The following is a 227,542-nucleotide window of genomic DNA, read 5'->3' on the forward strand; positions in this document are numbered from 1 at the left end:
TCGAACTCGGTGGTCGGCTTCTCGGCGAGCATCCCCGCCGTCTGCGCCTCGTAGGCGGTCGGGCCCAGCCCCGGAGCGATGTCCGGAGCGATGTCGTCGTGTGCCTGGTCCTCGGTCATCCTGTCATCACCTGTCCGCTCGGGAACGCGATGTGCGGACGTACCTCACTGATGCGGTCAACGTATGCCCTCCCCCGGGCGGCGAAGTCTGGCGGCGGGTTGCCGCGCAGGAATCGCCAGTGCAAGTATCCGAGCTCGATGGCAGCCTGCTGGTATTCACGCATCGCCGCAACCCCCTGAGCCCCTCCGTGGGTCGACGCGAACCTCCGCGCCTGCTCCCGCCGCCGCAGATCGACCACCCAGCCGATGTCGGTGTAGGGGATCAGACCCCGCTGGGCCGCGTCGGTCAGCGACCGGGTCAGCACGATGCGCTCGGACTTCCGGCGCCAGACCGCGAAGACCACCATCGACACGAACGCGGGCACCATCAGCACGACGTACGCCAGCAGGAAGCCGGCCCCGTCGAAGAGCAGTGTCGAGCCGTTCCAGGTGCCGTGGGTGAGCACCGCGACGGCGTAGCCCAGGAGCGGCGCGACCACCTTCAGCCAGCGCTTGCGGGTCACCACCGCGACGCCGATGCCGATGCCGGTGAAGGCGGTGAAGAGCGGGTGGGCGAACGGGCTGAACAGGCAGCGCATCACGAAGACGACGGTGAACTCACCGATGTGTCCGGCCGAGCTGTCGCCCATGCCGGGCGTGCCGTTGTAGGTGCCGCCGAGATAGAGGATGTTCTCGGTGAAGGCGAAGCCGATGCCGACCATGCCGGCGTAGACGATCCCGTCCAGCACGCCGTCGAGGAGATGGCGTCGCCAGAACAGCAGCACGAAGAGGAACAGTCCCTTGGCCGCCTCCTCGGTGACCGGCGCGACGATCGCCAGCTGGGTCGCCTCGCTCCACCCGGCGAGCAGCGCCCCGACGCTCTGCACGATCAGCGCCGCTGCCACCGCGATGAAGGCGCCCCACCCCAGGCCGAGCGCCAGCAAGGACTTCGGCTCGGGTTCGTAGCGGTCCAGCCACAGGAAGGCGTAGACCAGCGGCACCACCGGGACGGCCGCGAAGAGCACCCCGAGGATGGCGCCGGTCGGAGCGAGCTGGTCGTCGACCACGCTTGTGCTCAGCAGAACGACCCCGAGCACGGGCAACGAGGTCAGCACGACAAGCACGCCCACCACGATGGTGAACGTGCGGCTGCTTCTTGTCGGATCCTTCGGGATCGCCCCCATGCGCGCCAGACTATCGGGCGTCCGGCCCGCACGTGCGACCAGACACCGTTCGGACACCCTCACGGGCCCCGTGGCCAGGGAACTCACGAGCGTCGTCGGCACGGCGCGGCGTACGATTCCCATATGACGGACAACGGCGCCCCCACCCCTGCAGAAGACCACACCGAGAGCCACGACCAGCCGGTTCCGGAAGCTTGGTCCAACTTCATGAGGGAGGGCTGGGACGACCGCGAGGTCGAGGTTCCCGAGCATCCGATCACGCCGTGGGCGGCCGCGCGCCGGGAGCGGCTCGCGGGCATCTTCCCGGGCGAGCGCCTGGTCGTTCCGGCCGGCACCTACAAGGTCCGCGCCAACGACACCGACTACCGATTCCGCGCCGACACCGCCCACGTGCACCTGACCGGCAACCAGACCTCCGACGCCGTCGTGGTGATCGAGCCCGACGGCAGCTCGGTGCTGTACGCCCGCCCGCGCAGTGGTCGCGACACCGACGAGTTCTTCCGCGACCGTCAGTACGGCGCGCTCTGGGCCGGTGCGCGTCCCTCGGCCCGTGAGCTCTCCGACTCGCTGGGCATCGAGGTACGCCACGTCGACCAGCTCGAGTCCGCACTCTCCGGCAGCACCCCGACCCGAGTGCTCCGGGGCGTCTCGGCCGACGTCGACAAGCTGGTCGGCCCGGCCGGGGGCGGCCGCGACGAGGAGTTCGCCAAGGCGCTCTCCGAGCTGCGCCTGATCAAGGACGAGTGGGAGCTCGGCGAGCTGCAGGAGGCCTGCGACATCACCGTGCGCGGCTTCACCGACGCGGTCCGCGAGTGGGACCAGGTGCTGAAGCACGGCGAGCGCTGGATCGAGGGCACCTTCTTCCGCCGCGCGCGTGCCGAGGGCAACGATCTCGGCTACGACTCGATCGTCGGCGGCGGGTCGCACGCCACCACGCTCCACTGGATCGACAACGACGGCCCGATCGTCCCCGGCGAGCTGGTGCTGCTCGACATGGGCGTGGAGGGCCACAACCTCTACACCGCCGACATCACCCGCACGCTCCCCATCTCCGGGACGTTCACGCCGCTGCAGCGCAACCTCTACGAGCTCGTCTACAACGCCCAGCAGGCCGGCATCGAGGCGATCCGCCCCGGCGTCACCTTCCGCGCCGGTCACTTCGCCGCGATGGAGATCCTCGCCCACGGGCTGGACGACCTGGGGCTGCTCCCGGTGTCCGTCGACGAGGCGCTCTCCGAGGACAACAAGACCTACTCCCGCTGGACCCTGCACGGTGTCTCCCACATGCTCGGCCTCGACGTCCACGACTGCGCCTCCGCGTCGAAGGAGGCCTACATCGAGGGGCCGCTGCAGGAGGGCATGGTCCTCACCGTCGAGCCGGGCCTCTACTTCCAGAAGGAGGACAAGCTCGTCCCCGAGGAGCTGCGCGGCATCGGCATCCGCATCGAGGACGACATCGTCGTCACCGCCGACGGTTCGGTGAACCTGTCCAAGGGCCTGCCCCGGACCGCCGACGACGTCGAGGCGTGGATGGGCCAGTATCTGTGACGTGAATGCTGACCGAGGCAACTCAGTCGAGCAGCACTGCCCTCGTGGAGTTCCGCGAGGGCAGCGACTGCTCACCGAGGTGACTCGGTCAGCGGCCGCCGTGGCCGGCTGCATCGTCCTGGCATCGGCCCTGACGGCCTGCGGCCCCGGACGTACGCCACGACAGCAACCCGCCGCATCAGGGACGCCCAGCGCCTCGGCGTCCGCGTCCTCGGCTCCGAACGACGTCTTCGCGGGCGCCGTGGTCGGGATCGACCCGGGCCACAACGGCGGCAACGCGGGCGCCCCCGAGGTGATCAACGAGCCGGTGTGGAACGGGCGCTCGAAGAGCCCGTGCAACACGACCGGCACCGCGACCGCGGACGGTTATCCGGAGACCGACTTCACCTGGGCCGTGGCGACCAAGCTCGCCGCCGACCTGCGCGAGTCCGGCGCGAAGGTGGTCATGACCCGGGACAGCAACGACGGGGTCGGGCCGTGCATCGACGAGCGGGCGAAGATCATCAACGACGCGAAGGCCGACGTCGCGATCGACATCCACGCCGACGGCGCTGCCGAGACCGAGCGCGGCTACTCGCTGCTGATCCCGGTGCCCTCGGGCACCAACGACGAGATCGTCCAGCCGTCGCGGCGCTACGCCGAGCTGCTGCGTACCGAGATGCGGAGGACCGGGATGCCGCTGGCCTCCTACCTCGGCGAGGGCGGCTTCGTGGAGCGCGACGACCTGGCCGGGCTCAACCTCACCACGGTGCCGCAGGTGCTGCTCGAGACGGGCAACATGCGCAACGCCGAGGATGCGCGCCTGCTGAAGTCCGACCGGTTCCAGGAGCGAACGGCCGCCGCCATCAAACGGGCGATGGCGGCGTACCTCCGCTCACGCTGAGCCCCGCGCGGTCACTCCTTCGCTCGGCTCAGAGCTTCTTCCACTCGACGGGCTCGAGCCCGTATTCCTCCGCGATCGGGCCCCAGGCCTTGGCCGCCGCCTTCTTCGGGTCGTGGCTGGCCAGGCTGAGCGTGGTCGCCTTCTCCAGCTTGCCCTTGCCGCCGATGCACTCCCCCTCGGCGTTGATCCGGCGCTTCTCGCCCCAGGCGGCGAAGGCGAGGTCGGCGTTCTGGGCGGTCATCCAGGCGGACTCGAGGTTCTTCACGAGCTTCCGCGAGCCCGGGAGGACGGCGGTGTCGATCTCGGCGACCTTCGTCGCCAGCTCCTTGCGGGACGCCGCGGCGTCCTCGAAGGTCTGGATCGCCTCCTCGATGTTCTCGCAGGCCTGGAGATCGGCCTGCGCGGCACCGATGGCCGCCTTGTCCTTGGCCGAGGTCTTGATGAGCTCGTCGATCTTCTTGGCCTCGGCGGCGGCACCGCCCTCGGTGGTGGTTGCGCCCTTCGTGGTGCCGGTCTCGGCGTTGGCGTCGCCGTTGCTGTTGATCAGGCCGATGACGAAGGCGATGATCGCGACCACGACGGCCAGCGCCACGACGATGATGCCCCAGCGCTTCAGGTTCAGGCCGGAGCCCTTGCCCTGGCCGCGCTGCGGCTCGTAGCGGGCGTCGAAGGCGTTCCCGTAGGGGGCGTAGCCCTGGGGCGCCATCGGAGGCGGCGCGGGCGTGTTCGGCCCACCACCGACCGGCGGCTGCCCCACGAGGGTGGCGTCGGAGTAGACGTTCTCGTAGGGGTCACCGTACGGCTGGCCGAACTGGTCCTGGGACGGGTCCTGCGGCTGCCCGTAGGGCTGCTCGAACGCCTGGTCGTAGGACTGGTCGTAAGGCTGGTCGTAGGACTGCTCGTGAGGCTGGTCGTAGGACCCCTCGTAGGACGGCGACCACTGAGCCTGGTCCGGCTCCAGCTGCGGCGCGAGCGGGGCGTAGGAGGGATCGCCGTACGCCGGCGGCTGCTGCTGACCCTGGTCGGCCTGACCGTCGTCGTAGCGCGCCTCGGGTGCGGGGGCGTCGAACTTACCCTGCGGCGGCGCGAACTGCTCGAACTCCTCGCGCGGCCTGGTGCCGCCCGCGGCCTCCTCCACGCCGTCGAACCGGGGGCTCATCGCGACCTGAGTGTTGTCCTGAGCCTGCCGGAAGGTCTCCTCCTGCTGGGGCGGCGCCGGCTGGCGCCGCTCGACCGGAGGCATCGCCTCGTGGGTCATCTCGGAGGCCGTGCCGCCCATCTGCGGCGCGGAGTCCACGAACGCCGGGTGCTCCGTGCTCGGGCTGTGTGCCGCAGCCGGGCGCTCGGGAAGCGGCGCCAACGGCTCGGTCGGACGCTCCGGCGCCTGGCGCTCCGGGAGCGGCGCCAGCGGCTCGGACGCGGCGCGCTCCGGCGCCTGACGCTCCGGCAGCGGCGCCAGCGGCTCGGAGACCGCGCGCTCGGGCGCCTGACGCTCCGGCAGCGGCGCCAACGGCTCGGAGCTCTGCGGCGGCTCGGGCCGCTGCGGCTCCGGCGCGGGCGCCTCGGGCGCCGGCCGCTCGGGCGCGGGCGCCTCGGCAGCAGGCTCCGGGGCCGGCTCCGCCTCCGCGACCTTCCTGCGCTTGGGCAGGAAGAGCGACTGCGACTGGGAGGCGAGCTCGGGCTCGAACTTCGGCGTACGCGCCGCCAGCCCGAACAGGCCACCACCGTCCGACCCGGCCGGCGGCGGAGCCATGCCGCCACCGAAGGCGGGCTGCTCACCGCTGGGCGCGGTCATGTTGAGCTGGGGCGCCATCGAGGCCCCCGGCGTACGTCGGACCTGCTCGAGCGGCAACGGGGCCGGCTCCGTGTCGGCCTCGGGCGCGGGCACAGAGGTTCCTTGCCCACGCCTCGGCAACGACAGACCACCCTGCTCAGGATCGGCACCCCTCTGCGGCAGTCGCGGGGGTGCGACCGGCTCCGGTGCACCCTGCGACGGCGGCTGATGAGCGCTTCTGACGGGGGTCCCACAACCTGTGCAGAAGCGCATACCGGTGACGGCTGCACCGCACGAGGTGCACATGGACTCCATAGTCATGACCGGGGACCTTACCGATGATCCGGTCGAGTCTCGAACCCTCGTAGTCCGCCCATCGGACACGCACGTCGACAGTGTGGGGACAGTGCACCCAAATACCCCCCACACCTTGGTAACACTCCGGTCAGCGTTTCGGATTCCGATGCACACATGGGATACGGGCACCGGTAAGATCGGCCGCGGCCTGCGCAAACCCCCTTCAGGCGGGGTGCTCCAGCGGGCCACGCCTCCGTAGCTCAGCTGGATAGAGCATCGGCCTTCTAATCCGACGGTCACAGGTTCGAATCCTGTCGGGGGCGCCCCAGTAATTTTGTGTGGGTTAAATCATGCGCCCGCGCGTGTTTCGGTAGGGACGGCGGTCGCGGCCGCCCTCCCGGCGTACACGGTCCGGAAGAACGGCAGGGTGCGGTGCACCATCGGACCGATGAGGAGCGCCTCGGCGACGGTGCCGATCCCGACGATCCCACCGAGGAGCCAGCCCGCCGCGAGCACGGTGATCTCGACGCCCGCACGGCAGATCCAGACCGGTGCGCCGGTTCGCTGGTGAAGACCGGTCATCAGGCCGTCGCGCGGACCGGGACCGAGGCCCGGCGCGATGTAGATCCCCGTCGCCGCGGCCAGCAGCAACAGGCCGCCCGCGAAGACCGCGACCTGCACGAACACGCCGGAGACCGGCGGGATGAGCCACAGGCCGATGTCGGCCGAGGTGCCGACCAGGAGCACGTTGAGCACCGTCCCGATCCCGGGCCGCTGGCGCAGCGGGATCCAGATCAGCAGCACGCCCAGCCCGAGCAGGTTGGTCATCAGGCCGAACGAGATGCCGGTGACCTCGACCAGACCCGAGGCCAGCACGTTCCACGGCCCGACGCCGAGCGAGGCACGCAGAAGCAGGGCGAGTGCGATGCCATAGAGGAAGAGTCCAGTTATCAACCAGGAGAGCGACTTCACAGAGAGATCCTTCACGATTGCAAAGCCAATCACGGGTCCAATCGAAGGTAAAGAAGCCAATCAGCGTAAGGTGGCCTCATGCCTCGCGGAAGAATCGGTGCCACTGCGCTCGCTGGCCTGCTCGGTCAGTGGCAGGGAGAAGGCCCCGCCTACGAGAACCTCGCCGAGCGGATCCAGCTGCTGCTGATCGACGGCCGGCTCTCCGCCGACGTACGCCTCCCCTCCGAGCGCGAGCTCTCCGAACGGCTGATGCTGAGCCGCACCACGATCACCGCCGCCTACCGCCGCCTGCGGGAGCACGGCTACGCACTGAGCGTCCAGGGCTCGGGCACGACGACGAAGCTCCCGCCCACGGCGCCCGACTCCTTCACCGAGGGCGGCGAGATCGACCTGGTCAGGGCCACCCTGCCGGCCACCCGGCGACTCCCCGAGGCCGCCGTGGAGGCGACCCGGCGGCTGGCCGACCACATGACCGGTCCCGGCTACACGCTGTGGGGCATCGAGGAGCTCCGCGCGGAGATCGCGGCGCGCTACACCGACCGTGGCCTGCCGACGGACCCCGACCAGATCATGGTGACCACCGGCGGCCAGAGCGCGATCGCCCTGCTCGCGCGCACCGTGATCAGCCGCGGCGACCGGGCCTACGCCGAGAGCCCGTCCTACCCCAACGCGTACGACGCCCTGAGCCTCGCCGGAGCCCGGATCATCACCAGCCCCGTCACCACCGACGCCGGCTGGGACATGCCGGCGATGCAGGCGGCCATCGCCCGCACCACCCCGGTGATGGCGTACGTCATGCCCGACTTCCACAACCCGACGTCCCGCTCGATGTCGACCGAGGACCGGCTCCGCCTGCTGCACTCCGCCGCGAAGGTCGACACCCTCGTGGTGGCCGACGACACCACCGCCGAGCTGGACATCGACCGCCGCCAGAGCCACCCGCCGCTGGCCGCGTTGGCCGGTGAGCACCAGGCCCGGGTGGTCCACATCGGCTCGGCGAGCAAGATGCTGTGGGGCGGGCTGCGGGTCGGCTGGATCCGGGCCGACCCGGTGCTGCTGACCCAGATCGCCAGCGGGCGCTCGGCGACCGACCTCGGCACCCCGATCTGGGAGCAGCTGGTCACCACGATCCTGTTCCAGCATCTTCCCGAGATCCTCGAGGAGCGCGCCGCACAGCTGGCCGCCGGCCGCGCCGCCCTCTACCAGGCGATGCGCGAGCACCTGCCCGACTGGGAGCTGCCGCCGCGCATCGACGGTGGTCTCTCCGCCTGGGTCGGCCTGCCCGCACCGGTCAGCTCCCAGCTCACCCTCGCCGCCCGGCCCCACGGCCTGCTCGTCACCGCTGGTCCGCGGTTCGGCGTCGACGGCGCCTACGAGCGTCACCTGCGGCTGGCGATCACGCCGCGACCCGACCTCGTCCGGCGCGGCGTCGAGATCCTCGCCGAGGTCTGGCCCCGCGCCGCCTCCACCCCTGCCCTGGCCCTCACCACCTCGGAAGCGGTCGTCTGAGCCGCAAGAAGTTCGGGTGAACTCGTTGTGACGCGCGCCACGTTGGGTCACGATGTGCAGCATGCAAGGACTGATCCAGGACGCACCGCTGACCATCGACACGATCATCCGGCGCGCCGAGCGCGTCTTCCCGACGCGGGAGATCGTCACCAAGACCGCGACCGGTCTGGAACGCAGCACGTTCAAGGACCTGGCCGTGGAGGTACGCAAGCAGGCCGGTGTCCTCGACCGGCTCGGCATCTCCGAGGACGGCCGGGTGGCGAGCTTCGCGTGGAACACCCTGCGCCACCTGGCGCTCTACTACTCCGTCCCCTGCACCGGCCGGGTGCTGCACACCGGCAACATCCGCTACTTCCCCGAGCAGCTCGTCTACACGTTCAACCACGCCGAGGACGAGGCCGTCTTCATCGACCGCTCGCTGCTCGGCCTGCTGGCGCCGCTGCTCCCGCAGCTGACCACCCTCAAGCACGTCGTCGTGATGGACGACGGGGCGCCGACGCCGCTCCCGGACGACCCGCGGGTCGTCTCCTACGAGGAGCTGATGGCCGACGCCGAGGAGGCGGTGATCGACGGACGGGTCACCGACGAGCGCGCCGCCGCCGGGATCTGCTACACCTCCGGCACGACGGGCAACCCGAAGGGCGTCGTCTACACCCACCGCTCGCAGTACCTGCACGCGCTGGCCTCCCTGTCCGGCACCCTCTTCGGCACCAACGACCGTGACCGCGTGCTGCCGGTGGTGCCGTTCTTCCACGCCAACGGCTGGGGCTTCGCCCACTCCTCGCTGCTGGCCGGCGCCAACCTGATCCTGCCCGGCCCCGACCTCTCGCCCGCCGGCATCATCAAGCTCCTCGAGGCCGAGAAGGTCACGATCGCGGCCGGCGTACCGACGATCTGGATGGGCATGGTCCCGCTCCTCAAGGACGCCGACCTCTCCTCGCTGCGGGTCGTCATCTGCGGCGGCTCCGCGGTGCCGAAGTCCCTCTCAGAAGCCTGGCGCGAGGCGATCGGGCTGCCGATCACCCAGGCCTGGGGCATGACCGAGATGTCGCCGCTCGGCAGCGTCTTCAACGAGCGCGCCGAGATCGCCGACCTCTCCGAGGAGGAGAAGGCCGACTTCCGTACGTCGCCGGGCATCCCGGCCGTCGGCGTCGAGCTCCGCATCGTGGAGCCCGGCACCACCGACGAGCTCCCGTGGGACGGCGAGACCACTGGCGAGCTCGAGTGCCGCGGGCCGTGGATCGCGTCGGGCTACTACAAGGTCGACGCGGCCGGCTCGTTCTCGCCCGACGGCTGGCTGCGCACCGGTGACATCGCCGCGATCGAGCCGCTGGGCTACGTACGCATCGTCGACCGCACCAAGGACCTGGTGAAGTCCGGTGGCGAGTGGATCTCGACCGTCGCGATCGAGAATCTCATCATGGGCCACCCGAGCATCGCCGAGGCCGCGGTCGTCGCCGTGCCGCACCCGAAGTGGGGCGAGCGGCCGCTGGCGTTCGCGGTGGTGAAGGAGGGTGAGTCGGTGACCAAGGAGGAGCTGCTCGGCTACCTCGCCGACAACCTGGGCAAGTGGCAGGTGCCCGACGACGTGGTCTTCATCGACGAGGTGCCCAAGACCTCGGTCGGGAAGTTCTCCAAGAAGACCCTGCGCGAGGAGTACGCCGACTACAAGCTGCCCACGGCCTAGGCCGCGGATCAGCCCAGCTGCGCGAGGATCGAGTCGCACTCGACCCTCGCGCAGCGGGCGTCCTCGTGCTTGCCCAGGGCCGTGCGGGTCTCGGCCAGGTGGCCGAGGGCGTCGGCCAGTCCGGGTAGGTCGCCGGCGGCACGCAGCTTGGTCACGGCCTCCTCGAAGTGGCCGGCCGCCTCGTCGAACGAGCCGAGCTGCTGGTGGATCCAGCCGATCGTGGCGACGACGTTGCCCTCGCTGCGGTTGCCGGGCGCCACCCGGCGCAGCCCGGCGAGCGCCGCCTTGCAGTGTCGGAGCCCCGACGCGTAATCGCCGTCGAGGGCCTCGTAGAGACCCAGCCGCCCGGTCGTCCAGGCCGCACGGATGGGGTCGCCCGCCCGGGCGAAGACCTCCGCCGCCCGAGCCGCGTACGCAGCAGCCCCGGCATGATCGCCGGAGGCCGTGGCCACGGTGGCCAGCCGGTGCAGGGTCTTACCCTCCGCCGCCAGGTCGGCCGACTCCATCGCCAGGTCGAGGGCGCGGCCGAGGTGGTCGAGGGCGTCCTCGACCCGCCCGAGCCGCCCACAGGCGGCCCCGGCGGCACGGTGCAGGACGCCGAGCCCGGCCGGGTCGCCACCCTGCGAGACGCTGCGGCGGATCCCTGGCAGCGCGGCCTCGGCCAGCGCGGCGAGCTCGATCCAGCGTCCCTGGAGGTCGAGCAGGCGCTCGAGGGCCGCGACGAGCAGGACGATCCGGTCGAGCGCGATGCTCCTGGCGACGGCCGCGTCGATCACGCGTGACATCACCGGCAGCTGGGTGGCGATCCAGACCAGCGCCTCGGCACTGTCTCCGACGACCTCGACGGCCACCCCGTCGCGGATCGGCTCGGTGGGATCGATGTGGCTCTGGTGGGGGTCGTAGGCGCTGTGCACGGACCGCGCGCTGAACACGTAGTGGTCGATCATCCGCAGCTCGGCCTCACGACGGACGTCGTCGGGCTCGTGGCTCGCGAGGTCGGCGGCGTACTCCCGGAGCAGGTCGTGCAGCACGAACCGGCCCGGTGCCACCTCGGTCAGCAGATTGGCCTCGGTGAGCTCGTCGAGCAGGCGGCGGGCCCGCACGCGCGGGACCCCGGCCAGGCTGGCCGCGGCCAGGACCGTGAGCGTCGGCCCCGGGTGCAGACCGATCAGCCGGAAGAGCCGCGCGGCCGGGTCGGACAGGTGCCGTACGGACCACGAGAAGGTCGCCCGGAGATCGCCGCGTCCTCCGCCGAACCCGTCCAGACGGGACTCACCGAGCTCGTCGGCGAGGTCGGCCAGGGCATACGCCGGCCGGGTGGCCGCGCGGGCAGCCACGACCGACAGCGTCAGCGGCAGCGAGGCGCACAGCTCGATGATCCGCTCCACCGCCTCCGGCTCGGCCAGGAGACGGTCCTCGCCGAGGCGCCCGGCCAGCAGCTCGTAGGCCTCGACGTCGTCGAGCAGCCCCAGCTCCATCGGCTTCGCGCCGGCCTCCGCGACCAGGCCGGAGAGCCTGTTGCGGCTGGTCACCAGGGTCACGCAGCCGGGGCTCCCGGGAAGCAGGCTGCGGACCTGCTCGCTGTCGCGGGCGTTGTCGAGGACGAGCAGCACCCTCTTGTCGGCCAGCCTGCTGCGCAGCAGCCCGGCCCGGCCGTCGATGTCCTGGGGCTGGCGGGATCGTTCGACCCCGAACGCCTCGAGCACCACCCCGAGCGCATCCAACGGGTCGAGCGCGTCGCGCGGGTCGAAGCCGCGCAGGTTCACGAACACCTGCCCGTCCGGGAAGTGGTGGGCGCTGCGATGGGCCCAGTAGAGCGCCAGGGTCGTCTTGCCGATCCCCGCCGTGCCGGCGATCGCCGAGATCACGACGGCCCTGCCCTCGTCCTCGGCGGCCAGCTCGTCGAGCATCGTCAGATGGTCCTCGCGGCCGGCGAAGGCGGCGACGACCGGCGGCAGCTGGCGCGGCACGATCTGCTCGTGAGCCGGTTCGGGGGTGGGCTCGGGATCGTCGCCGTCGAGGATCCGCATGTGCAGGTCGCGTACGTCCTTGGACGGCTCGACCCCGAGCTCGTCGCGCAGGAGCCGGAAGAGGCGCTGGTAGGCGTCGAGGGCCTCGGCGGTGCGACCCGAGTGCCACAGCGCGGTCATCAGCAGCAGCCACAGGCGCTCGCGCAGCGGGTTGTCCTGGACGAACGGCCCCAGGTCGCCCACCACCGCGGCCTGCCGGCCGAGCGCCAGATCGGCGGCGGCGCGCGACTCGACGGCGACCAGGCGCAGCTCGTCGAGCCGGGCGGCCTCGGTCGCGATCATCTGGGACTCGCCGACCCCGCCGTACGCACCCCCGGTCCACAACCCCAGCGCAGCATCGAAGAGCATGCTGGCCCGCTCGTGGTCCCCGGCATCGGCGGAGGCACAGCCCTGCTCGACCAGCTCCTCGAAGCGGACCTGGTCGACGTCCGCGCCGACCAGCGCATAGCCGTTCGCACGGCGCTCCAGGTGGTGGCGGTGCTCGCCGAGCGCTCGGCGCAGGTCACGGATGCGCTGGTGCAGGAGGTTCACCCCCGTCGCCGGGGGTGAACCTCTCCACAGCTCCTCGACCAGCAGGTCGGAGGAGACCGGCGCTCCACGCGCGGCCACCAGCAGGGCGAGCAGCGTCCGCCGCGTACGCGACAGCTTCTGCACCGTGCCGTCGTCACAGATCAGCTCGACGGCGCCAAGGACCCGGACCCGCACCACACCTCCTGTTGACCACGCAGCATTACGTCCGAGACGACCCATCGTCTCATCACCACGCAGATGGTGACGCGGAATGCCGCCAGACGGTTGCCTGGAGGTTGGCTAAAATTTCGAGTTTACGGAACCCGCCACAGGCCGCTCTCGCCGCCCTTGTCGATCTGGAAAGCGACCTGCTTGATGTTCACCCCGACCGGGACGACGAACGGCACCAGGGCCGTCCGCTGGTCTCGCGGCTGCAACCCGAACGGGTTGGGGAACACCTCTCCGCCGTCGACCGTCACCGTGCTGGGCGCGCTCTTGTACTTCTTGCCCGAGGCGTCGATGACCGTCGTACCGGTCGCCGGGGTGTCGTTGAACACCCGCGACCCGGCGTTGACGACCTGGATCTCGACGGCCATCACACGCGACCCCGGCGGGGTCTCGCTGCCGTCGGTGAACGACGTCTCGAAGACGTCCTGCACAGTCACCCTCAACAGGATTCCGGGTGCCTCGCCCTTGATGGTGCCCTCTGCCGTCAACCCCAGCTGCTGGTTCTGCTGGATCCTCTCGGTGCTGTCGACGGTGATCACCTTCTTCTCCATCGCGGGGTTCTCGCCATGGTTGTTGCTGTAGAACCCGTAGTCGATGGAACTGTCCGAACCGCAGCCGACCCCGGCCGCCGCGACGGCTCCCCCGAGGATCAGCATGGCCACACGACGCACACGCACTCCTTATGAAATTTGTTGCCATGGAAGGGTAATTGTTCCCCTTGATTTACCATGGCAACATGCCGGAGTCCAAGCAGTCGGCCTAGGGTCTAAGGTCCCAATCCCAGCACAAGTCTTCGGGGATCATTTCCACAGAACGAAGCGGTGGACGGGGCCTGCCATCACCGGCTCGACGAGAAACCAGGGCGTGACCAGCGAAAGCTCGTCGATCGGGCTCACGCCGGCCATCGCGATGTGCACGAGCGGACCCTACTCCGTCCCCACGGCCGGACGCTCGACGAGAGCAGCCAGCTTCGCCGGAGCCTGGATGCAGTAGGAGTCGGTGAGGAGCTCGGCGATCTCGTCCCAGTCGGTGTCGTCGTCGACGATCATCCCGACCACGTTGCCGCCCCAGCCGGCCTTGAAGTAGGGGTGGCCGAGATGTTCGAAGGCGATCACCTCGTCGAGCTCGGCCCGGAACACGATCCGGAAGAGCTGGTCCTCGCCGCCGAAGACGTGCGCGACCGTCGCCTGGCCGACCCGCCAGCGCACGCCGACCCAGGCGTCGTCCTCAAGACACTTCGGGAACGCGGCGAGGATCTCCCTCAGCCGCGCCACCATCGCCTCGGGAACCGCAGGACGCTCAGCCATGCTGCCGATCCTGCCAGGGACCACCGACATCATTAATTGCTATACATGTTTATGATCAACATGTACCGTTTCTTCTATGAAGAAGCAGACGATCGGATACGTCGTGTGGCGCCTCGCCATGCATCTGCGGGTGTCGATGGACCGAGCTCTCGCGCCGCTGGGCCTCACCCACGCGCAGTACTCGCTGATCGCCTCCCTCCACGGCCTCCGCTCCTCGGAGGCTCCCACCCAGAAGCAGCTGGCCGACATCACCGGCCTGGAGCCGATGTACGTCTCCAAGCTCGCCCGCCAGCTCGAGACCAAGGGCTGGGTCGAGCGCGTCCGGGACACGAAGGACACCCGGGCCGTACGCCTCGCCATCACGCCCGCGGGCACCGAGGTCACCCGCGAGGCGATCGCGGTGACCGGCCGGCTGCTCGACCAGCTCACCGCACCCATCGGCGGCCGCGACAGCCGTCAGGCAGCCGAGGCGCAGGCCGCGCTCGAGGCGATGCTCGCCGCACCCATCGACACCGATCCCACACCTGGAGATTGATCATGACCACCGCCACTCCCCCTGTTCCGAGCCCTGTCACCGGCGCCAACCTCGGCGTCGCCTACTTCGCGATCCGCAAGAACCTGCTCGAGGTGCTCGACGACTACGACCTCACCTTCGAGCAGTCGCTCCTGCTCAACTACCTGAGCCGAGGAGACACCCCGCGGGACGATCTGGTCGCGACGACCGCCGGCAACATCAAGGTCTCCACGGCCGAGGTCGAGTCCCACCTCGACGCGGCGATCGCCCGCGGCCTGATCGCCGACGGTCTCACCCTGACCGCGGAGGGCGAGCGCCTCCAGCAGCAGATCACGGAGCGCAGTCAGCCGCTGACCAGGACGTTCTTCGCCGACATCCCGGCCGAGGACCTCGCCGCGACTGCGCGCGTCCTGGCCACCCTCACCGAACGGGCCAACGCCGCACTAGCTGCCTCCTAGTATCGGGGCCATGGCACAGGAGAAGTACGACGTAGTGGTGGCCGGCGGCGGTCACAACGGCCTCACCGCCGCCGCCTATCTGAGCCGGGCGGGCCTCTCCGTCCTCGTGCTGGAGCGGCTCGACCACGTCGGCGGCGCGGCGATCTCGGCGCAGGCGTTCGAGGGCTTCCCGACCCGGCTCTCGCGCTACTCCTACCTGGTCTCCCTGCTGCCCGAGCAGATCCGCACCGACCTCGGGCTCGACATCGAGCTCGCGTCGCGGCAGACCGCGTCGTACTCCCCCTTCCTCGACGGCTCCCGCGCCACCGGCCTCCTCGTGGAGACGCCGGAGGGCGAGGCCACCGCGGCAAGCTTCCGGGCGGTGACCGGGTCGGACGAGGAGTACGCCGCGTGGCAGTCGTTCTACGCCGAGGTCGCCGATCTCGCCCGGGTCGTCGCACCCACCCTCACCTCCCCGCTGCCGACCGCTGCCGCGATCCGCTCGCAAGTGGCAGCGCCGATCTGGCGCGACCTCGTCGAGCGGCCCCTGGGCGAGGCGATCGAGCGCCGGTTCACTGACGACCTGGTCCGCGGCGTGGTCGCCACCGACGCCCTGATCGGCACGTTCGCCGGCCTCGGCGAGGAGAGCCTGATCCAGAACCGCTGCTTCCTCTACCACCTGATCGGCAACGGCACCGGCGAGTGGCGCGTCCCCGTCGGCGGCATGGGCGCGGTCACCGGGGCGATCACGAAGGCGGCGTACGCAGGTGGCGCGGAGGTCCTCACCGACGCGACCGTGACCTCGATCCGCGGCGGTGCGGCCGGGGAGGGCGCCGAGGTCACCTGGACCGACTCCTCCGGCTCCCACACGGTGGCAGCCGACTTCGTGCTCGCCGGCCTGGCTCCGTACGTCCTCGACGGCCTCCTCGGCCGCACGCCTTCCCCCGCGGTCAAGCCGGTGGGTGCTCAGCTCAAGATCAACATGCTGCTCCAGCGCCTCCCCCGGCTGCGCTCGGGCGAGGACCCGAACGTCGCCTTCGCTGGCACGCTCCACCTCGGTGAGTCCTACTCGGAGCTCGAGAAGGCGTACGCCGAGGCCACCGCCGGCTCGGTGCCCACCGAGATGCCCGGCGAGGTCTACTGCCACTCGCTGACCGACCCCTCCATCCTCGGAGACGTGCCGCCCGGCACCCAGACGCTCACCTACTTCGGCCTGCACGCCCCGGCGACCCTCTTCGACGACCCGGCCACGCGCGAGGAGCGCAAGGCCCAGGCGGTCGAGCGCGCCATCGCCTCCCTCGACAAGCACCTGCTCGACCCGATCTCCTCCGTCGTCGCGCGGAACGCCGACGGCGAGCCCTGCATCGAGGCCAAGATCCCCCAGGAGATCGAGGCCGACCTGGCCATGCCCGGCGGCCACATCTTCCACGGCGACCTCGCCTGGCCCTGGGCCCCCGACGACGCCGACCTCACCACCCCCGCCACCCGCTGGGGCGTCGCCACCGACGTCGGCAGCGTCTTGCTCTGCGGCTCCGGCGCCCGCCGCGGCGGCGCCGTCTCCGGCCTCGGCGGCCACAACGCCGCCCAGGCCGTCCTGGAGCTCCGCTGATCCGCTCCTCGATTTGGGCCGCATCCGAGCCCGCTGCTAATGTTCTTCTCGTCGCCGAGCGCGCCTGACGCGCGAAGGACATGCGCCATTAGCTCAATTGGCAGAGCAGCTGACTCTTAATCAGCGGGTTGTAGGTTCAAGTCCTACATGGCGTACAGGAAATCGGCCCCTGACCTGGGATGACGGGTTAGGGGTTGCTTTCATTTCTGGGCCAAATCCTGCGGCGCGGACAAAGTTGCGGACACAGTGAGTGCGGTTCACGATCCCGCCTCCTCGGTGGTTTCGCCTTCGCCTGCGTCGCCTTCGTCACGGTCTGTCGCGTCGGGGTCGATCGCCTCGAGCGCACGCAGGTTGTTCTCGTTGACCGGCCGGCGGTCGAGGTAGGTGTCCTGTGTCATCGAGACTCGCGAATGCCCGAGCTGATCGGCGACCTGGCGCCCACTGATGCCGGCCTCGTCGAGTGTCGAAGCGACCGTCTTGCGGTAGGTGTGGGTCGTCAGCCACTCGAAGTCTGTGCCCTTCCGGATGTTGCGGATATCGCGCTGGACGTTGTTGCGATCGCGGAAACCGCCCTTGGCGTCCGGAAACACAGGACCGTCGAAGGCACGCATCTTCTTGCGACGCTCCTTGAGCATGGACACACACCACGACGGGATCAGCAGCGCACGATCCGACGTCACCGACTTCACCTTGCGCAGCACCACGCCCTTACCCGTCACCCGGTACGCCGTGTGTTCGATCTTGACCGTCCCGGCCGCCAGGTCGAGATCGGCCCAAGTGACCGCGAGCGCTTCGCCGATACGTACGCCGGTCGCCAGCATGAAGCGGGCAAGATCGGGATAGTCCTTGCGCCGGCCGAGGTCGCTGGCGTCGATCGCATCCAGCCACGCCTTGATCTCCTTACCGCGCAGCGCCTTGGCCTTCCGCTTCTTCGTGGCCTCAATCGGCGTCAGATCGTGCACCGGGTTGGACGTCATCCCTCCCTGCCGTACCGCATGAGAGCAGGTGTTGGAGACCACCGACTTGCAGACCTTCGCCGTGGACGCCCCCTTATCAGCAACCACACCTTGGATGAACCGCTCCACTACCGGAGTGGTGATCTCCCCCAGGCGCAGGTCACCGATAGCCGGCAGCACGACCCGTTCACTCTCTGTGGTGTAGAGCGCCAGCGAGGACTCGGCCCGCTTGCCCTTCTCCACCAGCTGTGTGAACGAGGCAAGCCAAGAAGCGTGGGCCTGCCGGAACGTTGACGCCTTTGTTAACCCGGTCGGGCCGCCGCCCTGCTCGAGGAGATCGCGGACGGCATCGAGCACGCGGCGGGTCGCATCAGCGTACGTCTTGCCCGAGCGCTTCACCGGCCGGATCGTCCCGGACCACAGTCGGACCTTGACCCGGGCATAGGGCTTGCCACGCTCACGGAATGTCGCAACCTTGCCGTGCTCCCCCAGCTTGAGTGGCTCGCTCATGCGACCACCTCAGTCGGGAGAGACTCCACCCAGGCCCGGACATCTTCTGGCCGGTAGCGCAGCCGCTTCCCCATCCGTCGCCCCGGAGGCCCATAGCCGGCCGATCGCCACGCGTAGATGGTGTGAACGGGCATCCCGAGGTACTCGCTCACGTCCTGCACCGACCACAGCCGATCGGTGGGCATCTTGATCTCACTCATCCCACTTCTTCCTCTCATCGATTGGCGTTCTTCGTCTGGGCTTTCCACTGGTCGTACTCGCGGGCGCGCGCAGCAGCTGCGAGAGCGAGCGCTTCGTCGCCGGCGTTGGTCCATCCGGAGCCTTGGTAGGCCCACTCACCGATCACGAGGGTGGTTTCCTCGTCGTCTTCGGCCAGGAGCCTGGCTTCCAGTTCGGCGGTGGAGATCGCCTCGAGGGATTCCCCGTTACGGCGCGCGTCTGTCACCAGCTGCTGATAGCGGGCGCGGGCACGACGGAGCCGGCCCAAGGTGATCGAGTACCGCCGCGACTTGGTCGAGAAGTGGCCACGGAACCCGAGCATGTGGGCCCACTTCTTGATCAGCTCGTACGGGTTGTCCTGGCCGCCATAGAGCGCATCGGAGGTCTCGAAGATGTCGTGACACGTCGAGGTCAGCCGCGCCAGATGGGGCCGGGTGGTGTCCTCGAGGCGAATCGAGGAGACGTCTTTGCTGGCGTACTTGGCCAGATAGCCGGCCACTTGCCCCGGGGTCAGAGCAGCATCGGGGTCGTCGGTGCGGTCACCATCACGCACGACCCGGATATCAACCTGGCTGCCCCACGAGAGAACCCGGGTGACGCCGGTGTGGTCGACCGGAGGCGCTTCGAAGGTGACCTTGGCGATGGTCTCGGCCAGGAGTTGGGCGAGGTCGATCCCGTCCAGGGGTGCCGGCGATCCGGGGCCGTCGTTGCCGTCGAGGCGGAGCAGGGCATGGAAGTGGACCAGGCCTCGGGTCTGGTACTCAGCGACCTTAACGAACTGGACCGAGGCCACCTTGCCCAGACGGGACTCGGGGACGTCGAGCTTCTTGGCCAGAGCCCGTTTGAGCTCGATCGTCGTACGGCGCCACAGCTCGGGTGCCCACCACTGCCACACGATCGCGGTGGTCCAGTCGTGACAGTCGGGACAGAACGGCGCACCAACAACGGCATCGGTGGCGGAGTGGACCTTGTGACACGAGATCGGCCGGCCGTGGGGACAGCGGGCCCCTTTGTCACGGGCGCGGGGTCGGCAGCGTTTGCCGGCGTTGTCGTGGCGGTGGACGTGGGTCCCGAAGGAGGGCGCGGTCAGGGTGGCGAAGAGCAGCGGGTTGTCTGCCACGGTGGCGGAGACGGTCTTGCCACCGGAGAGGCCGGCGTCGATCATCGCGAACGTGTCCCGGGCATAGGTCCTCGAGCACGAGGGGCAAACGTCGGCTCGTCGGTTGCCGCAGGGCCGGTAGAGCACACCCAGCGGTGCCTCATCGGAGGAGAACGACCCCACCGGCTCCCCTAGGGCGACCTGGCCGGGTCCGTAGGTCTTGTAGAGCGCAGCGCGCAGCTCGGAGACCTCGGAGCGTTCGAAGGTTCGCGATCGGCCGGTCAGCCGGATGGGGTGGGCGCAGTTCTTCACCGCGGCCGCGGTCTCCGCGAAGGCGTCGAAGGTCTTGTCGAGCAGCCGGGAGGTGACGGCTTGGAAGCCGGCGGGGGTGAGGCCGGACAGATCCAGCGGCGCATCCTCCCCGAACCCCGGAAACCCAGAGCCGGAGGAGGATGCGTCACTGTGGATGCCCGGAGCATCAGCGGTCGTCGAGGTCACCACAGAGCCCCTTGGTCACCGATGCACTCGCTAGCGTGCAGGCGGGCAGCCGTCGTGACGTCGGTGCGGCTGTAGTAGCCGGCCACACCGCTGAGTGAGCCATAGATCCAGCCACAGCCGCCGCAGGCTGCGGTCCATGAGCCCAGGAGTTGGCCTTCCTCGATGAGGATGCGGTCGCCGGCGATGGTCTTCATGCCGCACCGCCCAGGCCGTTGGTCCAGGGGAACAGCACGAGCTGGTGGTCGACGAGCTCGCCGTCTCGGTCGTAGATGGGCATGGCACGAGGCAGCGGCCCAGGGGCCGGCTCCGGCTTCGGTTGGGGGCTGACCGGGGTCGGGCGGCGGTGGGTGTCGCGGTCGGTACCGGCCCACATGCCACCAGAAACACCTTCAGCGATGACGTAGGCGTTGCAGGCGGAACGGACGAGGCAGTCGTCGCATGTGGACCGCATCAGGTCGACCACGACCTCCGGCAGCTCGAGGGTGTCGGTGGTCCAGGGCAGACCCCGAGCCTCGCGGGTGGCGCAGGCTGCGTCGTTCATCCATGCCGGCGTACTCATGCCGCACCACCCAGCGCGGGAGGCTCAGGAGCGATCGCACCCGGGGCAGCGGCCGGATCGGCCGGGTAGAGCGACGCAACCCGGCGGATCAGGTCATCGGACCAGTAGTCGGCCCGGACGCGGTCGGTGGAGCCGTCCTCGTCGATGATCCACGCGGTGCCCTGAGCGGCCTTCAAGATCCGGTGTGCCGGCGCGAAGGGTGCCATGCCGTCGCCGAGGACCATGTTGGTTTCCATGGCCGAGCGCAGCCGCAGCGCGATGGTCTGGGTGAAGAGGCCGCGCATGTCGATGACCTCCTTGCGCGGGTCCTGGACGAACGCGACCACCACGACACCGACGGCACGGCCGATGGAGAGCAGTCGCTTCAACAGCCGCTCGGCCTCCTTGCGGATCTCCGGGTCCGCGTACGCGGTCAGCGAGGCCAGCTCGTCGATCACGAGGAGGTAGAGCGGGTCACCCGGGCCGGGCTTGTGGTTGCGGGAGTAGCCGCGCAGTTGCTCGGTGCGCTGGTCAGCGATCGCGACGAACTCGCGCAGCATCTCCACGGCCTGCTCACCCTGGACCGCGATCTTCGTGAACAGCGGGGCACCCATGGTCAGCTCCATCCCGCCCTTGAGATCGATCCCGTAAGCCTGGACCGCATCGACGGCGATCGCCGGGGCGAGGGAGCCGACCATGCCCCACAGGAACGAGCCCTTGCCGGCACCGGAGGCACCCACGACCAGGGTGTGGCGCTGCTCGACCTGGAGCCGGAACGGCTTGCCCGATTGGCGCCGGCCGAGAAGGACGGATTCGGTCTGCATCCGCGGCTCCGGCATGCCGGCGACGGCGGGGATCTTGATCAGGTCGCGCATCACCAGCTCGAACATCACCGTGGAGCCGGCGCGGCGCTTGGCTGGGTAGACCCGGTACGCATCGGCCGAGTAGGTGGCGGCCAGCTCCGGGGCAAAGCCCTCGAGGGCGGCCAGGGCCTGACCTCGACGAGTCTTGACCTTCAGGGTCACCGAGTGTGCCGAGGTCTTCACCCTCTTGAGGCGAGGGTCCCTCCACTTCTCGATCGACTCCTCACCCACCCCGAGCCGCTTGACCCGCTTCGTACGGCGCTTGGACAGGCCAGCCTCGCGGGCGACGCCCTTCCAGGTGAACCGGAACCGCAGCCACCACCAAGCCTGGCGCAGCAGGGAGCCGGCGAACCGGGCCACGAGGAGGGCGGCCCGGCGGGCGGCCGGGAAGACAACCACCATCGCGATAGCGATAGCAGTCACCATCCCGGCCAGACCCAGCATCAGGGACTCGCTCATGAGGCCACCCCCGCCGACTCATAGGCGGCGACCTCGACACCCAGCGGCATGGTTTCGCCCTCGACGGGGACCAGGCCCTGCCACAGGCTGAAGATCTCGTCGTCGATGATCTCGCCCCGGTAGAACGCGACCAGGCCGAGGGACTCAGCCAAGGTCTTGGCCTCAGCTGCGGTCCGCATCGTGACGCGGATGTCCGCGAGGAGCTTGACCCCGTCGAGGCGGACCCCGCCTTCGTGGACCTCGAGGGAGACCACCGCCGGCGACGAGACGTTGAGCTGAGGTATCCGCAGCATCACTGCCCCCAACCACTCGATCTCGCGGCCGAACATCACGCCGCCGCCTTCGAAGCCGGGGCACCACCGGCAGCCGGCTTACGAGCACCGTTGTCACCGGGCTTGACCATCTCGGTGGCCCGGTAGGACCAGGTGATCCGGGTCCGGTCCTGACCCTCACGGTTCTTCCCACCCGTGTACTCGACGTACGGCAGAGCGGTCAGGCCCACGAACTCGACCGGGGTCCACGGGAACGGGGTGTCGTTGGCCGGCGGGACCGGCTGGTGCTTGGCCAGGAACTTGATCGTGATCGCGGTGTCCTTCTTGCCGGCCGCGTCATCGGCGTCGAGAACGATGACCTGCCACAGCGGCAGACCCGTCTCCTTGTCGAGCTGCTGCGGCATCGACCCATCAGCCCGCTTACCGGCCTGGAAGTCGAGCACCGGCTCGACCTCACCCTTGAGGAACGCGCCGTTCGGGAACACGTCACCGTGCTGGACTGCGAAACGCTGCTTCATCGCCATGACTTGATCTCCTTGGATCTGAGGTGGTTGATAAGTGGTATATGCCACTTCCCACAGAGTGGCATATACCACTTACGAAGCGCAACACCTTCCCCAAGATTTCTCGGCGGTGAGCGTGGGCTAGCTCAGGTCGTACCGCTGTTCGTAGCTCCAGCGGTCGGACGGGTAGACCGCCTCTGCGAACTCGATTGGGCGGTCGTGCTGGTCGTACACGATGTGCTCGACCACGAGAACCGGTGCGCCTTCGTCGGCCATGCCGAGGTCTTTGGCATCTACGCCGGCTTTACGTGCGCATGTCCGGTCGCGCGCATAGGCACCAAGCCGGCCGGTCTGCGTCTCGACGTATGCCAAGGTTCCGGACCGTATCCGCTCCTTGGTAAGCAGCCGAGGAGCGGTGCCAGCCAGATCCGCGTTGAACCACGATGTTGAGGTCTCGGCTCGGCGCTCGCCTTCCCAGGTGATGCGGCGGCGGCGAATCGCAGCACTTCCTGGCTCGAGCTGCAGGGCCCGGGTGACATGTTCCGGGACCTCGGGCACGACCTCGGCGGCCACAATCTCGGCTCGAGTTCCGTCGGCGTAAATCCTCCCGGACGTACGAGCCTTCGTGTAGCGCTCGCTTGCTCGTCGGTTCACAGCGAGGTCAGACACAAAGGTTCCCGAACCTTGTATCGAGTGCACCAGGCCGAGTTCGCGAAGCAGCATCAGGGCCTTGGTCGCAGTAGGGCGCGACACGTTGTAATCCGCCGCCACTGCCCGCTCGCTGGGGATCTCATCGCCCGGGCGCAGCTCGCCGCTCAGGATCCGAGCACGGATCTGGTCCGCAATCTGACGGAACTTCGGTGCTCCGCTCGCCGTGTTGCTCATCGCTACTTCTTCCGACTGGCTAATACCACTTTCTCAACGGTAGCGCCTCGAGCACTGACAGGTGACAATCGAGGCCATGCGAACCCTCCTCGTGGCGGCCGGCGGTGGCGGAGATGCTGTTGGTGCAATGTTGATCCGGCGCTTGCTTGGCTACGACGCCCGAGAGCGAGCGCTCATCAGTACGTGTGCCTGGGAACGACTTCGGATCGACCCGGTACCTGGTCCTCGGTCAAGAGGCGACTTCGTCGGTCTCCGCGCTGTCGCAGGCGTTCGCGCTGAGATCGGACCATCCAGCGACACGCTTCCCGCTGGCCGCTCGGTGCTCCCGAGACTCGCAGGAGACATCAACGCTCGGTTGTTCGTGCACGACTTCGCGGGCGGAGCGGTCGGCCTGGCCCATCAGCTGCGATCGCTGGCGCAGGCCCTCGACGCTCAGTCGCTCACTGTGGTGGACGTCGGCGGGGACGTTATCGCGCGCGGTAACGAGCCCAGGCTTCTCAGCCCACTAGCGGACTCACTGACCCTCGCGGCGAGCCTCCAGACCGATATGCCTGTCCGGCTCGCGATCCTCGGGCCAGGGGTGGACGGCGAACTCACCGCTGGCGAAGTGACACAGAGCCTCGAGCGCCTTAACGCAGAGCGGATCGGTGCCGTCACTCCGTCTGACGTAGGCACTCTGTCTGAGGTGCTCGCCTGGCATCCGACGGAAGCTACAACACTTGCAGCCGCGGCCGCGCTGGGTCATCGAGGCACAGTCGACATGCGGCGAGGCCTGGACCCCGTGCCCGTAACCGACGACAGCGCCAGCGTTTGGTGTGTCGAAGCGCCGGCGATCGAAGACTTTCCGCTTGCAGCTGCCCTCATCCACACGCACAGTCTCCAAGCGGCTGAGGAGATCATGCGCAACGTCGCCGTTGATGAACTCGACTACGAGCGGCGTCGTTCCACGCAACGGTCCCTCCAGCGGTCTGAGCCGCTTTCTTCTCACCTGGAAGCAAGCCGTCGACGAGGTGCATCAATGATCACCACCCGCAGGCTTCTAGAGGCTTCGAATGCCGAACTGCCAAACTTCGAACAGGCAAGGCTTTCTGGACTCGGGTTGTGGGACCTCGGCGAACTTGCAGCGGCATTTGCACGAGTCGCAGAGTAAGTCTTACTCATCACGTCCATACCACCAGACCTTCCGATCCCGTGCCGGGCGAACCCTCATGTTCTTCGGGGCGCGTTAGATTCACTGAAAGCCAAGGACACCACGTGCGAATGGCCCTAGAATCTTAGCGTGATTATCCATCCTGACAACCCGAATTCGAACGTTCTCGGCGCTGGCGTCGAAACCGATGATCTAATCGCAGCGATCTCGCGCTCTGGGTACCCCCTGCAATCCGACGTCGTCGACATCATTACGCGCGAAATTCCCATTAGTGCCTACGGTCCGAGAGTCCTCCAGGAAGAATGGTCATATATCGACCGCGACGAAAACACCACCCGCCAACTGGATGCACTTCTAAGCTTCGAGATCGAACGCTTGGAGGAGTCGCACAAGCCAGGATTGCCAACGAGCCCTGAATCTTACCTCCGGGGGCACCTGGACTTTTTGATCGAGTGTAAGCAATCGGAGCTCCCATTCGTCTTCTTCGTGCGGGACGCCGACTTTGGAAACTTTCCGATCCTCGGCGGGCTCCCGTTTGAGGACATCAGAATCTACACGGGGCAAAGCGATCCGAGCCCAATGAGAATGACGACCTACAGCGCACTCGCCCTGCATGACCTGCCGTTTGCGATTACTCCGCCGGCTGCCGTGTCGATGAGTCGCGTTTACAGAAAGGGAAAGAGCCTTGAGCTTTCAGGCGAAGAAGCCTTTCGCGGACTCGCGCTTCCGGTACTGAAGGCACTCTCGTACTACCTTCAGGAGGTTACACCGAGATCGCCGCAGCTATACCAGGACATTCGCACCGTGGTTCCCCTAGTCGTGCTCAGGGCGCCGATTGTCGCGGTAAAGATGGTCAACGGTGATCCAGTACTCGAATCAGTTCCATGGGTTCGCGTTATTCATAATGAGCCAGGTCGAGGATCCGCACTGGACGCAATTGGACGATATGCGTTTTCAGGAAACAAAGCGTTCGATGTGGTCCATGTCGACTACCTCTCGCAATATGTGGGGCATTCCTTCATGGCGGCGTGCGAAGTCATAAAGAGAGCACGGATCTTCGGGGCGTCGATGATGACTGGCGCTGCAACGTTCGATTTCGATACCGCAACCGAGAGAAGCAAGACTGGCTCGACCAATGGAATGTACGCGAGTTCACTCCCGCATTTCGACGGAGAACCCAACTTCGAGAAGTGGCTAGAACGGGCTTGGAGAGGTCGAAGCAACGCGCCATTCGTCGCTCAGGAGCCGTCGAGATGACAGGCCCTCCGCAGCATCCGCACCGTGCGAGCTCTTGAGAGGACGTTGTCACCGGGCGGACGTAAGACTAGGCCGTGGCGGGTTCCTGCTTAGGGGCAGATCTGGAGAACTACATCCGCCATGCCGTCAACGACGTTTCGAATCCACTTCGGCTGATTGAGTGGATCGGTGATATCCGCGGCCCTGAGTAGCCGGCCAGGCTTTCCGCCGTGGGTGTTGCCAGTTAGACGTGTAGCCGCATTCAGGAACTCGGTAGCCGCATCGGGTGAGCCATGCGCAATACGATGCCTTATACGCGCGTAGTCTTCGAGCATCGCTTGGTTTGCGATCAATGCGGTTTCGATTGGACTGCTATCTAGATGTTTTCGCGAGCGCTTTATTACGCTCGAGACTCCATGCCACAAAATGTACGGGCGGCCGTCGTACAACTCGATGAGGGCAGCTTTGAGTGAACTATGCAACGTCTTACCGGTTGCCGCCACTGGGGTATAGGTGGCGGTTTCGTACTTCGCCATGAAATGCGAGAGTGAATCCTCAAGAAAATTCTCATATGCGGAGAAGATGCGCAGAAAGGCGGCTTCATACAGCGCCTCGAGCTGAGGAACTTTGAGATGCTTCCGTACCTCGGACGTAGGAGGTGCCGTCAACCAGAGTGTTTCGGTGGCTGCGGCAATGCTGAGAGTATTATTGAAGTCTTCGACGCACTTTGCGCCGAGCGCAGGCATCCGCTTCATTTGTCAGATAGGTCGGCTTGATCCCAGAGGATCTCAAGCCGGGCCTGTCGAGGAGCGATGTTGTCTGTCTGCCGCGCGGCGGCGAGAACGAACTGGCGTCGCCAATCGCTTAGGTCGTCGAGGTTCGGTTTCTCGGATACCAGCTCGGACAGTGCGTCTAGGGTCGACCGGACACGAACCGCCGCGTCGCCGTCTAACGGCACGTGCGGTGACGGTCGATCGAAGCCGGGAAGCCCAAAGAGCCGATGGTAGAAAGCCGAATAGAGAGTGTAGAAGAGCGGGACACGACGAAACTCCGATTCAGGCAGCATGTCTCCAACGACCTGATTGATCTCGTCAAGAACGACATCGACACGCCGAGCGGACTCCTCCCCCGGAATCCAATTTATTGGAACTTGGCGCTTCTTTGTTTCCCAGGTACGTTCTTCTAGTCCCCACTCTACATCAAGGTGACGATAGAACGAGTCAATCGAATTCTTCTTGTCTTGAATTCCGTCCATCTGCATGATGAGTAGCTCGCTGACCAGTTGAGCCTCGTTCATTCGCGCAATTGCGGCATCGCTGAAAACGCGACTGTCTCGCCAGAACTCGAGATGACGCAGTGCAAGCGCATACACCGCCTTCTTGAAATCGCCGAAGTACTTTCCGTTTCGAAGTTCTTGCTTGTTGAGTGCGACGGAGTAAGTGTTGATACGGGCGAAGATTTCGAGAACGGTCGCGTCGTCGACGTTCTGATACTGGTAGACGGAAAATCTAAACTCCTGCAGACGGTCTCTATCGGCATCTGCCAGGCGGTCGTACGTCTTATTGGCCCATTGCTCGCCCACCTGGGGCGAGAGTCGGTACTTTCCCTCGATGAAGTCGAAGAGGGTGCGCAATCGCTGTTGCCCGTCTACCACCTCGCGCACAAGTCCGCGCTTGGTGTCGCGCCGCAGGCGGATGTGAAGAGGCGGGACCGGGAAGCCGCGCAGGAGGGTATCGATGAAGTAACTTCGGGCACTCGTCGACCAGACGCCGCGACGCTGAAACTTAGGGCTCAGCACGAGGGCTCCCTGCTGCCGCCATGCGAGCAGGTCGAGACCTACGTAAGAGGTGATGTGCGGCTCAACGTCCATGCGCAGACTTTAGCCATGCCTGGCCCTCGTCGAGGCCGAAATGTCGAGGAACTGTCGCACCCTGGCGGCGTGAGGACTTTCTCTACTGACTCAAGGCGGCCTCCGGCCGCGTGCGCGGCCTCCGGGAGCGTGCGGCCTGGCGGCCGGTCCCCCTACGTGCCGCGCAAATGAAGAAGAGCGCCCAGTCCGCAGACCAAGCGCTCACACTCCAGGCGTCGACCAACCCGGCTCATCCACCTCGACCGGCAACACCGGCATCCCGAACGGCAGCTCGACCACGTTCCCGTACGCCTCCTGCCACGCTGCCCACTCCAGATCGCTGCGAGCCGTCATCCGATCCACCCGCTCCGGCAACGGCAGCGACGGATCGTCCAGCAGCTCCGGCGGAAACTCGATCACAGGCTTCCTCATACCTGCCTTCTACCCCGACCCGACCGGTTCTAAACCGAAAGCCCGAAAAGTTCTCACGACTCACCGTCGGCGCGCGGCTCGGCCTGACATTCTGCTCAGGGGTCCAAGGCGACGCGGGCGCAACTGACTGAGGAGGCCAGATCACATGATCAACGAGTGGTGGATCGAAGATGCCGGCGAGCGGTACTGGATGGAGATCACCAACCGCAGCGACATCGGCGAGAACCTCATTGCCCCCAAGGCCGCCGACAACGGCGCGGAGTACTGGTCTTACACCCTCGTCAACCACGTCATCCCGGGCGACATCGTCTTCCACTGGGACAAGAACGCCGGCCCCGGCATCGTCGGATACTCGGTCGTCAAGGACGAACCGTTCAGCTCGACCATCAGGTGGCAGAGCCGCGGAACCTATGGTCGGGCCAACGCCCCCACGGGAAAGCCCAAGTCCGAGCCTGGCTGGGAGGCTCTGCTGACTGGGTACGTCCCTCTTCCTGCGCCGGTCACCCAGGAGCGACTCCGGCAGCTCGAGGCGAAGGTCCGTGCTGTCCGCGATCAGCTCTCGGCCGAGATCGACGGCCCGATCTACTTCCCCTACGCACTCTCGGACAAGCGACCCCTTCGTGCCGCCCAGGGATACCTCGTCAAGTTCCCCCAAGCCCTGGTCGAGGCGATCCCCGAGCTCGACAAGGTCCGTGAGCTCGCAGAGGGGCCACACATCCCCGCGGCAAGCGGGTCCACAGCTACGTCCCGAACGGCCAGCACCGGTCGGCTCCGAGATCCAATCCGCAAAAAGGCCATCGAGACCCACGCCGTCAAGACAGTCATGAACCTCTGGGATGACGACGGCTACGAGGTCGAAGACGTCGGACTCTTCAACCCATGGGACATCACCGCCACCAAGGACGGAATCGAGATCCACATCGAGGTCAAAGGCAGCAGCGTCACACGTGAGACCGTCGACCTGACCGACGGCGAAGTCCGCCACGCAGAAGGCCACAGCCCCACGATCCTCGTCGTCGTCGACCAGATCAACGTCACCAGCACCAACGAATGCTCCGGCGGACGAGTGAGGATATGGGAAGACTGGCTGCCTGATCGCAACCAACTCATCCCCACGGCATACCGGTACCCACTCCCGGAGTGAGGCCGGGCTAGCTGGGACCGACATTGCACCTCCGGCCCCCGCCCCGATCCCCAGGGTTTGCACGCCGCCACCTGGCATCAAGGGCGCAGGAGCGTTGCTACGCAATGGGCTACGCCCACCCTTGACACCAGGCGACACCGAGCAATCTTGGCTGGCTATCGGTTCGGTGGCACTCATCTGGACTCCCTCATGGGTGCGGACACAATCGCGGACACAATGCGGGTCGATTTGCCCGGAACAACCACAACTGACAGGTGCGCTCAACGCGCAGGGGGCAGGCTCAGCCCAAGGCAGCAGCGGAGCAGTGGCGATATCAGCGGGTTGTAGGTTCAAGTCCTACATGGCGTACCAAACAAGACTCCTGACCAGCACAAACGGTCGGGAGTTTCTTGCATTTCAAGGCCCTGATACCCGGTGCGTAAGGAATGCGGTTCACGAGCCCGTCTCCCCGCCCTCGTCATTCTGGCCGGTTTCAGAGTCCTCAGCGTTCGCTACGCAACTCCTGAGGAACTCGACTCCTACGTCTTCCTGCCACTCGTCCCAACTCCCCTGCAGTCGCAGCATGTGCGACCTCACGCTGAAGGCCCGCTCCGACCATTTTCCCAAGCCCCCGCGTTGGGCGCTCGCGCGTACGACCTACCTCGCCAACTTCTTCAAACGCGTCAGGGTCCACTTGTCCGCGTGGACTACCCCTACGGTCTTGTGGCGCGGAAAGACCGGGCCGCGCTCGACAAGACTCAGGGCAGTACGTGCTGCATGTTGCACGGTCACATCGTCGCCCAATGCCTCGGCTATGCGGATGAGCGCCAGGTGCCAGCGGAAGAGCACATTCGGAAACTGAGACGTGCCTCGTTCGAAGAAAGAGTTCAGGAGTGCTTGAGCCTCGTTCACACTGGCTGCGTCGCCCTTTTCGATCAACACTTCAGCGAGGGCAATCTCGACCGTGCACGACGTCCCGTTGAGCGTCGGATGTTCGGCTAGCAGCCTGCGAAAGTACGCCTCGGCAGTTGCCGGATCGTCGCCCGTGTACGAGTCGCCGAGGTGCTCCAAGGCTGCCGCCTTCTGGGTGACGGCCAACTCATCAGTGCTCTGGAGAACCCGTTCCCACAACTCTCGAGCCCCGCGGATCTCGCCTGCGTCGCTCAGCGCAAGTCCTTTGATGCGCATGTACTGAGCGCGGTTGTTGGGCCGCGCACGCAAGACGCGCGCCTCGAAGTCGGCCTGAGCCGCGAGTGACCAGTCGGGAGAGCGGAACCAGTCTTTGGGCACCGAAACAGTGTGGCAGCCTGGTCGTCCCTCATGGCCAATCGCCTAGGATCAGGAACATGCAAGGGCTCCGGACACCGGCACCCGGGCGCGGGACGCGCCTGGCGCTGGCCGCTGTCGCGGTGGCGCTGTTCGGGCTGATGTCGATGCACGGTTGGGGATCGCACGTCGGTGCTCATCCGGTGGGTGCCGCGCCCGAGAGCGCCGGGGTCATGGTCGTGATGGACCAGGGCGGCCCGCATGCATCCGGCCCGCTGACCGCGGCCGACAGCTCGGCAGGTCACCAGAGCCAGATCCCCGGCGACGAGGAGGGCGGGGGTCTCCTCGGCCTCTGCCTCGCGATCCTCACCGGACTGGTCGTGGGCATCGTGCTGACCCTGGCGCGACGTGGCATCCGGATCCTCCGCAGCCTGCTGCCCACCTGGCCGAGTGGCTCCTTCTCCGGGCGGGACCGTGACCCACCCGATCTGCTCCGACTCTGCGTGATCCGCTGCTGACAGGTCGTCGCCACGAGGCACCCACCCGGGTGACTCGGGCTTTCGCCTGCCCAGACCAACATCACGTAGATGGAGTAACTCTCATGCGCAAGACCCTGACGGCCGCCGTGCTCGCGGCCGCGCTGCTCACGCTCGCTGCCTGCGGCGGCGAGGACGACAGCGACACGACCGCTGGACACAACGACGCCGACGTCACGTTCGCCCAGCAGATGATCCCGCACCACCAGCAGGCCATCGACATGGCCGAGGCCGCCGAGACGCGGGCCGAGAGCCAGGAGGTCAAGGACCTCGCCGCCGACATCGAGGCCGCACAGGATCCCGAGATCGAGACCATGACCGGCTGGCTGGAGTCGTGGGGCGAGGACGTACCCGACGGCGGCATGTCCGACATGGACCACGGCGACATGTCGGACGACATGAGCGGGATGATGTCGGAGGAGGACATGACCGCGCTGGAGGGCGCGAGCGGCGCCGAGTTCGACCAGATGTTCCTCACGATGATGATCGAGCACCACGAAGGTGCGATCGAGATGGCCAAGACCGAGCAGGCCGACGGTGAGTACGCCGACGCCAAGGCCCTGGCCGAGGACATCGAGACCGCTCAGACCGAGGAGATCCAGACGATGCAGGAACTGCTGAAGTCCTGACCGTCGTCCACGTGTGTCGGGCAGGCCCGGTGCCTGCCCGACACCTCCCTCGATTTCCGGAGCAACCTCATGAACCGAACCTCCCCCGTTGCCCTGACCATCGTCGTGGCAACGGCCCTTCTCTCGACCGCCTGCGGCGCGGATCCGCAGTCTGATCGACCGGCCGCCGACGGCCACACCGAGGACGCGACCGAGGTGGGTCACATCCACGGCCTCGGGGTCGATCCCGCCGACGACACCCTCTACGTCGCGACCCACTTCGGCCTCTTCCGCGTCGACGACGCGGGCGAAGCGGAGCGTGTCGCCGACCGGTGGCAGGACACCATGGGCTTCACCGTCGTCGGTCCCGGTCACTTCCTCGGCAGCGGGCACCCCGATCTGACCGAGGACCTCCCGCCGCACCTGGGACTGATCGAGTCCACCGACGCCGGCGAGAGCTGGACGCCGCTCGCGCTCCAGGGTGAGGCCGACTTCCACATCCTCGAGCCGGCCGGCGAGCTCCTCTATGCGTACGACGCCACCACCGGCCGCCTGCTCCGCACCGAGGACCGGAAGCAGTTCGAGGAGATCCTCACCGGCGACCTCGTCAGCGTCGCCGCCACCGAGGAGGCCGAGCAGCTCTACGCAACCACCGGCGACGGACAGCTCGTCAGCATCGATGCGTCCACGGGCCAGGCCCAGGAGCTCGGCGGTCTGGTCACCGCGTACGTCGACATCACGGCCGACGGCGACCTCGTCGGCATCGGTCCGGACGGCGTCGTCCGGGTCAGCGACGACTGGGGCGAGAGCTGGCAGGAGGCCGGTTCCATCGGCGGCCGTCCCGCGGCCTTCACGGTCACCGAGCAGGGCTGGTACGCCGCCACGGCCGAGGAGGCGTACCGCTCGAGCGACGACGGCGAAAGCTGGGAGCGGGTGCTGTCGAGCTCCTAGGAGCGGACAGGCGAATCTGCACCCGCCCGAGACGGCTCGCCTGCGGTTGCCGGGGCCGGCAACCGCAGGCGCCGCAGCAGGAGCGCATTGACCGCGACCAGGAAGCTCGAACCCGACATCGAGAGGGCCGCGATCTCCGGGCGGAGCATCAGCCCGAACGCCGGTACGAAGACGCCGGCCGCGATGGGAAGCGCGACGGCGTTGTAACCCACGGCCCAGCCCAGGTTCTGACGCATCTTGCGCAGGGTGCCGCGGCCGATGAGCAGGGCGACGGGGACGTCGAGCGGGTCGGATCGCATGAGGACGACGTCGGCCGCCTCGATGGCCACATCGGTCCCAGCCCCGACCGCGATACCGACATCGGCCTGGACGAGCGAGGGTGAGTCGTTCACCCCGTCGCCCACCATCGCGACGACCCTGCCCTCGGCCTGCAGCTTCTCGACCTGCTCGGCCTTGTCCTGCGGCAGCACCTCGGCGATCACCGTGTCGATGCCGAGTTCCGCGGCGATCCGCTCCGCCGTGGCCCGGTTGTCGCCGGTGAGCATGACCACGTGGATGCCGGCCTCGTGCAGAGCCGCCACGGCAGCCGTGGAGGTCTCCCGGATGGCGTCGGCGATGCCGACCACAGCGACCGCGCGGCCGTCGACGGCCACGAAGATCGCGGTGCGCCCACCGGCGGCGATCTCGTCGCGCCGGCGACCCAGATCTGCCTCGTCGATGCCCTCGGACTCGAGCAGCCGACGGTTGCCGACCGCGACCCGGTGCCCGTCGACCTCGGCGACGGCGCCGATACCCGTGACGTTGCGGAAGCCGGTCGCCCGCAACCTCGGGACAGCGGCCTCGTCGACGTACCGGACGACGGCGCGGGCCAGCGGGTGCTCGGACTCGCGCTCGACGGCACCGGCCAGCGCCAGCAGCCGCGTACGGTCGATGTCGCCGAGGACGACATCGGTCACCTCCGGCTCCCCCTTGGTGAGGGTGCCGGTCTTGTCCATGACGACGGTGTCGATACGTGCCGAGGTCTCGATCGCGGTGGCGTTCTTGAACAGGATCCCGCGCTTCGCGCCCAGACCGGAGCCGACCATGATGGCGGTCGGCGTCGCGAGCCCGAGCGCGTCGGGGCAGGTGATCACCACGACCGTGATCGCGAACAGGAGCGCTGTCGTGACCGCGGCGCCGGTGGCCCACCAGACCAGGAAGGTGGCGGCTCCACCGATCAGCGCGACGAGCACGAGCCAGAAGGCGGCCTTGTCGGCCAGTCGCTGGCCTGGGGCCTTGGAGTTCTGCGCCTGCTGCACGAGCGCCACGATCTGCGCGAGCGCGGTGTCCGCGCCGACCTTCGCGGCACGCACCCGCAGCGTCCCGCTCGCGTTGACGGTGGCGCCGGTGACCGCGTCGCCGGGTGCCTTGTGGATCGGCAGGCTCTCCCCTGTCACCATGGACTCGTCGACCTCGGACTCGCCCTCCTCCACGATGCCGTCGGTGGCGATCTTCGCGCCGGGACGTACGAGCAGCAGATCTCCGACCCTGACCTCCGAGGTCGGCATGTCGACAAATTGACCGTCCCGGATCACCGTCGCCCGGGGTGGGGCGAGGTCGAGCAGCGTACGGATGGCGTCGTTCGCTCCGCCGCGGGCGCGCATCTCGAACCAGTGGCCGAGCAGCACGAACGCCGCCAGCACCGTGGCGGCCTCGTAGAAGACCTCGCCACCGCCGGTCAGGGTGACCCCGAGGGAGTAGAGCCAGCCGGCACCGATGGCGACCGCGACCAGCACCATCATGTCGAGCGTGCGCGCCTTGAGCGCGCGCCAGGCTCCGTCGAAGAAGATCCACGACGAGTAGAAGACGACCGGGATCGACAGGATCAGGCTGAACACGTCGTCGCGCAGCCCGAACGGCGCCGGGCCGTCGAAGCCCAGGACCTCGCGCCCGATCGGCGACCAGAGCAGGATCGGGATCGAGAGCACCAGGGCCACCAGGAACCGGTTGCGCATGTCGGTGACCATGTCGGCCATCGACATGCCCTCGTGACCCCCGTGCCCCATCGCCTCGTGCGGCGACATCGTGGGAGCGTGCTCGTGGTCCGCATGTGCCGCGTGGTCCGCACGTGCCGCGTGGTCCCCATGGGCCGCATGGTCGCCGGGAGACGCGAGCGGGTCACAGATGTGGTCGGGCACCGACTGCCCGGAGCAGTGATAGCCGCACTCGCGGACCCAGTCGCGCAGCTGCGTCACGTCAGTACGCTCCGGATCGAACGTGACGGTCGCCGTCTGAGCAACCGGGTTGGCCTCCACGCCGAGGACACCCGGCCGACGCCCGAGAACGGACTCGGCCACCGCCTTGCTCGATGCCCAATGGACTCCCGAGACCTCGAGGACGGCTGTCACCGCACCGTCGTGGCTGCCGGCCGGGTCACGGTGGTGCTGATGCTCGTGGTTCATGCTGTGCCGTCCTTCACCAGTGACCATTTCCACAGCATACCCCTACGGGGTACCACGGCAAGGCCCGTACGTCGTTGGGGAGAGGGGCCTTTGGACCTCTCACAAGGTCCCTGTTGCCCTGCTGATTCCCCAGCCCGCTCGTGAAGATGGAGAGGAGTTCCGCCGAGAGGAGCACAGCCATGCCGTGGATCACGACCGGCGCCAGCCGCGTCGGCCCTTCGAATGCCGGGCGGCGTGCCGTCGATGACGCCCGACCGGAGCCTGCGAGCCGATGGGGTGCGGTTCGCGACACCGTCGGCGCGGTGACCGGCACAGTCCTGGGGATCGCTCCCCACGTCCTGCACCACATCGGACTCCTTGCGGGGGCGGCGCTGATCACCGGCTCCACGGGCAACGCTCTGTTCTACGCGATCGGCCTGCTGCTCTCGGTGCCGATGCTGCGGCGCCTCCACCGGCGGTTCCAGTCGCTGTGGGGGCCGACGATCGCGGTCGCCGTGTTCACCGGTCTGTTCTCCCTGTCGGCCTTCGTGATCGGACCGGCGATCTCCGGCAACAGCGACACCCCGCCGCCCTCGAGCCCGACGGACCACGGCCCGGGTTCTACGGACGAGCACGGCCACTGAACGCGAGCGCTGCCCAGGAGGTCGGGCCCGCACTGGTCCGCCACCACAACAGACTGCTGAGTGCGGCGAGCGCGAGCAGCCAGGCGACCGCGTACAGCAGCGGCACCACCTCATCGAACGAGGCGGTGAGCGCGCCGTCGAGGACGAGCCGTGTGCCTCCGTACGCCGGCAGCCATCTCGCCCACGCGTCCGGCTGGGCACTCAGCATCGGGCTCTGGGAGATTCCTACGTCCAGGAACGGCACCAGGAAGGCGAGGAACACTCCGCTCACCCGACCGAAGAGCGGTCCGACGAGTACCCCGACAAGGGCGTAGGTGGCGGCGACCAGCACGTTCCCCAGGGCGTAGACGGGCCAGTGTGCCGGGGAGAAGACCGCCGCTGTGACGGCGAGCGACACCGCTGCCGCGACCAGCACCGCGGCACCGATCGTGGTCAGCCGGACCGCCAGGAGGACTCCCGGACGCAGCCCTGCCAGGCACAGCCTTCGATCGGTGTCGCCCGTGGCGAGGACCGTGAACAGGCCGACCAGCATGGCCAGTGACGCGACGGCGATGGGAGCCATCGTTCCCGCATGGATCTCGGCCGGGTCGAACATCCTCACCGCCAGCCGACCGCTCTCACGCACCGCGATCCCGGTGTGTCCGTGCGGCGTGATGACGTCGGAGAGCACGATGAACACGGCGGGCACGACCGCCAGCAGCACCCACATGGCCGGGTTGCGTACCAGCTCCCGCATGCCCGTGCCGAGGCCCCGGCGGTACTGGTCGCTGCGGGATCCGGCTGCGTGCCTGCTCCGGCGGCTGCCGCGGCCGACAGCCGAGGTGCGGGCGATGAGCAACGCCGAGCCGCCCAGCGATGCGGCCACCCACGCGACGCTGATGCCCACGTCGCCGAGCCAGGCCGCGTGCCCCGAGGGTGTGTCGGCAAGCCACAGCGAGATGAAGTGGGTGGGCAGCACACGGGTGACCGGACTCTCGCTCGAGGACAGGGTCGGCCCGAAGAACACGTCGAGGATCCACACGAAGAGCACGACGACCGTGCCGTTCACCGGGTCGCGGGCGATGCTGCCGACGGCGGCGCCGATGCCGAGGTAGACCAGCGCGAACATGGTGGTGCCGATGATCAGCCGGACCGGGTGGTCCAAGGGCTGCCGCAGCGCCAGCACGGTCAACGAGACGGCAGTCGCGGCCACTGCCAGGAACGTGCCCGTCACGAGCCGGGCCGTGACGAGCGCGAGCGACCGAGCTCCGCACAACAGCAGCCGACGGTCGGTGTCGCGGGCGGCCGAGACCTGGAAGTACATGGCCACCGCCGCGAGAAATCCGGCCGCCCACCCCGCCGTGGCCTGCTCCAACGCCGTGCCGTCACCGCCGAGGAGCCGCGCCGCGTCCGCGAGCGAGTCCGCGGCGACGAGGACGAAGACGACCGGGACCAGCACCAGCACGATCAGGTTGGTGGAGTTCCTCGCGTAGTCACGCAGGAAGCCGCGCGCGAGAGTCCACCAGGTCACCGCGGGACCGCCTTTCCGTCGCGGATCTCCACGATCCGGTCGAAGCGGTCCTCGTCGACGACGAAGTGGCTCACGATCAGGGCGCTGCGGCCCGCGGCCCGACGCTCGGCGACCAGGTCCCAGAACTTGAGGTACGTGTCGAAGTCGAATCCCGCATAAGGCTCATCCAGCAACAGCACCTCGGGATCGGCCAGAAGAGCCAGGGAGAGGTTGAGCTTGGCCAGCGTGCCACCGGACAGCTCATCGGCTCGTACGTCGGCGTAGCGTGCAAAGCCCAAGGTCTCGTACAGGCCCTCGGCCGAGGTACGGGCCCGCGCGGAGGTGAGCCCGTAGGCGGCGCCGAACAGCTCGACGTGGTCGTCGCAGGTCAGCCGCCCGTACACCTGAGGGACCTGGGGGCAGTATCCGATGCGCCCCTCGTGGGTCACCGTTCCCTCGTCCTGGGCCAGGGCCCCGACCAGGATCTTCATCATGGTGGACTTTCCTGATCCGTTCTCGCCGACGAGGCCCACCACCTCGCCCGCACCGAGCTCCAGATCGATCCCCCGCAGCACCGGGTGCCGGCGCCGCCGAGGCCACCAGCCTCGACGGAACGACTTCACGATCCCCGCGGCGACGAGCACGTTCCTCACCGCTACGGGCTCGAGCATCACGTCAAGGTCCGCGGTGCTCATCGTTCGCCTAGCGGTGTGAGCGCGGGTCGCGCCGATGGTCGGCGTCGTGATGCTCGCTTCCTCCGCCGCCCTGCATGCCCTTCATCATGAAGATCATCATCAGCGGGCAGAGCAGAAGGACGGCGATCACAGCAAGGGACCCGAAGGGTACGCCGGCCCACAGAGCCCCCACGAAAGCGATTGCTGCCGCGACGGCGAACAGGCCCAGGTTCGAGGTCTTCATCGGTCTTCTCCTCAGCGTCCGGCGGTCGAGCCGCCTGACCTCAGCCTGGCCCTGCACACCGTCCGCGGCGAGGGCAGTTGGGCGACGGCCCGGGGGCAGTTGGTCCCGGGCGAAGGTCCTCGGTGCGAGCGGTCCTTCGACCCCGGGCGAGGTTCCTGCTGCCCTGCTGCTCCCCTCTCGTCGCTTGTGACGATGACGCGGAGGGCTGGGCCGAGAGGACGTGCCGAGAGGAGCAGAGTCATGTGGCAGGACCCTGAGATCGGGCGCCGGGCTGTCGTGCGCGGCGCTCTCGGAGTCCTGGCGGCCGGGGCCCTGGGCTCGTGCGGCGGCTCCGGCAGTCCAGGCACGTCCCGACCCGTCGGACCGCACTCCGACGCGGTCCGTGCAGCCGAGCGGTTGCGCCGTACGTCGGGGCAGCGTGTCGTGACCCGGAGCATCACCGCTCGACCCGGATCCGTCGACCTGGGCGGCAGGACGGTGTCGACCTGGACGTACGACGACGCCCTACCCGGGCCCGAGCTGCGGACGAGGGCCGGTGACCTGCTGCGGGTCGAGCTCACCAACGACCTCCCCGACGAGACGAGCATCCATTGGCACGGGCTGGCGTTGAGCAACGACATGGACGGCGTGCCGGGCCTGACCCAGGACCCGATCAGCGCCGGATCGAGGTTCGTCTACGAGTTCACCACCGCCGACCCCGGGACGTACTTCTTCCACCCGCACACCGGGGTCCAGCTCGATCGTGGCCTGTACGGCGTGCTGATCGTCGACGACCCCGCCGAGCCGGGTGACTACGACCAGGAGTGGGTCGTCGTCCTCGACGACTGGATCGACGGCACCGGACAGACACCCGACGATGTGCTGGAGCGCCTGGCATCGAGCACGGGGCACGGCGGGATGATGGACCGGACGATGCAGTCGGAACTGCTGGGAAGCGCCGGAGACGTCGACTACCCGCTCTACCTGATCAACGGACGCACCCCTCGCGCGCCGGTGACCTTGACCGGTCGCCCCGGGCAGCGGGCCCGGGTCCGGATCGTCAACGCCGGCTCCGACACCGCCTTCCGGGTCGCTCTCGGCGGCCATCGGCTGACGGTCACCCACTCGGACGGGTTTCCGGTGAGACCGGTCGTCACCGATGCCCTGCTGATCGGCATGGGCGAGCGGTACGACGTGATCGTCGATCTCGCTGACGGGGTGTTCCCGCTGGTCGCGCAGGCTGAGGGCAAGTCCGGTGTGGGGCTGGCGCTCGTGCGCACCGGCGCAGGCGCCGCGCCAACGGTGGGGACGACTGTTCGCGAGCTCGACCGGCAGGTCCTGCTGGGCACCGATCTGGCCGCGGCGGACGGTGTGCGGCTCGGTTCGCGGAGCATCGACAGAAAACTGGACGCCGTGCTCGGCGGCGGGATGATGTCCTACCGGTGGACGATCAACGGTGCCGCGTTCCCCGACGCCGATCCGCTGGAGGTGGCGCAGGGCGAACGGGTCAGCCTCCGCGTACGGAACACCTCGATGATGTTCCACCCGATGCATCTGCACGGCCACACCTTCGCGCTAACGGGGAGCGGCGTCCGCAAGGACACGGTGGTCGTGCGCCCCCATCAGAGCCTCGAGGTCGATCTCCAGGCCGACAACCCCGGCCAGTGGGCACTGCACTGCCACAACGTCTACCACGCCGAGACCGGCATGATGACCGTGCTCTCCTACCGGCGGTGACCCGGCTCGCGCGGGGCACGGGCCGAGGTCACAGGGCGCCGACGGCGCGGAGGACGAACTCCTCGATCCGCTCGGCCGGCAGGTGGCGGGTGCCGAGGACGGCGTGGACGAGGGCGAGGGTGGCGTCGACGTCGGTGACGACGAAGTTGCCCCGGTCGGCGCCCTGCTCGAGGATCTCGGCGAGGACCTGCTCGACGGCCACGATGTGCTCGCGGATCTCCTGGCGGGCCTCCTCCGGGAGCCCGCCGTAGACCTGGGGTCCGAAGCCCATGTGGAACTTCTCGCCCAGCGCGAGGTGGTTGCGTACGTAGATCCGCAGCCGCTCCGCCGGATGCTCACTCGCCGCGAGCTGTGCCTGGAGGGAAGCGACGTACTCCGAGGTCTCGTGGGTCGCGAACGCGACCATCACCGCATCGCGGTCCTTGAAGTGGTGGTAGATCGCGGTGCGCCCGATGTCGGCGCGCTGGGCCAGCTTCGACATGGTGACGGCGTCATAGCTGCCCTCGGCCATCAGCTCCGCGAACGCCTCGAAGATCCGCTCGCGCACCAGCCTGCGGTGCTCGGCGACGTTCTCGGCGGCGATACGGGGCACGAGAACGAACCCTAGTTCACGTGCGATAGGTGTCGAGGCGAGCGCCGAGCTCCTCGAAGAGCGCCTGGTTGAGACCGAAGGCGACCTGGACCTCCTCGACGATGCGCATCTTCTCCGCAGGGTCGAGGTCCAGGGCGTCGAGGCGGGCGCGGTAGCCGTCCTTGTAGGGCTTCGGCTTCGGGATCTCGGCGAACTCGTAGAACGCCACCCCTTCGCCGTCGAGCTCGAAGAACCGGTCGAGCAGCCGGCCGATCGCCTGGCCACCGGAGAGATCGCCGAGGTAGCGGGTGTAGTGGTGGGCCGCGTAAAGACCGCCCCAGGCCCGGGTGGCCTCGATCCGGTCGGCGTACGCATCGGCAGCCGCCGACTCCACGCCGTCGCGCTCGACACCCGGCGCCCACACGGCCAGGTCGGCGTCGATCGCGGCCAGGCGCTCCAGCGCGAGGTCGTGGACGGCCGCGGCGATGGGGTCGGTGGCGGCCAGGTCACGGCCCACCGACTCGAGCGCGACGTAGACCTTGCGCAGGCGCAGCAGGTAGTCGGCGTACCCCTGCTTGTTGACCCGTCCGGCCAACAGCTCCTCCATGAAGGAGGAGGTCTCGGCGGCGGTGTGCTGGACCCGGGAGCCCTCGCGCATCAGTGCGGAGAGCGGAGCTCCGGAGGTCTCGTCGACAAGGAGGGCGGACATGTGTGCTCCAGAGAGGTCGGGGCGTCGGGCGGGCGGCGTTCCGAACAAAGATATTGACACACTGTCAGAAAGTCATCAAGGCCTTGGTTAGGTTACCCTAAGTAGCACTCGATCGTGATTGAGAACGAGTTTTTACAATCCGGACGGAAAAGAACAGCCCGGGCACAGGATCCATACGGCCGATCCATATCGAAGGCGACTTCCGGGACATTGGTCATTTCTGCCTCGAAATCGGCCCCGAGCACGACGTGTTACCGGCGAAGTTACGGGGAAATTCTGTGACCTCGGGTCTGGATTGAGCGCTGGGCGACGGCGAATCGACGTGGCTAGACTCCCCGCTTCGTCACGGCGAGTCACAGCAACCGGGGGGCTGCAGAGGCTGACTTCTACTCGTCGTGCCCTGTCATCGACAGTTATCAACACCATTGGAGAAGTCACTTGCGCTCCCCACTCTCGGTCCGCGGAGCCGCCCTTGTTGCGGCGACCGCGATGATCGGTCTTTCCGTGACCGCGGCCCCGGCGACTGCGTCGGCGGAGAAGCCCCAGGCCAAGGCGTCGTCGGTCGCTCTGACCGTCAACGTGTCTGACAAGGTCAAGGCGGACACCGGCCGCTACACCGCCACCTACAACGGCAAGAAGACCGTCAACTCCGGCACCAACAAGCCGGCCCTTCCCCTCCTCGAGGGCGAGCAGCAGCTGCTCTCCGTCGGCGTGTTCGCCCAGGACGCCGCCGCCGCACTCCGCAACGGCACCGTCTACTCCGGCGCCTGCTCGGCGCTGGCCGGCAAGGGCGCGACCCTGGTCTCCATCGGCGACGGCTCCAGCTGCGTCAAGCCGGGCGAGGCCGTCACGGTGAACCTGGCCGAGCTCGACCTGCAGAAGCTGGGCGCGACCACCGACTACGTGCTCAACGACGAGAGCAAGGACTTCCACGTCAAGCTCGGCCCGGTCAACGACCTGGTGCAGAACGTCGTCTCCGGCGTGCTCACCAAGGTCGGTGGCCTCTCGGTCGGCGTCGACCTCGACGCCGCGGAGAGCACCTGCGTGGCGAAGGGCAGCACGTTCAAGGGCGACACCCAGCTCAAGAACGCCGCCGTCACCGTCAACGTCCCCGGCAAGGGTGACATCAAGGTCGCCGACCTCCCGGCGAACCCGAAGAAGAACACGACGGTCGTCCCGGACCTCTCCCCGGTGACCGACGCCGTTCTCGGTCGCGTCGACACGCTGCTGCAGTCGGGCCTGAAGAGCCAGGCCGCGGGCGGCCTGGACATCTCCATCCGCGTCGACCTGATCGAGCACATCAAGGAGCAGCTCGCCGTGCTGCTCAAGGGTCTCGAGACCGACCTGGTGAAGCTCACCCTGAACAAGCAGACTCTGAACAAGCAGGCCGGGACCGCCAAGTCGCTCGAGGTGTCCGCTCTGGACATCAAGGTGCTCGACGCCGTGAAGAAGGTCGGCGTCCCGACCGCCGCCAAGGTCGCCATCGGCACCAGCACCTGCGGCACCAACGGCCTCACCGCCGCCGAGGAGAAGGCTGCGGCCACCGGCGACAAGAAGAACGTCGACGTCGTCGTCTCCGGCGACAAGTCCGACCCGGACACCAGCGTTCAGGCCAAGCCCGACAACGCCCCGGCCAACGCCGAGCTCAACCTGCTCTCGTCGCCGGCCGCCAAGGGCGGGTTCGCCGCCGGCGCGCTCGTGCTGCTCGTCGCCGCCGCTGCCGCCACCCGGTGGTTCCTGCTGCGCCGCGCACACGCCTGATCCACTGATCAGCACCCCGTCCCGGGCCAAGGCTTCCAGCCTTGGCCCGGGATTCTTCTTGGGGTGAGCGACCGGGCGGCGCGCCTGCGTGCCGACCGCTGCAGGATCCGACAAAGTTGCGCCGCCCCCGATGCTCCCCAGAGCTCTTCCCCAACTCTCTGGAGTCCCCCCATGCTGCGCCCCTTGGCGACCGTGCTCGCCGTCGTACTCCTCTGCGCCGGTTGTGCCGAGATCTCCCCGCCCGACACCGCGGTCCAAGCCGGATACGGCGCCGAGAGCGGTGAGGAGGTCAGCCTCCCGCTGACCGAGGCCATCGCGAAGCTCCCGGTCGCCAAGGAGGTCACCTCCGGCTACGAGCGGGAGAAGTTCAACCACTGGGTCGACGCCGACGGCGACTGTCAGGACGCCCGCAACGAGGTGCTCCTCGAGGAGTCGAGGAAGAAAGTACGCGGCAGGTGCGAGGTGAGCCGGGGCACCTGGCTCTCCACGTACGACGGCGTCACCCTCAAACGCCCCGGCGGCCTCGACATCGACCACATGGTCCCGCTCAAGGAGAGCTGGGAGTCCGGCGCCGACGCGTGGAACGACGAGCAGCGGGAGGCGTACGCCAACGACCTCGGCGACCCGCGCGCCCTCATCGCCGTCACCGCCGCGACCAACCGCAGCAAGGGCGACCAGGACCCGGCCGACTGGATGCCCGACGCCACGAGCTACCACTGCACGTACGTCGCCGACTGGGTCGCCGTGAAGATCCGCTGGAGCCTCTTCGTGGACCGTGCGGAGAAGGCCGCGCTGAAGCGGATCGCGGCAGGCTGCGACAACCCCGTGATCACCGTACGTCTGGCCCGGGCCGAGCAGCCCGAGGGCGACCGCGGCGAGGGTGAGGTGCCCGCGGGCGGCACCGGCGAGGACCCCCGCTTCGACACCTGCGCCAAGGCCGCCGCGAAGGGCTACGGGCCCTACCGGAAGGGACGCGACACCGAGTACGAGTGGTATCGCGACGGCGACCGCGACGGCACCGTCTGCGACAGCTGATTCCGCCCTGCAGAAGCGGGCTACTCGCCCGTAACCCCCGTTGTCCCACCCCGTTGAGTGTGACGAAGGTCAAAGGGAGGGGAGAAGTACGTGCGCACAACACTCATCGCGCGAGGAGCCGCAGTCGCGGCCGCAGCTGCCATGGTTGCCTTGTCAGCCGCACCCGCGAGCGCCGCGACGGTGTCGCAGGCGTCCGCAACCGCGCTGAGCCTGGAGCTCGCCGGCACCGGGGCGAGGGACACCGGCACCTATGCCGTCACCAACAACGGCTCCACCGAGTCCGCCGAAGGCACCAACGAGCCGCTCATCACCGCGCTCGGCGGACAGAAGGCGATCCACGCCGGCACGCTGGCCCAGGACGCCGTGGCCACCAAGGACGCCACCTCGGCAGCCTGCTCGGGCCTGGCCGGAGACGGCGCGACCGTGGTCGCCGTGGGATCCGGCGACTGCCTCAGCGGCGGCGACAACATCTCGCTCGATGCGGCCAGCCTCGACTTCGCCGACGTCGAGCTCGTCTCGTCCGGTCTGTTCCAGGGTGTCGACCGGCAGCTGATCGCCGAGCTCGAGAAGGTCGGGCTGAGCCAGACCAAGGTCACCGATCCGCTCTCGAAAGCGCTGAAGGATCTCCTCGCAGCGATGGGTGACCCCGGGCTGCACCTCGACCTCGGCGCCGTCCAGAGCAGCTGCACCGCCGACAAGGACAAGGCCTCCGGCGACAGCAGCCTGGCGAACAGCCGGGCCTACATCACCGTCCCGACGGTCGGCGACGTCACCCTGGTCGACCTTCCGGTCGACCCCGACGTCAACCAGAAGGTCGTCACCGACCTGACCGGAGTGACCGACGCGATTCTGGATGCCTTGCGCACCCAGTTCACCAAGGCCCTGAACGGCGCCCTGGCACCGGCCAACGGTGGGCTCGACCAGCTTCAGACGCAGGTGCTCGACACGGCCCTCGGCCAGATCGAGACGCAGCTCGCGCCGCTGGAGGAGAACGTCCTCGACATCACCCTCAACGCCCAGACCACCTCGCCGGGCGCGATCACGGTGACCGCGCTCGACGCGAAGGTCCTCCCGGCCGCCCAGGAGTTCGTCGGTGGCAGCCTGGCCCACCTGACCATCGGCACCAGCAGCTGCGGCCCGAACAGCCCGATCGCCAAGACGGTCAAGAACCCGCCGAAGGCGGACAACCCGCCGGCTTCGGTCCCGACCGTCGTGACCGCCGGGATGGAGAGCTACGACGACGGCAGCGCCGGTCGTATCGCCCTCGTCACCCTGCTGCTCCTCGCGGCCGCGGGCGCCGGCGTGGCGACGTACGTCCGCATGTTGCGGCGTGGCTGAGACTCACACCGACTCGTCGCCGCGGCTTGCCGCGGCGGCGAGCAGCCTGTGGACCTCGCTGGTCGTGCTCGCCGTGGCGATGGTGCTGGCGGGACTGGTGTGGCCCAGCGGCAGCGCCGCGGTGGAGGTGCCACCCGGCGCTCCGCAGCGCCTCGAGCTGCCCGGGCTGAACACGAAGGCCAAGGTCGTCCCGATCCGTCTCGACGGCGAGGTGCTCGACCCGCCGCGCAACCCTCGCGAGATCGGCTGGTGGGTCGGCAGCGCCAAGCCTGGCTCGGCACAAGGTCAGACGGTGGTCACCGGCCACACCGTGCACACCGGTGGCGGCAGCCTCAACAAGCTCGACCACATCGAGGAGGGGCAGGAGGTCGACATCGTCACCAAGGACGGCACCTTCCAGCACCAGGTCGACTCCGTCGAGGTGCTCAGCCGCAAGGAGCTCGCCGAGCAGGCCCAGCGGATCTTCGGCCAGGACCACGGCGACGGCCGGCTGGTGATCATCACCTGTACCGACTGGAACGGCTCGTCCTACGACAGCAACATCGTCGTGATGGCGCACCGGTTCAACGCATTGCCCAAGGCGCAGAGGAAGAGCTAGAGGTAGAGGCCCGTCGACTCGTCGGCGATCCGCTCCGCGGCAACGGCGTGCACGTCGCGCTCGCGCATCAGGACGTACACCTCGCCGGCGACCTCGACCTCGGGCTTGTCGTCGGCGTCGAAGAGGACCCGGTCACCGATCTCGACGGCCCGCGCGTGCGGGCCGACCGCGACCACGCGTGACCAGGTGAGCCGCCGAGCCGCGCCCATGGCGGCCGTGGCCGGGATGACGATGCCGCCCGAGGAGCGACGCTCCCCGGCGTCGGACCCGACCTCGACCAGCACCCGGTCGTGGAGCATCTTGATAGGGGTCTTGTCGGTCACGTTCCGTCTTGCCTTGCCGGTGGGGGGATGGGTCAGTTGACCTTGGTGATCTTACGCAGCGTCGCCATGAGCAGGACGGTGCCCACCACTCCGCCCACGGTCTTGGCGATGTTGCCCATCCTCGGCTCGCCGGAGACCGGGTCGACGTAGACCGCCTTCACGGCCGCCACCTGGCGCTGAACGATCGTCTTCGGGCTGCCCCGGTAGATCAGCTCGTCGATGGTGCCCGCGAGCCGCTCGCGGATCTCTTCGATCTCGGACTCGAGCGAGGAAGTCTGGTCCTTGGACATGCCCAGACCTTAGCAACCGGCGTACGTCCACTGCGTGCTCCACCGCTGCGGTTCGCTCGATCTCTTGGGTAGGTTGTCGACATGACGCGTCTCGAGCCGGGCGATGTTGCCCCCGACTTCACTCTTCCCGACGACACCGGAGCGGAGGTCTCGCTCAGCAGCCTCCGCGGCCGCAAGGTGATCGTCTACTTCTACCCCGCCGCGATGACCCCCGGCTGCACCAAGCAGGCCTGCGACTTCACCGACTCGATCGACTCGTTGAAGGCCGCCGGTTACGAGGTCGTCGGCATCTCGAAGGACAAGCCCGCCAAGCTCGCGAAGTTCCGCGAGCGTGACGGGCTCACCATCACCCTGGCCTCCGACGAGGACCTCTCGGTGCACAAGGCGTACGACGCCTACGGCGAGAAGAAGCTCTACGGCAAGGTCGTCGAGGGCGTGATCCGCTCGACGTTCGTGGTCGACGAGGAGGGCAAGATCGAGGTCGCGCAGTACAACGTCAAGGCGACCGGTCACGTCGCCAAGCTCCGCCGCGACCTCAACCTGGTGGGGTAGGCCTACTGCTGGTCGTCGGGCTTCTGGAAGTCCGGCGGAGGAGGTACGTCCCCCGGGATCTCCTTGGGAGGCTCGACGACCACGGGGCCGGTGCCGGCGCTCCACTTGGCACCGGTCTCCTTCAACCACTCGCCCGCGTGGGCGGCGACCTCGGTGGCGGCCGCGCCGACCTGGAGCAGGCCGGAGATCGCCTGGTTGCGCGGCGAGTCGGCGTCGGGAGCCGACGCCATCTCGGCCCGCTTGGCCTCGATCTGCGCCTTGAACTCGCCGGCCTTCTCGATGGTCTTCTCGCCGCCGGTGACAAGGTGAGGCGCCGACTTCACCTTGGCGTCCTCGACTGCGGGCTTGGCGCCTTCGACGCCCTTCTGGACGCCATCGCGCCAGTTGGACGCGCTGTCCTTGAACGACATGACTTCATCCCTCTCTGGATGGGGTGTTGTTCTTCCATCCTTGAGGGTCAGGTACCCGTTGTCCATGGGGATCGCCCCTGGTCTGCCCCGGGCCGTACCCGGACTCTGTGTGCCGAAGGCGGGACTTGAACCCGCACGCCCTGGGGCACAGCATCCTAAGTGCTGCGTGTCTGCCAATTCCACCACTTCGGCCGAGCGGCGATCAGTCTAGAGACTGATCGCCGCTCGTGGTTAGCCGCCGGTCAGGCGACGTTGTACTTGTCGCCCTCGGCATTCTCCGGGAGCGCCCAGAAGACGATCAGCACGATGACGCCGACGCAGGTCAGGTAGAGCAGCTGCCACCAGCCGGAGCGGCCGGTGTCGTGCAGGCGGCGGGCGCCGACGGAGAGCTGCGGGACCAGGATGGCGAGCGCGAAGAGCGACCCGACGATGGTGCCGGCGGTCGAGTCGGCGCCGAGGATCAGGTTGATCGCCATGTTCACGACAAAGGTGAACAGGATCGCCCACCAGAACTCGGACCGGCTGGCGCGGCCCTCGAAGGAGGCATACTTCTTGAAGAAGCGCACGATGGCGTCGCGGGGCGACGCGCCGCGGAGCGGCTGGCTCAGTGAAACTTCCCCCACGGGGCCAGCGCCGTACGGCTGCTGCGGGGGCGGGGGCGGCGGGTAATCCGTCACGTCGGATTTCTCCTCGTTGAGATGGGTTGGATGTGCGAAACCTAGTCGGGACGGACACCGAGGTAAAGGACCCTTACCCCTAGGGTGGAGCCATGACCACGCTGGTCCTCGCCTCCAAGTCCCCCGCCCGGCTGCAGACGCTGCGCAGCGCAGGTGTCGAGCCTGTGGTGATCGTCTCCGGCGTCGACGAGAGCGTCCTCGACGGCCTCGCGCCGACCGAGCTCGCCCTGGGGCTCGCCGAGCTCAAGCGCGACGCGGTCGCCGGTCGCCCGGACGTCCCCGAGGGCGCCCTCGTGCTCGGCTGCGACAGCGTCCTCGAGCTCGACGGCAAGGCACTCGGCAAGCCGCACGATCCGGAGGAGGCGACCCAGCGCTGGCGGGAGATGCGGGGGCGCAGCGGCGTACTCGTCTCCGGGCACGCGCTGGTCGACACCGCGACCGGCCGGCAGGTCTCGCAGACCGCGGCCACGACGGTGCACTTCGCCGACGTCAGCGACGAGGAGATCGCGGCGTACGTCGCGACCGGTGAGCCGCTCCACGTCGCCGGGGCGTTCACGATCGACGGTCTGGGTGGTGCGTTCGTGACCGGGATCGAGGGCGACCACCACAACGTGGTCGGCCTGAGCCTGCCGCTGCTACGCGACCTGCTCAGCCGGCTCGGTCATGCGTGGCCTGATCTGTGGAACCGGTGACCCGCTCGCGACGGTCCGGGGCCACCGCGAAGGTCCGACCGTCGGCGGCGCTGAGCGCGGCCGCCTCCTCCTCGACGCTGCCGTAGACCTGCGTGTAACGGATCGGGCGGCCGAAGACGAACCTCCGGAACAGGAAGAACCGGGCGATCTGGCCCAGCAGCACCCCGACCACGTTGGCCGAGAGGTTGTCGGCGATCGCGCTGTCCCAGCCGAAGACGCTGCGGGTGAGGTAGAGACACGCCACCGGCAGCAGCATGGTGACCGCGTTGATCACGACGTAGGCCGTGAAGCCGCCATCGGGATGGTCCGAGACCCGGTGACGGAAGGTCCAGCGACGGCTCAGGTCGTAGCTGATCAGCATGCCGACCGTGTTGGCGATGATGTAGGCCGGGATCGGCTGCCCGTTCATCGGACCGGCGCCCATGAAGAAGCCGTGGACCAGTCCGTTGAACAGCACGAAGGCGACTGCGGTCGCGATTCCGCCGACCATCATGAAGCGGACCACCTCACCGAAGAGGCGGGTGCGACGCAGCCGTCCCAGCAGCTGTCCCCCGAACACCATGGAGCCACAGTAAACGGTCATTGGTGAGATGGCTCTTGATTACTTGCCGCGGTTTGTTCAGCGCGCAGTAAGATCCGCACTCACTCGACGGGCAGACCGAGGCCCCTTGCGATCAGCATCCGCTGCACCTCGGAGGTGCCTTCGCCGATCTCCAGGATCTTCGCGTCGCGGTAGAAGCGGGCGACCGGGTACTCCTCCATGAACCCGTAGCCGCCGAAGATCTGGGTGGCGATGCGGGTCGCGGTGACGGCCGACTCGGTGGCGTACAGCTTGGCCGCGGCGGCCGCCTGCTTGAACTCCTTCATGGTCACGGCGCCGGAGTCGAGGCCCGACTTCATCGCGGCGGCCTCGTACGTCAGCAGGCGCGAGGCCCGCAGCGTGACCTCGAGATCGGCGATCTGGAAGGCGACGCCCTGCTTGCGGCCGATCGGGCCGCCGAAGGTCTGCCGCTCCCCTGCGTACTCCAGCGCCATGTCGAGGCAGGCCTGGATGCAGCCCACCGCGAGCGCGGCGATCGCGACGCGGCCGTCGTCGAGGGTGGCGAGGAACTGGGCGTAGCCGCGGCCACGCTCGCCGAGGAGGTGGTCGGCCGGCACCCGGGCGCCGTCGAAGGAGAGCGGGTGCGTGTCGGAGGCGTGCCAGCCGAGCTTGTCGTACGCCTTCTCGGCGGTGAAGCCGGGTGTGCCCGAGGGGATCATGATGGTGCTGATCTCGGGCTTGCCGTTCTCGCGGGTGCCGGTGCGCGCGGTGACGGTGACGACCGAGGTGATCGAGGAGCCGGAGTTGGTGATGAACTGCTTGGCGCCGTCGACGACCCACTCGTCGCCGTCCAGCACGGCCTTGGTCGCGGTCGCGCCGGCGTCGGAGCCGGCCCCCGGCTCGGTCAGCCCGAACCCGGCCAGCTTCTTGCCCGCCACGAGGTCGGGCAGCCAGCGCTCCTTCTGCTCGTCGGTGCCGTAGGTGAGGATCGGGTTGATCCCGAGGCCGACCGCGGCCTCGAGCGTGATCCCGATCGACTGGTCGACGCGGCCGAGCTCCTCGATCGCGACGCAGAGCGCGACGAGGTCGCCGTCGCCCCCGCCGTACGCCTCGGGGGCGGTCAGGCCGAACAGGCCGAGCTCACCCATCTTGTGGACCACATCGACGGGGAAGTGGTGGTCGCGGTCCCACTGCGAGGCATGGGGCGCGATCTCCTTCTGGGCGAAGTCACGGACGACAGCACGCAACTCTTCGTGCTCGGGCTGGAGAAAAGCGGTCACGCCCTCCAGGTTAGCGCTTATTAACCTGGAGCGCGAGACCCGCGTCACATCTGAGCCAGATCCGGGCCAGATCCGGGTCAGATCAGGGTCAGCGGAACGTGCCCGTGGAGACCGTTCCGGCGATCCGCCGCTGGAAGATCAGGTAGACGACCAGCACCGGGAGCACGGTCATCACCACGCCGGCGAAGAGCGCCCCGAAGTCGACGTTGTAGCCCGCCTGGGACGAGAACGACGCCATCCCCTGGGTGAGCACCCAGTTCTCCCGCTGGGTGTTCAGCGCCACCGGGAGCAGGAACTGGTTCCACAGCCCGAGGAAGTTGAAGATCGCCACGCCGGCCATCCCGGGCGCCGCCATAGGCAGCATGATCTGGAAGAACGTGCGCCACTCCCCCGCACCGTCCATCATCGCGGCCTCGTAGACGTCGTCGGGCAACGTCTTGAAGAAGGCGTAGAGGAAGAAGACGGTGAACGGCAGCGCATAGGCCACGTACGTCAGGATCAGTCCCGGCAGCGTGTTGAGCAGCCCGAAGCCCTGGAGCACGAAGAACAGCGGCACGATGACCAGGAAGACCGGGAAGGTCAGTCCGCCGAGCATCGAGTAGTAGATGAAGTTGCGCCCGAAGAACTCGAACCGCGCCAGCACGTAGGCGCACATCGCCCCGAGCAGCATCACCAGCACCAGCGCGGTGCCGACGACGATGACCGTGTTGAAGAAGTACGTCCCGATGCCGGCCTTCGTCCAGGCGCTGGTGTAGTTCTCGAAGCTCCACTCGGCGGGCAGCGAGAACGGCGAGGACAGGATCTCCTTGGACGTCTTGAACGAGGAGAGCACCACCCAGCAGAACGGCACGATGACGATCACCGACCACAGGATCAGCATCGTGTGCGAGGTACCGGCGACCAGCGCGTCGCCGGGCGTACGCCGCTGGCGATCGGCGCGGGCAGCGACCGGCTTGTCCAGAGTGACGGTGCTCATCGGCGTACGTCTCCCTTCTTGTCCCGCCCGCCAGCGAAGTGGAAGACGGCGAAGACCAGGGCGGCGAAGAGCAGCGTGACCAGGGCGAGGACGACGCCCATGGAGGTGGCGTAGCCGAACTGGCTCTTCTTGAAGGCGGTGTTCATCAGGTGCTGGCTCATCGTCAGCGTGCTGTTGGCAGGACCGCCGCCGGGGGCGAGCGCGGCCATGAAGACGTAGGCATCGAGGGTCAGGATGCCCAGGTAGATGTAGGCCGTCTGCACGTTGTCGCGGATCGAGGGCAGCGTGATCGAGATGGCGGTGCGGAAGCGGCCGGCGCCGTCGATGCGGGCGGCCTCGTAGATCTCCGCGGGGACGCCCTTGATGGCGGCCACGAAGAGCACCGTGTAGAACCCGATGTTGGCCCAGATCATCACGAACATCGAGGCGGGCATCGCCGCCCGCACCTCACCGAGCCAGGCGTAGTCCTTGAACCCGTCGAGGCCGATGCCGGTGAGCATGCCGTTGAGCAGGCCGGCGGCCGGGTCGTAGACCTGCGCCCAGAGCAGACCGATGACGACGGCCGGGACGGCGTAGGGGAAGAACGAGACGACCCGGTAGAAGCCGGATCCGTTCAGGCCACGGACCTGACCGGTGCTGGGACCGGCGGTGGTCACCACCACCGCGATCGCCAGCGCGGCCACGAGCGTCACCAGGGGCACCACGATCGTGAGAAGTACGTTGTTGCGCAGTGCCTTGAGGAACGTCTCGTCGTCGAGCAGCTTGGCGTAGTTGTCCAGGCCGACGAAGTTCATGACCGGGGAGAAGCCGGTCCAGTCGGTCAGCGAGTAGAAGAGGGCCTGCCCGATCGGGACCACGACGAAGATGACGAAGACCGCGACCGGGAGGCCGAGGAAGACCGTCATGAACAGTGCCCGGTCGAGGGTGAGCTTGCGTCGGCGCCGGCCGGGGGCGGCCCCCCAAGGATTCTCCTCGGAGAGGCCGCCCGCCGTCACCGCCATCGTGGTGGATGGGTCCGGCATGGTGTCAGGAAACCTTGAGCTTCTCGATCGAGGAGTCGTCCGCGACCTTGTCGAAGATGCCCTGGACGGCCTTGGTCAGGCCCTTGACGTCCAGGTCACCGGAGAGGAAGGAGTTCCACACGACCAGCTCGTCGGCGTTGGTGCCGTAGTAGTCGTAGAACTGGAAGTTGAAGGTGTTCTCGCCGGCGGCGTCGAGCATCGCGCTCTGCGACTTCAGCGCCGCGGAGCCGAAGCCGTCGGCCGGGATGGTGTCCTTGACGATGGTCGGCGCGAGCTTCGTCTTGGCGAAGTTGGTCGCGGCCTCCTTCGACAGCATGGCGCGGAGGATCTCCTTGCCGCCGGCAGGGTTCTTCGCCTTGCTCGGGACGATGAAGGCCTCACCGGCCGCGGCCCGGACGGCCTCGTACGGCAGCGCCGGGCTGTCGCTGAGCACGAACTCCGGGATGCCGGTCATCTCGAAGCCGGACTTGGTGGCGTCCTTCATCTCGTTCTCGATCCAGCCACCGCTGGGGTAGAGGAGCGCCTGCTGGTCGTTGGACCACTTGGCCTGCGCGGCGGTGAACTGGGTGCCGGCGCCGCCCGGGATGAACATGTCCTGGCTGACCATCTCGCCGAGCTTGCCGAGGATGTCCTGGATGACCTTGTGGGACCAGATGCCCTTCTCGAGGTTCTCGAGACCGAGGCGCACCTCGTCGCCGCCCTCCTTGGCCGCCGAGTCGATGACCAGGGTGCGGTAGTAGGTCGCCGCCTCCTTGCCCCAGGTCCACAGGTACTTCTTCTTGGCCTTGGCCTTGGCACCGAGGTCGAGCGCCTCGTCCCACGTCTTCGGCGGGGTCCAGCCGTTCTCCTCGAAGAGCGAGGCGGAGTACCACACGCCGTAGAGGGTCATGACGTAGTTGATCGCGACGAAGCGGTCGCTGTAGGTGCCGGGCACCTTCACGTTCGGGTAGAGGGTGTCCTCGATCTTGACGCCCTCGTAGCTGTCGGCCTCGAAGACGTCGTCGAGCTCCTCGAGCTGGGCGGCGATCGAGCTGAAGCCGATCAGGTCCGCACCCGAGTTGTCGATCAGGTCCGGGGGCGTGCCACCGACGAAGCGCGGCTGCAGCTCCGTGGCGATCTTGGTCGTGGCGCTGACCTTGATGTCGGCGTCCGCGAACTCCTTGCCGACGATGCCGGCGGCGAACTCGACATAGTCGTAGCCGTAGCCACCGTCGAAGATGACCGCGTCGACGGTGCCGTCCTTGGCCATGCCGAACGGGTTGGAGGCGGACTTGGTGCCACCGCCGGAGTTGTCGGTGTCGCTACCAGGTGCGCCACACGCGGCGAGCGCTCCGGAGAACGACACGAGCGCCGCGCCGGCGAGGGTGCCGCGCAGAAGGGTCCGGCGGTCGAGCCGGTGAAGCTGCTGGGACATCGTGCTGCCTTCTTTCGGGTGGGTTCCTCTTTGCTTCTTCTTACGGGGGTTCAAGCCATGCTTCCGATGCGCTCGCCGTAGCGAGCCTTCAACGCATCGTTGTGCTCATCGCCACCCGGGATATTGGCGGAGAGATAGAGGGGCGGGGTCTCGCCCGCCTCCTGGATCCTGGCGGCGGTGCCGAGGGTCAGGAGCTGGGCGATGTAGGCCGCGGTGATGGAGGAGACGGCGCCGGCGAGGACGCCGCCGTCGCCGACGGGGACAGTCGCGTCGCCGAAGGGGGCCAGGTTGTCGATCACCACGTCGGCGATCTCGGCCAGGCGCTTGCCGCTGGGGTGCTTGGGGGTGACCGCGTTGGTGTGCTCGAGGCTCGTCACCGCGATCACCGTGTGGCCCTTCTCCTTCGCGCGCAGCGCGATGCCGACGATCGAGCCGTTGACGCCGGAGTTGGACGCGATCAGGAAGACGTCCTCGGGGTGGAACTCGTGGAGCTCCCAGAGCTCGTCGGCAATGTTGGTGTCACGCTCGAGCAGACCGCCCTTGAGGTCGCTCGCCGGCCGGTCGCCCTTGAGGACGGTGTCGCGCAGAGCGATGGCGTGGCTGGGGATCAGACCACCGGCCCGTCCGGCGATCTCCATCGCGAACGCCTGCGAGTGGCCGGTGCCGAAGGCCTGCAGCACACCGCCGTTGCGGATGCTGGTGACCATCGCCTCGACAGCCTCGTCGAACCCACCGGACTGGGCGATCGACTGCAGCTCGGACAGGCGTGTGCGAACCTGCTCGTCGAAGGCTCCGAACACGTCTCTGGTCAATTAGTCCACCCACCTAGCAAACTCGCGCCGCGACTGTATGCCGAGGCCTGCGCTCGAAAACTATTTGGAGAGAGTACGCCTGGCAATGGTTTTCTGTTACGAAACGGTGTCAATGAATAACAACTACTTGGGACTCGACGCTGGAGGCACCAGCACTCGCGCCGTCGTGGTCTCCTCAGACGGACGCTGCACAGGCATCGGGAAGGCCGGCAGCGGCAACCCGACCTCCGCCGGCGTCGACGCCGCCACGGCGGCGATCAGGGACGCGGTCACCCAGGCCGTGACCTCCGCGAAGGCCGGCCCGGTCGCCGGCGCCGCCCTGGCGGTCGCGGGTGCCGGCGACCCCGGCCACCGGACGGCGATCGTGTCCGCCCTCTCCGGGCTGGTGGCGACCGAGCCGGTCTTCGAGTTCGATGTGCTGGCTGCGTACTTCTCGGGGACGGCGGCTCCCGACGGCTATGTGCTGCTCTCCGGCACAGGGGCGTCGGCGGTGCGGGTCGAGGACGGCCGGCTCGCGGGCATCTCGGACGGCCTGGGCTGGCTGCTCGGCGACGTCGGCTCGGGCTTCTGGCTGGGCCGGGAGGTCGTACGTGCCGGACTGGCGCCGCTCGACGGGCGGGGCGCGTCCACGGCGTTGACGGGCATGCTCCTGGACCGGCTCGGGATCGCCGTCGACGAACGTCGACAGGGCGGCCGGACCGCGACGCTCGTCGCGGCGACAGCTGCGCTCTATGCGATGCCGCCGCTGCGACTGGCCGACTTCGCAGCGCTCGTCTTCACCGCGGCGGGTGCCGGGGACCAGGTCGCCGCGGGCATCCTCGACGAGGCCGCGGCCGGGCTGGCGGAGACGCTGGCGGCGGTGCGTACGCCTGAGATCGAGGGGCCGTTGGTCGCCGCCGGGAGCGTCCTGGCCCGGCAACCCGACTTCGCCGCGAGGGTCGCTCCCGGGGCCGTCGTCGCCACCGACGGGCTGGCCGGGGCAGCGGTGCTGGCACTGCGTCACGGGGGTGTGCTCGTCGACGATGCGACCTACGCACGGGTAACCTCGTCGCTCGACCAGCTCACCAGAGTGTGACAATCGTTACTACGGCTGCCTGAAGCCAGGCCGGAAGGCCTCCCCTAGCATGTCCTTGCATTCACGATGGAGGAGTTCTCGTTGAGCAAGCCACTGACAAAGGTCCTGATCGCCAACCGCGGTGAGATCGCCGTCCGAGTGATCCGCGCGTGCAAGGACGCCGGCATCGGCTCCGTAGCGATCTACGCGGACCCCGACCGTGACGCGCTCTTCGTGCGCCTGGCCGATGAGTCCTACTCACTCGGCGGAGCCACGCCGGCGGAGTCCTACCTGTCCATCGAGAAGATCATCGATGTGGCGCGCCAGTCCGGTGCTGACTCGGTCCACCCGGGCTACGGCTTCCTCGCGGAGAACGCCGACTTCGCCCAGGCCGTGATCGACGCCGGCCTGACCTGGATCGGTCCCTCGCCCGAGGCGATCGACGCGCTCGGCGACAAGGCGAAGGCCAAGCAGATCGCGCTGAAGGCGGGCGCCCCGCTGGCCCCGGGCCTCAAGGACCCGGTCAAGGACGCCTCCGAGATCGTCTCCTTCGCCGAGGAGTACGGCCTCCCGGTCGCCATCAAGGCGGTCTTCGGTGGTGGTGGTCGCGGCCTCAAGGTCGCCCGCACCCTCGAGGAGATCCCCGAGCTCTACGAGTCGGCCGTGCGCGAGGCCGTCGGTGCCTTCGGTCGTGGCGAGTGCCTGGTCGAGAAGTTCCTCGACAAGCCGCGCCACGTCGAGACCCAGTGTCTGGCCGACAAGCACGGCAACGTGGTCGTCGTCTCCACCCGCGACTGCTCGCTGCAGCGTCGCCACCAGAAGCTGGTCGAGGAGGCCCCCGCGCCGTTCCTGACCGACGAGCAGAACAAGCGCCTCTACGAGTCCTCCAAGGCGATCCTGCGCGAGGCCGGCTACGTCGGCGCGGGCACCTGTGAGTTCCTCGTCGCCGCCGACGGCACCATCTCCTTCCTCGAGGTCAACACCCGCCTCCAGGTCGAGCACTGCGTCTCCGAGGAGGTCACCGGCATCGACCTCGTCCGCGAGATGTTCCGCATCGCCGCTGGTGAGGAGCTGGGTTACGACGACCCCGAGGTCCGCGGCCACTCCATCGAGTTCCGCATCAACGCCGAGGACGGCGGCAACAACTTCATGCCCGCCCCCGGCACCCTGACCGAGTGGGCGCCGCCTGCCGGGCCTGGTGTCCGGTTGGACGGTGGCTACGAGAAGGGCGAGACCATCCCGGGCTCGTTCGACTCGCTGATCGCCAAGCTGATCGTCTCCGGCCGCGACCGCACCCAGGCGCTGGAGCGCTCGCGTCGTGCGCTCGACGAGTTCAAGGTCGACGGCATGCCGACCGTCATCCCGTTCCACCAGGCCGTCGTCAACGACCCGGCCTACACCGCCGAGAACGGCTCCTTCGACGTCTACACGACCTGGATCGAGACCGACTTCGACAACCAGATCCAGCCGTACGCCGGTGCTGCCGGTGAGGCTGAGGAAGCCGGCGAGCGCCAGACCGTCGTGGTCGAGGTCGGCGGCAAGCGCCTCTCGGTCTCGCTGCCCGCCGGGCTCGGTGGCCTCGCTGCCGGCGGTGGCACCAGCGCCGCGAAGAAGCCGAAGCGCTCCGCCAAGAAGGCCGGCGCCGCCGCCTCCGGCGACTCCGTCACCTCGCCGATGCAGGGCACCATCGTCAAGATCGCCGTCGAGGAGGGCCAGGAGGTCGCCGAGGGTGACGTCGTCGTGGTCATCGAGGCGATGAAGATGGAGCAGCCCCTCAAGGCCCACAAGGCCGGCGTCATCACCGGCCTGAGCGCCACCGTGGGCGAGACCGTCACCAACGGGGCGGTCATCGCCGAGATCAAGTAGTCGGCTCGACCGACAGCGGCCGTTCACCGAGTTACCTCGGTGAACGGCCGCTGTTGTCGTGAGGGTACAACCCGAGCTCGTCCGCCATCACGGCCAGATGGATCTCGAAGAGACCGGCCGGGTCGCCGAAGCGGTCGGGGCCGAACTGGCCGAACACCTCGAAGCTGACGCGGCCGAAGAGGCTGGTCCAGACGAGTACGCCGCGGGTGAGCGCGGCATCGGGCAGATCGAGACCGAGCTGGTCGCGGATGCCCTGGAGCCCCACGGTGAGCTCGGGCGAGATCCCGCCGTCTCCCTCCGGCACGATCAGCCGGCCGGCGGCGAGCGCACCGGCACACACCCGCAGCATCGCGGTCGGCACGCGGGTGCCGGGCACGCTGGTGCGCTCGTCGGGCGCGGCGTAGCCGGGCACGGGCGACCCGAACAGCAGCGCGTACGTCGCCGGCTCGGCGAGCGCCCAGGTCCTGACCGCGCGGCCGAGCGCCAGGAACTGGGCGCGGTGGTCGTCCTCGGGGGCGGCCGCGACGGCCGCGTCGACGGCGTCGCCGAGCTCGTCGTAGCCGGAGACGAGGAGCAGGGTCAGCAGCTCGTCGCGGTTCTTCACGTAGCGGTAGACCGCCGAGGAGACCACCCCGAGGTCGCGGGCGACCGCGCGCAGCGAGAGCGCGGCGGCGCCGTGGACCGCCAGGTGCTCGCGGCCGATCCGGACGATCTCGTCCATGGTCTGCGCCCGCGCCCGCTCGCGTGGGGTGCCGTCTCGTGAGGTGGCTGTCATGGCGCCATCGTGTCCCGATCAAGAGAGCGCTGTCAACAAAAGTGAGCAGTGCTCTTGCTTTTGCTGCCGACACGCGCCAGACTCATTCCGAGAGCACTGCTCTCGGAATCTCGACAGGTGGTTCCTGAGCCTGTCGAAGGGTTCGACCACCAAAACCAAGGACACAGCCATGAACAGCACCTACCTCGTCATCGGCGCCGGCCCCGTCGGCGCGACCATCGCCCAGCAGCTCGCCGCGCGCGGCGACCGCGTACGCCTCCTCACCCGCTCCGGGAGCGGCCCGGTGCACGAGAGCATCGAGCGCCTCCGCGGCGATGCGACCGACGCCGAGACCGTCACGCAGGCGGCCACCGGCACCCGCGCCGTCTTCCACTGCATGCACGGCAGCGCCTACGCCGCCGCGACCTGGCGCGCCGAGCTCCCGCGCGCCGAGAAGGTCGTGCTCGAGGCCGCCGGTCGGGCCGGCGCCGTGGTCGTCTTCCCGGAGAGCCTCTACGCCTACGGCCACGTCACCGCGCCGATGACCGAGCAGACTCCGCGGAACGCCGACTTCGGCAAGCCCGCGGTGCGCGTCGAGCTGCTCCGCGCCCGCGACGCCTCCCCGACACCGACGGTCAGCGTCGCGGCCTCGGACTTCTACGGCCCGCTGGTGCGTACCGCCCACGCGGGCGAACGGATGGTGCCGACGGTGCTCGCCGGCCGCACCATGCGGGTGTTGGGCGACCCGGACGCGCCGCACTCGTGGACGTACGTCCCCGACCTCGGCGCCGCGATGATCAGGGCGGCCGACGAGGAGAGCCTGTGGGACTCCTTCCTGCACGCTCCGACCGCGCCGGCGATATCCCAGCGTGCTCTCGTCCGGGTCTACGCCGAGGTCGCCGGGGTCGAGGCGCCGCCGGTCGGCCGGATCCCCACCTGGGCGCTGAAGGCGATCGGGACGGTGCACGGCGGCACCCGGGAGCTGGCCGAGATGGTCTACCAGTTCGACAAGCCGTTCGTGCTCGACTCCTCGGCCAGCGAGTCCCGGCTCGGCCTGTCCCCCACCCCGCTCGAGACCGGGGCCAAGGCGACGGTGGACTGGTGGCGTACGCAGGCCTGAGCAGGCCAGAACCGGAACTGGGGCTAGCGGGCGCTCCAGCCGCCGTCGATGGCCCACGAGGCGCCGGAGACCATCGAGGCGTCAGGGCCGGTGAGCCAGCCGACCAGCGAGCCGACCTCGTCCGGCTCGACCAGCCGCTTCACGGCGGCGTCCTGCAGCAGCACCTTCTCCAGGACCTCGTCCTCGGGGATGTCGTGCACCTTGGCCTGGTCGGCGATCTGCTTCTCCACCAGCGGCGTACGCACGTAGCCGGGGTTGATGCAGACGCTGGTCACGCCGTGCGGGCCGCCCTCGAGGGCGGTGACCTTCGAGAGTCCCTCCAGACCGTGCTTGGCCGAGACGTAGGCGCTCTTGAAGGGGGAGGCAACCAGGCCGTGCACGGAGGAGATGTTGACGATGCGGCCCCAACCGTTGGCGTACATGTGCGGCAACGCGGCCCTGACCAGCAGGAACGGCGCGACGAGCATGATCGAGTGGATCCTGCGGAAGTCGTCGGGGTCGAACTTCTCGATCGGACTCACCCGCTGGATGCCGGCGTTGTTGACCAGGACGTCGACCTCGAGGCTGAGGTCGTCGAGCTCGTGGGTCGCGGTCAGGTCGACCACCCACGCCTCGCCGCCGATCTCCTCGGCGAGGGCGTGGGCGTCGTCGCCGGCCACGTCGGCGACGACGACCCGCGCGCCGCGGGCGGCGAGCTCGCGGGCCACCGCCGCGCCGATCCCCGACGCACCGCCGGTGACCAGGGCCCGCCGGCCCTGGAGCGTACGACCGGAATCGACGGCGCCCGAGACAGCCGTGGCCGAGTTCACGCCGGGCTCACCTCGCGTGCGGCCTCACGGTCGGCGTCGGCCCGGTCCAGCGCACGCAGCGAGGTGCCCTTCGTCTCCTTCAGGGTAAGCACGACGAGCGCGGTGATGATGCCCGCCACGGCGAGGTAGATCGCGGTGTTGGTCCAGGTGCCGGTGTCCTTGAGCCAGGCGATGGCCAGCAGCGGCGCGAGCGAGCCGGCGAAGATCGAGGTCACCTGGTAGGAGATCGAGATGCCGGAGTAGCGCATCCGGGTCGGGAACATCTCGGCCATGATCGCGGGCTGGGTGGAGTACATCAGCGCGTGGATCGCCAGGCCGGCGATCAGCGCCGCCACGATCGCGATGTTGCTCTTGGTGTCGAGCATCGGGAACGCCCAGAAGCCCCAGGTCGCGCCGAGCACCGCACCGACCAGGTAGACCGGCTTGCGGCCCACTCCGTCGGCGAGCCGGCCGACGGCGAGGATGAAGAAGAAGTGGCAGGCGTGCGCGATCGCGATCAGACCGAGCAGCGCGCCCTGGTCCATCTTCTGGTCCTCGACCAGGTAGACGATCGAGAACGACACCACCAGGTAGTACATGATGTTCTCCGCGAACCGCAGGCCCATGCCCTTCAGCACCCCGAGCGGGTAGCGACGCAGCACCTCGAAGACGCCGTAGCCGGCGGCAGCGGCCTCGCCCTGCTCGGCCTTCGCCTCCTCGAAGATCGGCGAGTCGGTGACCGAGCGGCGGATGAAGTAGCCGACGAGGACGACGACGGCCGAGAGCCAGAAGGCGACGCGCCAGCCCCAGGCCAGGAACGCGGCGTCGGAGAGCGTGATCGTCATCAGCGTGAGCACCAGCGTGGCGAGCAGGTTGCCCACCGGCACCGCGGCCTGCGGCCAGGCGGCCCAGGTCGCCCGCTTGTCGTCCGGGGCGTGCTCGGCGACCAGCAGGACGGCCCCGCCCCACTCACCACCCAGCGCGAGCCCCTGCACGAACCGCAGCAGCACCAGCGCGATCGGTGCCGCCAGGCCGATCTGGCCGTACGTCGGCAGGCAGCCCATCAGCACGGTGGCGACGCCGATCAGCATGATGGTCAGCTGCAGCGTGTACTTGCGGCCGAGGCGGTCGCCGATGTGGCCGAAGACGACGCCGCCCAGCGGGCGGGCGACGAACCCGATGGCGTAGGTGACGAAGGCCGCGATGATCGCGTCGTAGGCGTTGCCGGTGGCCGGCATGATCACCTTGGCGAAGACGAGCGCCGAGGCGGTGGCGTAGAGGAAGAAGTCGTACCACTCCACGACCGTGCCGGCCATGGAGGCCGCCACGGTCCTGCGGAGCAGGCTCTGGTCGTTGGGGGCGGCGGTGGCGCCCGGCTGTGTCATGGACATGGCTGGGAGTGTGACAGTGATCATAATGTGCTTGCAACGCGCATGTTGGCACACGTGATGAACGGAAATGCACATCCCGCGTTAGGGTGGCCCGATGCCCACGACCACGCCGACGCCGCCGTCCGCCGACCAGCTGCTGGTGCTGCTGGAGGTCGCCCGCAGCGGCCGCTTCACCACGGCCGCCCGCTCGCTCGGCCTGACCCACACGACGGTCAGCCGCAACATCTCCGCGCTCGAGCGTGCTCTCGGCGGCCGGGTCCTGGTGCGCGGCTCCGACGGGTGGGCGCTGACCGCCCTCGGCGAGCGCGCGGCGCGGGCGGCCGAGGGTGTCGCCGAGTCGCTGGCCCGGCTGGCCGCGGACGAGCCCGCCGACCCGGTGGCCGGCGTGGTCAGGATGTCGACGACCGACGGGTTCGCTGCGTACATCGCCTCACCGGCGGTCGCCGCGCTCCGGCAGGACCACCCCGAGCTCGCGGTCGAGATCGTCACCGTGACCCGGCAGGCGGCGCAGCACCGCTCCGGCGTCGACATCGAGGTGGTGGTCGGCGAGCCGGCGGTCATGCGTGGCCGCGCGCTCCACCTGGGCGAGTACGAGCTCGGCCTCTACGCCTCCCCCGGCTACCTGGAGCGCCACGGCGCCCCGGCCACGATCGAGGAGGCCGTACGCCACCGCCTGGTCTACTTCGTCGACTCGATGCTCCAGGTCGACGACCTCGACATCCCCCGGCGGCTGCTGCCCGGCATCCGCGACGCCGTCACCTCGACGAACGTGTTCGTCCACGTGGAGGCGACCCGCGCGGGAGCCGGCCTCGGCCTGCTCCCCTGCTTCATGGCCGACCGCCATCCCGACCTCGTCCGGATGCTCCACGAGGACATCCACCAGCGGCTGCCCTACTGGGCCGTCGTGCACCCCGAATCCTGGCGCCGGCCGGCCGTGGCCGCCGTCGTGGGCGGCCTGCGCGAGCAGATGGCCGAGCAGCAGGACGCCCTGCTCGGCCGGGGGACGCGTCCACCGACTGGGCGGTAACGTTCCATAACCTGGACAAGCCGATTCTGATGGGTACCGTGGCCGCCATGTTCAAGAAGGTGTTGGTTGCCAACCGCGGCGAGATCGCGATCCGAGCTTTCCGTGCCGGCTTCGAGCTCGGGGCCAAGACGGTCGCCGTGTTCCCCTACGAGGACCGGGGCTCAGAGCACCGGCTGAAGGCCGACGAGGCCTACCAGATCGGAGAGCTCGGTCATCCGATCCGGGCCTACCTCGATCCCAACGCGATCGTCGAGGTCGCCAAGCAGAGTGGCGCGGACGCCATCTACCCCGGCTACGGCTTCCTCTCCGAGAACCCGGCGCTGGCCGAGGCCTGCGCTCGGGCGGGGATCACGTTCATCGGGCCTTCGGCGGAGGTCCTCACGCTGACCGGCAACAAGGCCACCGCCATCGCGGCGGCGAAGGCTGCCGGCGTACCGACCCTTCAGTCCGTCGAGCCGTCGACCGACGTCGACGAGCTCGTCTCCGCGGCGTCCGCCCTTCCCTACCCGCTGTTCGTGAAGGCGGTCGCCGGTGGTGGCGGTCGCGGGATGCGTCGCGTCGACGACCCCGAGAAGCTCCGCGAGGCCGTGGAGACCTGTATGCGCGAGGGCGAGGCCGCCTTCGGCGACCCGACCGTCTTCATCGAGCAGGCCGTGGTCGAGCCGCGCCACATCGAGGTGCAGATCCTCGCCGACGGCGAGGGCAACGTCATCCACCTCTTCGAGCGTGACTGCTCCGTGCAGCGCCGCCACCAGAAGGTCGTCGAGATCGCGCCCGCGCCCAACCTCGACCCCGAGCTGCGCGAGCGCATCTGTGCGGACGCGGTGCGGTTCGCCAAGGAGATCGGCTACTCGTGCGCCGGCACCGTCGAGTTCCTGCTCGACCCCGCGGGCAACTACGTCTTCATCGAGATGAACCCGCGCATCCAGGTCGAGCACACCGTGACCGAGGAGGTCACCGACGTCGACCTGGTCCGCTCGCAGATGCGGATCGCCGCCGGCGAGACGCTGGCCGACCTCGGCCTGAGCCAGGACTCCGTGCAGCTGCGCGGCGCGGCGATGCAGTGCCGGATCACCACCGAGGACCCGGCCAACAACTTCCGCCCCGACACGGGCATGATCACCACCTACCGATCCCCCGGCGGCGCCGGGATCCGGGTCGACGGAGGCACGACGTACGCCGGCGCCGAGGTCTCGCCGCACTTCGACTCGATGCTCGCCAAGCTCACCTGCCGCGGGCGCACCTTCGAGGACGCCGTCACCCGCGCCCGCCGGGCCGTGGCGGAGTTCCGGATCCGCGGCGTCGCGACGAACATCCCGTTCCTGCAGGCGCTGCTCGACGACCCCGACTTCATCGCGGGCTCGATCACGACCTCGTTCATCGAGACCCATCCGCAGCTGCTGACCGCGCGGGCCTCCGGCGACCGCGGCACCAAGCTGCTCACCTACCTCGCCGACGTGACCGTCAACCAGCCGCACGGCGCTGCGCCGGTCTCGCTGCACCCGTCCTCGAAGCTGCCGGCGGTCGACCTGTCGGTCGCGCCTCCGGCGGGTTCGCGCGACCTGCTGCGCGAGCTCGGGCCGGAGGGCTTCGCGGCCGCGCTGCGTGCCCAGGAGGCGGTGGCGGTCACCGACACCACCTTCCGTGACGCCCACCAGTCGCTGCTCGCGACCCGGGTCCGCACCACCGACCTGCTCGGTGTCGCCGGCCACGTCGCGCGGCTGACGCCGCAGCTGTGGTCGATGGAGGCCTGGGGCGGGGCGACGTACGACGTGGCCCTGCGCTTCCTCTCCGAGGACCCGTGGGAGCGGCTGGCGCAGCTGCGCGAGGCGATCCCGAACATCAACCTGCAGATGCTGCTGCGCGGCCGCAACACGGTGGGCTACACGCCCTACCCGACCGAGGTCACCGACGCGTTCGTCTCGGAGGCCGCGGAGACCGGGATCGATGTGTTCCGGATCTTCGACGCGCTCAACGACGTCTCCCAGATGCGGCCGGCGATCGACGCGGTGCGTTCGACCGGGACCGCCGTCGCCGAGGTGGCGCTGTGCTACACCGGCGACCTCTCCTCGCCCGACGAGAAGCTCTACACGCTCGACTACTACCTGCGACTCGCCGAGGAGATCGTCTCGGCCGGGGCGCACGTGCTGGCGATCAAGGACATGGCCGGGCTGCTCCGGGCGCCTGCCGCGCGCACCCTGGTCACCGCGCTCCGCTCGCGCTTTGATCTGCCCGTCCACCTGCACACCCACGACACCGCCGGTGGCCAGCTGGCCACGCTGACGGCCGCGATCGAGGCCGGTGTCGACGCCGTCGACGCCGCCACCGCGTCCATGGCCGGCACCACCTCCCAGCCGCCGCTCTCCTCGCTGGTGGCGGCGACCGACCACACCCCGCGGGCCACCGGGCTCTCCCTGGCCGCGGTCAACTCGCTCGAGCCCTACTGGGAGGCCGTACGCCGCGTCTACGCGCCCTTCGAGTCCGGGCTGCCCGCGCCGACCGGCCGGGTCTACCGCCACGAGATCCCGGGCGGCCAGCTCTCCAACCTGCGCCAGCAGGCGATCGCGCTGGGGCTCGGCGAGAAGTTCGAGCAGATCGAGGACATGTACGCCGCGGCCAACCAGATCCTCGGCCGCGTCCCCAAGGTCACCCCCTCCTCGAAGGTCATCGGCGACCTGGCGCTCTCGCTCGTCGCCGCAGGTGCCGACCCGGCTGCGTTCGAGGCGGACCCGGCTGCGTACGACATCCCGGCCTCGGTCATCGGCTTCCTCAACGGGGAGCTCGGTGACCCGCCGGGCGGCTGGCCCGAGCCGTTCCGCAGCAAGGCGATCGCCGGTCGCACCTGGAAGGAGCCGTCGCCGTCCCTGTCGGAGGAGGACGCCGCCGGGCTGAAGTCGGACCGTCGTGGCACGCTCAACCGGCTGCTCTTCCCCGGCCCGACGAAGGACTTCACCGAGGCGCGCTCGAAGTGGGGCGACGTGTCGGTGATCTCGACCCTCGACTACCTCTACGGGCTGCGCGAGGGCGAGGAGCACGTCGTCGAGATCTCCGAGGGCAAGACGGTGATCTTCGGGCTCACCGCCGTCTCCGAGCCCGACGAGCGCGGCATCCGCACCGTCATGGCGACGATCAACGGCCACCTGCGCCCGATCAGCGTGCGGGACCGCTCCGTCGCGGCCGAGGTGGCCGCCGCCGAGAAGGCCGACCCTGCCGTTCCCGGCCAGGTCGCGGCGCCGTTCCAGGGTGTCGTCACCATCTCGGTCGCGGCCGGCGAGTCGGTCAAGGCCGGCGACACCGTCGCCACCATCGAGGCGATGAAGATGGAGGCCGCCATCACCGCACCCATCGACGGCACCGTCTCCCGCCTCGCCTTCTCCGGCACCCAGTCCGTCGACGGCGGCGACCTGGTGCTCGTGCTCGGCTGAGCCGAAGCGTCAGCCGCGCCGGCCGAGATGGCACTGCGGTGCCATCTCGGCCGATGCGAGCGACGCCTCGGCCGGCCCGGGAAAGCAAAAGGCATGTCCGCGAGGAGTCCCGAAGCGCTAGGTTGAGCGCACCATCACACGACCGCTAGGACGCCTTCGTGAGCAGTACGTCTCGGCAGCCCGCACCCGAGCAGGGCCCGCGCCCTACGTCTGAGAACGCAAAGAACCTCTGGAACCACGGTCCCAACTGGATCTCCGCGATCGCCGCGCTGGTCACCGCACTGGGTCTCGGCGGCGTAGTCACTCACTTGGCCGGCTCCGATGGCTCCTCCGGTGGTTCCGCGAGCACGCCGACCGCGACCACCACCGTCACCGTCACCGCGACGGTCGATCCGTCCGGCGGCACGGCGCCCAGCGACGTCGCGAACGACGCCGACACCGACGGGGTGCGATGGAGCGGCGAGGTCACTCTCGGGAAGCTCAACTTCGACTTCTCGCCACCCAAGGTGGCCCCGGCCAACACCGTTGGCTGGCTGCAGTCCGACATGATGTCGGTCGATGACAGCTCCGAGGTGCTGATCGCGGCCTGGCTGAGCGACTCCGCGCCCACGAAGGAGGAGTGCGACACCACTGTTGTCGAGAGCGGCGACCGGGTGGTCCAAGACCTCACCCAGGGCCTCTACGTGTGCGGCAAGACGGCTGAAGGACGCATCTTCCGCCTCGAGACACTGGCCACCGGGAACGCCATCAAGGTCGACGCGACCGTCTGGAAATAGCCCGCACCGGCCGGCTGTGGGCGACGAGACCACAGTTTCGTCGCCCAGAACTGACGTCTCGGCCGCCACAACTGACGGCTCGGCCGACGTGGGTGACGCCTCGGCCGACCGGGGCGCCTACTCGACGTGGTGGAGGCGGCGGGCGGCCTCGGCGGTGGAGCCGGAGATCGACGGGTAGACGGTGAAGCTGTTGGCGATCTGGTCGACGGTCAGCCCGGTGGAGACCGCGAGGGTGATCGGGTGGATGAGCTCGGAGGCGCGGGGGCCGACCACGACACCACCGATGACGACGCCGGTGCCGGGACGCGAGATCAGCTTGACGAAACCGTCGGTGATGCCCTGCATCTTGGCCCGCGGGTTGCCCTTGAGGTCGAGGCGCAGGGTGTCGGCGACGACCTCGCCGGAGTCGACCTGGGCCTGGGAGTAGCCGACCGTGGCGATCTCGGGCGAGGTGAAGACGTTGGCCGCGACCTCCTTGAGGTCCATCGGGATGACCGCGTCGCCGAGGAAGTGGCGCATCGCGATCCGGCCGGCCATGGCAGCGGTCGAGGCGAGCATGAAGCCGCCGGTGCAGTCGCCGGCTGCGTACACGCCGTAGGCGGAGGTGCGCGACACCTTGTCGGTGCGGATGAACCCGCCCTCGTCGAGCTCGATGCCGGCCTCCTCCAGGCCGAGGTCCTCGGTGTTGGGGATCGAGCCGAGCGCGAGGATGCAGTGGCTGCCGGTGACCTCGCGGCCGTCGGTCAGCCGGACGGTGACGACGTCGCCGTCGCGGGTCACCGACTCCATCCGCGACTTGCTGAGGATGTTCATGCCCTGACGCTCGAGTACGTCCTGGAGGACCGTCGCCGCGTCCGCGTCCTCGCCCGGGAGGACGCGGTCGCGCGAGGAGACCAGGGTGACCTGCGAGCCGAGGTTGAGGTAGGCGCTGGCGAACTCCGCGCCGGTGACGCCCGAGCCCACCACGATCATGTGGGAGGGCAGCTCGTCGAGGTCGTAGACCTGCTCCCAGGTCAGGATCCGCTCGCCGTCGGGCTGCGCGGTCGGCAGCACCCGCGGCCGGGCGCCGGTGGCGATCAGGACGGCATCGTTCTCGATGGCCTCCTCGCCGCCGTCCTCGGCCCGTGTCGCGATCACCTGACGCTTGTCGGCGTCGATGCGGCCGGTGCCCTTGACGATCCGGATCCCGCGACGGGACAGCCGGCTCTCGATGTCGCTCGACTGCGCGAGCGCGAGCGACTTGACCCGCTTGTTGACGACCCCGAGGTCGGCGTAGAGCTCGGTGGCCGGGTCGCCCTGGTGGTCGCGGAAGTGGATGCCCAGGTCGCGGGCGAGCGTCATGTCGGACATCAGCTCGGCCGTGGCGATCAGGGTCTTGCTCGGCACGCAGTCGGTGAGCACCGCGCTGCCGCCGAGGCCGTCACGGTCGACGACCGTGACCTCCGCCCCGAGCTGCTGCGCGACCAGCGCCGCCTCGTATCCGCCTGGACCTCCACCAATGATCGTCACCCGCGCCATGGGCCGCATTCTTCCACGCGCCCCGGAGGGCAGAGTCAGCCCATCGTCTTCTGACCGTCGATGGTCTCCCGGATGATGTCGGCGTGGCCGGCGTGCTGGGCGGTCTCGGCCAGGATGTGGGCGAGGACGCGGCGGTTGGACCAGCGGGCGCCGGCCTCGAACCAGGGGGCCTCGGGAAGGGCGTGGTCGGCGTCGAGGTCGACGGTCCGGATCAGCTCGTCGGTGGCGGCGGCCACCTTCTCGTACGCCTCGAGCACGCCCTCCAGCGTCTCGTCCTCGGCGAGCACGAAGTCGGCGGCGAACTCGGCGTACTTCTCCGGGGAGAGCTCCTGCGCGACCGTCCCACGGACGATGAAGTCGGCCCAGCCCCGCTCGACGCCGGCAACGTGCTTGACCAGACCGCCGACGCTGAGCGCGGAGGCGGTCGGGGTGAGCCGGGCCTGCTCGTCGGTGAGGTCGCGGGCGGTGAACCGCAGGAAGCCGCGGTGCTTGGCCAGCGTCTCCAGCAGGTCGGTCCGCTCGCGGCTCAGGGTGGTGGTGGCGACGGTCATCGTTCAGCTCCTTGGTCGTGTTTCCCTCTGACACCGACAACGCTAGGGGCCCTTCAGGTCAGTTTCCGTCCGCAATGAACCCGGGTCCGAAAAAGATCCGCCGGCCACTACCCTGCTGGGATGACCAGCCCTGCGAACCCGACCCGGAGCGACGCGGTCCGCAACCGCGACCTGCTGGTCTCCGCTGCCCGCGAGGTCCTCGCCGAGCAGGGTCTCGACGCCCCGATGTCGGCGGTGGCCAAACGCGCCGGCGTCGGCCAGGGCACCCTCTACCGGCACTTCCCCGACCGGCTCACCCTGGCCACCGCGGTGCTGGAGGAGAACGTACGCGACATCGAGCAGGTCGCCGCCCGCCCCGACGCGACGCTGGCCGACGTGCTCGGCGTCGTCACCTGGCAGATGATCCGCTCGACCGCCTTCGTGGGCATCGTCCGGCTCAGCAACGAGGAGAGCTCCCAGCACCTCGCCGATCGCGTACGCACCGCCATCGACGGGCTCCCGAAGGAGACCCACGGCACCGACGACGTCATGCTCGCCGTCGCGATGGTCTCCGGCGCGGTGCTCGGGCCGACACCCGAGGCACGCGAGGCCACCGCCCGCCGGGCGTGGGGCCTGCTGGGGATCGAGATCGGCCCGGTCACACCCGGCGTCTAGCGGGACCGGAGAAGCGACGAGGCCCGGATCCGCGGTCGTGCGGATCCGGGCCTCGTCGGTGAGATCAGAAGTTGATCATGTGACCCGCGATGCCGTGGACGGCCTCCTTGACCGCCTCGGAGAGCGTCGGGTGGGCGAAGATGTTGCGCGAGATCTCGTCGGCGGTCAGGTCCCACTGCTGCGCCAGGGTCAGCGCCGGGAGCTGCTCGGTGACGTCCGGGCCGATCATGTGGGCGCCGAGGAGCTCGTTGTGCTCGGCGTCGGCGACGATCTTCACGAAGCCGACCGCGTCGCCGAGGCCCTGCGCCTTGCCGTTGGCCGAGAACGGGAAGGACGCGGTCTTGACGTCGTAGCCCTTCTCCTTGGCCTGCGCCTCGGTGTAGCCGAAGGAGCCGATCTGCGGCTGGCAGTAGGTCGCCCGCGGGACCATGTCGAAGTTGATCTCCATGGTCTCGGCGCCGGCGATGGTCTCGGCGGCGACGATGCCCATGGCCTCGGCCACGTGGGCGAGCATGAACTTCCCGGTGCAGTCACCGATGGCGTACACGTTCTCGACGTTGGTGCGGCCGCGGCCGTCGATCGCGATGGCCTTGCGGTCGGTGAGCTCGATACCGACGTTCTCCAGGCCGTAGCCCTCGACGCGCGGCGCGAAGCCGAAGGCCGCGAGGAACTTGTCGGCCTCGATGACGGTCTCCTCGCCGCCGGCGGCCGGCGCGACGGTCACCTTCACGCCCGAGCCGGTGTCCTCGACGCCCTTGACGGCGGTCGAGGTGAGGACCTTGACGCCCAGCTTCTTGTAGTGCTTGGCCAGCTCCTTGGACACGTCGGCGTCCTCGGTGGGCACCATCCGGTCGAGGAACTCGACGATGGTGACGTCGACGCCGAAGTTCTTCAGGACGTACGCGAACTCCACGCCGATCGCGCCGGAGCCGCCGATCACGATGGACTTCGGGAGGTTGGCGTCGAGGATCTGCTCCTCGTAGGTGACAATGTTCTGGCCGTTCGGCACGACACCCGGGACGCTGCGGACCGTGGCGCCGGTGGCGATGATCAGGTTGTCGAAGGTGTAGTCGGTGTTGGCACCGTCCTTCGCGACCGTGATCGACTTCGGACCGGTCAGCGTGCCCCAGCCGTCGATCTCGGTGATCTTGTTCTTCTTCATCAGGAAGTGGACGCCCTTGACGATCCCGGCGCTCACCTGGCGGGAGCGCGCGTGGGTCGGCCCGAAGGACATCGTGGCCTCACCCTCGATCCCGAACTTCTGCTTCTCCTTCGGGTCGTTGAGGGTGTGGGCCAGCTCCGCGTTCTTCAGCAGCGCCTTGGACGGGATGCACCCGACGTTGAGGCAGACACCGCCCCAGTACTTGTCTTCGACGACGGCGACGGACTTGCCGAGCTGGGCGGCACGGATGGCGGCGACGTAGCCACCGGGGCCAGCGCCGAGGACGAGAACATCAAAGTGGGTCACGCATCCAAGGGTAGACCGCCAATAACAGATAGATCCCAAGCGGGTGAGGACTGGGCGGTAACCTCGTGACCCGTGACTCTCTACGCGGCCTATGGCGTCAATCTCGACCCGGCGCTGATGAGTGAGCGGTGTCCGCATTCGCCGTTGCGTACGACCGGGTGGCTGGACGGCTGGCGGCTCACCTTCGGGGGCGAGGACAACGTGCTCGGCGACGGTCCGACGGCGACGATCGTCCCCGACCCGTTCGAGCAGGTCTTCGTGGCGGTCTACGACGTGGTGGACCAGGACATGGAGGCCCTGGAGAAGTGGGAGCTGGCCGACATCGGGCTCTACTTCAAGACCAAGGTGCGGATCGCCGCGCTCACGGGCGAGCTGCTCTGCGAGACCTATGTGCTGGACACGTACGAGGGTGGCATCCCCTACGCGCGCCACCTGGGCGCGCTGGCCGACGCCGCCGAGGCGGCCGGGGCTCCCGACGACTACGTGCATGCGCTGCGTACGCGCCCGTGCCGGTCAAACGACTGAGCGAGTCTAGAATCAGCGAGTGACCACGCCTTACGAACTCGCCAAGGAAGCCGCCGCCGCGCTCGCGGAGAAGACCGGCGTCGAGAAGCATGACATCGCGCTGGTGCTGGGCTCGGGCTGGCTGCCCGCCGCCGAGGCGCTCGGCGAGGACTACACCGAGATCGACACCACCGACCTGCCCGGCTTCAGCGCCGCCGCGGTCGTCGGTCACAGCGGCAAGATCCGCTCGATCCGGTCGGCGAGCGGTCGCAACCTGCTGGTCTTCCTGAGCCGCACCCACTTCTACGAGGGCAAGGGCGTCGAGGCGGTCGTGCACCCGGTCCGCACCGCGGCCGCGGCCGGCTGCTCGACGATGGTGCTCACCAACGGCTGCGGCGGGCTCAACCCGTCCTGGTCGCCGGGCACCCCCGTGCTGATCCGCGACCACATCAACCTGACCGCGGCCTCTCCGCTGGTCGGCGCCAACTTCGTCGACCTCACCGACCTCTACTCCGCGCGCCTGCGGGGCCTCGCCAAGGAGGTGGACGCCTCCCTCGACGAGGGCGTCTACGTCCAGTTCCCCGGACCCCACTACGAGACCCCGGCCGAGGTGAAGATGGCCGGCATCATCGGCGGTGACCTCGTCGGCATGTCGACCACCCTCGAGGCGATCGCGGCCCGCGAGGCCGGGATGGAGATCCTCGGGATCTCGCTGGTCACCAACCTGGCCGCCGGCATCTCCGACCAGCCCCTCGACCACGCCGAGGTCCTCGAGGCCGGCCGCAGCGCCGCCACCCGGATGGGTGCACTTCTCGGCGACCTGTTGCCCAAGATCTGAGCCTCCGGGCACCCGATGACCTAGGGTCTGGTCCATGGTCCCCACCGATCAGTCCGCGCTCGTCGTCCAGGCCAGGGAATGGCTCGCCGACGACCCCGACGCCCAGACCCGGGCGGAGCTCGAGAGCCTGCTGTCCTCCTCCGACCCGAGCGCGGTCGCCGAGCTGGCCGACAGGTTCTCCGGCATGCTCCAGTTCGGGACCGCCGGGCTGCGCGGCGCGCTCGGAGCCGGTCCCAACCGGATGAACCGCGTGGTCGTGATCAAGGCCGCCGCGGGGCTGGCCCGCTACCTGCTCGCCACCGGCGCGCAGGGACCGGTGGTGATCGGCTACGACGCCCGGCACAACTCCGACGTCTTCGCCCAGGACACCGCCCAGGTGATGACCGGGGCGGGCCTGCAGGCGCTGGTGATGCCGCGCTCGCTGCCGACCCCGGTGCTGGCCTACGCGGTCAAGGCCCTGAACGCGAGCGCCGGCGTGATGGTCACTGCCAGCCACAACCCGCCCCAGGACAACGGCTACAAGGTCTACCTCGGTGACGGGTCGCAGATCGTGCCGCCGGCCGACGTCGAGATCGCGAAGCGGATCGCGGCGGTCGACAAGGTGAGCTCGGTGCCACAGGGACCGGCCGGGCAGACGATCAGCGAGGACCTGGTCGACAGCTACCTCGACACGGTCGTCGGGCTACTCGAGGAGGGCGGCCCGCGCGACCTCAAAACGGTCTACACGCCGCTGCACGGCGTCGGCGGCGACCTGGTGCAGCTGGCGATGAAGTTCGCCGGCTTCCCCGACCCGGTCGTGGTCAAGGAGCAGGAACGGCCCGACCCCGACTTCCCGACCGTCGCCTTCCCCAACCCCGAGGAGCCGGGCGCGATGGACCGGGCGATGGCGCTGGCCGGCAAGAAGGGCGCCGACCTGGTCATCGCCAACGACCCCGACGCCGACCGCTGCGCCGCCGCGATCCCGGTCGGCAAGAAGTGGCGGATGCTGACCGGTGACGAGGTCGGCGCCCTGCTGGCGACCCACCTGATCCGCAAGGGCGTGACCGGGACGTACGCCGCCTCGATCGTCTCCTCCTCGCTGCTCGGCAAGATCGCCGCGGCCGCCGGGCAGGCCTACTCCGAGACGCTCACCGGCTTCAAGTGGATCTCCCGCGCGCCGGGGCTCGCCTTCGGCTACGAGGAGGCGCTGGGCTACTGCGTCGACCCCGAGCACGTACGCGACAAGGACGGCATCTCGGCGCTGCTGCTCCTGTGCGAGCTGGCGGCGTCGCTGAAGGCGGAGGGGCGCGGCCTGGCCGACCTGCTCGACGACCTCGCGGTCGAGCACGGCCTGCACGCCACCAGCCAGCTCTCCGTACGGCTCGAGGACCCGGCCCAGATCGCCGCCGCGATGCAGCGGCTCCGCGAACGCCCGGTGACCGCCCTGGCCGGGGCCGCCGTGCAGCAGCTCGACGACCTCACCACCGGCATCGGCGGCCTGCCGCCGACCGACGGCATCCGCTACCAGCTCGCCGGCGGGTCGCGGGTGATTGTGCGGCCCAGCGGCACCGAGCCCAAGATCAAGTGCTACCTCGAGGTCGTGCAGCCGGTCGCGGACGCGTCCGCGCTCGCCGACGCCCGAGCCGACGCCGAGATCGCGCTCGGGGCGCTCAAGGTCGACATCCGCGCCGCCCTCGGCGTCTAGAGCCGGACTACCCCGATCGCTCAGAGCACGAGCAGGACGACGAACACGACGGCCACCGCGAGCGTGACCGCGATCAGCGGCCAGTCCCAGCTGCGGCGTACGTCCTCGGCGAGCGCGAACTGCTCGTCGGAGTCCCGCTTGATCCGGAGCCGGTCGCGGGCGTCCTGGGCCAGCGCGTTGAGGCGGTCCTCGATGAAGTCGACGTGGTTGCTGAGCGGCTTGTGCTCGCGCTTGGAGCCCTTGACCGCCTCGCGCATCGGACGCCCGACGGCACCGCTGACGTAGGTGCGGCCGCCGGCGTAGGCACCGAGGGTGCGGCCGACCGAGACGCTCTCCAGAGCGGCCATCGGGAAGCGCACCGTGGAGTAGAGGTGGTTGAGCACGAAGTCGCCCTGGCTGACCCCGACCTTGGTGCGGATGAAGGCGGCGTACGCCACCAGCACGAAGAGCACGCCGCCGGCCGTCGTCTCGGGGTGCCAGCCGGTGACCGCGTCGACCACGATGACCACGATCGCGGCTCCTGCGGAGAGGAAACCCCATGCGGTGCTGCTGGAGTTGCGGAACCACTCCTCGGGCTGATCGTCATTCACGGCGCAAACATTAGCCCGCGACCCGAGAATGCCTATGCTGAGGCCGTGCCTACCTCCACAGAGATCGCCAAGCTGATCGACCACACCCTCCTCAAGCCCGAGGCGACGCACGCCGACGTCGAGGCGCTGATCGTGGAGGCCGCCGAGCTCGGCACCTACTCCGTGTGTGTCTCGCCCTCGATGCTGCCGGTCACCGCGCCGGCCGAGCTGAAGCTCGCCGTCGTGTGCGGCTTCCCGAGCGGCAAGCACATCTCCTCGGTCAAGGCCGCCGAGGCCGCGGCCGCCGTCGAGGCCGGCGCCGACGAGATCGACATGGTCATCGACATCGGTGCCGCCAAGGAGAAGCGCTACGCCGACGTGGAGGCCGACATCGCCGCCGTCCGCGCCGCGGTTCCGGCCCCGACGGTGCTGAAGGTGATCATCGAGTCCGCCGCGCTGGAGGACGACGAGATCATCGGCACCTGCCAGGCCGCCGTCCGCGCCGGTGCGGACTTCGTGAAGACCTCCACCGGCTTCCACCCCGCCGGCGGCGCCACCGTCCACGCGGTGGAGCTGATGCGCAAGACCGTCGGCCCCGACATCGGCGTCAAGGCCTCGGGCGGCGTCCGCACCATGGAGCAGGCCGAGCAGATGATCGCCGCCGGCGCCAACCGGCTCGGCGTCTCGGGTTCGCGCGCCCTGCTCGCCGGGGCGCCGGGGGCGGGTTCCGGCGCCGGCTACTGAGTCCCGGCTACTGACTTTCGCGCACTCTCGGGGAGAATGCTCCGGTGCGTGCTCAGGTCATCGTCCTCGCCGGCCCCTCGGGTGCCGGCAAGTCCCGTCTGGCCGAGCGGCTGGGCCTCCCGGTCCTCCGGCTGGACGACTTCTACAAGGACGGCTCCGACCCCTCGCTCCCCCGGATCACCGAGGGCCCGAACGCGGGCCTGGTCGACTGGGACCACCCCGACTCCTGGCTGCCCGCTGACGCGGTGAAGGCGATCGCGGCGCTGTGCGAGGCGGGGACCGCCGACGTACCCGTCTACGACATCGCCCACGACGGCCGCACCGGCTGGCAGGAGCTGACCCTCGGGGACGAGCCGTTCTTCGTCGCCGAGGGGATCTTCGCCCAGGACATCGTGGCCGAGTGCCGCGACGCCGGACTGCTGGCTGCTGCCTACTGCGTCACCCAGTCGCCGACGGTGACCTTCTGGCGCCGGCTCACCCGCGACCTGCGCGAGCGCCGCAAACCACCGTTCGTCCTGGTCAGGCGTGGCCTGGCGCTGATGCGCGCGCAGCCGCGGGTAGTCGCGGACGCGGTCGCCAAGGGCTGCACCGCGGTCTACCCGAAGCACGGCTACGTCGCGGTCCAGCAGCTCACAAGGCGGCGTACGCGTCCTTGATCTCGTGGATCAGGTCGACCCGCTCGTCGTAGGGGATGAACGCGGACTTCATCGCGTTGGTCGTCAGCCGCTGGAGCTCGGGCAGGCCCCAGCCGAAGGCCTCCACGATCCCGGCCATCTCCGCCGACATCGACGTGCGTGACATCAGCCGGTTGTCGGTGTTGATCGTGACCCGGAAGCCGAGGTCGTAGAGCAGCCCGATGGGGTGCTCGGCGATCGACTTCACGGCCCCGGTCTGGATGTTGGAGCGCGGGCAGAGCTCGAGCGGGATCCGCCGGTCCCGGACGTAGGCAGCGAGCCGGCCGAGCCGCGGCGCCTCACCCTCCTCGACCGTGATGTCCTCCACGATGCGTACGCCGTGACCGAGCCGGTCGCAGCCGCAGGGGTGGACGGCCTCCCAGATCGAGGGAAGTCCGAAGCCCTCGCCGGCGTGGATGGTGAAGCGCATGTTCTCCGCGGCCAGGTGCTCGAACGCGGCCAGGAACCGGCTCGGCGGGAAGCCCTTCTCCGGCCCGGCGATGTCGAACCCGGCGACCCCGCGGTCGCGCCACGCCACCGCGAGGTCGGCGATCTCGGTGGCGTGGGCCGCCTGCCGCATGGCGGTCAGCAGCTGGCGTACGACGATCTTCTTCCCGGTCGCCGCGACGGCCGCCATGCCCTCGTCGAACCCGGCCTGGACGGCGGCGACGACCTCGTCCGGCTCGTGGCCGTTGGCCAGGTGGAGCTCGGGCGCCCAGCGGACCTCGGCGTAGACGACCCCGTCCTCGGCCAGGTCCTCGACGCACTCACGGGCCACCCGCGTCAGCGCCGGCAGGGTCTGCATGACCGCGAGCGTGTGCGCGAACGTGTCGAGGTAGCGCTCCAGCGAGCCCGAGTCCGCGCTGGTCACGAACCATTCCTCCAGCGCGACCGGATCGTCCTGGGTCCCCTCGGGAAGCTCGTGGCCCACCTCGGCGGCGAGCTCGATGAGGGTCGAGGGACGTACGCCACCGTCGAGGTGGTCGTGGAGCAGCACCTTCGGCGCGGCCTTGATCTGCATGTCGGACGGTTTCATGGGCCTATTGTTCCCTATCGGACTAGATTCCGGGGGTGCGCAAATTCACCACTCTCGAAGAAGTCTCCGACGCTGCAGGCACCGAGATCGGCACCGGCGAATGGCTCCAGGTCGACCAGGACCGCGTCAACGCGTTCGCCGACGCCACCGGCGACCACCAGTGGATCCACGTCGACGAGGCGCGGGCCAAGGAGGGCCCGTTCGGGGGCACCATCGCCCACGGCTACCTGACGCTGTCGCTGATCCCCTACCTCGGCGTGAGCGTCTACTCGCTGGAGACCCCGGGCGCCAAGCTCAACTACGGCCTCAACAAGGTCCGGTTCCCCACGCCGGTCCTGGTCGGCTCCCGGATCCGTCCGGTCGTCTCGTTCGGCGAGGTCACCGAGCTCCCCACCGGACTCCAGCTCGTGGTGAAGACGACCATCGAGATCGAGGGCTCCGACAAGCCCGCGTGTGTCGCGGAGTCGGTCGTGCTGCTGCTCGAGGGCTGACCTCAGGAGTAGTCCGCCCACAGCCTCCGGGCACTGCCGTCGACGGTCATCTCGCCGCCGTACGGCAGGACCCACTGGGGTCGGGTGTGCCCGAACGGCGGGCCGACGACGACCACCGCGTCCGGGTTGTAGCGGGCGACGGTCTCGATCGCCGCGTCCCGCTGCTCGGCGCGCTTCGCGGCCCGCTCCTCGGCGCCGGGCTTCCGCTCGAAGTCGGAGGTCGGCGGGCGCCCGACGACCACCGCGTCGATCGCCTCCAGCAGCCCACGCTCGCCCAGGGCACGCGTGATCCAGGCGAACTCCTGCGCGGGGATGAGCTCCTCGGAGGTCTCCAGCAGGAGTACGCCGCCCGCGAGCACGCCCGGGTCGGCCGGGAAGCGTCCGGCGGTGAGCACCCACTGGAGGATCTCGATGCAGCCGCCCCAGGTGCGGCCGGTCACGGTGCGGGCCGGGCCCGCCCAGGTCCACGGCTCGGTCGGCTCCCGCTCGCCGCACTCGGTCAGCGCGCGCGGGTCGTTCCAGTCGCGGCCGATGTCCTCGGACTCCCCCGGCTCGGTGATCTCGAGCCGCTCTCCGGTGAAGAGGGCCGCCTTCAGCGAGGCCTCGTGGATCGGGTCGAGCGCCGGCCCCGGACCGAGGTGCACCTGGGTCGAGCCGCCGTGGAACGCGGCGACGCCGTTGGTCCACAGCCAGTTGAGCAGGTTGGTGTTGTCGCTGTAGCCGAGGAAGGGCTTCGGGTCCTTCCGGACCAGCTCGGGGTCGAGGTGCGGGATCACGGTGATCTGGTCCTCGCCGCCGATGGTCGCCAGCACCGCCCGGATCTCCGGGTCGGCGAACGCGGCGTTCACGTCCGCCGCGCGCTCCTGGGCCGACGCCCCGAGCTTCCGGGTCGTCGGGTACTCCACCGGCACCAGCCCGGTGACCTCGGTCAGCCGCGCCAGCGCCTGCTCGTGGATCGCTGGCCCCACCCCCGGCGCCGCGAACGAGGGTGACAGCACGGCGACCTTGTCGCCCGCGGCGGCCTTGGGTGGCTTGACGATCTCCATGCCCGAAGTCTGGCCGTACGGCGGCTGGCGGTACCAACGGTTATCGACCGGTCGCCCTCGCTGGTCGAGCCGGATTCGTGAGGAACGAACGAATCCGTGTCGAGACCAACACGGTCCCATCTAGCGCGACAGGGGACCGTGTTGGTCTCGACACCGCTCGCTGGCGCTCGCGGGCTCGACCGACGGCGGGTCTGTCAGCCGATCCGGTCGAGGATCAGCGGCGTCGCCTCGTACGCAGCCCCGTCGCCGATCTCGTAGCCACCCTCCAGCGCGGCGAGGGCCCGGTCGAAGCGCTCCGGGGTGTCGGTGTGGAGCGTGAAGAGCGGCGCGCCGGCCGTGACCGAGTCACCCGGGCGGGCGTGCCAGGTGACCCCGGCTCCGGCCTGGACGGCGTCCTCCTTGCGCTCGCGTCCGGCACCGAGGCGCCAGGCGGCGAGGCCGACGGCCATCGCGTCGAGCCGGGTCAGCACACCGGACGAAGGCGCGGTGACCACGTGGGTCTCGCGCGCGACCGGCAGAGGTGCGGACGGGTCGCCGCCCTGGGCCGAGATCATCGCCCGCCAGGCGTCCATCGCCTTGCCGGAGGCGAGCACCTCGGCCGGATCCGGACCGGACACGCCCGCAGCCGACAGCATCTCCCGGGCGAGCGCGACGGTGAGCTCGACGACGTCGGCAGGACCACCGCCGGCGAGGACCTCGACGGACTCGGCCACCTCGATCGCGTTGCCCGCGGTCAGGCCGAGCGGCGTGGCCATGTCGGTCACGAGCGCGACCGTGTTGACCCCGGCGTCGGTGCCGAGGTCGACCATGGTGCGCGCCAGCTCCTGCGCGGAATCGAGCGTCTTCATGAAGGCACCGGCGCCGACCTTGACGTCGAGCACGAGCGCCCCGGTGCCCTCGGCGATCTTCTTGGACATGATCGAGGAGGCGATCAGCGGGATCGACTCCACGGTGCCGGTGACGTCGCGCAGCGCGTAGAGCTTGCGGTCGGCCGGGGCCAGCCCCTCACCGGCCGCGCAGATCACCGCGCCGACCGACCCGAGCTGGGCCAGCATCTCCTCGTTGGACAGCGACGCGCGCCACCCGGGGATCGACTCGAGCTTGTCGAGCGTGCCGCCGGTGTGGCCGAGCCCGCGCCCGGACAGCTGCGGCACCGCCACCCCGCACGCGGCCACCAGCGGCGCCAGCGGCAGCGTGATCTTGTCGCCCACCCCGCCGGTGGAGTGCTTGTCGGCCGTCGGCCGGTCCAGGGAGTCGAACGACATCCGCTCCCCCGACGCGATCATCGCCGCCGTCCACCGCGCGATCTCGCGCCGCGACATCCCGTTGAGCAGGATCGCCATGTTGAGCGCCGACATCTGCTCCTCGGCCACCACCCCTCGGGTGTACGCCGCGATCATCCAGTCGATCTGCGAGTCGCTCAGCTCGCCACCGTCGCGCTTGGCGAGGATCACCTCGACCGCATCATGTTCCGCCATACGGACAGCGTAAAGCGCGACCGCCACAGCCCCCTACCGGGCGTCGCTCGCCCTCGTCACGCCAGCGCCTCCGGACCGAAGGCGTCGGGAAGGACCTCGGACATCGGCTTCACGCCGGAGACGGTCATCAGCAGCAGCTCGGCGCCGCCGTTCTCCCACAGGAGCTGGCGGCAGCGGCCGCACGGCATGATGACCTCGCCGGAGCCGTTGACGCAGACGACGTGGGTGAGCTTGCCGCCACCGGTCATGTGCAGCGAGGAGACCAGGCCACACTCGGCGCACAGCGTGACCCCGTAGGCCGCGTTCTCCACGTTGCACCCCTGGAGGAGGCGCCCGTCGTCGGCGATCCCGGCCACTCCGACGGAAAAGTTGGAGTAGGGCGCGTACGCATGTTTTGCGGCCTCGACCGCCTGCGCACGCAGGCCTTCCCAGTCAAAGCCCTCTGTGGCGTACGTCTGTTTCTCGGTCATGGTTCGACCTTAAAGCCTGTCCGGACAACCGGAAGACAAGCTACGAGGCTTAGGCTTCGTCGAGATCAAAAGTTGGTAACCGTTCGCGTAATCCCTGGCGTTGCTCGGTCATTGGGGAGAACGTTCGGACATGAATGTCCTTTGCGCCGTGATTTGCGGAGCAACGACCTGGAGGCACCAGTGAAGAACACCATGAAGAAGGCCGCCGCCGGCGGCGTCGCAGCGGTCCTGTCCGCTGCCGCCCTTGCCGCGTGTGGGGAAGCGCCGGCCGAGCGCGCAGGCGAAGGCAACAGCGACTACCTTCCCTGCATCGTCTCCGACTCGGGCGGGTTCGACGACAAGTCGTTCAACCAGCTCAGCTTCGAGGGCGTGAAGGAAGCTGCCGACGAGCTGGGCTCGAAGTACAAGGATGTCGAGTCCAACAGCGAGGCCGACTACGAGGCCAACCTCGAGGGCCTGACCGGCCAGGGCTGCGACACCATCGTGACCGTCGGCTTCGCCCTCTCGGCCGCGACCATCGAGTCCGCCAAGGCCAACCCGGAGACCGAGTACGTCCTGATCGACGACGCGGCCGACGCCGACTTCGACGGCAAGACCGACGCGGAGAACATCAAGCCGATCCTCTACGACACCGCCCAGGCCGCGTTCCTGGCCGGCTACGTCGCCGCCGACTACACCAAGACCGGAGTCGTCGGCACCTACGGCGGCCAGCCCTTCCCGACCGTCACGATCTTCATGGACGGCTTCAAGCAGGGCGTGGAGTACTACGCGAAGACGAAGAACAAGGACGTCAAGGTCGTCGGCTACGAGGGTGGCGAGAAGGGCTCCTTCACCGGTGAGTTCGTCGCCAACGAGAAGGCCACCAACACCGCCCGCCAGATCATCGACCAGAACGCCGACGTGATCCTGCCGGTCGGCGGTCCGATCTACCAGGGTGCGCTCACCGCGATCGAGGACTCCGGCAAGGAGGTCGCCCTGATCGGTGTCGACGCCGACTTCTACGAGACCGACCCGAACACCCAGGACGTCGTGCTCACCTCGATCCTGAAGAACATGAAGACGTCCACCAAGGACGTCATCGTCGCCGCCGGCGACGACAAGTTCGACGCGACGCCGTACGTCGGCACCCTCGAGAACGGTGGAGTCGGCCTGGCGCCGTTCCACAACTTCGAGTCCAAGGTGTCCGAGACTCTCCCCGACGAGATCGAGGAGGTCACCGCCGGCATCAAGGACGGCTCGATCAAGGTCAACTCCTACCTGGCCAAGTGATCCTGCTCTGACGAGCAACGCGAGGGGGCCGGGGACCCGGCCCCCTCGCCACGTACTTTGGAACTTCTCCACCCCTGCAAGGAATGATCCGTGCCATGAGACTCGCGCTTCGCGACATCACCAAGCGCTTCGGCTCCCTGGTCGCCAACGACCACATCTCCCTGACGATCGAGCCAGGTGAGATCCACTGCCTCCTCGGTGAGAACGGCGCGGGCAAGTCCACGCTGATGAACGTGCTCTACGGCCTCTACCAGGCCGACGAGGGCGAGATCCTCATCGACGACGAGCCGCAGCGATTCAAGGGTCCCGGCGACGCGATGGCCGCCGGCATCGGGATGGTGCACCAGCACTTCATGCTCATCCCGGTCTTCACCGTCGCCGAGAACGTCATGCTCGGCCACGAGGCCACCGGCTTCGCCGGCAAGCTCGATCTCGACGCCGCCCGCAAGCAGGTCCGGGACATCTCCGACCGCTTCGGGTTCCAGGTGGATCCCGACGCGCTCGTCGAGGACCTCCCCGTCGGCGTGCAGCAGCGGGTCGAGATCATCAAGGCGCTCTCGCGCGACGCCGAGGTGCTCGTCTTCGACGAGCCGACCGCCGTGCTGACGCCGCAGGAGACCGATGAGCTGATGGCGATCATGCGCCAGCTCAAGGAGTCCGGCACCGGCATCGTGTTCATCACCCACAAGCTGCGCGAGGTCCGCGAGGTGGCCGACCGGATCACGGTCATCCGCCGTGGCGCCGTGGTCGGCGAGGCCTCCCCGGAGGCGTCCAACGCCGAGCTCGCCGCCCTCATGGTCGGACGCCCGGTCGAGCTCAAGGTCCACAAGGACCCGGCCCAGCCGGGCGAGCGCGCGCTGGTCGTCTCCGACCTGACGGTGGCCGACGAGGACGGCTACGTCCACGTCGACGGGATCAGCTTCCACATCGACGCCGGAGAGATCCTGGCCGTCGCCGGTGTCCAGGGCAACGGACAGACCGAGCTCACCGAGGCCATGGTCGGCCTGGCTCCGCACGTCGAGGGCTCGATCAAGCTCGACGGCCGCGAGATCGTCGGCCGCTCGGTGCGCAAGGCGCTCGAGGCCGGCATCGGGTTCATCCCCGAGGACCGGCAGGTCGACGGTCTGGTCGGCAACTTCACCATCGCCGAGAACCTCATGCTCAACCGCAGCTTCGACGAGCCCTTCGTCTCCCGCGGCTCGCTGAACCTCAAGAAGCTCGACACCTTCGCCAAGGAGAAGCTGGCGGAGTACGACGTACGCGCCCCTGGGGTCTCGACCCTGGCCGGGCAGCTGTCGGGCGGCAACCAGCAGAAGGTCGTCGTCGCTCGCGAGCTCTCTCGTGACCTGCGGCTCCTCGTCGCCGCCCAGCCGACGCGCGGCGTCGACGTCGGGTCGATCGAGTTCATCCACAAGCAGATCGTGGCGGCACGGGACTCTGGCGTCCCGGTGCTCGTCGTGTCCTCCGAGCTCGACGAGATCGCCGCTCTCGCCGACCGGATCATGGTCCTCTACCGCGGGCGGGTCGTCGGCATCGTCCCCGCCGACACCTCCCGCGACACCCTCGGCCTGATGATGGCCGGCGAGTCTCCTGAAGGGAGCGAAGCGTGAGCGAGAAGGGGCCGGAGAACGAACCGGCCGAGACGACCGAGACGACCGAGCCGACAGAGACGACTGAGCCCTCGGAGCAGACCGGGGCGGCGAAGGTCGCCTCCGACAGCGACCGGGTGCCCGAGGCCAGCCGCTGGCACGTGGCGCTGCGGGAGATCACCACCGGCAACGCGCTCGTGGCGGTGCTCTCGGTGGTGCTCGCGATGTTCTTCGGGTCGCTGATGATCCTCTTCACCGACGAGGACGTCCGCTACGGGCTCTCCTACTTCTTCGCCCGCCCCTCCGACACGTTCTACTACGCGTGGGAGGCCATCTCCGGGGCGTACGTCTCGCTGTGGCGGGGTGCGGTCTTCAACGACCTGGGCGGCACGTTCGTCCAGCAGATCAAGCCGATCACCGAGACGCTGAAGTACGCCGCGCCGCTGACCCTGGCCGGGCTCGGCATCGGCCTGACGTTCCGCGCCGGGCTGTTCAACATCGGTGGCCGCGGGCAGATGCTGCTCGGCGGCGCCGCCGCCGCGTTCGTCGCGGTCAAGTTCGACCTGCCGATGATCGTGCACCTGCCGCTGGCGGTCCTCGTCGGTGCGCTGGTCGCGGCCCTGTGGGGCGGGATCGCCGGCCTCCTGAAGGCCCTCACCGGGGCCCACGAGGTGATCGTGACGATCATGCTCAACTACGTCGGCTACTACCTGGTCTTCTACGCGCTGACCCGCAAGTCGCTGCTCCAGGCACCGGGCTCGGGCAACCCGAAGTCGTCGCCGATGCCGGAGTCGGCGATCCTGCCGGACCTGCTCGGCCCGCAGTTCAACCTGCACGCCGGGTTCCTGCTCGCCGTGCTGGCGACGTTCCTGGTCTGGTGGATCCTCAACCGCTCCTCGCTCGGCTACCGGTTCCGGGCCGTGGGTGAGAACCCGTCGGCCGCACGGGCGGCGGGCATCAACGTCGGGGTCGCCTACTTCAGCGCGTTCCTGATCTCCGGCGCCCTGGTCGGGCTGGCCGGCGTCAACCAGGTGCTCGGCTCGGTGACCGACGGTGCGACCAGCGGCCTCGACGCCGGAATCGGCTTCGACGCGATCACCGTCGCGCTGCTGGGCCGCTCGCGTCCGTTCGGCATCCTGGCCGCCGGCATCCTGTTCGGCGCGTTCAAGTCCGGGGGCTTCTTCATGCAGGCCTCCGAGGGCATCCCGGTCGACATCGTGCTGGTCATCCAGTCCCTGATCGTGCTCTTCCTCGCCGCACCGCCCCTGGTGAAGGCGATCTTCCGACTCCCCACGAAGGAGGCCTGACCGTGTCCACCGTCGATCTTCCGGTCAACTCCGAGGCACCCGCCGTCGCCGAGCGCATCCCGGGTCTGTGGAAGACGCCCGGCGTGATGGCGGCGTTCACCGTGCTGGTGGCGCTGCTCGTCCTCGTCCGCCCTCGCGCGGGTGACTCCACCTTCCGGTGGAGCCGCGACGGCGACTGGTTCGCCATCCCCGACATCACGCTGCCGGCCAACGGCATCGTCTGGACGGCCGTTGCCTTGTGCCTCATCGCCACGGCGTACGCAGCCTGGAACGCCTACTCCGGCCGCAAGACGCACCTCGCCGTGGTCGCGGTGTTCGCGGTCGTCGCGGTGTCCGGCTTCCTGGCCTGGGCGGTCGCGGGCAAGACCCTGCCCGTGGTCGGTCTGCTCGCCGGCGCGCTCGCGCTCGCGGTCCCGCTGGTGTTCGGTGCGCTCGGCGGCGTACTCGGTGAGCGGGCGGGCGTGGTCAACATCGCCATCGACGGCCAGCTGCTCTTCGGCGCCTTCGGCGCGGCGATCACCGCCTCGCTGACGGGCTCGCCGTGGGCGGGCCTGATCGCGGCGATGCTCGCCGGCATGCTGATCGCGCTGCTGCTCGGCCTCTTCGCGATCACCTACTGGGTCGAGCAGGTCATCGTCGGTGTCGTCCTCAACGTGCTCGTCATCGGCTTCACCAGCTTCATGTTCTCGCAGGTGCTCTCGGAGAACGCGGCCGCGCTCAACAACCCGCCGCACTTCCCGCGCCTGCCGATCCCGCTGCTGTCCGGCATCCCGGTCATCGGGCCGATCTTCTTCCGCCAGACCGTGCTGGTCTACCTGATGTACGCCGCGGTGATCCTGGTCGCCTGGGCGCTCTACCGCTCCAAGTGGGGCCTGCGGGTCCGCGCGGTCGGCGAGCACCCGAAGGCCGCCGACACGGTCGGCATCAACGTGATCGCGACCCGCTACCGCACTGTGCTGCTGGCGGGTGCGATCGCGGGCATCGGCGGGGCCACCTACACGCTCGTCTCGGTGCCGTCGTTCGGGCGTGAGATGACCGGTGGTGCGGGCTACATCGCGCTGGCCGCGGTCATCTTCGGCAAGTGGGACCCGATCAAGGCGACGCTGGCGGCGCTGCTCTTCGGCTTCGCGTCCAACGTCGAGTCGGTGCTCTCGGTCATCGGCTCGCCGGTGCCGTCGCAGTTCATGCTGATGCTGCCCTACGTCGTCACCATCTTCGCCGTCGCCGGGCTCGTCGGGAACTCGCGTGCACCGGCCGCTGACGGCGTGCCCTACCGAAAGGGCTGACCCGCCGAAACTGCACCTGTGGGCGACGAAACTGCCGTTTCGTCGCCCACACGTGCGTTCTCGGCCGCCACTTCTACCGATTCGGCGGGGCGAGTGTGCGGTGGGCGGCGGCGGCAAGCACCTTGGCGCCGACGCCCACCGCTCGCTCGTCGATGCGCAGGTCGCCCTGGTGGAGGTCGTAGGTGGGGCCGCCGGGGGTGCGTACGCCGAGCCGGAACATCGATCCCGGCACCTGCTCCTGGTACCAGCCGAAGTCCTCGCCGCCGAGGCTCTGGGCGGAGACGACCGCGCCCCGTTCCCCGAGGACCTCCCGGACCGTGTCGACGAGGATCTGGTGGGACTCCTCGTCGTTGCTCACCGGCGGGACGCCCCGGGTGTAGTCGACGGCGGCGCTCACGCCGTAGGGCGCGATGATCTCGGCGACGACCTCGCGCACCACGTGCTCGACCTCGCTCCAGGCGTCGCTGTCGAGGATGCGTACGGTGCCGCCGACCGAGCCGTGGGCGGGGATCACGTTGTGGATCTGGCCGGCGGTGACCTTGCCCCAGACCACGCTCACGCCGGCGCGCGGGTCCATCCGCCGGCTCAGGATCACGGGCAGCTCGGTGGTCACCTTGGCGAGCGCGAAGACCAGGTCGCCGGTCAGGTGCGGGCGCGAGGTGTGACCGCCGGTGCCGCTGAGGTGGACGTCGATCAGGTCGGCCGCGCTGGTCAGCGCACCGGAGCGGATCCCGACCCGGCCGACGTCCACGGTCGGGTCGCAGTGCAGCGCGAAGATCCGTTCCACGTCGTCGAGCGCACCCAGGCTCATCAGGTGCAGCGCCCCGCCCGGCATGACCTCCTCGGCGGGCTGGAACAGCAGGCGTACGCCCCCGGGCAGCGGTGACTCGCGGTGGAGGTCGGCCAGGGCGAGGCCGGCGCCGAGCAGCGCCGTGGTGTGCACGTCGTGGCCGCAGGCGTGGGCGACCCCGGGAACGGTGCTCGTCCAGATGTCGGTGGTGACGTCGTCGACGGGCAGCGCGTCCATGTCGCCGCGCAGCGCGACGACCCTCTCCCCCTCGCCCAGATCAGCGATGAGACCGGTCGCGGAGGGCCGGTCGACCTGCCAGCCCGCCTTCTCCAGTCTCTCGGCGATCAGCTCGGTGGTGCGGTGCTCCTGCCAGGAGAGCTCCGGGTGGGCATGGATGTCCCGGCGCAGGTCGATCAGCTCGGCATCGTAGGCATCGACTCGCTCGGCGAGGAAGGCAGCAGGCTCCAGCATGGTCCCGCCAGACTAATCCTTGTCGTAGGCGGCCAGGATCCTGTCCGCGGCCACGGTCGCCGGAAGCTCGCCGGAAAGCACCTCGCCACGGATCTGGTCGCGGATCGCCTTGACGCCCGGGGAGTGCTTGAGCCGCTGGTCGAGCTCGTCCCGGACGAGCGCCCAGGTGAAGTCGAGCTGCTGCTCGGCCCGCTTGGTGCGCAGGCCGTCCTTGCCGAGGTGGGCGCGGTGCGCCATCACCTGCTCCCAGACGGAGTCGACCCCGTCGTCGTGGAGCGCAGAGGCGGTGATCACCGGCGGCGCCCACTCCTCGCGGGACCGCACCAGCCGGAGGGCGCCGGCGAGCTCGCGCGCGGCCGCGCGCGCCTCCTGGGCGCGGTGAGGGTCGTTGGGGTCGGCCTTGTTGACCGCGATCACGTCGGAGATCTCCAGGATGCCCTTCTTGATCCCCTGCAGCTGGTCGCCGGTGCGCGCGATGGTGAGGAACAGGAACGTGTCCACCATCCCGGCCACGGTCACCTCGGACTGCCCGACGCCGACCGTCTCGACGAGGATCACGTCGTAGCCGGCGGCCTCCAGCACCGCCATCGCCTGCACGGTCGCCCGGGCGACCCCGCCGAGCGTCCCGGCGCTCGGGGAGGGCCGGATGAAGGCGTTGGGGTCCACCGAGAGGCGCTGCATGCGCGTCTTGTCGCCCAGGACGGAGCCGCCGGTGCGTACGGAGGACGGGTCGACGGCCAGCACCCCGACCTTGAGGCCGTTGGCGGTCAGCCGGCTGCCGAGCGCCTCGATGAAGGTCGACTTGCCGACGCCCGGGACGCCGGAGATCCCGACCCGCACGGTGTCGCCCGCGGGGAGCTTGGTGAGCAGCTCGCGCGCGATGTCGCGGTGCTGCGGCTTGGTCGACTCCACCAAGGTGATCGCCCGTGACACCGCCGCCCGCTTGCCGTCGCTGATGCCGTCGAGAAGGTCTTGTACGTCGGGCCCTGGCATGCCCAGCACCTTAGCCAAAACACCCGGCATCCCGCGGCCCGGCTCGACCAGCGGAGCCTGGTGAGCGCCGGTACGCTCGACCGACGTGACCGAGATGACGAGAACAGCGGTGGTGACAGGCGGCGGGACCGGGCTGGGACGCGCGATCGCGGATCGGCTGGCGGCGGACGGGCTCGAGGTGACCATCGTCGGTCGCCGGGCGGAGGTGCTCGAGACCGCGACCAAGGAGATCAACGCCGCCGTCGGCGCCGACCGGGTGACGTACGTCGTCGCCGACTGCGCCGACCCGGGCGACGTACGTGCCCTGGCCGATGCCTGCCCGGACCGCGTGGACGTGCTCGTCCTCAATGCCGGCGGCCTCACGCCCTCGACCGGCGACGACCTCGAGGCGCTGGCCCACGACTGGGCGGCCGACTACCGGCTCAACGTGCTCACCGCGGTGCTCCCGGTCGAAGCGCTGTTGCCCAGACTGGCTCGGCCCGGTGGCCGGATCGTCGCGATGAGCTCGATCGCGGCGCTGCGCGGCCCGGGGTCGTACGGAGCCTCCAAGGGCGCGATCAACACCTGGATCACTGGCCTCGCGGCCGAGGTCGCGGCCGACGGGATCACCGCCAACGCGGTCGCTCCCGGTTTCGTACCGGACACCGAGTTCTGGGACTCCCGCCGCAGCCCTGAGCTGATCGCGCAGCGCACCTCGCAGATCCCCGTCGGACGTCCCGGCGCCCCGGAGGAGATCGCCGCGCTGGTGGCTCACCTCACCTCGCCGGACGCCGGGTTCACCACCGGACAGGTCGTCGGCATCCACGGCGGAGCGCTCCTCGCGCGGCTGTGACCACAGCGCCGCGTCGCGGCAGGGTGTGAGACCGCAACACGAATGGCCACCCAGGACATGGGTACAGAACGATCATGACGAATCTCGGCTACACCCTGTTCACCGAGCAGAGCGGACCTCGCGACCTCGTCCGCTACGCCACCTCCGCCGAGGAGGCCGGCTTCGACTTCGAGGTGATGAGCGACCACTACTCACCGTGGCTGACCGAGCAGGGGCACGCGCCGTACGCCTGGAGCGTGCTCGGCGCGGTCGCCCATGCGACCTCGCGCGTGGGCCTGATGACGTACGTCACCTGCCCGACGCTCCGCTACCACCCCGCCGTGGTGGCGCAGAAGGCCGCGACCGTCCAGCTGCTCGCCGAGGGCCGTTTCCGGCTCGGCCTCGGCTCCGGCGAGAACCTCAACGAGCATGTCGTCGGCCAGGGCTGGCCCGCGGTCCAGGAGCGGCACGCGATGCTCCGCGAGGCGGTCGGGATCATCCGCGACCTGCACACCGGCGAGCTCGTCGACCACCGTGGTGAATACTTCCAGGTCGACTCGGCCCGCATCTGGGACGTCCCCGAGGAGCCCGTCGAGATCGGGCTCGCCGTGGGCGGCGAACGTGCCATCGAGGAGCTCGCCCCGCTCGCCGACCACCTGATCGCCGTCGAGCCCGAGGCGTCGCTGGTCGACACCTGGAACGGTGTCGAGGGCGCCAAGCCGATCGGCTCCGAGGCCCGCGCGATCGGCCAGATCCCGATCTGCTGGGACCCCGACGAGGAGACCGCCGTACGCCGTGCGCACGAGCAGATGCGCTGGTTCAGCGGCGGCTGGGAGGTCAACGCCAACCTGCCCACGCCGGCCGGCTTCGCCGCGGCCACCCAGCTCGTCCGTCCCGAGGACGTCGCCGAGTCGGTGCCGTGCGGTCCCGACCTGGACGCGATCGTCGAGGCGGTCTCGGCCTACTGGAAGGCCGGCTTCACCGACGTCGCGCTGGTGCAGATCGGCGACGACACCCAGGACCGGTTCCTGGCCGAGGCCGCCGGGCCGCTGCTCGAGCGGCTCCGCGCGGCCGCGCCCTGATCACCGAGCACGCCGCAGGACGTCGCGGAGGACGTCGCGGAGGGCGTCAGGGAGCTGGCTCGACCGAACGTCGTCCAGGGGCGTCCACGAGACACCCACCTGCAGCACGTACCAGGCGACGCCGGCGGCGATGATCGCCAGGCCGACGACGGCGACCACCCATCGCTGGGAAGGCGACGAGGCGGCGCGGGCGACCGGCCCGACGGTGTCGCGGACCCGCTGCGAGGCGAGCCAGGCGGCGGACATGAACGTCATCGCGGCGGCGTAGAGCACGGCGGCCGGCGGCATCCCCAGCGCCAGGAGACCCACGCCGACGGCGGCCGCGATCACGCCGGTCAGCACGGTCAGCGCTGCCGTGCCGGGGATGGCGCGCACCAGGTCCCACGGCGAGCGGATGAGCGCCCACGGCCCGTCGTACCACTTCCGTCCGCGCGCCTCGCGGCGCTTCGTCAGGTGGTCGGAGGCGAGCGACGCGGCGCGCAGCAGCCAGACGCCGACGCCGAGGAGGGTGGCGCCCAGGAACGGGTAGGCGGCCACGATCCCGGCGAGGATCGAGGCGAGCGCGACCAGGATCAGGAAGTGCATCGGGCCCGGCCAGCGCTTGAGGTTGGCGTGCTTGCTGGGCGGGCTCCACCCGGGCTCGCGCGGCGGAGCAGACGGTGGCGGCTGCTGCGGGTCGAACCGGCGGACCACCAGCGGCTCGGCCGGCGCGTCGGCGACGGTCACCGCGGTCGGCGGCACCTCCTCCACCTCCGGCGGCTCGACCTCCGTCACCGCGTCGCCGGCAGCGTCCGGGTCGACCAGCGTCGGCTTCAGCTCTGCGTCCACGGGGGCGGCGGCCAGCGGCATCGTCAGCGGCAGCACCTTCGTCACCGCCGCGGCGTCGCCCCCGGACCATGGCACCTCGGGCTCCATCAGCCACTCCCGCAGCTCCTCGAGGCCCGGTCGGTCCACGGGATCGGTCGCCAGCGCCGCCGTCAGGACCTCGCGCATCGAGCCCTCGATCCCGTCGAGATCGTGCTGGCCGCGGCGTACGCGATCCAGGACGGCCATCGACGGTCCGGTCCCGAACGGCGGCCTGCCCAGCAGCGCATAGGCGGTCGTGGCCGCCCACGAGTGCACGTCGCTGGCCGGCGTCGCGGGCGTCCCCTCCAGGATCTCCGGCGCCAGGTAGCCCGGTGTGCCGACCAGCCACCCGGTCAGGGTGATCTTGGGATCGTCGGCGACCCGGGCGAGCCCGAAGTCGATGAGCACCGGCGTACGTCCCTCCATCACCACGTTGGAGGGCTTCACGTCACGGTGCAGAACGCCGGCGTCGTGGCAGGCGGCGACGCCGTCGGCGAGGCAGCGGGCCAGCCAGAACCGGTCCTCGCCGAGGACCGGCCCGTCGTCCTTGATCCGGTCGTGGAGCGTCGGCCCCGGGACGTAGCGGGTCGCGACGTAGGGAAGGTCCGCGTAGGGGTCGGCGTCGACGATCTCGGCGATCCACGGGCTGCGCACCTGCCGCAGCGACCGGACCTCGCGCTCCAGCCGGGCCCGGGTCTCCTCGTCCCCCACGACATGCGTACGCAGCACCTTCAGCGCCACCCGCTCGCCGGTCTCCTCGTGGCGGGCCAGGTGGACGACGCCCATGCCGCCCTCACCGAGCTTGGTGAGGAGCTCATACGCCCCCACCCTCACCAGCCCGTTCCCGGATGCCCGCCCGGGGCGTAGGTCCGTCACAGCTCTGAGGCTAGACGAGCCCGACGCCCCCGGCGAGGACAAACTCCGGGTCGGTCCGACCTCAGTGGTCGAGCTGCTCCCGCAGACGACCGAGCAGGTCGAGGGCGGAGTCGGCGATGACGGTGCCCGGAAGGAAGACCGCGGCCGCGCCCATCTGCTCGAGCGTCGCCACGTCGTCGGGCGGGATGACGCCGCCGATGACGATCATGATGTCCGGGCGTCCCTGCTCCTCCAGCGCCGCCTTGAGCGCGGGGAGCAGCGTGAGGTGACCGGCGGCCAGCGACGAGACCCCGACGATGTGTACGTCGGCGTCGACCGCCTGCTGCGCGACCTCCTCGGGCGTGGAGAACAGCGGGCCTACGTCGACGTCGAAGCCGAGGTCAGCGAAGGCCGAGACCACGACCTTCTGGCCACGGTCGTGGCCGTCCTGGCCCATCTTCGCGACGAGGATGCGGGGGCGGCGGCCCTCGGCCTCCTCGAACTCCTTGGTCGCCTTCAACACCTCGGTGACCTTCGAGTCACCCGACGTCGTCGCCTCGTCCCGGTACACACCGGAGATGGTACGGATCACGGCCTGGTGCCGTCCCCATGCCTTCTCCATCGCGTCGGAGATCTCCCCGACGGTGGCCTTGGCGCGGGCCGCGTCGACGGCCAGCGCGAGCAGGTTGCCGTCGAGGTTCGCCGCGGACTTCTCCGCCCCGGCAGCGTTGGTGATGGCCTCCAGGGCCCGGCGTACGTCCTCGTCGTCGCGCTCCGCGCGCAGCCGCTCCAGCTTGGCGACCTGCTGCTTGTAGACCTGGTCGTTGTCGACCTTGAGCACGTCGAGCGGGTCCTCGGAGGGGAGCCGGAAGGTGTTGACGCCGATCAGCTTCTGAGCGCCGGAGTCGAGGCGCGCCTGGGTGCGGGCCGCGGCCTCCTCGATGCGCATCTTCGGGATGCCCTGCTCGATCGCCTTGGCCATCCCGCCGGCCGCCTCGGCCTCCTGGATGTGGGCCCAGGCGCGCTCGGCGAGGTCATGCGTCAAACGCTCCACGTAGTAGGAGCCGCCCCACGGGTCGATGATCTCGGTGGTGCCGCTCTCCTGCTGCAGGAGCAGCTGGGTGTTGCGGGCGATGCGGGCCGAGAAGTCGGTCGGCAGCGCGATCGCCTCGTCGAGGGCGTTGGTGTGCAGCGACTGGGTGTGCCCCTGGGTCGCGGCCATCGCCTCGATCGCGGTGCGGCCGACGTTGTTGAAGACGTCCTGCGCGGTCAGCGACCAGCCGGAGGTCTGGCTGTGGGTGCGCAGGGACAGCGACTTGGGGTTCTTCGGGTCGAACTGGCTCACGAGCCGGGACCACAGCGCCCGGGCCGCGCGCATCTTGGCGACCTCCATGAAGAAGTTCATCCCGATCGCCCAGAAGAAGCTCAGGCGAGGCGCGAACGCGTCGACATCGAGGCCGGCGGCCAGACCGGTCCGCAGGTACTCGACGCCGTCGGCCAGCGTGTAGGCGAGCTCGAGGTCGGCCGTCGCGCCGGCCTCCTGCATGTGGTAGCCGGAGATCGAGATCGAGTTGAACCGGGGCATCTTCGCGGCGGTGTAGGAGAAGATGTCGCCGATGATCCGCATCGACGCCGCCGGCGGGTAGATGTAGGTGTTGCGGACCATGAACTCCTTGAGGATGTCGTTCTGGATGGTCCCGGCGAGCTTCTCGGGCGGAACGCCCTGCTCCTCGGCCGCCACGATGTAGAGCGCCAGCACCGGCAGCACCGCACCGTTCATCGTCATCGAGACCGACATCTGGTCCAGCGGGATGCCGTCGAACAGCGTCCTGGTGTCATAGATCGAGTCGATCGCGACGCCCGCCATGCCGACATCGCCGCGCACCCGCGGGTGGTCGGAGTCGTAGCCACGGTGGGTGGCCAGGTCGAAGGCGACGCTCAGGCCCTTCTGGCCGGCAGCCAGGTTGCGGCGATAGAACGCGTTGGACTCCTCCGCGGTCGAGAACCCGGCGTACTGCCGGATCGTCCACGGCTGGGTCGTGTACATCGTCGGGTAGGGACCGCGCAGGAACGGGCTCAGGCCGGGGAAGGTGTCGAGCGCGTCGAGACCCTCGAGATCCGCAGGCCCGTACGCCGGCTGGATCTCGATGCCCTCGGGGCTCAGCCAGCCCTCGCCCGAGGGAGCGGCGGCGGCGTACGGCGGGGTCTCGCCCTGCAGCGGAAGACCCTTGAAGGAGCTGGGGATGGTCATGCGAGCTTCTCCCTCGTAGCGGTCAGGAAGGCGAGTGCGTCGACGCCCATCGAGGCGGCGTCGTCCACCTCGGCGTCGACGGCGTCGGGCTTCCCGGCGATGATGACGTGCGTGGCGCCGGCCTCGCGGAGGGCCGCGATCGCGGCCGCGCCCCACTCGGCGTACGCCTTGTCCGAACCGGCCAGGCAGACGACCGGCGGCGCGCCGGCCGCACGGTACTTTCCGGTCAGCTCATCGGCGTCCGCGGTCGCACCCGCGACCTCGACGCCGATGCCACCGGCGGCGAGGAGGTTGGTCGCGAAGGTCGCCCGCGCGGTGTGCTGGGCGACGGTGCCGAGGGTGGCGAGGAAGACCTTGGCGGTGGCGGGGGCGTCGCGGAGGGCCTCGAAGGAGGCGCCGTAGCGCACCACCCGCTCGTTGAGCGGGTCGACCGGTCGCTCGGGAAGCGTCTCGGCGAGGTTGGGGAACTCGGTGAGCCCGGTGATCGGGCGCTTGCGGCGCGCGATCGCCTTCTCCCGCTCGGCGGAGACCACGGCGATCCGGTCACGGAAGGGCGAGAAGTCGTGGCCACCGACGGCGTTGGCCCCGGTCCACTCCTCCTCGAGCTGGATGAACGCCTCCCAGCCGGCCTCGGCCATGTCGGCGGTCAGCCGCTCGACGGCGAAGGAGCCGCCGGCGGGGTCGGCGACGGCCGCGACGTGGGACTCGTCGATCAGCAGGTGGGACACGTTGCGGGCGATCCGGCGCCCGAACCCGTCCGGCACGCCGTTGGCGGAGTCGAAGGGCAGCACGGTGACCGCGTCCGCCCCGCCGACACCGGCGGCGAAGGCCGCGACGGTGCCGCGCAGCATGTTCACGTAGGGGTCGTACTTCGACAGCATCGGCCGCGAGCTCACCGCATGGATGCGCATCTCCACGCCCTCGGCCCCGGAGAGCTCGAGCACGCGTGCCCAGAGCTGCCGGGCCGCCCGCAGCTTGGCGATGGTCGGGAACTGCTCGTCGGTGGCGGCGTAGCGGAACTCGATGAGGCTCGCCGCCACGGCCGGCGAGAACCCGGCCTCCGTCAGCGCGCGCAGGTAGGCGACGCCCACCGCGATCGACCAGCCGAGCTCCTGCACGTCGGAGGCACCGAGGTCGTGGGCGGCGGTGGCGTCGACCACGATCGCGCGCACCCCGATCCCCTGGGCCAGGCGCGCGAGGTCGACCAGCTCGGCGAACGCCTCGTCCGGCGCCAGCGGCAGGTCGCGCAGCAGCGCACCCATCGGGTCGGCACCCAGGTTGGTCGCGGCGTGCAGCCCGGTGCCGCGCTCGGCGATCAGCGCGAGCAGGTTCTGGGCGACCTTGACCGCACCGATCGGCGCGTCGAGCACGACGGGCGCCAGGTCGAGGAGGACCTTGTCGAGCAGTACGTTCAGGTCGGTGGTCTCGTCGGCGGCCACCCACAGCGAGGAGACCCCACCGTCGAGGTCGACCAGCGCCGCCTCGTTGGCCGCCTTCGCGTCCACCCCGGACAGGCCGGAGACGAGCGAGCGGATGTCCCAGGCGCCGGCGCGCGTGGGACGCGCCACGTCGGCGAAGGACGTGTCCGGCAGCCCGAGCGGGGCGATCCGGAGACCGTCGAGGGAGGTGCGGGTCAGCTTGTCCCAGACCAGAGAGTCGGCGTCGTCGGCGCTCAGCCGACCACTCTTGCGGAGGACAGCAGCGGTCGCCGCCTCCCACTCTGCCTGGGAATGGGCATCCGCCGGCTGGGCAAGGCGCAACGAGTCGGCGCGAGCGGCGTCGTTCATGGATCGAACCTTAGGCGGCTGAAGTGGCGGTGACCACAAAGTGTGAGGTTTACAACCGCTAACTGAGACGCGTCGTTACGTTGAGCGCCGTGAAGATATGCACCCCCGAGGGAGCGGTCTATCGCGTCACCCGACGCTGGGTCCCGTGGCAGCGGAAGTCGCGGAAGCTCGAGGCGGAGGGAAGCGCGGACTTCTCCGGCTTCGACGGCGGCGACGACCCGATCAGCTTCCTGTTGGCACTGACCGCCGCGTTCGTCCTGATCCCGTTGCTCGCTGGGATCGTTTTCGTCTTTCTAGTCACGGGCATCGAACTCATGCTCTTGATTGCGATCCTCCCCTTCGCAATCACAGGGCGGGTCGTCTTCGGCCGCCACTGGACCGTCGAGGTGCGCCGCGGCTTCACCCCGATCCACGAGGAGCGCACCGGCAGCTGGACCACCAGCGGCGTACGCATCAGGGAGCTGGCGCGGGAGATCGAGTCGGGCAACGTCCCGGCCAACACGCTCGCCCGGCCCTAGCCGCACCAGCCGCGCAGCAGCGGCAGGCCGGTGTAGACCAGCACCCACACCGGCCAGAAGAAGCCTCGCCCGGTGACGTGCCAGGCGACGACCGCGATCGCGCCGCAGATCAGGAACACCAGAAGGTCCCGTACGAAGCGCCGGTCCGTCTCCGCGGAGGGCGCCGGGTCCTGCTCGCCGAGGTCGTCGACCACCGCGGCGAGCTCGGCGGCCCGGGCAGCGCCCCACACCGCCTCGGCGCGCGACTCCAGCTCGGGCGCGTCGATCTGCCCCGCGGCGTACGCCTCGACGAGCCGGGCCCGCGCGGCCTCACGCTCCAGGTCGCCGATCCTCATCACAGGCCCTCGAGGTCGAGGGCCTGGCCGGCGGCGTACAGATCCTTCGGGCACGTCGAGGCGGCGCAGTCCTGGTAGCGGGAGGCCAGCCGGGCAAGCGCCTTGACGGTCTCCGCGGAGGCGGGGTCAGCGGCGAGGTTGTGCTGCTCGTAGGGGTCGGAGGAGCGGTCGTAGACCTCGACCTGGCCGGTGTGCACGCGGGCGTAGGTCCAGGAGCCGACGCGGATGCCGGACCACAGCTGCCGGTTCCCGTCGGCGACCCGCCAGCCGGCGATGGGGATCGCGCGGACCTGCTCGGGGGCGCGCAACCACGGCATGATGTCGATCCCGTCGGACGCACGGGGCGGCCGAGCGTCGGCGGCCGCGAGCAGGGTCGCGGCCAGGTCCGGGTTGGTGACCGGGGTCCGCACCGTCCGGCCGCGCGGCACCCCGGGACCGCTCATCAGGACCGGGATGCGCAGGGACTCGTCGTAGTGCCACAGCTTGCCGTTGAGGTTGTGGTAGCCGTTGGAGAAGCCGTTGTCGGAGGTGAAGACGACCAGCGTCCGCTTCAGCTCCCCGCTCTTCTTCAGCGACCCGATCAACGAGGCGATGTTGCGGTCCAGGCTTCGGGTCGCCTCGAGCCGGCGCTGGTAGGCGATCCGGAGCGCGTCCTTCTTCCTCGGGTTGAACGTCCCGCGACCGGGCGACCCCTTCGCGTAGCCGGAGGTGTCCTCGGGGAAGAGGTTGGGCCGCGCCGGGATCCGCACGTTGTCGTAGAACCCGCGGTCCTGCCGGTCGGGCACGGTCACCGAGAGGGCGGCGTCGGTGCCGGGGTAGATCTTCTTCGGGTCGTCGGGCCCCGAGGGCCCGCCGTGGTGCGGCGCCACGTAGTTGACCCAGGTGAACCAGGGCTTCCCCGACCCGCGCTCGGCCGCGATCCCGGCCTTCGCGTGCTCGGTGATGACGGTCGAGGAGTAGCCCTTCGACTTGATGATCTCGCCGTTGACGTTGAACTTCGGCGAGCGGAAGTTGTAGGTCGACGGGTCGACGGTCGCGCGCCACTGGTCCCAGCCGGGCGGTACGTCACCTCGGGTCTCACCCTCGCCGTAGCCGTTGAGGTACTTCCCCGCCAGGATCGTCGCGTAGCCCGCGTCCTGCAGCGAGCTGGCGACCGTCGAGGAGTCGTCGAAGGCCGCATATCCACCGTGGGGCCCCTCGATCGTGCGCGCACCGTGGTTGTGGGCGTACTGCCCGGTCAGCAGCGAGGCCCGCGCTGGCACGCAGATCGGCGTCGGCGCGATCCCCTCCGAGAAGGAGACCCCGGTCCGCTCGACCAGCTTGCGCACCTGCGGCAGGTAGTCCATGTCGAGATAGGAGAGGTCGTCGACGGTGACCAGCAGCAGGTTCGGCTTCTTCACCGGCCGTTCCAGAGCAGGCGTACGCGTCGGGGCCGCCGCCATCGCGGCCGGCTCGTGCACCAGCCCGGTCACGGCGAGGGCGCTCATCGCAGCCGTCGCCACGGCTGCGCGCCTGCGACGGGTGAACAGATTGCCGACCGACATGACCAAACACTCCCCAGTAATATGAGTTATTTAGTCTACTTTAACGCGACGGCGCCTCCAGAAGAATCCGCGCTCGTCCGCCGGACGCGCGTTCAGTCGGCCTGGACCGTGCTGGTCACCAGCGAGAGGGACACGATGCCGGGCAGGTAGCGGTCGTCGCTGAGCTCGAAGGCGCGACCGTCGGCGAACCGCGCGGTGCGGACGACCCGCAGCAGCGGGCTCCCCCGGGAGACCCCGAGCAGGCGGCCGTCCATGGCCGAGGTCGCGAAGGCCTCGATCCGGTGCTCGGCGTGCGCGAGACGGACGCCGAGCTCGGCCTCGACCACGTCGACGATCGAGGGCGCGTCGACCGGCAGCGCCTCGATGGTCGGGGCGAGCCAGCCGGGGAACACGGTGTGCTCGACCATGGCCGGCGCCCCGTCGAGGGAGCGGACCCGCACCACCCGCAGCACCGGGTTGCCCGGCCGCTCGCCGAGCTCGCGCGCCTCCAGGGTGGTGGCACGGCCACGCGCCACATCGACGAACCGGCCGCCGGGGCTCAGCCCGGACGCGACCGCCCACTGCGCGAACGAGCGCACCCCCAGGCTCTGCAGCCGCGTGGCCACATGGGGGTGCCAGTGCCGGCCGTGGTGGGAGACGAGACGGCTGTCGGTCTCCAGCCGGGCCAGCGCGCGTTCCACGGTGCCGCGCGCGACCCCGAACTCCCGCGCCAGGCAGGACACCGCCGGGAGCGGCCTGCCCGGCGGGTACTCGCCCGCTCGGATCCGCCCCTCCAACGTCGCCGCGACCGCGTGGTAGCGGCGCGACGCCCTCGACTCCCGCATCGGGTCACCCCGTCCCGAGGACACGTTGGACGAACCAGAACAGCCCGACGACGGCGACCCCCGTGGCCGCGGCGACGCCGAGCCACCAGCCGATCACCGGCTGCCGACGCCGCAGGACCAACAGCACCGGGAAGGCCAGCGCGATGATCACGAGCTGCACGGCCTCGATGCCGAGGTTGAAGACGAGGAGGGAGACCAGCAGCCGCCACGAGAACGGCTCGTCGATGCCGAGGGCACCGGCGAAGCCCAGGCCGTGGATCAGGCCGAACCCGAAGACCACCGCGAGCCGAGCCCTCTCCCCCGACATCCACGATCCCGCCGTCCCCGGCGCGGTCTCGGTGGCCGTACGCACCGGCGCGGCCACGGCGAGGACGCCGCCGGAAGAGGCGACCGGCGCAGGACCGACACCGGCCGGCTCCCCGAGCGACGGCGAGCCGGAGCGGCCGGGGCGCCCACCGCGCCACGAGCCCCACACGTGCCAGGCGGCCACCGCCGCGATCGACAGCGCGATCACGGGCTCGACGATCGCGGCCGGGACCGACACGAGACCGAGGCTCGCCAGCACGAACGTCACCGAGTGCGCCGCCGTGAACGCGGTCGCGGCCAGCAGGATGTCGCGCGGGCGGCGTGAGCCGACGATGAGCGCGACGAGGAACAGGATGTGGTCGATGCCGAAGAGCAGGTGCTCGGCACCGAGGACGAAGAACTCCAGCAGCCTCGTCGGCGACGACTCGTCCGTGGAGAAGCTCGGGTCCTCGGCGGTGAGGACCGTGTTGCCGGATGCCTCGGGCAGCGAGTACTCCACGATCGTCTCGGTGCTCCCGACGAAGCCCTCCGACTCGGGGAACAGCTCGCTGGAGATCTCGTACGCGGCGTCGCCCGTCACCTCGGGGCAGGCATGGTCGAGGGTCACCACGACGTGCGGCACGCCGTCGCGCTCGGTGGTCCGGAGCTCGTCGGCGATCGACGGCGCACAGTCCTGGCCGTCCACGGCGATGCGGAAGCGGTCGCCGAGGTAGCCCAGCACCGCGTCCCGGTGCTCCTCGATCAGGCCGACGTCGGCGCCGGAGGTCTGGAAGGCAGCCTTGGCCTCGCTCTCCAGCCCGGGGTCGCCCTCGGCCTTCGCCACCGACCTGACCAGGAGGACGTACTCCATCTCGAGCTCGGTGCTCACGACACCGTCGGCGCGCTGGGTCGTCTCGGCGTAGACCGTGGAGGTGAAGCCGTGGGCCGAGGCCGGGGGCGTCAGCAGGACGGGCGCGAGCAGCGCCAGTGCAGCAGCGGCGAGGAGACGTACGCCGGTGGGAACGGTCATGAGGATCCTCGATCCGAAAGTGGGGGAAGGAGGCCCGCCCGGCACTCCGCCGGGCGGGCCTCCCGGCGGGTCAGACGATCGGCTCGGTGTCGAGTCGAACGTGGTCGATGGCCCAGTACCAGTCGTTCATGGCGTTGAAGAGCCGGAAGTTGACCTTCATCGAGGTCGCGCCGGCCGGCACGTCGACCGGCAGGTTCACGGTCTTGTTGCCCTGGCTCAGGTCGGGGGTGTTGGCCGGCGTCCAGTGGACCAGCTGCACCTTCTGGCCGGTGTCGAACTCGACGGTGACCTCGGCCTCCTGCGGCTCCTCCTCGCGGTAGTGGTTGTCCCAGGCGAGGTAGACGCGCGAGGTCCCGGCCGGGATCGGCGCGCTGGGGGTGGAGAGCGTCGAGTCGAAGCGGCCGCGGCTCTCCGGGTCGTTGACGTCGTCCCACTCGTCGGGGTCGGCGACGGCCACGACGTTGCGACCCAGCGTGAAGCCGCTGCGGTCCTGGTCGTCACCGTTCTGCCAGAACGCCTTGGTCATCAGCGACCAGCCGTTCATCTCCTTGGTGCCGGTGGGCATGTCGGGGGCGTTGGTGATCGTCCATCCCGCCGGCGTGGTCTTGGTCCACCCGAGGACGCTCGCGTTCGCCGGCATGTTGTGCTCGACGCCGTACTGGAGCTGGCCGGCCACCGACTCGAAGTCCTGGTAGACGAGGTAGTCGGCCGGGTCGACCGGGGGCGGCGGCGGAGCGGTCTTGAAGGTCGTCGAGATCGACCCACCCGCCTTGCCCCAGGTGTTGTAGGGCGTCACGCGCACCTCGTACCGGGTGTCGCCCTTCAGGTTCCGGATGGCATGACCGCGGGAGGCCGGCAGCGGAAGGATGTAGAAGCCCGACCACTGCTTGAAGTCGGCGACGGTCGCCCCGGTCGCCTTGTCGACGACCTGGTAGCGGTAGAGGTGGACGATGTCCTGGACATCGTTGGCCGCCGGCTTCGCCTGCGGGAACGACACCTGCGCGCTGTCCTCCTTGATGTCGGAGACCGTCACCGCCGATCCCGCGGGCCACTTCGGGCCGGCGGTCCTGGCCGCACGGCGGTCGGTGTAGGGGAAGTTGCGCTGCGGGTTCTTGATCGCTTCCTCGACGTCCCACGTCCAGGTCTGGTCGATCCACCGACCGGCCTGCAGGTCGTAGTTCTTGACCTTGACGACGCTGCCGGCGACCTCGACGACCGCGGTCTGCGCGTTGTCGCCCGCGTCGTTCGGCGTCGTGTCGTTGTCGACGCCGCTCTCCATCTCGAAGTACGCCAGCGGCGGGGCGTTCACGGTCGTGAAGCCGCCGTCCTGCCAGATCGAGGTGGAGATGTTGTTGGGCGTGTGGATGTGCCCGCCCCAGACGACGGCCTGGGGGAAGCTGTCGAAGACCGACTTGAAGGTGTCGCCGCAGCCCTCGGAGAGGCCGGCACCGTACCACTCGTTCGAGACGTAGTGCGTGCACTTGAGGGGGTGGTGCACGAGCACGAACACCGGGCGGTCCGGGTGCTCGGCGGTGTCGGCGGCCAGGCGGGTGTGGAGCCAGTCGCGGGCGTAGGCGTAGTTGCCGGTGCTGCGCTCGGTCGGCCGGCCGGTCTCCTCGTCGAGCTCGCCGGCACCCGGCGAGACGGTGATGAAGTGGTAGCCGTTGATCAGGTAGTCGGCGTTGGGCCGCTGGCCACCCGTCGACTGGGTGAAGAGGTCGTAGCCCGTCATGCCCGAGCCGATGTCGTGGTTGCCCAGCGCGGCGACGAGGGAGATGTCGTCCTTGCCGTCACCGTTCTCGTCCAGGCGGCGGTCGAGCACCTCCTTCAGGCCGGCGTACTCGCCCGCGGTGGCGTTGTTCGTCAGGTCGCCGACGAACAGCGTCGCGTCGAGGTCCTGGGCGTGGTAGAGGTCGAAGGCCTTGTCCAGGTCGCGCCACTCGTTGTGGATGTCGCCGATCGAGCCGAAGGTCACCTGCGGCTGGTGGGTGTCGGCGGTGCGTCGCGCCGCCTCGGCACGGGCCTTCTCGACCTCGGCGTCGTTGCCGGCGACGACCTCGAAGTCCTCGAAGTCGACGGTGCCGTTCTCACCGACGGCCGAGTAGCTGATCCGGTAGTCGCCGGGGGTCTGCGGGGTGAACTCGTAGACCGGGTCGCTCGCGGAGCCCGTCGGAGAGATCTCCGCCGTGACGCCGTCGGGCGAGGTCACCGAGACGACGTAGTCGCCGGTCCGGAAGGAGCTGCTCTCCTCGGCCGGGACGGGCTCCGGGATGCGGAAGGTCTCACCGACCGCGGCCTTGGGCCTGGGGGCGTCCTGCAGCCGCACCTGCTCGTCGAGCAGCGCGAAGGCCGGGCCGTCGGCCTCGGCGCGCTCCTGGGCGACGACAGTGCCGCCACCCGCGATCGCGACAGTCACGAGGGCGCCTGCGGCAAGCCGCGCGCCCCACGATCGTCTGATGGGAATCATCGGTCTCCTCGTCTCGGTCACGGTGCTCGGGCACCGGGAACTTGTCTGGACAAGTCCATCCGAACGAGGTGGCGCGTGATTGTCCGTCTGCAGCCCGAAACCACGGCAGACAGATGAAATATCCGTGACGCGATGCGGCAATCCGGCGTGGTTGCCACATCGGGATCAGCCGGGAAGCGTCTAGAGGCCCTCGAGGTCGAGCGGCCGGTCGGCGGCGTACATCCCCTTGGGGCAGTCGTCGCCGGCGCAGTCGCGATACTTCTCGGTCAGGTCGGCCAGCTGCGAGACCGTCTCGGCATGGCCGGGGTCGTCGGCGAGGTTCTTCATCTCGTAGGGGTCGGTGGTGCGGTCGTAGAGCTCGACCCCACCGGTGGTCAGCTCGACGTACGTCCACCGCCCGACACGTACGCCGGACCAGAGCCGGGAGGTGCCGTCGGAGGTCGGCCACGCCTCGATCGGGACCACGCGCGTCTGGTCGGGCGCCCGCAGCCAGGGCAGGATGTCGACGCCGTCGGGCTCGTGCGGGTCGTCGGCGCCGGCGGCCGCGAGCAGCGTGGTGGCGATGTCGGGGTTGGTGAGCGTGGTCGCGACCTTGCGCCCCTTCGGCACGCCGGGTCCGCTCATCAGGACCGGGATGCGCAGCGACTCCTCGTAGTACCAGAGCTTGCCGTTGAAGTTGTGGTAGCCGTTCGAGAACCCGTTGTCGGAGGTGAAGACGACCAGCGTGCGCGCCAGCTCGCCGCTCTTCTTCAGCCCGCCGAGCAGGGAGGCGATGTTGCGGTCCAGGCTGCGCGCCGACTCGATCCGCCGCTGGTAGGAGAGCTCGTAGGCGTCCTTCTCGACCTGCGAGGGGTTCTTCCGTGACGGCGACCCCTTGGGGAACTGCTTGCGTCCCTCCGGGAAGAGGTTCGGCTGCTGCGGGATCGGCTTGTCGGCGTACGCGTCCCGGTCCTGCTGGTCCGGCACCGGTACGCCGATCGCGCCCTTGGTGCCGGGGAAGCGCTGCTTGGGGTCGCCCTTCTCCGTCGGGCCGCCGATGTGCGGCGCGACGTAGTTGACCCACTGGAACCACGGCTTCGCCTCGGCCCCGGACTTCTTCCTCGCGTCCTGCAGGGCCGCCTGCGCCTGCTGGGTGATGACGGTGGTCGAGTAGCCCTTCGGCTTCACCAGGCGCCCGTTCACGTTGAACTTCGCGCCCAGGTAGTTGTAGGTCGACGGGTCGACGGTCGCGCGCCACTCGTCCCACCCGGGAGGGATGTCACGGTCGGTGCCGTCCTCGCCGTACTCGTTCAGGTACTTCCCGGTGAACACCGTGGTGTAGCCCGCGTCCTGCAGCGAGGTGGCGACGGTCTCGGAGTCGTCGAAGGAGGGGTAGCCGCCCTCGGGACCGTGGATGGTGTGCGCGCCGTGGTTGTGGGCGTACTGCCCCGAGAGCAGCGAGGCCCGGGCCGGCACGCAGATCGGCGTCGGCGCGACCGCGTCGGTGAAGGTCACCCCGCTCTCACCGACGAGCTTGCGCACGCTCGGCAGGTAGTCCATGTCGACGGTGGCGAGGTCGTCGACGGTCACCATCAGCAGGTTGGGCTTCTCCACCGGCATCTCGAAGCCCGGTGTCGGCGTCGAGGGCTGGCCCCCGTCACCGGACGGCTGCTGGGTCGGCGCGTGGCCACAGCCCGACATCCCCACGACTCCGGCCACCGCGAGTGCCGCCGACAACGCCCGGACGCGCCTGGATACCGCCACTGATTGTCCTCATCACACTGGTCATCTACTGGTCGCCATGACTGGGCCCGCCCGGTCGCGCGGACAGCCTGCCACTATGCCGATGGTTCATCCCAGATCAACGCACGTGTCGCGCACTCGCCATCCCCGGGCAGGACGCTGGTCCCATGAAGATGGCGCTGGTCACCGAGAGCTTCTTTCCTACCATCGATGGTGTCACAACCACGGTGAAGGCCATCGCCGACCGCATGATCGAGTCGGGCCACGAGGTGCGCTTCATCGCGCCGGGCCCCGGCCTCCCGGTCTACCGCAACAGCCGTGTCGTCCGGGTCTCGCCGATCGCCAAGACCGGCAGGCAGGTACGCACCGCGCTGGAGTCCTTCGAGCCGGACGTCGTGATCAGCTTCGACCCGGGGCGTCTGGGCCGCAAGGCGCTGGCCTCGCCGACGGCCGCCGACGCGACCACGCTGGTCGTCCAGCAGTCCCCGCTCTCCCCCAAGGCGGCGCTCACCTGGGACACGTCGATCGCTGCGTACGCGGATGAGATCTTCGTCACAAGCGAGTGGCTCCGTCGCGTGCTCTCGGCGATCGACGTCCGCGCCGAGGTGTGGGAGCCGGGGGTCGACACGGCCGCCTTCTCCCCCAGCCTGCGCGACGACTGGCTCCACCGCCGCTGGTCCAAGGCGAAGTCCCGTCCCACCCCTCTGGTCGTGGTCGGCTATGCCGGGAACCTGGCCAAGAGCCATGGCGTACGCCGCCTCGCCGAGCTCACCGCCGTGCCCGGCATCCGCCTCGTCATCATCGGCGACGGACCCCAGCGCGGCTGGCTCAAGCAGCGGGTCCCGCAGGCGAAGCTGACCGGGCCGCTGGGCACCGGCGACCTGGCCATCGCACTGGCCTCTCTCGACGTGCTGGTGCACCCCGGCGAGGAGGAGGGATGCGGCCACATCCTGCGTGAGGCCGCGGCCAGCGCCCTCCCGGTGGTCGCCCCGCGTGCCGGCGCCGCGGCCGAGATCGTCCAGCACCTGGAGACCGGTGTGCTCTACAACCCGGCGCGCAGCCGCGAGCTCGCCGACGCGGTCGCCTCGGTGGTCTCCGACCCCCGTCGACGCCTGCTCGGCGACCGCGGTCGCGAGCTGGCTGCGACCCGGCCGTGGACCGATGCCGTCGACGAACTCTTGACCCGTCTGGTCACACTGAACGACGCCCGGACCTCACAATCTCACGCCGCTGCCTCCGAGAATGCGGGACCTGCTGTTAGGCTTGCCTAACTCGCGATAACGATACTCATCGGTAACCTCGCCCGCCCAGGTAGAGACGACAATGTCACATACTCCCTGCGTACAAGTTCGGGTCTGAGGGGTAGTAGCGTGCGTGCCGTGGCAACCACGACTCTGATCAAAGGCGCGCGGTCGACGCGCTCGACGATCGCCCTGAAGCTCCTTATGGCGGCCAGCGGCATCGTCTTCATCCTGTTTGTGCTCGTGCACATGTACGGCAACCTCAAGGCGTTCAGCGGCGAGCTTGCCTTCAACGAGTACGCCGAGCACCTGCGTACGTTCGGGGAGCCGATGCTGCCGTACGGCGGCCTCCTCTGGATCATCCGGGTGGTGCTCCTGGCCTCGCTGGTGGCGCACGTCGGCTCGGCGATCGCACTCGCGAAGCGTGCGCACGCGCAGCGGCCGGTGAAGTACGCGGTGAAGAAGAACAAGGCTTCGTCGCTCTCCTCGCGCACCATGCGCTGGGGCGGCATGGCGCTGTTCCTCTTCCTCGTCTGGCACCTGCTCCAGTTCACCATCGTGAAGATCAACGTGGGTGCGGGCGGACAGGCTCCTGACGTCACCGAGAACCCCTACCGGCTGCTGATCAACGCCTTCCAGCCGGAGCAGTGGTGGATGGTGATCATCTACCTGCTCGCGATGCTCGCGCTCGCGTTCCACCTGCACCACGGCACCTTCAGCGCCATCCAGACGCTCGGGTTCACCAACACCGCTGAGTCGCGTGCCAGGGCCCGCGTCGCCGGCTGGGTCGTCGCGATCGTGGTCGCCGGCGGCTTCTCGCTGGTCCCCCTGTTCACCGTCTTCGGCGTCATCTCGTAAGGACATCTGACACATGGCTGCTGGAACCCACTACCTGCCGGGCCTCACTCCGACCAACGAGGCACCGGTCCAGAAATCCGACGACGCCGCGGGCTACTACGTGCTCGGCGACAAGCTCGTCGACCCGAAGGCTCCGACCGGTCCGATCGAGGAGCGCTGGACGACCCGCAAGTTCGAGAACCGCCTGGTCAACCCGGCCAACCGCCGCAAGCTGTCGATCATCATCGTCGGCACCGGCCTGGCCGGCGGCGCCGCCGCCGCCACGCTCGGCGAGGCCGGCTACAACGTGAAGTCGTTCTGCTACCAGGACTCCCCGCGTCGCGCCCACTCGATCGCCGCCCAGGGCGGCATCAACGCCGCCAAGAACTACAAGGGCGACGGCGACTCGGCCTACCGGCTCTTCTACGACACGGTCAAGGGCGGCGACTACCGCGCCCGCGAGTCCAACGTCTACCGCCTCGCCGAGGAGTCGGTGAACATCATCGACCAGTGCGTGGCGCAGGGCGTTCCGTTCGCCCGCGAGTACGGCGGTCTGCTCGACAACCGCTCCTTCGGTGGCGTGCAGGTGTCGCGTACGTTCTACGCCCGCGGCCAGACGGGGCAGCAGCTCCTCATCGGCGCCTACCAGGCCATGGAGCGCCAGGTCGCGGCCGGCACGGTGGAGCAGTTCACGCGTCACGAGATGCTCGAGCTGATCGTCGCCGACGGCAAGGCCCGCGGCATCATCGCCCGTGACATGGTCACCGGCGAGATCGAGACCCACCTGGCCGACGTGGTCGTGCTCGCCACCGGCGGCTACGGCAACGTCTTCTACCTCTCGACCAACGCGATGGGGTCCAACGTCACCGCCACGTGGCGTGCGCACCGCAAGGGCGCCTACATGGCCAACCCCTGCTACACGCAGATCCACCCGACCTGCATCCCGGTGACCGGCGCCCACCAGTCGAAGCTGACCCTGATGTCGGAGTCGCTGCGTAACGACGGCCGCATCTGGGTGCCCAAGAACGCCGAGGACTGCGCCAAGGACCCGCGCGACATCCCCGAGGAGGACCGCGACTACTTCCTGGAGCGGATCTACCCGTCCTTCGGAAACCTGGTCCCCCGCGACATCGCCTCGCGTGCGGCGAAGTACATGTGCGACGAGGGCCGCGGTGTCGGCCCGGAGGTCGAGGAGACCCAGCCCGACGGCTCGGTGAAGAAGTTCCGCCGCGGCGTCTACCTCGACCTGGGTGCCGCGATCGAACGCCTCGGCAAGGCCGCCATCGAGGAGAAGTACGACAACCTCCTCGACATGTACGAGCGGATCACGGGTGAGAACCCCTACGAGCTGCCGATGCGCATCTACCCCGCCGTCCACTACGTCATGGGCGGTCTGTGGGTCGACTACGAGCTCTCGACCAACATCGAGGGTCTGTACTGCACCGGTGAGGCCAACTTCTCCGACCACGGCGCGAACCGCCTCGGTGCCTCGGCGCTGATGCAGGGTCTGGCCGACGGCTACTTCGTGCTCCCGAACACGATCCGCGAGTACCTCGCCGACGGGCCGTTCGAGCCCATCTCCGAGGACCACCCGGCGGTCGTCGAGGCGAAGCAGTCGGTCCAGGAGCGGATCGACAAGTTCATGTCGATCAACGGCACCCGCTCGGTCGAGTCGATCCACAAGGAGCTCGGCCTGATCATGTGGGAGTACTGCGGCATGGAGCGGACCGAGGAGGGCCTCAAGAAGGCCATCGGCCTGATCCGTGAGCTCAAGAAGGAGTTCTGGACCAACGTCAAGGTCCTCGGCTCGGCCGACTCCCTCAACCAGGACCTCGAGAAGGCCGGCCGTGTCGCCGACTTCATCGAGCTCGGTGAGCTGATGTGCATCGACGCGCTCAACCGGCGCGAGTCCTGCGGCGGCCACTTCCGCGCCGAGTCGCAGACCGAGGACGGCGAGGCGCTGCGTCACGACGACGAGTTCGCCTACGTCGCGGCCTGGGAGTTCGGTGGCGAGGACGGCGCCCCGATCCTCCACAAGGAGGACCTGATCTACACCGCCATCGAGATGAAGCAGAGGTCGTACAAGTGAAGCTCACCCTCAAGATCTGGCGGCAGGCCAACGCGTCCGAGAAGGGTGCGCTCAAGACGTACGAGCTGGACGGCGTCTCGCAGGACATGTCCTTCCTCGAGATGCTCGACCTGCTCAACGAGCAGCTCCTGCACAACGACGAGGAGCCGGTCGCGTTCGACTCGGACTGTCGCGAGGGCATCTGCGGCATGTGTTCGCTGATGATCAACGGCCAGGCGCACGGCCCGGAGGTCACCACGACCTGCCAGCTGCACATGCGCTCGTTCAACGACGGTGACACCATCACCATCGAGCCGTGGCGCGCCGCGTCGTTCCCGATCGTCAAGGACCTGATCGTCGACCGCTCCGCGTTCGACCGGATCATCCAGAACGGCGGCTACATCTCGGCCAACACCGGCTCGGCCCCCGAGGCCAACTCGGTGCCGGCTCCGCGCGACAAGGCCATGCGGGCGTTCAACACGGCCACCTGCATCGGCTGCGGCGCCTGCGTCGCCGCCTGCCCCAACGGCTCGGCGTCGCTGTTCCTCGGCGCCAAGATCACCCACCTCGGTGAGCTGCCGCAGGGTCAGCCGGAGCGCTACTCCCGCGTGCAGTCCATGGTCGGCCAGCACGACGCCGAGGGCTTCGGTGGCTGCACCAACATCGGTGAGTGCGCCGCCGCCTGCCCCAAGGAGATCCCGCTCGACGTGATCTCCCAGCTCAACAAGGACCTGCGCAAGTCGCTGATCCTCGGCTGACCATCTGGTCGCCAGACGCCAGAAGGGCCGCTCTCCTCGGAGAGCGGCCCTTCTGCTGTGCCGAGGTCAGGCGACGGTGAGCTTGACCTCGATGTTGCCGCGGGTGGCGTTGGAGTAGGGGCAGACCTGGTGGGCCTGCTCGGCGAGCTGCTGGGCGGTCGCGGCGTCGGCACCGGGGATAGTGACCTCGAGCTGCACGGCGAGGCCGAAGCCGCCCTCACCGTTGCTGCCGATGCTGACGTCGGCGACGACCTCGGAGTCGGTCATGTCGACCTTGGCCTTGCCGGCGACCAGCTTGAGCGCCGAGTGGAAGCAGGCTGCGTAGCCGGCGGCGAAGAGCTGCTCGGGGTTGGTGGCACCGCCCTCGCCACCCATCTCCTTGGGGACGCGGACATCGGCGTCGATGAGACCGTCGGTGGACTGGACGTGGCCGTTGCGGGCGTCCCCGGTGCTGACTGCGGTGGCTGTGTAGAGAGGTGTCATGTGCACAACTATATTGTGCACAACTTAATAGCGCAAGGGAGTAGACTGGTGAATGTGTCCGGACGTACCTATCCGCAGCTCGCGCTCGACCTACAGCTCTGCTTCCCGCTGTACGCAGCGACCCGAGCCGTCACGAAGCGCTACGTGACACTGCTCAAGGGGACCGGCCTGACCTATCCGCAGTATCTGGTGATGCTGGTGCTGTGGGAGGCCGAGGAGCCGCTCTCGGTGAGCTCCCTCGGGCAGCGGCTGCGGCTCGACTCCGGCACCCTGACGCCGCTGCTCAAGCGGCTCGAGACCGCGGGGCTGGTGAGCCGCGACCGCGACCCCGGCGACGAGCGCCGGGTGCTGGTCAGCCTCACCGAGGAGGGCCGCGCCCTGGAGGAGCAGGTCTCCGGTGTGCCGCATCAGCTCGGCGCGTCGATGGGGATCACCCGTGACGAGGCGCTCGCGCTGCGCGACCAGCTCACCGAGCTGGTCGACCACCTCGACACGGCCGAGTCGTCCTGAGCGTCCTATCCCCTGGTCAGCAGCCGCTGCACGCCGAGCTTGATCAGCAGACCGCCGAGAAGGACGTCGACGACCACGAGCACCGCGTGGGCGATGTAGTAGGGCTTGGGCCGGCTCTGCTCCGGGTCCTTGGCCGTCTTGACGAGGTTGCGGCCGAAGTTGGTCCAGATCGCGATCGTCCAGATCCCGATGACCAGGATGAGCGCGCCGTCAGTCTTCTCGAGCTTCATGGTCCGACTCTCTCATCCGCTGGTGGCGTCTGAACCGGCAGCCCGGTCGGGATCGTCCGAGTCGGCCGGAGTCGCCCCGACGTGCGCATACGAGGCGGCGTACAGGATCACCATCGAGGTGTAGTGGATCCAGACGACCAGGATGAGGGCGATGCCGAAGGCCTGGAACGCGGGCTGTCCCTGGGTGGCGTTCAGCAGCAGGGTCGAGGCCTGCTTGAGGACCTCGAAGCCGATCGCGCCGAGCACGGCGCCCGCCCACAGGGGTCGCTTCGGGGTGTCCTTCTGGGGCGCCAGGTGGAACATCGCGAAGAAGAGCACGGTGTTGGCCGCCAGGCCGAGCACCAGGGAGAGGAGCACGATCAGCCAGCCGAAGCCCTCGTCTAGGCCGATCCAGTCCAGGACGTTGACCGAGAACGTACGGATGAGGCCGGTGAACGCTACGGCCACCAGCATGATCAGGCCGAGCAGGATCAGTGCGGCCAGGTCGCGGACCTTGGCCATCAGGAAGCCCGGCTGCTCCTCCTCGGGCACCAGGAAGACGGCTTCGAGGGCCTTGCGCAGCCCGTCGATGAAGCCCAGGCCGGCGTAGAGCAGACCGAACGCACCGACGATCCCGACCGCTCCGGCGGCTCGCTCGATGTCGGCGATCTTCAGCTGACCGGGGCTGTCCCCGACCAGGCCGGGCAGGACCTGGTCGATCGCCTCGACGAGGTCGCTCTCGGCACCGCCGTAGACCTTGGCGATCTGGCCGACCGCGAAGAACGCCAGCGCGAGGATCGGGAAGGTCGACAGGAAGCCGAAGTAGGTGATCGCGCCGGCCTGCTGGGACGCCCCCACCTCGCCATAGTGCTCCTGCGTACGCACCACCCGGTCCAGTGCCGGGAAGCGAGCACGCAACTCGGCGATCTTCGCCTTGATCTTCTCTTTGTCGAGCATCCCGAGGTCCCCATCCGTCGTTCGTAGGCGGACCCGAGCCCGCCTAACCGGTCAGTGCTGCTCTCAGTGCGAACTCCCGGGTCGGGCGCCAACCGTCCGTGTCGTCGTGGACATAGAGGTGGAACTCCTCGACCGACCACTCGCACTCGAAGTCGGCCAGCTCACCGAAAGCCTTGTCGAGGCTAGCGTCGGGAAGGTCGTGGGCGATCGTGACATGCGGGTGATAGGGAAACGTGAGCTTCTGGTCGAGCGGACCCTGCCGAACCGTGTTGGCGAGCTGCTCACATCCCGAGATGCCCTGGACCACAGCCACGAACACCACGGGTGAGACCGGCCGGAAGGTGCCGGTGCCGCGTAGGTGCACGCCGAACGGAGCCACCCTCGAGGCAGCCTGCTCGAGATGGCTCTCGACGTCCGGCAGCAGATCGTCGTGGATCTCGGTCGGTGGCACAAGTGTGATGTGCGTCGGGATCATGGTCGCCGTCGCGTCCCCGAGAGACGTCCGGTAGTCCTGGAGCTGACTTGCCCACGGCTCCGGGATAGCGATGGCAACACCGATGGTGCGCATGCGCCGACCTTACTAGCCGAGAGGCGCCGCGGGGGCCACAAAGCCAACCCGCTCGTAGACGTCGGCCAGAGTCTTGCGGGCGACCGCACCCGCCTTCTCCGCACCCTGCGCAAGGATGCCGTCGAGATACTCCCGGTCCTCGAGGACCTCGAAGGTCTTCTCCCGGAACGGCGTGACGTAGTCGACGACGACCTCGGCGAGATCCTTCTTCAGGTCGCCGTAGCCCTTGCCGGCGTACTTGCCGACCAGGGTGTCGATGTCGGAGCCGGTCAGCGCGGAGTAGATCCGCAGCAGGTTGGAGACGCCCGGCTTGGCCTCCTCGTCGAAGCGGATCTCCATCTCGGAGTCGGTGACCGCGGAGCGGATCTTCTTCGCCGAGACCTTCGGGTCGTCGAGCATGTCGATCAGACCGCTCGGGCTCGAGGCCGACTTGGACATCTTGATCGACGGGTCCTGGAGGTCATAGATCTTCGCGACCTCCTTGAGGATGTAGGGCTCGGGGAGACGGAACGTCTTCTTGTAGCGGCTGTTGAATCGCTGCGCGAGGTCGCGGGTCAGCTCCAGGTGCTGGCGCTGGTCCTCGCCGACCGGGACGTACGCCGGGCGGTAGAGCAGGATGTCGGCGGCCATCAGCATCGGGTAGGAGAAGAGGCCGACGGAGGCCGCGCCCTCACCACCCTTGGCGGACTTGTCCTTGAACTGGGTCATCCGGCGGGCCTCACCGAAGGAGGTGATGCACTGCATCACCCAGCCGAGCTGGGCGTGCTCGGGGAGGTGGGACTGGACGAAGATCGCCGACCGCTCCGGGTCGACACCGGCGGCCAGCAGCTGGGCGGCGGCCCGCCGCGTACGCTCCCGGAGCACCTTCGGGTCCTGCTCGACGGTGATCGCGTGCAGGTCGGCGATGAAGAAGAACGGCTCGTGCTCCTCCTGCAGGCTCACCCACTGCCGAACGGCGCCGAGATAGTTGCCGAGGTGGTAGGAGTCCGCGGTCGGCTGGATGCCGGAGAGAACCCTGGGCCGAGTGGTGGGAGCGGTGCTGCCGGTCATGTGCGCATTCTGTCAGCCGGTCGCCGAAAGGCTCGAAATGACAGAGGATCCTGCCCGCGGCACTGATCTGCGTGCCGGCCATGGGCCTCGACGCCCCCCGTGATCAACGTCGAGGACCATGGTCGCCCGCAGTCTTTGAGGCCGCGAGCAGGATCCGCATGACCCATCAACGACGGATCCTCGGCGGGGTTATCGAACAAGTGCATCCAATTTCTTACGAGTTTGTGGACCTCCTGAGAGGCTCTACTCAGGGCAGATTCGATGCTCCGTCAAATCCCCGTTCCCTGGATGACACACGCTCCTGTTAACGTGGTTGGTCGACCCGCGGATCCTCCAAGGGGTCCGCAGCCTCGGGCCAGCTGCCGAATCGGCCTCGAGGCCAGGCGACCCCCGAGGAGACTTGTGAACGACACGTCCGCTGCCAATGCGCGCATGCTGCTCGCGACCGATCTGGACGGAACCTTCCTAGCCGGCGACCCCGAGGCGAAGGTCAAGCTCTACCAGACGCTGAGCCGCCGCGAGGACGTACTCCTGTCCTTCGTCACCGGTCGTGGGCTGGAGTCGGTGATGCCGCTGCTCGCCGACCCGACCATCCCGACGCCCGACTTCATCATCTGCGACGTCGGCGCCACGATCGTGACCGGCCACGACCTGCTCGCCGTCGAACCGATCCAGCAGGAGATCGCGGCCAAGTGGCCCGGCGAGCTCGCCGTCCTGGAGAAGATCGGCGACCGCCCCGGCTTGGTGCGTCAGAACGTTCCCCAGGATCGCCGGGTCTCCTACTTCTGCGACCCCGAGGCCGTCACCGACGACCTCGCCCCGCTGGTCGCGGAGATCGGCTGCGACCTGCTCTACTCCCTCAGCCACTACCTCGACGTGCTGCCCGGCGGGATCAACAAGGGCCACACGGTCACCAAGCTCGTCGAGCACCTCGGCATCCCCAAGGACCGCGTGCTGGTCGCCGGCGACACCCTCAACGACCTGGCGATGTACGACATCGGGTTCAACGGCGTCTGCGTCGGCGAGGCCGAGGACAAGCTCCTCGACGCGACCCGCGACCAGGAGCGTACGTTCCACGCCACCTCCCCCGGCACCGGCGGGATCCTGCAGGCGATCAGGCACTTCAACCTGCTCGACGACGAGCACATCTACGACCCGGAGAACGACGCCGACGACCCCGGGAAGTCCGACCTCGTCATGGTCTACCACCGGCTCCCCTACGACGAGGTGATCGAGGAGGGAGAGGTCAAGCGTCGCCGCCCGAAGTCACCCAACGGCATCATCCCGACGCTGCTCTCCTTCTTCACCGAGCGCACCGGATCCTGGGTCGCCTGGTCGATCGACGACCCCAAACGCGGGAAGTTCGCCACCCACACGGTGGTCGACCCCAAGCTCTATCCCGGCCTGGTGGCCTCCCGGCTGCCGCTGTCGAAGAGGGACGTCGACGTCTTCTACAAACGCTTCTCCAAGGAGGCGTTCTGGCCGTTGCTGCACACCTTCTGGGAACGCGCGAAGTTCAAGGAGGAGGACTGGAAGGTCTACTGCCGGGTCAACAAGGCCTTCGCCGAGCAGGCGGCGGCCGAGGCGGCGTACGGCGGAATCGTCTGGATCCACGACTACAACCTGTGGATGGTGCCGGCCTACCTGCGTGAGCTGCGGCCGGACGTGAAGATCGCGTTCCTGCACCACACCCACTTCCCCGGCGCGGACGTGTTCAACGTGGTGCCGTGGCGCCGCGAGATCATCGGCTCGCTGCTGCAGTGCGACTACATCTCGTTCCACATCCCGCGCCAGGTCGAGAACTTCGTCGACGTGGCCCGCGGCGTGGCGCCGGTCGAGGTCGTCGAGACCGAGGACTCGGCGCCGCGGTTCCGCACCTACGGCTTCGCCCTCGGCCTGGACACCATGCCCTCGGTGATCGACGTCGGCGGGCGGCGCGTGCACCTGGGCGCCAACCCGGTCAGCGTCGACACCAAGCGGATCGAGCAGACCCTGGCCTCCTCGGCGGTGCAGGCCTCGATCGCACGGGTGAAGGACGAGTTCGAGGGTCAGCGGATCGCCCTCGCGGTCTCGCGACTCGACTACACCAAGGGAGTGCTGCAGCAGCTCGAGGCCTTCGAGCGGGCGCTGCTCGAGGACCCGTCGCTGCTGGGCGAGCTGTCGCTGGTGCTGGTGTGCGTGCCCGCGGCCGGCGAGATGACCGTCTACAAGACCCTCCAGAACCAGATCGAGCAGGCGGTCGGGCGGATCAACGGCCGGTTCTCGCGGATGGGCTGGATGCCGGTCCACTTCTACTTCCGCCCGATCCCCTTCGAGGAGCTGCTGGCCTACTACGCCAACGCCGACGTCATGTGGATCACCCCGCTGCGCGACGGCCTCAACCTGGTCGCGAAGGAGTACGCCGCGGTCCACGGTCTCCGCGGCACGAGCGGCACGCTGGTGCTCTCCGAGTTCGCCGGGGCGGCCGCCGAGCTGCGCGGCGCGGTGCTGACCAACCCCCACGACGTCTCCGATATGGTTCGGGTCTTCCTCCAGGCCGTCGACATGGACGAGGCCGAGGCCAAGGACCGGATGCGCGGGCTGTGGGACACCATTCGCCACCACGACTCCAAGGCCTGGGCCGACGGGTTCCTGGCCGCGGTCGAGGCCGCGACCTCCAACACCCCGGGCGACGAGGTCGAGCTCTAGGACTGGGCCCGCCGCCGGTGGATGCTGGTGCTCCACACCAGCACCAGCAGCCCGGCGGCGGCCAGGCCGGCGCCGACCAACGGCGCCTCACGGACGCTCCAGACGTCGAGGGCCACACCGCCGGCGAAGGCGCCGAGTGCGTTGGCGATGTTGAGGCTCGCGTGGTTCATCGCGGCACCCAGCGTCACCGCGTCGTCGGCGACGTCCATCAGACGTACCTGCAGGTTGATCACCAGCACCGACGCCACCGCGGTGGTCAGGAAGGCGACCGGCGCGAGCCACCAACCGGCCGGGGCCACCAGCCAGAAGAGCGCCAGCACCGCCACCATCCCGAGGCTGCTGGCGAGCAGTGAGCCCATCACCGACCAGCGCGCCAGCTCTCCCGCGATCCAGGTGCCGACGACCATCCCGGTGCCGAACGCGAAGACGAACCACGGCACCGCGCCCGCCGCCAGTCCGGCCGTGTCGGTCACGATCGGGGCGATGTAGGAGTAGGCGGCGAACATGCCGCCGAAGCCGATCGCACCGGCGAGCATGGTCAGCCAGACCTGCTTGTTGGTGAAGAACCGGCCGGCCTCGCTGCGGCCGGTCGCGTTGGGGTCGCCCGGGAAGTGGGGCACCGAGAGTTGCACCAGGACCACGGTCAGCAGGGCGAGGCCTGCTGCGGCTGCGTACGGGGCTCGCCAGCCGGCGGTCTGGCCGAGCCACGTGGCGAACGGGACGCCGACCACGTTGGCGACCGAGAGCCCGAGCATCACCAGGGCGACCGCACGGCCGCGGTGCTTCGGGGCGGCCATCGAGGTCGCGACGATGCTCGCGACACCGAAGTAGGCGCCGTGCGGCAGCCCGTCGAGGAACCTCGCGACCAGGAGCATCTGGTAGTCGACGGCAGCCGCGCTCAGCACGTTGAACAGCGCGTACGCCGCCATCAGCGACAGCAGCAGCCCCTTGCGCGGAAGGTGGGCGACGAAGAACGAGAGGATCGGTACGCCGACCACGACTCCGACCGCGTAGGCGCTGATCAGGTGGCCGGCCGTGGAGGTGCGGACACCCACGCCCTCGGCGATCTCGGGCAGCACGCCCATGGTGACGAACTCGGTCGTACCGATCGCGAAACCACCCGTCGCGAGGGCGATCATCGCGATCGCGAACCGGACGGGGGTGACCTGCCTCAGGGCGGTCTCGGTGCTGGCGGTGTCGGTCACTACGGCTTAACCTTCCGCGATTTGGGGGCTATTCCGCGAATCGGTGTGACTCGGGTCCCGCTTCTCCACGCTTCTGTCAATATTGGTTGACATCGCTGCGCTGTCAACCTACATTGACATCATGACGGATGCCAAGGATCTCGCCGAGTCGGCCGCAAGCGCCGACCCGCGCACCGGACTGCGAGCCGCGCTCGCGCTACGTCGCCTCGCCGACTCGCTGGAGCGGCTGCAGGTGGCGAACGCCCGTCGGCAGGGATGGGCCTGGCAGGAGATCGCCGACGCGCTGGAGGTCAGCCGGCAGGCGGTCCACAAGAAGTATGCGAAGGAGCTGTGATGTTCGAGAGGTTCACCAAACAGGCCCAGCTGGTCGTGGTCGAGGCACAGGGCGTCGCCCGAGAGCTGAACCACACCCAGATCGACACCAACCACCTGTTGCTGGCGATGCTGGGCGACCCTGAGAATCCCGCCGCCCGGGCGCTCCTCGAGGCAGGTATCGACCGCGAGCGGTTGCGCTCGGAGGTCGCGAAGGCCCACGACCGCCTCGGGCCCGACGACGCCGAGGCGCTCGCGGCTCTCGGGATCGATCTCGATGCCGTCCGGGAGAAGGTCGAGGAGGCCTTCGGCCCCGGAGCCCTGGACAAGGGCGGACCGCGGCGCCGCGGCGGGCACATCCCCTTCTCCAAGGAGGCCAAGAAGACCCTCGAGCTCTCGCTCCGCGAGGCGATCCGGCTCAAGGACCGCTCGATCGGCACCGAGCACATCCTGCTCGGCATTCTGCGGGCGGAGGGGGAAGGACATGCTGCACTACGGGCCCTCGGCGTGGATGTTGCTGCGCTGCGCAGCACGCTCGAGCACGGCGAGGCCGCCTGACGCCGAAGTGTCAGACGGCCTGCCGAGGCGGCGATCAGCCGGCGAGGTGGGACCAGGCCGGGGCCAGCTCGGCCCACGGACCCACGGCCGCGACCTCGCCGTCGACCATGACGACCACACGGTCGGCCTGGGCGAGAGCGGCTCGCTTGGAGGTGGCTCCGATGACCGTCGTGTGCCGGTCGCGGAGCGCCCGCCAGAGCTCGATCTCGGTGGCCGCGTCGAGCGCGCTGGAGACGTCGTCGGCCAGGAGCAGCTCGGTGTCGGCGGCCAGCGCCCGCGCCAGGGCGAGACGCTGGACCTGACCCCCGGAGAGGCGTACGCCACGGTGACCGACGATCGCGTCCGCACCGCCCGCCTCCTTGACGTCGAGCTCGAGCCGCGCGTCGGCGACCGGGCTGTCGAAGGGTCGGTCGTGACCCAGACGGATGTTGTCGGAGAAGGTGCCGGAGAGCACCCGCGGCACCTGGGCGACGTAGGCGACCTGACCGGGCCGCAGGAAGGCCTGCGGGTCCTCGACCAGCTCGTCGTTCCACCGGATCGTGCCGGTGTGCTCGATCAGGCCGGCCAACGACGCCAGCAGGGACGACTTGCCCGAGCCGACCTGCCCGACGAGCAGGACCAGCTCGCCGCGCTCGATGGTGAGCGAGACGTCCGAGACGCCGATCGTGCCGTCGTCGTGGACCGCCGACAGGGCCGAGAGCTCCAATGAGTGGAGCGGCACCTGATCGACCGGACCCGGATCCGGCGCGTCGCCGGAGACCAGGTCGACACCCGGCGGCAGGTCCATCAGGTCCCGGCCACCGGCGAACCGGCTGGTCTCCTTCTGCCACGCGCGGGTGCCCGGAGCCTCGGTGACGACCATGCCGGCCACGCGGCCGAACCAGTCGAAGCCCGAGACCGCGTTGGCCACCAGCAGCGCGGTGGCCAGACCCCAGCCGCCGCCGAAGTAGATGCCCCACGCAGCCACGACACCGCACTGCACCATCAGCGCGGGCACCCCGTCGAGGAACGCCTGCACCCGGTGCTCCTTCACCGCCGCCTCCACGCGACCCGAGTCCACGTGCTGCAGGTGGGCGTGGACCTGCGGGGTGGCCGCGGCCAGCTTCACGGTGCGTACGGACTCCAGCGCGGAGACCACGGCGCGCCCGAACCGGGCACGAGCGGCGGAGGAGGCCGCGGCCGAACGACCGGCGATCGGCCGACCGACCGCGGAGGCCAGCGCCGAGGCGACCATGACGACCAGGAGCACGGCGCCCGCGAGCGCGGTGCCGGCGAGCAGGGCCGTGATCGTCGCGATCACCAGACCGTTGACGAAGTCGACCCAGCGGTCGGCGTAGCGGGCGTAGCGGTCCGCGTCCATCGACCGCGCCACGACCTCACCCGGCGGCGTACGCGTCAGGCGGTGCTGGCGGGTCTGGCCGTAGAGCACGGCCATCCGGGCCCGCAGCATGACCTCGATCCACCAGCGCGGGTAGCGGTAGAAGGCGTCGGCGAGCATCAGCGGGGCGGCCAGCAGGCTGACCACCAGCAGCACCGACAGCACGGTCGGGCTGCCGCCGTCCTGCAGCGACTCGACGATCCGACCCCACAGGAGCCCGGTGAAGGCACCCTGCGCACCGGTCATCGAGGCGAACAGGAAGAGCAGCGCACCCGCGACTCCCCACTCGGGGCGCAGGAACAGGACGTGCAGCATCCCGCGGGCGAGCGACGGCCCGGTGCCGACCTCCGGGAGCTCCGGTGGAGCACCCGAGCGCCGCTTGCCGCCGACCCCGGAACTGCCCTCGGCGACGTGGTCGAGGGTGGAGTGGTCGACGGGCTTGGCCTCCGGCGAGGGCGAGTCGTGGTGATCGGTGCGGCTGGCCTCGAGCAGGTCACGGAACGGCCCCGGCGCGGTCGCCAGCGAGGCCCGCAGACCGTGCTGGATCACCCGGCCGTGGTCGAGCACGGCCACGTGCGGAGCCCGCTCGATCGTGGACAGCCGGTGGGCGATCAGGATGCCCGTGCGCCCGGTGAGCAGCCGATCGGCGGCAGCGACCACCCGGCGCTCGGTGAGCGGGTCCATCCGCGCGGTCGCCTCGTCGAGCACGACCACGCGTACGTCGCGCACCAGCAGCCGGGCGAAGGCGACCAGCTGCTCCTCCCCCGCCGACAGCGAGGTGCCGCCGGGACCGAGCAGGGTGTCGAGGCCCTCGGGCAGACCCGCGACCCACTCCGAGAGCCCGAGCCGGGCCACCGCCCGCTCGATGTCCTCGCGCGGACGCGAGTCGTCGAAGAGCGCGATGTTCTCCGCGAGCGTGCCGGCCAGGATCTCCGTACGCTGCGTCACCACGCCCACGGAGGCGCGCAGCTGCTGCAGGTCGAGGTCGCGCACGTCCACGCCACCCAGGAACACCGAGCCGCGCGGCGGCTCGACGGCCCGGGAGAGCAGCGAGGCGAGCGTCGACTTGCCCGAGCCGGTGCGGCCGACCAGCGCGATGGTGTCGCCGGCGGGCACGGTGAGCGAGATGCCCTGGAGGGCGAAGGTGCCCTCGGCGTAGGAGAAGCTCAGGTCGCGCAGCTCGACCTCGAGCGCTCCTCCGCCGGGTACCGGCTCGCCGCCCTCGGGCTCCGGCTCGGCGGCCATCATCTGGCGCAGCCGGATGACCGCGCCCAGGCCGGCCTGGATGTCGGGCAGGTGGTTGGCGAGCATCGCGATCTGACCGACGAACGTGCTCGTGACCAGGAACAGCGTGACCAGCGCGCTGATCCCGAGCCGATCCGTCGCGGCGAGCGCCACCCCGGCCAGGCCGATACCGGCCAGCAGGGAGTGGAGCAGCACGCCGGCGCGGCGCCCGACCTTCGCCTCGACCGTGACCACGGTCCGGAACTTCTCGTGGACCGTCGCCGAGAGTCGCGCCACCCGGGCGACCACGTGGTCCTGGCCCAGGCTCGTACGCAGGTCGTCACGCCCCGCGATGCCCTCCTCGAGCACGGCGGCGTGGTCGGTCCAGGAGGCCTCCTCGATGACCTTGAGCCGGGAGATCTGGCCCAGCAGGCCGCGGATGACGAACCAGGTCACCGCGGCGAGGAGCGGGAACAGGATCGCTGACGGCCACCAGGTGAAGCTGGCCACGATCCACATCGGCAGCGCCGCGAAGACCGAGCGGAAGAGCATCCACAGCTGCCAGCGCAGCAGGTTGCCGACCTCGTGGGAGTCGTCGTCGACCCGGTCGAGGATCTCCCCGACGGCCTGCTCGCTCAGCTCGGAGAGCGGCTGTCGCATGGCGGCCTGGAGCACGTCCTCGCGCAGCTTGCCCTCGACCCGGTCGGAGACGCCGACCCAGGCGATCTTCGCCGTCGAGTCGACCAGCGAGGCACCGATCACGCACAGCGCCAGCCACCCGACCAGGCTGGCGGTCGGGTTCTCGGCCAGCCGGCCGGCCACGACAGTGCCGATCGACTGGGCCACCATGGCAACCGCCAGAGCGAGCAGCGCAGCGACCGTCACCGGCCCCTTCAGGCGTCGCCAGTCGACCTGCCGGCTCGGGTCGGCAGGTTCGGCGGAGACTCCCAGAGCCTTGCCTGAGGTGGGCGCGGGCGGAGTCGAGAGGGTCGCAGTCATCAATAGATCACGGTAGGCGCGAGCACCGACACTTACCTAAAGGTTTTCCGCCTCTCGTCGGCGGAAAACGCCATGCTGACCTGGACTTATAGGAATCAGAAGAAAGATCTGGAGAGCAAGGTCACCTCTGTCGGGAAGGTGTCCCGACAACGCACGACGGCCCGGCACGGAGTCCGTGCCGGGCCGTCGTGGATTGGATTCAGAGAGAGTCGATCGCCTCGTTGAGCGTCGCGGAGGGACGCATCACGGCGGTGACCTTCTCGGCGTCGGGCAGGTAGTAGCCACCGATGTCGGCGGGCTTGCCCTGGACCGCGAGGAGTTCCTCGACGATCTTGTCCTCGTTGGCCGCGAGGGTCTCGGCGAGGCCCTTGAAGGCCGCGGCGAGCTCGGTGTCCTCGGTCTGCGCGGCGAGCTCCTGGGCCCAGTAGAGGCCGAGGTAGAAGTGCGAGCCGCGGTTGTCGGTGGTGCCGAGCTTGCGACCCGGGGAGCGGTCGTTCTCCAGGAAGGTCGCGGTCGCCCGGTCGAGCGCACCGGCGAGCACCTTCGCGGCCGGGGCCGAGGCCTGCTCGGCGTACTTCTCGAACGAGGGCACCAGCGCGAAGAACTCACCCAGCGAGTCCCAGCGGAGGTAGTCCTCCTCGACCAGCTGCTGCACGTGCTTCGGGGCCGAGCCTCCCGCACCCGTCTCGAACAGACCGCCGCCGGCGATCAGCGGGACGATGGAGAGCATCTTCGCCGACGTACCGACCTCGAGGATCGGGAACAGGTCGGTGTTGTAGTCACGCAGCACGTTGCCGGTGACCGAGATGGTGTCCTCGCCGTTGCGCAGCCGCTCCAGGGAGTACGCAGTCGCCAGCTCCGGCGAGAGGATCTTGATCTCGAGACCCTCGGTGTCGTGCTCGGTCAGGTAGGTCGTGACCTTCTTGATCAGCTCGGCGTCGTGGGCGCGCGACTCGTCGAGCCAGAACACGGCCGGGGTCTTGGAGTCCCGGGCACGGCTGACGGCGAGCTTGACCCAGTCGCGGACCGGGATGTCCTTGGTCTGGCAGGCGCGCCAGATGTCGCCGGCCTCGACGTCGTGCTCGATCAGCACGTCGCCGGCCTTGTTCAGGACACGTACGGTGCCGGCGGCCTCGATCTGGAAGGTCTTGTCGTGGGAGCCGTACTCCTCGGCCTTCTGCGCCATCAGACCGACGTTGGGGACGGTGCCGATCGTCGCCGGGTCGAGCGGGCCGTTCTTCTTCACGTCGTCGATGACGGTCTGGTAGACGCCCGCGTAGGAGGAGTCCGGGATCACCGCGAGGGTGTCGTCCTCGCCGCCGTCGGCACCCCAGAGCTTGCCGCCGTTGCGGACCAGCGCCGGGATCGAGGCGTCGATGATGACGTCGGAGGGGACGTGCAGGTTGGTGATGCCCTTGTCGGAGTTGACGTAGGACAGGCGCGGGCCGGCCTCGATCGCGGCCTTGAACGCGGCCTCGATCTCGGCGCCCTTCTCCAGGCCGGACAGACCCGAGAGGATGGCGCCCAGACCGTCGTTGGCGGAGAGGCCGGCGGCCTCGAGGTCGGCGCCGTACTTCTCGAAGACGTCCTTGAAGTAGGCCTTCACGACGTGGCCGAAGATGATCGGGTCGGAGACCTTCATCATCGTGGCCTTGAGGTGCAGCGAGAACAGCACGTCGTCGGCCTTGGCCTTGGCGAGCGCGTTCTCGAGGAAGGCGTGCAGGTTGGCCGCGGACATGTACGTCGCGTCCACGATCTCGCCCTGGAGCACGGGCAGCTCGGCGAGCAGCGTCACCGTCTCGCCGTCGGCCTTCTCGAGCACGATGGAGAGGGCGTCGTCGGCCGGGAGGGTCACCGACTTCTCGTTGGACTTGAAGTCGTGGGCGCCCATGGTGGCGACGGTGGTCTTGGAGTTGTCCGCGAACGGCTTGTTGGTGTGCGGGTGGGCCTTGGCGTACGCCTTGACCGAGCCGGGCGCGCGACGGTCGGAGTTGCCCTCGCGCAGGACCGGGTTCACCGCGGAGCCCTTGACCTTGTCGTACTTGGCCCGGATCTCCTCCTCCTCGGGCGTGCTGGGCGCCTCGGGGTAGTCGGGGATCTCGTAGCCCTTCTCCTGCAGCTCCTTGATCGCGGCCTTGAGCTGCGGGATGGAGGCGGAGATGTTGGGCAGCTTGACGATGTTGGCTTCCGGCGTCTTGGCCAGGTCGCCGAGCTCGCCCAGCGCGTCGTCGGCCAGGCCGAACTGCGCCAGGATGCGCGCGGCCACCGAGATGTCACGCGTCTCGACCTCGACGCCCGCCTTGGCCGCGAAGGCCGAGACGATCGGGAGGAAGGAGTACGTCGCGAGCAGCGGCGCCTCGTCGGTGTGGGTGTAGATGATTCGTGCGGCCATGGGTGTGGCTACTCCTGACAAGTTGCGATCTGCGGTGCTGCGGACTTAGGTCGGGGACCCGGACATGAGAAAGTGCCTTGACGTCAAGATACCTGATGCTCGATGCGACACCGCCCCGCCCTACCTAAGCACCACGAAGTGCCGTCACAAAAGAGTTACTGTGTGTCAACACCTCCTTGTTGTTCAGGTGACTGCTGGTGCCTGAGTGCTTCTCGGGTGTCGATGGGTCTGACCGACGTCAACAGACATTGAAGGGTTTAAGGGGACATGACTGAGGAATCACTGTCGGCCGCTGAGCCGACCTTCATCCAGAAGATGGCAGCCGAGGTCATCGGCACCTTCATCCTCGTGTTCATCGGCTGCGGTTCTGTCATCGCGGTCGTGGCCGGCGCCGGCCACGCCGAGCAGCCGACCTGGGGTCTCGAGGTCGTCGCAGTCGGACTGGCCTTCGGTATCGCCGTGGTGATGGGGGCCTACACCTTCGGCCGCATCTCCGGCGGCCACTTCAACCCGGCGGTCACCCTCGGCGTTGCGACGGCCGGCCGGATCAGCTGGAAGGACGCCGGCGCCTACATCGGTGCCCAGTTCGTCGGTGCGGTCATCGGCGCGATCGCGCTGTTCCTGATTGCGCTCTCCACGGGCTACAACTCCTGGAACGACGGTGGCCTCGGCGCCAACGGCTTCGGCGACGGAGCCGGCACCGGCATCGTCGGCGCGATCCTGGTCGAGCTGATCCTCACTTTCATCTTCGTCTTCGTCATTCTCGGCGTCACCGACGTCCGGGCCGGCACCAACGCCGCCGCCGCGCCGCTCGCCATCGGTCTGGCGCTGGCCGCGATCCACTTCGTCGGCATCCCGCTGACCGGCACCTCGGTCAACCCCGCCCGCTCGTTCGGCCCGGCCCTCTTCTCAGGCACCGACGCACTCGCCAACCTGCCGGTCTTCCTGATCGTCCCGGCCCTCGGCGGCGCGCTCGCCGGTCTCGTCTACCCGCTGCTCTTCGACAAGGACGGCTCCGAGATCGCGGGTGCCGGCCTCGCCTTCGGTGGCGACAACCTGCGCCCGGCCGTCCCGTCCTGGGACTCCCAGGCTGCCGCCCCGGCTGCGCCCGCGGCTGCGGCTCCGGCGGCTCCCGCACCGGCCGCTGCTCCGGCTCCGGCTGCACCCGCCGCTCCCGCGGCACCCGCCGCGCCGGCCACTCCAGCCGCACCTCCGGCTCCGGAGAACAGCGACCGCACCATCGTCTCCGGCGGTGCCGGTGGCGGCCAGCAGGCCTGGCAGCAGCCGACCCAGACCGCCGAGGGCGAGCTGCCGGTCTACGAGCAGGACGGCTGGCGCTGGGACTACGCGAAGCAGGAGTGGGTCCCGATCGAGCAGTGACCCGCACATAGCAAGAAGGCCGTCCCGCTCGGGACGGCCTTCTTGCTGTTCCTGGGTCCTACTCGCCCGGGACGGTCACGGCGAGGATCCACAACGCGCCCGCGGTCAGCGCCAGCAGCACCACGTCGAACCAGCGGTTGCGCACCGCCAGCATCCCGGCGTCCTTGCTGCGCAGCACCGCACGCCCCAGCGACGCGGCGCCCAGCCCGGCGGCGAGGACGATGATCCCCACCCGCCAGTGGCCGAAGCCGACCAGCCCGAGACCGACGATCGCCGCCGTCAGCACGCCGAGGTAGACGAAGCCGCCGATGGTCGAGGGGAAGCTGCGTACGTCCTTGGGGTCCGTCTTCTCAGGCGCCACCGTCACCGGTGCGGGAGCCGCCGGTGTGGGGCTGAGCGGGGGATGGACGGACACGTGTCAGAGCCTTTCGAGAGCCTTCTCGGCGCTGAGGACGATATTGGAGAGCAACATGGCGCGTGTCATCGGACCCACCCCACCCGGGTTCGGAGACACCCAGCCAGCCACGTCCCACACGTCCTCGGCCAGGTCTCCTGCGATCTTACCGTCGACCCGGGAGACACCGACGTCCAGCAGCGCCGCGCCCGGCTTGACCATGTCCTTGGTGATGATGCCCGGCACGCCCGCGGCGGCCACCACGATGTCGGCGTTGCGGGTGTGGGCGGCCAGGTCGCGGGTGCCGGTGTGGCACAGCGTGACCGTGGCGTTCTCGGAACGCCGGGTCAGCAGCAGGCCCAGCGGACGCCCGACGGTCAGCCCGCGGCCGACCACGACCACCTCGGCGCCGTTGATCTCGACGCCGTGACGACGCAGCAGCTCGATGCAGCCCACCGGGGTGCACGGCAGCGGGCCGTCCTCGCCCAGGACCAGCTTGCCGAGGTTGTGCGGGTGCAGCCCGTCGACGTCCTTCTCCGGGGCCACCCGGGACAGGAGCGCGAACTCGTCGAGGCCGGTCGGCTGCTGGATGAGGAAGCCGGTGACAGCCGGGTCCGCGTTGAGCTCGTCGATGACCTTCTCGACCTCCGCCTGGGTCGCGGTGGCGGGCAGGTCGACGCGGGTCGAGGCGACACCGATCTCGGCGGCGTCCTTGTGCTTGGCGTTGACGTACCAGTGCGAGCCGGGGTCGTCGCCGACCAGAACGGTGCCGATCCCAGGGGTGATCCCCTGGGCCTTCAGCTTCTCGACGCGCTCGGCGAGCTCGGCCTTGATCGCCTTCAGCGTCGCGGTGCCGTCCAGCTTCTGTGCTGTCACTTCTTCATCCTGTCACTCTGGGCTGTGGTTTCGGCGTAGTGGGCGGGCTGTGTCTGTTCGTCGAGGTATGCAGGGAAACCGTCACTTCCCACGCGGAGTTCCGCGCGGGAAGTGACGGATCGGCTGCATACCTCGACGAACATACGGCGCGCTCAGTGCGCGAAGTGGCGCGTGCCGGTGAAGTACATCGTCACCCCGGCCGCCTCGCACGCCTTGATGGTGAGCTCGTCGCGGATGGAGCCACCGGGCTGGACGATCGCCTTGACGCCGGCGTCGATCAGGATCTGCGGGCCGTCCTCGAAGGGGAAGAAGGCGTCGGAGGCGGCGACGGCGCCGCGGGCACGCTCGGTGCCCTCGGCGAGGGTGTTGGCCCGCTCGACGGCGAGGCGGCAGGAGTCGACGCGGTTGACCTGGCCCATGCCGATGCCGACGGCGGCACCGTCGCGGGCCAGCAGGATCGCGTTGGACTTGGCGGCGCGTACGGCCTTCCAGGCGAACGCCAGGTCGGCCAGGGTCGCCTCGTCGGCGGCCTCACCGGTGGCCAGGGTCCAGTTGGCGGGGTCGTCGCCCTCGGCCTGGAAGGTGTCGGTGTGCTGCATCAGCAGACCACCGCTGATCGGCCGGGTCTCGACGCCGGTGGTCGCGAGCGGCTCGGCCACGAGGATGCGGATGTTCTTCTTGCCCTGCAGGATCTCGACGGCGCCGTCCTCGTAACCGGGAGCGACGATCACCTCGGTGAAGACCTCGGCGACCTGCTCGGCCATCTGCTTCGAGACCGGTACGTTGGTGGCGATCACGCCGCCGAACGCGGAGACCGGGTCGCACTCGTGGGCGCGGCGGTGGGCCTCGGCGACATCCGCGCCGACCGCGACGCCGCACGGGTTGGCGTGCTTGATGATCGCGACGGTCGGCTGGTCACCCTGGTCGTAGGCCGCGCGGCGGGCGGCGTCGGTGTCGACGTAGTTGTTGTAGGACATCTCCTTGCCGTGCAGCTGCTCGGCGGCAGCCAGGCCACCCGGACCGAAGCCCGAGCGGTAGAGCGCGGCCGGCTGGTGCGGGTTCTCGCCGTAGCGCAGCACCGCCTGGCGGTCCCAGGTCGCGCCCGCCCATGCCGGGAATCCCGAGCCGTCGGAGGTGTCGGTGAGCACGTTGCCCATCCAGGAGGCGACGTGGACGTCGTACGTCGCGGTGTGCACGAACGCGGCCGCGGCCAGCGCCTTGCGCTGGTCGTAGGTGAACCCACCGGCGGCGAGGGCGGCGAGGGTGTCGGCGTACTGCTCCGGGGAGGTCACGATCGCGACGGACGGGTGGTTCTTGGCGGCGGCACGGACCATCGAGGGGCCGCCGATGTCGATCTGCTCGACGACCTCGTCCGGGCCGGCGCCAGAGGCGACGGTCTGCACGAACGGGTAGAGGTTGGAGACGACCAGGTCGAACGGCTCGACCTCGAGCTCCTTGAGCTGCTCGACGTGGGACTCGAGACGGCGGTCGGCGAGGATGCCGGCGTGCACGCGCGGGTGCAGCGTCTTCACGCGGCCGTCGAGGCACTCGGGGAAGCCGGTCAGGTCCTCGACCTTGGTCACCGGCAGGCCGAGCTTCTCGATCAGCGCGGCCGAGCCGCCGGTCGAGACGAGCTCCACGCCGGCGTCGTGAAGCCCGCGGACCAGGTCCTCGAGACCGGCCTTGTCGTAGACGGACACCAGGGCCCGCTTGATGGCGATCTTGTCCTGCACAGCCACTCCTCATCGGTCGATGAATTCGATGAGGGGCACCCAGGCGGTCGATGCCGTCTCTTTACACTCCCCGGTGGTCCCCCACCTGCGCCAGTCGTGTGCTCGTCACTCTAACCGTTCAGGCGCGCCCGAATCGAACCCGCCGGCCGTCCACGGTGTAGCCCTCGCGGGCGATCCTCCCGACGGACTCGACGAGCATCGAGCGCTCGACGACCTTGATCCGCTCGTGCAGCGTCTCCTCGGTGTCGTCGTCCTCCACCGGCACCGTCACCTGGGCCATGATCATCCCGGTGTCGACCCCGGCGTCGACGATGAACAGCGTCGCCCCGGTCACCTTCACGCCGTAGTCCAGCGCGTCCCGCGCACCGTGCATCCCTGGGAAGGACGGCAGCAGCGCCGGGTGCGTGTTCAGCGTCTTCCCCCCGAACCGGTCGAGGAAGGCAGCGCCGACGAGCTTCATGAACCCTGCGGAGACAACGAGATCAGGCTCGTACGCAGCCACCGACTCGGCCAAGGCCGCGTCCCACTCCTCGCGCGACCCGAAGTCCTTGACCCGGTGCACGAACGTCGGGATCCCGGCGTCGGTCGCCCGGGTCAGCCCCTGGATCCCGTCGCGGTCGGCCCCGACCGCGACCACCTCGGCTCCGTACTCCGGGGACGCACAGGCGTCCAACAGAGCTTGGAGGTTGGTGCCCGAGCCGGAAACGAGGACGACGAGACGCAGCGACATGCTGCGAACTCTAGGCGGATGGGGCGGCGGGGAGGGAACGCCGGTGCCACCAGGTCATGGTGAGCCCGGCGAGGAGACCGGCGAGGCCGAAGAAGGCGATGGCGTTGACGAGCACCTGGCCGGCGTACGGCCCGACGTCGGCCATCCGGCCGGGGCCGACGGCGCCGCCGGCGATGCCGGAGAGGATCGCGACAAGGAGGCCGGCGACGACTCCGGCGCTGACGCCGCGGAGCGCGCCCTCCGACCAGCGCAGGGTCGGCCGGACGCGGCTGACCCGGCAGACGGCCCAGAAGGCGGTGAGCGGGCCGAGCGCCATCACGGCGGCGACCCAGGCGGGCGGGGCGCCGTTGTCGGGCAACGCGGCGAGCATCGGGAACATCGGCAGCGGCCCGAGGGTCACCGCCGTCGGGGTGACGGTGGTGCCGACGCCGACCGAGAAGCCCGGGCCCAGGGCATAGGCGCTGGAGAAGAGGACGGCGTTGGGCAGCACGAGGACGGCGAGCAGCGAGTAGAGGATGATGCCGCCGAGGTCGAGGTGGAGCTGGGAGACGACGTTGACCGAGGTGGTGAAGTCGGTGAAGAGGGCCGCGAAGAACACCAGGGTGGTGACCGCGAACCACCACAACAGGATCGAGCGGACCATCACCAGCACGTCCACGGCGGCACGTGGCAGCAGCGTGATCCACAGCGCCGCACGGCCGGAGCCGACCGCGATCGCGGGCAGCGCCACGACCACGCAGAGTCCGACCGACCAGGCGAAGACACCGGCGATGCTCGGCGCGGTGGCCGGGGTGCCGGCGACGGCCGCGGTCCCCACGGCCACCGCCGTGTAGCCGAGCGTGAAGAGCCCGGCCACGACCGGGACGGTCAGGTCACGCTCCCCGTCGGCGAGGGCGTTGGCGTCCGGCCCGTGCAGCGAGACCGCGTCCCCGACCCGGACGGCGACCTGCCACATGACCCACGCCAGGACGAGGGTGAGGCCGAGCGGGACGACGGTGACCGCCACGCCGGAGACGAGGACGCCGGACCCGTGGCCGAGCAGCCAGCCGAGCGCGGCGACACGCAGGGCGTCCGAGGGCTCGCCGTGGGCTCCCATGTCGCTGATGAACCAGCCGAGGATGCCGACCGCCAGGCACACGACCAGCGTGGACGCGGCCGTGCCGACGCCGCCGAGCAGGGCGACCGCGACCAGCGGGCGGCGGTGGCGGAGATCGTGGAGATCGTCCGCGACTCGCCCGTCGGGGGTGCGAGGAGGCAGCAGCGAAGACATCGCCACTCATCCTCGCAACCCTCGTCGGCTCGATCTCGGCGACGCGCCGCCACGGCCCGTGCCCGGCTTGGTCACAGCGGTTGATACCCGCCTGTGCATCTGCGGGTATTGCCGTTCATTCGACCGAATCACCTACAGTTGACCGCTGACATGGGCATGACCGCGGCAGACCACGAGACCTTCGAGGCGTTCTATCAGGACGTCCGCGGACGCCTCCTTCTCCAAACCTGGTCGCTGACCGGGGACCTGGAGGCTGCCAAGGCCGCCGTGCGCGGCGCGCTGGTCATCACCTGGCACCACTGGCGCAAGGTGAAGCCGATGGACGACTTCGAGCGCGAGGACTGGGTGCGCCCGATCGCCTGGTCCAAGGCGATCCGCAACCACTCGGTGCCGCTGCTCCACCGCGACCAGACGATCGCTCCCGAGGCCCGCAGCACCCTCTCCGCGCTGCGCAGCCTGCCGCTCCACGACCGCAAGGTCTTCCTGCTCGGCCACCTCACCAGCGTCGACCTGGCCCAGCTGGCCCGCGAGGTCGGCACCCCGATCAGCCGCACCGAGACCGACCTGCAGGGCGCCAACGCCGCCATCTGCGCCGAGCTCGGGATCGCGCCCGAGCAGCTGCAGTCCATCTTCGACCCGCTCGTCGACGTGCTCACCGAGCAGCCCTGGCCGAAGACCTCGACGATCACCACCGCCGGGGCCGTACGCCGCCGGGTGCACACCACGATCGGCGCGGTCGCGGCCATCGCCGCCCTGGTCGGCACCGGCTTCTTCGTCACCCAGGACGCCGAGAGCGAGCCCCGGCTCAACACGCTCTCGATGCAGTCGGCGGCCGAGGAGTTCGAGGTCGAGCCGAGCCAGATCCCCGGCAAGAAGCTGACCGCCAAGGACCTGATGACCGAGGACGAGGTGGCGAAGATCTACGGCGGCAGCTGGGCCGTCGACATCTCCTCCGACAACCTCGAGGGCACCGGCCTCACCATCCCCTGCCAGGCCGACACCTCGGCCGACAAGCGGCCGGTGGCGAGTCTGGCGCGCACCTTCACCGCGCAGGCGAAGGCGACCACCGCCGGCACCACGATCGAGTCGTCCGTCGACGCGAAGGCGGCGGCTGCTGCGTACAAGAAGATGCAGGGGTGGTACGCAGCATGTGCCGAGCCCCGCTACCAGCTGATGTTCACCGAGACGGTCCAGGGCATCGGCGACGAGGCGACCCTCTTCACCTATCGCGACTGGGAGAACAGCCGGGCTGTGACTTACGGCGTCGCGCGCACCGGCCGGCACACCGCCGCGGTGACCGTGAAGACCGAGGGCAAGTCCAGCACCACCGCGGCCAAGACCTCGACCATGCTCGGCACCGCGGTCCACAACCTCTGCTCGATGCCCGGCGCGGGTGCGTGCGTGGAGACCAAGCGGCCGCGCGCGACGGTGGTCCCGATCCCGACCGGCAAGGCGCCGGGGCTGATCAACGAGACCGACCTGCCCCCGGTCAGCACCATCGGTGACCCCTGGGAGGGCACCGAGGCGAAGGCGGCCAAGACCAACCCGGCCCAGACCCGCTGCGACAACACCGAGTTCAACGCCAAGGGCATGTCCGGCGCCCAGACCCGCTCCTTCGTGATCCCCGAGACGAAGAAGAAGCTCGCCCCGATCTTCGGGCTCACCGAGACCGTCGGCAAGTTCGGCTCCGCCAAGGAGGCGCAGGCGTTCAACGTCGCGATCAAGGGCCGGCTGGACAAGTGCAGCGACAAGCAGCTCGGCAGCCACGTCACCCAGCTCGCGACCGAGTCCATCAAGGACGGCGCGATCACGGTGTGGTACATCCGGGTCGAGCTCGAGAACACCTCGATCTACTACCGGATGGCCGCGATCCGGCGCGGTGCGAACGTCGCCCAGATGAGCTTCGTGCCCGACGGTGACGCCGACATCAGCAACTCCGAGTTCGTCGCGCTCGCCAAGCGCGCTGCGTACCGCCTCGACTACCTCTGAGCAGTTCTCGGTATTTCTCGTCCGGATGCAACCGGACCTGCCTCTCGTGCATCTGACTGATCGAGGCTGGCGCAGGGCCAGATCGGCGAGGCCCAGTCTGGGGGAGGCAAGCGATGGACGAGGACGAGTTCGACGCGTTCTACAACGCGTCCTACCGCCGCGTGTGCGCGCAGGTGTACGCCATGATCGGCGACTCCGACGAGGCCGCCGAGTGCGTCCAGGAGGCCTTCGCCCGCGCCTGGGCGCACCGGCGCAAGCTGTCCACGGTCGACTACCCTGAAGCCTGGGTCCGCACCACCGCCTACCGCCTCGCCGTGGGCCGCTGGCGCCGCAAGAAGTACGCCGGCCGGGTCACCGACAGAGCCGTCGGCATCCGGATGGAGATGCCGGCCGTGGACGAGACCCATGTCGCGCTCGTCGCCGCGCTCAAGAAGCTCCCCGAGGCCCAGCGCCAAGCCATCGTCCTGCACCACATCGCCGACCTGCCGGTCCATCAGGTGGCCGCCGAGGTCGGCGCCCCCACCGGCACCATCAAAGCCCGCCTGGCCCGAGGACGAGCCACGCTGGCCGAGCTACTCGCCGACGAAACACCCGGCGCCGTCTGGAAGGAGGCCTGAGATGAGTGATCCGATCTCGCGTCTGGACCAGTTCCGCGCCGACACCCCTGGAGCACCGATGAAGTCCGCAGCCGAGGTACGCCAACGGGGTGATCAGATCCGACGCCGCCAGCGCGCCATCGTCACCGCCGGTGCGGTAGCCCTGGCCGCGGTCGTCGCCGGGCCGATCATCTTCCTCTCCGCCGGGTTCGGCGAGCGGGCCACCGAGCCGGACCCTGCCCCGGCGCCGAGCCAGACACCGAGCACGGCGCCGAGCCCGTCGTCCTCGGCGCCGGCCGCGGACCTCACCCGTGCCCACCTCCCGACCGCGGACGACCTGGTCGCCGACGAGCCCGCTCCGCGGTGGGTCGAGGACCAGACGTACGACGACGAGGGCAAGAGCGACTACAACGAGTGCCTGCCCGAGTCGCTCCGGGACATGGGGGCGACCGCTGCGGTGCGCCGCGACTTCCTCCCCCGGTCCGGCGAGGAGCTCTCGGACTCCGCCGGGACGCTGAAGGCCGTCGTCGCCGAGTTCTCGTCGGCCAAGGAGGCCGAAGCGGCCCGCGCCGAGGTCACGAAGGCCGCAGCGAGCTGCTCCGCCCTCGACGCCGAGACCGCCGGCTCGTTGCCGGTCGAGGGCGGCGTCGCCTCGGCCGGGGAGATCAGTGTGGTGACGTACCAGCCCGACGACCCCGACATGAACGCGGTCTGGGAGGTCGCGACGGCCGTCGTGACCGTCGAGGACCGGGTGCTGGTGATGACCCGGAAGCGTGGCGTGCAGAGCTACGTCCCGCCGACCGACCTGCGGACCTCCGCCGTCAACGCCACCTACCGGATGGTCGGTGCCCGGCCACCCGCCGCATCGACGTCGTCGCCGGCGTCCGACCCGGCGTCGAACCCGCCGTCCTCGCCCCCGCCCGCCGACATCCTCGGCGACGCGCAGCTCGTCTCGGCTTCGGCGCTGCCGGCCCTGCCGCTGGAGGGCGAGTCCTCGGCGACATGGCAGCAGGTCGCCGCCCAGCCGACCCCGACCCTCTACTGCCAGGGCGCGTGGCTCTCCTCGTTGAAGGCCGCCGAGTCGGTCAGCCGGGAGTTCCGGCTCGAGAACCCGGGCGAGATCGGCAAGGTCAACGTGACGGTGCTGGAGTTCGCCACGAAGGCGGCCGCCGACGCGGCGTACGAGACCGTCCACGGCTGGCTCGACGGCTGCCCGGCGACGATGGCCGACGCGAAGCTCTTCACGGCCGGGCCGGTCGAGTCCATCGAGATCGATTCCACCCCCGCGATCGACCGCGCCGCACAGACCCTCGCCGAGTACGCCGGTGACTGCGGTGACGGGAACTGCGACGCCACCTGGTACGACCACCAGACCGTCGCTCAGATCGGGACCCGGCTGGTGCTGGTCACCCACGCCGAGGCCGGTGGTCCGTGCCCGCCGACCCGGGCCTGCCCGCCGGAGGAGGCCTCGGACTACACCGAGTGGGACAACCGGGTCGCCCAGACCGTCGAGGCCACCGTGGGCCAGGCCGTCGTGGACCTGCGCTGATCAGGGGACCCAGGTGCTATTGAACTTTACGGTCACGCCCGTCACCGCCGACACTGACGCTCTGGCAGGCGTCAGGGGACGCGTCAGGCAGAGCCAGCCGGGGAGGCGAACGATGGACGAGGACGAGTTCGACGCGCTCTACAACGCGTCCTACCGCCGGCTGTGTGCTCAGCTGTACGCCATGATCGGTGACTTCGACGAGGCGGCCGAGTGCGTGCAGGAGGCGTTCGCGCGCGCCTGGGCGCACCGGCGCAAGATGTCCTCGGTCGACTACCCGGAGGCCTGGGTCCGCACCACCGCCTACCGCCTCGCGGTCGGCCGCTGGCGCCGCCGGAAGTACGCAGGCCGCGCCGCCGACAGGGCCGTCGGTGCTCGCACCGAGATGCCGGCCGTCGACGAGGCCCACGTGGCTCTCGTCGCGGCCCTGAAGAAGCTCCCCGAGGCGCAGCGCCAGGCCATCGTCCTGCACCACATCGCCGACCTGCCGGTCCACCAGGTGGCCGCCGAGGTCGGCGCCCCGACCGGCACCGTCAAGGCCCGCCTGGCCCGAGGACGAGCCGCCCTCGCGGAGCTGCTCGCCGAGGACAATCCCGGCGCCGGCGCCGTCTGGAAGGAGGCCTGAGATGAGTGACCCGATCTCACGCCTGGACCAGTTCCGCGCCGACTCCCCCGGAGCTCCGATGAGCTCCGCTGCCGAGGCCCGGAGGCGGGGCGACCAGATCCGCCGGCGCACCCGTGCCGTCGTCACCGCCGGCACAGCTGCCGTCGCCGCGATCGTCGCCGGACCGATCATCTTCCTCTCCACCGGGATCGGCGATCAGGGCGTCGACCCGGCACGGAGCGACAGCATCAGTGCGGCCGAGTCCAGCGCGGCGGACTCCGTGTCGCCGTCCGATCTCACCCGCGCCAACCTGCCGACCGAGGACGACCTGGTCGCCGACGACCCCTATCCGGCGTGGGTCCAGGAGCAGACCTACGACGGCGAGGGCACGGACCCCTACAACGACTGCCTGACCGAGTCGCTGGGTGACTCCGGTGCGACGACGACGTTCCGCCGCGACTTCGTCGCGAAGCCAGGCGCGGAGATGGCGGACGCGGCGGGCACGCTGAACGCCGTCGTCGGCGAGTTCGGCTCGGCCGACGAGGCCGAGAAGGTGAGCATCGACCTCTCCGACGCCGCGATCTCGTGCTCCGGCGTGGACGGCGCCGAGCTGGCCGGCACGCTGCCGGTCGAGGGCGACGTCATCTCCAGCGGCAGCATCGACGTGGTGACGTACTCCTCCGACGAGCCGGACATGAACGCGGTCTGGGAGGTCGCGACGGCCGTCGTGTCCGCCGAGGACCGAGTGCTGGTGATGACCCGGAAGCGCGGTGTCCAGGACTACGTCTCGCCGACCACCCTGCAAACCTCCGCGGCCAAGGCCGCCAACCGGCTGGTCGGCGTCACGCCCCCGGCCGAGCCGTCCACCGATCCGGCCGCCGACCCGACGGCCACCGGCTCCCCGACCGAGGAGCGCTTCGGCGACGCCAACCTGGTCGCGGCCGGCGAACTGCCGGCGCTCGACCGCTTCGAGAGCGCCCTCGGCTGGAACCGCTACACGCCCACCCCCGACGTACCGACCCTGGCCTGTCAGAAGGAGTGGCTCTCCACCCTCGGCGCGACGGCGAAGGTGGCGGCCGACTACCGCTGGGACACCGACCGCGCCATGGTCGGCCAGGTGCATGTGGCCGTGCTCGAGTTCTCGGACGTGAACGCGGCGGGTGCTGCGTACAACGAGGTCATGGAGTGGATGGAGGTCTGCCCGGCCAACAAGCTCGGGGTCGACCCCGAGGTCACCGCGCTGCCCAGGGACGTCAGCGCCGACCTCGATGCCGGGCCGAAGCGCGCGGCGCGGTCGCAGGCGACGTATCCGGGGTCGGACGGCAACGACAGCATCTGGTTCGAGACGGAGCTGGTCGCCGAGTACGAGACCCGGCTGGTGCTGGTCGGCTACGCCGAGTCCGCTGGTCCGTGCCCGCCGAGCACCGGCGACAAGGAGGACCCGTGCTACCAGCCCGACCAGCCTGACTCCTGGCCCGGCCGGATCCTGGCGATCGAGAAGGCGGCGGTGACTGCCGGCATCGGCGATCTGCGCTGACGGCGCTCCTCTTGAATACGATATGGTCGATCGTCTTTCATGACTTAGCGCCGAGACTCCTGTCACAACGCGCGCACGCAGGGAAGACACGTACTGGCCATGGCGTTCGGGACCCACGGAGCCCGACCCGCATCAACCCTGGAGTAGCCCTCTCGTGTCCACCGCCCCCACCACCAGAAGGCGGCTGCCGCTTCCGTCCTTCTCGGTCCAGATCATTCTCGGCCTCGCTCTCGGCGTCGCCCTCGGTGCCATCGCGCGAGCGATCGGGCCCGGTGCCGGCGACGAGGCCAACTGGCTGACGACGACCCTCGCCACGATCGGCAACTCGTTCGTCGCACTGCTCAAGGCCGTCGTCGTACCGCTGATCTTCACGGCCATCATCGCCTCGATCGCCAACCTCCGCACGGTCAGCAACGCGGCCCGGCTCGCCGGCCAGACGCTGCTCTGGTTCGCCGTCACGGCGGCGATCTCGGTCGCCATCGGGATCGGCCTGGGGCTGCTCTTCCGGCCGGGCAGCAACACCGCGGTCAGCACCGCCGACGCCGCCGAGGCCGGTGCCTCCGCGTCATGGCTCGACTTCCTGCAGGGCCTGATCCCCGGTAACTTCCTCGGCCTCCAGGCCTCGACCAGCGTCGAGCAGGTCGGCGGGAGCCCGCTCGCGGAGACCGCGCTGAGCTTCAACGTGCTCCAGGTGCTCGTGGTGGCGCTCGCCATCGGCATCGCGGCGCTCAAGACCGGCGAGAAGGCCGAGCCGTTCCTCGCCTTCAACCGCTCCTTCCTGGCCATCGTGCAGAAGGTGCTGTGGTGGATCATCAGGCTGGCGCCGATCGGCACCCTCGGCCTGATCGGCAACGCGGTCGCCTCCTACGGCTGGGACTCGCTGAGCTCCTTGGCGTGGTTCGCGGTGGCCGTCTACGTCGGCCTGGCCCTGGTCCTCTTCGTGGTCTATCCGGTGCTGCTGCGTGTCCACGGCCTCAACCCGATCGCCTACTTCCGCGGCGCCTGGCCGGCCATCCAGCTCGCCTTCGTCTCGCGCTCCTCGGTCGGCACGATGCCGGTGACCGAGCAGGTCACGGTCAAGAACCTCGGTGTCCCGCAGGAGTACGCCTCCTTCGCCGTCCCGCTGGGCTCGACCACCAAGATGGACGGCTGCGCGTCGATCTACCCGGCGATCTCGGCGATCTTCGTCGCCCAGATCTTCGGCATCGACCTGAGCATCACCGACTACCTGCTGATCGCCTTCGTCTCGGTGGTCGGCTCGGCCGCGACCGCCGGACTGACCGGCGCCGTCGTGATGCTGACGCTCACCCTCTCCACCCTCGGCCTGCCGCTGGCCGGTGTCGGCCTGCTGCTCGCGATCGACCCGATCCTCGACATGGGCCGCACCGCCGTCAACGTCGCCGGCCAGGCGCTCGTGCCGACGATCGTCGCCAAGCGGGAGGGCATCCTCGACATCGACCGCTACCGCTCCGCCTCCGCGGAAGGACTGCTGGCCGACGAGGAGCCCGCGGACGCAGTCGCCGCCTGATCATTCGTGGGCTCCAGCGCCCCGGCAGCCTGTGGCTGCCGGGGCGCTGTCGTCTCAGCCGGGGTAGGAGGCGGCGGACCGGGCGGTCCGCAGGGCCTCGGCCCACCAGGCGAGCTGGGCGAGCATCGCCTTGGCGTAGACGGCCGAGTCCGGATCGTCGGGTCGGCCGTTCTCGTCGAGCCGCTCCCAGTAGCGGGGGAAGGCGAGGCGGGCCTGGAGGGGATGGGCGTGCAGCTCGGTGAGCACGTTCTCCAGGTGCAGGGCGGCGTGGCGGCCGCCGCTGTCGCCGCCATAGGAGACCAGCGCGACCGGCTTGGCCTGCCACTGGGTGAAGTGCCAGTCCAGCGCCGACTTCAGCGAGGCCGGGTAGCTGTGGTTGTACTCGGGCGTGACGATGACGAAGCCGTCGGCGGCCTCGAGGGCGGCGGTCAGGTCGCCCTGACCCTCCGGCCGTGGATAGTCGGCGCCGGCCATCTTCGGCGACTCGGCGGGCAGGGACAACGGGATCTCATGGTCGGCCAGGTCGATCAGCTCGACGTCGAGGCCGCCGTACGCCTCGGCCTGCTCGGCCATCCAGGAGCCGAAGATCGGGCCGCCGCGACCTTCCCGGACGCTGGCGAGAATGACTGCGATACGTAGTGGTTCGTTCATGTCATCCAGGCTCACGCGGATCAGCGGGTGGCGGGAGACCGAGCCGAGGCTGGCCCCGCCAGGGCCACCCTGACCACCCGGACGCGCCGTAGGCTTGGCGCCATGCCTGCCAACCCGGGAGCCCTCGGCTCGTTCATCAGGGACCGCCGGGACCAGACCACGCCGGAGAGCGTCGGCCTCCCGGTCGGCGTACGCCGCCGCGCGCCCGGCCTGCGGCGCTCCGAGCTGGCCACGCTGGCCGGGATCAGCGTCGAATACCTGGTCCGGATCGAGCAGGGCCGCGACCGCCACCCCTCGCCCCAGGTCCTGCGGGCGATCGGTGACGCGCTCCGCCTCGACGCCACCGCCCACGAGCACCTGCGTGCGCTGGCGATGGCTTCCAGCGGACAGTGCCTCGGGCCGTACTCCACGGGTCGCGACGTACGCTCCGGCGCCCGCGCCGTCGTGGAGCAGTTCGAGCCGGGACTGGCGGTGCTCACCAACCGGCTCGGCGACCTGCTCGCCCACACCTCCGGGTTCGACGCGCTCGCCCGGCCGCTCGGCCTGCTGGACCAGGCCGAGCCCAACCTGACGAGGTACGTCTTCCTCGACCCGCGCGCTCGCGAGGCGTTCCCCGACTGGGACCGGGTCGCCGACGACCGGGTCACCAACCTCTACCGCGGACCGACCGCCGGCGCCTCACGCCGGCTCATCGAGGCCATCTCGGAGCACGCGGGGCCCGAGTTCACCGGCCGGCTGAACCGCCACGAGCAGCCGCACGGCGGGGTGTGGCGCTGGCGCCACCCGGAGGCCGGCGAGCTGCGGCTCGAGGTCGAGGAGCTCGAGCTCCCGGCCGCCGACAACCAGCAGATCCTGGTGATGATGCCCGCCGACGACGCCACCGCCGAGTCCCTCGACGCGATGCGGCGCCGCCGGTCGGGCGCCCTGCGAGCGGTCTGACGTAGGTCAGCCTCGGTCGCTCTACTCGGCCTCGTCGTCGGCCGACAAGCTGTGCCAGACCTCGTAGGCGACGGATGCCGCACCCTCCGCGTCGCCGGATGCGAGCAGATCGATCAGGGTGTCATGACGCTCGACCGAGGCCCGGCCGTCGGCATCGAAGCGGTGTCGCTCGGCGCGGCGTACCAGCGGGTCGAACTGCTCGAGGACCGTCTCGATGGCGCGGTTGCCGAGGACGGCCACGGGGACACGGTGAAGCTCCTCGTCGGCGTCGAGAGCCGCGCTGACGTCGCCGGCATCCACCGCCTCCGCGAACCGGCGGTTGGCCTCGCGCATGCGATCGAGATCCCGCTCCCCCAGCTTGCCGGCAACCTCGCGCGCGGCCAGCTGGTGCATCGCGGCCACCACGTCGCGCGCGTCCCGTACGGCCTGCGACTCGATCGTGCTCACGGTCGTCGACCGTCCGGGCAGCGCCACCACGAGCCCGCTTCCCCCGAGGCGCAGCAGCGCCTCGCGGACGGGGGTGCGGCTGACGCCGAGCCACGCCGCCAGCTCGCCGTCCTTCAGCTGCTCGCCGGGGCCGAACGTGCCATCGACGATCGCATCTCTGAGCCGTCGGTAGACGTCGTCCCGAAGGAGGGTGCGGTCGACGGCGGGCGTACCTGAGGGGATCGGCATGCAACATATTGCACACGGCTTCCCGGGCCAGCGCAAGCTCGACCTTGTCTCCGACTGTTGCATGCAATATATTGCACATTGGTGGCGGACGCCGCCATCGACAACCGCTCGCGGGACCGCCTCGCGGCACACGAAAGGAACGGCAGCATGAGCACCACCGGTCAGCAGATCAAGAACATCGTGCTGGTTCACGGGGCCTTCGCCGACGGCGCCGGATGGCGCCGCGTCTACGATGACCTCACCGCCCGCGGATACCGCGTCAGCATCGTGCAGAACCCGCTGACGTCGCTCGCCGACGACGTCGCGGCAACGACGCGGGTCCTCGATCGCCAGGACGGTCCGACCGTCCTGGTCGGTCACTCGTGGGGCGGAACGGTCATCACGGAGGCGGGAAACCACCCGAACGTCGCCGGCCTCGTCTACGTCTCGGCGCTCGCACCGGCTTCGGGCGAGACCACCGCGCAGCAGTACGAGGGCTTCGCCCCCACCCCCGATTTCGTCATCGAGGTCGGCGAGGACGGCTACGGGTTCCTCAACTCCGAGAAGTTCAAGGCCGGTTTCGCGGCGGACGCGAGCGATGAGGACGCCGCGTTCCTCCGCGACTCGCAGGTGCCGATCAACATGTCGGTGTTCGACGAGCCCGTGACGCACGCCGCGTGGGGCGACAAGCCGAGCTGGGCCGTCATCGCCACCGAGGACAAGTCGTTCGATCAGGCGATGCTCCAGCACATGGCCACCCGCGCGGGCGCCAAGATCACCAACGTGTCCGCGAGCCATGCGTTGTACATCACCCAGTCGGGCGTTGTCGCCGACACGATCGCCGACGCCGCCGAGCACGCGCTGATCCCGGCCGGCTGAGCCACCCGGGCGCTGAGCTCATCCGGCTGAAGAAACGGGGAGCGGCCTGGGCTGCCGCAGCCCGGGCACCGCCCCTCGAAGGAGACACACGATGACGATCACCACGCTTCAGGCGCCGCTGTGGATCGAGCTGCTCGCGGCCGGCCTCGGCGGGCTGCAGGGCGCTCTCTTCGCCGCGGGCGAGCGCCACCGCCGCATCGACGTCCTGGGAGTCGTCGTCATCGGCCTCTCCGTCTCGCTCGGCGGCAGCCTGCTGCGCGACATCTTGCTCGATCAGCCGCCCGTGGTGATCTGGAGCAACTCGTACCTGCTCGTGGCCGGCGCCTCCGCGGTCGTCGGGATGCTGGTCCAGCCTCTGCTGGCGCGTGCCGACTGGACGCTCACCGCCCTCGATGCGGTCGTGATGGGTCTGTTCGGCGCGATCGGCGCTTCCAAGGCGCTCTCGCTCGGGGCGGGTGAGGCCGGTGCTCTGGTGGTCGGGGTCGTGGGCGCCATCGGCGGCGGGATGCTGCGCGACGTCATCCTGAGCCTGCCCTTCTCGTTCCTGCAGGTGGGGACCTTGTACGCGGTCGCCGCCGCCACCGGCGCCGGCATCCTCATCGTGCTCGTCGGTGTCGGCACTCCGGTGGCGGTGGCGGGCCCGGTCTGCGTCATCGTGACGGCGACTGTCCGGCTGGTCGCGGTGCGCTTCGAATGGCGTTTCCCCGAGCAGCGGCCGCTGCGCCTCCGGCGACGCCTCGGGCGCGACGGTGAAGCCGCGTGATCAGCTCGACGGGATGTAGAGCTTGAAGCCGGGAGGCAGCTTGTCGGGCGCCCGGTGGCCGTTGTAGATCCGCAGCTCCTCCTCGGTGACACGGAACTTCTTGGCGACGCTCGCCCAGGTGTCCCCGGCAACCGTCGTGTAGACCGTCTCGCCGGTGCCGGGCTGGGGCTTCGGCTTGGGCTTGGGCTTGTCCGCCTTGGCCGGGATCTCGATCGTCGAGCCGGCGAGCAGCTTGGTGGGGTCCGTGTAGCCGTTGTGCGCCATCAGCTCGTCGGCGGTGACGCCGAACTTCTTGGCGATGCTGAAGAACGTGTCCCCGGCGACGACCTTGTACTTCTTCAGCTTCGGCTTCGCCGCCGGGATCTTGATCTCGCTCCCGGCCAGCAGCTTGGTGGGATCCTCGTAGCCGTTGTGGGCCATCAGCTCGGCCACGTCGACGCCGAACTTCTTGGCGATACCGGAGAAGGTGTCACCCGGCGCCACGGTGTAGGTCTTCTCGGCCGGCTTCGCGGGCGGGCTGACCACGAGCTCGGCCCCCGCCCGAATCTTGGCCGGATCGGCGATCTTGTTCCACGTCGCGAGGTCGGCGACCTTGACGCCGTACTTCTCGGCGATGCCGGAGAGGGTCTCCCCCGGCTGGACGGTGTGCGTCTTCCGCTCCGCCTTTGCCTGATCCACGCTCCGGTGCGCGCCGGGGGCCGATGCCGCCACCGCCGGGGCCGACCCGGCGATGGACGACCCGACCGAGGCTGAAACAGCGATGACGACCGCACCCGAGATCAAACGCGTCATTCTCTTGGCCATAGCCGTCACAGTAAACCGTTCGGACGCTCACGCGTGCCCATTCGAACCAATCCCCGAAAACACGACCGCCCCGCGACCATTGCGGTCGCGGGGCGGTCAGGGTCTGACGTACGTCAGAGGGACTGCAGGATCTCGCGAGCGAGAGCAGCGGTCTCCGACGGGGTCTTGCCGACCTTCACGCCGGCGGCCTCGAGGGCCTCCTTCTTCGCCTGCGCGGTGCCGGCGGAGCCGGACACGATCGCACCGGCGTGACCCATGGTCTTACCCTCCGGCGCGGTGAAGCCGGCGACGTAGCCGACGACAGGCTTGGAGATGTTCTCCTTGATGTAGGCCGCGGCACGCTCCTCGGCGTCGCCACCGATCTCACCGATCATGACGATGAGCTTGGTCTCGTCGTCCTTCTCGAACGCCTCGAGGGCGTCGATGTGGGTGGTGCCGATGATCGGGTCACCACCGATGCCGATGGCGGTGGAGAAGCCGAAGTCCTTCAGCTCGTACATCATCTGGTAGGTCAGCGTGCCCGACTTGGAGACGAGACCGACCGGGCCCTTGCCGGTGATGGTGTGCGGCGTGATGCCGGCCAGCGACTCGCCCGGCGTGATGATGCCGGGGCAGTTCGGGCCGATCATCCGGGTGGCCTTGCCCTGCAGGTAGGACCACACCTCGGCGGTGTCCTGGACCGGGACGCCCTCGGTGATGACCACGATCAGCGGCATCTCGGCGTCGATGGCCTCGATCGCGGCGTCCTTGGTGAACGCCGGCGGCACGAAGAGCACCGACACGTTGGCGCCGGTCTCCTTCATCGCCTCGGCGACCGTGCCGAACACCGGGAGCTCCACGTCGGCGCCCTGGGCGTCCTTGTGGGTGACCGTGGTGCCGGCCTTGCGGGCGTTGACGCCACCGACGATCTGGGCGCCCGAGTCGAGCATCAGGGCGGTGTGCTTCGCACCCATGCCGCCGGTGATGCCCTGGACGATGACCTTGCTGTCCTTGTTGAGGTAGATGCTCATGTTTCTCTCTCCTGACCTCAGGCGTTGGCCAGCTCGGCGGCCTTGTCGGCGCCGCCGTCCATGGTGTCGACGATGGTGACCAGCGGGTGGTTGGCCTCGCTGAGGATCTGGCGGCCCAGGTCCACGTTGTTGCCGTCCAGACGCACGACGAGCGGCTTGGTCGCCTCGTTGCCGAGGATGTCCAGCGCGCCCACGATGCCCTTGGCGACCTCGTCACAGGCGGTGATGCCACCGAAGACGTTCACGAACACGGACTTGACCTGCTCGTCGTTCAGGATGACGTCGAGACCGTCGGCCATGACCTGCGCGTTCGCACCGCCACCGATGTCGAGGAAGTTGGCGGGCTTCACGCCGCCGTGCGCCTCACCGGCGTAGGCGACCACGTCGAGGGTCGACATGACCAGACCCGCGCCGTTGCCGATGATGCCGACCTGGCCGTCGAGCTTCACGTAGTTGAGGCCCTTGTCCTTGGCCTTCGCCTCGAGCGGGTCCTCCTCGTCACGGATGACGAACTGCTCGTGGTCCTCGTGACGCACCTCGGAGGCGTTGTCGTCCAGCGACACCTTGCCGTCCAGGGCCTCCAGCTTGTCGCCCTCCAGGCGAGCCAGCGGGTTGACCTCGACGAGGGTCGCGTCCTCCTCGGTGAACACCGTGTAGAGGCTCTGGATCATCGAGACGGCCTGCTCGAAGACGGGCTCCGGGAAGCCGCACTCGGTCGCGATCTCGCGCGCCTTGGCCTCGTCGACACCCTTGCCGGGGTCGATGCCGATCTGCTTCACGGCGTCGGGGTTGGTCTTGGCGACCTCCTCGATCTCCACACCACCCTCGACGGACGCGATGCAGAGGTACTGCCGGTTCGAACGGTCCAGCAGGAAGGAGAAGTAGTACTCCTCCACCGGCGGGGTCGCCGGGGTGATCAGCACCCGGTTGACCTTGAGGCCCTTGATCTCCATACCGAGGATGTTCGAGGCGTGCTCGAACGCCTCGTCCGCGGTCTTGGCCAGCTTCACGCCGCCGGCCTTGCCGCGGCCACCGGCCTTGACCTGCGCCTTGACGACGCAGAAGCCGATCTCCTCGGCGGCCTTCCTGGCTTCCTCAGCCGTCTCGACGACGACACCTTCGGTCACGGCGACGCCGTGCTTGGCGAAGAGCTTCTTCGCCTGGTACTCCATGAGATCCACTGATCCACCTGGTCTGTGTGTTGCGGTACGAGGCGGCGTACCGCATGGATCAGCGGTCGACGTCCTCGTCTTCAGATGTGTCCGTCCTGCACCCTAGACCCCGTCACGGCCTGGTTACGAGCCCAGGGGCCACGACGTGACGTACGCCACTAGCGGGGCGAGAGGCCGGACACACCGGACATATACCAACAAATCGACAACCTCGAGTAACAGTCCGTAGCCCTGCCCGCTGAGGCCCGTTTGACCGCCTACGGCGCGACCCGCCGCTCGGGGAATGACGGGTTTCAACACCGTATCGAGACGCAAACCCGGCCGTAGACACGCGTTTCGGGTGACACGAACAAGCCGCAATCCAGTTTCTAGTCTGACGGAAATACGCAGATCAGCGCCCGGTTCCGTGTTCGCCCAAGGTGAAATCAGCGAAACGGGCGTGCCACATTTCTTGACCGCGCCCTCCGGTCCGTTACAGTCATGGCTCGCCGTCTGACCCCGAACAGCGGAGATATGAACTGATGGGCAACCACCGAGCCGACGTCACCAGTGACAGTCCGCGTTCGGTCACCCCTTCCCCCGGAGCAACCACGAGCAGCAGCTACGTCGGGAAGCGGCGCGCAGCGCCGGCGACCGACAGCCCTGCTTCCAGGCCCGCTCCGCGAGCGACCGGATCGACCTCCTACGTCGGGAAGCGGCGTGCCGCGCCGTCCCCCGCCGTCGGGACCGCGACACCGACCCCCGCCCCTGAGACTGTTGAAGAGCCGGTCGCCAAGGCCCGGCCCAACCGCGTGGTCCTCGAGCAGACCGGCAAGATGCCGGTCGTCGGGTCTCCCCGCGACACCGAGGCCACCGACGGCCGCATCTCGACGGGTGAGCTGCGTGCCCTCGTCGAGGGCGACGGGGGCCCCTCCTTCCCGGCGACGTTCCCGACGACGCCGCCCGCCCCGCAGGCGCCCCGGCCGATCGTGCCGGTGCAGCGCCGGGCGGCCCAGATCGACCCGGTCCTGGCCGACCTGCTCTCCTCGATGGGCATCGACCCGGACAAGGTGACTCCCGAGGTGCTCGAGGACCTCGGCGTCGGGGGCATGACGACCTCCGAGCTCACCAAGTTCCTGACGCAGCCGACCAAGCCGGCGCCGATGAGGGCCGCGCTGAGCACGCCGGTCTCGACCAAGACCCCGCCTCGCGGCATCCCGGCAGCTCCGGCGCCGTCCCGCCCCGAGCCGGTGGCACCGGTCGCTCCCGTCGTTCCTGCCGCCCCGGCCGCGCCCGTCGCCCCGGAGCCGACCTTCCAGGCGCCCGAGCCGACGCACACCCCCAAGCCGCTGCGGATGGCCAACACGTTCGCGCCGCTGACCGGCAAGGTCCGCGCCGTGCGCCAGGCCCGCCAGATCCCGGCTCCCCCGATGGCCCCGGCGCCCGCTCCGGCCTACGAGCCCGAGGTCAGGGAGCCCCGCGGGTTCCAAGAGGCGTTCGACGCCCCGCCGACCTCCTTCAAGATCGACACCACCTCGTTCCCGGCCCCGCCGGTGTCGCTGCCGCAGCAGATCGACTTCGACTCGATGGCGATCGACCTTCCGGCCGAGACCTACACCGCCGACGCGCCCTACTACGAGGCTCCGCAGGCCGCCGAGCCGTTCTACCAGGACGACTACGCCGACGGCTACGGCCATGAGGCCCACCAGGCCGAGGCCTACTTCCGCGCCGAGACCGGCAGCATCGACCTGCCGAGCATCAGCGAGATCGCGACCTACCGGCCCGAGCTCCACGACCTGCCGGCGGTCGAGACCACCGGCACGATGGTCGGCATCGGTGGCCCCACCCGGCCGCGCACCCGCCGGGCCGCTGCCGCGGCCGCCGGTGGCCGCCCGACGGTCCCGCTGACCGCTGGTGCCGCCGCTCTCGCCGCCGCCATCGGTGGCATCGCGCTGACCGGCGGACCGACGATGGTCGCCGCCGACGACGTACGCCTCGTCGGAGCCACCGCGCTCGGTGGCGACAGCGACATGGTCGTCGTCGGTGACCGCTCCGCGACCGTGACCCGTAACGACGAGCGCTCCGAGGCCGACACCGCGGCGAGCGACCGGGAGAAGGCGCTCCAGGGCGTCGACGTCCAGGCGGACAAGCAGGACAAGTTCCTCAAGTCCAACCTGTGGGAGCTCCCGATCCCGGCAGGCGTCTACCGCATCACCGGCACCTTCGGCTCTTCCGGCTCCAACTGGGCCAGCACCCACACCGGCCTGGACTTCGCGGCGCCCTACGGCACCCCGATCCACGCCATCGCCCGCGGCACGGTCACCGAGACCGCGTGGGGCGGGGCCTACGGCAACCGGACGATCATCACCCTCGATGACGGCACCGAGATCTGGTACTGCCACCAGAGCGACTACGGCGTCTCCGTCGGCCAGACGGTCTCCCCCGGCGAGGTCATCGGCTACGTCGGCTCCACCGGAAACTCCACCGGCAACCACCTCCACGTCGAGGTCCGCCCCGGTGGTGGTGACGCCGTCGACCCGGACGCCGCGCTCAACGAGCACGGTGTCGACCCGAGCTGACACAGAGCCGAGTCGGCGCAACTGCACGCCTTGGAGCGAAGCGAAGCGAGCGAGGCGTGCCGTTGCGCCGACTCGGCGTACCCCGAGGAGACAGCCGCCTATGCGACTGGCGCCACATGAGCCTTCAGCCGCCCCGAGTCACAGCTTCTCGACCGGCGCGTAGCGGAGAAGCAACCGCTTGACGCCCGTATCCCCGAAGTCGATGCTCGCGACCTGCTTGTCGCCCGATCCCTCGATGGTGACGACGGTGCCGAGACCGAAGGAGTCGTGGGTGACCCGGTCGCCCGGGTCGAGCGAGGGCACCGCGCGGGCAGGCTTGGACTTGGCGGCGGCATCCGCGCGCAGGGCGGCCGAGGAGAAGTTGCGACGCCCGGCGGCCGTGGGCTGGCCGAGCCGCTGACCACCGCCCCAGCTGTCGCCGGCGAAGTTGGGCCGGCCCCAGGAGGACATCTCCTTCTCCGTACGCCGCCAGTCGACCAGGTCGACCGGGAGCTCGTCGAGGAAGCGGCTGCCCGGGTTGTGCGACGGCGCACCCCAAGCGGACCGGACGACGGCACGCGAGATGAAGAGCCGCTTCTCGGCGCGGGTGATGCCGACGTAGGCCAGCCGGCGCTCCTCCTCGAGCTCGGTGCCGTCACCCAGGGCCCGGGAGTGCGGGAAGACGCCGTCCTCCATGCCGGTGAGGAAGACCGCGGGGAACTCGAGGCCCTTGGCGGTGTGGAGGGTCATCAGCGTGACCACGCCGTCCTCGTCGTCGGGGATCTGGTCGGTGTCGGCGACCAGGGCCACCCGCTCCAGGAAGTCGGCGAGGCCGGGCTCGACGGTGCCTGCGTCGACGTCGGCCGGGTCGGCGCTCGGGGCGGCGACGGGGTCGTCGGAGAACTCGCGCGCCACGGCGACGAGCTCGGCGAGGTTCTCCACCCGGGTCTCGTCCTGCGGGTCGTCGGACTCCTCGAGGGAGACGAGATAGCCCGAGCGGTCGAGCACCGTCTCCAGGATGACGTCGGCACGCTCGCCGGCGTCGACCATCTGCAGCAGCTCCTCGACCATCGCGACGAAGGCCTTGATGTTGGTCAGGCTGCGGGTGGCCATGCCGGGGGCGTCCTCGGCCTTCTGCAGCGCCTCCCAGAAGGTCAGGCCGTCGCGCTCGGCCAGCGCGTTGACGCAGGCCACGGCGCGGTCGCCGATGCCACGCTTGGGGGTGTTGAGGATCCGTCGCAGCGAGACCTGGTCGTCGGGGTTGGCCAGCGTGCGCAGGTAGGCCAGGGCGTCGCGTACCTCCTTGCGCTCGTAGAAGCGCACGCCGCCGACGACCTTGTAGGGCTGGCCGGTGCGGATGAACACCTCCTCGAACACGCGCGACTGGGCGTTGGTGCGGTAGAAGACGGCGATGTCGGCGGCCTTGAGCCCGCCGTCGACGAGCTTGTCGATCTCGTCGGAGACGAACCGCGCCTCGTCGCGCTCGTCGTCGGCGACGTAGCCGACGATGCGCTCGCCGTTGCCGGCGTCGCTCCACAGGGCCTTCTCCTTGCGGCCCTTGTTGTGCTTGATGACCGCGTTGGCGGCGGTGAGGATCGTCTGCGTGGAGCGGTAGTTCTGCTCCAGCAGGATCGTGGTCGCGTCGGGGAAGTCCTGCTCGAAGTCGAGGATGTTGCGGATGTTGGCGCCGCGGAAGGCGTAGATCGACTGGTCGGCGTCACCGACCACCATCAGCTCGGCCGGTTCGCTACGAGGCGCCTCGTCGGCGTAGGAGTCGGTCAGCGCGGTGTCATCCATGCGATCCGCACACAGCTCGTGGACCAGGGCGTACTGGGCGTGGTTGGTGTCCTGGTATTCATCGACCAGCACGTGGCGGAACCGGCGCCGGTAGACCTCGCGCACCTCGGGATAGGCCCGGAACAGCTCGACGGTCGACATGATCAGGTCGTCGAAGTCGAGGGCGTTCGCCTGCCGCAGGCGCTTCTGGTACTCCTTGTAGGCCGCGACGTAGGTCTGCTCGAGGTGGTTGCGAGCGTCCTTCTCGGCCGCTTCGACGTCGCGCAGCTCGTTCTTCTGGTCGCTGACCCAGTTGAGCACCTGGCCGGGCTGGTAGTGACGCGGGTCCAGGTCGAGGTCGCTGAGCACCAGCTGCATCAGCCGCTTCTGGTCCTGCGCGTCGTAGATCGAGAAGTTGGACTTGAGCCCGACCTTGTCGATCTCCTTGCGGAGGATCCGCACGCAGGCGCTGTGGAACGTGGAGACCCACATGATCCGGGCACGCTTGCCGACCAGGGCCTCGACGCGCTGTTTCATCTCGGCGGCGGCCTTGTTGGTGAAGGTGATCGCCAGGATGCTGCCGGGATGGGCACCGCGCTGGGAGATCAGCCACGCGATCCGTCGGGTCAGCACCCGGGTCTTGCCCGACCCCGCACCCGCGACGACCAGCAGGGGCGCACCCTGGTGCTGCACCGCCGCCTTCTGGGGCTCGTTGAGCCCGTCCAGGAGCTCCTCGGCGCTCGGTCCACGCCGTTGCGTACGCGGCTCGTCGGCCGGCTGCGCCGAGGCGAAGGCCTCGAGGCCCGGGATGGTGGCAACAGGGGTCTGGTCAGGCGTACTCATGCTGCCTCCAGCCTAGGGCGTAGCACCGACAAGACGCGGGTCGGCGGGCCCTCGACAACGGTCAGGAAGCGACGTGCGCGGACGACCAGAAGACGGCCACGCAGACGTTGATGACCGTCAGGCCGAAGATCGTCCAGTAGAGGCCGTCGGAGATCTTCGGCTTGCGCAGCTGGGACATGACCAGGCCGAGGACGACCAGGCCGATCACGAGCTTCACGCCGACCTTCGCGTGGTCGACCGGACCGTCGCCCATCTCGAGGACGCCGACGAGCAGCAGCCCGGCCAGGAACGCGGTGCCGGAGCCGTCACGCATGAGGCCGTTGGCCACCTTGTCAGGGGCCTTGATCTGCACCAGCAGGCCGCCGAAGAGCGCCGCGAAGCCGAGCAGGTGAATGACGAGCAGGATGTGCCGCACGATCTCCATGGGCAAAGACTAGAGCCCCCGCCTCGGAGCCCATCAGGCGGTACCGCATCGACGCGTTTTCGAACGATCACACGAATTTGATCACATTCGCCTTGGGGAATTCCGATGCGTCTGCCTACTCTCACCGTGACCGCCACCATCGCTCTCGGCTCCGCAAGGAGGATTCTGACGTGTCATCACCTCGCCCGACCCTGCCCACCGGCGGGTCCAGACCGCTCGATCAGCTCCGCCAGTCCATTCGCTTCGACGTACCGGCCTCGCTGGTCGTCTTCCTCGTCGCCGTGCCGCTCTCGCTCGGCATCGCCGTCGCCTCCGGTGCACCTGTCGCCGCAGGCCTGATCGCCGCCGCGGCCGGCGGCATCGTCGCCGGCCTCTTCGGCGGCTCTCCCCTGCAGGTCAGCGGCCCCGCTGCCGGCATGACCGTCGTCGTGGCCGAGACGGTCGCCGAGTTCGGATGGGAGGCGACCTGCGCCATCACCGTGATGGCCGGGATGCTCCAGGTCGTGCTCGGCGCCACCCGGCTGGGACGCTACGCGCTGGCGATCTCGCCCACCGTCGTCAGCGCGATGCTCGCCGCGATCGGTATCTCGATCGTGCTCGGCCAGCTCAACGTCGCCCTCGGCGGCCGATCGCAGTCCAGCGCGTTCGAGAACGTCAAGCACATCATCGGCAACGCGCAGGAACCCAACGTCCACGCCGTCCTGGCCGGGCTCGGGGTGATCGCCATCCTGCTCGCCTGGCCACGGCTCCCGCAGCGGATCCGCGCGGTGCCCGGCCAACTGGTGGCCGTCGTCGCGCTCACCCTGCTCGCGGCCGCGTGGCTGCCTGGTGCCGAGCGGGTCGAGCTCGGCACCGACCTGCTCGACGAGATCGGCTCGGTCGCGCTGCCCGAAGGCACCCCGCTCGCCGTGGCCGGCGCGGTGCTGACCGTCGCTCTGGTCGCGAGCGTCGAGAGCCTGCTCTCCGCGGTCGCCGTCGACAAGCTGCACGGCGGCCAGCGCAGCAACCTCAACCGCGAGCTCATCGGTCAGGGACTGGCCAACACCGCCTCCGGTGCCCTGGGCGGCCTCCCGGTCACGGGCGTCATCGTGCGCAGCTCGACCAACGTCGCGGCGGGGGCGCGCACCCGTGTCTCCGCGATCCTGCACGGTGTCTGGGTGCTCCTCTTCGCCCTCGTCCTGGTCGGGCTGGTCGAGCAGATCCCGCTCGCCGCACTGGCCGGACTGCTGATCATGATGGGCACCGGCCTGGTCAGGCCCGCCGACATCTCCCAGGCGCATGCCCGCGGCGAGCTGTGGATCTACGCGCTCACCATCACCGGGGTGCTCGCGCTCAACCTCATCGAGGGTGTCCTGATCGGCCTGGTCGCCACTCTGGTCCTGGTGCTGTGGCGGCTGGTCCACGTGCGGATCGACGTACGCCCGTCCGGCCAGGCGGCCGACGGCCGCGAGAAGTGGCTGGTCGAGGTGCACGGCAGTCTCTCGTTCCTGGCCACGCCGACGCTGGTGAGCAGGCTCGACACGATCCCGGAGGGTCAGCTCGTCGAGCTCGACCTCCTGGTCGACTACCTCGACCCGGCCGGGCGCGATCAGCTCGACCACTGGCGGGCCCGCTACGAGGCCGCCGGCGGCACGGTGCTCGTGGAGCACTCCGGGCCGCACGGCGCCGAGGCGCCCCGTCAGGAGCGGGCGCTGAAGGCACCTCCGATCAGCCCGCGGGGGCTGCTTCCGTGGGGCGCCTGGCAGGACGTACGCACCGACCGCACCGACCCGCACCACCCGCTGGCCCTCGGCGTCCGGGAGTACCACCGCCGGCACGCGGCACCGCTGCGGCCGGTCTACGAGGGGCTCGCCGACGGCCAGGAGCCGCAGGCGGTCTTCCTGACCTGCGTCGACTCGAGGGTCGTGCCCAACCTGATCACGTCCAGCGGCCCTGGCGACCTGCTGACGGTCCGCACCATGGGCAACCTCGTGCCCGAGCCGGGCAGCACGGACAGCTCGGTCGCGGCGCCGATGCTCTTCGGCGTCGACGACCTCGGCATCAACACCGTCGTCGTCTGCGGCCACTCGCGCTGCGGCGCGATCACCTCGGCGCTGGAGAGCACCCGCGCCGGCGAGGTGCCCGCGGGGCCGGTCGGTGACTGGCTGCGCCACGCGGCGCCGGCGATCCAGGAGTGGCAGACCGGGCATCCGGTCGGTCTCGCCGCTGCCGCGGCCGGCCGGAGCGAGGTCGACCAGGTCTCCCAGGTCAACGTCGCGGTGATGATCGACCGGCTCGGGGAGCTGCTGGCAGGTCGGGACGTACGTCTCGTGGGGCTGTTCCTGGACATCTCCGACGGCACGCTGCAGATCCTGCGCGGCGACGGGTTCACGACGCTGACCGACGCGGAGACCGACGAGCTCGCCCACCTGATGGAGGCGAGGCCGCCCGAGCCCGCGTGACCGGGACCCCTAGAGCAGGCGGCGGTCGTTGGCCCAGCGAGTGAGCTCGTGACGGCTCGACAGCTGCAGCTTGCGCAGCACGTTGGACATGTGGGTCTCGACCGTCTTGATCGAGATGAACAGCTCTCCGGCGACCTCCTTGTAGGAGTAGCCGCGGGCGATGAGGCGCATCACCTCGCGCTCTCGTTCGGTCAGACGGTCGAGGTCCTCGTCGATGTCGGCGATGGCGATGGTGCCGGCGAAGGCATCGAGCACGAAGCCGGCCAGGCGCGGCGAGAAGACCGCGTCTCCCCCGGACACCCGCTGGATCGCGGCGACCAGCTCGGCGCCGGTGATGGTCTTGGTGACGTAGCCGCGGGCACCGCCGCGGATGGTGCCGATGACGTCCTCGGCCGCGTCGGAGACCGACAGCGCGAGATAGCGCGGCGAGCCGTCGACGGCCGGGGCCTTGCGCATCACCTCGACGCCGCCACCACCGGGGAGGTGCACGTCGAGCAGCACCACGTCGGGCTTGCCCTCCGCGATCGCCTTGACCGCGGTGTCGACGTCCTCGGCCTCCCCGACGATCCGGATGACCGGCGACCGGCTCAGCTCGGCGCGTACGCCGGTGCGGAACATCGCGTGGTCGTCCACGATGACGACCTTGACCTCACTCATGCCCGTTCTCCTTCATACCCGGCCTCCTTCGTGCGAGGCTGCTTCAGCCGCACCTCGGTGCCTTCTCCCGGTGACGATCTCACCACAGCCGAGCCGCCGTGGCGCGACATCCGGTCGATGATGCTGTCGCGTACGCCGTGCCGGTCCGCGGAGATCTCGTCCACCACGAAGCCGGCGCCGCGGTCGCGGACGAAGACCTCGAAGGCCTCATCGGTCGCCTCCGCGTAGACGTCGACCCGTCCGGTGCCGGCGTGCTTGGCGGCGTTGGTGACGGCCTCGCGGGTGGCGGCGACGATGGGCCTCACCGTCTCGTCGTAGGGCCCGTCGCCGACGACCACCACGTCGACGGTCACGCCGTGGGCGTCCTCGACCTCGGCGGTGGCCGCCTTCAGCGCCGCGGCGAAGGTCTCGTCGGCCTCGGCCGGGGTCGAGAAGAGCCACTCCCGCAGGTCACGCTCCTGGGCGCGGGCGAGCTTCTGCACCATCGCAGGGTCGCCGGAGTTGCGCTGGATCAGCGCGAGCGTCTGGAGGACGGAGTCGTGCAGGTGGGCGGCCATGTCGGCGCGCTCCTGGCTCCGGATCCGCTCCTCGCGCTCGCTGCCGAGGTCGCTGGCGAGCTGACGCACCCACGGCCCGGCGACGAGGAAGCCCGCGGCGAGCACGATCAGCCCGGCGATGATCAGCGCGGTGGCGTTGCCGAGGTCGAGCTGGCCACCGGCGAGGATCACCGCGAACAGCATCAGCCCGACGCCGACCCCGACCCGGACATAGGCCCGCCAGCCGCCCTTGCCGAAGACCATCCGCACCAGGTCGAGACGCCCGGTGCCGTCGATCCAGCGCTCGCGCTGGGCGGCGTCGGCCTGGCGCCACAGCAGCGCGACACCGGCGACGCCGAGCATCGCCGGCCAGATCAGGGCGCCCGCGCCGAGCACCGTGTCGAAGAGCACGACGGCGCCGAACCCGAGCGCGAGCAGCGCGATCGCCGGCCCCTTGTCGACGCCTCCGGGGCGCGAGGACGGGCGGCGGCCGCCGCGGGTCGCGCTCTCGCCGCCCGGGGTGGACTGCTCGATGTGGGGTGCGGCGGGGATGAAGATCCACAGCGCGGCGTAGAGCACCACGCCGAAGCCGCTGAACACCGCCGTCACCACGAAGAACGCGCGCACGGCCAGCACCGGCAGGCCGAGGTGCTCGGCCAGGCCGGCGGCCACGCCACCGATCACCGACGCGTCGGTGTCTCGGTAGGCGCGGCGTACCGCGGGCTCCGGGGGCGGTGCCGGCAGCTCTGCCGTCGCATGGGTCGTCGTCATGATGACAACCATCGTCACACCAACCGGGGGCGGGTGCCATGAGGATTCACCCTGATCCTGGCGCGTCGAGAACTCAGGGCCGTCCCTGATGGCCTGCGACGGGCCGAGGGGTCAGAGTAGGGGTGTGACGATCCCGCCCGAGGCGCCGCTGCCTCCAACCCCGGAGCCGCCATCGCCTGTCTCCGAGGCGCGCACCCGCCCCAGCGGCGAGCAGCTGCGCAACCTCAGTGCCCTGCGGCGTACGACCCAGGCGTCCCCGGAGGGACGGCACATCGCCGGCGTCGCGGGTGGGATCGCACGCCACTTCGACGTCGACCCGCTCCTGGTGCGGGTGATGCTGGTGGTGGCGGTCTTCTTCGGCGGTTCCGGCGGGATCGTGTACGTCGCGGCCTGGCTGCTTGTGCCCGAGGACGGCGCCGAGGACGGGCTCATCCCGGTCGGGCCCCCTGCCCGCAACCTGCTGCTCTGGATCGCCGGTGGCATCGCCACGATCTCGCTGCTCAGTGACGCGTTCGGCGACACCAGCGTCCCCTGGTTCTGGCTCGCCGTGCTCGCGGTGGTCGCGCTCTGGTACGCCAACCGCGGCAAGTGGGGCCGCCGCAAGCAGGGCGGGCCTCCGCCGGTCGTTCCCACCCCGACCGGCGACGTGCCCGCCCGCGCTCCCGCCGCGCCGACGCGCTATCTTCCGGCGCCCTGGGCGCCCGGCACCTACGACCCGCACGCGCCGATCCGGCCGGTCGGCCGCCGGCGCCCGCCGCTGCTGTTCGGCCGCGCCATCGCGGTCGCCGCTCTGGTCGTGGGCGTCCTCGGGCTCGTCGACGTGGCCGACTGGATGTCGGTCCCGACCAGTGCCTACCCGGCCGCGCTGCTGGCCGTCTTCGGCGGCTTCCTCGTGCTCGGCGCCTTCTGGGGCCGTGCCGGCGGCCTGATCTTCCTCGGACTGGTCTCCCTGGCTGCCCTTCCGCTCACGATGATCGACATGTCGAACCTCGAGACCGGCAGCAGCATCGAGATCCACCCCCGCAGCGTCGCGGCCCTGGAGAGCTCCTACGTGGTCGACGCGGGCGCGATCGTCGTCGACCTGAGCGCGATCGACCCGAAGACGCTCGACGGCCGCGACCTCGACATCACCAGCTCGTTCGGCGAGATCACCGTGATCGTCCCCGACGACGCCACCGTCGCCGCGGAGGCGACGCTCGGCGCGCTGGGCGAGGCCCAGGTCTTCGACGAGACCCGCAGCGACCTCGGCGGGTTCGCCCTGGCCCGCACCCACGTCGCCGGGGAGGAAGGCAGCGAGCCCGGCCTCGCCGACGACGCCGACCTGCACCTGACCGCGACGGCCGACCTCGGGGCGATCAACGTCTACGAGGAGAGCGACCCCAGAGCCGTACGCTTCGTCGGGACGGCCGGGAGGAGGACCCCATGAGCCACGACTACGCCCCGCCTCGCTTCGAGGATCGCGCCGGTGAGGCGAAGCCCACCGGACGGCACCCGGTCAACATCGGCCACCTCGTCATGGGCCTCGCCTTCCTCGTCTTCTTCGTGGTCTGGGCGCTGATCGTCAGCGGCACGGTGGTCATCAACAGCATCGAGGACCTCCGCTGGCTGCTCCCGATCCCGTGGATCGTCGGCGGCTCCGTCGGGCTGCTCGCCGCGCTGCTCAGGAAGAGCTGACGAGTCGGCAGTACGGTGACGCCTCGCCCGACCGGAGTGACGCCTCAGGAGACGCTGGAGATCTCCCCCGACCAACCTCCGATGAGCTCGGCCTCGTGCGGCGGCGGACCGGGAAGCCGGCGGCTGGCGGCCTCCGCGCGCAGACCGTCGCAGACGAGGGCCAGGTATCGGCGGCGCAGGGCGGCGCTGCGTACGTCATCGCCTACGTCGATGCGGCCGATCTGCTCGAGGATCACGGCGATGTCGGCGCGGGTGACGTCGGGGCGGAGGATGCCGCTGCCGCGGGCGCCGCGCAGGAGCCGGTTGGTGGTGTCCACGGCGAGCTTGTCCAGGTCATGCAGGTCCTGGTCGAGGTGGACCTCGCCGCGCAGGGCGAGGGTGAGCCGCGGGAGGCCGTCGTCGAGCACCTGGCTCAGGAAGCCGGTGAACGCGTGCCAGGGGTCGTCGGTGTCGCTCAGCGCCGCCTCCGCGAAGGCGATGTAGCGGCGGTAGCTGTCGGCGGCGACCGCGCGCAGCAGCGCCTGCTTGTTGGCATAGCGGCGGTAGAGACCGGCCACGCCCATCCCCGCCTCCTCGGCGACCGCGGCCATCGTCGCGCGGGGGTCCCGGAGCAGCACCTCGCGAGCAGCGATCAGGACCGCGCGGTCCGCGTTGAGGGGCGGCATGCCCCTCACCCTACGGGGGCGCGCCAGCCTCAGGCGGTCTGCGACGCTGTGATGTCGGCCAAAGCCGCGATCGGCCGGTTGGGGTAGTCGGCGAACACCCCGTCGACCCCTGCCTCGAACAGGCGATTCGCCTGGTCGCGGCCTGCTTTCAGGGTCCACACGAAGACCTTCAGACCGTGCCGGTGGGCCTCGTCGGCCAGGCCGGTCGGCGGCTGGCCCTTCTTGCGGACCATCGACTTCTTCGGACCGATGGCCTGGGCGTACGTCGCGATCTCCGCGCAGTCGACGGCACCCCACTTCTTGTCGACCAGCTGCACCAGGGGCAGGTCCGTGCGGGTGCTCATCTCGCGCACCCACGCCTCGTCGAAGCTCTGCAGCCACAACCGCTGCGTCGGCAGACCCGGGAGGCTGTTCCAGGCCTCGACGCCGTGGTCGGCGAGGGTCTGCAGGAGGGTTTCGGTGACGGGCAGGCCGATGGAGGCGAAGTAGGTCGGGTGCTTGACCTCGACGTGCAGCCCGACCCGCCGGCCGCGGCGCTGCGACTCGTCGGCGACGAGCAGCAGCAGCGTGTCGAGGGTGATGATCGGCTGGCTCGTCGTCGGCGCGCCGAGGCTGAGCAGCTCGGCGAAGGTGAAGTCCTCGGTGAACCAGCCGGTCCACTTCTTGCCGCTGATCACCTTGGTCGTACGCCGCTCCGCGAACTCCGGGCGAGAGGCCACGTCCGTGGTGCGGGTGAGCTCGTTCTCGTGCCGGAGCACCATGACCCCGTCACGCGTCATCACCACGTCGGTCTCGAGTGCGTCCACGCCCTGGCGCAGCGCCAGGCGGTAGGACTCCAGGGAGTGCTCCGGCAGGTAGCCGGGGGCTCCGCGATGGCCGATCACAAGGGGGCGGGAGGCCGATGCCATGGCGCCAAGCGTGCGTGCCGGCAGCGACGCCGCGGCGGGCGCAATGTGAATGGGACGTTACGAGCGGCAGGCCATCCGATCGGCACCGCGGTTCGCACCCTCAGGGAGTGTCCTCGCCGGACCAGACGACGTTCTCACGGATCAGCCGGGCCGGCACGCCGGCCACGGCCGTACGCGGTTCGACCTTCTGGTTGCGGACCATGCTGCGCATCCCGACGACGGCGCCGTCACCGATCTCGACGTGACCGGTGACGATCGCGTCGCGGCCGAGCCAGACGTGCTCGCCGAGGCGGATGTGGGCGCCGTACGGATTGATCCGCTGCCCCGTCTCGCCGTCCTCGAGCCGGTGCATGTCGTCGGTGGCGACGTAGACGTTGGCGGCCCAGAGCTGGTCGCGGGCGGTGACGATCGAGCCACCGTTGCGGGCGTCGATCTGCGCGCGCGAGGTGGCGACGAGACCGCCGGAGAGGATCACCGCGGAATCGCCGCCGCAATAGATCTCGCCCCAGACCATGCTCGTGTCCGGGCCGATGAAGATCGTCGGCCGGTCGCCGCCGACCAGCAGCGCCTGCATCGAGGTGATGTCGGTCGCGACCACGATCAGCGCGTCCGAGAACGGGTAGAACCCGAGCAGGTCGATCAGCCGCTCGTCGAGCCGGAAGCCGTCGCGCAGGTAGAGCGCGTTGCCGCCCTCGTGCCACCACTCGGGCAGCGGCCCGGTGATCTCGCTCAGCTCGAGACCGACGAGCACCTCCGGATCGAGCCCTGCGGCGACGAGCCGCTCCCGATGTACGTCGGTGAGCGGCTCACCCCTGGTCCACGACATGCCGGGAACCATAACCCGCACGGCTCGCGCGACAGGAAAACCGTTCGCAACCCCGTCCCGAGATGCTGATAATCGGTCAGGTGCGCAGACTCCCTCTCGACGATCCCGGGGTCGCGGACCATCGGTCCCCCGGCCGGTTCCTGTGGTGGATGGCGAGGGGGCAGTGGGACACCCTGCTGGGCGGGATGTTCTTCGGGATCGTCTGGATGTGCGCCCAGGCGGTGATGCCGCTGGTGATCGGCCGTGCGATCGACGAGGGTGTGGCGACCAAGGACATCCCCACGCTCAGCGCCTACGCGGCCGTGCTGCTCGGCGTCGGCCTGGTGCAGGCGGTCGCGGGGATCATGCGCCACCGGTTCGCGGTGACCAACTGGCTGACCGCGGCCTACCGGGTGGTGCAGCTGGTGACCCGACAGTCCGTACGCCTCGGCGCCTCCCTCCCCCGCAAGGTCTCGACCGGCGAGGTCGCCGCGATCGGCACCTCCGACCTGTCCCACATCGGTCAGGTCATGGACGTCTCCGCCCGGTTCTCCGGCGCGGTGGTCTCCTTCGTGGTCGTCGCCGTCGTCCTGCTGCAGACCTCGGTCACGCTCGGGCTCGTGGTGCTGATCGGCGTACCTTTCGTCGTGCTTCTCGTCGGCCCGCTGCTCTCGCCGCTGCAGAAGGTCTCGGCCGACCAGCGGCAGCTGATGGGCGAGCTGTCCAACACCGCGGCCGACATCGTGGGCGGGCTGCGGGTGCTGCGTGGGATCGGCGGGGAGGAGGTCTTCGGCGCGCGCTATCGCCGGCAGTCGCAGGACGTACGCCACGCCGGGGTCCGCGTCGCGCGGCTGCAGTCGGTGCTCGACGCGATGCAGATCCTGCTGCCCGGGCTGTTCGTGGTCGCCGTGGTGTGGCTCGGCGCGCGGATGGCGGTCGCGGGCGAGATCACGGCGGGGCAGCTGGTCGCGTTCTACGGCTACGCCGCGTTCCTGATGCTGCCGCTGAGGACCGTGGTGGAGTACGCCAACAAGTTCATCCGTGCCCGGGTCTCGGCCAAGCGGGTCATCACGGTCCTCGCGCTGGATCCGGACAACGTCTCCCTCGACTCTCCGCTGCCCATGCCTCCCGCGGGCTCCGAGCTCCGCGACGTCGTCTCGGGGCTGCGCATCGAGCCCGGACGACTGACGGCACTGGTCTCCGAGCAGCCCGATGACACCTCTCACCTCGCCGACCGGCTCGGCCGGATGGCACCGCCGGACGACCTGACGGACGGGTCGGTCACGCTCGGCGGAGTTCCGCTGTGCGATCTGCCGCTGGCGGACGTACGCAGCAGGATCGTCGTCTCCGACACCGGCACCCAGCTCTTCTCGGGCCCGTTGGGCGAGGTCCTCGACGCGACCGGCCGGGCCGGGAGGGCAGGCACCGAGGCAGCGGTGCACACGGCATCGGCCGAGGACATCCTGGAAGCCCTTCCCGAGGGCTACGAGGCCCAGGTGACCGAGCGTGGCCGCAGTCTCTCGGGCGGTCAGCGCCAACGGCTGACGCTGGCCCGGGTGCTCACCCTCGATCCCGAGATCCTGATCCTCGTCGAGCCGACCTCGGCGGTCGACGCCCACACCGAGGCCAGGATCGCCTCGCGGCTGAGTGCACACCGCGCCGGGCGGACGACCGTGGTCACCACCACCAGCCCGCTGCTGCTCGACACCGCCGACGAAGTCGTCTTCCTCGAGGAGGGGAAGGTCGCCGCCATCGGGACGCACCACGACCTGCTGCAGAGCTGCCCCGGCTACCGGCGTGTGGTCGTGCGAGACGTAGAGGAAGAGGTCACGTCGTGACAACCGCGCTCCCGGTGGCGTCGAACAAGGACGTACGCGCCTATGTCGCCACCCTGGCCCGCCGCCACCCACGGATGCTCTGGGGTGCGCTGGGCCTGCACCTGCTCGCCGCGGGTGCCGCGCTGGCACCGCCACGACTGATCGGTGACCTGGTCGAGTCGGTCGAGAAGGGCACGACCGCCGGTCACGTGGACCTTCTGCTGGCACTTCTGGCCGGGTTCCTCGTGGTCCAGGTGCTGCTCACCCGGTATGCCCGGCTCCTGTCCCAGGTCCTGGGCGAGCAGGTGCTGGCCGAGCTGCGCGAGGAGTTCGTCGACAACACCCTGGCGCTCCCGCTGGGCACCGTCGAGGACGCCGGCTCCGGCGACCTGCTGACCCGCACCGGCCGCGACGTCGACCAGCTCAACTGGTCGATCCGCTACGCGCTGCCGGAGTGGACGATCGCCTGCCTGACCGCGGTCGCGACGCTCGTCGCCGCGCTCACCGTCGGCTGGTGGGTCGCGCTGCCCTGCCTGCTCGGCGTGCCGGCGCTCGTGATCGGCCTGCGCTGGTATCTCCGCCGCGCCAAGGACGGCTACCTGCGCGAGTCGGCGACCTACTCCCAGATCAACTCGACGCTCACCGAGACCGCCGAGGGGTCGCGCACGGTCGAGGCGCTCGGCCTCCAGCGCGCCAGGGTCGAGGCCGGTGACGCCGACATCGCGGAATCGTTCCGCGCCGAGCGCTACACGCTGTTCCTGCGGACCGTCTTCTTCCCGGCGATGGAGATCTCCTACCTCGTACCCACGGTCGTCACGCTGCTGTTCGGCGGCTGGCTCTACACCCAGGGCGTCTGCTCGCTCGGCGACGTGACCGCGGCGACGCTGTACGTCCAGATGCTGATCGATCCTGTCGACCGCATCGTCTCGATCCTCGACGAGCTGCAGATGGGCAACACGTCCCTGGCCCGACTTCTCGGTGTCGCGCACGTCCCCGACGACCGGGTGGCCACCGGCGCCGAGCCCACCGACGAGAAGATCCGGGCCTCCGAGGTGAGGTTCTCCTACGCCGAGGGCCGCGATGTCCTCCACGGGATCTCGATGGACATCGGGGTCGGCGAGCGGGTGGCCATGGTCGGGCCCTCCGGCGCCGGCAAGTCGACGCTCGGGCGGCTGCTCGCGGGCATCCATCCGCCGCGTACGGGAGCCGTGACGGTGGGTGGTGTGCCGCTGGTCGACCTGCCGCTCGACGAGCTGCGCGGGCATGTCGCGCTGGTCACCCAGGAGCACCACGTCTTCGCGGGGACCGTGCGCGACAACCTGGTCCTGGCGCGCCCCGGAGCCTCGGACGCCGAGGTGCTCGACGCCCTGGCGGCGGTGGATGCCCGCGAGTGGGTCGTGGCACTCCCGGACGGCCTGGACACCGAGGTCGGCTCCGGGGGCCGCGCCCTGACCGCACCGCAGGCCCAGCAGGTCGCCCTGGCCCGGCTCGTCCTCGCCGATCCGCACACCCTGGTGCTGGACGAGGCGACCTCGCTGATCGACCCCCGCGCCGCCCGGCACCTGGAGCGGTCGCTGGCCGCGGTGCTGGAGGGACGTACGGTCATCGCGATCGCCCATCGGCTCTTCTCCGCCCATGACGCCGATCGTGTCGCCGTGGTCGAGGACGGCCGGATCACCGAGTTCGGCCCTCACGACGAGCTCGTCGCCTCCCGCGGGTCCTATGCCCGGCTCTGGGACTCCTGGCGCACCTGACCTCGCGGCTCAGCTCGGGTACATCCCGCTGGTCACGTTGAGCCAGGTGCCGGTGATAGCCCCGGCGCCGTCGGAGGCGAGGAAGGTCGCGGTGTCGGCGACCTCCTTCAGCCGCGGGGACCGCTCGGTCATCCGCAGCCCGTCGAGGTTCGCCCGGATCCCCGCGAGCGCCTCCTCCGGGAGCCGCGTCCCGAGGACCCGCTCGAACTTCTCCGCGGTGAAGGTCTCGGTGATCCCGGCCGTCCAGATCCCCACGACGCGTACGCCGGAGGGCCCGACCTCGGCCGCCAGGTCACGGACCAGCGCGTCGAGCGCACCGTCGGCGGCACTGGTCCCACCCATCCCGGGGGCCGAGCCGCGCGCGGAGCCGGAGTCGAGCGCGATCACGACGCCTCGCTTCTGCCCCACCATCTGCCGGGCCGCCGCGCGGGCGGTGTGGAAGGAGCCGGTGATGCCGCGGAGGACCGGCTGGGTGTAGTCGGCGGCCGAGATCTCCAGCAGCGCCTGCCCCTGGATGTCGCCACGGTCGGCGACGTTGAACGAGATGTCGAGCGAGCCGGTCTCGGCGACGACCCGCTCGACGAAGGCGACCACGGCGTCCTCGTCGAGGATGTCGACCACGCCGTAGCCGGCGGCACCGACCTCCTCGGCCCTGGCCGCGAGCGTGGCCTCGGTACGACCGGCCAGATAGACCGTGGCGCCCGCCTCGGCGAAGGCCTTCGCGGTGCTCGATCCGATGTCCCCCGCGCCGCCCCAGACGATGGCGGTGCGGTCCTGAAGCTGTGCGTTCACGATGTCTCCTGAGGTGTCCTCACGCACCCGGTGTGCGTGATCTGACCGTTAGGACGTACGCCACCTCGTCCACTCATCGGGTGCGCCCGAACTTTTTTCTGGTCCGTGCTCAGGTCAGCGCCTGCGGGAGCCCGAAGGCGGGGAAGAGATGCGGTTCGAACGTGGTGATCTGAGCGATCCTGCCGTCGACCACGCGGAGCACGTCGAGCGTCTGCGGGCGGTAGATCGTCGTCCCCGGGCGGCGTACGTAGCCCGCGACCGCCGGCATCCGGTTGGCGCTCGCCGGGACGAAGCGCCACTCCCCCAGGTAGGTCGGCGAGGACGGGTCCAGGTTGGGCAGCACGAAGTCGATCAGCGCCTGCCGGGTGGAGAACCAGAACGGGTTCGGCGGCATGGTCAGCACCGCGTCGCTGGTCAGCAGGTCGGTGATCCCCTCGCGCCAGTTGCTCTCCCCCGCGGCGATGTAGGCGTCGATGACCTTGCGCTCCTCCTCGGTCGGCCCCTCGGTGCGCCAGGCCGACCGGTCCTCGGGGAGGTGACGGCGCAGCGCGGGCTTGGCGCGCTGGAGCAGCGAGTTGACCGTGGCGACACTGACGTCGAGCGCGGCCGCGGTGTCGGCGGCCGACCAGCCGAGCACCTCCCGGAAGACGAAGACCGCCCGCTGCTGCGGGGTCAAGTGCTGGATCGCGGTCAGGAAGACCAGCTCGATCGTCTCCCGTGCGACCGCCTCCTCCTCGGGGCGCTCCGGCTCCAGCAGGGAGTCGGGGAACGGCTGGAGCCACTCCAGCAGCTCCGGGGGCTCACCGGTGCCGTGGTCGAACCCCGGCAGCGCGGCGTACGTTCTCGGGCGTCGCTCGTTGCGGCGCAGGAAGTCGAGGCAGGTGTTGGTCGCGATCCGGTAGAGCCACGCTCGCATCGCCTCGGGGTCGGTCAGCTGGTCACGGCGCTCCCACGCCTTGACCAGCGTCTCCTGCACCAGGTCCTCGGCCTCGTCGAAGCTCGCCACCATCCGGTAGCAGTGCACCCTCAGCTCACGCCGGTGCTTCTCGGCGGCCTCCGCGAACGGGTCGGTCGTCACGCTCATGGCTGGGAGCGTAGAGCCTCACGTCGGCACCGGAAACGGAATTCGCAACCGATCTCAAACAGGTGCAACGCAAGTTAAATGAAGGGCGTAGTAGGTATGTGGGGCGGTCCTCCCAGGGCCCCGGCTCTGATTCCCAGCCGGGGCCCTGGCCTTGCCCGGGGCCCAGGGTCAGGCTCAGATGAGAGCCCGGAGCTTGGGGAGGATCTCCTCACCGTAGAGCTTCAGGAACTTCGCCTGGTCCGGACCCGGAGCGTGGAAGACCAGGTGGGTGAAGCCCATGTCGAGGTATTCCTTGATCCGGGCGACGTGCTCGTCCGGGTCGGTCGACACGATGAACCGCTTGGCGGTCGCCTCGGTCGGGAGCGCGTCGGCGAGACGCTGCATCTCCACCGGGTCCTCGACGGAGTGCTTCTGCTCGGGGGTGAGGCCGAGGGCGCCCCAAAAGCGAGTGGCCTCCATCGCCTGCTCGAGGTCGTGGTCGAAGGAGACCTTGACCTCGATCATCATGTCGACGTCCTCCGGCTTGCGGCCGGAGAGCTCGATCCCGGTGCGCACGGCCGGGAGCAGCGTCTCGGTGTAGAGCTCGGCGCCCTTGCCGGAGGTGGTGATGTAGCCGTCACCGGCACGGCCGGCGTACTTCGTCGCCGCCGGACCCGAGCCCGCCAGGTAGATCGGGACCGGGGTGGAGGGCTTGTCGTAGATGGTGGCCCGGTCGAGCTGGTAGTAGTCGCCCTCGAAGGTGACCCGGTCCTCGGACCAGAGCTTCTTGATCACCCGCACGGCCTCGCGGAACCGCGCGAAGCGCACCTTGCCCTCGGGCCACTCCACACCCAGCGGCGCCTCGTTCATCGCCTCACCGGTGCCCATCCCGAGCACGACGCGGTCGGGGAAAAGCGAGCCCAGGGTCGCGAACGACTGCGCCACGATCGCCGGGTGGTAGCGGAACGTCGGGGTGAGCACCGAGGTGCCCATCACGATCCGCTCCGTGCGCGCGCCGAGCGCGCCCAGCCAGGTCATCGCGAACGGCGCGTGTCCGCCGTCGTGTCGCCAGGGCTGGAGATGGTCGGAGATGAAGACCGAGTCGAAACCCTGCTCCTCCGCCATCACGCCGTAGTTCAGCAGCTCCGTCGGTGCGAACTGCTCGTTGGACGCCTTGTATCCGAACCTGATCTCCGTCACGCGCCCACGGTAGCCTCCCCTTCATGAAGCTTGCGATGCCCTTGACCTACTTCGGCAACCCGCGTGACACCGCAGACCAGGTCGTCGGCCTGGAGAAAGCAGGGCTCGACCAGCTCTGGGTCGCCGAGCCGTACGGCTTCGACGCGGTCTCGCTGCTCGGCTACCTGGCCGCGAAGACCGAGACGGTCGAGCTCGGCGCAGGCATCCTCAACATCTACAGCCGTACGCCGGGAGCACTGCTCCAGACCGCAGCCGGTCTCGACAACGTCTCCGGCGGGCGCGCGATCCTGGGCCTCGGCGCGAGCGGGCCTCAGGTCATCGAGGGCTTCCACGGTGTGGCGTACGACAAGCCATTGGCCCGCACCCGCGAGATCATCGGGCTCCTGCGCGCCGGGCTGCGCGGTGAGCGGCTGCAGAGCGACGGGCTCTACAAGATCCCGCTGCCGGCCGACCAGGGCACCGGGCTCGGCAAGCCGCTCAAGCTGCTCAACCGGCCCGAGCGCGCCGACACCCCGATCTGGGTCGCCGCGCTGGGTGACAACAACGTCGCCATGACCGCCGAGGTCGCCGACGGCTGGCTGCCGTTCCAGTTCCTGCCCGACAAGGCCCGCGACGTCTGGGGCGAGGCGATCGACAAGGGCCTGGCCAAGCGCTCGCCCGACCTCAAGCCCCTCGAGATCTCCGCCGGCGGCCTGCTCGCGATCACCGACGACCCCGACGAGGCCAAGCGTCACCGCGACACGATGCGCGGCCTGCTGGCGCTGTACGTCGGCGGCATGGGCGCCCGCGGCAAGAACTTCTACAACGACATGGCCGTGAAGTACGGCTTCGGCGACGCGGCCAAGAAGATCCAGGACCTCTACCTCGACGGCCACAAGCGCGACGCCGAGGCCGAGGTGCCCGAGGCCTGGCTCGAGGCGGGCAACCTGGTCGGACCGGAGTCGTTCGTGAAGGAGCGGATCGCGGCGTTCAAGGAGGCCGGCGTGACCAGCCTCCAGGTCACTCCCGCCGCCGGCACCGACGGTCTCGCGTCGATCGCCCAGGTCAAGGAGTGGCTGGTCTGACCTCCCCGGCCGGCTGTGACCTCGCTTACCCCCACGGCCGGCCCGGCCGTCCCCCTGTGACCTTGCCCCCACGGGCATTGGTTGCATGGACGCATGTCTGAGCGGATCGGCGCCCAACTCGCGACCAGCATCACCGGACCCGTCACGAAATGGGTCGTGCTCGGCTTCTGGCTGGTGATGCTGGTCCTGATGGGTCCGCTGACCGGCAAGCTCGGCGACGTCGAGTCCCACGACAACTCCGACTGGCTCCCGGCCAACGCGGAGTCGACCCGGGCGATCGACGAGCTCGCCAAGGTGCAGGACCCCGACGACCTGACCACCACGATCGTCTACCACCGCGAGGGCGGCCTGACGAAGGCCGACTACACCGCGATCGTGCTGCAGATCCCGGAGATCGCGTCCTTGGACGGGGTGGTCACCCAGGAGAGCAAGCCCGATCAGCCGGTGATGCCGGCGATCGCCTACCCGACCGGCGAGAAGAAGGGCCAGAAGCAGGGTCTGGTCTCCGCCGACGGCGAGGTCGCCACGGTCTCGCTCGTGGTCAACTACGCCGACGAGGACCCGACCGCGCTGCTCGACCTGCGCGACGACCTGGTCGAGCTGACCGAGATCGACGGCGTCGACGTCTACATCGGCGGTGCCGGCGGCTCCACCGCCGACCAGATGGAGGCGGGTGCCGGGATCGGCGGCGCGCTGCTCTACGCGGCTGCCGGCGTGGTCATCGTGATCCTGCTGATCACCTACCGCAGCCCGGTGCTCTGGTTCCTCCCGCTCGTCTCGGTGCTGGTCGCGCTGGTCGTGTCGATGGGCGTCGTCTACCTCTGCGCGAAGTACGCCGGGCTGACCCTCAACCAGATGAACCGGGCCATCCTCGACGTGCTCGTCTTCGGCGCCGGCACCGACTACGCCCTGCTGCTCATCGCCCGATATCGCGAGGAGCTCGGCCGCCACCAGGACCGGCACGTCGCGATGGCGGCGGCGCTGCGCGGCTCGGCGCCCGCGATCATCGCCTCGGCCGGCACCGTCACGGTCGGCATGCTCGGCCTGATGGTCGCCACCATGGGCTCGACCGCCAGCCTCGGACCGGTCTGCGCGATCGGCATCGTCGCCGGCCTCGTGGTGATGCTGACCCTGCTCCCGGCGCTGCTGGTGATCACGGGTCGCTGGGTGTTCTGGCCGGTCAGGCCGGCGTACGGCACCACCGGCGAGAAGCACGGCGGCATCTGGACCCGTCTGGGCGGGTGGATCCGGAAGCGGCCGCGAGCGGTCTGGATCGGCACCGCCGCGGTGCTGCTGGCCTGCTGCGGCGGGCTCTCGATGCTCAACATCACCACGCTGGACAGCTCGGAGACCTACACCAAGGACTTCCCCTCGCTGATCGGCGACCGGGTGCTCGAGGAGCACGCCCTCGGCGACCCGTCCAACCCGATCCAGGTGGTCTCCGCCCCGGGCAGCGAGAAGGACGTCGCCGAGGCGCTGACGAAGGCGGGCTACGACGGCGTCACGCCGGTCACCGACGGCACGCACGAGGTCGCGCTGACCGCGGTCCCGCTGTCCACCGACCCGATGTCGAAGGCCTCGTTCGACACCGTCGAGGACGTACGCAGCGTGGTCCACTCCGTCGAGGGCGCCGACGCGCTCGCCACCGGCACCGCCGCGATCCAGCTCGACATGGCCTCGGCGACCGACCGGGACACCCGGGTCGTGATGCCGCTGGTGCTGGGCCTGGTGCTGATCATCTTGATGATCCTGCTCCGCTCGGTCCTCTCCCCGCTGCTCCTGATGGCCACGGTCGTGCTGAGCTTCGGCGCCGCGCTCGGCCTCTCGGCGGTCATCTTCGACGCGATGGGCTTCGCCGGCCAGGGTCGCGAGTTCCCGCTGTTCGTCTTCGTCTTCCTGGTCGCGCTGGGCATCGACTACAACATCTTCCTGATGCACCGGGTCCGCGAGGAGGTCGTCGAGCACGGCGACACCCGACGGGCCTCGCTGGTCGCCCTCTCGGCGACCGGTGGGGTGATCACCAGCGCCGGCATGGTCCTGGCCGCGACGTTCGCGGTGCTCACCACGCTGCCGCACGTGAGCTTCATCGAGATCGGCCTGGCGATCGCCCTCGGCGTGCTCCTCGACACCCTCGTCGTCCGCTCCGTCCTGGTCACCGCCATCAACCTCGACCTCGGCGACGTCATCTGGTGGCCGAGCAGGCTGACCGGCGGGCGAAGGGTCGCTCGTTCCTCCCACCCGGCTGGCGGCCCGCCGATGCCCCCGCACGGGTACGCGCCCAGGCCCCCGCGAGACCTCCGGGGCCACCCGCCGCCGCAGCAGCGTCCGCGCGCTCCCGGCCGGTACTGAGGTCTCGGCTGCGAATTCGGCGAAGTGTCTTTACGATGTGCCCTACGACTCGGGTCGCTCGGCCCGGTCGCTCCACTTCACTGACATGCGGGGCGTGCGACATGGGGCCAGACGACCAGGACAAGACGAGACCCGGTACGCCGCGGCCCACCCCGCCGCCGACGCCCGAGCCCGCGAACCCGGTCGACCCGGACGCGACCCGGATCCCCAGCGCGCGCCCCACCCCGCCGCCGCCTCCGCCCCCTCCGCCGACCGTTCCCCCGGCTGGGCCGCCGACTGCTCCGCCGCCGTCGTCTCCTCCGCCTGCCGGGCCCCCGACGGCCCAGCCACCGGCGGCCCAGCCCCCGGCAGCACCGCCCCCGCCGCCACCCACGATGGCGATGCCGGCGGCACCGCCGAGCGGCTACGGCCCGCCTCCGGCACAGCCGCCGGTCACGTACGGCTCGGCCTACGGGCTGCCGCCGCACCACCAGCCGAAGACGAGCAACAAGGGGCTGCTGATCGGTCTGGGTGCCGCGGGCGCGGTGGTGCTGGTCGCGCTGCTCGGCACCGGGGCGTGGGCGTTCTTCACCGGGCGACTGGGCTTCGGGCCGCTGAGCGCCGAGGACAAGAAGGCGGTGACCGCCATCGCCGCGGACGCGCCGAAGCCGGCCTGGGCCTCCGAGGGTGACGCGAAGTGCGCCGCTGAGCAGCTGGTCAAGGACGAGCGCAGCGACGCTCTGCGGAAGGCCGGGCTGATCCAGACCAGCGGCGAGACCGTCACCTACACCGGCGCCTGGCGCGGGCAGCAGGCGACGACGTACTCCGAGGGTCTGCTCTCGTGCGCCGGCGACTGGAGCAAGGCGATCGGCACGGAGTGGGCACTGGCCGACACCGGCTGTCTCGGCGACGTCGACGAGTCCGCGATGGCCGGCTTGATCACCTCCCAGGTGATGGAGGTCGAGGACGCCGGCGTCCAGAAGAAGGCCGACGAGGCCGTCTCGGCGCTGGACGAGTGCTACGCCAGCGACGAGCTCACCGAGCCGACCGCGACGGCGACGCCTGCCGTGCTCGGCGTCGACTTCTCCGTCAAGGGCCCGGCCGTCGAGGGCAGCGAGGTGGTCCTGCGGGCGAAGTCCGCCGACGCCACCGAGTGGACCCCGGTGTCGGGCGGGAAGGTCAACATCCCCGTGCGCGAGGGCGGCCAGGAGGGCTGCGCCACGTTCGAGGCGTCGATCAGCTATCCCTGGGGCACCACGAAGACCAGCGAGACCGAGGCCTGCGGCAAGGCGAAGGACCGCCGGCTGTGGTGGACGAAGGACAAGTCCTGCGCCCAGCCGAAGTTCGCCCCGTGCAGCTCCTGGACGCTCCACTACGAAGGCTACGAGCTCCTCTCCAGCGTCACGATCAAGCTGAAGCTCAACGGCGGCAACTGCCAGTCGGCGTCGGGTAGGTGCTCGGACACCGCGTTCGTCACCAAGCCGAGCGGCACCTGGACGAACTGGACCGCACCCAAGGGTTGGAAGGACCGGTTCACGGCCGAGGTCGACGGACTCACCGCCGTACTTCCTAACTAACGCCTTAACAATTGGTCTCGCCCGTGGCGTTGGAGCACGACGATCGTTGACGGGACGCTAGGGTTTCGGCAGACGTCATTCGGGTAAAAAAGTCAGGGCGAGGTTCTAAAGATGGTTGCGTTCCCCCAGGAAGGCGAGCAGTTCGGTCGCTACGTGATCGAGCGGGTCCTGGGTCAAGGTGGCATGGGTGTCGTCTACCAGGCGAAGGACCCGGCCCTGCGGCGCAAGGTGGCGCTCAAGCTGGTGCTGCCGTCGCTCACGGTCGACAAGGACTTCATCACCCGGTTCGAGCGGGAGGCCAACATCCTGGCCAAGCTGCGCTCGCGCAACATCGTCCAGATCATCGAGTACGGCGAGGTCGAGGGCACGGTCTACCTGGTCACCGAGTACGTCCCGGACGGCGACCTGCACGGCTGGCTGAAGTCCAACGGCGCCCTGGAGACGGTCCAGGCGCTGCGCCTGGTCGGCGACGTCAGCGACGCTCTCTTCGACGCCCACCGCGCCGGCGTGGTCCACCGCGACGTGAAGCCGTCCAACGTGCTCCTGTGGGAGCGCCAGGAGGGCGAGCTCGTCCCCTACCTGACCGACTTCGGCATCGCGACCGAGGGCGACTCCAACGTGACCCGCGCCGGCTCGGTGGTGGGCTCGCTGCCCTACATGTCGCCCGAGCGCCACATGGGTGAGCAGGCGACCGCTGCGGGCGACATCTACGCCGCCGGCTGTCTGCTGTGGGCCTGCCTGACCGGCAAGGCCCCCTACACCGGCACCGACTTCGAGCTGATGAGCGCCCACATCAACAGCCCGGTGCCGCGGCTGCCCGCCGCGACGCCGGGTGCCGACCTGATCAACCCGATCATCCAGCGGGCGCTGGCGAAGAAGCCGGAGAACCGCTTCCGGACCGCCGCCGAGCTCTCCAAGGCCCTCGACAAAGCCGCCGACCGGCTCGAGGAGGCCGGCCTGGGCGGCGGTGTCATCGGCGGTGCCGCAGGCGTGGCCGCGGCCGATCTCGGCTCCCGTCCCGGTGCCAGCTACGACACCACCTCGAGCGGCGGCACCTCCGGCGGTGGCACCCCGGCGCCCGAGGCCGAGGCCCAGCCGACGATCGTCAAGCGCCCCGGCGAGGGCACCCCGACCCCCGCGCCGCTCGCCAACGAGACCGACTCCACGGTCGTCCACAGCGGCAAGGGCCTGCCCGCGGTCGCTGCGGCCGCCGCAGCCGCTGCCTCCGCCACCGGCGGCACCGGCGGCGGCCAGCCCGAGTGGCTGCCGTCGCACCACTCCAACGCCGGCCAGGGCGACGGCGGCGACAAGAAGAAGCTCTACGCCATGGTCGGCGGCGGGGTCGCCGCGGTCCTGCTGCTCGGTGTCGGCATCTTCACCCAGGGCTTCGGCATCTTCGGTCTCCACGGCGACGACGGCAAGGCCGCCGAGGCGATCGCCAGCGGCGTACCCAAGCCGGGGTGGGCCAGCGAGGACCAGATGACCTGCGCCGCCGAGAGCCTGGTCGGCAAGGTACCCGCGGCCGAGCTGCGCTCCCACGGGGTCGTCGACGCCGGCGACGAGTGGACCTACACCGGCGAGTGGCCCGCCGACGACGCGATGAAGTTCACCCAGGGCCTGCTCGACTGCACCGAGTCCTGGGCGACCGAGATCGGTGACAACTGGAAGGTCGGCGACACCCGCTGCATGGAGAAGGAGGTCGACAAGACCTCCATGGCCGGCCTCCTCGCCGTCGGCGACCTCCTCAAGGACGGCGACCCCGGCGCGGCCGGTCCCGCCAAGGACAAGGCCGTCAAGGCCCTCGACGAGTGCTACGTCAAGGCCGACGCGCTCGGCGCCAAGGTGACCCCCAAGCCCGCCTACATGCAGGTCGACTTCGACGTGCAGGAGCCCACCGCTCCCGGCGGGGAGTCGGTGATCGGGATCGCCAAGACGGGCAGCAGCAGCTACGAGGAGCTCAAGGGCTCCTCCTACGAGCTCCCCGTCACCGAGGGTGGCGTCGAGGGCTGCATCGCGGTCAAGACCACCGTCACCTTCGCCTGGGGCACCGAGAAGGCCACCGACGCCGAGGCCTGCGGCAAGGCGGAGCCGAAGAAGCTCGAGTGGATCAAGCAGGACAAGTGCACCGACCCGATCTATACGAAGCAGAAGGTCGAGTGCAACACCTGGCGGCTGACCTTCGAGGGCTTCCAGCCCGGCAAGCCGTTCAACGTGAAGCTCACCCTCAACGGCGGCAAGTGCTCCGACGCGAAGGGCGCGAAGTGCGCCTGGCCCGGCACCCCCGACGGCGAGGGCAAGGGCGCCATCGTCGACTGGTCCGGCCCGAAGGACTGGACCGCCAAGTTCGTCGCCACCGCCCCCGGGGCGAGCGCCCAGATCGACAACTAGTTCGACAACTGGGCGGGGCCTACTAGGCTGATCGTGATGAGCGAGCAGCCGACACCTCAGCAGATCCGCCGGGCGCTGGCCCGGGCCGAACGTGGCGCAGCCCTCGACGTGGCGGAGGCTTCGGCGCTCCTCGCGGCCCGGGGCGACGACCTCGACCGGCTGACCGCCGCGGCGGCGAAGGTACGCGACGCAGGCCTGGTCGCGGCCGGACGACCCGACACGGTGACCTACTCCCCGAAGGTCTTCATCCCGGTCACCAAGCTGTGCCGCGACCGATGTCACTACTGCACGTTCGTGGAGACGCCGGGGCAGGCGGCGCGCGAGGGCCGCGAGCCCTACCTGAGCCCCGACGAGATCCTCGAGATCGCCGCCGAGGGCGCCAAGCTGGGCTGCCTGGAGGCGCTGTTCACCCTGGGCGACCGGCCGGAGGACCGGTGGCCGGAGGCGCGGGAGTGGCTGGAGAGCCGCGGCTACGAGTCGACCCTGGACTATGTGCGGGCGATGGCGATCCGGGTGCTCGAGGAGACCGGCCTGCTCCCCCACCTCAACCCCGGCGTGATGTCGTGGGAGGAGATGAACCGGCTCAAGCCGGTCTCGCCGTCGATGGGGATGATGCTCGAGACCACCAGCCGCAGGCTGTTCGAGACGAAGGGCGAGGCCCACTTCGGCTCGCCCGACAAGGACCCGGCGATCCGACTGCGGGTGCTCGAGGACGCGGGACGGCTCTCGATCCCGTTCACCTCCGGCCTCCTGGTCGGCATCGGCGAGACGCTCACCGAGCGCGCGGAGACGATCTTCGCTCTACGGAAGGTGCACAAGGCGTACGCCGGGCTGCAGGAGATCATCGTGCAGAACTTCCGGGCGAAGCCGTCGACCGCGATGCGCCACGTCGACGACCTGGGGCTGGACGAGTACCTCGCCGCGATCGCGGTCACCCGCATCGTCCTCGGGCCCAAGGCCCGGGTGCAGGCCCCACCCAACCTGGTCGACCTCGACGAGTGCCGGGCGCTGCTCGGTGCCGGGATCGACGACTGGGGCGGCGTCTCGCCGCTCACCCCCGACCACGTCAACCCCGAGCGCCCCTGGCCCTCGCTGGACGCGCTGCGCCAGGTCAGCGCCGAGGCCGGCTTCCAGCTGAGGCCGCGGCTCACCGTCCACCCCGAGTACGTCGAGGGCACCCTGCGCGACGGCCAGGCCTGGATCGACCCGCGCGTCCTCTCCCACGTCGAGGCGCTCGCGGACGAGGACGGGCTGGCCCGCGACGGTGTCCGGCCCGAGGGTCGCCCGTGGCAGGAGCCCGACGGCGGCTTCACCGCCGCCGGCCGGGTCGACCTGCACGCCTCTGTCGACACCGAGGGCCGCACCAACGACCGCCGAGACGACTTCGAGACGGTCTACGGCGACTGGGACGCCGTGCGGGAGGCGGCCACCTCGACCGGGGCGCCCGCCGTTCTCCACGCGGAGGGGAGCGCGGCTCTCGCGGCCGCCGAGAAGGACCCCGGCAACCTCTCCGACGAGCACGCGCTGACCCTGATGACCGCCGAGGGCGATCTGCTGCGCCAGGTCACCAGGCTCGCCGACGACCTGCGCAAGGAGGTCAACGGCGACACCGTGACGTACGTGGTCAACCGCAACATCAACTTCACCAACGTCTGCTACGTCGGCTGCCGGTTCTGCGCCTTCGCGCAGCGCCGGACGGATGCGGATGCGTACTCCCTCGACCTGGACCAGGTCGCCGACCGCGCCGAGGAGGCGTGGAACCTCGGCGCCACCGAGGTGTGCATGCAGGGCGGGATCGACCCCGAGCTCCCCTCGACCGCCTACTTCGACCTCGTCCAGGCCGTCAAGCAGCGCGTCCCGGAGATGCACGTGCACGCCTTCAGCCCGATGGAGATCGTCAACGGCACCGCCCGCACGGGGCTCTCGATCGAGGACTTCCTGATCAAGGTGCGCGAGGCCGGGCTGGGCTCGCTCCCGGGCACGGCGGCAGAGATCCTCGACGACGAGGTCCGCTGGGTCCTGACCAAGGGCAAGCTGCCCGCGAAGACGTGGATCGAGATCGTGTCGACCGCCCACCGCGTCGGCATCCCGACGACGTCGACGATGATGTACGGCCACGTCGACAACCCACGCCACTGGGTCGGCCACCTCCGCGTCCTCGCCGGTATCCAGGACAAGGCGCGCGAGCACGGAAACGCCGGGTTCACCGAGTTCGTACCGCTCCCCTTCGTCCACACCAGCGCCCCGATCTACCTCGCCGGCGCAGCCCGCCCGGGCCCGACGATGCGCGACAACCTCGCCGTGCACGCGCTCGCCCGGATCATGCTCCACGGCCGCATCGACAACATCCAGACCAGCTGGGTCAAGCTCGGTGTCGACGGCACCAGGGCGATGCTCCAGGCCGGTGCCAACGACCTCGGCGGCACCCTGATGGAGGAGACCATCTCTCGGATGGCGGGCTCCGAGCACGGCTCGGCCAAGACCGTCGCCGAGCTCGAGGAGATCGGTGCGGGCATCGGCCGCCCGGTCGACGAACGGACCACGCTGTACGGGACGCGATGAACCTGCGGCGGGTGGAGCGACGACTCGTCGCGCCGTTCTACCTGAAGATGATGGGTTCGAACGCGACCTTCCTGGACAAGAGGACGTACCGAAGGCTGGTCCGCGTCGGACGGAAGGCGACATCCACGGAAGTGAGAGCGTTGCTGCGGGGCGGCTCGCTGACGGTCGATGCGTGGTACGAGGCTGCGGCTGAGTCCCCGGATCGGGCCGCCCTGCTGACCCACGTCACCGGCCTTGCTCCAGATCATCTGCCATGGCGACCAGTCGTGATGGGTTCGTGGCTGAGCCTCGCCTGCCGCCCCGAGGAGATCGCTGACGACATCCTTTTCTCACTTGCCCGCTGCGACGGCGACCTGACAGCCGCTCCCCTGAGCACGGCAGCTGTCCTGATCGCCGGCGACGCGGCGGTTGAGACGCTCAGGTCCAACCGCCTTCGAGCGGATGAATATGAGGCGGACGCGGTGGCGTACCTCGACGCCGCGCTGGAACGCCTCGGAGAGGTTCCGGTGGAGCCACCCGGAGAGGGGATGCGGGAGCACTTCCGTCGGATAGTCGAGTTCGGCGTAGGCCTTCGACACGACCTCACGCGTTAAGCCGGTCAGCCTCCGAGCCGAACGATCGAGACCGCCAGATCGACGAGGGATCGGGCGCGCGGCGTACGAGCGCCTCAGCCTTCGTATGACTGGATTTCCAGTCATACGACCGGCATGGCGGTCATACGCTCTCATGGCCTCATCGAGGGAGTGGCGGGGGGTATCGGAAACGACTACCCTCTACGATCCTCGCTGAACCGTTCTCGAGGGAGTGAGATGTCCGACCCCACCGGAAGCACCGCTCAACAACAACCGAAACCCACCGAACTCGCCAACGCGGCGGCCGAGGAGGCCCGCCGGCGGCGGCTCGGGCTGCCTCCGATGCCGCGACGGCGGCGCGACCGGACCCGGCCCGTACGTCTGGTGCTGCTCTGGCTCATGAGCGTCGGGGTGCTCGTGGCGGTGGCCTTCCTCGGGACGTCGGCGTGGGCCTACTTCACCGGTGAGATCGGTCCGATGCGCGGTGATGAGAAGGCGGTGGCGCGCACACTCAGCCTCGCCGGCGACACCCCGTCGTGGGCGGACCCGGCGCAGATCCGGTGCGCCGCGGAAGCGGTCGTCAAGGACGAGGGCAGCGCCGGGCTCGCCACCGCCGGAGTGGTCACCAAGACCGGCAACGGCTTCAGCTACACCGGCGAGTGGCCCTCCGCGCTGGGCGCGCAGTGGTACGCGGAGCTGCTCGACTGCGCCGACGGCGGCGCCAACAGCTGGAGCAGGCAGGTCGCGGAGGCCTGGACGCTCGAGGACCCGAGGTGCCTGCGCGAGGTCGGCCGCCCGGCGATCGCCGGCGTCCTCGCGGTCACCAACCTGCGGCTCAGCGACGAGGACCTCGCCGCCAAGAACGTCGCCGCGATCACCGACCTGGACAGCTGCTACGCCCGCACCCCGGAGACGCCGACCGGAGCCGCGTCCGCGGGCTACCGCGAGGTCACGCTGAAGGTCACCGCACCGGCGGTCACCTCCGGCGTCGCCTCCATCGACGACGGCGCCGCGCAGCCGACCGCCGGCGAGGACCCGGAGCTCACCTACACCCTGCCGGTCGCCAAGGGCGGCACCGAGGCCTGCGTGGAGGCGACCACCAAGGTGACGTACGCCTGGGGCACGGTCCGCACCGGCGAGCCGGCCAAGATCTGCGGCAAGGCGCAGGCCGCCACGATCCAGTGGCGCCCCTACAAGCACGCCTGCCCCAAGAACATGCCCAGGTGCGCCTACATGGCGGCGTACATCGAGGGGCTGGCGGACAACCAGAGCCTGACCGTCACCTACCGGATGTCGGGCGATTTCAAGTGCCCGCGCAAGAAGCCCAGCTGCAGCGCCACGGTCAAGGCCGACGACGCGGGCAAGGCACGAGCGCCCGGCATCCTGGTCACCGGCAAGAAGGGCAAGGTCGTGGCCAGCGCGGGCAGCCTGAAGACGACCTACCCCGGCTGAAGCGGAGCCCGAAACCATAGGCACAGCTGAGGGGAAAGGTACGGCTCGTAGGCTGGTGGCCGTGCCCTCCGACCTGACCTTCGGCGCGACCCGCGGCCCCAGCCCCGACCCGGCTCTGCGTCCGCCGGCCCTGCCCCGCAAGCGCCGCCGGACCCTCGTCGACCTCCCCGGCGGGACGTACGCCGCCGGCGACTCCTTCGGCGAGGGATACCAGGCCGACGGCGAGGGCCCGGTGCACCAGGTCGAGCTGCCCGGCTTCCGGCTCGACGCGACCGCGGTGACCAACGAGGAGTTCGCCCGGTTCGTGAAGGCGACCGGTCACGTCACCACGGCCGAGCGGGAGGGCTTCTCCGCCGTCTTCCACCTGGCCTTCGAGGGCGACCCCCGCGACGTGCTGGGCCGCTCCCCCGAGGCGCCCTGGTGGCTCGGCGTGCGTGGCGCCTCCTGGCGCACCCCCGAGGGCCCCGGCTCCAACGTCGGCCGCCGCGGCAACCACCCCGTCGTCCACGTCTCCCACGACGACGCGCTCGCCTACTGCGACTGGGCCGGGACGAGGCTGCCGACCGAGGCCGAGTGGGAGTACGCCGCCCGGGGCGGCCGCGCCGGCTCGAGGTTCCCGTGGGGCGACGACCTGGAACAGGACGGCACCCATCACGCCAACGTCTGGCAGGGAGTCTTCCCCGACACCAACACCGCGGACGACGGGTTCGTCACCACCGCGCCGGTGCGGACGTACGACCCCAACGGGTTCGGCCTGTTCCAGATGATCGGCAACGTCTGGGAGTGGTGTGCGGACTGGTTCTCGCCGACCTACTACAACGACCTCGTCGAAGCCGGGCAGCCCAGCGACCCGCGTGGCCCCGCCGAGGGCCTGACCCGGGTGATGCGCGGCGGCTCCTACCTCTGCCACGACTCCTACTGCCACCGCTACCGGCTCTCGGCGCGCTCCAGCAGCCCGCCCGACTCGACCGCCGGCAACCTCGGGTTCCGCTGCGCGGCCGATGCTCCCGACGCGGCCGATCAGTCGGCCGGGTAGAACTCCTTGGGGCAGGTGTCGCCGGCGCAGTCGGCGTACTTCTTGCTCAGCGAGCGCAGCTCCGTCAGCTCGTCGGCGTACTCGGGGAGCAGCGCGAGCGAACGGATCTGGTAGGGGTCCTCGGCCAGGTCGTAGAGCTCTTCGCTGCCGTCGGAGAAGCGGGCGTAGGTCCAGTCGCCGAAGCGGATCCCGGAGTAGATCTGCTTGTGACCGTCGTTGACCCGCCACGCGGAGAGCGGGATCACCCGGTTCTGAGCGGGCGCGGTGAGCCAGGGCATGAAGTTGACGCCGTCCTGGATCCGGCCCGGCTCGGCGCCGGCGATGGCCATGACCGTGGTGGCGATGTCGGGGTTGCCGACGCCGGTGGCCAGGCTGCGCCCGACCGGGATGCCCGGCCCCCGCAGGATCAGCGGGATCCGCTGCGTCTCGCGGTAGTGCATCAGCTTGCCGTTGATGTTGTGGCCGCCGGTCGTGTAGCCGTTGTCGGAGGAGAAGATGATGATGGTGTTGTCGAGCTGGCCGGTCGCCTGCAGACGGAGTACGTGGCTGGCGACCGCCCGGTCGAGCGCCTGGACGGCCTCGACCCGCTGCTCGTGCGCGATCCGCAGCTCGGCGCGACCCTCCGCGTCGAAGAACTTGCGCGAGGCCGAGATCCGCGGCGCGTCGGTCGGCGTACGGAACATGTAGGGCAGGTCCGGCAGCTCGAGACCGTCGAAGGAGTGCTTGTCCTCGGCCGCCGGCCTGGTCGTGCTGGTGCCCTCGGGGTCGTCCGGCTCACCGGGGCCGCCATGGTGCGGCGCCACGTAGTTGAGCCACATGTACCACGGCTTCTCGGCGCGCTCCGGGGCGGAGATCATCTCGTTGGCCTGGTCCCGCATCACGTACGTCGTGTAGCGGTGGTAGGTCGTGAACTTGCCGTTGTGGTTGATCCGCGGCCGGATGAAGTTGTAGGTCGACATGTCGGTCGTCGCCCGCCAGTCGGTCCACCCGGGAGGCACGTCCTTGGCCGTGCCGCGGAGGCCGTAGCCGTTGAGGTACTTGCCGGCGAAGAGCGTGTCGTAGCCGGCGTCCTGCAACGCCTCGGGCAGCGTGCCGATGTGGTTCATCGCCTCGTAGCCACCGCGTTCGCCGTTGATGGTCACGGTGTGGTGGTTCTGGCTGTACTGCCCCGTCAGCAGCGACGCCCGGGCCGGGACGCAGATCGGCGTGGGCGCGATCGCCTCGGTCATCGAGGTGCCCTGCTCGGCCAGGAGGCTGCGGGTGTGGGGCATGAACTCGAGATCCTCGTAGGCGAGGTCGTCCGCCGTGATCATCAAGATGTTGGGCTTGGTCGAGTAGGGCGCCCACTCGGGCGTCTTCGTCGGTGTCGACGGCACCACGCCCTCCTCGGGAGCGATGCCGACGCGGGCGAAGGCGTTCCCTGCCAGCGTCCCCAACGACCCCAGCGGACCGGTCGAGTCGGGCATCACACCGAGCGCGATCGAGGAGCCCGCGAGCACGGCAACGGCCGCCACCGCCAATCGGGCGCGAGGCGCCATCTACTCTGCTCCCTCGGTCGTTCCCCGCGTCGTCTGTTTCCGTCCGGTTCCACTCCATACCGGACCGGGTTAACGTTACCGAAGGGGGCCTCGATGACCCCAATGCCCGGCCGATGAGGAGACCCAGGTGAGCGAATCGCGCGAGAACTACGGCGACTACAGCGTCGACGACGAGGACCAGATCACCGGCGAGGACGCACTCTCCGGGGACGTCCTCGAGGGTGAGGTGCGCGACGAGCTCGACCACGGCATCGTCACCGCTGACCACTACTCCACCGACTACGGCAACACGCCGTGGGAGGAGGAGCACCGCGAGTGCATCGACCAGCGTCAGCACCAGGAGATCCCCGAGCCGGATCCCTACGCGGTCGAGTACGACGACGCCGAGGAGGCCGACGACCCCGACGGCCGCGAGGTCGGCAACAAACGAGCGGGCCGGCTGGTCGACCCCGACCAGGGTGGCGGCGAGGACACCGACTCCGAGGTCTACGGGATCGACGCCGGCATCGACGGCGCCGGGGCCTCCGCCGAGGAGGCGGCGATGCACATCATCGACGACGAGGACAACGATGAGGACGACGAGGAGGACTACAGCTAGGCGGTGAGGTCTTCGACCTCCAGCACGATCTCGACCTCGAACCCCTCCGAGCTCTCCAGGTAGAGCGCGGTGTGCTCGTCGCCGCCGGCGTGCGGGTAGCGGTCGGCGTACATCTCGTGCCAGCCGTGCTCCGTCGACGCCGCCCGCATCCGGTCGAGCACCTCCCGGCTCTCGACGGTGAAGGCGATGTGGTTCACGCCCGGCCTGAGCCGGTCCTGCGTGCCGTGCTGGTCCGTGGAGTGCTCCATGAAGACGTACGTCCCGTCCGGTGCCTCCCAGAAGTGACCCTTCTCCCCGGCCTCCCAGCCGAGCTCGCCGAAGAGCCAGCCCCACTCGCCCGAGGCGGTCTCGAAGTCGTCGACCCAGAGGTCCCAGTGGTGGATCGCCCGCATGCCTGCCTCCAAGCCTTCGATCTGGTCCGGACTAGCCCACGATCGCGACGTTCTTGACCTCGATGTCGTGTGCCTCTTCACCGTAGTTGTGCACGGCGGTGGCCATGGTCTCCAGCACGCTCGCGGCGCGGCCGGAGGCGTCGATCATCCTGCGTGCGGCCCGGTCCGCGGCCTGCTTCGAGCCCGTCTCGGCCGCCCACCCGGCGGTGATCCGGTCGACCTCGTCCATCAGGTCGGTGAAGAAGGTGCGCAGGTCCTCGGCGGCCGTCCTCAGGGTCGTCTCGAGGTCCTCGATGCTGGCTTCCTTGACGATCAGGCTGTTGTCGCTCATCAGAGGGGCCCCAGTCGCTGCTGGAGGTCCGAGGCCTGGCTGTGGGCCTCGTGGACGATGTCGTTCTGGGTGGTGGCGTGCTGGATGTCGACGTCACGCAGTGCGGCGGCGTACTCCTGCATTAGGGTCCCCAGCCCACCGACCTTCTCGAACCAGGTCTGCAAAGACTCCACGAGGCCGCCCGCGGCGCTGCCCATCATCCCTGGGACCGAGCTCTCGATGTCGCCGGAGAGTGTGGTCAGCAGCTTCTCGAGATCGGCGATGCTGTCCTCGACGTGCGTGGCCGCAGCGGTCTGCTGCCCGAGTGTCAGTTGAATGTTCACAGGCGCCCCAGGTTGTTTCGATGTGCCGGCGAGCGTGAGGCTACATTGTCCTCCGACGTACGCGGTCCGGTACAGACTCGAAAGGCCTTGGTGGATGCCCTCCTACGACTTCGAGGTGGACCTGGAGTCCTTGGCCAAGGCGGCGCAGGGACTGGCCGAGACGGTGCAGCTGTTCAAAGACAAGGACGTCGAGGACCTGGTGCCCTCCGAGGACGCGTGCGGCTCCGACGAGGTCTGGAGCGCGGTCGAGGAGTTCAAGGACCGCTGGGAGCGCGGCATGAACAACCTCTGCGAGGACGTCGGTGAGATGTCCGGCCGGATCGGGAAGATCGCGATGAACTACATCGAGCTCAACGAGAAGGGCACGGCCGAGATGGACAAGGCCAAGTCTGCCGCCACCGACCTCACCATCACCGGCGGCGGGAAGTAGCCGGTGCCCGACTTCACCATCAAGGGCAACCCCGGCGAGATCCGTTCGCGCGGTCAGACCTGCGCCGACAAGGGCAAGTTCTTCGATCAGACCGGCGACGCCCTCACCAAGATCGACACGCAGGGGTGGATCGGCCGCGCCGCCGACAACTTCCGCGACGCGCACGACCGCGAGCCGAACCGGTGGTACGAGGCCGGCACCGGCTTCCGTGCCGCCGGCAACGCTCTGATCGACTACGCCTCCGCGCTGGAGGTCGCCCAGCGGAACGCGGCCACTGCCAAGTCGGAGTACGAACGTGGCGAGGGTGTCACGACCCAGGCCAAGGCCGACTACGCCGACTACTCGGCGCGCTTCGACCAGGCTCGCTCCGACGCCTTGGCCGGCGGAATGACCTATCCCTACACCAAGGACCCCTTCACCGACCCCGGCGCCGAGATCCGCTCCAGGGCACTGGAGATGTTCGAGACCGCGAAAGCCGACCTGAAGGTCGCCGCTTCGCGCTGCGCCCGGGAGGTACGCGTCGGCTGCAAGGACGCGCCCGAGAAGCGCAACTGGTTCGAGTCCGGGCTCGCCTTCGTCGGCGGCATCTTCGAGGGCGCCGGCGAAGCCATCTGGGACCTCGGCAAGATGATCTACGACGTCTCGATCCTCCACGACATCATCGAGCTCGCCTCCGGTGACCTCACCCCCGAGGAGCTCGCCGCCCAGAAGTCGATGATGCTCGAGGACGCCCAAGCCCTGTGGCAGGCCCTGCAGGACGACCCGCTCGAGTTCGGCAAGCAGCTCGGCAAGGGCCTGCTCGACTGGGACACCTGGGCCGACAACCCCGCCAAGGCCATCGGTCACCTCGTCCCCGACGCCGTCGCCGCGGTCTTCTCCGGCGGCACCGCCACCGTTGCGACCCGCGGCATCAAGGGCGGCGCCGACGCACTCGACGCGCTCGGCGACATGACCAAGGGCCTGCGTGGTCTCGACAACCTCGACGGTCTCGGCGATGTCGGCAAGATCGACAACGCCATAGACGACCTCAGCGATCTGGGCAAGCTGGACAACCGGCTTCCCGAAGGTGCGTTTGACGACGCTCCTCCCCCACCCCAAGGACTGGGCCGGGCCCCGGACGACCCGGAGATCCTCCAATGGGTCGACAACATGCACGAGAAGTACCCGGAGCTCTCCAAGGAGGAGATCCACGGGGTGTGGGACTACACCACCAACAAGGGCTACGACGACATGAACGGCGCCCTCCGCAGCACCAACCCGACCCCGCCAGAGGTCCAGGCCCGCATCGACAACGCCGTAGCCGGTCTCGACCGGCTGCCCACTCACGAGGGCGTCACCTATCGAGGCACGAACCTGCCCGACTCGGTCGTCGACGAGATCGCGCGAACAGGCACCTACAGCGACAAGGCGTTCTCCAGCAGCTCGATGAACGAGAGCGTCGCTCGGGACTTCATCAAGCCTTACGGCGACAATCCGACGTACATGAAGATCGACGGTCACTCGAGCAGCGACGTGCGTCCGTTCTCGGCTGCCCAACGCGAGGCCGAGTTCCTGTTCAAGCCCGACACGAAGTTCGAGGTGCTGCGGAACGAGGTCGTCGACGAGATCGAGATCGACGGCCAGATCTTGAGGAACGTACGAATCCTAGAGCTCCGGGAGCCACGATGACCGAGTCGGACAACACCAGGTACAGCTCCGGCAAGCCGAAGCCGCAGTGGCTGATCGACTTCGAGGCGGAGTCCAGAAAGTCCGGCGACAAGGCACGCGAACAGCTGCGTGCCGAGCTCGGCGACAACGTCGCCAAGGGCAAGGAGTGGCCCGCGCCGGCCCGCGGAACCTTCGAGATCCACCTGTTCGACGGCGCGTGGGTGCGGCTGTGGCATGAGCCGCACTCGATGGCCGGACGGATCAAGGGACTGCGCCGGGTCGCCGACGGTGGCTCCTTGGCCCTGTTGATGGACTTCGGCAACCGAGGCCTTCACGCCGCCCGCCCTGCCGACGGCTCGGCGTGGACCAACGACATCACGGCAGACGCGATCGCGACCGGCGCCCCGCAGACCGAGATCACCGTGTGGCTCGGTTTCGAGGATGCCGACGTCATCCCGCCCCCGGGCAACCTTCAGGTCGAGACCTGGACGATGCGCACCGCGCCCCGTGTGGAGGCCCTGTGAATCCCGAAGCCTTCCTCAAGACACTCGAGAAGCTGCCGCCGTTCCAGGGCGTCGTGTTCCGCGGCTGCCCGGCCGATGCCGAGTTTGTCCGCGACGGCCAGGTGACCGTGACCACCGGCTTCACCGCGACCACCCGCCGCCCGGACCTGGTCGCGAGCAGTGGGACGGTCTACGCCATCTACACGACCACCGCGCGCGAGATCTCCGCGTTCTCCGCGCAGAAGGACGAGTACGAGACGGTCGTCCTACCGGGCACCGCTCTCGCACTTGCCGAGACCCGGCGGCTCGCAGGCCTCGACGTACGCCTGGTCGTCGAGTTCACCCCCGGCCAGCAGATCCCACCCGAGACGGTCGAGTCCATCGCCACCACCGTCGAATCCTGGCTCGCCGACCTCACCCCGTCACCCGACCCGCGCCCCCGCTTCATCGGCGACATCGTCTGAGCGCGCTCGACTTGTGTATCCCTGTAACTGAGCAGCTGCCGTGCGTACATCTGGAATCTACTTCGACTACGGAGGACACGAGTTCAAGCAGTTCTTCGCTGGTGACAACTGGGTATGCGCCGCCATCTCCCGTCCGGACGAGAGCCGCTTTCCTGATGCCCTCGAGTTCGGCGAGACGAGGGGCCAACACTGGGTGAAACTGCCGAAGGCCACGATCGAAGATCGACGCAAGATGACTGTCCACGCCACCTGGCGTGGAGCTGCAGTCACCGTCGATGCCCACGTCACCGAGTCGGAGGTTGTCCTGGGTTATGTCGGGCCTCCTCAGCGCGCAACCGACCTCGGTATGGATGGCGACCAGTACATGGGCTGGACGGTCATCGCTCCAGCCGACGAGCTCGAGAACTTGTCGATTGACATCAGAAGGCTTTGAGAGGGCTCCCGAACCGATGGGCATTTTGATCGAGGGCACGAAGATCTTCGAGGACGAACAGTCGGTCGCGTACGCATTCGACTGGCCTGGAGGCGAGCGATCTGGCGAAGTGCGGATCACCAAGACCGAAGTCGAAGCGGGTCTTCCTGCTGCTGGATCCGACCTGGAGCCAGCGGCGGCGAAAATCCTCTTGCGGGCGTGCAAGGATGCAAGAGCCACAGGAGTGTGGCCAGACAAAGTCATCTACGCTTCTTAGATCGCTATGAGATGAGACAACCCGGATATTTCGCCCAGTACCACGGCATGGTGCATCGGGTGCCGTTTGTCGGCGCTGGTGAATGGGTAGCGATCACATCCCCCGTCGAACCCGATGAGATCGCCACCGCCTATCCAGACGCGTTGGAGATCGGGGTCGGGCGAGACGACGTCCCTTGGCTGAAACTTCCGAGGTCGAGCTTGGAGCGCTACTTCATCGTTCGCGTCGATGCCACGTGGCACGGTGAACCGGTCTGGATCCAGGGAGTCGGCGAGAACGGCCTCGTCGGGATCGGCTACCTCGGATCAAGCGAATTCGGTCGGAAGCATGGACTCGTCGGGCAGGAACGGGAGGGATACTTCGGCGAAGTTCCTGAAGTGGAGCTTCGCGACATCAAGGTGACCGAAAAGGATTTGCTGTAGTAGCGCAGCAAACCTGCCGCCAGCGTTACGGGCGCCTGTGATCAACCGCGACGATGTCGCTCGAGGAACTCGTTCGCAAACACGCACAGCACCATGTGAGGATCGGGGCGTGAGTGACCTGAACACCTTCATCGCCGGGCTGCCGAAGGCAGAGCTGCACGTCCACCACGTCGGGTCGGCTTCGCCGCGGATCGTCGCGGAGCTGGCGGCGCGGCATCCGGGGGCGGTGCCGGCGGACGTGGAGCTCCTGAAGGACTACTTCACCTTCAGCGACTTCGCGCACTTCATCGAGGTCTACCTCTCGGTCGTGGACCTGGTCCGGACGCCGGAGGACATCCGCTACCTGACCTACGAGATCGCGCGCGACCTGGCGCAGAAACAGCAGGTGCGTTACGCCGAGCTGACCTGCACCCCCTACACCTCCGTACGCCCGGATCTGGCCGTGCGTGAGCCGGGAACAGGGCACAGCGGGATGGCGATCGAGGCCTACACCGAGGCGCTCGAGGACGCCCGGGTGGCGGCGGAGCGCGACTTCGGGATCACGCTGCGCTGGATCTACGACATCCCGGGCGAGGCGGGGATCCCGGCGGCCGACGCGACGCTGGCGTACGCCGTCGACCACGGGCCCGAGGCGCTCATCGGATTCGGGCTCGGTGGGCCGGAGGTGGGTGTTCCCCGACCGCAGTTCGAGCAACATTTCGACGCGGCTCGGGCCGCGGGTCTCCGCTCGCTGCCGCACGCCGGGGAGACCACCGGGCCGCAGACGATCTGGGACGCCCTGAACGTACTGAAGGCCGAGCGGATCGGCCACGGCACCTCGGCGGCCCAGGACCCGGCCCTGCTCGCCCACCTGGCCGAGCACCGGATCCCGCTCGAGGTCTGCCCGTCGTCCAACGTCGCCACCGGTGCGGTCGCCTCGCTCGAGGAGCACCCGCTGAAGACGTTCGTCGATGCCGGAGTGCCGGTCACGATCAACTCCGACGACCCGCCGATGTTCGCGACGACCCTCAACCAGGAGTACGAGATCGCGACCGACCTCCTCGGCCTCGACCCGACCGGCATCGCGGCCCTCGCCCGGGCCGCGGTCGACGTCTCCTACGCACCCGACGACGTCAAGGCCCGGCTGCGCGGCGAGATCGACACCTACGCCGCCGGCACCGATTAACGCTTGACGCGTTCGGGCGAGGGCGATCTGCTGGTCGCCATGGAGCAGATGCTGGCGGTCAACGGGATCGAGCTGTGCACGGAGACGTTCGGTTCGCCGACCGACCCGCCGATCCTGCTGATCGGCGGGAAGTCCGCCTCGATGGACTACTGGGAGGACGACTTCTGCGCGGCCCTGGCGGCCGGCGGCAGGTACGTCATCCGCTACGACCACCGCGACACCGGCCGCTCGACGACCTGGCCGGCGGGCAAGCCGGGTTACACCTGGCGTGACATGGTCGCCGACGTACCGGGTCTTCTCGACGCCCTCGACCTCGACCGCGCTCACCTGTTCGGGATCTCGATGGGCGGCGCGCTCGCCCAGTGCGCCGCCGTGCTCTATCCCGAGCGGGTCGCCACCATGGTGCTCAACCAGACCACGTCCGCGTTCGAGGGGGTCGAGCTGCCGCCGATCGGTGAGGCGATGGCCGACTTCTTCGCGGCGGCTGCCGAGCGGCCGATGCCCGACATGGACGACCACGACGCGCTGGTCGCCATGTTGGTCGAGGACCAGCGCGCCTTCATCCCGAAGCGCTTCGACGAGCAGCGGATGCGGGCGGTGTGCGAGAAGGCCGTGAAGCGTACGCCGGACATGCGGCCCACCTTCGAGAACCACGACGCCGCCCCCGAGGGCGAGCGCATTGAGGGAGCGCTCGCCGACATCACCGCGCCCACACTGGTCATCCACGGCACGGCCGACCCTCTGATGCCGGTCGGCCACGGCGAGATCTTGGCCCGAGAGATCCCCGGTGCCACGCTGCTCACCCTCGACGACGTCGGCCACGAGCCGCCGCCTCCCTACACCTGGGAGACGGCCGTCCCGGCGATCCTCGACCACACCGCCTAGAGCTACTCGATCTTGCCGAGCACGTCTCCGATCGCGACCGAGCCACCCACGTCGGTGCCGCGGGAGAGCACGCCCGCACGATGCGCGGTGACCCGGGTCTCCATCTTCATGGCGTCGAGGACCGCGACGTCCTGGCCCTCGGTGACCTTCTCGCCGTCGGCGACGAGCCATTCGACGAGTACGCCGGGGACGGGCGCCTCGAGCACCGACGGGTCGGCGGCTGCGGCTCCGCCGTCCACCGGAGCGGCCCCGCCCGCGGCGAGACCGCGCAGCAGGTCGTCGGGAAGCCCCAGCATCACCCGGCGACCGTCGATCTCGATCGGCACCCGCCGGAGCGGCTGCTCGGGCGCCCGCTCGGGTCGCCGCTGCGCCTCGAGGCGCGGCATCAGCGTGGTCTCGATCCACTGGGTGTGCACCGCGAACCCGTCGGTCGAGAACGCCGGGTCCTCGAGCAGCACGCGATCGAACGGGATGACCGTCGCGACGCCCTCGACCGAGAGCTCGCGGAGCGCGCGGCGGGCGCGTACGAGGGCGGTGTCGCGGTCGGGCGCGTGCACGATCAGCTTGGCGATCAGCGAGTCGAAGGCGCTCTGCACCGTGTCGCCCGCCTCGATCCCGGCGTCCCAGCGCACCCCGGGGCCCGCGGGGACCCGCAGGCCCGTCACGACGCCCGGGCTCGGCAGGAAACCGCGACCCGGGTCCTCGGCGTTGATCCGCAGCTCGATCGCATGCCCGGAGGGCTCGGGCGTGGACGAGAAGGAGAGGCCCTCGCCGGCGGCGATCCGGAGCTGCTCGGCGACGAGGTCGACCCCGGTGACCGCCTCGGTGATCGGGTGCTCGACCTGGAGCCGGGTGTTCACCTCGAGGAACGAGATCACCCCGTCGGCCCCCATCAGGAACTCGACCGTGCCCGCACCGCGGTAGGAGACCGCCGCGCAGATGTCGCGCGCGGCGTCGTGGATGCGGCGGCGCTGCTCGTCCGTCAGCCCCGGCGCGGGTGCCTCCTCGACGAGCTTCTGGTTGCGTCGCTGGAGCGAGCAGTCCCGGTCGCCGACGACGACGACATGACCGTTGCCGTCGCCCAGCACCTGCGCCTCGATGTGCCGCGGACGCTCGAGGAACCGCTCGACGAAGCACTCCCCCCGGCCGAACGCGGCCAGCGCCTCACGCGAGGCGGACTCGAAGGCATCGGCGACGTCCTCGAGCTCGCGGGCCACCTTCAGACCGCGGCCACCTCCACCGAAGGCGGCCTTGATGGCGATGGGGAGACCGTGCTCGCGGGCGAACGCGACCGCCTCGTCGGCCGACTCCAGCGGCCGGTCGGTGCCCGCCACCAGCGGCGCACCCACGCTCTGCGCGATCCGGCGCGCGGTGATCTTGTCGCCCAGCTTGTCGATGCTCTCCGGGCTCGGGCCGATCCAGGTCAGGCCGGCCGCCTCGACGGCGCGCGCGAACTCGGCGCTCTCCGACAGGAACCCGTAGCCGGGATGCACCGCGTCGGCCCCGGAGGCCTGCGCCGCGGCCATCAGCCACTCGATGCTGAGATAGGAGTCGGCGGCGGTGGAGCCGCCCAGGACGTACGCCTCGTCGGCGAGCCGCACGTGCAGCGCGTCGGCATCCTGGTCGGCGTAGACGGCGACCGACACCAGGCCGGCCTCGGCGACCGCCCGCACGACGCGGACGGCGATCTCTCCCCTGTTGGCGATGAGCACCCTGCGCATGTCAGTCTCCTCGGATCTCGGCCGCCGGCGCCTCTGGCGCGACGGGTCGGAAGCGGATGCGGACCCCGGGCGGCAGCTGCCCGGCCAGGTCCAGGTCGCGGTCGATGACCGCGCCGATGATCGGATAGCCGCCGGTGAGCGGGTGGTCCGGAAGGAACAGCACGGGCTGCCCGTCGGGCGGCACCTGGATCGCGCCGGTCACCGCCCCCTCGCTCGGCAGCTCGCCGGACACGGCGCGCTCGAGCGGGACGGCTCCTTCGAGACGTACGCCGACGCGGTCGGAGCGTGGCGTGACGTTCCACTCCTGCTCGACGAGGGTGCGTACGCCGGCCTGGGTGAACCAGTCCTCGCGCGGGCCGAGCACGATCCGCAGCACGACGGTCTCATCGGGTGCGGGCAGCTGGTCACCGGGAGCGGCACCGGGTTCCACCGCGTACGGCGCTGCCGCGGGACCTCGCAGCGGGACGACGTCGCCCGCCCGCAGGGGGCGCCCGCCGAGGTCGCCGGGACCGAGGCCGGCGAGGGTGTCGCTGGAGAGACTGCCGAGCGCGGGCGGAAGATCCAAGCCACCTCGTACGGCGATCACGGCACGCAGGCCGGCGGTCACCGCGCCGAGACGCAGCTCCTCGCCGTCCTCGAGCGCGGTGGCGGCGCCGTGCTCGACCGGCAGCGGGGGGCCGTCGCTGCGTACGATCGTCGTCTCGGCGGCCGCGCCGGCCACCGCGACGACCGCGGGTCCGGTGAAGCGCAGGACCGCGCCGCCACCGGCGAGCTCGAAACCAGCCGCTGCCGGAGCGTTCCCGACGGCTCGGTTCGCGGCTCGGAGGGCACGGCGGTCGGCGGTCCCCGACGCCGAGACGCCGAGCGCGGCATGGCCGGGGCGGCCGAGGTCCTCGATCACCAGCTGGAGGCCGGGGCGTACGACCTCGACGGCGAAAGGGTGGGCCGCAGCGTCGGCGGGCGCGGCCGGCGCGGCGACCGAGACGGACTCACGCTCGACCTGCTCGAACCGCACGGTCATCCCGGGCGCGAGCAGCGCGGGCGGGTCCCGGTGGAGGTCCCACATCGGCGCGTCCGTACGCCCGATCAGCTGCCAGCCGCCCGGGCTCTCCCGCGGGTAGACGCCGGAGAACGTCCCCGCGAGCCCGACCGAACCGGCCGGGATCCGGGTGCGCGGCGAGGAGCGGCGCGGTACGTCGAAGAGCGGGTCGTCGCCGACGAGATAGCCGAAGCCCGGGGCGTAGCCGGTGAAGGCCACCCGCCACGTCGCGGCCGTGTGGCGCGCGACGACCTCCTCGGCACTGACCCCGAGCAGCTCGGCGACCTCGTCGAGATCCTGCCCGTCGTAGCGCACGCCGATCGTCACCGAGCCCGCGGTCGGAAGGCCGCCGTGGACGGCCTCGACGTGGGACAGCTCCTTGGCGAGCGTCGCCTCGTCGACCAGCGTGGGGTCGAACCGGACGAGGACCGTCCGGGCCGCGGGCACCAGCTCGACGACGCCGGTCGGAGGTGCGGCCACGAGGGCGGCGTGCAGCCGCATCGCGCCCTCGAGGTCCTCCTCCTCGACCAGCAGCGCCTGGTCCGATGCGATGAGAACGCGCCTCACGCCAGATACTCCGCATCCCGTACGTCGGTGATGAACATGTGGCCGGGCGCGTGGGTGAGCGCGAACGGCGGGCGCGAGGCCATAATCGCCGCCTGTGGCGTGACCCCGCAGGCCCAGAAGACCGGCACCTCGCCGTCCCGCACCTCGGGCGGGTCGCCGAACTCGGGAGCGGCCAGGTCGGCGATGCCGAGCGAGGCCGGGTCACCGACATGCACGGGCGCACCGTGCACCGCCGGGTAGCGCCCGGAGATGCGTACGGCGTCCGCGACCCGGTCGGCGGGGATCGGGCGCATCGAGACCACCATGTCACCGCTCAGGCGCCCGGCCGGTGCGCACGCGCGCGAGGTGCGGTACATCGGCACGTTGCGGCCGAGCTCCTGGTGACGGATCGGGATCCCGGCATCGGCCAGGCCCGCCTCGAAGGTGAAGCTGCAGCCGATCAGGAACGAGACCAGGTCGGGGTGCTCCTCCCACGCCGCGCCGGCGTCGGTGACCTCCTCGGTCAGCTCGCCCTCACGCCAGATCCGGTACGCCGGGATGTCGGTGCGCAGGTCGGAGCCGGGCGCCAGGGACGACTCGTAGGCCCCCGGGTCGAGGACCTCGAGCACCGGGCAGGGCTTCGGATTGCGCTGCGCGAAGAGCAGCACCTCGAAGGCCCAGTCGGCCGGCACGGAGATGAGGTTCGCCTGCACCAGGCCGTGGGCGACGCCGCTCGTCGGGGCGACCTCGCCCGCCCGGTAGGAGGCGCGCGCCGCGCGGGCCTCCTTCAGCTGGGTGGCGCTGGCGGTCATGCAGACGCTCCGGCGAAGGGCGCGATGACCATGCCCTCGGCCTCGAACAGCTCCCGGATGGCTGCGGCCATCCGGATGGCGCCGTCGCTGTCACCGTGCACGCAGATCGAGTCGGCGCGTACGGCCACGTCGGTGCCGTCGATCGCCTCCACGACACCTTCGCGGGCGAGCCGCAGCATGCGGGCGGCGACCGCCTCGGCGTCGTGCAGGACCGCACCCGGCTCGGCGCGCGAGACCAGCTCGCCGCCGGGCGTGTAGGCGCGGTCGGCGAAGGCCTCGGCGGCCGTCGCGAGCCCGGCCTTCTCGGCCACGTCGAGGACGACGCCGCCGGCGAGCCCGAGCAGCACGAGAGCCGGGTCGATCGCCTTGACCGCAGCCACCACGCTCCGTGCCTGGCGCTCGTCGCGGGCGATCGTGTTGTAGAGCGCGCCGTGCGGCTTCACGTAGCGGACCGCGCCGCCGACCGCCGTGGTCAGGCTGATCAGCGCGCCGAGCTGGTACTCGACGTGCGCCTGCAGCGTCGCGGACTCGATGTCCATGGCCCGACGCCCGAAGTTCTCGTAGTCGCGGTATCCCGGGTGCGCGCCGATCGTGACGCCGTTGGCGACGGCGTCGGCGAGCGTCGTACGGATCCCTTCGGGGGTGCCCGCGTGGAAGCCGCAGGCGACGTTGGCGCTCGAGACGATCCCCAGCATGGCCGCGTCGTCGGCGACCACCCGGTCGGGCGAGTTCTCGCCGAGGTCGGAGTTCAGGTCGATGGTTGCCTTGGTGTTCACGGTGCTCACGCTCCAATGCCGATGAAGGCGAAGATCGGGCCGATCGAGACGATGCCCATGTACCAGCTGAGCAGGGTCGCGAGCGTCCCCAGGGCCAGCAGCCACACCGGGTAGCGGTAGCCGTGCAGGACGTCGCGCTGACGGAACCAGCCGACGTACATGAAGATCGTCATGCCGATCGGGAGGATCAGACCGTTGAAGCCGCCGACGAAGACCAGGATAGCCGCGGGCGCCGCACCGATCAGCAGGTAGAGGACGAGGGAGACCACGATGAAGGCGACCGTCGCGACCTGCAGTCGCCACCCGGTCCCCAGCTTCTTCGAGAACGTCGAGATGAACGTGGCCGAGGTGTAGGCAGCACCGATGACCGAGGTGATCGCCGCGGCCCAGAAGATCGCACCGAAGATGCGGATGCCCGCGTCGCCGAGCACGGCTCCGAAGGCCTGACCCGCCGGGTTGGCCGCCTGGCTCGAGAAGTCGAGGGTGACGCCCGAGGCCACGACACCGAGGATCGCCAGGAAGAGTACGTAGCGCATGATCCCGGTGACGAGGATGCCGCTCATCGAGGCCCGGTGCACGGCCGGCACGTGCTCGGGGCCGGTGAGGCCGGAGTCGAGGTAGCGGTGGGCGCCGGCGTAGGTGATGTAGCCGCCGACGGTGCCGCCCACGATCGTGGTGATGGTCGCGAAGTTGAGGGTGTCGGGCACGAAGGTCTGCCGCAGCGCGTCGCCGACAGGAGGCTGGGACGCGATCGCGACGAACAGGGTCAGCCCGATCATCAGCAGGCCGAGCGCGAGCACCACCATGTCGACGACGCGGCCGGCCCGCTTGTACATGAAGATGCCGATCGCGAGCAGCGCCGAGAGCAGGCCGCCCACCTTCGGGTCGATGCCCAGCAGGGCGTTGAGACCCAGGCCGGCACCCGCGATGTTGCCGATGTTGAAGGCCAGGCCGCCGATCACGATCAGCGTCGCGAGCACGTGCCCGGAGAACGGCACGGCCTCGTTGGCCAGGTCTCCGGCCCGCTTACCGGCGACGGTGATCATCCGCCACACGTTCATCTGCAGCGCGAAGTCGATCAGGATCGAGGCCAGGATCGCGAACGCGAACGCCGCACCGAGCTGGGCGGTGAAGGTCGCGGTCTGGGTGATGAAGCCGGGGCCGATGGCCGAGGTGGCCATCAGGAAGATGGCGCCGAGGATCGGTCCTCGGCGAGAGCGGGCGAAGCTCTTCGCACGCTCGGCGCTGGTCGTGTCAGTCATGGGGGACTCCTGCCATCAACGGGCTGTGTGGTCGGGACCACATTCTTTGTGTAGTACAGGATGGCACTGATTGTTCAACAATGATAGCCGGGTCCGTTAAATTCATGTTGCGATTGTCCGCGGATGCGATTCCCCTAGGATGCGGTCATGCCCGATGTCGAGGACACCCTGACGAACGCCCTGCGCCGGCGGATCATCGACGGCGAGTTCGCGCCCGGCACCCGGCTGTCGGAGATCTCCCTCGCCGAGAAGCTCGGCGTCTCGCGCAACACGCTCCGTGAGGCGTTCCGCGTGCTTGCGGAGCAGGGCCTCATCGAGCACGTGCCTCACCGCGGGGTCTCGGTCGCCTCACCCGGCGTGGCGGACGTCGTCGACATCTACCGCGCGCGCCGCTACGTCGAGCCCGCTGCACTGGCCGCGGGCTCCCCGCTGCACCCCGCGGTGACCGCGATGCGCGAGGCCGTGGAACTGGGCGAGACCAGCCTCGAAGCACGCGACTGGCGCACCGTCGGCACCGCCAACATGGCGTTCCACGACGCCATCGTCGCCCTCGCTGACAGCCCGCGCCTGGAGCGGCTCTTCCGTGACATCGCCGCCGAGCTCCGGCTCGCGTTCCTCGAGATCGACAATCCCGAGGCCCTGCACGCCCCCTTCGTCACCCGCAACCGCGCCCTGCTCGAGACCTTCCTCGAGCAGGGCGGGCCCGCGGCCGCGGCCGAGCTGCAGGACTACCTCGTGCTGTCCGAGCGCACCGTCCTGGGTGCCTTCACCCGCCTGCGCCGTTAGGACACCTCGTGGTTGAGGGGTAGTCCGTCTATCTCAGGCGGTGACCAGGCCGCGCAGCCGCTCGTCGCGGGGCCAGGCACCGGCCCAGACGAGGACGGCGGTGGCGATGGCGAAGACGGTGTTGAAGGCGGGCTGCCCGAAGACCAGGTTCACGGTGACCGCGCCGCCGAGGTAGGCGGTGATCAGGACCGTCCCCATGGCCCGGGTGGCCGGCACGTGGTACGCGACCAGCGACAGGCCCAGGACGACGCCGCAGACCACCGGGAACCAGCCCGGCGCGCCGATCTTGTCGTTGAAGTCCATGACCGGCTCGACCCGCAGCAGGTGCGTCACGATGTCGAAGCCGAGGAACAGGGTGACCAGGACGGTGATGACCCAGCCGGCTCGTTGTGCGTTGGTGCTCATCTCGATCTCCTCGGAGGTGGGTGGTGATGCTCTTACCCATCCGTCGAGCGTGCACCGGCGATCTCGACATCGCCTCTCGCGATTTCTCTACGGTCATTTCTTCAGGGCTGCTGCGGCGACCTTCAGATCGGCGACCAGACCGTCGTACGTCGCCTGCCGCTCGTCCTCCGCCCGGAGCACGGCCGAGGGGTGGGTCGTCGCGAGGACCCAGGGGTCGAGGGTCGCCGTGGTGATCTCCTCGGGCCAGTCGAGGAGGTGACCGCGGGCCTCGCCGACGCGGAAGGACGAGCCGAACAGTGCCTTGCCGGCGGTGCCGCCGAGCAGGACGACGCCGGTGGGACGTACCAGGTCCAGCTCCGCGGCCAGCCACGGCGCACAGGCCCCGACCTGCTTGCTGGTGGGCGACTGGTGGATGCGGCGCTTGCCCGAGAGGCGGTGGCGGAAGTGCTTGACCACGTTCGTCGTGTACGTCGCCTCCGGATCGATCCCCGCGTCCGCGAGCGCCTCGTGGAGGATGCCGCCGGCGGGGCCGACGAAGGGCTCGCCCTCGCGGTCCTCCCGGTCGCCGGGCTGCTCTCCGAGCAGCATCAACGGGGCGGGCGTGGGGCCTTCGCCCATCACGCCCTGGGTGGCGTCACGATAGAGCTCGCAGCCACGGCAGTCCTGGACGGCGCTGCGCAGCTCGGCCAGCGTCGGTGACTCCGGCACCCACTCCGCGGCGCTCACGGGACCAGCGGGTCGTGTCCGACGTTCATCAGCCGGTGGCGCCAGTGCTCATCGCCCGCGGTCGGCTCCCACTGGCCGGTGTCCCCGCCGCGTAGGTCGGTGACCTTGTCGACGACGCGCCGCATCACCTCCACGTCGTCCGGAGTCACATCGGCCCGACGCTTGCCGAGGATGTCGGCCACCCGGTGACCGAGCTCGCTGCCGGCCCGGTCCGGTTCGGTCTCGGTCGTCTCTCCTGCGCCCTGCACGGCGAGCCACTGCCGCAGGTCGCGCGAGGTCATGTTCACCGCGCGGTGGAAGTTCTCCCAGAGCCTGTCGTCGACGATCGTCTCGGCCATGTCGTGCCTCCTACCTGATCGACTGCTCCGATCCGGTACCCAGCGCAGCGGCCGAACACACGGGGCGTCACCCCAGGAGAGCCTGGGCCTCCGGAGAGTCGTAGAAGCTCGACAGCCGGCGACGGATCAGCTGCTCGAGGACGCCGGCCTCGGCGAGCGCCTCGATCACCGGCGGCCCGAAGCGGAGAGCCTCCTCGATCAGGTCGTCGCGACCCAGGCCCCACTCCTCCAGGAGCCGGTCGAGGGTGAAGCTCCCGTAGGTGTCGAAGAAGAAGTCGACCCCCGTGTCCACCAGGGCCTGCAGATACTCCGAGTCCCGGACGTCGAGCCAGACCTGATAGCCCCCGACGAAGAGCGCGACCAGCTGCTCGTCGTCGACCAGGTCGGCGATCTCGCGCACCGGGCGGGTGGCGAGCGCGTCCCAGACCTCCAGCAGCGCGTCGTGCACCTCCTCGTCGGTGACCGAGCTGGCCGCGGTGTCGGAGAGGTAGCCGAGCAGCGCCCCGGCTCCCCGCTCGGCGAGCTCGCGGGCGCTCTGGTCGACGGCCGCACCGACCGGGGTGCCCTTGACCGTGTCCGCCATCCGGCCGGCGACGCGTTCGGCGATCGAGAAGCCGAAGGCACCTCCCGGCAGGTTGTCGGCGAGTCGGCGGCCGGTGTCGACGGCACCCCGGGCCGTGCCGCGCACCAAGGTGCCGACGCCAGCCTGGATCCCGGAGTTCTCGGCCAGGCTGCGCAGGACCTGCTGGCGCAGCGTACGCATCTCGACGAGGGCCTCGACCAGCTCCGCGATCCGCGGCCGGCTGACCACCTCGCCCAGCAGGGTGTCGTTGGCGGGGTGCGCCCTCAGTCTCGTCGCGATCGCCCCGGCGACCTCCGGGATCGCACCCGGGAGCCGGAAGGTGCTGACGTACTTCAGCGCGACCTCCTTGATCAGGTCGCGCGGCATCACCTGGTCGAGCGTCAGGTCGCTGGCAGCGCGCAGCGCGAAGTCGATCTCGCCGGTGACGAGATCGAGGAAGCGTACGCCGCGGATCGCCGCCATCTCGTGGGCGACATGGGCGTCGAGGAGTCGTCGAGCGAGGTCCGGCTCAGTCATGGACGACATTGTCCACGGCCGGGACCGCTCGACGACTCATTCCCACTCGATGGTGCCCGGCGGCTTCGAGGTGATGTCGACGGTGACCCGGTTGATCTCGCTCACCTCGTTGGTGATCCGGGTGGAGATGCGCTCCATGACGTCGTAGGGCAGCCGGGCCCAGTCGGCGGTCATCGCGTCCTCGGAGGTGACCGGGCGGAGCACGACGGGGTGGCCGTAGGTGCGGCCGTCGCCCTGGACGCCGACGGAGCGGACGTCGGCGAGCAGCACGACCGGCATCTGCCAGATGTCGCGGTCGAGGCCGGCGCGGGTCATCTCCTCGCGGGCGATCGCGTCGGCCTCACGCAGGATGTCGAGCCGCTCCTTGGTGACCTCGCCGATGATGCGGATGCCCAGGCCGGGGCCGGGGAACGGCTGGCGCTGGACGATCTCGTCGGGCAGGCCGAGCTGGGAGCCGACGGCACGCACCTCGTCCTTGAAGAGCTCACGCAGCGGCTCGACCAGCTCGAACTCGAGGTCCTCGGGGAGGCCGCCGACGTTGTGGTGGGACTTGATGTTGGAGGTGCCGGCACCGCCACCGGACTCGACGACGTCGGGGTAGAGGGTGCCCTGGACGAGGAAGGCGACCTTCTCGTCGGAGTCACCGAGGATCTCGACCTCGGCGCGCTCGAAGCAGCGGATGAACTCGCGCCCGATGATCTTGCGCTTCTCCTCCGGGTCGGTGACCCCGGCGAGCGCGTCGAGGAACTCCTTCTCGGCGTCGACGATCTTCAGCTCGGCGCCGGTCGACTCCCGAAACGCCTTCTCGATCGCGACCGACTCGTTCTTCCGCATCAGGCCGTGGTCGACGTAGACACAGGTCAGCCGGTCGCCGATCGCCTTGGCGACGATGGCGGCCGCGACCGCCGAGTCGACGCCGCCGGAGAGCGCGCAGATCGCGCGGTGGTTGCCGATCTGCTCGCGGACGCGCTCGATCTGGTCCTCGGCGATGTTGCCGATGGTCCAGGTCTGGCGCGCGCCGGCGATGTCCCACAGGAAGTGCTCGAGCACCTGCTGGCCGTGCTCGGAGTGGAGCACCTCCGGGTGCCACTGCACGCCCGCCAGCTGCTTGTCGACGTTCTCGAAGGCGGCGACCGGGGTGTCCGCGGTGCTCGCGAGCACGGTGAAGCCCTCGGGCGCCTCGGAGACCGAGTCGCCGTGCGACATCCACACGTTGTGGGCCGGCGGCATGTCCCGGAGCAGGGTGCCGGGGACGCCGATGGTGACCGGCGTCCGGCCGTACTCCCGCGCGCCGTTGTCGTCGACGGTCCCGCCCAGGCCCTGAGCCATCAGCTGGAACCCGTAGCACATCCCGAAGACCGGGGTGCCCGCGGTGAACAGGCTGTTGTCGATGGCGGGGGCACCCTCGGCGTACACGCTCGACGGGCCGCCGGAGAGGATGATCGCCTTCGGGTTCTTGGCGAGCATCTCCTCGACCGGCATCGAGTGCGGCACGATCTCGGAGTAGACCTTCGCCTCACGGACGCGGCGGGCGATCAGCTGCGCATACTGCGCGCCGAAGTCCACCACGAGAACCAGATCGTGCTCTTCCGCCCCAGGAGCCTGCGTCATGCACGAATCCTAACGACGGGTCGCGCCACGAGCCGAATCAGCCTTGCTCAGGCCCGACCTGCCTCCCGCGACTCAGGTCTCGACACGCGGGTCGCGGCTTCGCAGGCTCAGCCGCGCCGCTGCTCGACCTCGTCTCGCTAGCCAGCTCGCTCCTCCGTCGCGACCTGACGGCTCGCTTGAAAATGCACCAGGGCCCGGCCGGGGAGGGAGGTGGCCGGGCCCTGATTGCCCGAGGCATCACTGTCCCGGACTAAAAAGACCCGGCATGTATTAGGGAGGGAGCAATCCCGGGTCTGATCACTCCAACGACCCCTCTTAACCACGGTTACGGGTCAACTAAAAACTTCCTGCCAGAAACTTCGTGCACAGTCGGTGTCATTACGGCAACAGTCCGGTCACCGAACGTCAACGATGGGCAGCTGCAGCGCAGCCGGCGCCGTGGCCGGCACCGCGGGGGCGGCCGGCCGGACCGGCTGGATCCGCGCGTACGCGGCGCCCAGCTCCGGACGCGGGTCGGCCTGGTCCTTGTTGGGCCAGAACGCCATCGCCCGCTCGGCCTGCGCGGTGATCGTCAGCGACGGGTTCACGCCCAGGTTGGCGGAGATCGCGGAGCCGTCGACGACGTGCAGGCCCTGGTAGCCGTAGAGACGCTGGTAGGGGTCGATGACACCGGTCTCCACCGAGTCGCCGATCGTGCAGCCACCGATGAAGTGGGCGGTCATCGGCTTGTTGAACGGCTCGCCGATCGTGCCGCCCGCATACCCCGGCTTCTCCCCCGAGCTCATCACCCCGGCCATCTTCCGCACGGCGTCGAGGCCTGCGGGGATCCAGGTCGGGTTGGGCTTGCCGTGACCCTGCTTCGACGACATCCGCCACCCGAAGATCGTCCGCTTCGGGAAGGTCGTGATCGAGTTGTCGAGCGCCTGCATGACCAGCGCGATGACGGTGCGCTCGGACCAGTGCTTGAAGTCGTAGAACGTACGCAGCGACCGCCGCTGCAGCCACATCTCCTTGAGCCAGCGCTGCAACCGCCGGGGACCACCCTCGGTGAGCACCGTCTGCATCGCCGCGATCGCGTTGCTGCCGTGGCCGTAGCGGACCGGCTCGATGTGGGTGTGCTCGTCGGGGTGCCACGAGGAGGTGATCGCCACGCCCTCGGTGTAGTCGATGGCCCTGTCCGGCGCGATCGCGCCGAGGATCGACTCCGAGTTGGTGCGGGTCAGCTCGCCGAGACGATCGGAGATCTGGGGCAGGTCGCCGGTGCGCTTGAGCTTGTGGAGCAGCTTCTGGGTGCCGAGCGAGGCCGCCGAGAAGATCACCTGGTCGGCGGTGAACCGCTTCGTCCGGCCCAGCCCCAGCTTGGCCTTCGTGGAGCGGGTCTCGACGACGTACCCGGTTCCGGTCTTGGCGGGGTAGACGCGGGTCACCGTGGTCAGCGGGTGCACCTCGGCGCCGTTCTTCTCGGCCAGGTAGAGGTAGTTCTTGACCAGGGTGTTCTTCGCGTTGTGGCGACAGCCGGTCATGCACTCGCCGCAGTTCGTGCACGTGCGCCGGTCGGGGCCCTCCCCTCCGAAGTAGGGGTCCGCGACCTCCTGCCCTTCCACGTGGCCAGGGCCTCCGAAGAAGACGCCGACCGGCGCCTTGTGGAAGGTGTCACCGCGTCCGGCCTCGGCCGCGACCTTCTGCATGACCTCGTCGGCGGGGGTCAGGTGCGGGTAGAGGGTGACGCCGAGCATCCGCTTGGCCTGCTCGTAGTAGGGGGCGAGCTCGTCCTTCCAGTCGGTGATGTGGCTCCAGGAAGGGTCCTCGTAGAACGGGTCGAGCGGCTCGTAGAGCGTGTTGGCATAGACCAGCGACCCGCCGCCGACCCCGGCACCGGCCATGATCACGGCGTCCTTGACCATGTCGATGCGCTGGATGCCGTAGCAGCCGATCGCCGGCGCCCAGAGGTACTTGCGCAGGTCGAAGGAGGTGGCGGGCAGCTCGTCGTCGGCGAACCGGCGACCCGCCTCGATCACCCCGACCTTGTAGCCCTTCTCGGTCAGGCGCAGCGCACTGACCGACCCGCCGAACCCCGATCCGATGACGAGAACGTCGTAGTGACTCCCGCTCATGCCCGGCCCAGCGACTTCAGCACCCGCAGCGAGGCGGTCATGAACTTGGCGTACGCCTGGTCGCTCATCCCGAACTGCGGGGCGAAGCGCAGGACGGCCTGGGAGGCGACCGACTGGGTCTCGGTGTAGCGCAGGATGCCCTCGACACCCTGGCGACGACCCTGGCCGGACTCGCGCATACCGCCCATCGGGGCGTCGATGCTCGCGAAGGTGGCGCCGAAGGCCTCGTTGATGTTGATCGTGCCGCACTTGATCTGGCGAGCGATACGACGGGCGCGGGCGGTGTCGCGGCTGTAGATCGAGCCGTTCAGACCGTACTCGCCGTCGTTCGCACGCTCGATCGCCTCCTCCTCGCTGTGGAAGCGGTAGATCGAGACGACCGGGCCGAAGGTCTCGTTGCCGAAGCAGGTCATCTCCGGGGTGACGCCCTCGAGGATGGTCGGCTCGAAGAAGAACGGCGCCAGGTCGGGGCGGGCCTTGCCGCCCGCGAGCACGCGCGCGCCCTTGGATACGGCGTCCTCGACGTGGGCGGTCGCGGTGTCGACCTGGGCCTGCGAGATCAGGGTGCCCATGTCGTTCTCCCACCCGAGAGTGGCCCCGAGAGTCATCGCCTGGGTGCGGGCGACGAAGCGCTCCACGAACCGGTCGTAGACCTGGTCGTCGACGAAGAGCCGCTCGACGCTCACGCACAGCTGGCCGGAGTTGGAGAAGACCGCGCGGGTCGCACCCTCGGCAGCCTTCTCGATGTCGGCGTCCTTCAGGATCAGCATCGGGTTCTTGCCGCCGAGCTCGAGGCTGGCGCCGATCAGGCGCTCCGCGGCCTGCTTGGCGACGATCTTGCCGGTGTTGGTCGAGCCGGTGAAGCAGACGTAGTCGGCGCGCTGGATGATGCTGGTGCCGACCTTCGAGCCCGGTCCGGCGACCACGGTCCACAGGTTCTCCGGAAGTCCCGCCTCCTCCAGCAGCTCGGCACCGAGGAGGGCGCTGAGCATGGTCTGCGAGTCGGGCTTGATGACCACCGCGTTGCCCGCGGCGATCGCGGCCAGGCCGTCGCACAGCGCCATCGTGAACGGGTAGTTCCACGGGCTGATGATGCCGACGACGCCCTTGGGGACGTGGTTGAGCTCGACCCGGGTCAGCATCGGGATGACGCCGAGCTTGCGCTCGGTGTCGAGGATCTTGCTGCTCCGGCGGCCGTAGTAGCGGGCGGTCAGCGCGATGTGCAGCGGCTCGTCGAAGGCGTGCTTGCGGGCCTTGCCCGACTCCAGCACGATCAGGTCGAGGATCTCGTCCTGGCGGTCGAGGACGAGGTCGTGCAGCTTGATCAGGATCCGCTCGCGCTCGGCGACCGGGGTCGCGGCCCACTTCTCCTGCGCCACCCGGGCCTTGGCGAACGCCCCGGCGACGTCGTCGTCGCTCGACTGCGGGATGTGCGCCAACGGCGCCCCGTTGAGCGGACTGATGACCTCTCGGCTCTCCCCCGTCGTCGCCACGATGCGGCCGGTCAGGCGGGAGACGTAGTCAGGCTCGAGGGCCAGGGACGCCGTGGCGTCGTGCTCGGGATCGAGCGGGCCCTCGACGATCGGGCCGCCGGAAGAAGTCGGGTTCGATGCGCTCATGTACCGAGAGTATGTGACGGGCGTCTCGGAAGCCAGACAGTCGTCCCACTAACTCACGATACGAACGTCCGCGGACCACCACAGGTAGTCGTGCTGCTCGGCCGGAAGGTCGATCACGACGCGGTCCAGGGGCAGCCGATCGAGCGCGTGCACGGTGCATTGCTCCGCGGGGGTTGCCCGGTAGAGATAGGCGTCCAACGGCCATTTCGTACGCAGCCACTCATCGAGCCGCTCGGCGACCGAGGCGCCGAGCCCGGGATCGCGGTCCTGGCGGAGCCAGTAGCTGACCCGGGCGGTGGAGCCACCTGCGTACCGGAGGAGGGTCTGGGCGTCGGCGCCCATCGCCTCCAGGTAGGGGAACAGGGGCTGCACGTAGAGACAGCCGAGCGAGGAGGTGCCCGCGGGGTCGAGGAAGAGGTAGGTGAAGGCGCGCTTCGCCTGGTGGTCGGACCAGTGCCGGATCACCAGCGGCAGGTTGTCCTCGGTGCCGAAACCCTCCAGCGGCCACCGGCCACAGCTGTGGTCGCGGATGACGTCCGGGCTGGCCAGGTAGGCCTCGGTGTCCAGGTCGAGCAGCTCGGGCCGGAGCGGCGCCAGCACGAAGTCATCGGTGGCCAGCGGCTCGGGGGGATCTGCGACCAGAAACATGGCGTCAGAGTGCTACGTCAACCGCTTCGTCCGCCACGGTAATTCGCTCGCCGTGAACCTTCGTCGCAGGCCGTAGGCTCAGACCTCGACCTCGTGCCGCGCGCGGTCGGCCTCCTCGTCGGTGACCTGGAGCTGGGAGCGGCGCTCGGCCTCGATACGGCGGAGGTAGTGGTCGACCTCCTCCTTGGCGCGCTGCTCGTCCCAGTCGAGCTCGTCGGCCATGATCTTGGCGACCCCCGGCGCCGCGCGTACGCCGCGGTCGAAGGTCTCCATCGAGATCCTGGTGCGGCGCTCGAGCACGTCGTCGAGGTGGCGGGCGCCCTCGTGGGTGACGGCGTAGACGACCTCGGCGGCGAGGTAGTCGTCGGCGCCCTCGAGCGGCAGCGCGAGCGGGCGGCGCTGCTGGATGAGGTCGAGGACGTCGTCGATCAGACCGCCGTGACGACCGAGGAGGTGATCGATGCGGGCGACGTGCAGGCCGGACCGACGAGCGAGCAGGACGCGCTGGTTGGAGCGGGTCTCGAAGCCCTCGGCCCCGACGAGCCGCACCTTGTCGGTGATCGAGTCGCGCAGGGTCATGTTGGTAGTGGTGCCGAGCGAGTGGGCCGCCGCGTCGACGGCGTCCTTGGCCATCACCCGGTAGGTCGTCAGCTTGCCGCCGGCGATCAGCACCAGGCCCGGCAGCGGCGTGACCACGGTGTGCTCGCGGCTGAGACCCGCGGTCTGGTCGGACTCGCCGGTGAGAAGCGGGCGGAGCCCGGCGTACACGCCCTCGACGTCCTCGAGGTCGAGCGGCTCGCGCAGGATCGCGTTGACGTGCTCCAGGACGTACTCGATGTCGGTCTTGGACGCCGCCGGGTGGGCGAGGTCGTAGGTCCAGGGGGTGTCGGTGGTGCCGATGATCCAGTGGCGGCCCCACGGGATCACGAAGAGGACCGACTTCTCGGTGCGGACGATGAAGCCCGACTCGGAGCGGATCCGGTCGCGCGGGACGACGAGGTGGATGCCCTTGGACGCCTTGACGTGCAGGGCACCGCGGCCGCCGACCATGGCCTGGATGTCGTCGGTCCACACCCCGGCGGCGTTGACGACGGTCTTGGCGCGGATGACCAGGTCCTGGTCGTGCTCGAGGTCGCGGGCTCGGACGCCGACGACCCGCTCGCCCTCGCGCAGGAACCCGGTCACCTGGACCCGGGTCGCGATGTGGGCGCCGTGGGAGGCGGCGGTGCGCGCGATCGTCATGACCAGGCGGGCGTCGTCGACCTGGGCGTCGTAGTACTGGATCGCGCCGGTGATGGCGTCGGTGTTGAAGTCGGGGGCGATCCGGGCGACTCCGCGGCGGGTGAGGTGGCGGTGGCGCGGGAGGCCGGAGTTGCCGAGCCCGGAGAGCGGGCCGAAGCTCGCCATCCCGTCGTAGAGCGCGAGGCCCGCGCCGATGTAGGCGCGCTCCCAGACCGGGTTGGTCAGGGGGTAGAGGAACGGCACCGGCCGGACCAGGTGCGGGGCCAGGGTGTTGAGCAGCAGACCGCGCTCCTGGAGCGCCTCGCGGACCAGCTCGAAGTCGAGCATCTCGAGGTAGCGGAGCCCGCCGTGGACGAGCTTCGAGCTGCGCGAGCTCGTTCCGGAGGCCAGGTCGCGCTGCTCCACCAGGCCCGTGCTCAGGCCTCTGGTGACGGCGTCCAGCGCCACTCCGGCGCCGGTCACACCTCCGCCGACGACGAGTACGTCGAGCTCGGTCTCCCCCGCCGCACCGACCATCGTGCCGATCGCGAGATCGCGGCTCTGTGGACTCAGTGCCCCAGTACGAGTCATACGTTCGAAGTTAACCCACCACGCCGAATTGTCACTTCTGGCGCGCGAGAAATTCACCGGCGCCGGCCGATAAGTCACGCAGACGTCACAGACGGGCGGCACTGACCAGGGTGGCGAGCCGCTCCGGAGCCATCGGCTCCTCGACCACGAGCATCTTGTCGCCGTCGGCGTGAATCATCGGGCGGGTGCCGTCGGGCTCCGGAGGCGCGGTGGCGATGGCGACATGCATGACGCGCCCGTCCGGGCGCGCGAAGAAGTAGAGGTCGCCGGCGGTGACGTCGTCGAGGTCGATCGCCTCGAGTGCGACCGCCTGGTCGCGGGCGTCTCGCGGGAGACGTACGCCGATGGCCTCGGCCGCCCGGAAGACTAGGCCGGAGCAGTCGATGCCGGCCTCGGTGGTGCCGCCCCAGACGTAGGGGACGCCGAGGTAGCTTCTCGCCTTGCTCAGCAGGATCGAGACCGAGCTGGTCAGAGCGTCCGTCGGCAGCCACCCGGGATAGCCCCGCTCGTCCTTCGTGGAGGCGTGCGAGGGGACGACGACGTACGCCCACTCCCCCTGCGTCTTCAGGACGACGACCTCCTCGCCGGGGACCACCTCGGTCTCGTGCTCGGCGTCGTCGGTGGGCTCGGCCACGACGAAGGTGGGCTGGTTGACGGTCGTCATGAGAGGACTCCTTCGATGCCGAGGCCGTCGGCCTGGGGGAAGAGGATGCGGGGGCCGTCGTAGGCGATGCCACCGTCATACGGGCTCGTCCTCGCCCACCAGCCGGCGTCGAGATCCTGCTCGCCGGGGAGGCCTGTCGCGGCGACCAGGGCTGCCGCCGCGCCGATGCCGAGATGGGACTCCATCATGCAGCCGACGAGCCGACCGAGACCGTGGCGCTTCGCGACCTCCAGCAGCTCGATCGCCGGCGTGATCCCTCCACACTTGGCCAGCTTGACGTTGACCGCGTCCGCCGCGTTCGCGCGGATCACGTCGACGAGGTCCTCGAGGTCGAAGACGGACTCGTCGGCGAGGATCTTGTAGGGCTGGTTCCGACGGACGTACGCCATCGCCTCCAGGTCACGCCGGGCCACCGGCTGCTCGACGAACTCGAGCTCGACGCCCTGGTCGGCCAGGGTCGTCAGCACCGCCACCGCCTCGTCCGCGCGCCAGCCGGTGTTGGCGTCCAGACGGAGTACGCAGCCCGGCGCCGCCTCGCGCACCGCGAGCACGCGCTCGGCGTCGCCTGCCGCGTCCGTTCCGACCTTGATCTTGAGCGTCGTGAAGCCGTCTCGGGCTCGGGCTGCCGCGGCCTCTGCGAGGTCGACGGGGGTGCCTACGGAGAGGGTCATGTCGGTGAGCAGGCTCGTTGGAATACCCGGTTCACCGGCCAGGTGCTCGACCATGGACACCCCGGCTCGCCGGGCGACGAGGTCGTGCAGCGCGATGTCGGCGGCCATCTTGGCCGACCGGTTCCCGACGACGGCACCCTGGATCAGGCCCGCCGACGACAGGTCCGCGGCAGCACCGACCAGGACATCCGAGATCGGCCCCTCCAGCGCCGCGGCGGAGCCGGCGAGCGAGTCGCCGGTGACCCGCCAGACCTGCGGTGCCTCACCCCACCCGACGCGCCCGTCGGAGTCCTCGACGGTGACCACGACCGTCTCCGCGAACTCCGTACGCCGCAGCGCGGTCACGAACGGGGTGTGCAGCGGCACCCGCACACGCCGGGTGCGCACCGCGACGACCCGAGGCACCGTCACAGGGTCGACCACAGATAGCGAGCGACCTCGCTGATCCGGAACTCCGACTCGTCGTCGTCCAGGCCGGTCGTGAGGACGACCATCACCTGCGGTTCGCCCTGAGCCGGCCGGATGATCGCCATGTCGTGGCGTACGCCGTCGACCCAGCCGGTCTTGTTGCCGACCACCGCGTCCTCGGGCACGCCGAGCGGGATCGCGTCACGGTACTCCTGAGCGACCAGGATGCCCTCGAGCTCGGCGGTCGACTCGGGCGAGAGCAGCCGGCCGGAGGCGAGCTTGGTGAGCAGCTTGCCCATGTCGTTGGCGGTCACCAGGTTCTGCAGCCCGGCCTCGCGCGCGGGCGCGTCCTCGATCCCCCGCGCGATCGTCGTCATCGGCGTCATGCCCGCGTCAGCGAGCACCGCGGCGACCTCCTCGAGCCCGACCCGCTCGAGCACCAGGTTGACGGCCAGGTTGCCCGACACGGTCAGGGAGCGGCGTACGAGATCACCCAGCGGCAGCTGGGAGCCGACCGCCTCCCAGGTCACGGGATCCTGGTCCTCCTCCCGCGACATCTCGAAGCGCGACCCGGTGACCGCGGAATCGAAGTCCGGATGCACCGCGATCGGCTCGTCCAGCGACAGCAGCCCGCGATCTCGCAGCCGATAGGCCGCGATCGCGACGGGCACCTTCATCAGGCTCGCCGCGTAGTGCTGCTGGTTGACGTTCTGGGCCTGCGTCGGGATGCCGTCGAGGCCACTGAGCCAGGTCGAGACCAAAGGTTCCACGCGTCGAGGCTAGTCGGTCCGGTCGAGATCCTGCCGGATCCGGTTCACCTCGTCGAGCCAGCTGTCGACGTCCGCGGCACGCGTGGCGTACTCCTCGGCCACGTCGGGCTCGAGCGAGATCCAGAACTGCGAGCTCTGCCCGGCATCCCAGACGGCGTCGGCGACCTCCTCGGCGGTGAGCGCGCCCTCGGCCGTCCGGAAACCCGGGAGTCCGGAGGAGCGCTCGAGCATCGCGGTCTTCACGCTGCGGGCGACGATCGCCTGAGCGACGATGCCCTGGTGCCGGTAGGTGGCGGCGAGCCACTCGGCGAAGGCGATCTCGGCGTGCTCGGTGGCCGCGTAGGAGGGGGAGCCGAGCAGCGTGAGGAGACCCGCGGAGGAGGAGGTGACCACGAACCGACCGGCACCGCGGGCGACCCAATCCGGCAGCAGCAGCCGCGCTGCGCGTACGTGGGCGAGGACGTTGACCTCGTAGGAGGTCAACCAGGCGTGGTCGGAGGCCTCGAGGCCGCGGCCGCGCTCGACTCCCGCGTTGCCGTACCAGGCGTCGATCTTGCCGAGCTCCTCCCGGGCAGCGTCCACCAGCGCCGCGGTGCCGGCGGCGGAGGCGGCGTCGCCGGGGACCGCGAGGGCACCGATCGAGTCGGCCACCGAGCGGAGCTCGGCGTCGTCGATGTCGGCCACGACGACGCGACACCCCTCCGCGGCGAACCGCGTGGCCAGGGCTCTCCCGATCCCTCGGGCTGCTCCGGTCACCACTACCCCGCTCCCGGGTGCGAGTACGTTCACGGACCGACCACCTCCAGTGGCATTTGGGGTTGGCTGACCACTGTACCGAGGTCGATCCGTGAACGTGTGACTACCTACTGATCAGTACGGATTACTCCGCCCATCTCATTCGGGCAGCCCGGACGAGGGCGGAGCGTCCGAGGCGGCACTGTCGTCCTCCTCGATCGGGGCGTCGCCGATGTCGGTGACGAGGACCGGCGTGAGCGGCTCGGAGGCACCGTTCTTGATCTCGACCACGCTCACCCCGGAGATGCCCATGTGGGAGTCCTCGGAGAAGCGGAACGGCGCCAGCCCGGGTCCCTCGAAGGAGGCGCCCTCCTTCTCGATCGTCTCCACGATCGACTCGCGGGTGAGGTCCTCGCCGTTGGCCTGCAGCGCCTGGACGAAGGTGTAGGCCTGCGACATGCCGTAGATCCGGTAGTTGGTCAGCTTCTCCGAGCCCTTCTTGGAGTAGGAGTCCCAGACCTTCTGCCAGAGCTTGACCCACTCGTCGTCGGGAGCGTCGACGCCGGGGATGTACTCGGTCGTCATCATCCCGTCCATCAGCTTCACGCCCTGCTCGGCCGGGATCTTCCCCTTGGTCATCGAGGCGAGGAGGCCACCGACGAGCGCCGGGTCGGAGCCGACGTTCGAGTAGAACCACTTCGACTTGAAGCCGACGCCCTGAGCGGCGATCTGGCTCAGCGCGGTGTAGGAGGGGGTGTTGAAGCCGATCACCAGGTTGACGCCCTTGGACTTGAACGAGGACATCTGCGGGGAGAAGTCGGTCGACCCGCCCGGCGTGTACTTCTGCACGTCGACGATCTGGGAGTCGAGGAACTGCCGCGCGCCCTTCTCGCCGTCCTCGCCGAAGTCGTCGTCCTGCAGGAAGAGACCGACCTTGGCGTCGGGCATGTTCTCCTTGACGTACTGGCCGATGACCTTGCCCTCGATCTCGTAGTCCGGCTGCCAGCCGAACGTCATCGGCGAGGTCGCCGGGTCGTCGCCCCACTGCAGCGAGCCGCTGGAGACGAACAGGTCGGGGATGCCGTCGTCGTTGAGCCGCTGCACGACCGCGCGATGCGTGGGGGTGCCGAGGCCGGAGACCATCGCGAAGATCTCGTCCTGCAGGATCATGTCGTTGGTGACGGCGCTGGTGTTGGTCGGGTTGTAGGCGTCGTCCTTGACGACCATCTCGATCTCGCGGCCGTGGACGCCGCCGGCGTCGTTGACGTACTCATAGAACGCCTGATGGCCCGACGGGATCTCCGAGTAGCCGGGCGCGGCGGGGCCGGTCAGCGGGAAGTGCGCGCCGACCTTGATGGTGGTGTCGGTGACGCCGACCGCCGTCCCGTCCTCGGAGGGCCGCTCCTTCCCCGCACCACAGGCCGCGAGGAGCGAGGCAGTGGTGAGGACACAGACGACCTGTACGGCTCTGCGTGCAGTGTTTCTCATGTTGTCTTCTCCTTGGTTGACCCGAGAGATGAGCGCGCCAGAAATGTGCGCAGACTGCCGACGATCCCCGCCGGAGCGAGGAGGATGACGAGCATCAGCACCAGCCCGTAGACCACCGGGGTGACCTCCGCGGCCTGGGTCGCACTGAGCCCGGCCGACTCCCCGAGATCGGTGGCGAAGTGAGGAAGAAAGGCGAGTACGCCGGCCCCGATGAGCGCTCCGGTCAGGCTGCCCAGCCCGCCCAGGACGACCGCGGCCAGCAACGTGAGGGAGAGCGTGATCGTGAACGCGCCCGGCGCCGTGAGACGTACGTTCATGGCCATCAGCCCGCCGGCGAGCCCGGCGCACATGGCGCTGACGGTGAAGGCGACCACGCGGGCGCGGCCGAGGTGGATGCCGGCCAGCTCGGCGGAGACGTCGTCGTCCCGCACCGCCCGCCAGCGGCGTCCCACGCGGGACCGGCTCAGGTTGGCGAGCGCCACGAAGGTGAGCACGAGGAGCAGCCAGCCGAGGTAGGCGAGGAAGGAGTACTGGTCGATCTCGACGGCGGTGAAGAACCAGATCAAGTCCTGGATCCAGGCGGGGAGCTCGCTCGCCCGCGGCACCGGCACCTGGAGACCCTGCTCGCCGCCGAGGACGTTCCACTGGTTGGCCAGCCGGGGCACCGCGACGGCCAGGGTCAGCGTCGCGCCGGCGATGTAGGGCCCGTGCAGCCGCGCCGCCGGGACCCCGACCACCACGCCGACCACCGCACAGACGGCGATCGCGACGAGCAGGGCGACGAAGACGTCGGCCAGCGTCTCGCCGCCGGTGCGCTCGAGCACGAGGGTGGCGGCGTACGCCCCGACGGCCATGAGCGCGCCGTGGCCCAGGGAGAGCTGGCCGGAGAGGCCGGTCAGCAGTGTGAGACCGCCGGCGGCGATGGCGAAGTAGGCCATCTCGGCGTAGCGGGTCTGCAGGTACTGGCTGGAGGTGCCGATGACCGCCATCGCCACCACGAGGGCGACCAGGGCGACGACGAGGTGACGGGCCAGCGGCACCGACATCACCGGACGGAGGAGAGAGCGCAGACGTTCCATGGGTCAGACCCTCCTGGCCGCAGCTGCCGCGAAGAGGCCGCTGGGACGCACCAGCAGCACCACCATCAAGATCCCCAGCGCCACCAGCGGCGCCAGATGCTCGCCGACGTAGCCGGTCACGTATGAGAGCGAGAGCCCGAGGATCAGCCCGCCGATCACCGACCCGAGCGGCGAGTCGAGGCCGCCCAGCACGGCGGCGATGAAGCCGTAGATCACGAACGGGTCCATGAACGCCGGGTTCACCAGGTCGCCGCCGGCGATGAGCATCCCGGCCACCGCACCCACGGCGGCCGCGAGCGCCCAGCCGAGGGTGAGCATGCGGCCGACGCGTACGCCCAGGAGGCGGGAGACCTCGCCGTTGAACGCCGCCGCCCGCATCCGCAGCCCCAGGTCGGTGAAGCGGAAGAGCACGACGAGCCCGGCCATCACGACGGCGACCACGACGATCGTCAGGATGCCGAAGGGGGTGATGCCGATCGAGGTGTCCCCGACCGCGATCGCGTTGGTGCTGACCGGGGCCGGAAAGCCGCGGTGCTGGACACCGAAGGTGATCGCGGTGAGCCCGTGGAGGACCATGAAGAGCCCGAGGGTGAGGATCACCGCGTTGAGCTCGGCCTTGCCCTCGACCGGGCGGATGATCACCCGCTCGATCACGGCACCGAGCCCGAAGCCCGCGGCCAGCGCGGCGACGAAGGCCAGCCAGTAGGGCACGTCGGCGTTGAGCAGCGACAGCGCGATGTAGGTGGTCACCATCGCCATCGCCGCCTGGGCGAAGTTGACGATCCGGGTCGAGCGCCAGATCAGGCACAGGGCCAGCGCGAACGCGGCGTAGACCGCGCCCAGGACCAGCCCGCCGAGGGTGGTGTCGAGGAACTGTTGCATCGTTCTTGGCCTCCTAGAACCCGAGGTAGGCGTGGCGGAGCTGCTCGTCGGCGGCCAGCTCGGCGGCCGGCGCCGAGGCGACGACCTTGCCGAGGTTGAGCACGACGCCGTGATCAGCGATGGACAGGGCACTGCGGGCGTTCTGCTCGACCAGCACGACCGTGAGCTCCTCGGTCTGCACCAGGCCGCGGAGCAGGTCGAAGATCTGGGCGACGACCCGGGGCGCGAGCCCCAACGAGGGCTCGTCGAGCAGGAGCACGGTCGGTCGGGCCATCAGCGCGCGGCCGATGACGAGCATCTGCCGCTCACCGCCCGAGAGCATGTGGGCGGTGGCCTCGCGGCGCTCACCCAGGCGTGGGAAGAGCTCGAAGACCCGCTCGATCGGCATCGGCTGCGAGCCCGTCGCGCGGTGCAGGCCGCCGAGGCGGAGGTTCTCGACGACGGTCAGCTCGGCGATGACGCCGCGGCCCTCCGGTACGTGGGAGAGGCCGTACGAGGTCAGCTTCTCGGTCGCCGTGCGGGTGATGTCCTTCCCGTCCAGCTTCACGCTGCCCCTGGTCGACCTCACCAGCCCGGAGACGGTGCGCAGGAGCGTGGTCTTCCCGGCGCCGTTGGCACCCAGGACCGCGGTGACCTGCCCTCTCGACGCGGTGAAGGTGACGCCGTTGAGCGCCTTGACGGGTCCGTACGCAGCGCTCAGATCCTCGACGGCGAACATCAGGCCTCCTCCCCATCGGTGGTCGAGCTTGTCGAGACCATGGCGTGGACCTCGGCGTCCAGGTCGTCGTGCTCGACCTGGTCACCCAGGTACGCGGCGAGGACGGCGGGGTCGTTGCGGATCTCGTCGGGTGTGCCGGCCGCGATCACGCGGCCGAAGTCGAGCACGGTGATCCGGTGGCAGACCGACATCACCAGGTCCATGTGGTGCTCGACGAGCATCACCGCGGTGCGCTCGGTCAGTCCGGTGATGATCTCGCCGAGCTCGGACATCTCCTCGGCGCTCAGTCCGCTGGCGGGCTCGTCGAGGAGCAGCAGCTCCGGCTCGGCGACCAGGGCGCGGGCGAGCGCGACCTTCTTCCGGATCGGGTAGGGCAGGCTGCCCGGGTAGCGGGCGGCGTACGACGCGATCCCGAGCTCGCCGAGCACCTCCCGCGCCTTGGCGGCCAGGCGGGCGTCGTCGCGGTGGCCGAGCCCGAGCAGGCCGCGCACGAACCCGGCGCGGGCGAGCCGGTCGGCTCCGACCATCACGTTGTCGAGCACCGTCATCCGCTCGAAGAGCCCGAGCCCCTGCAGGGTCCGGGCGATGCCGTGGCCGGCCAGCTGGTGCGGGCGGAGGTCGTGGATCGGCTCGCCGCGCAGGCGGAGCTCGCCCTCGGCGGGGCTCACGAAGCCGCACACGACGTTGAACAGGGTGGTCTTGCCGGCGCCGTTGGGGCCGATGACGCCGAGCACCTCGTGCGGCGCGACCTCCAAGGAGACGTCCTCGAGGGCGCGTACGCCACCGAATCTCACCGAGACGCCCTCGACGGCGAACAGCGGCGTGGCTTCGCCAGGGTTCTGCATCGTGCTCCCTTCACCCGTTGTGACGGCTATCACTTTGGACTCTCCGCACAACAGGGGATATGGGCAACGCGCCCAAAATCGTTCGGGCACTCTGTCTGAGATTCCCTGGTTTACTGGCGGATACGGCAGTGGGCATGGGACGCTCCGCACATGGGTGTGATGCGCGACACATCTCCCGACTCGGAGCTCCGACCGCTGGTCGAGCGTGCCTGGGCGTCCTTGGTGAGCCAGGCCGACGCGATCGCCGACGACATCACGTTGACGCTGATCGCGATCCAGCCGGAGTGGCACCAGAACGCGGAGCCGTCGGTGCGAGCCGACCTGCGCTCGAGCACCCGGGAGCACGTACGCCGGGGCATCCGGGCCATGGCCGGGATGACCCCGGGAGCCAATCCCGTCGACCTGTGGCGCGAGACCGGCAGGCGGCGGGCGCGGCAGGGCGTGCCGCTGGAGTACTGCCTCAACGCCTACACCGTCGGCACCCGGATGCTCTGGGAGGCGATGGTCCGCCAGCAGGCGGCGCTGGGCATCGACGACAGGGTGATGGTGCTCGCCGGGCGGCAGGTGTGGACCGACCTGGACGTGCAGAACTCGGTCATGTCGGGGGCCTACCGGAAGGAGGCGGCGCTGCTGCAGCGTCGCGACCTGCAGCTCCAGGCCAGGCTGCTGGACGGGCTGGCCGAGGGCCGTGGCGGTGACCCCGCGTTCGCCGCCGAGGTGCAGGACATCCTCGGGATCGCCGCCGACGAGCAGATGGCCTGCGTGGTCGCCGCCTTCGACGGCAACCGCGACTCACCGCTGCGCAACCCCGACGACCGGCTGGAGAAGGCCGAGCTGATGTCGTTCTGGCACGTCCGCGGCGACCACCACTTCGGGCTGGTCCCGCTCGGGTCGCGCCCGATCGCGGAGGCCGTCGAGAACCTGGTCGAGCAGCTCGCCTGCTGCAACTCGGGCCGGGTCGGGATCGCCACGGCCGACGATCTCAGCGGCTTCGGCACCGCCTTCCAGCTGGCCACGCACACGGTGGAGACGGTGCCCCGGGGACGTACGGACATCGCGGTCGTCGACGACCGTCTTCCGCAGGTGCTCCTGACCGCCTCCCCGGCGGTCTCCTCGCTGCTCGTACGCCGCACCCTCGGCCCGATCCTGGCGCAGCCGACACACCAGTCCGACGTGCTCCTGGCGACGCTGCGCGCCCTCATCGCCCACGGCGGCTCCCCCACCCACGCCGCCGAGGACCTGATCTGCCACCGCAACACGGTCATCTACCGCATCAAGCAGATCCAGGACCTCACCGGCAAGAGCATCTCCGACCCCGGCGACCGCCTGCTCCTGGCGCTCGCCCTGATGGCTCTGGAGAAGTAGCCGCGCTGGTCGAGCCGTCGTCGTGAGGAACGAACGACGACGTGTCGAGACCAACACGGTCCCTTCGGCGCTCGATAGGACTGTGTTGGTCTCGACACGCCTCCGCCTAGCGGCTCCGGCGGCTCGACCAGCGGTCTAGATGTCGACCAGCGACCCCAGACGGTCGCGATGGAGGCCGGGAAGGCCGTACGCGATCTGGTCGGCCTTGGCCCGCTTGAGGTAGAGGTGGGCGGGGTGCTCCCAGGTCATGCCGATGCCGCCGTGCAGCTGCACCGCCTCCTCGGCCGCGGTGACGGCGAGGTCACCGCAGTACGCGGCGGCGACATGGGTCGCGATCTCCGCCTCCTCGGCGTCGCCGAGAGCCAGCGCTCCGGCGGCGTAGCGCGCTGCGGCGCCGGCGCCCTCGACGCTGGTGTAGAGGTCGGCGAGCCGGTGCTTGAGCGCTTGGTAGCCACCGACGATCCGACCGAACTGGCGGCGCACCTTGAGGTAGTCCACCGTCGTGGTCAGGCACCACTGGGCCACCCCGACCTGCTCGGAGGCCATCAGTGCGGCCCCGGCCAGCAGACCGGAACGTACGCCGTCGGCACCGTGCTCGGCGGCCACGACCACCTCGCCGGCGGCCGGGTCGAGACGTACGTCGGCGAGCTGGCGGGTCATGTCCAGCGAGCTCACGGGGGCGATCGTCGCCCGGTCCGCGGGGGCGGCCCGGACCTCGATGCCGGCAGAGGTCGCGACCGGCACCAGGAGGGTGTCGGCCTCGAGGGCACCGGCGACCGATCGCACCTCGGCCTCGCCTGCCTCCAGCGGCTGGACGGTCGTGGCGGTCAGCGGCACGACCAGCGCCGCGGTGCGCTCTCCCGCCGCCAGGCCGCCCAGCAGCTCCACGCCCTTCTCGGTGGGTCCGGCGAGCAGGACCGAGGTCGCGACGACCGCGCTGGTCAGGAAGGGCACGGGGGCGACCGAGCGCCCCAGCTCCTCCAGGACCACGGCGGCCTCGCGGGCGGACGCGCCCGCGCCACCGTAGGACTCCGGGATCAGCAGCCCTGCGAGCCCGAGCTCGCCGGCGATCCCCTTCCACAGGACCGGGGTGAGCGAGCTGTCGCCGTCGTACGCCTTGACGACGTCGGCCGGGTCGCAGCGCTCGGCCAGGAACGACCGGACCGTGGCCCGCAGGTCGGCGTCGAGCTCGTTGTCGAGCAGTTCGACTTCGGGTCCGCTCATCGGGGGATCTCCTTCCAGGCCACGTCCTTGTCGACCCGGTGCTCCCCGGGGAGGCCGAGGACGCGCTCGGCCACGATGTTGCGCAGGATCTCCGAGGTGCCGCCCTCGATGGAGTTGCCCTTGGCGCGCAGGTAGCGGTAGACCGCGTCGCGACCGGCGAAGTCGACGTGCTCGGGCCGGACCATCGTCCAGCCCTCCCCGTCCTCGTAGCGAAGACCCTCCTCACCACGGAGCTCCAGGTCGAGCCCGGTGAGCTGCTGGTTGATCTTGGCGAACGTCAGCTTCATCGCCGACCCCTCCGGGCCGGGCTGGCCGACGGCCAGCTTCTGCCGCAGCCGCGCCCCGGTCAGCCGGGCCACCTCCGACTCGACCCACAGCTCGAGCAGCCGGTCGCGCAGCTCGGGGGCGTGGTTCTCCGGATGCGTACGCCACGACTCGGCGACCACGCCGAGCATCCCGCCCTCGCGAGGCATGGCGGCGCCACCGATGGCGACACGCTCGTTGTTGAGGGTGGCGTTGGCGACCTCCCAGCCCTGCCCGACCGCACCGAGCCGGTGCGCGTCGGGGATCCGGACGTCGGTGAGGAAGACCTCGTTGAACTCCGCCTCGCCGGTGATCTGGCGCAGCGGGCGCACCTCGACGCCGGGATCGTGCATGTCGCACAAGAAGTAGGTCAGACCGCGGTGCTTGGGGACGTCCGGGTCCGTGCGAGCGACCAGGATCGCGAAGTCCGCGTTGTGGGCACCCGAGGTCCACACCTTCTGCCCGTTGACGACCCACTCGTCGCCGTCGAGGACCGCCCGGGTCGCCAGCCCGGCCAGGTCGGAGCCGGCGCCGGGCTCGGAGAAGAGCTGACACCAGATCTCGTCGCCGCACCACAGCGGCTCCAGGAACCGAGCCTTCTGCTCAGGGGTGCCGTAGGCCAGGATCGTCGGCGCGGCCATGCCGAGCCCGATCCCGTTGCGCCGTGGGTTGTTGTCGGGAGCACCGGCGGCCTCGAAGAGGTCGTTCACCAGCGGCTGCAGGGCCCGGGAGACCCCGAGACCACCCTCGCCCTCGGGGAACGCGACCCAGGCCAGCCCGGCCCGGTAGCGGGCGTGCAGAAAGGCGCTCGGCTCGGTCGTCGCGACCGGGTGCGCTGCCAGGAACTCCTCGACCCGCCCCGTGATCTCCTCAGGAGTCACTGTCGACCCTCCCGTCGTGCGGCCTGCCGGCGCAGCTCCGCCTTGGCGAGGGCGTTCTTGTGCACCTCGTCGGGGCCGTCGGCGAAGCGGAGCGTGCGGATACCGGCGTACGCCTTGGCCAGCGGGAAGTCCTGCGAGAGGCCGCCGGCGCCGTGCGCCTGGATCGCCTTGTCGAGGATCCACTGGACGGTCGCCGGGGTGGCGATCTTGATCGCCTGGATCTCGGTGTGGGCGCCCTTGTTGCCGACCGTGTCCATCAGCCAGGCGGTCTTGAGGACGAGGAGCCGCAGCTGCTCGATCCGCACCCGCGACTCGGCGATCCAGTCCCGGATCACGCCCTGCTCGGAGAGGGGCTTGCCGAAGGCGACGCGGTCCTCGACCCGAGCGCACATCAGCTCGATCGCCCGCTCAGCGAGGCCGATGGAGCGCATGCAGTGGTGGATCCGGCCCGGGCCCAGGCGCGCCTGCGCGATGGCGAACCCCATGCCCTCGGTGCCGATGAGGTTGGCCGCGGGGACGCGTACGTCCTCGAAGATCAGCTCCGCGTGACCACCGTGGTCGTGGTCGTCGTAGCCGAAGACCTCCATACCGCGCTTGATGGTGAGGCCCGGGGTGTCACGCGGCACCAGGATCATCGACTGCTGCTTGTGGCGCTCGGCCGACGGGTCGGTCTTGCCCATCACGATGAAGATCTTGGCGTTCGGGTTCATCGCGCCGGTGATCCACCACTTGCGGCCGTTGAGGACGTACTCGTCGCCGTCGAGGGCGATCGAGGTCTCGATGTTGGTCGCGTCCGAGGAGGCGACGGCCGGCTCGGTCATCGCGAACGCGCTGCGGATCTGCCCGTCCAGCAGCGGCTCGAGCCACTCCTTCTTCTGCGCCTCGTCGCCGAAGTCGTGCAGCACCTCCATGTTGCCGGTGTCGGGGGCGGCGCAGTTGAAGGCGGCCGGCGCGAGGTGGCTGCGGCCGGTGATCTCGGCCAGCGGGGCGTACTGCAGGTTGGTCAGCCCCGCCCCGCCCTCACCGGGCAGGAAGAGGTTCCACAGGCCACGCTTGCGGGCCTCGGCCCGGATCTCGCCGAGGACCGGGACGCTGTCCCAGGCCCACCTGTCCGGCAGTGCCGCGAGCTGCTCGTCGAAGACGGCCTCGTTGGGCTCGACGTACGTCTTCTGAAAGTCCCACACCGAGGCGACGAGCTCCTCGGTCCTGGCGTCGGGTTTGAAGTCCATCAGCTCTCCTTCATCGCGTTGATGCCCATGTCCAGGAGCGGGTGGATCCCGTCCCCGATCTTGTCGAAACCGGGCCCGACGGTCTGGCCCTTGAGGTAGCGGTAGTGGATCCCCTCGAGGATCGCGGCGAGCTTGTACGCGGCCAGACCGAGGTAGAAGCCGAACTCGCTCAGGTCGCGCGGGCTGGCGGCGTCGTAGCGGGCGATGATCTCGTCCTCGGAGAGCCAGCCGGGTGCGTTGCTGACGTCGGTCACGGTGCCGTCGCCGGAGACCGAGGCCATCCGCTGGTAGGTGAGCAGGATCGCCAGGTCGGTGACCGGGTCGCCGAGCGTGGCCATCTCCCAGTCGACGACGGCCCTGATCCGGTCGGCCTCGTCGGTGAGGACGTTGTCGAGGCGGTAGTCGCCGTGCACGATCCCCGGCCCGGTCGAGGCCGCCTCGGCGGCGCCCACCCGAGCCTCCAACAGCGCGTGGAGCTCGTCGGCGGCGGGCAGGTCACGGGAGTAGGACGCCTCGAGCTGCTTCTTCCAGCGCCTGACCTGCCGCGACAGGAACCCGTCCGGGCGGCCGAACTCGCTCAGCCCGACCTTCGCCGGGTCGACCGCGTGCAGCGCGGCCATCACGTCGATGAGCTGCTCCGAGATCGCCCGGGTCCGCTCGGCGCCGAGCGGCTCGAGCTCGCGGGCGTAGCGGTAGGGCCGGCCGTCGACCTTCTCCATCACGTAGAACGGCGCGCCGAGCACGTCCTCGTCGTCGCAGAAGGCGAAGGTGTGCGGCACCGGTACGTCGGTTTCACGCAGCGCGGTGATCACCGTGTGCTCGCGCTTCATGTCGTGGGCGGTGGCGAGCACGTGCCCCAGCGGCGGGCGCCGGACGATCCACTCGTGGGTGCCGTCGGAGACGGCGTACGTCAGGTTGGACTTGCCCCCGGAGATGTGGGCGGCGCTCAGCTCGGCGCCGGCGCCGTCGACGTTCTGGGCGAACCACGGGCCGAGCCGGTCCAGATCGAGGCCGGGCAGAGATTCGGTCGTCACGCGGCACCTCCGAGTGCGGGAATCATGCGGGCGAGCGCTGCGCGGGTGCTCGTCGCGTCTGTATGGAGCAGTGCGTCGAGACCGACCGCCCGGGCGCCGAGCACGTTGGGCTCGGCGTCGTCGATGAAGAGGCACTCCTCGGCCCGGAGCCCGAGCCTGCTCAGGGTGCGTTCGAAGATCGGCGGCTCCGGCTTGCGCATCGCGACCTCCTCGGAGATCACCACGACCTCGAACAGCGCGTCGACCTGCTTTCGCGGGTAGAAGTTGCCCCAGCTGTTGGAGAGCAGGGCGAGCCGGATGCCGGCGTCGCGGAGCTCCTCGGCCAGCGCGAACATCTCCGGGTTGGGCCGCATCCCGGCGAAGAGCCGGGACAGGACGCCTTCGGGATCGACGGGGCTGCCGTCGTACGTCTCCAGGCGGGCGGCCAGGAGTGTGTCGAACTCCTTGACCGAGAGCTCGCCGAGCTCGAGACGGTGGATCGGGGTACCGGCGTCGGCGTAGCGACCCAGCCACTCCTTGAGCACCGTCGTGAAGCTCTCCGGCTTGATGCCGTCGGCCTTCAGCCAGGCCCGGATCGAGTCGCCGATCGGCGTGGTCAGCACCCCGCCGTAGTCGAAGATGACAGCCTTCATGCGACGTACACGACCCGTCCGACGGTGGTGCCGTCTGCAAGACGCTGTACGCCGTCGGCCACCTCGTCCAGCGGCAGCTCCTCGCTGACCAGCGGCTTGATCGAGCCCTCGGCCGCCATCCGGGTGAGCTCGGCGTGGCACTCCTTGACGAGCTCGGGGGCGAGCATGTTGTAGAGACCCCAGTGGAGCCCGACGATCGAGTAGTTCTTGATCAGCGAGTGGTTGAGCGCGGCCTCCTGGATGCGGCCACCGGCGAAGCCGATGATCAGGATCCGGCCCTCGAAGGCGATGCACTTGGTGGAGCGGTCGTAGGTGTCGCCGCCGACCGGGTCGTAGATGACGTCGGCGCCCTTGCCGCCGGTGACCTCCTTGACCACCTTCACGAAGTCCTCGGTGTGGCGGTCGATGACGACGTCCGCGCCGAGCTTCCTGGCGACCTCGGCCTTCTCCGGGCCGCCGACCACGCCGATCACCGTGGCTCCGGCGGCCTTGCCGAGCTGGATCGCGGCGCTGCCGACCCCGCCCGCGGCGGCGTGCACGAGCAGCGTCTCGCCGGGCTGGAGGTGGGCGCGACGGTGCAGCGCGAACCAGCCGGTCTGATAACCGATGTAGAGGCTCGACGCCTCGGCGTCGGTGAGCGCCTCGGGAGCAGGGAACGTCGTCGCCGCGTCCATCAGCGCGAGCTCTCCGAAGCCGCCGTAGGGCAGCGAGCCGCCACCGATCACGCGGTCACCGACCTGGAGGCCGTCGACGCCGTCGCCGAGCGCGACCACCTCGCCGCACAGCTCGACGCCGGCGGTGAACGGCAGCTCGGGCTTGACCTGGTAGAGACCCCGCGCCATCAGGACGTCGGGGAAGTTGGCCGGGCTGGCCAGCACCTTCACGACGAGCTGTCCGGCCCCGGGGGACGGGTCAGGCACCTCCTCGAGCCTCATCACGTCCTTCGGCTCACCGAGCTCGTTGATCCGCCACGCCTTCATACCTGTCCCTCCACGTGCTGCCAGAGTCGGTTCATCCCGCCGAGCCACTTGTCGGTCTGCGTCGCCCGCGCGGCGTAGTAGTCGCCCACCTCCGGGTGCGGGAGCACCAGGAAGCGGTCGTCGGTCGTCGCCTCCCAAGCGGCGTCGGCGACCTGCTCGGGGGTGAGTGCCACGTCTCGGCTGAGCAGGTCCTTCATCACGCCGGACCGCTCGAGCATCCCGGTCTGCACACCCTGCGGGCAGATCGCCTGGACGACGATCCCGTGGTGGCGGTACGTCGCCGAGAGCCACTCCGCGAAGGCGACGGCGCCGTGCTTGGTCACGGTGTAGGTCGGCGCGCCGATCATCATCAGCAGCCCGGCTGCGCTCGCGGTCACCACGTAGCGGCCGGCCTTGCGCTCGACCCAGTCGGGGACGAGGAGCCGGGCCGCCCGGACGTGGGCCATCACGTTGACCTCGTGGGACGCCTGCCAGTCCTCCTCGGGACAGTCCAGGCCGATGCCGCGGTCGATGCCGGCATTTCCGTACCACGTGTCGATCTGGCCGAGGTGGTCCTTCGCCGCCTCGACCAGGCGGGCGACGCCCTCGACGGAGGCCGCGTCGCCGGCCACCGGATGGGCGCCGATCTCCTTCGCGGTCTCGGTGAGGCGTACGTCGTCGATGTCGTTGATCACCACGCGGACGCCCTCGGCGACAAGCCGGGCGGCCAGCGCTCGGCCGATGCCGCCCGCGGCGCCGGTGACGACGGCGGTGCTGTCGGGAGCGATCGGCATCAGACGCGACCGCCGGCGAGGGTGAGGCCGCCGTCGACGGTGACGAGCTGGCCGGTCATCCAGCCGGCGTCCTCGGAGAGGAGGAAGGAGGCGACGCCGGCGATGTCCTCGGGTACGCCGAGGCGCTTGAGCGGGTAGGCCGCCGAGACCTCGGCCTCGCGGCCCTCGTAGAGGAGCTCGGCGAACTTGGTCTTCACGACCGCCGGGAGGATCGCGTTGACGCGTACCTTCGGGCCGAGCTCGACCGAGAGCTCCTGGGTGATGTAGCTGAGCATCGCCTTGCTCGCGCCGTACGTCGCGATCAGGGGCGTCGGGGCCAGGCCGGCCACCGAGGAGATGTTGACGACCGCGCCGCCGTGCTCGGACATCCACTGCCGCCAGACCTGCTGGGTCCAGCCGATCGGCGAGAGGCAGTTGACCTCGACCGTCTTGCGGGCCGACTCGCGGTCCATGTCGATCAGGCCGCCGGCCTTCGGGTTGATACCCGCGTTGTTGACCAGCAGGTCCGCGCTGCCGAACGTGTCGATCGCCGCCTTGACGACCTCCTCCTGGTGGGCCGGGTCGTCGGCCTTGCCGGCGATGCCGAGGGCGACCTCCTTGCCGCCGAGCCCCTCGACGGCCTCCGCCAGCGCCTCGGGCTTGCGCGCCGTGATGACGACCTTCGCGCCCTCCTCCACCAGCCGCTGGGCGATGCCCAGCCCGATGCCCCGGCTGGCCCCGGTGATGATCGCCGTACGTCCCTCGAACCTCGACATGCTCAATCCCTCGTATGCTCGGCTAATCTAAGCGCTTGCTTAGGTGGTGACAGCGGTCACTCTACGGGGTCGCCCAAGAACATGGAAGGTCGATGTCCAAGCAATGCCGAGAAGTCGGCCGCGTCGGCCGAGGCGTCGCCCCGGTCGGCCGAAGCATCACGCGCGTCGGCCGAGCAGAAGCAACGCCGAAAACGCAGTTGTGGGCGACGAAACTGTCGTTTCGTCGCCCACAACTGCAGACTCGGCCCGCCAGAACGACCGACTCGGCCCGAGGTGATCGTCAGCCGACGACGACCTCGATGCGCTGGAACTCCTTGAGGTCGGTGTAGCCGGTGGTGGCCATGGCGCGCTTGAGGGCGCCGACGAGGTTCATGGTGCCGTCGGCGACGTGGGAGGGGCCGTAGAGGACCTCCTCGAAGGTGCCGACGGGCTGGAAGGCGACGCGCTCGCCGCGGGGCAGGTCGGCGTGGTGGGCCTCGTTGCCCCAGTGGAAGCCCTTGCCGGGAGCGTCGGTGGCACGTGCGAAAGGCGAACCCACCATGACGGCGTCGGCGCCGCAGGCGATCGCCTTGGCGATGTCGCCGGAGCGGCCGACGGCGCCGTCGGCGATGACGTGTACGTAGCGGCCGCCCGACTCGTCGAGGTAGTCACGACGCGCGGCAGCCACGTCGGCGACGGCCGAGGCCATCGGCACCGCGACACCCAGCACGGTCCGCGTCGTGTGGGCCGCACCGCCACCGAAGCCGACGAGGACACCGGCCGCGCCGGTGCGCATCAGGTGCAGCGCTGCCTGGTAGGTCGCGCAGCCACCGACGATGACCGGCACGTCGAGCTCGTAGATGAACTCCTTGAGGTTGAGCGGCTCGGCCTGCGAGGAGACGTGCTCGGCCGAGACGGTGGTGCCGCGGATGACGAAGAGGTCGACGCCGGCGTCGACGACTGCCTTGGCGTACTCCTTGGTCCGCTGCGGGGACAGGGCCCCGGCGACGGTGACGCCCGAGGCGCGCACCTCGCGCAGCCGCTCGGTGATCAGCTCGGCCTTGATGGGAGCCTCGTAGATCTCCTGCAGGCGCCGGGTCGCGTCGACACCGCTCAGCTCGGCCAGCTCGTCGAGCAGCGGCTGCGGGTCGTCGTAGCGGGTCCACACGCCCTCGAGGTTGAGCACGCCGAGACCGCCGAGCTTGCCCATCGCGATCGCGGTCGACGGCGACATCACCGAGTCCATCGGCGCGGCGAGGACGGGGATGTCGAAGCGGTAGGCGTCGATCTGCCAGTCGGTGCTGACCTCGGTGGTGTCGCGGGTGCGGCGGGACGGCACGATCGCCACGTCGTCGAAGGCGTACGCCCGTCGTGCTCGCTTGGCCCGGCCGATCTCGATCTCAGTCACAGGACGGATTGTTCCACGTGACCGGATCGAGATCGGAAAGCACGCACCGACCTGGACCGTCGAGGCGCTAGCTGCGTACGGCGGTCAGGAGCAGGTACTCCCAGTTCATCGTCCCGCCGGCGAGGTAGCGGTCCCCCAGCTCGGCGAGCTCGGCGTCGAGCTCGGCGGTCCGGGCCTCGTCCTCGGCGATCCCCCGGTAGGCGACGATCGTCGGCCCATAGCAGGCCTTGAAGAAGTCGCGGAACTCCGCGCCGGTGTCGAACGAGTCGATGGCGACCGTCCGCTTCTCGGCCCGGACGTCGCTCACCGCGTCACCGAGCAGGCCGCGGACGTGGGCCTCGTCGCCCCACCGAGGAGGCGGCTGCGCACCTTCGGGCGGCGGCGCCATGAACGGCTTCATCGTCGCGAACATCTGGCCGATGAAGCCCTCGGGCGTCCAGCTGATCAGGCCGATCCGGCCGCCCGGCCGCACCACGCGGACCAGCTCGGCGGCGGCCTTCTCGTGGAACGGCGCGAACATGATGCCGACACAGGAGATGACGACGTCGTACGCGGCGTCGTCGAACGGCAGGGCCTCGGCGTCGGCGACGCGCCAGGTGATCGAGCCGCCCCCCGCCTCCTCTGCCGAAGCGGAGCCCGAGGCGATCTGCGCTGCATGCGCCTGCCCGATCTCGAGCAGCTCCGGCGACAGGTCGCTCGCGGTCACGTCCGCGCCGGCGAGAGCGGCCGGGACGGCGGCGTTCCCGGTGCCGGCAGCGATGTCGAGCACGCGGTCGCCGGGTCCGATCTCGCTGGCCTCGACGAGCACCTGGCCGAGCTCGGGGATGAGCTCGTCGGCGACCCGGGCGTAGTTCCCGAGCCCCCACATCGCCCGGTGCTTGGCCTTCAGGTCGGGTGAAACTGGTGTTGCGGTCATGTCGTCCTCCACGACGTCGACCCGAGATGTGATCTGGAGGCTCCAGCGTCACCCGGCGCCGTCGCGGGCGGATAGTGCCGGATCTGAACCCCTGACGGTTCTGGATCTGTACTTGCCACCCGTCCACGTCAGCGGTCTACTGATGGCAGGGATCTCGGGCTGCGAGAGAGGCGGTCCGGTGGCGGGATACGGCCAGTTCTGTCCGGTGGCGAAGGCCATGGAGGTGCTCGACGAGCGGTGGACGCTGCTCGTCGTCCGCGAGCTGCTGCTCGGCAGCACCCACTTCAACGAGCTCCGCCGGGGCGTGCCGAAGATGTCGCCGGCGCTGCTCTCCAAACGGCTCCGCACCCTGGAGCGCGCGGGCATCATCGAGCGGCGCGGCGAGGGGCAGCGTACGTCCTACCACCTCACCGACAGCGGCCAGGAGCTCGCCACGGTCGTGACCGCGCTCAACGAGTGGGGAGCGCGCTGGATCGGCTCGCTCGGCCAGGCCGACCTCGACCCCCACCTGCTCTTCTGGGACATGCGCCGCACCATCCCGATCGACGTGTGGCCGCGGCAGCGCACCGTGGTCGAGTTCCGCCTCACCGACGTCGAGCCGAAGGCCGCTCGCTGGTGGCTCGTGGTCGCCGCCGACCAGGCCGAGGTCTGCGACTTCGACCCCGGGTTCGAGGTCGACGCCCGGCTCACCTGCAGCCTGCGTACGCTCACCGAGATCTGGCGTGGCGACCTCGCCTGGCCGATGGCGCTCCGCGCGGAGATGGTCAGCATCGCCGCCGCCGAGGACGTACGCCGCGCCCTCCCCTCCTGGCTCGGCCAGTCCTCCGCCGCCCACGTCCCCCGCCCCCGCCGTCAGCTCCAGTCGTAGGAGAGCACGAAGCCGTACGACTCGCCGCCGCCCTCCTCGGAGAGGACCATGTCGGCCTCGCCGACGAGACCTTCGAGGCCGCCGGTGCCGAGGCCCGGGACGACGGTGAGGTGGGAGCGGACGGTCTTCTCGGCGTACGTCCCGCTGATCCGCCACACGCAGGAACCCTCCTGGCCGGCGATGGAGCCGGTGAACTGCTCGTACGCCTCGAAGACCGCGCCCCCGGCGGGGTTGCCGTAGGCGCCGATCATCCGCGCGACCCCCTTGCCCTCGATCTCCCCGGCGTAGGTGTAGTCGGTCTCGGCGGTGGTCAGGCCGCGAGCGGGGATGTAGACGTCGTCGCCCATCCGGGTGCCCTCGCCGTCGATGTCGACGTAGGCCGCCTCGATCCAGCGCGCGACGGTCATCGTGGTGCTTGCCTTGTTTCCGTAGGTGTTCATGGCTCCAGCCTGCTGCGGGAACCGGGGCGCAGGATTGAAGGAACGCGCCATATCGTTGGCAGCATGGCTGGCCAGGTGGAGGGCAAGGGCTATCCCGACGCGATCGTGCGGCCGGTGACGGCGGCGCGGACGATCACGACCGAGCGGTTCGCGCCGTCCGCGGAGATCGCCGGGCACGTGGACTACCACTGGTACGTCGGCTGGGACCTCGAGCACCCGCACGACCAGCAGGTCATCCCCCAGCCGCGGATCCACATCGCCGCCGAGGAGGGCCGGCTGCTGGTCCACGGCATCGGCCGGCGCCCGTTCGTCCGGCACCTCACCGGCCGCGGCCACACCCTCGGCGTCTCGTTCCTGCCCGGCCTGTTCCGCCCCGTGCTCGGCAGCCGGGTGAGCTCGATCGCCGACCAGGTCGTCCCGGCTGAGGAGCTTCTCGGCGTCGACGACCGGCCGGCCGCGGACCGGATCCTGTCGTCGGCCGATCCGAAGGAGATGGCCGCCGCGATGGAGTCCTACCTGCTGGAGGTCGGCCTTCCCACCGACCCCGTCGCCGAGGACGTACGCCGCTGGGTGGCTCTCGCCGAGGACGACCGCTCGATCACCCGGGCCGAGCAGCTCGCCGACCACGCTGGCCTGAGCCTCCGGTCGCTGCAGCGCCTGTTCAGCGAGTACGTCGGGATCGGCCCGAAGTGGGTCGTGCAGCGGTTCCGCGTGCTCGAGGTCGCCGCCCGCGCCCACTCCGGCGAGGTCGACTGGGCCGCGGTCGCCGCGGAGCTGGACTTCAGCGACCAGGCCCACCTGGTGCGGACCTTCCGGGACGTCGTCGGCGCTCCCCCGGCGACGTACGCCAAGGACCTCTAGCCGCGAGCGAGCTGCTCGAGCGCGGCTGCCGAGGGCGAGCCGGGCTCGGCCCGGTAGAGCACGATCCGCTGGCTGGTCTCGGG

At 69.6% G+C, this 227,542-nt stretch carries 211 protein-coding genes, 3 tRNA genes, 1 pseudogene and 1 riboswitch (2 of these 216 cut by a window edge); of the genes and pseudogenes, 88 read left to right on the forward strand and 127 right to left on the reverse strand.

Annotated elements, in window-relative coordinates; genetic code table 11:
• Positions 1–119: the 5' end (the start) of a GTPase domain-containing protein gene (locus HD557_RS21450; RefSeq protein WP_008363431.1), read on the reverse strand. The gene continues 1,747 nt to the left of window position 1, outside the view; only the first 119 of its 1,866 coding nucleotides appear in the window; the start codon lies at positions 117–119; the stop codon falls past the left edge of the window.
• On the reverse strand, positions 116–1,282 hold the full coding sequence (locus tag HD557_RS21455; RefSeq protein WP_008363428.1) for a PrsW family intramembrane metalloprotease: 1,167 nt from the start codon (positions 1,280–1,282) through the stop codon (positions 116–118). The genes HD557_RS21450 and HD557_RS21455 overlap by 4 nt, the downstream gene beginning before the upstream one ends.
• Positions 1,283–1,405: 123 nt before the next feature.
• Between HD557_RS21455 and HD557_RS21460 the strand changes: the two genes are divergently transcribed.
• Together HD557_RS21460 and HD557_RS21465 are read left to right on the forward strand one after the other, a co-directional pair.
• Positions 1,406–2,830, forward strand: coding sequence for an aminopeptidase P family protein (locus HD557_RS21460; protein WP_008363426.1), 1,425 nt, complete (start codon positions 1,406–1,408; stop codon positions 2,828–2,830).
• A 79-nt stretch (positions 2,831–2,909) separates the two neighbouring features.
• Entirely contained in the window at positions 2,910–3,713 is an 804-nt protein-coding gene (locus tag HD557_RS21465; protein WP_040757196.1) for an N-acetylmuramoyl-L-alanine amidase, read from the forward strand.
• A gap of 28 nt (positions 3,714–3,741) precedes the next feature.
• On the opposite strand, the gene HD557_RS21470 is transcribed toward HD557_RS21465, so the two are convergent.
• Entirely contained in the window at positions 3,742–5,601 is a 1,860-nt protein-coding gene (locus HD557_RS21470) for a hypothetical protein (RefSeq protein ID WP_196875388.1), read from the reverse strand.
• Between the two features lie 432 nt (positions 5,602–6,033).
• On the opposite strand from HD557_RS21470, the gene HD557_RS21475 reads away from it, so the two are divergent.
• Positions 6,034–6,107: transfer RNA gene (locus HD557_RS21475), tRNA-Arg, on the forward strand.
• Positions 6,108–6,132: 25 nt separating this feature from the next.
• Here the strand turns inward: HD557_RS21475 and yczE are convergent.
• Positions 6,133–6,756, reverse strand: a complete 624-nt coding sequence (gene yczE / locus HD557_RS21480) for a membrane protein YczE (RefSeq protein ID WP_196875389.1) — start codon at positions 6,754–6,756, stop codon at positions 6,133–6,135.
• Between the two features lie 78 nt (positions 6,757–6,834).
• Here yczE and yczR point away from each other — a divergent pair, with 78 nt between their 5' ends.
• Positions 6,835–8,265, forward strand: coding sequence for a MocR-like transcription factor YczR (gene yczR, locus HD557_RS21485; RefSeq protein WP_196875390.1), 1,431 nt, complete (start codon positions 6,835–6,837; stop codon positions 8,263–8,265).
• Between the two features lie 61 nt (positions 8,266–8,326).
• The gene (locus HD557_RS21490; RefSeq protein ID WP_008363415.1) at positions 8,327–9,952 is read left to right on the forward strand and encodes a long-chain fatty acid--CoA ligase; all 1,626 of its coding nucleotides are present in this window, start codon (positions 8,327–8,329) and stop codon (positions 9,950–9,952) included.
• 8 nt (positions 9,953–9,960) lie between these two features.
• Here HD557_RS21490 and HD557_RS21495 read toward each other — a convergent pair whose 3' ends face one another.
• The 3 genes from HD557_RS21495 to HD557_RS21505 all read right to left on the reverse strand — a co-directional run bounded on the left by HD557_RS21495 (position 9,961) and on the right by HD557_RS21505 (position 14,027).
• Positions 9,961–12,687: an AfsR/SARP family transcriptional regulator gene (locus tag HD557_RS21495; protein WP_196875391.1), complete on the reverse strand. Its 2,727-nt coding sequence runs from the start codon at positions 12,685–12,687 to the stop codon at positions 9,961–9,963.
• Positions 12,688–12,806: 119 nt separating this feature from the next.
• A complete protein-coding gene (locus HD557_RS21500) occupies positions 12,807–13,391 on the reverse strand; it encodes a hypothetical protein (protein ID WP_008363411.1) in 585 nt (194 codons plus the stop codon).
• Positions 13,392–13,646: 255 nt separating this feature from the next.
• A complete protein-coding gene (locus HD557_RS21505) occupies positions 13,647–14,027 on the reverse strand; it encodes an MmcQ/YjbR family DNA-binding protein (protein ID WP_196875392.1) in 381 nt (126 codons plus the stop codon).
• A 76-nt stretch (positions 14,028–14,103) separates the two neighbouring features.
• Between HD557_RS21505 and HD557_RS21510 the strand changes: the two genes are divergently transcribed.
• The 4 genes from HD557_RS21510 to HD557_RS21525 all read left to right on the forward strand — a co-directional run bounded on the left by HD557_RS21510 (position 14,104) and on the right by HD557_RS21525 (position 16,742).
• The gene (locus HD557_RS21510) at positions 14,104–14,562 is read left to right on the forward strand and encodes a MarR family winged helix-turn-helix transcriptional regulator (protein WP_196875393.1); all 459 of its coding nucleotides are present in this window, start codon (positions 14,104–14,106) and stop codon (positions 14,560–14,562) included.
• Between the two features lie 2 nt (positions 14,563–14,564).
• Positions 14,565–14,999, forward strand: a complete 435-nt coding sequence (locus tag HD557_RS21515; RefSeq protein WP_196875394.1) for a MarR family winged helix-turn-helix transcriptional regulator — start codon at positions 14,565–14,567, stop codon at positions 14,997–14,999.
• A gap of 10 nt (positions 15,000–15,009) precedes the next feature.
• Positions 15,010–16,587, forward strand: a complete 1,578-nt coding sequence (locus HD557_RS21520; protein ID WP_196875395.1) for a phytoene desaturase family protein — start codon at positions 15,010–15,012, stop codon at positions 16,585–16,587.
• Between the two features lie 82 nt (positions 16,588–16,669).
• Positions 16,670–16,742, forward strand: a tRNA-Lys gene (locus HD557_RS21525).
• A 102-nt stretch (positions 16,743–16,844) separates the two neighbouring features.
• Here the strand turns inward: HD557_RS21525 and HD557_RS21530 are convergent.
• From HD557_RS21530 to HD557_RS21570, 9 genes are all read right to left on the reverse strand, one after another.
• Positions 16,845–18,053, reverse strand: coding sequence for a tyrosine-type recombinase/integrase (locus HD557_RS21530; RefSeq protein ID WP_196875396.1), 1,209 nt, complete (start codon positions 18,051–18,053; stop codon positions 16,845–16,847).
• Positions 18,050–18,253, reverse strand: a complete 204-nt coding sequence (locus HD557_RS21535; protein WP_196875397.1) for a helix-turn-helix transcriptional regulator — start codon at positions 18,251–18,253, stop codon at positions 18,050–18,052. The genes HD557_RS21530 and HD557_RS21535 overlap by 4 nt, the downstream gene beginning before the upstream one ends.
• 14 nt (positions 18,254–18,267) lie before the next feature.
• Positions 18,268–19,869: a replication initiator gene (locus HD557_RS21540; protein WP_196875398.1), complete on the reverse strand. Its 1,602-nt coding sequence runs from the start codon at positions 19,867–19,869 to the stop codon at positions 18,268–18,270.
• Positions 19,866–20,063 (reverse strand): hypothetical protein, encoded by a 198-nt coding sequence (locus HD557_RS21545; protein ID WP_196875399.1) that lies wholly within the window; start codon positions 20,061–20,063, stop codon positions 19,866–19,868. Before HD557_RS21545 ends, HD557_RS21540 begins: the two co-directional genes overlap by 4 nt.
• Positions 20,060–20,428 (reverse strand): WhiB family transcriptional regulator, encoded by a 369-nt coding sequence (locus HD557_RS21550; RefSeq protein ID WP_196875400.1) that lies wholly within the window; start codon positions 20,426–20,428, stop codon positions 20,060–20,062. Before HD557_RS21550 ends, HD557_RS21545 begins: the two co-directional genes overlap by 4 nt.
• On the reverse strand, positions 20,425–21,729 hold the full coding sequence (locus HD557_RS21555; protein WP_196875401.1) for an FtsK/SpoIIIE domain-containing protein: 1,305 nt from the start codon (positions 21,727–21,729) through the stop codon (positions 20,425–20,427). Before HD557_RS21555 ends, HD557_RS21550 begins: the two co-directional genes overlap by 4 nt.
• Positions 21,726–22,061, reverse strand: coding sequence for a hypothetical protein (locus HD557_RS21560; protein WP_196875402.1), 336 nt, complete (start codon positions 22,059–22,061; stop codon positions 21,726–21,728). Before HD557_RS21560 ends, HD557_RS21555 begins: the two co-directional genes overlap by 4 nt.
• Complete coding sequence (locus tag HD557_RS21565) at positions 22,058–22,525, reverse strand: plasmid replication, integration and excision activator (RefSeq protein ID WP_196875403.1); 468 nt, start codon at positions 22,523–22,525, stop codon at positions 22,058–22,060. The genes HD557_RS21560 and HD557_RS21565 overlap by 4 nt, the downstream gene beginning before the upstream one ends.
• A 120-nt stretch (positions 22,526–22,645) precedes the next feature.
• Entirely contained in the window at positions 22,646–23,389 is a 744-nt protein-coding gene (locus tag HD557_RS21570; protein WP_196875404.1) for a GntR family transcriptional regulator, read from the reverse strand.
• Positions 23,390–23,465: 76 nt separating this feature from the next.
• Here HD557_RS21570 and HD557_RS21575 point away from each other — a divergent pair, with 76 nt between their 5' ends.
• Both HD557_RS21575 and HD557_RS21580 read left to right on the forward strand, forming a co-directional pair.
• Entirely contained in the window at positions 23,466–24,539 is a 1,074-nt protein-coding gene (locus HD557_RS21575) for a DUF1152 domain-containing protein (RefSeq protein WP_196875405.1), read from the forward strand.
• Positions 24,540–24,668: 129 nt separating this feature from the next.
• Positions 24,669–25,796, forward strand: coding sequence for a hypothetical protein (locus HD557_RS21580; protein WP_196875406.1), 1,128 nt, complete (start codon positions 24,669–24,671; stop codon positions 25,794–25,796).
• An 89-nt stretch (positions 25,797–25,885) separates the two neighbouring features.
• Here HD557_RS21580 and HD557_RS21585 read toward each other — a convergent pair whose 3' ends face one another.
• From HD557_RS21585 to HD557_RS21595, 3 genes are all read right to left on the reverse strand, one after another.
• Positions 25,886–26,530: a hypothetical protein gene (locus HD557_RS21585; protein ID WP_196875407.1), complete on the reverse strand. Its 645-nt coding sequence runs from the start codon at positions 26,528–26,530 to the stop codon at positions 25,886–25,888.
• Positions 26,527–27,645: a DUF262 domain-containing protein gene (locus HD557_RS21590; RefSeq protein ID WP_196875408.1), complete on the reverse strand. Its 1,119-nt coding sequence runs from the start codon at positions 27,643–27,645 to the stop codon at positions 26,527–26,529. Before HD557_RS21590 ends, HD557_RS21585 begins: the two co-directional genes overlap by 4 nt.
• Positions 27,646–27,846: 201 nt before the next feature.
• A complete protein-coding gene (locus tag HD557_RS21595; RefSeq protein WP_196875409.1) occupies positions 27,847–28,056 on the reverse strand; it encodes a hypothetical protein in 210 nt (69 codons plus the stop codon).
• A 145-nt stretch (positions 28,057–28,201) separates the two neighbouring features.
• Between HD557_RS21595 and HD557_RS21600 the strand changes: the two genes are divergently transcribed.
• Entirely contained in the window at positions 28,202–29,200 is a 999-nt protein-coding gene (locus tag HD557_RS21600) for a protein NO VEIN domain-containing protein (RefSeq protein WP_196875410.1), read from the forward strand.
• Positions 29,201–29,836: 636 nt separating this feature from the next.
• On the opposite strand, the gene HD557_RS21605 is transcribed toward HD557_RS21600, so the two are convergent.
• Complete coding sequence (locus tag HD557_RS21605) at positions 29,837–30,469, reverse strand: hypothetical protein (RefSeq protein WP_196875411.1); 633 nt, start codon at positions 30,467–30,469, stop codon at positions 29,837–29,839.
• Between the two features lie 56 nt (positions 30,470–30,525).
• On the opposite strand from HD557_RS21605, the gene HD557_RS21610 reads away from it, so the two are divergent.
• From HD557_RS21610 to HD557_RS21620, 3 genes are all read left to right on the forward strand, one after another.
• The gene (locus HD557_RS21610; protein WP_196875412.1) at positions 30,526–30,963 is read left to right on the forward strand and encodes a DUF6153 family protein; all 438 of its coding nucleotides are present in this window, start codon (positions 30,526–30,528) and stop codon (positions 30,961–30,963) included.
• An 83-nt stretch (positions 30,964–31,046) separates the two neighbouring features.
• Positions 31,047–31,610: a DUF305 domain-containing protein gene (locus tag HD557_RS21615; RefSeq protein ID WP_196875413.1), complete on the forward strand. Its 564-nt coding sequence runs from the start codon at positions 31,047–31,049 to the stop codon at positions 31,608–31,610.
• Positions 31,611–31,679: 69 nt separating this feature from the next.
• Positions 31,680–32,540 carry a F510_1955 family glycosylhydrolase gene (locus HD557_RS21620; protein WP_196875414.1) on the forward strand — a complete coding sequence of 287 codons (861 nt, stop codon included), beginning with the start codon at positions 31,680–31,682 and terminating at the stop codon, positions 32,538–32,540.
• On the opposite strand, the gene HD557_RS21625 is transcribed toward HD557_RS21620, so the two are convergent.
• Positions 32,537–34,981, reverse strand: coding sequence for a heavy metal translocating P-type ATPase (locus tag HD557_RS21625; protein ID WP_196875415.1), 2,445 nt, complete (start codon positions 34,979–34,981; stop codon positions 32,537–32,539). The genes HD557_RS21620 and HD557_RS21625 overlap by 4 nt on opposite strands.
• A gap of 179 nt (positions 34,982–35,160) precedes the next feature.
• Here HD557_RS21625 and HD557_RS21630 point away from each other — a divergent pair, with 179 nt between their 5' ends.
• Complete coding sequence (locus HD557_RS21630) at positions 35,161–35,604, forward strand: hypothetical protein (RefSeq protein ID WP_231380401.1); 444 nt, start codon at positions 35,161–35,163, stop codon at positions 35,602–35,604.
• Here HD557_RS21630 and HD557_RS21635 read toward each other — a convergent pair.
• The 3 genes from HD557_RS21635 to HD557_RS21645 are packed head-to-tail and all read right to left on the reverse strand — an operon-like array spanning position 35,582 to position 38,011.
• Positions 35,582–37,114 (reverse strand): ABC transporter permease, encoded by a 1,533-nt coding sequence (locus tag HD557_RS21635; RefSeq protein ID WP_196875417.1) that lies wholly within the window; start codon positions 37,112–37,114, stop codon positions 35,582–35,584. The genes HD557_RS21630 and HD557_RS21635 overlap by 23 nt on opposite strands.
• Positions 37,111–37,788 (reverse strand): ATP-binding cassette domain-containing protein, encoded by a 678-nt coding sequence (locus HD557_RS21640; RefSeq protein WP_196875418.1) that lies wholly within the window; start codon positions 37,786–37,788, stop codon positions 37,111–37,113. The genes HD557_RS21635 and HD557_RS21640 overlap by 4 nt, the downstream gene beginning before the upstream one ends.
• Positions 37,789–37,795: 7 nt before the next feature.
• Entirely contained in the window at positions 37,796–38,011 is a 216-nt protein-coding gene (locus tag HD557_RS21645; protein ID WP_196875419.1) for a DUF2933 domain-containing protein, read from the reverse strand.
• 240 nt (positions 38,012–38,251) lie between these two features.
• Here HD557_RS21645 and HD557_RS21650 point away from each other — a divergent pair, with 240 nt between their 5' ends.
• The gene (locus HD557_RS21650) at positions 38,252–39,727 is read left to right on the forward strand and encodes a multicopper oxidase family protein (RefSeq protein WP_196875420.1); all 1,476 of its coding nucleotides are present in this window, start codon (positions 38,252–38,254) and stop codon (positions 39,725–39,727) included.
• 28 nt (positions 39,728–39,755) lie between these two features.
• Here the strand turns inward: HD557_RS21650 and HD557_RS21655 are convergent, their stop codons facing one another.
• Complete coding sequence (locus tag HD557_RS21655) at positions 39,756–40,319, reverse strand: TetR/AcrR family transcriptional regulator (RefSeq protein ID WP_196875421.1); 564 nt, start codon at positions 40,317–40,319, stop codon at positions 39,756–39,758.
• A 16-nt stretch (positions 40,320–40,335) separates the two neighbouring features.
• A complete protein-coding gene (locus HD557_RS21660; RefSeq protein WP_196875422.1) occupies positions 40,336–41,007 on the reverse strand; it encodes a biliverdin-producing heme oxygenase in 672 nt (223 codons plus the stop codon).
• 489 nt (positions 41,008–41,496) lie between these two features.
• Here HD557_RS21660 and HD557_RS21665 point away from each other — a divergent pair, with 489 nt between their 5' ends.
• The 4 genes from HD557_RS21665 to HD557_RS21680 all read left to right on the forward strand — a co-directional run bounded on the left by HD557_RS21665 (position 41,497) and on the right by HD557_RS21680 (position 45,739).
• Positions 41,497–42,768, forward strand: coding sequence for a hypothetical protein (locus tag HD557_RS21665; protein WP_196875423.1), 1,272 nt, complete (start codon positions 41,497–41,499; stop codon positions 42,766–42,768).
• A 171-nt stretch (positions 42,769–42,939) separates the two neighbouring features.
• Entirely contained in the window at positions 42,940–43,803 is an 864-nt protein-coding gene (locus tag HD557_RS21670) for an HNH endonuclease family protein (protein WP_196876504.1), read from the forward strand.
• 150 nt (positions 43,804–43,953) lie between these two features.
• Complete coding sequence (locus HD557_RS21675) at positions 43,954–45,141, forward strand: hypothetical protein (RefSeq protein ID WP_196875424.1); 1,188 nt, start codon at positions 43,954–43,956, stop codon at positions 45,139–45,141.
• A complete protein-coding gene (locus HD557_RS21680; protein ID WP_008363373.1) occupies positions 45,134–45,739 on the forward strand; it encodes a class F sortase in 606 nt (201 codons plus the stop codon). Before HD557_RS21675 ends, HD557_RS21680 begins: the two co-directional genes overlap by 8 nt.
• On the opposite strand, the gene HD557_RS21685 is transcribed toward HD557_RS21680, so the two are convergent.
• Together HD557_RS21685 and HD557_RS21690 are read right to left on the reverse strand one after the other, a co-directional pair.
• Positions 45,736–46,062: a GroES family chaperonin gene (locus HD557_RS21685; RefSeq protein WP_008363372.1), complete on the reverse strand. Its 327-nt coding sequence runs from the start codon at positions 46,060–46,062 to the stop codon at positions 45,736–45,738. The genes HD557_RS21680 and HD557_RS21685 overlap by 4 nt on opposite strands.
• Before the next feature lie 32 nt (positions 46,063–46,094).
• A complete protein-coding gene (locus HD557_RS21690; RefSeq protein WP_008363370.1) occupies positions 46,095–46,352 on the reverse strand; it encodes a DUF3618 domain-containing protein in 258 nt (85 codons plus the stop codon).
• Positions 46,353–46,433: 81 nt separating this feature from the next.
• On the opposite strand from HD557_RS21690, the gene bcp reads away from it, so the two are divergent.
• A complete protein-coding gene (gene bcp, locus HD557_RS21695; protein ID WP_196875425.1) occupies positions 46,434–46,904 on the forward strand; it encodes a thioredoxin-dependent thiol peroxidase in 471 nt (156 codons plus the stop codon).
• A gap of 2 nt (positions 46,905–46,906) precedes the next feature.
• Here bcp and HD557_RS21700 read toward each other — a convergent pair whose 3' ends face one another.
• The 3 genes from HD557_RS21700 to HD557_RS28415 form a co-directional block, all read right to left on the reverse strand.
• Complete coding sequence (locus tag HD557_RS21700) at positions 46,907–47,314, reverse strand: hypothetical protein (protein WP_196875426.1); 408 nt, start codon at positions 47,312–47,314, stop codon at positions 46,907–46,909.
• A 110-nt stretch (positions 47,315–47,424) separates the two neighbouring features.
• Positions 47,425–47,506 (reverse strand) — tRNA-Leu (locus tag HD557_RS21705).
• 50 nt (positions 47,507–47,556) lie between these two features.
• The gene (locus HD557_RS28415) at positions 47,557–47,991 is read right to left on the reverse strand and encodes a DUF805 domain-containing protein (RefSeq protein WP_196875427.1); all 435 of its coding nucleotides are present in this window, start codon (positions 47,989–47,991) and stop codon (positions 47,557–47,559) included.
• A 92-nt stretch (positions 47,992–48,083) separates the two neighbouring features.
• Here HD557_RS28415 and HD557_RS21715 point away from each other — a divergent pair, with 92 nt between their 5' ends.
• Positions 48,084–48,683 carry a Maf family protein gene (locus HD557_RS21715; protein WP_008363361.1) on the forward strand — a complete coding sequence of 200 codons (600 nt, stop codon included), beginning with the start codon at positions 48,084–48,086 and terminating at the stop codon, positions 48,681–48,683.
• Here the strand turns inward: HD557_RS21715 and HD557_RS21720 are convergent.
• From HD557_RS21720 to HD557_RS21745, 6 genes are all read right to left on the reverse strand, one after another.
• Positions 48,640–49,245 carry a GtrA family protein gene (locus HD557_RS21720; protein WP_008363360.1) on the reverse strand — a complete coding sequence of 202 codons (606 nt, stop codon included), beginning with the start codon at positions 49,243–49,245 and terminating at the stop codon, positions 48,640–48,642. The two genes, HD557_RS21715 and HD557_RS21720, sit on opposite strands and share 44 nt — an antisense overlap.
• Positions 49,246–49,325: 80 nt before the next feature.
• Positions 49,326–50,504, reverse strand: a complete 1,179-nt coding sequence (locus tag HD557_RS21725) for an acyl-CoA dehydrogenase family protein (RefSeq protein WP_196875428.1) — start codon at positions 50,502–50,504, stop codon at positions 49,326–49,328.
• Between the two features lie 88 nt (positions 50,505–50,592).
• Entirely contained in the window at positions 50,593–51,480 is an 888-nt protein-coding gene (locus HD557_RS21730) for a carbohydrate ABC transporter permease (protein WP_008363358.1), read from the reverse strand.
• Positions 51,477–52,502, reverse strand: coding sequence for a carbohydrate ABC transporter permease (locus HD557_RS21735; RefSeq protein WP_196875429.1), 1,026 nt, complete (start codon positions 52,500–52,502; stop codon positions 51,477–51,479). The genes HD557_RS21730 and HD557_RS21735 overlap by 4 nt, the downstream gene beginning before the upstream one ends.
• Before the next feature lie 4 nt (positions 52,503–52,506).
• On the reverse strand, positions 52,507–53,916 hold the full coding sequence (gene ngcE / locus HD557_RS21740; protein WP_008363356.1) for an N-acetylglucosamine/diacetylchitobiose ABC transporter substrate-binding protein: 1,410 nt from the start codon (positions 53,914–53,916) through the stop codon (positions 52,507–52,509).
• A gap of 50 nt (positions 53,917–53,966) precedes the next feature.
• A complete protein-coding gene (locus tag HD557_RS21745) occupies positions 53,967–54,728 on the reverse strand; it encodes a sugar isomerase domain-containing protein (protein ID WP_196875430.1) in 762 nt (253 codons plus the stop codon).
• Between the two features lie 112 nt (positions 54,729–54,840).
• Here HD557_RS21745 and HD557_RS21750 point away from each other — a divergent pair, with 112 nt between their 5' ends.
• Complete coding sequence (locus tag HD557_RS21750) at positions 54,841–55,803, forward strand: N-acetylglucosamine kinase (RefSeq protein WP_231380402.1); 963 nt, start codon at positions 54,841–54,843, stop codon at positions 55,801–55,803.
• A 66-nt stretch (positions 55,804–55,869) separates the two neighbouring features.
• Positions 55,870–57,648, forward strand: coding sequence for an acetyl/propionyl/methylcrotonyl-CoA carboxylase subunit alpha (locus tag HD557_RS21755; protein WP_231380403.1), 1,779 nt, complete (start codon positions 55,870–55,872; stop codon positions 57,646–57,648).
• 31 nt (positions 57,649–57,679) lie between these two features.
• Here HD557_RS21755 and HD557_RS21760 read toward each other — a convergent pair whose 3' ends face one another.
• On the reverse strand, positions 57,680–58,423 hold the full coding sequence (locus HD557_RS21760) for a TetR/AcrR family transcriptional regulator (protein ID WP_196875432.1): 744 nt from the start codon (positions 58,421–58,423) through the stop codon (positions 57,680–57,682).
• 169 nt (positions 58,424–58,592) lie between these two features.
• Here HD557_RS21760 and HD557_RS21765 point away from each other — a divergent pair, with 169 nt between their 5' ends.
• Positions 58,593–59,522, forward strand: coding sequence for an NAD-dependent epimerase/dehydratase family protein (locus tag HD557_RS21765; protein ID WP_196875433.1), 930 nt, complete (start codon positions 58,593–58,595; stop codon positions 59,520–59,522).
• 23 nt (positions 59,523–59,545) lie between these two features.
• Here the strand turns inward: HD557_RS21765 and HD557_RS21770 are convergent, their stop codons facing one another.
• Both HD557_RS21770 and HD557_RS21775 read right to left on the reverse strand, forming a co-directional pair.
• Positions 59,546–60,331 carry a 3-hydroxybutyrate dehydrogenase gene (locus HD557_RS21770; protein WP_196875434.1) on the reverse strand — a complete coding sequence of 262 codons (786 nt, stop codon included), beginning with the start codon at positions 60,329–60,331 and terminating at the stop codon, positions 59,546–59,548.
• On the reverse strand, positions 60,328–61,701 hold the full coding sequence (locus tag HD557_RS21775; protein WP_231380404.1) for an MFS transporter: 1,374 nt from the start codon (positions 61,699–61,701) through the stop codon (positions 60,328–60,330). Before HD557_RS21775 ends, HD557_RS21770 begins: the two co-directional genes overlap by 4 nt.
• A 94-nt stretch (positions 61,702–61,795) precedes the next feature.
• On the opposite strand from HD557_RS21775, the gene HD557_RS21780 reads away from it, so the two are divergent.
• The 3 genes from HD557_RS21780 (at position 61,796) to HD557_RS21790 (ending at position 66,929) form a co-directional block, all read left to right on the forward strand.
• Positions 61,796–62,728, forward strand: a complete 933-nt coding sequence (locus HD557_RS21780; protein WP_196875435.1) for a LysR family transcriptional regulator — start codon at positions 61,796–61,798, stop codon at positions 62,726–62,728.
• A gap of 47 nt (positions 62,729–62,775) precedes the next feature.
• Positions 62,776–66,153, forward strand: coding sequence for a pyruvate carboxylase (locus HD557_RS21785; RefSeq protein ID WP_196875436.1), 3,378 nt, complete (start codon positions 62,776–62,778; stop codon positions 66,151–66,153).
• A 158-nt stretch (positions 66,154–66,311) separates the two neighbouring features.
• Positions 66,312–66,929 carry a hypothetical protein gene (locus HD557_RS21790; protein WP_196875437.1) on the forward strand — a complete coding sequence of 206 codons (618 nt, stop codon included), beginning with the start codon at positions 66,312–66,314 and terminating at the stop codon, positions 66,927–66,929.
• Between the two features lie 117 nt (positions 66,930–67,046).
• Here HD557_RS21790 and HD557_RS21795 read toward each other — a convergent pair whose 3' ends face one another.
• Together HD557_RS21795 and HD557_RS21800 are read right to left on the reverse strand one after the other, a co-directional pair.
• Entirely contained in the window at positions 67,047–68,447 is a 1,401-nt protein-coding gene (locus HD557_RS21795) for an NAD(P)H-quinone dehydrogenase (protein WP_008363953.1), read from the reverse strand.
• A gap of 35 nt (positions 68,448–68,482) precedes the next feature.
• A complete protein-coding gene (locus HD557_RS21800; protein WP_008363955.1) occupies positions 68,483–68,998 on the reverse strand; it encodes a DinB family protein in 516 nt (171 codons plus the stop codon).
• A 120-nt stretch (positions 68,999–69,118) separates the two neighbouring features.
• On the opposite strand from HD557_RS21800, the gene HD557_RS21805 reads away from it, so the two are divergent.
• Entirely contained in the window at positions 69,119–69,652 is a 534-nt protein-coding gene (locus HD557_RS21805; protein WP_008363957.1) for a TetR/AcrR family transcriptional regulator, read from the forward strand.
• A gap of 64 nt (positions 69,653–69,716) precedes the next feature.
• On the opposite strand, the gene lpdA is transcribed toward HD557_RS21805, so the two are convergent.
• Positions 69,717–71,120 carry a dihydrolipoyl dehydrogenase gene (gene lpdA, locus HD557_RS21810; protein WP_008363959.1) on the reverse strand — a complete coding sequence of 468 codons (1,404 nt, stop codon included), beginning with the start codon at positions 71,118–71,120 and terminating at the stop codon, positions 69,717–69,719.
• A gap of 72 nt (positions 71,121–71,192) precedes the next feature.
• Between lpdA and HD557_RS21815 the strand changes: the two genes are divergently transcribed.
• The 3 genes from HD557_RS21815 to HD557_RS21825 are packed head-to-tail and all read left to right on the forward strand — an operon-like array spanning position 71,193 to position 74,146.
• Positions 71,193–71,645 carry a gamma-glutamylcyclotransferase family protein gene (locus HD557_RS21815; RefSeq protein WP_196875439.1) on the forward strand — a complete coding sequence of 151 codons (453 nt, stop codon included), beginning with the start codon at positions 71,193–71,195 and terminating at the stop codon, positions 71,643–71,645.
• 19 nt (positions 71,646–71,664) lie between these two features.
• Positions 71,665–72,462: a purine-nucleoside phosphorylase gene (locus tag HD557_RS21820; protein ID WP_008363962.1), complete on the forward strand. Its 798-nt coding sequence runs from the start codon at positions 71,665–71,667 to the stop codon at positions 72,460–72,462.
• Between the two features lie 34 nt (positions 72,463–72,496).
• A complete protein-coding gene (locus tag HD557_RS21825; protein WP_008363964.1) occupies positions 72,497–74,146 on the forward strand; it encodes a phospho-sugar mutase in 1,650 nt (549 codons plus the stop codon).
• A 20-nt stretch (positions 74,147–74,166) separates the two neighbouring features.
• Here HD557_RS21825 and HD557_RS21830 read toward each other — a convergent pair whose 3' ends face one another.
• Positions 74,167–74,736, reverse strand: a complete 570-nt coding sequence (locus HD557_RS21830; protein ID WP_008363966.1) for a hypothetical protein — start codon at positions 74,734–74,736, stop codon at positions 74,167–74,169.
• A gap of 45 nt (positions 74,737–74,781) precedes the next feature.
• On the opposite strand from HD557_RS21830, the gene deoC reads away from it, so the two are divergent.
• Together deoC and HD557_RS21840 are read left to right on the forward strand one after the other, a co-directional pair.
• The gene (deoC, locus tag HD557_RS21835; protein WP_008363968.1) at positions 74,782–75,459 is read left to right on the forward strand and encodes a deoxyribose-phosphate aldolase; all 678 of its coding nucleotides are present in this window, start codon (positions 74,782–74,784) and stop codon (positions 75,457–75,459) included.
• Between the two features lie 44 nt (positions 75,460–75,503).
• Positions 75,504–76,115, forward strand: a complete 612-nt coding sequence (locus HD557_RS21840; RefSeq protein WP_008363971.1) for a uridine kinase family protein — start codon at positions 75,504–75,506, stop codon at positions 76,113–76,115.
• Here HD557_RS21840 and HD557_RS21845 read toward each other — a convergent pair.
• Positions 76,090–77,169, reverse strand: a complete 1,080-nt coding sequence (locus tag HD557_RS21845) for an adenosine deaminase (RefSeq protein WP_196875440.1) — start codon at positions 77,167–77,169, stop codon at positions 76,090–76,092. The genes HD557_RS21840 and HD557_RS21845 overlap by 26 nt on opposite strands.
• 35 nt (positions 77,170–77,204) lie before the next feature.
• Between HD557_RS21845 and HD557_RS21850 the strand changes: the two genes are divergently transcribed.
• The gene (locus HD557_RS21850) at positions 77,205–77,660 is read left to right on the forward strand and encodes a MaoC family dehydratase (protein WP_008363975.1); all 456 of its coding nucleotides are present in this window, start codon (positions 77,205–77,207) and stop codon (positions 77,658–77,660) included.
• Between the two features lie 2 nt (positions 77,661–77,662).
• Here the strand turns inward: HD557_RS21850 and HD557_RS21855 are convergent, their stop codons facing one another.
• From HD557_RS21855 to HD557_RS21865, 3 genes are all read right to left on the reverse strand, one after another.
• On the reverse strand, positions 77,663–78,706 hold the full coding sequence (locus tag HD557_RS21855; protein WP_196875441.1) for a S66 family peptidase: 1,044 nt from the start codon (positions 78,704–78,706) through the stop codon (positions 77,663–77,665).
• Positions 78,707–78,900: 194 nt separating this feature from the next.
• Positions 78,901–80,184 carry a thymidine phosphorylase gene (locus HD557_RS21860; protein WP_008363978.1) on the reverse strand — a complete coding sequence of 428 codons (1,284 nt, stop codon included), beginning with the start codon at positions 80,182–80,184 and terminating at the stop codon, positions 78,901–78,903.
• Positions 80,185–80,240: 56 nt separating this feature from the next.
• Positions 80,241–80,654: a cytidine deaminase gene (locus HD557_RS21865; protein ID WP_008363980.1), complete on the reverse strand. Its 414-nt coding sequence runs from the start codon at positions 80,652–80,654 to the stop codon at positions 80,241–80,243.
• Between the two features lie 180 nt (positions 80,655–80,834).
• Here HD557_RS21865 and HD557_RS21870 point away from each other — a divergent pair, with 180 nt between their 5' ends.
• The 4 genes from HD557_RS21870 (at position 80,835) to HD557_RS21885 (ending at position 86,105) form a co-directional block, all read left to right on the forward strand.
• Positions 80,835–81,923, forward strand: coding sequence for a BMP family lipoprotein (locus HD557_RS21870; RefSeq protein WP_196875442.1), 1,089 nt, complete (start codon positions 80,835–80,837; stop codon positions 81,921–81,923).
• 95 nt (positions 81,924–82,018) lie between these two features.
• Positions 82,019–83,533 (forward strand): ABC transporter ATP-binding protein, encoded by a 1,515-nt coding sequence (locus HD557_RS21875; protein WP_040757438.1) that lies wholly within the window; start codon positions 82,019–82,021, stop codon positions 83,531–83,533.
• On the forward strand, positions 83,530–84,819 hold the full coding sequence (locus HD557_RS21880; protein ID WP_196875443.1) for an ABC transporter permease: 1,290 nt from the start codon (positions 83,530–83,532) through the stop codon (positions 84,817–84,819). The genes HD557_RS21875 and HD557_RS21880 overlap by 4 nt, the downstream gene beginning before the upstream one ends.
• Positions 84,820–84,821: 2 nt before the next feature.
• Positions 84,822–86,105 carry an ABC transporter permease gene (locus HD557_RS21885; protein ID WP_196875444.1) on the forward strand — a complete coding sequence of 428 codons (1,284 nt, stop codon included), beginning with the start codon at positions 84,822–84,824 and terminating at the stop codon, positions 86,103–86,105.
• A 73-nt stretch (positions 86,106–86,178) separates the two neighbouring features.
• On the opposite strand, the gene HD557_RS21890 is transcribed toward HD557_RS21885, so the two are convergent.
• Positions 86,179–87,366, reverse strand: coding sequence for an amidohydrolase (locus tag HD557_RS21890; RefSeq protein WP_008363990.1), 1,188 nt, complete (start codon positions 87,364–87,366; stop codon positions 86,179–86,181).
• Positions 87,367–87,378: 12 nt separating this feature from the next.
• Entirely contained in the window at positions 87,379–88,359 is a 981-nt protein-coding gene (gene meaB, locus HD557_RS21895) for a methylmalonyl Co-A mutase-associated GTPase MeaB (RefSeq protein ID WP_196875445.1), read from the reverse strand.
• Between the two features lie 94 nt (positions 88,360–88,453).
• Here meaB and HD557_RS21900 point away from each other — a divergent pair, with 94 nt between their 5' ends.
• Positions 88,454–89,191, forward strand: coding sequence for an SDR family NAD(P)-dependent oxidoreductase (locus HD557_RS21900; RefSeq protein ID WP_231381479.1), 738 nt, complete (start codon positions 88,454–88,456; stop codon positions 89,189–89,191).
• A gap of 74 nt (positions 89,192–89,265) precedes the next feature.
• Complete coding sequence (locus HD557_RS21905) at positions 89,266–90,252, forward strand: LLM class F420-dependent oxidoreductase (RefSeq protein ID WP_196875446.1); 987 nt, start codon at positions 89,266–89,268, stop codon at positions 90,250–90,252.
• Here the strand turns inward: HD557_RS21905 and HD557_RS21910 are convergent, their stop codons facing one another.
• From HD557_RS21910 to HD557_RS21920, 3 genes are all read right to left on the reverse strand, one after another.
• Positions 90,253–91,974 (reverse strand): serine/threonine-protein kinase, encoded by a 1,722-nt coding sequence (locus HD557_RS21910; RefSeq protein WP_196875447.1) that lies wholly within the window; start codon positions 91,972–91,974, stop codon positions 90,253–90,255.
• Positions 91,975–92,035: 61 nt separating this feature from the next.
• Entirely contained in the window at positions 92,036–94,204 is a 2,169-nt protein-coding gene (gene scpA / locus HD557_RS21915) for a methylmalonyl-CoA mutase (RefSeq protein ID WP_196875448.1), read from the reverse strand.
• Positions 94,201–95,991, reverse strand: coding sequence for a methylmalonyl-CoA mutase family protein (locus tag HD557_RS21920; protein WP_196875449.1), 1,791 nt, complete (start codon positions 95,989–95,991; stop codon positions 94,201–94,203). Before HD557_RS21920 ends, scpA begins: the two co-directional genes overlap by 4 nt.
• Before the next feature lie 89 nt (positions 95,992–96,080).
• Between HD557_RS21920 and HD557_RS21925 the strand changes: the two genes are divergently transcribed.
• Positions 96,081–96,509, forward strand: a complete 429-nt coding sequence (locus HD557_RS21925) for a hypothetical protein (RefSeq protein ID WP_196875450.1) — start codon at positions 96,081–96,083, stop codon at positions 96,507–96,509.
• Here HD557_RS21925 and HD557_RS21930 read toward each other — a convergent pair.
• From HD557_RS21930 to HD557_RS21955, 6 genes are all read right to left on the reverse strand, one after another.
• On the reverse strand, positions 96,506–96,844 hold the full coding sequence (locus HD557_RS21930) for a DUF1707 SHOCT-like domain-containing protein (RefSeq protein ID WP_196875451.1): 339 nt from the start codon (positions 96,842–96,844) through the stop codon (positions 96,506–96,508). The genes HD557_RS21925 and HD557_RS21930 overlap by 4 nt on opposite strands.
• A complete protein-coding gene (locus HD557_RS21935; RefSeq protein ID WP_196875452.1) occupies positions 96,844–98,388 on the reverse strand; it encodes a sulfatase-like hydrolase/transferase in 1,545 nt (514 codons plus the stop codon). The genes HD557_RS21930 and HD557_RS21935 overlap by 1 nt, the downstream gene beginning before the upstream one ends.
• Before the next feature lie 92 nt (positions 98,389–98,480).
• The gene (locus HD557_RS21940; RefSeq protein WP_196875453.1) at positions 98,481–99,212 is read right to left on the reverse strand and encodes a GntR family transcriptional regulator; all 732 of its coding nucleotides are present in this window, start codon (positions 99,210–99,212) and stop codon (positions 98,481–98,483) included.
• Between the two features lie 4 nt (positions 99,213–99,216).
• Positions 99,217–100,527, reverse strand: coding sequence for a HupE/UreJ family protein (locus HD557_RS21945; RefSeq protein ID WP_196875454.1), 1,311 nt, complete (start codon positions 100,525–100,527; stop codon positions 99,217–99,219).
• A gap of 70 nt (positions 100,528–100,597) precedes the next feature.
• Entirely contained in the window at positions 100,598–102,943 is a 2,346-nt protein-coding gene (locus HD557_RS21950) for a hypothetical protein (RefSeq protein WP_307785679.1), read from the reverse strand.
• 231 nt (positions 102,944–103,174) lie between these two features.
• The gene (locus tag HD557_RS21955) at positions 103,175–104,737 is read right to left on the reverse strand and encodes a sulfatase-like hydrolase/transferase (RefSeq protein WP_307785680.1); all 1,563 of its coding nucleotides are present in this window, start codon (positions 104,735–104,737) and stop codon (positions 103,175–103,177) included.
• 146 nt (positions 104,738–104,883) lie between these two features.
• Between HD557_RS21955 and HD557_RS21960 the strand changes: the two genes are divergently transcribed.
• The 4 genes from HD557_RS21960 to HD557_RS21975 all read left to right on the forward strand — a co-directional run bounded on the left by HD557_RS21960 (position 104,884) and on the right by HD557_RS21975 (position 109,620).
• Entirely contained in the window at positions 104,884–105,987 is a 1,104-nt protein-coding gene (locus HD557_RS21960; RefSeq protein ID WP_196875456.1) for a glycosyltransferase, read from the forward strand.
• 108 nt (positions 105,988–106,095) lie between these two features.
• The gene (locus HD557_RS21965) at positions 106,096–106,815 is read left to right on the forward strand and encodes a succinate dehydrogenase cytochrome b subunit (protein ID WP_307785681.1); all 720 of its coding nucleotides are present in this window, start codon (positions 106,096–106,098) and stop codon (positions 106,813–106,815) included.
• Positions 106,816–106,828: 13 nt separating this feature from the next.
• Positions 106,829–108,883 (forward strand): fumarate reductase/succinate dehydrogenase flavoprotein subunit, encoded by a 2,055-nt coding sequence (locus HD557_RS21970; protein WP_008364025.1) that lies wholly within the window; start codon positions 106,829–106,831, stop codon positions 108,881–108,883.
• Positions 108,880–109,620: a succinate dehydrogenase/fumarate reductase iron-sulfur subunit gene (locus HD557_RS21975; RefSeq protein WP_008364027.1), complete on the forward strand. Its 741-nt coding sequence runs from the start codon at positions 108,880–108,882 to the stop codon at positions 109,618–109,620. The genes HD557_RS21970 and HD557_RS21975 overlap by 4 nt, the downstream gene beginning before the upstream one ends.
• Positions 109,621–109,686: 66 nt before the next feature.
• On the opposite strand, the gene HD557_RS21980 is transcribed toward HD557_RS21975, so the two are convergent.
• Positions 109,687–110,103: an organic hydroperoxide resistance protein gene (locus HD557_RS21980; protein WP_045549995.1), complete on the reverse strand. Its 417-nt coding sequence runs from the start codon at positions 110,101–110,103 to the stop codon at positions 109,687–109,689.
• Positions 110,104–110,151: 48 nt separating this feature from the next.
• On the opposite strand from HD557_RS21980, the gene HD557_RS21985 reads away from it, so the two are divergent.
• Positions 110,152–110,613, forward strand: coding sequence for a MarR family winged helix-turn-helix transcriptional regulator (locus tag HD557_RS21985; protein WP_196875458.1), 462 nt, complete (start codon positions 110,152–110,154; stop codon positions 110,611–110,613).
• A gap of 5 nt (positions 110,614–110,618) precedes the next feature.
• Here HD557_RS21985 and HD557_RS21990 read toward each other — a convergent pair whose 3' ends face one another.
• From HD557_RS21990 to trpS, 4 genes are read right to left on the reverse strand one after another with little or no spacing between them, the layout of a single operon-like run.
• Positions 110,619–110,843 carry an SCO4848 family membrane protein gene (locus HD557_RS21990; protein WP_008364031.1) on the reverse strand — a complete coding sequence of 75 codons (225 nt, stop codon included), beginning with the start codon at positions 110,841–110,843 and terminating at the stop codon, positions 110,619–110,621.
• Positions 110,844–110,855: 12 nt separating this feature from the next.
• Positions 110,856–111,779 carry a YihY/virulence factor BrkB family protein gene (locus HD557_RS21995; protein WP_196875459.1) on the reverse strand — a complete coding sequence of 308 codons (924 nt, stop codon included), beginning with the start codon at positions 111,777–111,779 and terminating at the stop codon, positions 110,856–110,858.
• Positions 111,780–111,822: 43 nt separating this feature from the next.
• Complete coding sequence (locus HD557_RS22000; protein WP_008364033.1) at positions 111,823–112,347, reverse strand: 2'-5' RNA ligase family protein; 525 nt, start codon at positions 112,345–112,347, stop codon at positions 111,823–111,825.
• 12 nt (positions 112,348–112,359) lie between these two features.
• Complete coding sequence (trpS, locus tag HD557_RS22005) at positions 112,360–113,397, reverse strand: tryptophan--tRNA ligase (RefSeq protein WP_196875460.1); 1,038 nt, start codon at positions 113,395–113,397, stop codon at positions 112,360–112,362.
• A 402-nt stretch (positions 113,398–113,799) separates the two neighbouring features.
• Here trpS and ggpS point away from each other — a divergent pair, with 402 nt between their 5' ends.
• Positions 113,800–116,085, forward strand: a complete 2,286-nt coding sequence (ggpS, locus tag HD557_RS22010; RefSeq protein ID WP_307785683.1) for a glucosylglycerol-phosphate synthase — start codon at positions 113,800–113,802, stop codon at positions 116,083–116,085.
• Here ggpS and HD557_RS22015 read toward each other — a convergent pair.
• A complete protein-coding gene (locus tag HD557_RS22015; protein WP_196875461.1) occupies positions 116,082–117,290 on the reverse strand; it encodes an MFS transporter in 1,209 nt (402 codons plus the stop codon). The two genes, ggpS and HD557_RS22015, sit on opposite strands and share 4 nt — an antisense overlap.
• 121 nt (positions 117,291–117,411) lie before the next feature.
• On the opposite strand from HD557_RS22015, the gene HD557_RS22020 reads away from it, so the two are divergent.
• Positions 117,412–117,624 carry a helix-turn-helix domain-containing protein gene (locus HD557_RS22020; protein ID WP_008364037.1) on the forward strand — a complete coding sequence of 71 codons (213 nt, stop codon included), beginning with the start codon at positions 117,412–117,414 and terminating at the stop codon, positions 117,622–117,624.
• A complete protein-coding gene (locus HD557_RS22025) occupies positions 117,624–118,160 on the forward strand; it encodes a Clp protease N-terminal domain-containing protein (RefSeq protein WP_196875462.1) in 537 nt (178 codons plus the stop codon). The genes HD557_RS22020 and HD557_RS22025 overlap by 1 nt, the downstream gene beginning before the upstream one ends.
• A 34-nt stretch (positions 118,161–118,194) precedes the next feature.
• On the opposite strand, the gene HD557_RS22030 is transcribed toward HD557_RS22025, so the two are convergent.
• Positions 118,195–121,761: an ATP-binding cassette domain-containing protein gene (locus tag HD557_RS22030; protein ID WP_008364039.1), complete on the reverse strand. Its 3,567-nt coding sequence runs from the start codon at positions 121,759–121,761 to the stop codon at positions 118,195–118,197.
• A 199-nt stretch (positions 121,762–121,960) separates the two neighbouring features.
• Positions 121,961–124,153 (reverse strand): NADP-dependent isocitrate dehydrogenase, encoded by a 2,193-nt coding sequence (locus HD557_RS22035; protein WP_196875463.1) that lies wholly within the window; start codon positions 124,151–124,153, stop codon positions 121,961–121,963.
• 267 nt (positions 124,154–124,420) lie between these two features.
• On the opposite strand from HD557_RS22035, the gene HD557_RS22040 reads away from it, so the two are divergent.
• Positions 124,421–125,533: an MIP/aquaporin family protein gene (locus HD557_RS22040; protein ID WP_008364041.1), complete on the forward strand. Its 1,113-nt coding sequence runs from the start codon at positions 124,421–124,423 to the stop codon at positions 125,531–125,533.
• A 58-nt stretch (positions 125,534–125,591) separates the two neighbouring features.
• Here HD557_RS22040 and HD557_RS29090 read toward each other — a convergent pair whose 3' ends face one another.
• The 5 genes from HD557_RS29090 to HD557_RS22065 form a co-directional block, all read right to left on the reverse strand.
• Positions 125,592–125,948 carry a DUF3017 domain-containing protein gene (locus HD557_RS29090; protein WP_307785684.1) on the reverse strand — a complete coding sequence of 119 codons (357 nt, stop codon included), beginning with the start codon at positions 125,946–125,948 and terminating at the stop codon, positions 125,592–125,594.
• Between the two features lie 3 nt (positions 125,949–125,951).
• Positions 125,952–126,803 carry a bifunctional methylenetetrahydrofolate dehydrogenase/methenyltetrahydrofolate cyclohydrolase gene (locus HD557_RS22050; RefSeq protein ID WP_165111794.1) on the reverse strand — a complete coding sequence of 284 codons (852 nt, stop codon included), beginning with the start codon at positions 126,801–126,803 and terminating at the stop codon, positions 125,952–125,954.
• A gap of 152 nt (positions 126,804–126,955) precedes the next feature.
• Positions 126,956–128,536: a bifunctional phosphoribosylaminoimidazolecarboxamide formyltransferase/IMP cyclohydrolase gene (purH, locus tag HD557_RS22055; protein ID WP_196875464.1), complete on the reverse strand. Its 1,581-nt coding sequence runs from the start codon at positions 128,534–128,536 to the stop codon at positions 126,956–126,958.
• Between the two features lie 30 nt (positions 128,537–128,566).
• Positions 128,567–128,644: riboswitch (ZMP/ZTP riboswitch) on the reverse strand.
• 10 nt (positions 128,645–128,654) lie between these two features.
• On the reverse strand, positions 128,655–129,266 hold the full coding sequence (purN, locus tag HD557_RS22060) for a phosphoribosylglycinamide formyltransferase (protein WP_196875465.1): 612 nt from the start codon (positions 129,264–129,266) through the stop codon (positions 128,655–128,657).
• 10 nt (positions 129,267–129,276) lie between these two features.
• On the reverse strand, positions 129,277–130,536 hold the full coding sequence (locus tag HD557_RS22065; RefSeq protein ID WP_231380405.1) for a cell division protein PerM: 1,260 nt from the start codon (positions 130,534–130,536) through the stop codon (positions 129,277–129,279).
• 156 nt (positions 130,537–130,692) lie between these two features.
• Here HD557_RS22065 and HD557_RS22070 point away from each other — a divergent pair, with 156 nt between their 5' ends.
• The 6 genes from HD557_RS22070 to HD557_RS22095 all read left to right on the forward strand — a co-directional run bounded on the left by HD557_RS22070 (position 130,693) and on the right by HD557_RS22095 (position 138,336).
• A complete protein-coding gene (locus tag HD557_RS22070) occupies positions 130,693–132,525 on the forward strand; it encodes a hypothetical protein (RefSeq protein WP_231380406.1) in 1,833 nt (610 codons plus the stop codon).
• A 113-nt stretch (positions 132,526–132,638) separates the two neighbouring features.
• Positions 132,639–133,142: a SigE family RNA polymerase sigma factor gene (locus tag HD557_RS22075; protein WP_008364050.1), complete on the forward strand. Its 504-nt coding sequence runs from the start codon at positions 132,639–132,641 to the stop codon at positions 133,140–133,142.
• Position 133,143: 1 nt separating this feature from the next.
• Positions 133,144–134,670, forward strand: a complete 1,527-nt coding sequence (locus tag HD557_RS22080; RefSeq protein ID WP_196875468.1) for a hypothetical protein — start codon at positions 133,144–133,146, stop codon at positions 134,668–134,670.
• Positions 134,671–134,782: 112 nt separating this feature from the next.
• Positions 134,783–135,292, forward strand: coding sequence for a SigE family RNA polymerase sigma factor (locus HD557_RS22085; protein WP_008364052.1), 510 nt, complete (start codon positions 134,783–134,785; stop codon positions 135,290–135,292).
• A 1-nt stretch (position 135,293) separates the two neighbouring features.
• Positions 135,294–136,808 (forward strand): hypothetical protein, encoded by a 1,515-nt coding sequence (locus tag HD557_RS22090; protein WP_196875469.1) that lies wholly within the window; start codon positions 135,294–135,296, stop codon positions 136,806–136,808.
• A gap of 154 nt (positions 136,809–136,962) precedes the next feature.
• Positions 136,963–138,336, forward strand: a complete 1,374-nt coding sequence (locus tag HD557_RS22095) for a dicarboxylate/amino acid:cation symporter (protein WP_196875470.1) — start codon at positions 136,963–136,965, stop codon at positions 138,334–138,336.
• A gap of 54 nt (positions 138,337–138,390) precedes the next feature.
• Here HD557_RS22095 and HD557_RS22100 read toward each other — a convergent pair whose 3' ends face one another.
• Positions 138,391–138,987, reverse strand: coding sequence for an NADPH-dependent FMN reductase (locus HD557_RS22100; protein ID WP_008364055.1), 597 nt, complete (start codon positions 138,985–138,987; stop codon positions 138,391–138,393).
• Between the two features lie 102 nt (positions 138,988–139,089).
• Between HD557_RS22100 and HD557_RS22105 the strand changes: the two genes are divergently transcribed.
• Entirely contained in the window at positions 139,090–139,926 is an 837-nt protein-coding gene (locus HD557_RS22105; protein WP_196875471.1) for a helix-turn-helix domain-containing protein, read from the forward strand.
• A 21-nt stretch (positions 139,927–139,947) separates the two neighbouring features.
• Here the strand turns inward: HD557_RS22105 and HD557_RS22110 are convergent, their stop codons facing one another.
• On the reverse strand, positions 139,948–140,601 hold the full coding sequence (locus HD557_RS22110; RefSeq protein WP_196875472.1) for a GntR family transcriptional regulator: 654 nt from the start codon (positions 140,599–140,601) through the stop codon (positions 139,948–139,950).
• Positions 140,602–140,748: 147 nt separating this feature from the next.
• Here HD557_RS22110 and HD557_RS22115 point away from each other — a divergent pair, with 147 nt between their 5' ends.
• On the forward strand, positions 140,749–141,459 hold the full coding sequence (locus HD557_RS22115; RefSeq protein ID WP_231380407.1) for an alpha/beta fold hydrolase: 711 nt from the start codon (positions 140,749–140,751) through the stop codon (positions 141,457–141,459).
• Between the two features lie 91 nt (positions 141,460–141,550).
• Positions 141,551–142,222 carry a trimeric intracellular cation channel family protein gene (locus HD557_RS22120; RefSeq protein WP_196875474.1) on the forward strand — a complete coding sequence of 224 codons (672 nt, stop codon included), beginning with the start codon at positions 141,551–141,553 and terminating at the stop codon, positions 142,220–142,222.
• Here HD557_RS22120 and HD557_RS22125 read toward each other — a convergent pair whose 3' ends face one another.
• From HD557_RS22125 to sucC, 3 genes are all read right to left on the reverse strand, one after another.
• The gene (locus tag HD557_RS22125; protein WP_196875475.1) at positions 142,223–143,014 is read right to left on the reverse strand and encodes a LysM peptidoglycan-binding domain-containing protein; all 792 of its coding nucleotides are present in this window, start codon (positions 143,012–143,014) and stop codon (positions 142,223–142,225) included.
• A gap of 125 nt (positions 143,015–143,139) precedes the next feature.
• Positions 143,140–144,036 (reverse strand): succinate--CoA ligase subunit alpha, encoded by an 897-nt coding sequence (gene sucD / locus HD557_RS22130; RefSeq protein WP_008364062.1) that lies wholly within the window; start codon positions 144,034–144,036, stop codon positions 143,140–143,142.
• A gap of 17 nt (positions 144,037–144,053) precedes the next feature.
• Complete coding sequence (gene sucC / locus HD557_RS22135) at positions 144,054–145,217, reverse strand: ADP-forming succinate--CoA ligase subunit beta (RefSeq protein WP_008364063.1); 1,164 nt, start codon at positions 145,215–145,217, stop codon at positions 144,054–144,056.
• A gap of 512 nt (positions 145,218–145,729) precedes the next feature.
• Between sucC and HD557_RS22140 the strand changes: the two genes are divergently transcribed.
• Entirely contained in the window at positions 145,730–147,766 is a 2,037-nt protein-coding gene (locus HD557_RS22140) for a M23 family metallopeptidase (RefSeq protein ID WP_196875476.1), read from the forward strand.
• Between the two features lie 138 nt (positions 147,767–147,904).
• Here HD557_RS22140 and pcrA read toward each other — a convergent pair whose 3' ends face one another.
• Both pcrA and HD557_RS22150 read right to left on the reverse strand, forming a co-directional pair.
• The gene (pcrA, locus tag HD557_RS22145) at positions 147,905–150,364 is read right to left on the reverse strand and encodes a DNA helicase PcrA (protein WP_196875477.1); all 2,460 of its coding nucleotides are present in this window, start codon (positions 150,362–150,364) and stop codon (positions 147,905–147,907) included.
• A gap of 61 nt (positions 150,365–150,425) precedes the next feature.
• A complete protein-coding gene (locus HD557_RS22150) occupies positions 150,426–150,788 on the reverse strand; it encodes a hypothetical protein (protein WP_196875478.1) in 363 nt (120 codons plus the stop codon).
• A 170-nt stretch (positions 150,789–150,958) separates the two neighbouring features.
• Here HD557_RS22150 and HD557_RS22155 point away from each other — a divergent pair, with 170 nt between their 5' ends.
• The gene (locus tag HD557_RS22155; protein ID WP_196875479.1) at positions 150,959–153,229 is read left to right on the forward strand and encodes a SulP family inorganic anion transporter; all 2,271 of its coding nucleotides are present in this window, start codon (positions 150,959–150,961) and stop codon (positions 153,227–153,229) included.
• A gap of 9 nt (positions 153,230–153,238) precedes the next feature.
• Here the strand turns inward: HD557_RS22155 and HD557_RS22160 are convergent, their stop codons facing one another.
• Positions 153,239–153,886 (reverse strand): LuxR C-terminal-related transcriptional regulator, encoded by a 648-nt coding sequence (locus tag HD557_RS22160; protein WP_091052906.1) that lies wholly within the window; start codon positions 153,884–153,886, stop codon positions 153,239–153,241.
• Positions 153,883–155,193, reverse strand: coding sequence for an ATP-binding protein (locus HD557_RS22165; protein WP_196875480.1), 1,311 nt, complete (start codon positions 155,191–155,193; stop codon positions 153,883–153,885). The genes HD557_RS22160 and HD557_RS22165 overlap by 4 nt, the downstream gene beginning before the upstream one ends.
• Positions 155,194–155,317: 124 nt before the next feature.
• Between HD557_RS22165 and HD557_RS22170 the strand changes: the two genes are divergently transcribed.
• Both HD557_RS22170 and HD557_RS22175 read left to right on the forward strand, forming a co-directional pair.
• A complete protein-coding gene (locus tag HD557_RS22170) occupies positions 155,318–156,619 on the forward strand; it encodes a PspC domain-containing protein (protein ID WP_307785685.1) in 1,302 nt (433 codons plus the stop codon).
• A complete protein-coding gene (locus HD557_RS22175; protein WP_196875482.1) occupies positions 156,616–156,867 on the forward strand; it encodes a hypothetical protein in 252 nt (83 codons plus the stop codon). Before HD557_RS22170 ends, HD557_RS22175 begins: the two co-directional genes overlap by 4 nt.
• Positions 156,868–156,911: 44 nt before the next feature.
• On the opposite strand, the gene HD557_RS22180 is transcribed toward HD557_RS22175, so the two are convergent.
• The 3 genes from HD557_RS22180 to HD557_RS22190 form a co-directional block, all read right to left on the reverse strand.
• Positions 156,912–157,532 (reverse strand): TetR/AcrR family transcriptional regulator, encoded by a 621-nt coding sequence (locus HD557_RS22180; RefSeq protein WP_196875483.1) that lies wholly within the window; start codon positions 157,530–157,532, stop codon positions 156,912–156,914.
• Between the two features lie 29 nt (positions 157,533–157,561).
• The gene (locus tag HD557_RS22185) at positions 157,562–158,440 is read right to left on the reverse strand and encodes a glycerophosphodiester phosphodiesterase family protein (RefSeq protein ID WP_008364080.1); all 879 of its coding nucleotides are present in this window, start codon (positions 158,438–158,440) and stop codon (positions 157,562–157,564) included.
• A gap of 100 nt (positions 158,441–158,540) precedes the next feature.
• A complete protein-coding gene (locus HD557_RS22190; protein ID WP_231380409.1) occupies positions 158,541–159,266 on the reverse strand; it encodes an acyltransferase in 726 nt (241 codons plus the stop codon).
• 80 nt (positions 159,267–159,346) lie between these two features.
• Here HD557_RS22190 and HD557_RS22195 point away from each other — a divergent pair, with 80 nt between their 5' ends.
• Positions 159,347–161,083 (forward strand): ABC transporter ATP-binding protein, encoded by a 1,737-nt coding sequence (locus tag HD557_RS22195; protein WP_307785686.1) that lies wholly within the window; start codon positions 159,347–159,349, stop codon positions 161,081–161,083.
• Complete coding sequence (locus tag HD557_RS22200; protein ID WP_196875486.1) at positions 161,080–162,816, forward strand: ABC transporter ATP-binding protein; 1,737 nt, start codon at positions 161,080–161,082, stop codon at positions 162,814–162,816. Before HD557_RS22195 ends, HD557_RS22200 begins: the two co-directional genes overlap by 4 nt.
• Positions 162,817–162,825: 9 nt before the next feature.
• Here the strand turns inward: HD557_RS22200 and HD557_RS22205 are convergent, their stop codons facing one another.
• From HD557_RS22205 to fgd, 3 genes are all read right to left on the reverse strand, one after another.
• Positions 162,826–163,608: an SDR family NAD(P)-dependent oxidoreductase gene (locus HD557_RS22205; protein WP_196875487.1), complete on the reverse strand. Its 783-nt coding sequence runs from the start codon at positions 163,606–163,608 to the stop codon at positions 162,826–162,828.
• Positions 163,609–163,717: 109 nt separating this feature from the next.
• Positions 163,718–164,692: an RNA polymerase subunit sigma-70 gene (locus tag HD557_RS22210; RefSeq protein ID WP_231380410.1), complete on the reverse strand. Its 975-nt coding sequence runs from the start codon at positions 164,690–164,692 to the stop codon at positions 163,718–163,720.
• A gap of 174 nt (positions 164,693–164,866) precedes the next feature.
• A complete protein-coding gene (gene fgd / locus HD557_RS22215) occupies positions 164,867–165,871 on the reverse strand; it encodes a glucose-6-phosphate dehydrogenase (coenzyme-F420) (RefSeq protein ID WP_196875488.1) in 1,005 nt (334 codons plus the stop codon).
• A gap of 23 nt (positions 165,872–165,894) precedes the next feature.
• Between fgd and HD557_RS22220 the strand changes: the two genes are divergently transcribed.
• The 8 genes from HD557_RS22220 to HD557_RS22255 all read left to right on the forward strand — a co-directional run bounded on the left by HD557_RS22220 (position 165,895) and on the right by HD557_RS22255 (position 178,850).
• The gene (locus tag HD557_RS22220; RefSeq protein WP_008364088.1) at positions 165,895–166,935 is read left to right on the forward strand and encodes an LLM class F420-dependent oxidoreductase; all 1,041 of its coding nucleotides are present in this window, start codon (positions 165,895–165,897) and stop codon (positions 166,933–166,935) included.
• A gap of 93 nt (positions 166,936–167,028) precedes the next feature.
• Positions 167,029–169,284: an MMPL family transporter gene (locus tag HD557_RS22225; protein ID WP_196875489.1), complete on the forward strand. Its 2,256-nt coding sequence runs from the start codon at positions 167,029–167,031 to the stop codon at positions 169,282–169,284.
• A gap of 101 nt (positions 169,285–169,385) precedes the next feature.
• Entirely contained in the window at positions 169,386–170,840 is a 1,455-nt protein-coding gene (locus tag HD557_RS22230; RefSeq protein ID WP_231380411.1) for a hypothetical protein, read from the forward strand.
• A gap of 111 nt (positions 170,841–170,951) precedes the next feature.
• Positions 170,952–173,228: a serine/threonine-protein kinase gene (locus tag HD557_RS22235; RefSeq protein ID WP_196875491.1), complete on the forward strand. Its 2,277-nt coding sequence runs from the start codon at positions 170,952–170,954 to the stop codon at positions 173,226–173,228.
• Between the two features lie 36 nt (positions 173,229–173,264).
• The gene (locus tag HD557_RS22240; RefSeq protein ID WP_196875492.1) at positions 173,265–175,790 is read left to right on the forward strand and encodes a bifunctional FO biosynthesis protein CofGH; all 2,526 of its coding nucleotides are present in this window, start codon (positions 173,265–173,267) and stop codon (positions 175,788–175,790) included.
• An 11-nt stretch (positions 175,791–175,801) separates the two neighbouring features.
• Positions 175,802–176,383, forward strand: a complete 582-nt coding sequence (locus HD557_RS22245; protein ID WP_196875493.1) for a hypothetical protein — start codon at positions 175,802–175,804, stop codon at positions 176,381–176,383.
• A gap of 216 nt (positions 176,384–176,599) precedes the next feature.
• The gene (locus HD557_RS22250) at positions 176,600–177,814 is read left to right on the forward strand and encodes a hypothetical protein (protein WP_196875494.1); all 1,215 of its coding nucleotides are present in this window, start codon (positions 176,600–176,602) and stop codon (positions 177,812–177,814) included.
• Between the two features lie 61 nt (positions 177,815–177,875).
• Positions 177,876–178,850 (forward strand): formylglycine-generating enzyme family protein, encoded by a 975-nt coding sequence (locus HD557_RS22255; protein WP_307785687.1) that lies wholly within the window; start codon positions 177,876–177,878, stop codon positions 178,848–178,850.
• Here the strand turns inward: HD557_RS22255 and HD557_RS22260 are convergent.
• A complete protein-coding gene (locus HD557_RS22260; protein WP_231380412.1) occupies positions 178,835–180,388 on the reverse strand; it encodes a sulfatase-like hydrolase/transferase in 1,554 nt (517 codons plus the stop codon). The genes HD557_RS22255 and HD557_RS22260 overlap by 16 nt on opposite strands.
• 127 nt (positions 180,389–180,515) lie before the next feature.
• Here HD557_RS22260 and HD557_RS29095 point away from each other — a divergent pair, with 127 nt between their 5' ends.
• Complete coding sequence (locus HD557_RS29095; protein ID WP_196875495.1) at positions 180,516–180,986, forward strand: DUF5709 domain-containing protein; 471 nt, start codon at positions 180,516–180,518, stop codon at positions 180,984–180,986.
• On the opposite strand, the gene HD557_RS22270 is transcribed toward HD557_RS29095, so the two are convergent.
• From HD557_RS22270 to HD557_RS22280, 3 genes are read right to left on the reverse strand one after another with little or no spacing between them, the layout of a single operon-like run.
• Positions 180,983–181,378 carry a VOC family protein gene (locus HD557_RS22270; protein WP_008364099.1) on the reverse strand — a complete coding sequence of 132 codons (396 nt, stop codon included), beginning with the start codon at positions 181,376–181,378 and terminating at the stop codon, positions 180,983–180,985. The two genes, HD557_RS29095 and HD557_RS22270, sit on opposite strands and share 4 nt — an antisense overlap.
• Positions 181,379–181,409: 31 nt before the next feature.
• Positions 181,410–181,709, reverse strand: coding sequence for a hypothetical protein (locus HD557_RS22275; RefSeq protein ID WP_196875496.1), 300 nt, complete (start codon positions 181,707–181,709; stop codon positions 181,410–181,412).
• Complete coding sequence (locus tag HD557_RS22280) at positions 181,709–182,032, reverse strand: hypothetical protein (protein ID WP_196875497.1); 324 nt, start codon at positions 182,030–182,032, stop codon at positions 181,709–181,711. The genes HD557_RS22275 and HD557_RS22280 overlap by 1 nt, the downstream gene beginning before the upstream one ends.
• 94 nt (positions 182,033–182,126) lie before the next feature.
• Here HD557_RS22280 and HD557_RS22285 point away from each other — a divergent pair, with 94 nt between their 5' ends.
• The 8 genes from HD557_RS22285 to HD557_RS22320 all read left to right on the forward strand — a co-directional run bounded on the left by HD557_RS22285 (position 182,127) and on the right by HD557_RS22320 (position 188,237).
• Positions 182,127–182,462: a hypothetical protein gene (locus HD557_RS22285; RefSeq protein WP_196875498.1), complete on the forward strand. Its 336-nt coding sequence runs from the start codon at positions 182,127–182,129 to the stop codon at positions 182,460–182,462.
• A 3-nt stretch (positions 182,463–182,465) separates the two neighbouring features.
• Positions 182,466–184,130, forward strand: a complete 1,665-nt coding sequence (locus tag HD557_RS29100; protein ID WP_196875499.1) for a putative T7SS-secreted protein — start codon at positions 182,466–182,468, stop codon at positions 184,128–184,130.
• Positions 184,127–184,633: a hypothetical protein gene (locus tag HD557_RS22295; protein ID WP_196875500.1), complete on the forward strand. Its 507-nt coding sequence runs from the start codon at positions 184,127–184,129 to the stop codon at positions 184,631–184,633. The genes HD557_RS29100 and HD557_RS22295 overlap by 4 nt, the downstream gene beginning before the upstream one ends.
• Positions 184,630–185,076: a hypothetical protein gene (locus HD557_RS22300; RefSeq protein WP_196875501.1), complete on the forward strand. Its 447-nt coding sequence runs from the start codon at positions 184,630–184,632 to the stop codon at positions 185,074–185,076. Before HD557_RS22295 ends, HD557_RS22300 begins: the two co-directional genes overlap by 4 nt.
• Positions 185,077–185,116: 40 nt before the next feature.
• Positions 185,117–185,509, forward strand: coding sequence for a hypothetical protein (locus HD557_RS22305; RefSeq protein WP_196875502.1), 393 nt, complete (start codon positions 185,117–185,119; stop codon positions 185,507–185,509).
• Positions 185,510–185,776: 267 nt separating this feature from the next.
• Complete coding sequence (locus HD557_RS22310) at positions 185,777–186,187, forward strand: hypothetical protein (protein ID WP_196875503.1); 411 nt, start codon at positions 185,777–185,779, stop codon at positions 186,185–186,187.
• 109 nt (positions 186,188–186,296) lie between these two features.
• On the forward strand, positions 186,297–187,352 hold the full coding sequence (locus tag HD557_RS22315) for an adenosine deaminase (protein ID WP_196875504.1): 1,056 nt from the start codon (positions 186,297–186,299) through the stop codon (positions 187,350–187,352).
• 3 nt (positions 187,353–187,355) lie between these two features.
• Entirely contained in the window at positions 187,356–188,237 is an 882-nt protein-coding gene (locus HD557_RS22320) for an alpha/beta fold hydrolase (RefSeq protein ID WP_231380413.1), read from the forward strand.
• Positions 188,238–188,239: 2 nt separating this feature from the next.
• On the opposite strand, the gene HD557_RS22325 is transcribed toward HD557_RS22320, so the two are convergent.
• The 6 genes and pseudogenes from HD557_RS22325 to HD557_RS22350 all read right to left on the reverse strand — a co-directional run bounded on the left by HD557_RS22325 (position 188,240) and on the right by HD557_RS22350 (position 194,393).
• On the reverse strand, positions 188,240–189,958 hold the full coding sequence (locus HD557_RS22325; protein WP_196875505.1) for an acetyl/propionyl/methylcrotonyl-CoA carboxylase subunit alpha: 1,719 nt from the start codon (positions 189,956–189,958) through the stop codon (positions 188,240–188,242).
• 1 nt (position 189,959) lies between these two features.
• Entirely contained in the window at positions 189,960–190,979 is a 1,020-nt protein-coding gene (locus HD557_RS29105) for a 5-oxoprolinase subunit C family protein (protein ID WP_196876515.1), read from the reverse strand.
• Positions 190,953–191,564 (reverse strand): annotated as a pseudogene (locus tag HD557_RS29110) (5-oxoprolinase subunit B family protein); the annotation flags it as partial. The pseudogene HD557_RS29110 and the gene HD557_RS29105, both read right to left, overlap by 27 nt.
• Positions 191,561–192,355, reverse strand: coding sequence for a putative hydro-lyase (locus HD557_RS22340; RefSeq protein WP_196875506.1), 795 nt, complete (start codon positions 192,353–192,355; stop codon positions 191,561–191,563). The pseudogene HD557_RS29110 and the gene HD557_RS22340, both read right to left, overlap by 4 nt.
• A complete protein-coding gene (locus tag HD557_RS22345) occupies positions 192,352–193,131 on the reverse strand; it encodes a LamB/YcsF family protein (protein WP_307785688.1) in 780 nt (259 codons plus the stop codon). Before HD557_RS22345 ends, HD557_RS22340 begins: the two co-directional genes overlap by 4 nt.
• A 5-nt stretch (positions 193,132–193,136) precedes the next feature.
• Positions 193,137–194,393 carry an NRAMP family divalent metal transporter gene (locus HD557_RS22350; protein ID WP_196875507.1) on the reverse strand — a complete coding sequence of 419 codons (1,257 nt, stop codon included), beginning with the start codon at positions 194,391–194,393 and terminating at the stop codon, positions 193,137–193,139.
• Between the two features lie 147 nt (positions 194,394–194,540).
• Here HD557_RS22350 and HD557_RS22355 point away from each other — a divergent pair, with 147 nt between their 5' ends.
• Complete coding sequence (locus HD557_RS22355) at positions 194,541–195,179, forward strand: GntR family transcriptional regulator (RefSeq protein WP_196875508.1); 639 nt, start codon at positions 194,541–194,543, stop codon at positions 195,177–195,179.
• A gap of 33 nt (positions 195,180–195,212) precedes the next feature.
• Here the strand turns inward: HD557_RS22355 and HD557_RS22360 are convergent, their stop codons facing one another.
• From HD557_RS22360 to HD557_RS22445, 18 genes are all read right to left on the reverse strand, one after another.
• The gene (locus HD557_RS22360) at positions 195,213–195,584 is read right to left on the reverse strand and encodes a DoxX family protein (protein WP_008362347.1); all 372 of its coding nucleotides are present in this window, start codon (positions 195,582–195,584) and stop codon (positions 195,213–195,215) included.
• 93 nt (positions 195,585–195,677) lie between these two features.
• Entirely contained in the window at positions 195,678–196,310 is a 633-nt protein-coding gene (locus HD557_RS22365; protein WP_196875509.1) for a UdgX family uracil-DNA binding protein, read from the reverse strand.
• Entirely contained in the window at positions 196,307–196,648 is a 342-nt protein-coding gene (locus HD557_RS22370; RefSeq protein WP_196875510.1) for a DUF3140 domain-containing protein, read from the reverse strand. Before HD557_RS22370 ends, HD557_RS22365 begins: the two co-directional genes overlap by 4 nt.
• Positions 196,649–196,715: 67 nt before the next feature.
• Positions 196,716–197,747, reverse strand: a complete 1,032-nt coding sequence (locus HD557_RS22375) for a hypothetical protein (protein ID WP_196875511.1) — start codon at positions 197,745–197,747, stop codon at positions 196,716–196,718.
• Between the two features lie 36 nt (positions 197,748–197,783).
• The gene (gene guaA, locus HD557_RS22380) at positions 197,784–199,358 is read right to left on the reverse strand and encodes a glutamine-hydrolyzing GMP synthase (RefSeq protein ID WP_196875512.1); all 1,575 of its coding nucleotides are present in this window, start codon (positions 199,356–199,358) and stop codon (positions 197,784–197,786) included.
• 395 nt (positions 199,359–199,753) lie between these two features.
• Entirely contained in the window at positions 199,754–201,472 is a 1,719-nt protein-coding gene (locus tag HD557_RS22385; RefSeq protein ID WP_196875513.1) for a GMC family oxidoreductase N-terminal domain-containing protein, read from the reverse strand.
• A complete protein-coding gene (locus HD557_RS22390) occupies positions 201,469–203,091 on the reverse strand; it encodes a succinic semialdehyde dehydrogenase (protein WP_008362353.1) in 1,623 nt (540 codons plus the stop codon). The genes HD557_RS22385 and HD557_RS22390 overlap by 4 nt, the downstream gene beginning before the upstream one ends.
• A 48-nt stretch (positions 203,092–203,139) precedes the next feature.
• The gene (locus HD557_RS22395) at positions 203,140–203,739 is read right to left on the reverse strand and encodes a hypothetical protein (RefSeq protein ID WP_196875514.1); all 600 of its coding nucleotides are present in this window, start codon (positions 203,737–203,739) and stop codon (positions 203,140–203,142) included.
• Between the two features lie 78 nt (positions 203,740–203,817).
• On the reverse strand, positions 203,818–205,551 hold the full coding sequence (locus tag HD557_RS22400; RefSeq protein WP_196875515.1) for a glycerol-3-phosphate dehydrogenase/oxidase: 1,734 nt from the start codon (positions 205,549–205,551) through the stop codon (positions 203,818–203,820).
• Positions 205,552–205,636: 85 nt separating this feature from the next.
• Positions 205,637–206,215, reverse strand: coding sequence for a C40 family peptidase (locus HD557_RS22405; protein WP_196875516.1), 579 nt, complete (start codon positions 206,213–206,215; stop codon positions 205,637–205,639).
• Entirely contained in the window at positions 206,212–207,291 is a 1,080-nt protein-coding gene (locus tag HD557_RS29115; protein ID WP_196875517.1) for a dipeptide epimerase, read from the reverse strand. The genes HD557_RS22405 and HD557_RS29115 overlap by 4 nt, the downstream gene beginning before the upstream one ends.
• 2 nt (positions 207,292–207,293) lie before the next feature.
• On the reverse strand, positions 207,294–208,064 hold the full coding sequence (locus HD557_RS22415) for a serine hydrolase (RefSeq protein WP_196875518.1): 771 nt from the start codon (positions 208,062–208,064) through the stop codon (positions 207,294–207,296).
• A 9-nt stretch (positions 208,065–208,073) separates the two neighbouring features.
• The gene (locus HD557_RS22420; RefSeq protein ID WP_008362359.1) at positions 208,074–208,853 is read right to left on the reverse strand and encodes an SDR family oxidoreductase; all 780 of its coding nucleotides are present in this window, start codon (positions 208,851–208,853) and stop codon (positions 208,074–208,076) included.
• A gap of 105 nt (positions 208,854–208,958) precedes the next feature.
• The gene (locus tag HD557_RS22425; RefSeq protein WP_008362360.1) at positions 208,959–210,287 is read right to left on the reverse strand and encodes an ABC transporter substrate-binding protein; all 1,329 of its coding nucleotides are present in this window, start codon (positions 210,285–210,287) and stop codon (positions 208,959–208,961) included.
• Positions 210,284–211,366, reverse strand: coding sequence for a branched-chain amino acid ABC transporter permease (locus HD557_RS22430; protein WP_196875519.1), 1,083 nt, complete (start codon positions 211,364–211,366; stop codon positions 210,284–210,286). The genes HD557_RS22425 and HD557_RS22430 overlap by 4 nt, the downstream gene beginning before the upstream one ends.
• A 3-nt stretch (positions 211,367–211,369) precedes the next feature.
• Positions 211,370–212,248, reverse strand: a complete 879-nt coding sequence (locus HD557_RS22435) for a branched-chain amino acid ABC transporter permease (protein ID WP_008362362.1) — start codon at positions 212,246–212,248, stop codon at positions 211,370–211,372.
• 13 nt (positions 212,249–212,261) lie between these two features.
• Entirely contained in the window at positions 212,262–212,966 is a 705-nt protein-coding gene (locus tag HD557_RS22440; protein ID WP_196875520.1) for an ABC transporter ATP-binding protein, read from the reverse strand.
• Positions 212,966–213,811 carry an ABC transporter ATP-binding protein gene (locus HD557_RS22445; protein WP_196875521.1) on the reverse strand — a complete coding sequence of 282 codons (846 nt, stop codon included), beginning with the start codon at positions 213,809–213,811 and terminating at the stop codon, positions 212,966–212,968. Before HD557_RS22445 ends, HD557_RS22440 begins: the two co-directional genes overlap by 1 nt.
• Positions 213,812–213,961: 150 nt before the next feature.
• Between HD557_RS22445 and HD557_RS22450 the strand changes: the two genes are divergently transcribed.
• Entirely contained in the window at positions 213,962–215,176 is a 1,215-nt protein-coding gene (locus HD557_RS22450; protein ID WP_196875522.1) for a PucR family transcriptional regulator, read from the forward strand.
• A gap of 135 nt (positions 215,177–215,311) precedes the next feature.
• On the opposite strand, the gene HD557_RS22455 is transcribed toward HD557_RS22450, so the two are convergent.
• The 10 genes from HD557_RS22455 to HD557_RS22500 all read right to left on the reverse strand — a co-directional run bounded on the left by HD557_RS22455 (position 215,312) and on the right by HD557_RS22500 (position 225,290).
• A complete protein-coding gene (locus HD557_RS22455) occupies positions 215,312–216,400 on the reverse strand; it encodes an acyl-CoA dehydrogenase family protein (protein WP_196875523.1) in 1,089 nt (362 codons plus the stop codon).
• On the reverse strand, positions 216,397–217,584 hold the full coding sequence (locus HD557_RS22460; RefSeq protein ID WP_196875524.1) for an acyl-CoA dehydrogenase family protein: 1,188 nt from the start codon (positions 217,582–217,584) through the stop codon (positions 216,397–216,399). Before HD557_RS22460 ends, HD557_RS22455 begins: the two co-directional genes overlap by 4 nt.
• The gene (locus tag HD557_RS22465; protein WP_008362375.1) at positions 217,581–218,813 is read right to left on the reverse strand and encodes an acyl-CoA dehydrogenase family protein; all 1,233 of its coding nucleotides are present in this window, start codon (positions 218,811–218,813) and stop codon (positions 217,581–217,583) included. The genes HD557_RS22460 and HD557_RS22465 overlap by 4 nt, the downstream gene beginning before the upstream one ends.
• Positions 218,813–219,847, reverse strand: a complete 1,035-nt coding sequence (locus HD557_RS22470) for a phosphotransferase family protein (RefSeq protein ID WP_196875525.1) — start codon at positions 219,845–219,847, stop codon at positions 218,813–218,815. Before HD557_RS22470 ends, HD557_RS22465 begins: the two co-directional genes overlap by 1 nt.
• The gene (locus HD557_RS22475; protein WP_008362381.1) at positions 219,844–220,479 is read right to left on the reverse strand and encodes an HAD family hydrolase; all 636 of its coding nucleotides are present in this window, start codon (positions 220,477–220,479) and stop codon (positions 219,844–219,846) included. Before HD557_RS22475 ends, HD557_RS22470 begins: the two co-directional genes overlap by 4 nt.
• Positions 220,476–221,459, reverse strand: coding sequence for an NADPH:quinone oxidoreductase family protein (locus tag HD557_RS22480; protein ID WP_196875526.1), 984 nt, complete (start codon positions 221,457–221,459; stop codon positions 220,476–220,478). Before HD557_RS22480 ends, HD557_RS22475 begins: the two co-directional genes overlap by 4 nt.
• Entirely contained in the window at positions 221,456–222,232 is a 777-nt protein-coding gene (locus HD557_RS22485; protein ID WP_196875527.1) for an SDR family oxidoreductase, read from the reverse strand. The genes HD557_RS22480 and HD557_RS22485 overlap by 4 nt, the downstream gene beginning before the upstream one ends.
• Positions 222,232–222,987 (reverse strand): SDR family oxidoreductase, encoded by a 756-nt coding sequence (locus tag HD557_RS22490; RefSeq protein WP_165113379.1) that lies wholly within the window; start codon positions 222,985–222,987, stop codon positions 222,232–222,234. Before HD557_RS22490 ends, HD557_RS22485 begins: the two co-directional genes overlap by 1 nt.
• A 280-nt stretch (positions 222,988–223,267) precedes the next feature.
• Positions 223,268–224,374 (reverse strand): GuaB3 family IMP dehydrogenase-related protein, encoded by a 1,107-nt coding sequence (locus tag HD557_RS22495; RefSeq protein ID WP_196875528.1) that lies wholly within the window; start codon positions 224,372–224,374, stop codon positions 223,268–223,270.
• Positions 224,375–224,441: 67 nt separating this feature from the next.
• On the reverse strand, positions 224,442–225,290 hold the full coding sequence (locus HD557_RS22500) for a class I SAM-dependent methyltransferase (protein ID WP_196875529.1): 849 nt from the start codon (positions 225,288–225,290) through the stop codon (positions 224,442–224,444).
• 142 nt (positions 225,291–225,432) lie between these two features.
• On the opposite strand from HD557_RS22500, the gene HD557_RS22505 reads away from it, so the two are divergent.
• Entirely contained in the window at positions 225,433–226,158 is a 726-nt protein-coding gene (locus HD557_RS22505) for a winged helix-turn-helix transcriptional regulator (RefSeq protein WP_196875530.1), read from the forward strand.
• On the opposite strand, the gene HD557_RS22510 is transcribed toward HD557_RS22505, so the two are convergent.
• Positions 226,143–226,598: a DUF3224 domain-containing protein gene (locus HD557_RS22510; RefSeq protein WP_196875531.1), complete on the reverse strand. Its 456-nt coding sequence runs from the start codon at positions 226,596–226,598 to the stop codon at positions 226,143–226,145. The two genes, HD557_RS22505 and HD557_RS22510, sit on opposite strands and share 16 nt — an antisense overlap.
• Before the next feature lie 63 nt (positions 226,599–226,661).
• Between HD557_RS22510 and HD557_RS22515 the strand changes: the two genes are divergently transcribed.
• Positions 226,662–227,459 carry a helix-turn-helix domain-containing protein gene (locus tag HD557_RS22515; RefSeq protein ID WP_196875532.1) on the forward strand — a complete coding sequence of 266 codons (798 nt, stop codon included), beginning with the start codon at positions 226,662–226,664 and terminating at the stop codon, positions 227,457–227,459.
• Here HD557_RS22515 and HD557_RS22520 read toward each other — a convergent pair.
• Positions 227,456–227,542, reverse strand: the end of a protein-coding gene (locus tag HD557_RS22520) for a helix-turn-helix transcriptional regulator (RefSeq protein WP_196875533.1). 738 nt of this gene lie beyond the right edge of the window; 87 of the gene's 825 nt are visible here — the last part of the coding sequence; its start codon lies off the right edge, out of view; it ends in the stop codon at positions 227,456–227,458. The two genes, HD557_RS22515 and HD557_RS22520, sit on opposite strands and share 4 nt — an antisense overlap.

This window comes from Nocardioides luteus (assembly GCF_015752315.1).
GTDB lineage: Bacteria > Actinomycetota > Actinomycetes > Propionibacteriales > Nocardioidaceae > Nocardioides.

What these genes read in the sequence shown, in the direction of transcription:
- HD557_RS21455 (WP_008363428.1), bottom strand. Translation starts at nt 1,282, where the DNA reads ATGGGGGCGATCCCGAAGGATCCGACAAGAAGCAGCCGCACGTTCACC.
- HD557_RS21460 (WP_008363426.1), top strand. Translation starts at nt 1,406, where the DNA reads ATGACGGACAACGGCGCCCCCACCCCTGCAGAAGACCACACCGAGAGC.
- yczR (WP_196875390.1), top strand. Translation starts at nt 6,835, where the DNA reads ATGCCTCGCGGAAGAATCGGTGCCACTGCGCTCGCTGGCCTGCTCGGT.
- HD557_RS21490 (WP_008363415.1), top strand. Translation starts at nt 8,327, where the DNA reads ATGCAAGGACTGATCCAGGACGCACCGCTGACCATCGACACGATCATC.
- HD557_RS21505 (WP_196875392.1), bottom strand. Translation starts at nt 14,027, where the DNA reads ATGGCTGAGCGTCCTGCGGTTCCCGAGGCGATGGTGGCGCGGCTGAGG.
- HD557_RS21510 (WP_196875393.1), top strand. Translation starts at nt 14,104, where the DNA reads ATGAAGAAGCAGACGATCGGATACGTCGTGTGGCGCCTCGCCATGCAT.
- HD557_RS21515 (WP_196875394.1), top strand. Translation starts at nt 14,565, where the DNA reads ATGACCACCGCCACTCCCCCTGTTCCGAGCCCTGTCACCGGCGCCAAC.
- HD557_RS21520 (WP_196875395.1), top strand. Translation starts at nt 15,010, where the DNA reads ATGGCACAGGAGAAGTACGACGTAGTGGTGGCCGGCGGCGGTCACAAC.
- HD557_RS21530 (WP_196875396.1), bottom strand. Translation starts at nt 18,053, where the DNA reads ATGAGCGAGCCACTCAAGCTGGGGGAGCACGGCAAGGTTGCGACATTC.
- HD557_RS21535 (WP_196875397.1), bottom strand. Translation starts at nt 18,253, where the DNA reads ATGAGTGAGATCAAGATGCCCACCGATCGGCTGTGGTCGGTGCAGGAC.
- HD557_RS21545 (WP_196875399.1), bottom strand. Translation starts at nt 20,063, where the DNA reads ATGAAGACCATCGCCGGCGACCGCATCCTCATCGAGGAAGGCCAACTC.
- HD557_RS21550 (WP_196875400.1), bottom strand. Translation starts at nt 20,428, where the DNA reads ATGAGTACGCCGGCATGGATGAACGACGCAGCCTGCGCCACCCGCGAG.
- HD557_RS21555 (WP_196875401.1), bottom strand. Translation starts at nt 21,729, where the DNA reads ATGAGCGAGTCCCTGATGCTGGGTCTGGCCGGGATGGTGACTGCTATC.
- HD557_RS21565 (WP_196875403.1), bottom strand. Translation starts at nt 22,525, where the DNA reads ATGGCGATGAAGCAGCGTTTCGCAGTCCAGCACGGTGACGTGTTCCCG.
- HD557_RS21570 (WP_196875404.1), bottom strand. Translation starts at nt 23,389, where the DNA reads ATGAGCAACACGGCGAGCGGAGCACCGAAGTTCCGTCAGATTGCGGAC.
- HD557_RS21575 (WP_196875405.1), top strand. Translation starts at nt 23,466, where the DNA reads ATGCGAACCCTCCTCGTGGCGGCCGGCGGTGGCGGAGATGCTGTTGGT.
- HD557_RS21585 (WP_196875407.1), bottom strand. Translation starts at nt 26,530, where the DNA reads ATGAAGCGGATGCCTGCGCTCGGCGCAAAGTGCGTCGAAGACTTCAAT.
- HD557_RS21590 (WP_196875408.1), bottom strand. Translation starts at nt 27,645, where the DNA reads ATGGACGTTGAGCCGCACATCACCTCTTACGTAGGTCTCGACCTGCTC.
- HD557_RS21595 (WP_196875409.1), bottom strand. Translation starts at nt 28,056, where the DNA reads ATGAGGAAGCCTGTGATCGAGTTTCCGCCGGAGCTGCTGGACGATCCG.
- HD557_RS21600 (WP_196875410.1), top strand. Translation starts at nt 28,202, where the DNA reads ATGATCAACGAGTGGTGGATCGAAGATGCCGGCGAGCGGTACTGGATG.
- HD557_RS21610 (WP_196875412.1), top strand. Translation starts at nt 30,526, where the DNA reads ATGCAAGGGCTCCGGACACCGGCACCCGGGCGCGGGACGCGCCTGGCG.
- HD557_RS21615 (WP_196875413.1), top strand. Translation starts at nt 31,047, where the DNA reads ATGCGCAAGACCCTGACGGCCGCCGTGCTCGCGGCCGCGCTGCTCACG.
- HD557_RS21620 (WP_196875414.1), top strand. Translation starts at nt 31,680, where the DNA reads ATGAACCGAACCTCCCCCGTTGCCCTGACCATCGTCGTGGCAACGGCC.
- HD557_RS21625 (WP_196875415.1), bottom strand. Translation starts at nt 34,981, where the DNA reads ATGAACCACGAGCATCAGCACCACCGTGACCCGGCCGGCAGCCACGAC.
- HD557_RS21630 (WP_231380401.1), top strand. Translation starts at nt 35,161, where the DNA reads ATGCCGTGGATCACGACCGGCGCCAGCCGCGTCGGCCCTTCGAATGCC.
- HD557_RS21640 (WP_196875418.1), bottom strand. Translation starts at nt 37,788, where the DNA reads ATGAGCACCGCGGACCTTGACGTGATGCTCGAGCCCGTAGCGGTGAGG.
- HD557_RS21645 (WP_196875419.1), bottom strand. Translation starts at nt 38,011, where the DNA reads ATGAAGACCTCGAACCTGGGCCTGTTCGCCGTCGCGGCAGCAATCGCT.
- HD557_RS21650 (WP_196875420.1), top strand. Translation starts at nt 38,252, where the DNA reads ATGTGGCAGGACCCTGAGATCGGGCGCCGGGCTGTCGTGCGCGGCGCT.
- HD557_RS21660 (WP_196875422.1), bottom strand. Translation starts at nt 41,007, where the DNA reads ATGTCCGCCCTCCTTGTCGACGAGACCTCCGGAGCTCCGCTCTCCGCA.
- HD557_RS21665 (WP_196875423.1), top strand. Translation starts at nt 41,497, where the DNA reads ATGATCGGTCTTTCCGTGACCGCGGCCCCGGCGACTGCGTCGGCGGAG.
- HD557_RS21670 (WP_196876504.1), top strand. Translation starts at nt 42,940, where the DNA reads ATGCTGCGCCCCTTGGCGACCGTGCTCGCCGTCGTACTCCTCTGCGCC.
- HD557_RS21690 (WP_008363370.1), bottom strand. Translation starts at nt 46,352, where the DNA reads ATGTCCAAGGACCAGACTTCCTCGCTCGAGTCCGAGATCGAAGAGATC.
- bcp (WP_196875425.1), top strand. Translation starts at nt 46,434, where the DNA reads ATGACGCGTCTCGAGCCGGGCGATGTTGCCCCCGACTTCACTCTTCCC.
- HD557_RS21700 (WP_196875426.1), bottom strand. Translation starts at nt 47,314, where the DNA reads ATGTCGTTCAAGGACAGCGCGTCCAACTGGCGCGATGGCGTCCAGAAG.
- HD557_RS21715 (WP_008363361.1), top strand. Translation starts at nt 48,084, where the DNA reads ATGACCACGCTGGTCCTCGCCTCCAAGTCCCCCGCCCGGCTGCAGACG.
- HD557_RS21720 (WP_008363360.1), bottom strand. Translation starts at nt 49,245, where the DNA reads ATGGTGTTCGGGGGACAGCTGCTGGGACGGCTGCGTCGCACCCGCCTC.
- HD557_RS21730 (WP_008363358.1), bottom strand. Translation starts at nt 51,480, where the DNA reads ATGAGCACCGTCACTCTGGACAAGCCGGTCGCTGCCCGCGCCGATCGC.
- HD557_RS21735 (WP_196875429.1), bottom strand. Translation starts at nt 52,502, where the DNA reads ATGCCGGACCCATCCACCACGATGGCGGTGACGGCGGGCGGCCTCTCC.
- ngcE (WP_008363356.1), bottom strand. Translation starts at nt 53,916, where the DNA reads ATGTCCCAGCAGCTTCACCGGCTCGACCGCCGGACCCTTCTGCGCGGC.
- HD557_RS21750 (WP_231380402.1), top strand. Translation starts at nt 54,841, where the DNA reads ATGAATAACAACTACTTGGGACTCGACGCTGGAGGCACCAGCACTCGC.
- HD557_RS21755 (WP_231380403.1), top strand. Translation starts at nt 55,870, where the DNA reads ATGGAGGAGTTCTCGTTGAGCAAGCCACTGACAAAGGTCCTGATCGCC.
- HD557_RS21760 (WP_196875432.1), bottom strand. Translation starts at nt 58,423, where the DNA reads ATGACAGCCACCTCACGAGACGGCACCCCACGCGAGCGGGCGCGGGCG.
- HD557_RS21765 (WP_196875433.1), top strand. Translation starts at nt 58,593, where the DNA reads ATGAACAGCACCTACCTCGTCATCGGCGCCGGCCCCGTCGGCGCGACC.
- HD557_RS21775 (WP_231380404.1), bottom strand. Translation starts at nt 61,701, where the DNA reads ATGTCCATGACACAGCCGGGCGCCACCGCCGCCCCCAACGACCAGAGC.
- HD557_RS21780 (WP_196875435.1), top strand. Translation starts at nt 61,796, where the DNA reads ATGCCCACGACCACGCCGACGCCGCCGTCCGCCGACCAGCTGCTGGTG.
- HD557_RS21785 (WP_196875436.1), top strand. Translation starts at nt 62,776, where the DNA reads ATGTTCAAGAAGGTGTTGGTTGCCAACCGCGGCGAGATCGCGATCCGA.
- HD557_RS21795 (WP_008363953.1), bottom strand. Translation starts at nt 68,447, where the DNA reads ATGGCGCGGGTGACGATCATTGGTGGAGGTCCAGGCGGATACGAGGCG.
- HD557_RS21800 (WP_008363955.1), bottom strand. Translation starts at nt 68,998, where the DNA reads ATGACCGTCGCCACCACCACCCTGAGCCGCGAGCGGACCGACCTGCTG.
- HD557_RS21805 (WP_008363957.1), top strand. Translation starts at nt 69,119, where the DNA reads ATGACCAGCCCTGCGAACCCGACCCGGAGCGACGCGGTCCGCAACCGC.
- HD557_RS21825 (WP_008363964.1), top strand. Translation starts at nt 72,497, where the DNA reads ATGGTCCCCACCGATCAGTCCGCGCTCGTCGTCCAGGCCAGGGAATGG.
- HD557_RS21845 (WP_196875440.1), bottom strand. Translation starts at nt 77,169, where the DNA reads ATGAAACCGTCCGACATGCAGATCAAGGCCGCGCCGAAGGTGCTGCTC.
- HD557_RS21855 (WP_196875441.1), bottom strand. Translation starts at nt 78,706, where the DNA reads ATGGAGATCGTCAAGCCACCCAAGGCCGCCGCGGGCGACAAGGTCGCC.
- HD557_RS21860 (WP_008363978.1), bottom strand. Translation starts at nt 80,184, where the DNA reads ATGGCGGAACATGATGCGGTCGAGGTGATCCTCGCCAAGCGCGACGGT.
- HD557_RS21865 (WP_008363980.1), bottom strand. Translation starts at nt 80,654, where the DNA reads ATGACCGAGAAACAGACGTACGCCACAGAGGGCTTTGACTGGGAAGGC.
- HD557_RS21875 (WP_040757438.1), top strand. Translation starts at nt 82,019, where the DNA reads ATGAGACTCGCGCTTCGCGACATCACCAAGCGCTTCGGCTCCCTGGTC.
- HD557_RS21890 (WP_008363990.1), bottom strand. Translation starts at nt 87,366, where the DNA reads ATGCTGGAGCCTGCTGCCTTCCTCGCCGAGCGAGTCGATGCCTACGAT.
- meaB (WP_196875445.1), bottom strand. Translation starts at nt 88,359, where the DNA reads ATGCCAGGGCCCGACGTACAAGACCTTCTCGACGGCATCAGCGACGGC.
- HD557_RS21900 (WP_231381479.1), top strand. Translation starts at nt 88,454, where the DNA reads ATGACGAGAACAGCGGTGGTGACAGGCGGCGGGACCGGGCTGGGACGC.
- HD557_RS21905 (WP_196875446.1), top strand. Translation starts at nt 89,266, where the DNA reads ATGACGAATCTCGGCTACACCCTGTTCACCGAGCAGAGCGGACCTCGC.
- scpA (WP_196875448.1), bottom strand. Translation starts at nt 94,204, where the DNA reads ATGACCATCCCCAGCTCCTTCAAGGGTCTTCCGCTGCAGGGCGAGACC.
- HD557_RS21920 (WP_196875449.1), bottom strand. Translation starts at nt 95,991, where the DNA reads ATGAACGACGCCGCTCGCGCCGACTCGTTGCGCCTTGCCCAGCCGGCG.
- HD557_RS21930 (WP_196875451.1), bottom strand. Translation starts at nt 96,844, where the DNA reads ATGAGGATCGGCGACCTGGAGCGTGAGGCCGCGCGGGCCCGGCTCGTC.
- HD557_RS21935 (WP_196875452.1), bottom strand. Translation starts at nt 98,388, where the DNA reads ATGTCGGTCGGCAATCTGTTCACCCGTCGCAGGCGCGCAGCCGTGGCG.
- HD557_RS21940 (WP_196875453.1), bottom strand. Translation starts at nt 99,212, where the DNA reads ATGCGGGAGTCGAGGGCGTCGCGCCGCTACCACGCGGTCGCGGCGACG.
- HD557_RS21945 (WP_196875454.1), bottom strand. Translation starts at nt 100,527, where the DNA reads ATGACCGTTCCCACCGGCGTACGTCTCCTCGCCGCTGCTGCACTGGCG.
- HD557_RS21960 (WP_196875456.1), top strand. Translation starts at nt 104,884, where the DNA reads ATGAAGATGGCGCTGGTCACCGAGAGCTTCTTTCCTACCATCGATGGT.
- HD557_RS21970 (WP_008364025.1), top strand. Translation starts at nt 106,829, where the DNA reads ATGGCTGCTGGAACCCACTACCTGCCGGGCCTCACTCCGACCAACGAG.
- HD557_RS21980 (WP_045549995.1), bottom strand. Translation starts at nt 110,103, where the DNA reads ATGACACCTCTCTACACAGCCACCGCAGTCAGCACCGGGGACGCCCGC.
- HD557_RS21990 (WP_008364031.1), bottom strand. Translation starts at nt 110,843, where the DNA reads ATGAAGCTCGAGAAGACTGACGGCGCGCTCATCCTGGTCATCGGGATC.
- HD557_RS21995 (WP_196875459.1), bottom strand. Translation starts at nt 111,779, where the DNA reads ATGCTCGACAAAGAGAAGATCAAGGCGAAGATCGCCGAGTTGCGTGCT.
- HD557_RS22000 (WP_008364033.1), bottom strand. Translation starts at nt 112,347, where the DNA reads ATGCGCACCATCGGTGTTGCCATCGCTATCCCGGAGCCGTGGGCAAGT.
- trpS (WP_196875460.1), bottom strand. Translation starts at nt 113,397, where the DNA reads ATGACCGGCAGCACCGCTCCCACCACTCGGCCCAGGGTTCTCTCCGGC.
- HD557_RS22020 (WP_008364037.1), top strand. Translation starts at nt 117,412, where the DNA reads ATGACGGATGCCAAGGATCTCGCCGAGTCGGCCGCAAGCGCCGACCCG.
- HD557_RS22025 (WP_196875462.1), top strand. Translation starts at nt 117,624, where the DNA reads ATGTTCGAGAGGTTCACCAAACAGGCCCAGCTGGTCGTGGTCGAGGCA.
- HD557_RS22030 (WP_008364039.1), bottom strand. Translation starts at nt 121,761, where the DNA reads ATGACTGCGACCCTCTCGACTCCGCCCGCGCCCACCTCAGGCAAGGCT.
- HD557_RS22035 (WP_196875463.1), bottom strand. Translation starts at nt 124,153, where the DNA reads ATGGCCGCACGAATCATCTACACCCACACCGACGAGGCGCCGCTGCTC.
- HD557_RS22040 (WP_008364041.1), top strand. Translation starts at nt 124,421, where the DNA reads ATGACTGAGGAATCACTGTCGGCCGCTGAGCCGACCTTCATCCAGAAG.
- purN (WP_196875465.1), bottom strand. Translation starts at nt 129,266, where the DNA reads ATGTCGCTGCGTCTCGTCGTCCTCGTTTCCGGCTCGGGCACCAACCTC.
- HD557_RS22065 (WP_231380405.1), bottom strand. Translation starts at nt 130,536, where the DNA reads ATGTCTTCGCTGCTGCCTCCTCGCACCCCCGACGGGCGAGTCGCGGAC.
- HD557_RS22070 (WP_231380406.1), top strand. Translation starts at nt 130,693, where the DNA reads ATGACCGCGGCAGACCACGAGACCTTCGAGGCGTTCTATCAGGACGTC.
- HD557_RS22075 (WP_008364050.1), top strand. Translation starts at nt 132,639, where the DNA reads ATGGACGAGGACGAGTTCGACGCGTTCTACAACGCGTCCTACCGCCGC.
- HD557_RS22080 (WP_196875468.1), top strand. Translation starts at nt 133,144, where the DNA reads ATGAGTGATCCGATCTCGCGTCTGGACCAGTTCCGCGCCGACACCCCT.
- HD557_RS22085 (WP_008364052.1), top strand. Translation starts at nt 134,783, where the DNA reads ATGGACGAGGACGAGTTCGACGCGCTCTACAACGCGTCCTACCGCCGG.
- HD557_RS22090 (WP_196875469.1), top strand. Translation starts at nt 135,294, where the DNA reads ATGAGTGACCCGATCTCACGCCTGGACCAGTTCCGCGCCGACTCCCCC.
- HD557_RS22100 (WP_008364055.1), bottom strand. Translation starts at nt 138,987, where the DNA reads ATGAACGAACCACTACGTATCGCAGTCATTCTCGCCAGCGTCCGGGAA.
- HD557_RS22105 (WP_196875471.1), top strand. Translation starts at nt 139,090, where the DNA reads ATGCCTGCCAACCCGGGAGCCCTCGGCTCGTTCATCAGGGACCGCCGG.
- HD557_RS22110 (WP_196875472.1), bottom strand. Translation starts at nt 140,601, where the DNA reads ATGCCGATCCCCTCAGGTACGCCCGCCGTCGACCGCACCCTCCTTCGG.
- HD557_RS22115 (WP_231380407.1), top strand. Translation starts at nt 140,749, where the DNA reads ATGAGCACCACCGGTCAGCAGATCAAGAACATCGTGCTGGTTCACGGG.
- HD557_RS22120 (WP_196875474.1), top strand. Translation starts at nt 141,551, where the DNA reads ATGACGATCACCACGCTTCAGGCGCCGCTGTGGATCGAGCTGCTCGCG.
- HD557_RS22125 (WP_196875475.1), bottom strand. Translation starts at nt 143,014, where the DNA reads ATGACGCGTTTGATCTCGGGTGCGGTCGTCATCGCTGTTTCAGCCTCG.
- sucD (WP_008364062.1), bottom strand. Translation starts at nt 144,036, where the DNA reads ATGAGCATCTACCTCAACAAGGACAGCAAGGTCATCGTCCAGGGCATC.
- HD557_RS22140 (WP_196875476.1), top strand. Translation starts at nt 145,730, where the DNA reads ATGGGCAACCACCGAGCCGACGTCACCAGTGACAGTCCGCGTTCGGTC.
- pcrA (WP_196875477.1), bottom strand. Translation starts at nt 150,364, where the DNA reads ATGAGTACGCCTGACCAGACCCCTGTTGCCACCATCCCGGGCCTCGAG.
- HD557_RS22150 (WP_196875478.1), bottom strand. Translation starts at nt 150,788, where the DNA reads ATGGAGATCGTGCGGCACATCCTGCTCGTCATTCACCTGCTCGGCTTC.
- HD557_RS22160 (WP_091052906.1), bottom strand. Translation starts at nt 153,886, where the DNA reads ATGAGTGAGGTCAAGGTCGTCATCGTGGACGACCACGCGATGTTCCGC.
- HD557_RS22165 (WP_196875480.1), bottom strand. Translation starts at nt 155,193, where the DNA reads ATGACGACGACCCATGCGACGGCAGAGCTGCCGGCACCGCCCCCGGAG.
- HD557_RS22175 (WP_196875482.1), top strand. Translation starts at nt 156,616, where the DNA reads ATGAGCCACGACTACGCCCCGCCTCGCTTCGAGGATCGCGCCGGTGAG.
- HD557_RS22180 (WP_196875483.1), bottom strand. Translation starts at nt 157,532, where the DNA reads ATGCCGCCCCTCAACGCGGACCGCGCGGTCCTGATCGCTGCTCGCGAG.
- HD557_RS22185 (WP_008364080.1), bottom strand. Translation starts at nt 158,440, where the DNA reads ATGGCATCGGCCTCCCGCCCCCTTGTGATCGGCCATCGCGGAGCCCCC.
- HD557_RS22190 (WP_231380409.1), bottom strand. Translation starts at nt 159,266, where the DNA reads ATGTCGTGGACCAGGGGTGAGCCGCTCACCGACGTACATCGGGAGCGG.
- HD557_RS22210 (WP_231380410.1), bottom strand. Translation starts at nt 164,692, where the DNA reads ATGAGCGTGACGACCGACCCGTTCGCGGAGGCCGCCGAGAAGCACCGG.
- HD557_RS22220 (WP_008364088.1), top strand. Translation starts at nt 165,895, where the DNA reads ATGAAGCTTGCGATGCCCTTGACCTACTTCGGCAACCCGCGTGACACC.
- HD557_RS22225 (WP_196875489.1), top strand. Translation starts at nt 167,029, where the DNA reads ATGTCTGAGCGGATCGGCGCCCAACTCGCGACCAGCATCACCGGACCC.
- HD557_RS22230 (WP_231380411.1), top strand. Translation starts at nt 169,386, where the DNA reads ATGGGGCCAGACGACCAGGACAAGACGAGACCCGGTACGCCGCGGCCC.
- HD557_RS22235 (WP_196875491.1), top strand. Translation starts at nt 170,952, where the DNA reads ATGGTTGCGTTCCCCCAGGAAGGCGAGCAGTTCGGTCGCTACGTGATC.
- HD557_RS22240 (WP_196875492.1), top strand. Translation starts at nt 173,265, where the DNA reads ATGAGCGAGCAGCCGACACCTCAGCAGATCCGCCGGGCGCTGGCCCGG.
- HD557_RS22250 (WP_196875494.1), top strand. Translation starts at nt 176,600, where the DNA reads ATGTCCGACCCCACCGGAAGCACCGCTCAACAACAACCGAAACCCACC.
- HD557_RS22260 (WP_231380412.1), bottom strand. Translation starts at nt 180,388, where the DNA reads ATGGCGCCTCGCGCCCGATTGGCGGTGGCGGCCGTTGCCGTGCTCGCG.
- HD557_RS22270 (WP_008364099.1), bottom strand. Translation starts at nt 181,378, where the DNA reads ATGCGGGCGATCCACCACTGGGACCTCTGGGTCGACGACTTCGAGACC.
- HD557_RS22275 (WP_196875496.1), bottom strand. Translation starts at nt 181,709, where the DNA reads ATGAGCGACAACAGCCTGATCGTCAAGGAAGCCAGCATCGAGGACCTC.
- HD557_RS22285 (WP_196875498.1), top strand. Translation starts at nt 182,127, where the DNA reads ATGCCCTCCTACGACTTCGAGGTGGACCTGGAGTCCTTGGCCAAGGCG.
- HD557_RS22295 (WP_196875500.1), top strand. Translation starts at nt 184,127, where the DNA reads ATGACCGAGTCGGACAACACCAGGTACAGCTCCGGCAAGCCGAAGCCG.
- HD557_RS22310 (WP_196875503.1), top strand. Translation starts at nt 185,777, where the DNA reads ATGAGACAACCCGGATATTTCGCCCAGTACCACGGCATGGTGCATCGG.
- HD557_RS22325 (WP_196875505.1), bottom strand. Translation starts at nt 189,958, where the DNA reads ATGCGCAGGGTGCTCATCGCCAACAGGGGAGAGATCGCCGTCCGCGTC.
- HD557_RS29105 (WP_196876515.1), bottom strand. Translation starts at nt 190,979, where the DNA reads ATGACCGTGCGGTTCGAGCAGGTCGAGCGTGAGTCCGTCTCGGTCGCC.
- HD557_RS22340 (WP_196875506.1), bottom strand. Translation starts at nt 192,355, where the DNA reads ATGACCGCCAGCGCCACCCAGCTGAAGGAGGCCCGCGCGGCGCGCGCC.
- HD557_RS22350 (WP_196875507.1), bottom strand. Translation starts at nt 194,393, where the DNA reads ATGACTGACACGACCAGCGCCGAGCGTGCGAAGAGCTTCGCCCGCTCT.
- HD557_RS22355 (WP_196875508.1), top strand. Translation starts at nt 194,541, where the DNA reads ATGCCCGATGTCGAGGACACCCTGACGAACGCCCTGCGCCGGCGGATC.
- HD557_RS22360 (WP_008362347.1), bottom strand. Translation starts at nt 195,584, where the DNA reads ATGAGCACCAACGCACAACGAGCCGGCTGGGTCATCACCGTCCTGGTC.
- HD557_RS22370 (WP_196875510.1), bottom strand. Translation starts at nt 196,648, where the DNA reads ATGGCCGAGACGATCGTCGACGACAGGCTCTGGGAGAACTTCCACCGC.
- HD557_RS22375 (WP_196875511.1), bottom strand. Translation starts at nt 197,747, where the DNA reads ATGACTGAGCCGGACCTCGCTCGACGACTCCTCGACGCCCATGTCGCC.
- guaA (WP_196875512.1), bottom strand. Translation starts at nt 199,358, where the DNA reads ATGACGCAGGCTCCTGGGGCGGAAGAGCACGATCTGGTTCTCGTGGTG.
- HD557_RS22385 (WP_196875513.1), bottom strand. Translation starts at nt 201,472, where the DNA reads ATGAGCGGGAGTCACTACGACGTTCTCGTCATCGGATCGGGGTTCGGC.
- HD557_RS22390 (WP_008362353.1), bottom strand. Translation starts at nt 203,091, where the DNA reads ATGAGCGCATCGAACCCGACTTCTTCCGGCGGCCCGATCGTCGAGGGC.
- HD557_RS22395 (WP_196875514.1), bottom strand. Translation starts at nt 203,739, where the DNA reads ATGTTTCTGGTCGCAGATCCCCCCGAGCCGCTGGCCACCGATGACTTC.
- HD557_RS22400 (WP_196875515.1), bottom strand. Translation starts at nt 205,551, where the DNA reads ATGACTCGTACTGGGGCACTGAGTCCACAGAGCCGCGATCTCGCGATC.
- HD557_RS22405 (WP_196875516.1), bottom strand. Translation starts at nt 206,215, where the DNA reads ATGACGACCGTCAACCAGCCCACCTTCGTCGTGGCCGAGCCCACCGAC.
- HD557_RS22425 (WP_008362360.1), bottom strand. Translation starts at nt 210,287, where the DNA reads ATGAGAAACACTGCACGCAGAGCCGTACAGGTCGTCTGTGTCCTCACC.
- HD557_RS22430 (WP_196875519.1), bottom strand. Translation starts at nt 211,366, where the DNA reads ATGGAACGTCTGCGCTCTCTCCTCCGTCCGGTGATGTCGGTGCCGCTG.
- HD557_RS22435 (WP_008362362.1), bottom strand. Translation starts at nt 212,248, where the DNA reads ATGCAACAGTTCCTCGACACCACCCTCGGCGGGCTGGTCCTGGGCGCG.
- HD557_RS22440 (WP_196875520.1), bottom strand. Translation starts at nt 212,966, where the DNA reads ATGTTCGCCGTCGAGGATCTGAGCGCTGCGTACGGACCCGTCAAGGCG.
- HD557_RS22445 (WP_196875521.1), bottom strand. Translation starts at nt 213,811, where the DNA reads ATGCAGAACCCTGGCGAAGCCACGCCGCTGTTCGCCGTCGAGGGCGTC.
- HD557_RS22450 (WP_196875522.1), top strand. Translation starts at nt 213,962, where the DNA reads ATGGGTGTGATGCGCGACACATCTCCCGACTCGGAGCTCCGACCGCTG.
- HD557_RS22455 (WP_196875523.1), bottom strand. Translation starts at nt 216,400, where the DNA reads ATGAGCGGACCCGAAGTCGAACTGCTCGACAACGAGCTCGACGCCGAC.
- HD557_RS22465 (WP_008362375.1), bottom strand. Translation starts at nt 218,813, where the DNA reads ATGGACTTCAAACCCGACGCCAGGACCGAGGAGCTCGTCGCCTCGGTG.
- HD557_RS22475 (WP_008362381.1), bottom strand. Translation starts at nt 220,479, where the DNA reads ATGAAGGCTGTCATCTTCGACTACGGCGGGGTGCTGACCACGCCGATC.
- HD557_RS22480 (WP_196875526.1), bottom strand. Translation starts at nt 221,459, where the DNA reads ATGAAGGCGTGGCGGATCAACGAGCTCGGTGAGCCGAAGGACGTGATG.
- HD557_RS22485 (WP_196875527.1), bottom strand. Translation starts at nt 222,232, where the DNA reads ATGCCGATCGCTCCCGACAGCACCGCCGTCGTCACCGGCGCCGCGGGC.
- HD557_RS22490 (WP_165113379.1), bottom strand. Translation starts at nt 222,987, where the DNA reads ATGTCGAGGTTCGAGGGACGTACGGCGATCATCACCGGGGCCAGCCGG.
- HD557_RS22500 (WP_196875529.1), bottom strand. Translation starts at nt 225,290, where the DNA reads ATGACCGCAACACCAGTTTCACCCGACCTGAAGGCCAAGCACCGGGCG.
- HD557_RS22505 (WP_196875530.1), top strand. Translation starts at nt 225,433, where the DNA reads ATGGCAGGGATCTCGGGCTGCGAGAGAGGCGGTCCGGTGGCGGGATAC.
- HD557_RS22510 (WP_196875531.1), bottom strand. Translation starts at nt 226,598, where the DNA reads ATGAACACCTACGGAAACAAGGCAAGCACCACGATGACCGTCGCGCGC.
- HD557_RS22515 (WP_196875532.1), top strand. Translation starts at nt 226,662, where the DNA reads ATGGCTGGCCAGGTGGAGGGCAAGGGCTATCCCGACGCGATCGTGCGG.